General features: G+C 68.9%; 213 protein-coding genes, 6 pseudogenes and 4 riboswitches (1 of these 223 cut by a window edge). Of the genes and pseudogenes, 113 read left to right on the forward strand and 106 right to left on the reverse strand.

Annotation, left to right across the window (positions count from 1 at the left end; genetic code table 11):
- Positions 1-1,364: phytoene desaturase family protein (locus NGR01S_RS01025; RefSeq protein WP_063034266.1), on the forward strand; the 1,364-nt coding region annotated here is incomplete at its 5' end.
- A 131-nt stretch (positions 1,365-1,495) separates the two neighbouring features.
- Positions 1,496-2,947 (forward strand): three-helix bundle dimerization domain-containing protein, encoded by a 1,452-nt coding sequence (locus NGR01S_RS01030; RefSeq protein WP_063034267.1) that lies wholly within the window; start codon positions 1,496-1,498, stop codon positions 2,945-2,947.
- Positions 2,948-2,992: 45 nt separating this feature from the next.
- Here NGR01S_RS01030 and NGR01S_RS01035 read toward each other — a convergent pair whose 3' ends face one another.
- Positions 2,993-3,913: an LLM class F420-dependent oxidoreductase gene (locus NGR01S_RS01035; protein ID WP_063034268.1), complete on the reverse strand. Its 921-nt coding sequence runs from the start codon at positions 3,911-3,913 to the stop codon at positions 2,993-2,995.
- A 58-nt stretch (positions 3,914-3,971) separates the two neighbouring features.
- Positions 3,972-4,190 (reverse strand): hypothetical protein, encoded by a 219-nt coding sequence (locus tag NGR01S_RS01040; RefSeq protein ID WP_030520614.1) that lies wholly within the window; start codon positions 4,188-4,190, stop codon positions 3,972-3,974.
- 301 nt (positions 4,191-4,491) lie between these two features.
- Here NGR01S_RS01040 and NGR01S_RS01045 point away from each other — a divergent pair, with 301 nt between their 5' ends.
- A complete protein-coding gene (locus tag NGR01S_RS01045; RefSeq protein ID WP_063034476.1) occupies positions 4,492-6,597 on the forward strand; it encodes an AMP-binding protein in 2,106 nt (701 codons plus the stop codon).
- A 222-nt stretch (positions 6,598-6,819) separates the two neighbouring features.
- Entirely contained in the window at positions 6,820-8,181 is a 1,362-nt protein-coding gene (locus NGR01S_RS01050) for a metallophosphoesterase (RefSeq protein ID WP_063034269.1), read from the forward strand.
- A gap of 122 nt (positions 8,182-8,303) precedes the next feature.
- Here the strand turns inward: NGR01S_RS01050 and NGR01S_RS01055 are convergent, their stop codons facing one another.
- A complete protein-coding gene (locus tag NGR01S_RS01055; protein ID WP_063034270.1) occupies positions 8,304-9,545 on the reverse strand; it encodes a phthiocerol/phthiodiolone dimycocerosyl transferase family protein in 1,242 nt (413 codons plus the stop codon).
- Between the two features lie 152 nt (positions 9,546-9,697).
- Between NGR01S_RS01055 and NGR01S_RS01060 the strand changes: the two genes are divergently transcribed.
- A complete protein-coding gene (locus NGR01S_RS01060; protein WP_063034271.1) occupies positions 9,698-10,474 on the forward strand; it encodes a siderophore-interacting protein in 777 nt (258 codons plus the stop codon).
- 16 nt (positions 10,475-10,490) lie between these two features.
- Here the strand turns inward: NGR01S_RS01060 and NGR01S_RS01065 are convergent, their stop codons facing one another.
- The gene (locus NGR01S_RS01065) at positions 10,491-11,267 is read right to left on the reverse strand and encodes a M50 family metallopeptidase (RefSeq protein ID WP_063034272.1); all 777 of its coding nucleotides are present in this window, start codon (positions 11,265-11,267) and stop codon (positions 10,491-10,493) included.
- Between the two features lie 237 nt (positions 11,268-11,504).
- On the opposite strand from NGR01S_RS01065, the gene NGR01S_RS01070 reads away from it, so the two are divergent.
- Positions 11,505-11,933: an RsbRD N-terminal domain-containing protein gene (locus NGR01S_RS01070; RefSeq protein WP_063034273.1), complete on the forward strand. Its 429-nt coding sequence runs from the start codon at positions 11,505-11,507 to the stop codon at positions 11,931-11,933.
- Positions 11,934-11,937: 4 nt separating this feature from the next.
- Here NGR01S_RS01070 and NGR01S_RS01075 read toward each other — a convergent pair whose 3' ends face one another.
- Together NGR01S_RS01075 and NGR01S_RS01080 are read right to left on the reverse strand one after the other, a co-directional pair.
- The gene (locus NGR01S_RS01075; RefSeq protein ID WP_063034274.1) at positions 11,938-13,155 is read right to left on the reverse strand and encodes a PucR family transcriptional regulator; all 1,218 of its coding nucleotides are present in this window, start codon (positions 13,153-13,155) and stop codon (positions 11,938-11,940) included.
- A 162-nt stretch (positions 13,156-13,317) separates the two neighbouring features.
- Positions 13,318-13,842, reverse strand: coding sequence for a DUF3558 family protein (locus NGR01S_RS01080; RefSeq protein ID WP_063034275.1), 525 nt, complete (start codon positions 13,840-13,842; stop codon positions 13,318-13,320).
- A 209-nt stretch (positions 13,843-14,051) separates the two neighbouring features.
- Between NGR01S_RS01080 and NGR01S_RS01085 the strand changes: the two genes are divergently transcribed.
- On the forward strand, positions 14,052-15,491 hold the full coding sequence (locus NGR01S_RS01085) for an MDR family MFS transporter (RefSeq protein ID WP_063034276.1): 1,440 nt from the start codon (positions 14,052-14,054) through the stop codon (positions 15,489-15,491).
- Here the strand turns inward: NGR01S_RS01085 and NGR01S_RS01090 are convergent.
- The 4 genes from NGR01S_RS01090 to NGR01S_RS01105 form a co-directional block, all read right to left on the reverse strand.
- On the reverse strand, positions 15,475-16,458 hold the full coding sequence (locus NGR01S_RS01090; RefSeq protein ID WP_063034277.1) for a hypothetical protein: 984 nt from the start codon (positions 16,456-16,458) through the stop codon (positions 15,475-15,477). The genes NGR01S_RS01085 and NGR01S_RS01090 overlap by 17 nt on opposite strands.
- Positions 16,459-16,714: 256 nt before the next feature.
- Positions 16,715-17,266, reverse strand: coding sequence for a DUF8020 domain-containing protein (locus NGR01S_RS01095; RefSeq protein WP_063034477.1), 552 nt, complete (start codon positions 17,264-17,266; stop codon positions 16,715-16,717).
- Positions 17,267-17,528: 262 nt separating this feature from the next.
- Positions 17,529-19,328, reverse strand: coding sequence for a hydroxysqualene dehydroxylase (locus tag NGR01S_RS01100; RefSeq protein WP_063034278.1), 1,800 nt, complete (start codon positions 19,326-19,328; stop codon positions 17,529-17,531).
- 13 nt (positions 19,329-19,341) lie between these two features.
- A complete protein-coding gene (locus NGR01S_RS01105) occupies positions 19,342-20,727 on the reverse strand; it encodes an NAD(P)/FAD-dependent oxidoreductase (RefSeq protein ID WP_063034279.1) in 1,386 nt (461 codons plus the stop codon).
- A gap of 270 nt (positions 20,728-20,997) precedes the next feature.
- On the opposite strand from NGR01S_RS01105, the gene NGR01S_RS01110 reads away from it, so the two are divergent.
- A complete protein-coding gene (locus NGR01S_RS01110) occupies positions 20,998-21,663 on the forward strand; it encodes a TetR/AcrR family transcriptional regulator (RefSeq protein ID WP_063034280.1) in 666 nt (221 codons plus the stop codon).
- Here the strand turns inward: NGR01S_RS01110 and NGR01S_RS01115 are convergent.
- Positions 21,618-22,250 carry a TetR/AcrR family transcriptional regulator gene (locus NGR01S_RS01115; RefSeq protein WP_063034281.1) on the reverse strand — a complete coding sequence of 211 codons (633 nt, stop codon included), beginning with the start codon at positions 22,248-22,250 and terminating at the stop codon, positions 21,618-21,620. The genes NGR01S_RS01110 and NGR01S_RS01115 overlap by 46 nt on opposite strands.
- Before the next feature lie 90 nt (positions 22,251-22,340).
- Between NGR01S_RS01115 and NGR01S_RS01120 the strand changes: the two genes are divergently transcribed.
- From NGR01S_RS01120 to NGR01S_RS01145, 6 genes are all read left to right on the forward strand, one after another.
- Entirely contained in the window at positions 22,341-22,808 is a 468-nt protein-coding gene (locus tag NGR01S_RS01120; RefSeq protein WP_063034282.1) for a DUF4334 domain-containing protein, read from the forward strand.
- 2 nt (positions 22,809-22,810) lie between these two features.
- Entirely contained in the window at positions 22,811-23,899 is a 1,089-nt protein-coding gene (locus NGR01S_RS01125; RefSeq protein WP_063034283.1) for an NAD(P)-dependent alcohol dehydrogenase, read from the forward strand.
- 156 nt (positions 23,900-24,055) lie between these two features.
- Positions 24,056-24,304 (forward strand): phosphopantetheine-binding protein, encoded by a 249-nt coding sequence (locus NGR01S_RS01130; protein WP_063034284.1) that lies wholly within the window; start codon positions 24,056-24,058, stop codon positions 24,302-24,304.
- Between the two features lie 337 nt (positions 24,305-24,641).
- On the forward strand, positions 24,642-24,953 hold the full coding sequence (locus NGR01S_RS01135; protein WP_063034285.1) for a hypothetical protein: 312 nt from the start codon (positions 24,642-24,644) through the stop codon (positions 24,951-24,953).
- A gap of 118 nt (positions 24,954-25,071) precedes the next feature.
- A complete protein-coding gene (locus NGR01S_RS01140; RefSeq protein ID WP_063034286.1) occupies positions 25,072-25,533 on the forward strand; it encodes a hypothetical protein in 462 nt (153 codons plus the stop codon).
- Positions 25,534-25,614: 81 nt separating this feature from the next.
- Positions 25,615-26,226: a DUF305 domain-containing protein gene (locus NGR01S_RS01145; RefSeq protein ID WP_063034287.1), complete on the forward strand. Its 612-nt coding sequence runs from the start codon at positions 25,615-25,617 to the stop codon at positions 26,224-26,226.
- Positions 26,227-26,464: 238 nt separating this feature from the next.
- On the opposite strand, the gene NGR01S_RS01150 is transcribed toward NGR01S_RS01145, so the two are convergent.
- The 6 genes and pseudogenes from NGR01S_RS01150 to NGR01S_RS01170 form a co-directional block, all read right to left on the reverse strand.
- Positions 26,465-27,016 carry a nucleotidyltransferase family protein gene (locus NGR01S_RS01150; protein ID WP_063034288.1) on the reverse strand — a complete coding sequence of 184 codons (552 nt, stop codon included), beginning with the start codon at positions 27,014-27,016 and terminating at the stop codon, positions 26,465-26,467.
- Positions 27,017-27,036: 20 nt separating this feature from the next.
- On the reverse strand, positions 27,037-27,642 hold the full coding sequence (locus NGR01S_RS01155) for a QsdR family transcriptional regulator (RefSeq protein WP_245664375.1): 606 nt from the start codon (positions 27,640-27,642) through the stop codon (positions 27,037-27,039).
- Entirely contained in the window at positions 27,639-28,517 is an 879-nt protein-coding gene (locus NGR01S_RS01160) for an ABC transporter ATP-binding protein (protein ID WP_084480274.1), read from the reverse strand. The genes NGR01S_RS01155 and NGR01S_RS01160 overlap by 4 nt, the downstream gene beginning before the upstream one ends.
- Positions 28,514-28,819, reverse strand: a pseudogene (locus tag NGR01S_RS32120) (FadR/GntR family transcriptional regulator); the annotation flags it as partial. The gene NGR01S_RS01160 and the pseudogene NGR01S_RS32120, both read right to left, overlap by 4 nt.
- 171 nt (positions 28,820-28,990) lie before the next feature.
- A pseudogene (locus NGR01S_RS32125) lies at positions 28,991-29,104 on the reverse strand (hypothetical protein); the annotation flags it as partial.
- A gap of 32 nt (positions 29,105-29,136) precedes the next feature.
- Complete coding sequence (locus NGR01S_RS01170) at positions 29,137-30,933, reverse strand: acyl-CoA dehydrogenase (RefSeq protein WP_063034290.1); 1,797 nt, start codon at positions 30,931-30,933, stop codon at positions 29,137-29,139.
- 134 nt (positions 30,934-31,067) lie between these two features.
- A riboswitch (Fluoride riboswitch) is annotated at positions 31,068-31,156 on the forward strand.
- Positions 31,157-31,172: 16 nt separating this feature from the next.
- On the opposite strand from NGR01S_RS01170, the gene NGR01S_RS01175 reads away from it, so the two are divergent.
- Genes NGR01S_RS01175 through NGR01S_RS01185 form a run of 3 tightly spaced genes read left to right on the forward strand, consistent with a single transcriptional unit; the run spans position 31,173 to position 32,588 of the window.
- Positions 31,173-31,661: a fluoride efflux transporter FluC gene (locus NGR01S_RS01175; protein ID WP_063034291.1), complete on the forward strand. Its 489-nt coding sequence runs from the start codon at positions 31,173-31,175 to the stop codon at positions 31,659-31,661.
- A complete protein-coding gene (crcB, locus tag NGR01S_RS01180) occupies positions 31,661-32,026 on the forward strand; it encodes a fluoride efflux transporter CrcB (protein WP_063034292.1) in 366 nt (121 codons plus the stop codon). Before NGR01S_RS01175 ends, crcB begins: the two co-directional genes overlap by 1 nt.
- 13 nt (positions 32,027-32,039) lie before the next feature.
- Positions 32,040-32,588 carry a universal stress protein gene (locus NGR01S_RS01185; RefSeq protein ID WP_063034478.1) on the forward strand — a complete coding sequence of 183 codons (549 nt, stop codon included), beginning with the start codon at positions 32,040-32,042 and terminating at the stop codon, positions 32,586-32,588.
- A 159-nt stretch (positions 32,589-32,747) separates the two neighbouring features.
- Here the strand turns inward: NGR01S_RS01185 and cysC are convergent, their stop codons facing one another.
- The 3 genes from cysC to NGR01S_RS01200 are packed head-to-tail and all read right to left on the reverse strand — an operon-like array spanning position 32,748 to position 36,462.
- A complete protein-coding gene (gene cysC / locus NGR01S_RS01190) occupies positions 32,748-34,586 on the reverse strand; it encodes an adenylyl-sulfate kinase (protein WP_063034293.1) in 1,839 nt (612 codons plus the stop codon).
- Positions 34,586-35,518 carry a sulfate adenylyltransferase subunit CysD gene (gene cysD / locus NGR01S_RS01195; protein WP_063034294.1) on the reverse strand — a complete coding sequence of 311 codons (933 nt, stop codon included), beginning with the start codon at positions 35,516-35,518 and terminating at the stop codon, positions 34,586-34,588. Before cysD ends, cysC begins: the two co-directional genes overlap by 1 nt.
- Positions 35,519-35,550: 32 nt before the next feature.
- Positions 35,551-36,462, reverse strand: coding sequence for a helix-turn-helix domain-containing protein (locus NGR01S_RS01200; RefSeq protein WP_063034295.1), 912 nt, complete (start codon positions 36,460-36,462; stop codon positions 35,551-35,553).
- Between the two features lie 81 nt (positions 36,463-36,543).
- Between NGR01S_RS01200 and NGR01S_RS01205 the strand changes: the two genes are divergently transcribed.
- From NGR01S_RS01205 to NGR01S_RS01215, 3 genes are read left to right on the forward strand one after another with little or no spacing between them, the layout of a single operon-like run.
- Positions 36,544-37,707, forward strand: coding sequence for a hypothetical protein (locus NGR01S_RS01205; protein ID WP_063034296.1), 1,164 nt, complete (start codon positions 36,544-36,546; stop codon positions 37,705-37,707).
- Entirely contained in the window at positions 37,707-38,483 is a 777-nt protein-coding gene (locus tag NGR01S_RS01210) for an SDR family oxidoreductase (RefSeq protein ID WP_063034297.1), read from the forward strand. The genes NGR01S_RS01205 and NGR01S_RS01210 overlap by 1 nt, the downstream gene beginning before the upstream one ends.
- A 13-nt stretch (positions 38,484-38,496) precedes the next feature.
- Positions 38,497-39,669, forward strand: coding sequence for a sulfotransferase family protein (locus NGR01S_RS01215; RefSeq protein WP_063034298.1), 1,173 nt, complete (start codon positions 38,497-38,499; stop codon positions 39,667-39,669).
- A gap of 124 nt (positions 39,670-39,793) precedes the next feature.
- Here the strand turns inward: NGR01S_RS01215 and NGR01S_RS01220 are convergent, their stop codons facing one another.
- The gene (locus NGR01S_RS01220; protein WP_063034299.1) at positions 39,794-40,462 is read right to left on the reverse strand and encodes a PaaI family thioesterase; all 669 of its coding nucleotides are present in this window, start codon (positions 40,460-40,462) and stop codon (positions 39,794-39,796) included.
- 223 nt (positions 40,463-40,685) lie between these two features.
- Between NGR01S_RS01220 and NGR01S_RS01225 the strand changes: the two genes are divergently transcribed.
- The 4 genes from NGR01S_RS01225 to NGR01S_RS01240 all read left to right on the forward strand — a co-directional run bounded on the left by NGR01S_RS01225 (position 40,686) and on the right by NGR01S_RS01240 (position 43,383).
- Positions 40,686-41,147, forward strand: coding sequence for a thioredoxin family protein (locus NGR01S_RS01225; protein WP_063034300.1), 462 nt, complete (start codon positions 40,686-40,688; stop codon positions 41,145-41,147).
- On the forward strand, positions 41,144-42,241 hold the full coding sequence (locus tag NGR01S_RS01230; RefSeq protein WP_063034301.1) for a serine/threonine-protein kinase: 1,098 nt from the start codon (positions 41,144-41,146) through the stop codon (positions 42,239-42,241). Before NGR01S_RS01225 ends, NGR01S_RS01230 begins: the two co-directional genes overlap by 4 nt.
- The gene (locus tag NGR01S_RS01235) at positions 42,226-42,462 is read left to right on the forward strand and encodes a hypothetical protein (protein ID WP_157107066.1); all 237 of its coding nucleotides are present in this window, start codon (positions 42,226-42,228) and stop codon (positions 42,460-42,462) included. Before NGR01S_RS01230 ends, NGR01S_RS01235 begins: the two co-directional genes overlap by 16 nt.
- Positions 42,463-42,561: 99 nt before the next feature.
- Complete coding sequence (locus NGR01S_RS01240; protein ID WP_063034303.1) at positions 42,562-43,383, forward strand: IclR family transcriptional regulator; 822 nt, start codon at positions 42,562-42,564, stop codon at positions 43,381-43,383.
- Positions 43,384-43,420: 37 nt separating this feature from the next.
- Here the strand turns inward: NGR01S_RS01240 and NGR01S_RS01245 are convergent, their stop codons facing one another.
- The 3 genes from NGR01S_RS01245 to NGR01S_RS01255 form a co-directional block, all read right to left on the reverse strand.
- Entirely contained in the window at positions 43,421-45,121 is a 1,701-nt protein-coding gene (locus NGR01S_RS01245; protein ID WP_245664376.1) for an FAD-binding dehydrogenase, read from the reverse strand.
- 68 nt (positions 45,122-45,189) lie between these two features.
- Complete coding sequence (locus tag NGR01S_RS01250) at positions 45,190-45,876, reverse strand: biliverdin-producing heme oxygenase (RefSeq protein WP_063034304.1); 687 nt, start codon at positions 45,874-45,876, stop codon at positions 45,190-45,192.
- 143 nt (positions 45,877-46,019) lie between these two features.
- Complete coding sequence (locus NGR01S_RS01255) at positions 46,020-48,065, reverse strand: threonine/serine exporter family protein (RefSeq protein WP_084480275.1); 2,046 nt, start codon at positions 48,063-48,065, stop codon at positions 46,020-46,022.
- A gap of 249 nt (positions 48,066-48,314) precedes the next feature.
- Between NGR01S_RS01255 and NGR01S_RS01260 the strand changes: the two genes are divergently transcribed.
- Complete coding sequence (locus NGR01S_RS01260; protein ID WP_063034305.1) at positions 48,315-50,246, forward strand: acyl-CoA dehydrogenase family protein; 1,932 nt, start codon at positions 48,315-48,317, stop codon at positions 50,244-50,246.
- Here the strand turns inward: NGR01S_RS01260 and NGR01S_RS01265 are convergent.
- The 4 genes from NGR01S_RS01265 to NGR01S_RS01280 form a co-directional block, all read right to left on the reverse strand.
- On the reverse strand, positions 50,231-51,055 hold the full coding sequence (locus tag NGR01S_RS01265; RefSeq protein WP_245664377.1) for a phosphatase PAP2 family protein: 825 nt from the start codon (positions 51,053-51,055) through the stop codon (positions 50,231-50,233). The genes NGR01S_RS01260 and NGR01S_RS01265 overlap by 16 nt on opposite strands.
- A gap of 187 nt (positions 51,056-51,242) precedes the next feature.
- On the reverse strand, positions 51,243-52,133 hold the full coding sequence (locus tag NGR01S_RS01270) for a hypothetical protein (RefSeq protein ID WP_063034306.1): 891 nt from the start codon (positions 52,131-52,133) through the stop codon (positions 51,243-51,245).
- Positions 52,134-52,220: 87 nt separating this feature from the next.
- A complete protein-coding gene (locus NGR01S_RS01275; RefSeq protein WP_063034307.1) occupies positions 52,221-53,624 on the reverse strand; it encodes a DUF2252 domain-containing protein in 1,404 nt (467 codons plus the stop codon).
- Between the two features lie 73 nt (positions 53,625-53,697).
- On the reverse strand, positions 53,698-55,380 hold the full coding sequence (locus NGR01S_RS01280) for a GMC oxidoreductase (protein WP_063034308.1): 1,683 nt from the start codon (positions 55,378-55,380) through the stop codon (positions 53,698-53,700).
- Positions 55,381-55,492: 112 nt separating this feature from the next.
- Between NGR01S_RS01280 and NGR01S_RS01285 the strand changes: the two genes are divergently transcribed.
- From NGR01S_RS01285 to gcvP, 7 genes are all read left to right on the forward strand, one after another.
- Positions 55,493-56,194: a CDP-alcohol phosphatidyltransferase family protein gene (locus NGR01S_RS01285; RefSeq protein WP_245664378.1), complete on the forward strand. Its 702-nt coding sequence runs from the start codon at positions 55,493-55,495 to the stop codon at positions 56,192-56,194.
- Between the two features lie 43 nt (positions 56,195-56,237).
- Positions 56,238-56,636 carry a glycine cleavage system protein GcvH gene (gcvH, locus tag NGR01S_RS01290; protein WP_039824187.1) on the forward strand — a complete coding sequence of 133 codons (399 nt, stop codon included), beginning with the start codon at positions 56,238-56,240 and terminating at the stop codon, positions 56,634-56,636.
- 150 nt (positions 56,637-56,786) lie between these two features.
- The gene (gene odhI, locus NGR01S_RS01295; RefSeq protein WP_030520553.1) at positions 56,787-57,272 is read left to right on the forward strand and encodes an oxoglutarate dehydrogenase inhibitor Odhl; all 486 of its coding nucleotides are present in this window, start codon (positions 56,787-56,789) and stop codon (positions 57,270-57,272) included.
- Positions 57,273-57,334: 62 nt separating this feature from the next.
- Positions 57,335-58,141: a transcriptional regulator FtsR gene (gene ftsR / locus NGR01S_RS01300; RefSeq protein WP_063034309.1), complete on the forward strand. Its 807-nt coding sequence runs from the start codon at positions 57,335-57,337 to the stop codon at positions 58,139-58,141.
- Positions 58,142-58,341: 200 nt separating this feature from the next.
- Positions 58,342-58,815 carry a bifunctional nuclease family protein gene (locus NGR01S_RS01305; protein WP_063034481.1) on the forward strand — a complete coding sequence of 158 codons (474 nt, stop codon included), beginning with the start codon at positions 58,342-58,344 and terminating at the stop codon, positions 58,813-58,815.
- A gap of 174 nt (positions 58,816-58,989) precedes the next feature.
- Positions 58,990-59,568 (forward strand): MerR family transcriptional regulator, encoded by a 579-nt coding sequence (locus NGR01S_RS01310; protein ID WP_063034310.1) that lies wholly within the window; start codon positions 58,990-58,992, stop codon positions 59,566-59,568.
- 101 nt (positions 59,569-59,669) lie between these two features.
- Positions 59,670-59,769: riboswitch (glycine riboswitch) on the forward strand.
- 1 nt (position 59,770) lies between these two features.
- Positions 59,771-59,876: riboswitch (glycine riboswitch) on the forward strand.
- Between the two features lie 46 nt (positions 59,877-59,922).
- Positions 59,923-62,718 (forward strand): aminomethyl-transferring glycine dehydrogenase, encoded by a 2,796-nt coding sequence (gene gcvP / locus NGR01S_RS01315; protein WP_063034482.1) that lies wholly within the window; start codon positions 59,923-59,925, stop codon positions 62,716-62,718.
- 143 nt (positions 62,719-62,861) lie between these two features.
- Here gcvP and NGR01S_RS01320 read toward each other — a convergent pair whose 3' ends face one another.
- Entirely contained in the window at positions 62,862-64,214 is a 1,353-nt protein-coding gene (locus NGR01S_RS01320; RefSeq protein WP_063034483.1) for a cation:dicarboxylate symporter family transporter, read from the reverse strand.
- Positions 64,215-64,565: 351 nt separating this feature from the next.
- Between NGR01S_RS01320 and NGR01S_RS30705 the strand changes: the two genes are divergently transcribed.
- Entirely contained in the window at positions 64,566-64,709 is a 144-nt protein-coding gene (locus NGR01S_RS30705) for a hypothetical protein (RefSeq protein WP_157107068.1), read from the forward strand.
- Between the two features lie 7 nt (positions 64,710-64,716).
- Here the strand turns inward: NGR01S_RS30705 and NGR01S_RS01325 are convergent, their stop codons facing one another.
- From NGR01S_RS01325 to NGR01S_RS01335, 3 genes are all read right to left on the reverse strand, one after another.
- Positions 64,717-66,339: a VWA domain-containing protein gene (locus NGR01S_RS01325; RefSeq protein WP_245664379.1), complete on the reverse strand. Its 1,623-nt coding sequence runs from the start codon at positions 66,337-66,339 to the stop codon at positions 64,717-64,719.
- A 159-nt stretch (positions 66,340-66,498) separates the two neighbouring features.
- Positions 66,499-66,747, reverse strand: coding sequence for a WhiB family transcriptional regulator (locus NGR01S_RS01330; protein WP_063034311.1), 249 nt, complete (start codon positions 66,745-66,747; stop codon positions 66,499-66,501).
- Positions 66,744-67,328: an HNH endonuclease gene (locus tag NGR01S_RS01335; protein WP_063034312.1), complete on the reverse strand. Its 585-nt coding sequence runs from the start codon at positions 67,326-67,328 to the stop codon at positions 66,744-66,746. Before NGR01S_RS01335 ends, NGR01S_RS01330 begins: the two co-directional genes overlap by 4 nt.
- 566 nt (positions 67,329-67,894) lie before the next feature.
- Between NGR01S_RS01335 and NGR01S_RS01340 the strand changes: the two genes are divergently transcribed.
- From NGR01S_RS01340 to NGR01S_RS01355, 4 genes are all read left to right on the forward strand, one after another.
- Positions 67,895-70,084, forward strand: coding sequence for a malate synthase G (locus NGR01S_RS01340; RefSeq protein ID WP_063034313.1), 2,190 nt, complete (start codon positions 67,895-67,897; stop codon positions 70,082-70,084).
- Between the two features lie 129 nt (positions 70,085-70,213).
- On the forward strand, positions 70,214-70,972 hold the full coding sequence (locus NGR01S_RS01345; RefSeq protein ID WP_063034314.1) for an NAD(P)H-dependent oxidoreductase: 759 nt from the start codon (positions 70,214-70,216) through the stop codon (positions 70,970-70,972).
- A 172-nt stretch (positions 70,973-71,144) separates the two neighbouring features.
- On the forward strand, positions 71,145-72,839 hold the full coding sequence (locus NGR01S_RS01350) for a hydrogenase maturation protein (RefSeq protein WP_063034315.1): 1,695 nt from the start codon (positions 71,145-71,147) through the stop codon (positions 72,837-72,839).
- A 155-nt stretch (positions 72,840-72,994) separates the two neighbouring features.
- On the forward strand, positions 72,995-73,828 hold the full coding sequence (locus NGR01S_RS01355; protein ID WP_063034316.1) for an MHYT domain-containing protein: 834 nt from the start codon (positions 72,995-72,997) through the stop codon (positions 73,826-73,828).
- A 564-nt stretch (positions 73,829-74,392) separates the two neighbouring features.
- On the opposite strand, the gene NGR01S_RS01360 is transcribed toward NGR01S_RS01355, so the two are convergent.
- The gene (locus tag NGR01S_RS01360) at positions 74,393-76,288 is read right to left on the reverse strand and encodes a CASTOR/POLLUX-related putative ion channel (protein WP_063034485.1); all 1,896 of its coding nucleotides are present in this window, start codon (positions 76,286-76,288) and stop codon (positions 74,393-74,395) included.
- A 182-nt stretch (positions 76,289-76,470) separates the two neighbouring features.
- Here NGR01S_RS01360 and NGR01S_RS01365 point away from each other — a divergent pair, with 182 nt between their 5' ends.
- A complete protein-coding gene (locus NGR01S_RS01365; RefSeq protein WP_245664380.1) occupies positions 76,471-76,671 on the forward strand; it encodes a hypothetical protein in 201 nt (66 codons plus the stop codon).
- 82 nt (positions 76,672-76,753) lie between these two features.
- The gene (locus tag NGR01S_RS01370; RefSeq protein WP_063034317.1) at positions 76,754-77,203 is read left to right on the forward strand and encodes a MerR family transcriptional regulator; all 450 of its coding nucleotides are present in this window, start codon (positions 76,754-76,756) and stop codon (positions 77,201-77,203) included.
- Between the two features lie 74 nt (positions 77,204-77,277).
- On the opposite strand, the gene NGR01S_RS01375 is transcribed toward NGR01S_RS01370, so the two are convergent.
- Positions 77,278-77,748: a DUF3592 domain-containing protein gene (locus NGR01S_RS01375; RefSeq protein WP_157107069.1), complete on the reverse strand. Its 471-nt coding sequence runs from the start codon at positions 77,746-77,748 to the stop codon at positions 77,278-77,280.
- A gap of 226 nt (positions 77,749-77,974) precedes the next feature.
- On the opposite strand from NGR01S_RS01375, the gene NGR01S_RS01380 reads away from it, so the two are divergent.
- Positions 77,975-78,619, forward strand: coding sequence for a class I SAM-dependent methyltransferase (locus tag NGR01S_RS01380; protein WP_063034319.1), 645 nt, complete (start codon positions 77,975-77,977; stop codon positions 78,617-78,619).
- Between the two features lie 179 nt (positions 78,620-78,798).
- On the opposite strand, the gene NGR01S_RS01385 is transcribed toward NGR01S_RS01380, so the two are convergent.
- The 7 genes from NGR01S_RS01385 to NGR01S_RS01415 all read right to left on the reverse strand — a co-directional run bounded on the left by NGR01S_RS01385 (position 78,799) and on the right by NGR01S_RS01415 (position 86,613).
- Positions 78,799-79,698: a hypothetical protein gene (locus NGR01S_RS01385; RefSeq protein WP_063034320.1), complete on the reverse strand. Its 900-nt coding sequence runs from the start codon at positions 79,696-79,698 to the stop codon at positions 78,799-78,801.
- Positions 79,695-80,759, reverse strand: coding sequence for a hemolysin family protein (locus NGR01S_RS01390; protein ID WP_063034321.1), 1,065 nt, complete (start codon positions 80,757-80,759; stop codon positions 79,695-79,697). Before NGR01S_RS01390 ends, NGR01S_RS01385 begins: the two co-directional genes overlap by 4 nt.
- Positions 80,752-82,146, reverse strand: a complete 1,395-nt coding sequence (locus tag NGR01S_RS01395; protein ID WP_063034322.1) for a hemolysin family protein — start codon at positions 82,144-82,146, stop codon at positions 80,752-80,754. The genes NGR01S_RS01390 and NGR01S_RS01395 overlap by 8 nt, the downstream gene beginning before the upstream one ends.
- Positions 82,147-82,406: 260 nt before the next feature.
- A complete protein-coding gene (locus NGR01S_RS01400) occupies positions 82,407-83,843 on the reverse strand; it encodes a GuaB1 family IMP dehydrogenase-related protein (protein WP_063034486.1) in 1,437 nt (478 codons plus the stop codon).
- 49 nt (positions 83,844-83,892) lie between these two features.
- Positions 83,893-85,251 carry a DEAD/DEAH box helicase gene (locus tag NGR01S_RS01405; RefSeq protein WP_084480279.1) on the reverse strand — a complete coding sequence of 453 codons (1,359 nt, stop codon included), beginning with the start codon at positions 85,249-85,251 and terminating at the stop codon, positions 83,893-83,895.
- On the reverse strand, positions 85,244-86,182 hold the full coding sequence (locus NGR01S_RS01410) for a M56 family metallopeptidase (protein WP_063034323.1): 939 nt from the start codon (positions 86,180-86,182) through the stop codon (positions 85,244-85,246). The genes NGR01S_RS01405 and NGR01S_RS01410 overlap by 8 nt, the downstream gene beginning before the upstream one ends.
- Positions 86,183-86,235: 53 nt before the next feature.
- Entirely contained in the window at positions 86,236-86,613 is a 378-nt protein-coding gene (locus NGR01S_RS01415; RefSeq protein WP_030520519.1) for a BlaI/MecI/CopY family transcriptional regulator, read from the reverse strand.
- A gap of 267 nt (positions 86,614-86,880) precedes the next feature.
- Here NGR01S_RS01415 and NGR01S_RS01420 point away from each other — a divergent pair, with 267 nt between their 5' ends.
- Both NGR01S_RS01420 and NGR01S_RS01425 read left to right on the forward strand, forming a co-directional pair.
- A complete protein-coding gene (locus NGR01S_RS01420) occupies positions 86,881-87,588 on the forward strand; it encodes a hypothetical protein (protein WP_063034324.1) in 708 nt (235 codons plus the stop codon).
- A gap of 219 nt (positions 87,589-87,807) precedes the next feature.
- Entirely contained in the window at positions 87,808-88,221 is a 414-nt protein-coding gene (locus tag NGR01S_RS01425; protein ID WP_063034488.1) for a PaaI family thioesterase, read from the forward strand.
- 78 nt (positions 88,222-88,299) lie between these two features.
- Here NGR01S_RS01425 and NGR01S_RS01430 read toward each other — a convergent pair whose 3' ends face one another.
- Positions 88,300-89,064, reverse strand: coding sequence for an SDR family oxidoreductase (locus NGR01S_RS01430; protein WP_063034325.1), 765 nt, complete (start codon positions 89,062-89,064; stop codon positions 88,300-88,302).
- Between the two features lie 193 nt (positions 89,065-89,257).
- On the opposite strand from NGR01S_RS01430, the gene NGR01S_RS01435 reads away from it, so the two are divergent.
- Together NGR01S_RS01435 and NGR01S_RS01440 are read left to right on the forward strand one after the other, a co-directional pair.
- Positions 89,258-90,889, forward strand: a complete 1,632-nt coding sequence (locus NGR01S_RS01435; protein ID WP_063034326.1) for an ABC-F family ATP-binding cassette domain-containing protein — start codon at positions 89,258-89,260, stop codon at positions 90,887-90,889.
- A gap of 82 nt (positions 90,890-90,971) precedes the next feature.
- Complete coding sequence (locus NGR01S_RS01440; RefSeq protein WP_030520514.1) at positions 90,972-91,205, forward strand: helix-turn-helix domain-containing protein; 234 nt, start codon at positions 90,972-90,974, stop codon at positions 91,203-91,205.
- An 81-nt stretch (positions 91,206-91,286) separates the two neighbouring features.
- Here the strand turns inward: NGR01S_RS01440 and NGR01S_RS01445 are convergent, their stop codons facing one another.
- The 4 genes from NGR01S_RS01445 to NGR01S_RS01460 all read right to left on the reverse strand — a co-directional run bounded on the left by NGR01S_RS01445 (position 91,287) and on the right by NGR01S_RS01460 (position 93,785).
- On the reverse strand, positions 91,287-92,249 hold the full coding sequence (locus NGR01S_RS01445; RefSeq protein WP_063034327.1) for an MvdC/MvdD family ATP grasp protein: 963 nt from the start codon (positions 92,247-92,249) through the stop codon (positions 91,287-91,289).
- A gap of 12 nt (positions 92,250-92,261) precedes the next feature.
- Entirely contained in the window at positions 92,262-92,702 is a 441-nt protein-coding gene (locus NGR01S_RS01450; protein WP_063034328.1) for a hypothetical protein, read from the reverse strand.
- A gap of 203 nt (positions 92,703-92,905) precedes the next feature.
- Positions 92,906-93,322 carry an acyl-CoA thioesterase gene (locus NGR01S_RS01455; protein ID WP_063034329.1) on the reverse strand — a complete coding sequence of 139 codons (417 nt, stop codon included), beginning with the start codon at positions 93,320-93,322 and terminating at the stop codon, positions 92,906-92,908.
- A gap of 40 nt (positions 93,323-93,362) precedes the next feature.
- Positions 93,363-93,785, reverse strand: a complete 423-nt coding sequence (locus tag NGR01S_RS01460) for a cupin domain-containing protein (RefSeq protein ID WP_218020697.1) — start codon at positions 93,783-93,785, stop codon at positions 93,363-93,365.
- 145 nt (positions 93,786-93,930) lie between these two features.
- On the opposite strand from NGR01S_RS01460, the gene NGR01S_RS01465 reads away from it, so the two are divergent.
- Positions 93,931-94,431, forward strand: coding sequence for a MarR family winged helix-turn-helix transcriptional regulator (locus NGR01S_RS01465; protein ID WP_063034331.1), 501 nt, complete (start codon positions 93,931-93,933; stop codon positions 94,429-94,431).
- 21 nt (positions 94,432-94,452) lie between these two features.
- Here NGR01S_RS01465 and NGR01S_RS01470 read toward each other — a convergent pair whose 3' ends face one another.
- Positions 94,453-95,019 carry a TetR/AcrR family transcriptional regulator gene (locus tag NGR01S_RS01470; RefSeq protein ID WP_030520508.1) on the reverse strand — a complete coding sequence of 189 codons (567 nt, stop codon included), beginning with the start codon at positions 95,017-95,019 and terminating at the stop codon, positions 94,453-94,455.
- Between the two features lie 255 nt (positions 95,020-95,274).
- Positions 95,275-98,079 carry an aconitate hydratase AcnA gene (gene acnA / locus NGR01S_RS01475; protein WP_063034332.1) on the reverse strand — a complete coding sequence of 935 codons (2,805 nt, stop codon included), beginning with the start codon at positions 98,077-98,079 and terminating at the stop codon, positions 95,275-95,277.
- Between the two features lie 347 nt (positions 98,080-98,426).
- Between acnA and NGR01S_RS01480 the strand changes: the two genes are divergently transcribed.
- From NGR01S_RS01480 to NGR01S_RS01510, 7 genes are all read left to right on the forward strand, one after another.
- A complete protein-coding gene (locus NGR01S_RS01480) occupies positions 98,427-99,026 on the forward strand; it encodes an Rv1476 family membrane protein (protein WP_063034489.1) in 600 nt (199 codons plus the stop codon).
- A gap of 328 nt (positions 99,027-99,354) precedes the next feature.
- Positions 99,355-100,515 (forward strand): chaperone MoxR1, encoded by a 1,161-nt coding sequence (moxR1, locus tag NGR01S_RS01485; RefSeq protein WP_063034333.1) that lies wholly within the window; start codon positions 99,355-99,357, stop codon positions 100,513-100,515.
- On the forward strand, positions 100,512-101,501 hold the full coding sequence (locus tag NGR01S_RS01490) for a DUF58 domain-containing protein (protein ID WP_245664381.1): 990 nt from the start codon (positions 100,512-100,514) through the stop codon (positions 101,499-101,501). Before moxR1 ends, NGR01S_RS01490 begins: the two co-directional genes overlap by 4 nt.
- Positions 101,498-102,499, forward strand: coding sequence for a VWA domain-containing protein (locus NGR01S_RS01495; RefSeq protein ID WP_063034334.1), 1,002 nt, complete (start codon positions 101,498-101,500; stop codon positions 102,497-102,499). Before NGR01S_RS01490 ends, NGR01S_RS01495 begins: the two co-directional genes overlap by 4 nt.
- A gap of 224 nt (positions 102,500-102,723) precedes the next feature.
- Entirely contained in the window at positions 102,724-103,440 is a 717-nt protein-coding gene (gene fabG1, locus NGR01S_RS01500) for a 3-oxoacyl-ACP reductase FabG1 (protein ID WP_039825413.1), read from the forward strand.
- A 113-nt stretch (positions 103,441-103,553) separates the two neighbouring features.
- A complete protein-coding gene (inhA, locus tag NGR01S_RS01505; protein WP_063034335.1) occupies positions 103,554-104,387 on the forward strand; it encodes an NADH-dependent enoyl-ACP reductase InhA in 834 nt (277 codons plus the stop codon).
- Between the two features lie 24 nt (positions 104,388-104,411).
- Positions 104,412-105,470, forward strand: coding sequence for a ferrochelatase (locus NGR01S_RS01510; protein WP_063034336.1), 1,059 nt, complete (start codon positions 104,412-104,414; stop codon positions 105,468-105,470).
- A 39-nt stretch (positions 105,471-105,509) separates the two neighbouring features.
- Here NGR01S_RS01510 and NGR01S_RS01515 read toward each other — a convergent pair whose 3' ends face one another.
- Positions 105,510-106,295, reverse strand: a complete 786-nt coding sequence (locus tag NGR01S_RS01515) for a GTP-binding protein (protein ID WP_063034337.1) — start codon at positions 106,293-106,295, stop codon at positions 105,510-105,512.
- A 106-nt stretch (positions 106,296-106,401) separates the two neighbouring features.
- Between NGR01S_RS01515 and NGR01S_RS01520 the strand changes: the two genes are divergently transcribed.
- Both NGR01S_RS01520 and NGR01S_RS01525 read left to right on the forward strand, forming a co-directional pair.
- Positions 106,402-106,857 carry a Zn-ribbon domain-containing OB-fold protein gene (locus NGR01S_RS01520; protein WP_063034338.1) on the forward strand — a complete coding sequence of 152 codons (456 nt, stop codon included), beginning with the start codon at positions 106,402-106,404 and terminating at the stop codon, positions 106,855-106,857.
- The gene (locus NGR01S_RS01525) at positions 106,841-108,043 is read left to right on the forward strand and encodes a lipid-transfer protein (protein ID WP_063034339.1); all 1,203 of its coding nucleotides are present in this window, start codon (positions 106,841-106,843) and stop codon (positions 108,041-108,043) included. The genes NGR01S_RS01520 and NGR01S_RS01525 overlap by 17 nt, the downstream gene beginning before the upstream one ends.
- Before the next feature lie 104 nt (positions 108,044-108,147).
- Here the strand turns inward: NGR01S_RS01525 and NGR01S_RS01530 are convergent, their stop codons facing one another.
- Together NGR01S_RS01530 and NGR01S_RS01535 are read right to left on the reverse strand one after the other, a co-directional pair.
- A complete protein-coding gene (locus NGR01S_RS01530) occupies positions 108,148-108,963 on the reverse strand; it encodes an Rv1486c family protein (protein ID WP_063034340.1) in 816 nt (271 codons plus the stop codon).
- A gap of 64 nt (positions 108,964-109,027) precedes the next feature.
- Positions 109,028-109,855 (reverse strand): DUF3097 domain-containing protein, encoded by an 828-nt coding sequence (locus NGR01S_RS01535; protein ID WP_063034341.1) that lies wholly within the window; start codon positions 109,853-109,855, stop codon positions 109,028-109,030.
- 102 nt (positions 109,856-109,957) lie between these two features.
- Between NGR01S_RS01535 and NGR01S_RS01540 the strand changes: the two genes are divergently transcribed.
- The 5 genes from NGR01S_RS01540 to NGR01S_RS01560 all read left to right on the forward strand — a co-directional run bounded on the left by NGR01S_RS01540 (position 109,958) and on the right by NGR01S_RS01560 (position 116,555).
- The gene (locus NGR01S_RS01540; protein WP_063034491.1) at positions 109,958-110,389 is read left to right on the forward strand and encodes an NfeD family protein; all 432 of its coding nucleotides are present in this window, start codon (positions 109,958-109,960) and stop codon (positions 110,387-110,389) included.
- Positions 110,389-111,621: an SPFH domain-containing protein gene (locus NGR01S_RS01545; RefSeq protein ID WP_063034342.1), complete on the forward strand. Its 1,233-nt coding sequence runs from the start codon at positions 110,389-110,391 to the stop codon at positions 111,619-111,621. The genes NGR01S_RS01540 and NGR01S_RS01545 overlap by 1 nt, the downstream gene beginning before the upstream one ends.
- 120 nt (positions 111,622-111,741) lie before the next feature.
- Positions 111,742-112,950, forward strand: coding sequence for an ABC transporter substrate-binding protein (locus NGR01S_RS01550; RefSeq protein ID WP_157107071.1), 1,209 nt, complete (start codon positions 111,742-111,744; stop codon positions 112,948-112,950).
- A gap of 72 nt (positions 112,951-113,022) precedes the next feature.
- Positions 113,023-114,825: an ABC transporter permease family protein gene (locus tag NGR01S_RS01555; RefSeq protein WP_063034344.1), complete on the forward strand. Its 1,803-nt coding sequence runs from the start codon at positions 113,023-113,025 to the stop codon at positions 114,823-114,825.
- The gene (locus NGR01S_RS01560) at positions 114,822-116,555 is read left to right on the forward strand and encodes a hypothetical protein (protein WP_063034345.1); all 1,734 of its coding nucleotides are present in this window, start codon (positions 114,822-114,824) and stop codon (positions 116,553-116,555) included. Before NGR01S_RS01555 ends, NGR01S_RS01560 begins: the two co-directional genes overlap by 4 nt.
- Before the next feature lie 166 nt (positions 116,556-116,721).
- Here the strand turns inward: NGR01S_RS01560 and NGR01S_RS01565 are convergent, their stop codons facing one another.
- The gene (locus tag NGR01S_RS01565) at positions 116,722-117,435 is read right to left on the reverse strand and encodes a TVP38/TMEM64 family protein (RefSeq protein ID WP_063034346.1); all 714 of its coding nucleotides are present in this window, start codon (positions 117,433-117,435) and stop codon (positions 116,722-116,724) included.
- 473 nt (positions 117,436-117,908) lie between these two features.
- On the opposite strand from NGR01S_RS01565, the gene NGR01S_RS01570 reads away from it, so the two are divergent.
- The 6 genes from NGR01S_RS01570 to NGR01S_RS01595 all read left to right on the forward strand — a co-directional run bounded on the left by NGR01S_RS01570 (position 117,909) and on the right by NGR01S_RS01595 (position 125,928).
- Entirely contained in the window at positions 117,909-119,783 is a 1,875-nt protein-coding gene (locus tag NGR01S_RS01570) for a methylmalonyl-CoA mutase family protein (RefSeq protein WP_084480281.1), read from the forward strand.
- A complete protein-coding gene (gene scpA, locus NGR01S_RS01575; RefSeq protein WP_063034347.1) occupies positions 119,783-122,068 on the forward strand; it encodes a methylmalonyl-CoA mutase in 2,286 nt (761 codons plus the stop codon). The genes NGR01S_RS01570 and scpA overlap by 1 nt, the downstream gene beginning before the upstream one ends.
- Positions 122,065-123,057, forward strand: coding sequence for a methylmalonyl Co-A mutase-associated GTPase MeaB (meaB, locus tag NGR01S_RS01580; protein ID WP_063034348.1), 993 nt, complete (start codon positions 122,065-122,067; stop codon positions 123,055-123,057). The genes scpA and meaB overlap by 4 nt, the downstream gene beginning before the upstream one ends.
- A gap of 55 nt (positions 123,058-123,112) precedes the next feature.
- Positions 123,113-123,748 carry a TetR/AcrR family transcriptional regulator gene (locus NGR01S_RS01585; protein WP_063034349.1) on the forward strand — a complete coding sequence of 212 codons (636 nt, stop codon included), beginning with the start codon at positions 123,113-123,115 and terminating at the stop codon, positions 123,746-123,748.
- 1 nt (position 123,749) lies between these two features.
- Positions 123,750-125,339 (forward strand): FAD-dependent monooxygenase, encoded by a 1,590-nt coding sequence (locus tag NGR01S_RS01590; protein ID WP_084480282.1) that lies wholly within the window; start codon positions 123,750-123,752, stop codon positions 125,337-125,339.
- Between the two features lie 142 nt (positions 125,340-125,481).
- Complete coding sequence (locus NGR01S_RS01595; RefSeq protein ID WP_063034350.1) at positions 125,482-125,928, forward strand: DUF1579 family protein; 447 nt, start codon at positions 125,482-125,484, stop codon at positions 125,926-125,928.
- Positions 125,929-126,138: 210 nt separating this feature from the next.
- On the opposite strand, the gene NGR01S_RS01600 is transcribed toward NGR01S_RS01595, so the two are convergent.
- The 3 genes from NGR01S_RS01600 to NGR01S_RS01610 all read right to left on the reverse strand — a co-directional run bounded on the left by NGR01S_RS01600 (position 126,139) and on the right by NGR01S_RS01610 (position 129,015).
- Positions 126,139-127,041: an amidohydrolase family protein gene (locus NGR01S_RS01600; protein ID WP_063034351.1), complete on the reverse strand. Its 903-nt coding sequence runs from the start codon at positions 127,039-127,041 to the stop codon at positions 126,139-126,141.
- 42 nt (positions 127,042-127,083) lie between these two features.
- Positions 127,084-128,139, reverse strand: coding sequence for a nucleoside hydrolase (locus tag NGR01S_RS01605; RefSeq protein WP_063034352.1), 1,056 nt, complete (start codon positions 128,137-128,139; stop codon positions 127,084-127,086).
- 108 nt (positions 128,140-128,247) lie between these two features.
- Positions 128,248-129,015 carry an MHYT domain-containing protein gene (locus NGR01S_RS01610; RefSeq protein WP_245664382.1) on the reverse strand — a complete coding sequence of 256 codons (768 nt, stop codon included), beginning with the start codon at positions 129,013-129,015 and terminating at the stop codon, positions 128,248-128,250.
- 435 nt (positions 129,016-129,450) lie between these two features.
- Between NGR01S_RS01610 and NGR01S_RS01615 the strand changes: the two genes are divergently transcribed.
- From NGR01S_RS01615 to NGR01S_RS01635, 5 genes are all read left to right on the forward strand, one after another.
- Positions 129,451-129,681, forward strand: a complete 231-nt coding sequence (locus NGR01S_RS01615; protein WP_063034353.1) for a hypothetical protein — start codon at positions 129,451-129,453, stop codon at positions 129,679-129,681.
- Positions 129,682-129,736: 55 nt separating this feature from the next.
- Positions 129,737-130,639 (forward strand): Sir2 family NAD-dependent protein deacetylase, encoded by a 903-nt coding sequence (locus NGR01S_RS01620; RefSeq protein ID WP_063034354.1) that lies wholly within the window; start codon positions 129,737-129,739, stop codon positions 130,637-130,639.
- Positions 130,640-130,650: 11 nt separating this feature from the next.
- Positions 130,651-131,064 (forward strand): secondary thiamine-phosphate synthase enzyme YjbQ, encoded by a 414-nt coding sequence (locus tag NGR01S_RS01625; protein WP_063034355.1) that lies wholly within the window; start codon positions 130,651-130,653, stop codon positions 131,062-131,064.
- Positions 131,065-131,093: 29 nt separating this feature from the next.
- Entirely contained in the window at positions 131,094-132,182 is a 1,089-nt protein-coding gene (locus NGR01S_RS01630) for a Gfo/Idh/MocA family oxidoreductase (RefSeq protein ID WP_063034356.1), read from the forward strand.
- Between the two features lie 82 nt (positions 132,183-132,264).
- A complete protein-coding gene (locus NGR01S_RS01635) occupies positions 132,265-134,469 on the forward strand; it encodes a molybdopterin oxidoreductase family protein (RefSeq protein WP_063034357.1) in 2,205 nt (734 codons plus the stop codon).
- A 247-nt stretch (positions 134,470-134,716) separates the two neighbouring features.
- Here the strand turns inward: NGR01S_RS01635 and NGR01S_RS01640 are convergent, their stop codons facing one another.
- The gene (locus NGR01S_RS01640) at positions 134,717-136,462 is read right to left on the reverse strand and encodes an N-acyl-D-amino-acid deacylase family protein (protein WP_063034358.1); all 1,746 of its coding nucleotides are present in this window, start codon (positions 136,460-136,462) and stop codon (positions 134,717-134,719) included.
- An 82-nt stretch (positions 136,463-136,544) separates the two neighbouring features.
- Complete coding sequence (gene gnd, locus NGR01S_RS01645) at positions 136,545-137,990, reverse strand: NADP-dependent phosphogluconate dehydrogenase (RefSeq protein WP_063034359.1); 1,446 nt, start codon at positions 137,988-137,990, stop codon at positions 136,545-136,547.
- A gap of 385 nt (positions 137,991-138,375) precedes the next feature.
- Between gnd and NGR01S_RS01650 the strand changes: the two genes are divergently transcribed.
- From NGR01S_RS01650 to NGR01S_RS31400, 4 genes are all read left to right on the forward strand, one after another.
- The gene (locus NGR01S_RS01650; protein ID WP_063034494.1) at positions 138,376-139,293 is read left to right on the forward strand and encodes an alpha/beta hydrolase; all 918 of its coding nucleotides are present in this window, start codon (positions 138,376-138,378) and stop codon (positions 139,291-139,293) included.
- A gap of 159 nt (positions 139,294-139,452) precedes the next feature.
- Entirely contained in the window at positions 139,453-140,592 is a 1,140-nt protein-coding gene (locus NGR01S_RS01655) for a lipase family protein (protein WP_063034360.1), read from the forward strand.
- Positions 140,593-140,722: 130 nt separating this feature from the next.
- Entirely contained in the window at positions 140,723-141,133 is a 411-nt protein-coding gene (locus NGR01S_RS01660; RefSeq protein ID WP_063034361.1) for a hypothetical protein, read from the forward strand.
- Positions 141,134-141,182: 49 nt separating this feature from the next.
- Positions 141,183-141,338 carry a DUF6131 family protein gene (locus tag NGR01S_RS31400; protein WP_085995414.1) on the forward strand — a complete coding sequence of 52 codons (156 nt, stop codon included), beginning with the start codon at positions 141,183-141,185 and terminating at the stop codon, positions 141,336-141,338.
- 107 nt (positions 141,339-141,445) lie between these two features.
- Here NGR01S_RS31400 and NGR01S_RS01665 read toward each other — a convergent pair whose 3' ends face one another.
- The 13 genes and pseudogenes from NGR01S_RS01665 to NGR01S_RS01720 form a co-directional block, all read right to left on the reverse strand.
- Positions 141,446-142,231, reverse strand: coding sequence for an MHYT domain-containing protein (locus tag NGR01S_RS01665; RefSeq protein ID WP_063034362.1), 786 nt, complete (start codon positions 142,229-142,231; stop codon positions 141,446-141,448).
- A gap of 466 nt (positions 142,232-142,697) precedes the next feature.
- Entirely contained in the window at positions 142,698-142,898 is a 201-nt protein-coding gene (locus NGR01S_RS01670) for a hypothetical protein (RefSeq protein ID WP_157107072.1), read from the reverse strand.
- Positions 142,899-143,028: 130 nt separating this feature from the next.
- Complete coding sequence (locus NGR01S_RS01675; protein WP_063034364.1) at positions 143,029-143,769, reverse strand: SDR family oxidoreductase; 741 nt, start codon at positions 143,767-143,769, stop codon at positions 143,029-143,031.
- Between the two features lie 229 nt (positions 143,770-143,998).
- A complete protein-coding gene (locus NGR01S_RS01680) occupies positions 143,999-144,922 on the reverse strand; it encodes a hypothetical protein (RefSeq protein WP_063034365.1) in 924 nt (307 codons plus the stop codon).
- A complete protein-coding gene (locus NGR01S_RS30710; protein WP_063034366.1) occupies positions 144,919-145,116 on the reverse strand; it encodes a hypothetical protein in 198 nt (65 codons plus the stop codon). The genes NGR01S_RS01680 and NGR01S_RS30710 overlap by 4 nt, the downstream gene beginning before the upstream one ends.
- A 361-nt stretch (positions 145,117-145,477) precedes the next feature.
- Positions 145,478-145,663: pseudogene (locus NGR01S_RS33060) on the reverse strand (enoyl-CoA hydratase/isomerase family protein); the annotation flags it as partial.
- Positions 145,609-145,863, reverse strand: a complete 255-nt coding sequence (locus NGR01S_RS32130) for an enoyl-CoA hydratase/isomerase family protein (RefSeq protein WP_063034367.1) — start codon at positions 145,861-145,863, stop codon at positions 145,609-145,611. The pseudogene NGR01S_RS33060 and the gene NGR01S_RS32130, both read right to left, overlap by 55 nt.
- 22 nt (positions 145,864-145,885) lie before the next feature.
- Positions 145,886-146,182 (reverse strand): annotated as a pseudogene (locus NGR01S_RS01695) (SDR family NAD(P)-dependent oxidoreductase); the annotation flags it as partial.
- A 138-nt stretch (positions 146,183-146,320) separates the two neighbouring features.
- Positions 146,321-146,470, reverse strand: a complete 150-nt coding sequence (locus NGR01S_RS01700) for a hypothetical protein (protein ID WP_157107073.1) — start codon at positions 146,468-146,470, stop codon at positions 146,321-146,323.
- A 152-nt stretch (positions 146,471-146,622) separates the two neighbouring features.
- Entirely contained in the window at positions 146,623-147,252 is a 630-nt protein-coding gene (locus tag NGR01S_RS01705) for a class I SAM-dependent methyltransferase (protein ID WP_063034369.1), read from the reverse strand.
- A 53-nt stretch (positions 147,253-147,305) separates the two neighbouring features.
- Positions 147,306-148,021 (reverse strand): annotated as a pseudogene (locus tag NGR01S_RS33065) (MBL fold metallo-hydrolase).
- Positions 148,022-148,211: 190 nt separating this feature from the next.
- Complete coding sequence (gene lppU, locus NGR01S_RS01715; protein ID WP_174551648.1) at positions 148,212-148,802, reverse strand: LppU family putative lipoprotein; 591 nt, start codon at positions 148,800-148,802, stop codon at positions 148,212-148,214.
- Positions 148,803-149,355: 553 nt separating this feature from the next.
- Positions 149,356-149,592, reverse strand: coding sequence for an SGNH/GDSL hydrolase family protein (locus NGR01S_RS01720; RefSeq protein WP_063034372.1), 237 nt, complete (start codon positions 149,590-149,592; stop codon positions 149,356-149,358).
- Positions 149,593-149,667: 75 nt separating this feature from the next.
- Between NGR01S_RS01720 and NGR01S_RS01725 the strand changes: the two genes are divergently transcribed.
- A complete protein-coding gene (locus tag NGR01S_RS01725; protein WP_063034373.1) occupies positions 149,668-149,994 on the forward strand; it encodes a TetR family transcriptional regulator C-terminal domain-containing protein in 327 nt (108 codons plus the stop codon).
- Between the two features lie 36 nt (positions 149,995-150,030).
- Here the strand turns inward: NGR01S_RS01725 and NGR01S_RS01730 are convergent, their stop codons facing one another.
- The 3 genes from NGR01S_RS01730 to NGR01S_RS01740 form a co-directional block, all read right to left on the reverse strand.
- Positions 150,031-151,164: an NAD(P)-binding domain-containing protein gene (locus tag NGR01S_RS01730; protein ID WP_063034374.1), complete on the reverse strand. Its 1,134-nt coding sequence runs from the start codon at positions 151,162-151,164 to the stop codon at positions 150,031-150,033.
- Between the two features lie 87 nt (positions 151,165-151,251).
- Positions 151,252-152,871 carry a sensor histidine kinase gene (locus NGR01S_RS01735; RefSeq protein WP_063034375.1) on the reverse strand — a complete coding sequence of 540 codons (1,620 nt, stop codon included), beginning with the start codon at positions 152,869-152,871 and terminating at the stop codon, positions 151,252-151,254.
- Positions 152,864-153,541 carry a response regulator gene (locus tag NGR01S_RS01740; RefSeq protein WP_063034376.1) on the reverse strand — a complete coding sequence of 226 codons (678 nt, stop codon included), beginning with the start codon at positions 153,539-153,541 and terminating at the stop codon, positions 152,864-152,866. The genes NGR01S_RS01735 and NGR01S_RS01740 overlap by 8 nt, the downstream gene beginning before the upstream one ends.
- A gap of 120 nt (positions 153,542-153,661) precedes the next feature.
- Between NGR01S_RS01740 and NGR01S_RS01745 the strand changes: the two genes are divergently transcribed.
- Both NGR01S_RS01745 and NGR01S_RS01750 read left to right on the forward strand, forming a co-directional pair.
- Positions 153,662-154,039: a PepSY domain-containing protein gene (locus NGR01S_RS01745; RefSeq protein ID WP_169811849.1), complete on the forward strand. Its 378-nt coding sequence runs from the start codon at positions 153,662-153,664 to the stop codon at positions 154,037-154,039.
- 176 nt (positions 154,040-154,215) lie between these two features.
- A complete protein-coding gene (locus tag NGR01S_RS01750; RefSeq protein ID WP_063034378.1) occupies positions 154,216-154,917 on the forward strand; it encodes a dienelactone hydrolase family protein in 702 nt (233 codons plus the stop codon).
- 188 nt (positions 154,918-155,105) lie between these two features.
- On the opposite strand, the gene NGR01S_RS30715 is transcribed toward NGR01S_RS01750, so the two are convergent.
- From NGR01S_RS30715 to NGR01S_RS01760, 4 genes are all read right to left on the reverse strand, one after another.
- Positions 155,106-155,369: a hypothetical protein gene (locus NGR01S_RS30715; RefSeq protein WP_157107075.1), complete on the reverse strand. Its 264-nt coding sequence runs from the start codon at positions 155,367-155,369 to the stop codon at positions 155,106-155,108.
- A 71-nt stretch (positions 155,370-155,440) separates the two neighbouring features.
- A complete protein-coding gene (locus NGR01S_RS31405) occupies positions 155,441-155,605 on the reverse strand; it encodes a hypothetical protein (RefSeq protein ID WP_169811850.1) in 165 nt (54 codons plus the stop codon).
- Between the two features lie 565 nt (positions 155,606-156,170).
- On the reverse strand, positions 156,171-158,720 hold the full coding sequence (locus NGR01S_RS33305) for an MFS transporter (protein ID WP_444979982.1): 2,550 nt from the start codon (positions 158,718-158,720) through the stop codon (positions 156,171-156,173).
- Positions 158,721-158,754: 34 nt separating this feature from the next.
- Positions 158,755-159,246: a MarR family winged helix-turn-helix transcriptional regulator gene (locus tag NGR01S_RS01760; protein ID WP_063034379.1), complete on the reverse strand. Its 492-nt coding sequence runs from the start codon at positions 159,244-159,246 to the stop codon at positions 158,755-158,757.
- 200 nt (positions 159,247-159,446) lie between these two features.
- Between NGR01S_RS01760 and NGR01S_RS01765 the strand changes: the two genes are divergently transcribed.
- The 3 genes from NGR01S_RS01765 (at position 159,447) to NGR01S_RS01775 (ending at position 162,898) form a co-directional block, all read left to right on the forward strand.
- Entirely contained in the window at positions 159,447-160,097 is a 651-nt protein-coding gene (locus NGR01S_RS01765) for a nitroreductase family protein (protein ID WP_063034495.1), read from the forward strand.
- Between the two features lie 311 nt (positions 160,098-160,408).
- Entirely contained in the window at positions 160,409-161,314 is a 906-nt protein-coding gene (locus tag NGR01S_RS01770; protein WP_063034380.1) for a cyclase family protein, read from the forward strand.
- 51 nt (positions 161,315-161,365) lie between these two features.
- Positions 161,366-162,898, forward strand: a complete 1,533-nt coding sequence (locus NGR01S_RS01775) for an AMP-binding protein (protein WP_063034381.1) — start codon at positions 161,366-161,368, stop codon at positions 162,896-162,898.
- Between the two features lie 203 nt (positions 162,899-163,101).
- Here the strand turns inward: NGR01S_RS01775 and NGR01S_RS01780 are convergent, their stop codons facing one another.
- From NGR01S_RS01780 to NGR01S_RS01805, 6 genes are all read right to left on the reverse strand, one after another.
- Positions 163,102-164,472, reverse strand: a complete 1,371-nt coding sequence (locus NGR01S_RS01780; RefSeq protein ID WP_307718751.1) for a phosphotransferase family protein — start codon at positions 164,470-164,472, stop codon at positions 163,102-163,104.
- A complete protein-coding gene (locus NGR01S_RS01785) occupies positions 164,463-165,632 on the reverse strand; it encodes an acyl-CoA dehydrogenase family protein (protein ID WP_373861376.1) in 1,170 nt (389 codons plus the stop codon). Before NGR01S_RS01785 ends, NGR01S_RS01780 begins: the two co-directional genes overlap by 10 nt.
- Before the next feature lie 5 nt (positions 165,633-165,637).
- A complete protein-coding gene (locus tag NGR01S_RS01790; protein WP_063034384.1) occupies positions 165,638-166,021 on the reverse strand; it encodes a nuclear transport factor 2 family protein in 384 nt (127 codons plus the stop codon).
- A 50-nt stretch (positions 166,022-166,071) separates the two neighbouring features.
- Positions 166,072-166,992, reverse strand: a complete 921-nt coding sequence (locus NGR01S_RS01795; RefSeq protein WP_063034385.1) for a hydroxymethylglutaryl-CoA lyase — start codon at positions 166,990-166,992, stop codon at positions 166,072-166,074.
- Positions 166,989-168,248 carry a CaiB/BaiF CoA transferase family protein gene (locus NGR01S_RS01800; RefSeq protein WP_063034386.1) on the reverse strand — a complete coding sequence of 420 codons (1,260 nt, stop codon included), beginning with the start codon at positions 168,246-168,248 and terminating at the stop codon, positions 166,989-166,991. Before NGR01S_RS01800 ends, NGR01S_RS01795 begins: the two co-directional genes overlap by 4 nt.
- A 116-nt stretch (positions 168,249-168,364) precedes the next feature.
- Positions 168,365-168,997 (reverse strand): TetR/AcrR family transcriptional regulator, encoded by a 633-nt coding sequence (locus tag NGR01S_RS01805; protein ID WP_063034387.1) that lies wholly within the window; start codon positions 168,995-168,997, stop codon positions 168,365-168,367.
- A 109-nt stretch (positions 168,998-169,106) separates the two neighbouring features.
- Here NGR01S_RS01805 and NGR01S_RS01810 point away from each other — a divergent pair, with 109 nt between their 5' ends.
- From NGR01S_RS01810 to NGR01S_RS01835, 6 genes are all read left to right on the forward strand, one after another.
- Positions 169,107-169,673: a VOC family protein gene (locus NGR01S_RS01810; RefSeq protein WP_063034388.1), complete on the forward strand. Its 567-nt coding sequence runs from the start codon at positions 169,107-169,109 to the stop codon at positions 169,671-169,673.
- A gap of 18 nt (positions 169,674-169,691) precedes the next feature.
- Positions 169,692-170,330 carry a carboxymuconolactone decarboxylase family protein gene (locus tag NGR01S_RS01815; RefSeq protein ID WP_063034389.1) on the forward strand — a complete coding sequence of 213 codons (639 nt, stop codon included), beginning with the start codon at positions 169,692-169,694 and terminating at the stop codon, positions 170,328-170,330.
- Between the two features lie 87 nt (positions 170,331-170,417).
- The gene (locus NGR01S_RS01820) at positions 170,418-171,242 is read left to right on the forward strand and encodes an NADPH-dependent oxidoreductase (protein ID WP_063034390.1); all 825 of its coding nucleotides are present in this window, start codon (positions 170,418-170,420) and stop codon (positions 171,240-171,242) included.
- A 300-nt stretch (positions 171,243-171,542) separates the two neighbouring features.
- Complete coding sequence (locus NGR01S_RS01825) at positions 171,543-172,574, forward strand: aldo/keto reductase (protein WP_063034391.1); 1,032 nt, start codon at positions 171,543-171,545, stop codon at positions 172,572-172,574.
- 406 nt (positions 172,575-172,980) lie between these two features.
- Positions 172,981-173,094: riboswitch (SAM riboswitch) on the forward strand.
- 45 nt (positions 173,095-173,139) lie between these two features.
- Positions 173,140-174,453 carry an aminotransferase class V-fold PLP-dependent enzyme gene (locus NGR01S_RS01830; protein ID WP_063034392.1) on the forward strand — a complete coding sequence of 438 codons (1,314 nt, stop codon included), beginning with the start codon at positions 173,140-173,142 and terminating at the stop codon, positions 174,451-174,453.
- A gap of 99 nt (positions 174,454-174,552) precedes the next feature.
- Entirely contained in the window at positions 174,553-175,749 is a 1,197-nt protein-coding gene (locus NGR01S_RS01835; protein WP_063034393.1) for a GNAT family N-acetyltransferase, read from the forward strand.
- Here the strand turns inward: NGR01S_RS01835 and NGR01S_RS01840 are convergent.
- Positions 175,730-176,617 carry a polysaccharide deacetylase family protein gene (locus NGR01S_RS01840; RefSeq protein WP_063034394.1) on the reverse strand — a complete coding sequence of 296 codons (888 nt, stop codon included), beginning with the start codon at positions 176,615-176,617 and terminating at the stop codon, positions 175,730-175,732. The genes NGR01S_RS01835 and NGR01S_RS01840 overlap by 20 nt on opposite strands.
- A gap of 62 nt (positions 176,618-176,679) precedes the next feature.
- Here NGR01S_RS01840 and NGR01S_RS01845 point away from each other — a divergent pair, with 62 nt between their 5' ends.
- Both NGR01S_RS01845 and NGR01S_RS01850 read left to right on the forward strand, forming a co-directional pair.
- Positions 176,680-177,054 carry a MerR family transcriptional regulator gene (locus NGR01S_RS01845; RefSeq protein WP_063034395.1) on the forward strand — a complete coding sequence of 125 codons (375 nt, stop codon included), beginning with the start codon at positions 176,680-176,682 and terminating at the stop codon, positions 177,052-177,054.
- A 69-nt stretch (positions 177,055-177,123) separates the two neighbouring features.
- Positions 177,124-177,708 (forward strand): YdcF family protein, encoded by a 585-nt coding sequence (locus NGR01S_RS01850; RefSeq protein ID WP_063034396.1) that lies wholly within the window; start codon positions 177,124-177,126, stop codon positions 177,706-177,708.
- An 18-nt stretch (positions 177,709-177,726) separates the two neighbouring features.
- Here NGR01S_RS01850 and NGR01S_RS01855 read toward each other — a convergent pair whose 3' ends face one another.
- Together NGR01S_RS01855 and NGR01S_RS01860 are read right to left on the reverse strand one after the other, a co-directional pair.
- Positions 177,727-178,020, reverse strand: coding sequence for an MTH1187 family thiamine-binding protein (locus NGR01S_RS01855; RefSeq protein WP_063034397.1), 294 nt, complete (start codon positions 178,018-178,020; stop codon positions 177,727-177,729).
- A 147-nt stretch (positions 178,021-178,167) separates the two neighbouring features.
- Positions 178,168-179,097 carry a DMT family transporter gene (locus NGR01S_RS01860; protein ID WP_063034398.1) on the reverse strand — a complete coding sequence of 310 codons (930 nt, stop codon included), beginning with the start codon at positions 179,095-179,097 and terminating at the stop codon, positions 178,168-178,170.
- 268 nt (positions 179,098-179,365) lie between these two features.
- Here NGR01S_RS01860 and NGR01S_RS01865 point away from each other — a divergent pair, with 268 nt between their 5' ends.
- Genes NGR01S_RS01865 through NGR01S_RS01880 form a run of 4 tightly spaced genes read left to right on the forward strand, consistent with a single transcriptional unit; the run spans position 179,366 to position 181,395 of the window.
- Positions 179,366-179,758: a hypothetical protein gene (locus NGR01S_RS01865; RefSeq protein WP_063034399.1), complete on the forward strand. Its 393-nt coding sequence runs from the start codon at positions 179,366-179,368 to the stop codon at positions 179,756-179,758.
- Positions 179,748-180,530, forward strand: a complete 783-nt coding sequence (locus NGR01S_RS01870; protein WP_063034400.1) for a hypothetical protein — start codon at positions 179,748-179,750, stop codon at positions 180,528-180,530. Before NGR01S_RS01865 ends, NGR01S_RS01870 begins: the two co-directional genes overlap by 11 nt.
- Positions 180,527-180,997 (forward strand): roadblock/LC7 domain-containing protein, encoded by a 471-nt coding sequence (locus tag NGR01S_RS01875; protein WP_245664384.1) that lies wholly within the window; start codon positions 180,527-180,529, stop codon positions 180,995-180,997. Before NGR01S_RS01870 ends, NGR01S_RS01875 begins: the two co-directional genes overlap by 4 nt.
- 26 nt (positions 180,998-181,023) lie before the next feature.
- Positions 181,024-181,395: a hypothetical protein gene (locus NGR01S_RS01880; protein ID WP_063034401.1), complete on the forward strand. Its 372-nt coding sequence runs from the start codon at positions 181,024-181,026 to the stop codon at positions 181,393-181,395.
- A gap of 18 nt (positions 181,396-181,413) precedes the next feature.
- Here NGR01S_RS01880 and fadD11 read toward each other — a convergent pair whose 3' ends face one another.
- Genes fadD11 through NGR01S_RS01915 form a run of 7 tightly spaced genes read right to left on the reverse strand, consistent with a single transcriptional unit; the run spans position 181,414 to position 188,963 of the window.
- Positions 181,414-183,240 carry a fatty acid--CoA ligase FadD11 gene (fadD11, locus tag NGR01S_RS01885; protein WP_063034402.1) on the reverse strand — a complete coding sequence of 609 codons (1,827 nt, stop codon included), beginning with the start codon at positions 183,238-183,240 and terminating at the stop codon, positions 181,414-181,416.
- 18 nt (positions 183,241-183,258) lie between these two features.
- On the reverse strand, positions 183,259-184,191 hold the full coding sequence (locus NGR01S_RS01890; RefSeq protein ID WP_063034403.1) for an alpha/beta hydrolase: 933 nt from the start codon (positions 184,189-184,191) through the stop codon (positions 183,259-183,261).
- Positions 184,188-185,066: a short-chain dehydrogenase/reductase gene (locus NGR01S_RS01895; protein WP_084480284.1), complete on the reverse strand. Its 879-nt coding sequence runs from the start codon at positions 185,064-185,066 to the stop codon at positions 184,188-184,190. Before NGR01S_RS01895 ends, NGR01S_RS01890 begins: the two co-directional genes overlap by 4 nt.
- On the reverse strand, positions 185,063-186,529 hold the full coding sequence (locus NGR01S_RS01900; protein ID WP_063034404.1) for a flavin-containing monooxygenase: 1,467 nt from the start codon (positions 186,527-186,529) through the stop codon (positions 185,063-185,065). Before NGR01S_RS01900 ends, NGR01S_RS01895 begins: the two co-directional genes overlap by 4 nt.
- On the reverse strand, positions 186,526-187,032 hold the full coding sequence (locus NGR01S_RS01905; RefSeq protein WP_063034405.1) for an SRPBCC family protein: 507 nt from the start codon (positions 187,030-187,032) through the stop codon (positions 186,526-186,528). The genes NGR01S_RS01900 and NGR01S_RS01905 overlap by 4 nt, the downstream gene beginning before the upstream one ends.
- Positions 187,033-187,053: 21 nt before the next feature.
- Positions 187,054-188,085, reverse strand: coding sequence for a PDR/VanB family oxidoreductase (locus NGR01S_RS01910; RefSeq protein ID WP_063034406.1), 1,032 nt, complete (start codon positions 188,083-188,085; stop codon positions 187,054-187,056).
- Positions 188,082-188,963: a metal-dependent hydrolase gene (locus NGR01S_RS01915; RefSeq protein WP_063034407.1), complete on the reverse strand. Its 882-nt coding sequence runs from the start codon at positions 188,961-188,963 to the stop codon at positions 188,082-188,084. Before NGR01S_RS01915 ends, NGR01S_RS01910 begins: the two co-directional genes overlap by 4 nt.
- A 97-nt stretch (positions 188,964-189,060) precedes the next feature.
- Between NGR01S_RS01915 and NGR01S_RS01920 the strand changes: the two genes are divergently transcribed.
- The 4 genes and pseudogenes from NGR01S_RS01920 to NGR01S_RS01930 all read left to right on the forward strand — a co-directional run bounded on the left by NGR01S_RS01920 (position 189,061) and on the right by NGR01S_RS01930 (position 191,330).
- A complete protein-coding gene (locus tag NGR01S_RS01920; protein ID WP_063034408.1) occupies positions 189,061-189,672 on the forward strand; it encodes a TetR/AcrR family transcriptional regulator in 612 nt (203 codons plus the stop codon).
- A 161-nt stretch (positions 189,673-189,833) separates the two neighbouring features.
- Positions 189,834-190,268, forward strand: a pseudogene (locus NGR01S_RS29855) (LLM class flavin-dependent oxidoreductase); the annotation flags it as partial.
- 56 nt (positions 190,269-190,324) lie between these two features.
- Positions 190,325-190,525 (forward strand): hypothetical protein, encoded by a 201-nt coding sequence (locus tag NGR01S_RS31410; RefSeq protein ID WP_063034409.1) that lies wholly within the window; start codon positions 190,325-190,327, stop codon positions 190,523-190,525.
- A 31-nt stretch (positions 190,526-190,556) separates the two neighbouring features.
- Positions 190,557-191,330: an ABC transporter ATP-binding protein gene (locus NGR01S_RS01930; RefSeq protein WP_157107076.1), complete on the forward strand. Its 774-nt coding sequence runs from the start codon at positions 190,557-190,559 to the stop codon at positions 191,328-191,330.
- A 121-nt stretch (positions 191,331-191,451) separates the two neighbouring features.
- On the opposite strand, the gene NGR01S_RS01935 is transcribed toward NGR01S_RS01930, so the two are convergent.
- The gene (locus tag NGR01S_RS01935) at positions 191,452-192,189 is read right to left on the reverse strand and encodes an SDR family oxidoreductase (protein WP_063034410.1); all 738 of its coding nucleotides are present in this window, start codon (positions 192,187-192,189) and stop codon (positions 191,452-191,454) included.
- Between the two features lie 88 nt (positions 192,190-192,277).
- Between NGR01S_RS01935 and NGR01S_RS01940 the strand changes: the two genes are divergently transcribed.
- Together NGR01S_RS01940 and NGR01S_RS01950 are read left to right on the forward strand one after the other, a co-directional pair.
- On the forward strand, positions 192,278-192,898 hold the full coding sequence (locus NGR01S_RS01940; RefSeq protein ID WP_063034411.1) for a TetR/AcrR family transcriptional regulator: 621 nt from the start codon (positions 192,278-192,280) through the stop codon (positions 192,896-192,898).
- Positions 192,899-193,232: 334 nt separating this feature from the next.
- Positions 193,233-193,745, forward strand: coding sequence for a sigma-70 family RNA polymerase sigma factor family protein (locus NGR01S_RS01950; protein WP_063034413.1), 513 nt, complete (start codon positions 193,233-193,235; stop codon positions 193,743-193,745).
- A 35-nt stretch (positions 193,746-193,780) separates the two neighbouring features.
- Here NGR01S_RS01950 and NGR01S_RS01955 read toward each other — a convergent pair whose 3' ends face one another.
- The 3 genes from NGR01S_RS01955 to NGR01S_RS01965 all read right to left on the reverse strand — a co-directional run bounded on the left by NGR01S_RS01955 (position 193,781) and on the right by NGR01S_RS01965 (position 198,365).
- Complete coding sequence (locus NGR01S_RS01955) at positions 193,781-196,267, reverse strand: bifunctional lysylphosphatidylglycerol flippase/synthetase MprF (protein WP_084480285.1); 2,487 nt, start codon at positions 196,265-196,267, stop codon at positions 193,781-193,783.
- Entirely contained in the window at positions 196,264-197,589 is a 1,326-nt protein-coding gene (locus NGR01S_RS01960; protein WP_063034415.1) for an alpha/beta hydrolase, read from the reverse strand. Before NGR01S_RS01960 ends, NGR01S_RS01955 begins: the two co-directional genes overlap by 4 nt.
- Positions 197,590-197,768: 179 nt before the next feature.
- Entirely contained in the window at positions 197,769-198,365 is a 597-nt protein-coding gene (locus NGR01S_RS01965; RefSeq protein WP_063034416.1) for a hypothetical protein, read from the reverse strand.
- Positions 198,366-198,768: 403 nt separating this feature from the next.
- Here NGR01S_RS01965 and NGR01S_RS01970 point away from each other — a divergent pair, with 403 nt between their 5' ends.
- The 4 genes from NGR01S_RS01970 to NGR01S_RS01985 all read left to right on the forward strand — a co-directional run bounded on the left by NGR01S_RS01970 (position 198,769) and on the right by NGR01S_RS01985 (position 200,984).
- On the forward strand, positions 198,769-199,230 hold the full coding sequence (locus tag NGR01S_RS01970) for a VOC family protein (RefSeq protein ID WP_063034417.1): 462 nt from the start codon (positions 198,769-198,771) through the stop codon (positions 199,228-199,230).
- Positions 199,231-199,743: 513 nt separating this feature from the next.
- The gene (locus NGR01S_RS01975) at positions 199,744-200,307 is read left to right on the forward strand and encodes a gluconokinase (protein WP_063034418.1); all 564 of its coding nucleotides are present in this window, start codon (positions 199,744-199,746) and stop codon (positions 200,305-200,307) included.
- A 122-nt stretch (positions 200,308-200,429) separates the two neighbouring features.
- A complete protein-coding gene (locus NGR01S_RS01980; RefSeq protein ID WP_063034419.1) occupies positions 200,430-200,720 on the forward strand; it encodes a hypothetical protein in 291 nt (96 codons plus the stop codon).
- A 9-nt stretch (positions 200,721-200,729) separates the two neighbouring features.
- Positions 200,730-200,984: a hypothetical protein gene (locus tag NGR01S_RS01985; protein ID WP_063034420.1), complete on the forward strand. Its 255-nt coding sequence runs from the start codon at positions 200,730-200,732 to the stop codon at positions 200,982-200,984.
- Positions 200,985-201,074: 90 nt separating this feature from the next.
- Here NGR01S_RS01985 and NGR01S_RS01990 read toward each other — a convergent pair whose 3' ends face one another.
- Positions 201,075-202,262: a lipase family protein gene (locus tag NGR01S_RS01990; protein ID WP_063034421.1), complete on the reverse strand. Its 1,188-nt coding sequence runs from the start codon at positions 202,260-202,262 to the stop codon at positions 201,075-201,077.
- A 373-nt stretch (positions 202,263-202,635) separates the two neighbouring features.
- Positions 202,636-204,126, reverse strand: coding sequence for a flavin-containing monooxygenase (locus tag NGR01S_RS01995; protein WP_063034422.1), 1,491 nt, complete (start codon positions 204,124-204,126; stop codon positions 202,636-202,638).
- 40 nt (positions 204,127-204,166) lie between these two features.
- On the opposite strand from NGR01S_RS01995, the gene NGR01S_RS02000 reads away from it, so the two are divergent.
- Both NGR01S_RS02000 and NGR01S_RS02005 read left to right on the forward strand, forming a co-directional pair.
- Positions 204,167-204,832 carry a TetR/AcrR family transcriptional regulator gene (locus tag NGR01S_RS02000; RefSeq protein ID WP_063034423.1) on the forward strand — a complete coding sequence of 222 codons (666 nt, stop codon included), beginning with the start codon at positions 204,167-204,169 and terminating at the stop codon, positions 204,830-204,832.
- 74 nt (positions 204,833-204,906) lie between these two features.
- Positions 204,907-206,073: an alpha/beta fold hydrolase gene (locus NGR01S_RS02005; protein ID WP_063034424.1), complete on the forward strand. Its 1,167-nt coding sequence runs from the start codon at positions 204,907-204,909 to the stop codon at positions 206,071-206,073.
- A 33-nt stretch (positions 206,074-206,106) separates the two neighbouring features.
- On the opposite strand, the gene NGR01S_RS02010 is transcribed toward NGR01S_RS02005, so the two are convergent.
- Positions 206,107-206,679, reverse strand: a complete 573-nt coding sequence (locus tag NGR01S_RS02010) for a TetR/AcrR family transcriptional regulator (protein ID WP_063034425.1) — start codon at positions 206,677-206,679, stop codon at positions 206,107-206,109.
- Between the two features lie 95 nt (positions 206,680-206,774).
- Between NGR01S_RS02010 and NGR01S_RS02015 the strand changes: the two genes are divergently transcribed.
- On the forward strand, positions 206,775-207,920 hold the full coding sequence (locus NGR01S_RS02015) for an FAD-dependent oxidoreductase (protein ID WP_063034426.1): 1,146 nt from the start codon (positions 206,775-206,777) through the stop codon (positions 207,918-207,920).
- A gap of 33 nt (positions 207,921-207,953) precedes the next feature.
- A complete protein-coding gene (locus tag NGR01S_RS02020; RefSeq protein ID WP_063034427.1) occupies positions 207,954-208,694 on the forward strand; it encodes a hypothetical protein in 741 nt (246 codons plus the stop codon).
- 19 nt (positions 208,695-208,713) lie between these two features.
- On the opposite strand, the gene NGR01S_RS02025 is transcribed toward NGR01S_RS02020, so the two are convergent.
- Together NGR01S_RS02025 and NGR01S_RS02030 are read right to left on the reverse strand one after the other, a co-directional pair.
- Positions 208,714-210,171, reverse strand: a complete 1,458-nt coding sequence (locus tag NGR01S_RS02025) for an ATP-binding protein (RefSeq protein WP_063034428.1) — start codon at positions 210,169-210,171, stop codon at positions 208,714-208,716.
- Positions 210,172-210,183: 12 nt separating this feature from the next.
- The gene (locus NGR01S_RS02030) at positions 210,184-211,851 is read right to left on the reverse strand and encodes an NAD(P)/FAD-dependent oxidoreductase (protein ID WP_063034429.1); all 1,668 of its coding nucleotides are present in this window, start codon (positions 211,849-211,851) and stop codon (positions 210,184-210,186) included.
- 175 nt (positions 211,852-212,026) lie between these two features.
- On the opposite strand from NGR01S_RS02030, the gene lysA reads away from it, so the two are divergent.
- Both lysA and NGR01S_RS02040 read left to right on the forward strand, forming a co-directional pair.
- Positions 212,027-213,370 carry a diaminopimelate decarboxylase gene (gene lysA, locus NGR01S_RS02035; protein WP_063034430.1) on the forward strand — a complete coding sequence of 448 codons (1,344 nt, stop codon included), beginning with the start codon at positions 212,027-212,029 and terminating at the stop codon, positions 213,368-213,370.
- Positions 213,371-213,734: 364 nt separating this feature from the next.
- Positions 213,735-214,550 carry a PRC and DUF2382 domain-containing protein gene (locus NGR01S_RS02040; protein WP_063034431.1) on the forward strand — a complete coding sequence of 272 codons (816 nt, stop codon included), beginning with the start codon at positions 213,735-213,737 and terminating at the stop codon, positions 214,548-214,550.
- A gap of 45 nt (positions 214,551-214,595) precedes the next feature.
- On the opposite strand, the gene NGR01S_RS02045 is transcribed toward NGR01S_RS02040, so the two are convergent.
- Positions 214,596-215,105 carry a DUF4240 domain-containing protein gene (locus NGR01S_RS02045; protein ID WP_063034432.1) on the reverse strand — a complete coding sequence of 170 codons (510 nt, stop codon included), beginning with the start codon at positions 215,103-215,105 and terminating at the stop codon, positions 214,596-214,598.
- A 93-nt stretch (positions 215,106-215,198) separates the two neighbouring features.
- Positions 215,199-219,785 carry a cation-translocating P-type ATPase gene (locus tag NGR01S_RS02050; RefSeq protein WP_157107077.1) on the reverse strand — a complete coding sequence of 1,529 codons (4,587 nt, stop codon included), beginning with the start codon at positions 219,783-219,785 and terminating at the stop codon, positions 215,199-215,201.
- Positions 219,786-220,140: 355 nt separating this feature from the next.
- On the opposite strand from NGR01S_RS02050, the gene NGR01S_RS02055 reads away from it, so the two are divergent.
- The 4 genes from NGR01S_RS02055 (at position 220,141) to NGR01S_RS02070 (ending at position 226,307) form a co-directional block, all read left to right on the forward strand.
- Positions 220,141-221,655 (forward strand): SDR family oxidoreductase, encoded by a 1,515-nt coding sequence (locus NGR01S_RS02055; RefSeq protein WP_063034434.1) that lies wholly within the window; start codon positions 220,141-220,143, stop codon positions 221,653-221,655.
- A gap of 84 nt (positions 221,656-221,739) precedes the next feature.
- Positions 221,740-222,810 carry a DNA glycosylase AlkZ-like family protein gene (locus tag NGR01S_RS02060; RefSeq protein ID WP_063034435.1) on the forward strand — a complete coding sequence of 357 codons (1,071 nt, stop codon included), beginning with the start codon at positions 221,740-221,742 and terminating at the stop codon, positions 222,808-222,810.
- Positions 222,811-222,967: 157 nt separating this feature from the next.
- Complete coding sequence (locus NGR01S_RS02065) at positions 222,968-224,989, forward strand: TerD family protein (protein ID WP_063034436.1); 2,022 nt, start codon at positions 222,968-222,970, stop codon at positions 224,987-224,989.
- A 130-nt stretch (positions 224,990-225,119) separates the two neighbouring features.
- Positions 225,120-226,307 carry a zinc-dependent alcohol dehydrogenase gene (locus NGR01S_RS02070; RefSeq protein ID WP_063034499.1) on the forward strand — a complete coding sequence of 396 codons (1,188 nt, stop codon included), beginning with the start codon at positions 225,120-225,122 and terminating at the stop codon, positions 226,305-226,307.
- Between the two features lie 24 nt (positions 226,308-226,331).
- Here NGR01S_RS02070 and NGR01S_RS02075 read toward each other — a convergent pair whose 3' ends face one another.
- The gene (locus NGR01S_RS02075; RefSeq protein WP_063034437.1) at positions 226,332-227,069 is read right to left on the reverse strand and encodes a sulfite exporter TauE/SafE family protein; all 738 of its coding nucleotides are present in this window, start codon (positions 227,067-227,069) and stop codon (positions 226,332-226,334) included.
- 331 nt (positions 227,070-227,400) lie between these two features.
- Here NGR01S_RS02075 and NGR01S_RS02080 point away from each other — a divergent pair, with 331 nt between their 5' ends.
- Positions 227,401-227,859 carry a MaoC family dehydratase gene (locus NGR01S_RS02080; protein WP_174551649.1) on the forward strand — a complete coding sequence of 153 codons (459 nt, stop codon included), beginning with the start codon at positions 227,401-227,403 and terminating at the stop codon, positions 227,857-227,859.
- Between the two features lie 133 nt (positions 227,860-227,992).
- Here NGR01S_RS02080 and NGR01S_RS02085 read toward each other — a convergent pair whose 3' ends face one another.
- Positions 227,993-228,610: the 3' portion of a mycofactocin-coupled SDR family oxidoreductase gene (locus NGR01S_RS02085; RefSeq protein WP_063034439.1), read on the reverse strand. It continues 204 nt past the right edge of the window; only the last 618 of its 822 coding nucleotides appear in the window; the start codon falls outside the window, past its right edge — the gene reads right to left on this strand; its stop codon occupies positions 227,993-227,995.

The following is a 228,610-nucleotide window of genomic DNA, read 5'->3' on the forward strand; positions in this document are numbered from 1 at the left end:
TGCCGGATCGGATCGTGAGCGATCTGGGCCTGCGGTTCCGGACGCGTAAGCGGCGGATCTCCTCCTATACGCCGGCCGGATCGTCGGGTCTGCTGGTCGATAACCGGTCGCCGGCGGTTACCCGGGACAGTTTCGTCCGGGTCACCGGATCGGAGCGCGAGTTCACCGCGTGGCAGCGGTTCTATGCGATGACGGGGGAGGTGGCACGGGCGGTGTTCCCGACATTCACCGAACCGCTACCGACCGCCGACCGGCTCCGGCGGCGGGTGGGCGGCCGGGTGTGGGCGGAACTTTTCGAACGACCTCTCGGCGAGACGATCGAGGAGTACTTCGCCGACGACGTGGTGCGCGGGGTGGTGTTCACCGATGCGCTCATCGGCACGTTCACCCACGCGCACGATCCGTCGCTCGCGCAGAACCGCTGTTTCCTCTATCACGTGATCGGTGGCGGCACCGGCGACTGGGATGTGCCGGTGGGCGGTATGGGTGCGCTGACCGACGCGCTGGCCGACGCGGCCCGGGCCGCCGGGGCGGAACTGGTGACCGGTACGGAAGTGACCGGGGTGGCGACCGACGGGCGAACCGCGGCGGTGGATTTCGCCGGCGTGGCGGCCGGGACGGTGGCGGCGCGGTATGTGCTCGTCAACGCCTCGCCCGCCGAGGCCGCCCGGCTGCTCGGCGAACCGGCCGGCGAGAAACCCGAAGGCGCCCAGCTGAAGATCAATATGGTGCTGGACCGGTTGCCGCGTCTGCGTGATCCCGCGGTGGCCGCGCACGACGCGTTCGCCGGGACCTTCCATATCGCCGAAACCTATGAACAGCTGGCGCAGGCATACCGGGAGGCGGCGGCCGGGCGGCTGCCCGCGGTCCCGCCCGCGGAGATCTACTGTCACACCCTGACCGATCCCGGTATCGCGGCCGGCTCGTCGCGGCACACCCTCACGCTTTTCGGGTTGCACACTCCGGCGAGGCTTTTCGAGTCCGACCCGGAAGCCGCGAAACAGGCTGCGGTCGACGCGAGCCTGGACGCGCTCGATGCCGTACTGGCCGAACCCATCCGGGAGTGCCTGGCCCGCGATATCCATGGCGGGCAGTGTCTGGAGGCCGCCACACCTGTGGACCTGGAACATGCGCTGCGCCTGCCCGGCGGGCACATCTTCCACGGTGATCTGTCGTTTCCCTACCGGACCGGGCCCGGGGACACACCGGCGCAACGCTGGGGCGTGGCGACCGGTCACGCGAATGTGCTGCGCTGTGGGTCGGGTGCGGTGCGCGGGGGCGGAGTGAGCGGAGTCGGCGGCCACAATGCGGCCATGGCCGTCCTCGAGGAAACCGCCGGCCGGCGTCCGGGAAACGCCGGGTGAATTCTGGTCGGAGAATCGGTGGTCACGCTCACTGGTGGGAGTATCCGAATACTGTGTGGCGGTAGCGTTGTCGGCTGTGGATCGGCCCGGCGGGTCGTTTCGATTCCATGCCCGGCGCCGAGGAGATATAGGTGGCACTCGATACCGTCCCGAAGAGCAGGGTTCCCGAGGACAAGGCGGCTCGGGAGCAGAAGGCGATACATGACCTCGCGGGCCGCTTGTCCGCCGCCTATTCCGAGGACCGCTCACCGGACGAGGTGAACGTCGCGATCCGGACGGCGCACGAACGGTTCGCCGGAAGTACCGTGCGCGATTTCGTGCCCATCCTCGTGGAGCGGGTGGTCCGCCGGGAATTCGAATCCACCGAGGAGGCCGGTGCCGCCGCGGCGGTCACCGCCCCCGGTGTCACGCCGGTCTCGCTGTCGAAGAGCGCACCCGCCGCGCCGACCGAACCGGCCGATGCCGACCGCCCGCTGCGGACCGACCGCCGCGGGTTGTTCGCGCTGGCGGGCGCAGCGGGCGTGGTGGCGGTGGGCGCTACGGCGTGGGCGGTGTCGCGACCGGATTCGGCGCCCGCCGCGGCGCCGCCGGTCGCCGGAGTGCCACTGACGAGGGTTACCGGGGTGGTCGGTTCGGAGAAGGCGGCCTTCTTCGCCGACGAGCGGGTCACCGGGGCGTTCGCCGCGCACGGCTACGACGTGCGGGTCGAGCCGGCCGGCTCGCGGGAGATCTCCACCTCGGTGGATCTGGACGGCCGGGCATTCGCGTTCCCGTCCAGCCTGCCGGCGGCCGAGCGGCTCAAACGCGAGGTGGGGGTGAGCACCCAGTTCGTGCCGTTCTATTCGCCGATGGCGATCGCCACGTTCACCCCGATCGTGCAACTGCTGGACGCCGCGGGGGCGGTGAAGTTCGACGGTCCGGCGCCCGGTCTGGATTTCGCCGCCTATATCGAGCTCGTGCAGAGCGGTGTGCACTGGGACGACTTGGCCGGTAACACTTCCTATCGGGTAGGTAAGAACATTCTGGTCAGCACCACCGACGCCCGGACCTCGAATTCGGCGGCCATGTACCTGGCGCTGGCCAGCTATGTGGTCAACGATCATGCGGTGGTGCGCGGCACAGGCGCCGAACGGCATGTGCTGCCCACTCTGCAGCGCCTGTTCCTCGCCCAGGGCTACACCGAGGGGTCCAGCGCGGGGCCATTCGAGGAATACCTCACCGCGGGGATGGGGCCGACTCCGATGACCTGGATCTACGAGGCGCAGTATGTGGCGGCCGCGGTGGCGGGGCGCCTGCGGCCCGATTCGGTGTTGCTGTACCCGTCGCCCACCGTGCTGTCCCGGCATACCGTCGTCCCGCTCACCCCTGAGGGGGAGGAGATCGGTGCGCTGCTGCACAACGACGCCGAGTTGCAGTCGCTGGCCGCCGAGCACGGTTTCCGGACCGGGGATGTCGCCCGTTTCGACGAGGTGGTCGCCGAACACGACGTACCGGTGTCGCAGGATCTGGTCGACATCGTCGATGTCCCCGCCTACGAGACCCTCGAGCATCTGATCGACGGGGTGGCCACCGCGTACCGGTGATCCGGAGTCCGGGCGGACGGAGCCCACGGCCCCGTCCGCCCCTTGTCACAACTGGGTGGCGACCTCGTCGGCGATGAGGGCGAGGTGGTCCAGATCGGCGAGGTCCAGGATCTGCAGGTAGATCCGTTGGGTGCCGATCTCGCGGTAACGCCCGATCTTGTCGACCACCTCCGCGGGGGACCCGGCCAGGCCGTTGGCCCGGAGTTCGTCCACCTCACGGCCGATCGCGGCGGCGCGGCGCGCGATCTCCGCCTCGCCGGATCCCACGCAGGCGACCAGCGCGTTGGAGTACACCATGCTGTCGGCCGTCCGGCCGCCCGCGGCGACCGCGGCGCGCACCCGGTCGAACTGGGCGGCGCTGTCGTCCACCGAGACGAACGGGGCATTGAATTCGGTCGCGTACCGCGCGGCGAGCCGCGGGGTACGTTTCGGTCCCTGGCCGCCGATGATCACCGGTACCGGCTGCTGCACCGGTTTCGGCAGGGCCGGGGATTTCACGAGCTCGTAGTACTTGCCGGTGAAATCGAAGGTCGCACCGAGCCGGGTCTCCCAGAGCCCGGTGATCACGGCCAGCTGCTCTTCGAAACGCCCGAATTTATCGTCCGGGAACGGTATCCCGTACGCGGTGTGCTCGTCGGTGAACCAGCCGGTGCCGAGTCCCAGTTCGACCCGGCCGCCCGACATCTGATCGACCTGGGCCACCTGGATCGCCAGCGGACCCGGCAGCCGGAAAGTGGCGGCGGTGACCAGTGTGCCGAGGCGGATCCGGCTGGTCTCCCGGGCCAGGCCGGCCAGCGTGATCCAGGCGTCGGTGGGGCCGGGCAGGCCGTCGACCGACCCCATGTGCAGATAATGGTCGGAACGGAAGAATGCCCCGAAGCCGAGGTCCTCCGCGGCGCGGGCCACGCTGAGCAGTGTCGGGTAGTCGGCGCCCTGCTGTGGTTCGGTGAAGATTCTCAGTTCCATGGACCTCATCGTGCCGTACGGGTCCGGCGGCGGCCGCGGGTGGCATAACTCCGGTGGGTCAGGCGGCCGGGCCGGTCATCCTGGTGGGCGACACCCGATCGGACCAGCCGCAGGGCAGCGAGCAACTGGCGATGACGAGGGTTTCGATTTCGCCGTTGTCGAATACGCGCCGGGTGGATTCGGCGCGGGCCGGATACCCGCAGGACGCACATTTGCCGAAATAGTCGAGGATCTCGTCGATTTGGGTGATGGCCACCCGGCGTCGGGTCTGGTGCATCGTGGTCCTCCGGATCGCAAACGAGTGGTATGCGGCCGAATGTAATTCGCGCCCAACGCTCGTACGGGCGGAGTGAGCTGTCGCTGGGAGTTCTCACACCGGACCGGCCGGCGGGGTTGGACAAGCCCCAACGGCGGTTTCGGCACCTGTGGTGAACTCTGGGCAAACAGCTTCGTGACCTGTCACAGAGCGCTGCTACTCGCTGGTAACAACTATGGTGCCGAGCTACTGTGAGAGACATTACAGATGGGTTACCCGCCGGCCCAGTTGTTCGTTGCGGGCCGACGAGAAGTTGCGGGAGTTGGTTACCGACGTCATCGATATGGTCGCGGAGATCCCCGCAGCGCGTGCCGCTGTCTGGGAGCTGCTCCTCGACCCGCAGACCTATCCGCGGGTGTTCACCGGAATCGGCGCCTGCTCCCGGCTGGAGCTGCCCGGTGCGGAGCCGGTGTTCGAATTCCGGCTCGGCACGCCGGAGGCCGGTATCCGCGTGCTGCGCGTGCGCGTGGTGACCGGCCGCTGGTACGAGAGACTGGAACTGCACGCGCCGGAGATCGGCAGTTTCGCCGCGCTGCGGATGTACGGGGAAGGCGACCGGAGCACCGTATCGATCACCTTCTTCGCGCCGGGGCGGGTACACCGGCACCTCACCGAGCTGTCGAATTCGGCGATCCAGGACTGGACCGCCGAGGGCCTGCGTCGGATCGCCGATATCCTGCGCGGTGCGCGGACATCCATGCTGGTCAACGGGGAAGGGTCGCTGGTCCGTCGCCAGCTCGAGGTGCTGCGTCAGGTCACGGTGAGCGGTGTCGTGCGCACCCGGCCCAATGCGGTGATGAAACAGCTGCTGTCACTGAACAAATGGGGTTTCAACCTGGCGGGAGGTTATGCGGCCGGCGCCGCGTACGCTCCGGACCGGCTCGCCGTGGTCGACGATCGGGGAGTCCGCACATTCGCCGAGATGGACCGGTGCAGCACCGCCCTGGCCGGTGCGATGGCGGCCCGGGGACTCGGTGCGGGCGACGCTATCGGGCTGCTGTCCCGTAACCACGCCGGCATGGTCGAAACCATGGTGGCCGCCGGCAAACTCGGGGTGGATGTCGCGCTGCTCAATGCCGGCCTGTCCGCACGCACCATCGAACAGATCGTGCAGCGGCACCGGCTCTCGGCCCTCTTCGTCGACGGCGACCTCGAACAACTGGTCCAGTATCTGCACGACGATCTGCCCCGGTTCAATACCGACCTGCGGCCGCCGTTCCCCGGTCGGTACACCCTCGAGGACCTGATCGAGAGAGAGGAGGGGGAATTCCGTCGGCCCGCAAATCCGGGCCGGCTGATCGTGCTCACCTCGGGTACCAGCGGGATCCCGAAAGGTGCGCGGCGGCCCCATCCCAAGGGATTCGGCACCATCGCCGCGCTGTTGTCGCGGATCCCGATGGAGATGGAATCGACCATGCTCATCCCGGCGCCGCTGTTCCACACCTGGGGCCTGGCCGGACTACAGCTCAGTACCGCGCTGCGGTGCACGGTGGTGCTGCCGGAACGCTTCGATGCCGAGGACTGCCTGCGCGCGGTCGCCGAACATCGGGTGACCACCATGATCGTGGTGCCCACCATGGTGAATCGGATCCTTGATCTGCCCCCGGCGGTACGGGCCCGTTACGACACCTCCAGTCTGGGCCAGGTGATCAGTTGCGGGGCGCCACTGGCCGGGGCCACGGTGCTGCGGTTCATGGACACCTACGGCGATATCCTCTACAACGTCTACGGATCGACCGAGGTCTCCTGGGCGACCATCGCCACCCCCGCCGATCTGCGCTTCGCGCCCACCACCGCCGGGCGGCCGCCGCTGGGCACCCGCGTCTCGGTGCTGGGGCCCGACCACAAACCGGTGCCGATCGGTGCCACCGGGCATATCTTCGTCGGAAACCACATGCTGTTCGACGGCTACGTCAATTCCGCGCCGCCCGACGAGGCGCACGGCATGCTCGACACCGGTGACCTCGGCTACTTCGACGTCAACGGCCGATTGTTCATCGCCGGCCGGGACGACGAGATGATCATCTCCGGGGGCGAGAACGTCTTCCCGCGGCCGGTCGAGGAGGCCCTGGCGCATCTGCCGCAGGTCAGCGAAGTTGCCGTGGTGGGTGTCCCGGACCCCGAATTCGGCCAGCGGCTCGCGGCCTTCGTGGTGAAACACGAAGGGGCGGGACTGGATTCGGATATGGTGCGCACCTATATCCGGCATCGGCTGAGCCGGTTCTCGGTGCCCCGGGACGTGACGTTCATGTCGGCGCTGCCGCGCGGGGAAACGGGAAAGATCTTGAAATGGCTGCTCGCCGGACGACAGGACGGGGACCTCCCACCGTCCGGTCCAATCGGGCTGGGGGTTTCCGGGTCGGTGTGACACCGGCCGCGTGCGGTGCCCGCGGCGCGGCGCGAATGCCGGTGCGATGCCGAACTACCCGATGATCACGGCGACATGGAGTTATCCATGGTTGCCGGAGGGGGCACGTGGGCGCGCGTGCCGCCGGCGGGCAGGGGAACGGGTGCGGGGGCCACGGCGGGCCGGGCGGCGAAGGGTAGATTCATCAGCCGCACAATCAATCGGTCGGGAGAGGCATCCTCCGTGGTAGTAGTTTCCGTGCTCACCGGACTGGCCGTGGCGTGGTTGATCGCCGGCCTGCACTGGTATCTGTGGCGGCGGCTCGTTCGCGACACCACGCGGGACGGATCCCGCTGGCGGATACCCGGCGGTATCGTCCTCGGGACCGGCGCGATCGCGATGTGTAGTGCCTTCGCGGTGATGTTTGCGGAGGTGGACCGGGCCGACTGGCGCTGGCTGACCTGGCCCGGATTCCTGTGGGCGGCGCTCTTCCTCTATCTGCTGCTCGGCGTGCTGGCCGGGGAGGTCGTGCGGCCGCTGCTGCTGCGGGGCCTGGTCCGGCGCGACGCCGGCACCGCCGCACCGGCCGGCGGGAGCGAAACCCCGGCGTCCGGAGTCGTCGAATCGGGGGTGACAGCGCAGCCGGTGGGCGCTGCGGTGGGAGAAGCGTCCGGGGCGAGCGCGCCCCGGCCCGGCCTCCCCGGCCCGGCGGCCCCCGCCGGCCCGGACCCCGGCGCCGCGGTATCCGGCGCGCCGCCGCCCCCGGTATCGCGCACGCTGTCGCGACGACTGCTGGTCTCCCGGCTGGCCGCCGGGGCCACCGTGATCGCGGCCGGCGCGATCGTGGGGACCGGTACCTACGGAGTCCTGAACGGACCGATGGTGCGGCGGGTGACCGTACCGCTGGCGAAACTGCCCGCGCAGGCCCACGGCCTGCGGATCGCCCTGGTCAGCGATCTGCATCTGGGCCCGGCGTTGGGCCGCGCGTTCTGCGAACAGGTGGTGCGCACGGTGAACGACACCCGCCCGGACCTCATTGCCGTCGTCGGCGATCTCGCCGACGGCACGGTGGACGATCTGCGGGCCGAAACCGAGCCGCTGGCCGGCCTCACCGCGCCACTGGGCGCCTATTACGTACCGGGCAACCACGAATACTTCTCCGACGCCGATGCGTGGCTCGCCCGAGCCGGTGAACTGGGGATGAAGGTACTGCTCAACGATCGGGTGTCGCTGCCGGACTTCGATCTCGCCGGGGTCGACGATCCGCGGGGCACCGGTATCGGCCGGGGGCCCGATTTCGCGGCGGCACTGGACGGCCGGGACACCCGCCGGGCCTGTGTACTGCTGGCCCATCAGCCGGTCGTGGTCCACGAGTCCGTGGGTTACGGGGTCGACCTGCAATTGTCCGGGCACACCCACGGGGGACAGCTGTGGCCGGGGCCCCTGATCGCGCGGCTGCCCAACCCGACCGTCGCCGGGCTGGAACTGTACGGAGCGACCGCGCTGTATGTGACCCGCGGTGCGGGAGCCTGGGGTCCGCCGGTGCGGGCGGCGGCCCCGTCGGATATCACGGTGCTCGAGCTCGCCTCGCTCCAGGGAGTCTGAACCGCCCCTGCCGAATACCCGGCCTATGTACGCCGGAGGGCAGTGCCCGAGTCAGCGGTTCCGCGCCGCGGCTCGCCCGATGGTGACGCACCGGGACGATCGCAGCGGCCGGCTCGGCGGTGTCAGAGGTGGGTGAGCAGATTCTCCAGCCGTTCGACCCGGGGTGTCTGCACCGGCGTGAACTCGGGCGGATGGTGGATCTCGACGCTGAGACGGTCGTCGTAGGTGGTGATGATGCTGGTACCGCCACCGGCCTGTGGGGGGCGGCGGCCGGTCGGATCGGGTTTGGCGATCATGGTGGTGCGGAAATCGTGGATCCGGAGCGTGGGCACCGACAGCCGGGGTAATCGACCCCAGTTCGTGGTCATCACCGTGTCGAACGGGTTGGCCGGTGGTGCGGCCAGGGTGTCGGGGAGTTGGAGCGGGGTCTGCTGGATATGGCCGGAGGCCAGGTCGGCGCGCAGGGCGTGGAACACTCCGCGTGCCAGGGCCGGGAGCGTGGCCTCGGTGCCGGGACCGGGCCGGTAACCGGCGAAGCCCAGGACATTCGTACCCTCGATCGGGCCGATAGAGGGCCGGACCCGGCGGCGTAGATCCACCGAGTACGAACACAGCAGTTCGTCGACCGGCAGCTGCCGGGCCTCGGATTCGGTGAGCAGCAGGGCGGCCGCCACCAGGCTGTGCACCGTCACCCCCACCCGGTGCCCGTACGCGACGAGCGCGCCGGTCTGCTCCCGGCTCAGCCGGCAGCGGTGGGTGACCAGGGGCGGGTACGGGTGTTCGTTCGCGTCGAGCGCATGCGCCGGGGGCAGCGGTGGTGCGACGCGTGGCGGCTCGATACCGCCCGGGACGGGCCGGCGCACGATGCCCCGGCGGGCGAGTAGATCCTCCACCGGCATCGGCTGCCGGCTGGGCGGGAGCGTGGGCGCCCGTCCGGCCGCGGCGGCCACATAGCAGTGCCACAGCTGCTCGAGCAGGTGCAGGGCATGGGTGGCGTCGGCAATGCTGTGGTGGACCAGCAGGGTGACGCTCGCGATATCCGCCGACCGCACCACGTGCAGTGTGCCCAGGGCTCGTCGCTGATCCGGGTCGGCGCCGGTGAGCAACTGTTCGGGATCGCCGTCGGCGACGGTCAGCACGACCTCGGGCGGGCCGGAGGTGACCAGGGTGTGCCCGACCGGCTCGGTGGGCGCGAGCTGCGCGCCGAGGATGGGATGGGCCGTGACCAGGAATTCGAAGGCGGCGGCCAGCGCGCTGAGATCGATCCGCCCGGACATTCGGGCACAGTATCCGACGAAAACCTCGCTGAATGCGAAGATCTGTTCGCTGGGCGCCAGGGGGCGGATGACGGTTGCCGCGGTCATGATGTGGTGCCTTCGTCCGGAGATTTGTGTGAGGTTAACCCAAAAACGGTTCCTTGCCGGATATTTCGGTCAGGACGAGACGGACGCTACACAACCGGGCGGATCCGGCTGGTACGTTCGCTTAGGTAAGCCTAATTAATGAAGGAGGCCGGATGGCCAGAAAGCGCACGACCATGACCGTCGCCCGGACGGAGTGGCTCGGCCCCCATATCGTGCGGGTATATCTGGGTGATCCCGGATTCGACGATTTCGATGCCGGCGAGTTCACCGACGCGTATGTGAAACTGCTGTTCGACCGCCCCGACGGCGAGGTGATGCGCACATACACGGTCCGTTCGGTGGATACCGCGGCCCGCGAAATCGCCATCGACTTCGTGGTGCACGGCGACGAGGGGATCGCGGGCCCGTGGGCCGCCGCGGTACAGCCCGGCGAGCAGGTCACGTTCTTCGGGCCCGGCGGGGCCTACGCACCGCGCGCGGACGCCGACTGGCATCTGCTCGCCGGTGATGAGGCTGCCCTGCCCGCCATTTCCGCCGCCGTGGAGGCGCTGCCCGAGGGGGTGCCCGCGAAGGTGTTCATCGAGATCGCCGACCCTGCCGACGAGATCACCCTGACCACCAAGGCGCTGGTGGACGTCACCTGGGTACATCGCGGCGGCGCCGCGCACGAGGTCGGCGACGACCGCGCCGGTGACAACGCACCCCTGATCGGCGCGGTCCGGGCAGCGCCGTGGCTGCCGGGCCGGGTACAGGTCTTCATCCACGGGGAGGCGCAGGCTGTGATGCACAATCTGCGCCCCTACATCCGCAAGGAACGGGGCGTCTCCGCGGAGTTCGCTTCCATTTCCGGGTATTGGCGCCGGGGGCGGACCGAGGAGAGCTTCCGGGTCTGGAAGAAGGAACTCGCCGCGGCCGAGAGTCCCGGCTGAGCGCGGTTCGGCGGTTCTAGTTCGCCGGGCAGTCCGCGCCGTTGGGGATCGGCAGGCAGATTCCCGCGGTCGCCGACAGCAGCAGGCCCGCTCCGGCCACGAGTGCGCCGAGGGCGACGGCCAGGAAGACGACCACCCAGAGCAGGCCCGGCAACCGGGTGAGCCGGGCCAGTTGATCGGCGTCGGTGGTGCCGTCGCGCATCCGTGAGCGGGTGCGCTGCAGTTCCAGTACCGGGCGGCTGCCGGCCAGTAACAGCAGCCACGTCGCGAGGTAGGCGAAGCCGGCCTGCAGCGCGTCCGAGCCGAACCACGACACCGCGAAAACCAGTGCGCCGGTGCTCACCACGGAGACGACGCCGTACACATTCCGGATCATCACGAGCATCACGGCCAGCGCGGCGATCGCGATCCACAGCATGAGGGTGATGCGCCCGGCGCCCAGCAGTGCGGCGAACCCCAGCCCCACCAGGGGTGGGGCCGGGTAGCCGGCCAGTGCGGTCAGGATCATGCCGAGCCCGTAGGGTTTTCCGCTGGACACGGTGAGTCCCGATGTGTCCGAATGCAGGGTGATGGCATTGAGCCGGCGTCCGCTCAGCAACGCCACCAGTGCGTGCCCGCCCTCGTGTGCGATGGTGACCACATTGCGGGTGATCCGCCACAGCGGGCCGTAGGCCACCAGTACCAGTGCCGCCACGGCGGTGGCGAGTACCAGCCACGACGGCGGCGCCGCCTGGGTCGCCGTGAGCCGCTCCGCGATGGAACTGCTGCGGTCTATCAGATCACCGGTATCCACCGCCGCACCTTAACTGGGGAACGCGGCGGGGCGCGCGTCGCGGGTGGGGCCCGGTGATCGGGCGGTGCCGGTGGGCGCGGGCACGAAAACGAAGTATCTGTTGATGGGACGTCTCACTATCTTTGCCGACCCGAGTTCCGAGGTGGACCGAAGTCCGAGCGATGTGTCTGCCGGAGAAGGGCGGGTAACTATACGTTTGTCCATATCGGTTGCCGGTCGCTGGTGGAGGGAGCACGGATGTGCACGGGTGAGCAGTACGACCGCGAGCCTGAGGAGCCCGGGCAGACCTTCGAGGTGCCGGATCCGGTGGAGCTGATGCGGATCTGGTCGTCCGGCCCGGCGGCGCGCGAACGGCCCGGACCGGATTTCGAAACGGCCTTTCGGGTGGGGCTGGGCATGGCGCTGGCCCTGCTCGACGATTCGGATCCGTCCGGACGTCAGGTACTCGCCCGGCTCGAGGTGGCCGCCGCGCGCTGGGCGCGCGAGGAGGTGCCGCTGGAGATGATTCAGCACGCCCTGCACCAAGGGGTGAAAAGCGGTCTGGGCCTGCGTAATTCGGCCGAGCGCGTGGACGGAGGTTTCGTGGTCGATGTGCTCGATACGTTGACCGCGGCGGTGTCGCGCGCCTATGTGGCGCAGGTGCGCAGTCGCCCGGGGCCGGCGTGAAGGGTCAGCTCGCCCGGTAACTGCGCGCGACCAGCGCGGACCGCAGGTACCACAGGCCGGACGGCTGCGTGGGATCGAAGCCGGTGAGCTGGGCGACCCGTTTGAGCCGATAATCGATGGTGTTGGTGTGGATGTGCATGAGGCGCGCGGTCCGCTGTCGGTTCAGGTTGTTGCTGATATGGCGCTGCAGGGTTTCCAGCAGTTCCGGATGATCGTCGAGCGGATCCAGCAGCGAGCCGAGGTATTCGCGGCCGGGCCCGGGCCGGGTCAGCTGATATTCCAGCGCCATATCATCGAACCGGTACAGTCCGGGCACACAGTCGAGCCGCTGGACCATATCCAGCAGTTCGTGGGCCTGATCCGCCGCCGACGGCACCTCCGCGGTGGGGGCCTCCACCACCGCGGCGCTGACCGGCACCTGGGCGGCCCGCGACAGCTGCGCGACCAGTTCGTCGAGTTGCTCGCCGGTCAGAATATCGGCGGGTAGCAGGACGGTGCCGCCGTCGACGCTCAGCAGCGACAGCGCCGAATCCTCGCAGCGGGTCGCCAGTTCGGCCTGGACCCGGCGCAGTTTGCGGCGCGCGACCACCTTGCCGTCCAGCGCCGGGACCGCTTCGTCCGGATGGGCCGGAATGGCCATCGCCAGCACGGTGTAGGCGGGGGCGATCTCGATCCCGCATTCGCGGGCCATGGTGGAGGTGCCGTGCCCGCCCAGCAGCGCGGAGGTCAGGGTGTGCACGGCGGTGTGGTGCTCGCTCACCACCGACCGCAGTTCGCGGACGTAGGCCATGGAGATACAGACGGTCATCTTGTCCAGCATCTCGACGACCAGTTTGGCCCCGTCGACCAGCGCCGAATAGTCGGTGACGGTCGCATGGGACACCACCAGGTCCAGGCCGAGCCGGAAACCCTCGTGCACGGCATGGTGGATGGTGTCGATCGGAACGCCTTCGCGTGCCCAGCCGGCGGCGGCGTTCTCCAGCCGCCGGGTCTTCTCCGGAATGTCCTTACCGTCGAGCATACTGACCGCGAGCTCGAGGCAGGTCCGGGTGATGGTGGTGACATCGCCGTGGATGGCGTCTCCCGGCAGCGTGCCGCAGGGGACCACGTTCTCGACGAAATGGCCCACCATATGGCGGGACAGTGTGCGCACATCCTGTAGCGGGGCGGACATGGGCTGGCCGGATAGGGTCAGCTTCGTTCTGGTCGTGTCGACGGTCATGCTGCTGACTCCTTCTACCCCTGGGCGAGACTGCGGCTCCACAGTAATGATCATGTGTCGTATCCCGGGTGGCTTTGCGAACTCGACTGGACGACCGTGCAGGCACCGCCCGTCGAGCTTGTGACCGGTCACAGTGGTGCGAGTTATGGTCGAATCCGCTGATCAGACCGGAAACGCGGGTGCGAGAGTACTTGCCGCGCGCTCGGCTCGGGTACAGGCGTTCTCGGTGGCGCCCGGGGCGCTGTCGACCCGTACCCGCACCACGCCGCCGTCGGCGGTGGGCAGGGCGACGGTGCACGTTGCCGCGGTATCGGCGGCGCCGGTGTGCAGTAGCCGGCCGGTGCGGTCCACCAGAGTGACCTCGGTACGGGTGTCGCCGTCACCGGCGACCTCGTCCGGCGAACCGTCGGCGGAGAACAGCACACGCAGCGCGGCCCGCTCGCTGCTCCAGCCGCAGCCCGCCCAGCCCGGTTCCGTGGCCACATCGCGCCGGATCGAACCAGGCGCGAACCCCGATTCGGTGAGGAGACCGGCGGGGAGACCACACGGATCGAAGATCGCCGCGGGGTCCGTGGGCTCGGCCGCGCCTCCGCAGCCGGCCGTGAGGATCGCGACGGCGGCGGCCGGCCCACCGAGCAGAAGGCGGGAGGAAACGTCCCGGCGGCGCGAGCGTAGAAGTGCACCCATGACGCGGATGCTATCCACCGATCCCGCTGCGCCACAGCTGCTCTGTGCGGGTCACAACGGCGCGGCGCGGGAACCAGTGTTGCTCCGCTGCACAAAGGAACGTGTCCGTCTCACCATGTGGAAATGCGGCGGCGTCTACGACGGTCGGGGGAATACGGTGGCCCGGCGATCGTGTTGAGGTGTCCGGTCCGGAGAAAGAGGGTGCGGCAGTGGTGGCGGAGACGGCGCGAACCGATGTGGGGCTCCGCTCCGAACGTGGCGCGATCCTCGGATCGCTCATGCTGGCCACCGGTCTGATCGCCCTCGATTCCACCATCATCGCGACCGCGGTGCTCACCATCACCGAGAGCCTGGGCGGTTTTGCGCAGTTCCCGTGGTTGTTCTCCGTCTATCTGCTCGCCCAGGCCGTCACGGTGCCGGTGTACGGCAAGATCGCCGATACGGTGGGCCGTAAACCGGTGATCCTGTTCGGCATCGCTGTCTTCGCGGTCGGCTCGCTGCTGTGCGGGCTCGCGGGCAGCATGCTGTGGTTGATCGTGTTCCGGGCCGTGCAGGGTATCGGCGCGGGGGCCATCCAGCCCATGACCATGACCATCGCCGGTGATCTGTACACCCTGGCCGAGCGCGCCAAGGTGCAGGGCTATCTCGCGGGTGTCTGGGCCTTCTCCTCGGTCTCGGGTCCGCTGCTGGGTGGCGTCTTCGCCGAGTATGTCGGCTGGCGGTGGATCTTCCTGATCAATCTGCCGTTGTCGGCATGGGCCGGATGGATGCTGCTGCGCCACTTCACCGAAACCCCGGCCCGTCAGCGCCGGCGGGTGGACTACGCCGGGGCGCTGCTGCTGACCTCCGGAGCGGGTGCGCTGATTCTCGGGTTGCTCGAGGGCGGCCGTGCCTGGGCCTGGGATGCCCCCATCAGTATCGCGATCTTCGCCGGTGGCGCCGCGGTGCTGGTGTTGTTCGTCCTCGTGGAACGCCGGGCCGCCGATCCGGTGCTGCCACTGTGGCTTTTCACCCGGCGCGTGGTGATCGCCAGTTCGACGATCTCCGCCCTGGTGGGTGCGCTGCTGCTCGGTCTGACGTCCTATGTGCCGACCTTCACCCAGGGGGTGCTGGGTGCCGGTGCGGTGGTGGGCGGGCTGACGGTCGGCGCGCTGACCCTGGGCTGGCCGGTCTCGGCATCCCAGTCCGGCCGGGTATATCTGCGCATCGGCTTCCGGAGCACCGCACTCATCGGCGGGGCCACGGCCACGGTCGGTGCCGTCGGTACCCTGTTCATCGGGCCCACGACGTCCATCGCGCAGGTCGCGGCCACCTGTTTCGTCATCGGCCTCGGTATGGGGCTGGTGGCGAGCCCGACCTTGATCGCCGCGCAGACCAGCGCCACCTGGGGCGAACGTGGCGTGGTGACCTCGGTCAATATGTTCGCCCGGTCCATCGGCAGTGCCGTGGGTGTGGCAGTGTTCGGCGCACTCGTGAATTCCCGGGTGGGCGATACCGGCACCCCCTCGCCGACGGCGCTGGCCGAGGGGGTGCACTTGGTGTTCGTGGCGGTGGCCGTCATGGCCGTGGCCATTGTGGTCGCCTCCGCGGTGATGCCCGGCCGCGCGGAGGCGGCCGGGCATCACCGCACCGTCACTCCCCGGCGGTGAGCACCTCCACCCGCTCCCCGGCATCGAATTCGATCACCTGGTGGACCCGCGAATCGCCGACGGGCCCGAGATCGGCGACGACGACGTCACCGCGCTGAGCGATCGATTCGACCAGGGCTTCCTGCGGATTACCGTCCGGTCCGGCGATCAGAATGCGGTCCCCGACCGCGAGTGCGTCGGCGCGGACCCCGCTGTCGATCAGGCGCGGCGTGAAAACGCCGCAGTAGGTGCGGCCGGCGGAGTCGCCGACGCCGCGCTGGGCGATCGTCCACCAGACGGGTGTGGTGCTGTCCCCCGCGGTCCGGCGGTGCCAGCGCAGCACCCGATCCCGGCCCGCTTCGGCGGCGGCCCGGTTCTCGTGCACCGAAACATGCCGACGTACCGGTGCGCTGCGCGGTTTCACGGTGCCCGCGGCACCGTCCACCACCAGGATCCAGGCGGCGGATTGTTCCTGATCGCGGGCCGCGTTCACGCGTTTGGCCAGCGCCTGGCCCGGCGTCGCGCCGAGCCGATCGGCGACCTCGGCCAGGTTCTCCGCCAGCCCGAGCGCGCGCAGGAAGGCGGCCACCTCGATTTCGGCGGTATCGAGCCGCTGGGCAAGCACCGGCATGGGTGTGCGGTCACGCCAGGCGCCACGCGCGATGTGCTCGTGTTCGGTGAGCCAGAGCGCGGACGGACCGTGCCGATGATGGTCCAGTACCACCGCCCACCAATCCCACTGCGGATCGGTCGCCATCCGGTCCTGGATCCAGCCGGCCCGGTCGTTCGCGCGTACCTTCTCCTCCGGTGGAACGAAGTTGCGCAGTGCCGCCTGGACGGCCGACGGCGTCCGCCCGAGTTCCGCGGCGATCTCGGGCAACCCCTTACCCGCCCGCAGTTCCGCGGCGATGGCCCGGTATTCCGATTCGCGCCACGACGTCCCGTGCTGACGCGGCGGCAGCAATCGTTCCTGTCCGATTTCACTCATCACAGAACCCCCGGTTCCGAAGCGTCGGAGAGGCTTGCGGTGCGACCGGTCCGCCGGCCGAACATCACCCCTCCGACTGTGTCCTACCTGCATGATTTTACGTGGGGGGTCCGACAGAAAACGGCCTCACGGCGCCTGTTCGGGCCGGGACCGTAGGGTGAGTATTCGTTCCGGCGCAAGGATTTCGGTGCGCCCGAGCCGCTGGCGAACCCGGCCCGGCCCACCGGTGCCGGTGGGCCGCAGCCGAGTTCGTCGATCACGGAGTGGAGTAGCCGATCAGCGCACCGACCCCCGCACCGATCGGAATGGTGATCAGGGCGCCCACGCCGCCCAGGAAGAAGCCGAGTACGGCACCGATCCCGCCACCGATCAAGGCGCCGATCCCGGCATTGTGCAGTTTGCGGGACTCGGTATCCGGGTCGGCCACGAGCTGGGCCACGTGCTGTCCCGCCGGCGTGGACACATCCGGTGTGAGCGTGAGGGTGCGACCGTCGGCCGAGATGGCCGATGCCAGTGGCGCGGTCTGCCCGGCGGCCGCGACGCCCAGCGGCAGCGTGGTCAGTACGTGGCCTGCCGGATCCGACAGGGTGACGGCCGCGCCGTCGGCGGTGAGCGCGAAGCTGCCGGCGTCGAGAGTGGTGACGATCGCGGTGCCGGCCTCGTTCGGCGCCACGACATAGCCGATCCCCTGCTCGGCGCCGCGTACGGCGACCTCGGTGGCCACGGGCTGCGCCTGCGCCGTCCCCGCGGCGACTCCGAGGGCCCCGATCGAGATCAGCGCGGTGGCGGCGAGTTGCTTGATTCTCATGGTGTTCCCCACTTGTTCTGCCGGCGCCGCGGCGCCGACGGTCCCCAAGAAGCCGGATCTCGGCTCGGAACCCATTCTCACGGAACAAGATCGAGCCCACAATGCTTTGTGCTAATCGGCGCTGCCGTGAATTCGGCCGCGCCGCACATCATCCGGCGCCATCCACGGCGCTCCGTGGGAGTCCGGCGGCGGCGGAGGTTTCGCTGTCCGGACAGGGCGTGCGGGTGGTACGACGCCGCTGTGCTACCCGCACGCCTCCCCACTACACGTCCAGGATGTGGGGGAGCCCAGCCTGGAACCGGTCGGCGTCGATCTTTTTCGCCGCGTCGAAGGCAGGCGGCGCGACCAGCGGGAACACCGGTGCGTGCGGCGCGGGATCGTCCGCGGCGTCGATGATCGCATTGGCTGCCGACCGGCCGGATTCGTTGGCGCCCTCCATGGTCGCCAGATCGATATTGCTGCGCACATGATCGCCGCCGAAGAACAGATTCGGGATGGCGCAGTGCGCGGTCGGCCGGTGCTCGTAGGAACCGACGGTATTGACCAGCAACGGGGTTTCGTTGTGGGGAGTGCCGCCGGACCAGCGGACCCCCGGATCGAGATGCCAGGAGTGGAGATCCTCGTCGCGCAACCACCCGGTGCCGGTATTCAGCCACAATTTCAGCTGCGCCCAGACCTCGTTCGCGATTTCCGGCGCGCTGCACTGTTTCGCGGGCCGGTGATGGAGAATTCCGGGGGTATCCCAATCGGAGATATCCACCGAGAAGCATTCGGCGACCGAACCGTCGCCGTACTGGGCAGCGAAATCCCCGACCCACATCGGCGCCTGTCGCAGCGCGGTCAGCGCCCACGGTGATCCCAGCGCCGCGATATGGCCCTCCGGAATATCGGTGGGTCGGCGCAGATAGAACTGGATACCGACCATCCAATCGGTGAGCAGTTCGCGCATACCGGCCAGCCGGGGATCGGCGGACAGAATCGCATCGTCGAGCAAGGGGACGGTCTTCTCGACCGGCATGGCGCAGACGTAGTGATCGGCGACCACGGTATTCGCGCCGCCGCCGTCGGTGACGGTGACCGACTCGATCCGGCCGTTGCCGTAGTTCAGCCGGCTCGCGCGCGGCCCCATGACGAACTGCACACCTCGGCTGCGCAGATGGGTCGCCCACGGATCGATCCAGGCCGCATTGGTCGGGCGGTTCAGGATCCGGTCCACACCACCGGAGAATTCGGGGACGAGGCCCGTTCCCGCCAGGACCAGGGCTTCGCCGATGGTGCCGATGGTGCGCGCCGAACTGAGATGCGGTTTCGCCGCGACGGTGATCCGGGTGAGCGCGTTGACCAGGTAGGACCGGTAGGTCGGCGATTTGCCGTCGACGCGCATGATCTGTTCCCAGGTCGAATACTCCCACTGCCCGAACCGGCGCTCGGTGCTGGAGGTGAACCACATGAGCATCTGTTTTGCGAAGAAGGCCAATTCGTGTGACGGCAGTTCCGGAATGAATCCGAACGCGCTGATAATGCTGTTCTGCAGGCGTTCCGGGGTGAGCTGGTCGAGCGCACCCACCTCCACCGGCGCGAAGATCGGTGGTCTGTCGCGGAATCCCGCCACCGTCCCCTCGACGCGGATCAGATTGTCGAGTACACCGTTCGGATTACCGGGGAACGGAATACGACGCATGGTGTCGGGAATGTGCTGATAGCAGCCGGGAAAGAAGCGGAAGCCGTGTTCGCCGGGCAGATCCGCCCGCCCGTCGGCTCCGGTGCCGGGGACCGGCATACTGCGTGCCTTGCCGCCGAGGAAAGCGGGTTCGTAGACGGTCACCTTGAAACCACGTTCGGCGAGCTCATGCGCGGCGGACAGACCGGCCATGCCGCCGCCGAAGACGGCGACCTCTTTTCCGCCCGTGCGTAGGCCCGGAGTCCGGCCCCGGGGGGCGGCAGCGTGCGCGGTGCCGCCGGTCGCCGATCCCGCCGCGAGGATCGCGGCGCCGGCGAGGGCACCGCGCAGGGCGGTGCGGCGGTCGATCGTGGCTGACTTCTTCGGCAGCTGATCCGACATGGTGAACTCCTGGTCAGGCGGTGGCGGTACCGGGGGACGGCGGGGGCACGGCGGGCGGGGCGCCGTGCAATGTGGTGCAGGAAGTGTGGAATTCGTCCGCAACGGAACGGATTTCGTGCGCGATATCGGCGAGCGCGGGTCTCGGATCGCCGCGGTGGTGCCACAGCGCCCCGGCGGCGAGGCGGGCCATGCGCGCCGGGGTGTAGAGCTCGGCGGGCCGCCGGGTGCGGGAGAAGATACCGATGGTGATCGCCGCCAGGGTCGGATCCTCGGTCGCGGCGCGGTACAGCTCGACTTCGAGCGGGCTCATCGCGGTGCCGCGGGCGAGCCGGTTGGTCCAGTGATAGATCTCCCGGCATTCGCGTACCCGCCGGCGCTCCCATGCGGCGACGGCGCGGTCCAGCCGGACGGGGTCGTCGAGAACCGGTGCGACGGCTTCGGCCAGCAGGCGTCCGTAGTGCAGGGCGTCGCGGATGCCCTGAGCGGTGACGGGGTCCTTGAAATGACCGGAGTCACCGGGGAGCGCCCAGCCCGGCCCGCTGGAACGGCGGAAATAGGAGGCGATATCGGTGGCCGACCGTACCCGGCCCACTCTTTCGCAATCGCGCAGCCGCTCCCGCAGCGGCGGGATGCGGTCGAGCGCGGCGGTATAGCGCTCCTCGGCGTCGCCGGGGCGCGGCGGGCCCGCTGCGGCCGGCGGCTGGACCAGGCTCAACAGCAACCCGTCGTCGCAGGGGAAGGCGGTGCCGAGATCGGCGCCCACCCGCCACTGTGCGGCGATATCGCGCCGGTCGCCGGAGGGGTCGCGCCAGTAGGCGAAATAGCAGTCGCGCCCGCTGGGCGTGGATTCGTACGGAGTCGGTGCCCCGGCCAGTTTCGCTACGGTGCTCCGGCGGCCGTCGGCGCCGACCACCAGGGCGGCGCGGATCTCGACGAGCCGGCCGTTGGGGTCGATATAGCGCACACCGGCACAGCGCCGACCGTCCCAGACGAGTTCGGTCACCCGGCATTTCTCGCGGATTTCGGCCCCGGCCGCGCGGGCGGTGCGCACCAGCGCGTGGTCGAGGCCGGTGCGGCGTACGCACAGGGTGTAGTCGATCCCGTCGACCTGCGGGAACCTGCTGGCGATCGCATACTCCGCCGCGGCGGCGTAGGCCCGGGTGAGTCGTGGCGCGCCCAGTTTCTCGACGGCGTCGAGTGCGTCCAGCCGGGACAGTTCGGCGACTCCGGCAGGCCACAGCAGATGGGTGGACAAGGTGTCGGAGGGAAAGCGCGAGCTGTCCAGTGCGACGACCAGGCGGCCCGCTCGGGCGAGAGTGGCCGCGGTGGCGGAACCGGCACACCGGGCGCCGACGACCACGGTATCGGCCTGCTCGACCGCGCTGGGGGACTCGGCCACGGTAACCGTCCTCGGTCATCGAGTCTCGGACACTATGTCCGATTGATGGTGCGGTGCGTCGGCGTGATTGTCAACTATCCGATCGGCACTGTCCCGCACAGTTTTCCGGCGCTGTGCCGGATCGCGTCGACTGCCTCGGGGCTCGCGGCGGAACCCGAGGGGTGCGCCGGCGGGGAACCGGCCGGCGTGGACAAAGGCGGGCACAATGTCTGCCATGGACTTTGCGAGCCGATATCCACTGCACCGTGCGCTCGGGCCGGGGAGTGCCGGATGCCCTCGCTGACCCGGACCCCGCGGTCCGCCCGGAAATCGGACGAGGACCGCCGGGCCGAGTTCGAACAGCGGGTCCTCCGGGCAGTCGAGGATCTGCTGGCCGATGGCACTCCGTTCACCGAGATCGCGGTACAGAAGATCGCCGCCACCGCGCGGATGGCACGCTCCACTTTCTACCGGTACTTCCCGGACAAGAGCCAGCTGTTGATCCGGACCGCCGACCTGGCCACGGCCGATCTGTTCGAGGCCGCCGAGCGGTGGTGGGGTGCCGAGCACACCGAGCGGGAGGCGGGGGTGCGGCGGGCGATGAGCGCGATGATCGCCGGGTTCCGCCGCCACCGCTATCTGCTGTTGGCTCTGAGTGAGGTCGCGGCCTACGACCGGGATGTCGGCGCCTATTGGCGGGCCCGGGTGGCTACCTTCGTCGACCTGGTCCGCGCCCGCCTGGAAACAGATCGTGCGGCCGGTCGCGTCGCGCCCGAACTGGAACCCGCGGCGACCGCGCTGGTGCTGGCCGCCATGGTGGAACGCTCCATCACCACCGCGTTCGCGGTGCCGACCGGGATCGGTGACGCGGAACTGGCGGCCGCGCTGGGCCGCTCCATCTGGCTGGTGGTCTACGGCGACGCCCCCGCCGGTGGTGGCCCGGCCGGCACGGCCTGATCGCAGTCAGGGCGGGGGGCCGGTGGTTCCGCCGGGAACCGTCCGACCAGACGCTGGGCCGCGAGCACTACGGCGGATCGCTGGGTGGCGATCCGGGCGGCCGGCCCGAGGCCCGCGTGCACGGCGGTGCTGCGGGCGAGGTCGGTGAGCATGCGCAGGAGCATGGGTGCCGCGATATCGGTGGTGACCAAACCCTCCCGCTGCCCGCGGCGGATCTCGGCGAGCTTGGGATCGATGGTACGGCGCAGCACCCGGTCGATGTGCTCGTCGGCGGGCTCCAACTCGGCCCAGGCCTGGAGCCGGGCATTCTCCGGGTGGGCCAGGAAATGGTCGAAGAGGCGCCCCACATAGCCGGGGATATCGTCGGCCCGCAGCGCGGTCTCGGTCGTGGTCTGCCGGGTCCATTGCTCGGTGACCGCGGCATAGAGCTCGGATTTGCCGGGGAAGTAGGCGTAGAGGCGGTCCTTGCTGGCGTGCGCGGCCGCGGCGATGCGATTGATCCGGGCACCGGCCGTGCCGTACTCGGCGAATTCCGCTGTGGCGGCAGCGAGAATCCGGTCCCGGGTTGCCTGGCCTGCCGCGCGCATACCCCGAATCCTATCTTGCCGAACCGGATGGTTCGGAACTATCGTCGTTGCCGAACCAGATGGTTCGCCGAACCCGTCGATGGGACAGATATGAGCGCGGAGAAACCACGGTGGCAGCGACTGCGGGAGCTCACCGAAGGCGTTTCGGTGGCGGAGCTCGACGATCTCTGGGCACGGTTGCGGCCCGCCCGCGCCGAAGAGATCCTCGGCGAGTGGCGCGGTGGCGCCTTCCAGACCGGGCATCCGCTGTGCCGGGCGCTGGCCAAGAGCCGCTGGTATGGCAAGACCTTCCACGCGCTCGGCGATGCCAAACCGCTCATCTGCCGCGCCGAGGACGGCACTCTCTTCTCCAATGTCGAACTCGGCCAAGGCGAGGCGACACTGTGGAATATCGAATTCCGGGGTGAGGTGACCGCCACGATGGTCTACGACGGCCGCGCCGTCTTCGACCACTTCAAATGGCTCGACGACACCACACTGATGGGCATCATGAACGGACGCCCGGAACTGGTGCTCGCCGACGGCCAGTTCTTCTACTTCCTGCTGGAACGGGTGTAGCGATGCAGACGACGGCGGTCCTGTCCCGCGATCCGGCGGCACCGTTCTCGGTGGAAACGGTGGACCTCGACGAGCCCCGCGACGACGAAATCCTGGTGCGAATCGCCGCCGCTGGTATCTGTCACACCGACCTGGCGAATCGGGTGCTGGGTAAACCGGACCGGCCGGTCCTGCTCGGCCACGAGGGCGCCGGGACCGTCGAATCGGTCGGGTCGGCGGTGACTTCGGTGGCGCCGGGCGACCACGTGGTCCTCACCTTCCGGCACTGCGGTGCCTGCCCGAACTGCGCGGCCGGGCGGCCGGCCTACTGCCGGAATTCCACCGCGCTCAATCACTTCGGTCGCCGACCGGACCGCTCCCCGCGGGTCACGGTCGCAGGCCTGCCGGTCCGGGACGGTTTCTTCGGTCAATCCAGTTTCGCCGGCTACGCGCTGGCCACCGCGGACAATACAATCGTCGTCGACCCGGCGGCCGATCCGGCCGTCGCCGCCTCGTTCGGCTGCGGCTTCCAGACCGGCGCCGGCGCGGTGCTGAACGCGTTGCGGCCGGAATCGGGGGCCTGGCTGGCAATCTACGGTGCCGGCGCGGTGGGGTCGGCGGCACTACTGGCCGCCCGCACGGTGCCCGGGGTCCGCACCGTGGTGGTGGAGACGGCGGCGGCCCGCCGGGAGCTGGCCCGCGACCTGGGGGCCGACGAGGTACTGGATCCAGGGGCGGCCGATACGGTCGCCGTGATCGGGGAAATCACCGGGGGTGGTGCGACGCACGCCCTGGACACCACCGGGTCGCCGAAAGTACTGGCCGCGGCCTTCGCGGCGCTGGGCACCGGCGCCACCGTGGTCGCGGTCGGGCTGGGCGCGGGTGTCCCGCAGATCGATGTGCGCGATCTGGTGTTGAGCGGCAAAACGGTTCGCGGTTGCCTCGAAGGCGATGCCGAACCGGCCACCTTCATCCCGCACCTGCTCGATCTGCACACCCGCGGGCTGCTTCCGGTGGACCGGCTGGTGACCCGTTTCCCCTACACCGAGATCGACAAGGCCCTCGCCGCGCAGCACGAGGGCACGGTGATCAAACCGGTACTCACCTGGTAGTCATCCGGCCGTGTTCGGTGTCCGGACATCTGCGCGACGAAACCCGTTACGGTACCGCACATCCCGATGTCGTATCCGGAGTCCGTGCTGCGGAGGCCGGGCGGACGGCGCCGTTCGCCCGGTGCGCGGTGCCGGACAGTGGCAAGGTCGATCGCGATGCCCGATACCGTGCCGATCCGGGACCATGTCGCGGAATTCCTGCACACCCATTGCGATCTGGAGTTCGACGAGATCCCGCGCGAGGCCGCCTTGGACGATCTCGACGTGGATTCGTTGACGATCCTGTCGATCGTCGTGCTGGTGGAGAAGGCGTACGGCCTCGGGCTGTCCCAGCGGCAGGTCGCCGCCGCCCGGACCTCCGATCTCATGGGACTGCTCGGTGTGCGGACGGCCGCCCGGCCCTGATCCGGTCCGTCCGGCCCGCGCGGATCGTCCGCCGCTCGCCGCCGCGGCGGAGCACGCCGGACGGCGGGCGTGTCGAGGCCGTGTTGTAACAGCTCGGTGACCCGCGCGGAGCCGCCCGGTCGATCCGCGGAATTGGATGCCGATCGATAGCGGGAACCTCCAGGACGCGCGTGTCGCGCATACGACACGCCGCCGCTCACCGGCCCGACCAGAAAAAACCGGTGAGTCTCACCCCATCGCGCCCCGATTTGCGCTTCAATAACCGGTCGGGTTCGGCTTTACGGAATCGGCATTCGCCGCCACCGCATGTACCGGCATCCGAGAGGGGCACGACCAGATGAGCACGATCCTCACTGCACTGCACGATGGCCTTCCGGCACTGCACGACCACTACGCCGTACTCGCCCAGCTGGGTGATCCGAGTCCGGAAGCACCCCCGCTGTCGGACAAGATCATCCAGATGACCAGGTACCTCACCTGGTTCGTCCTGTTGTCCGGTGTCACTTCGATAGTCTTCGGCGGCGGCAAGTTCGCCTGGGAGAAGTGGAACGGCGGTGCGCTGACGGCGCCCAAACAGATCGCCGGCGCCATGGCCGGCGGTGTGGTGGCGACGAGCGCCGGGACGATCATGAACGCGATCATGGGCTGACGTCCGGCGGGTTCCGCCGTCCGGGCGTGGGCTCGTGGAACGCGCTCGGCGCCTCCGCCGAGGTGCGGCGAGCGCGAGCGGAGGGGCCCGCCCGTCGGGCCGATGTTAGATTCGAGCGGTGTACTCCGGTCTCGCGGGCGTGCTGGCGCGCTGGTTGCTACCGGCCGTGCTGGCGGTGGCCGTTTCGGGTATGCACCATCTGCCTGCCCGAGCCGGCAGTACGACGCACCATCCGGAGGCCGGCTCCCCGGCACTCGTCTCGGCGGCGTTCGTCCCGGAGGTGGGACGGTCGCGCGAGGAGGCGGCGCGGCCGTGCTGTCCGTCCTCGTCCGGTGCGCACGTGCCGGCCCCGCGCGACGACGCCCCGGCCGGCCACGGTGCAGGCCACGATCTACTGCACCTGTGCCTGGCCGTCCTGATGGCCGCGCTGGCCTCGGTACTGATCTTCGCGGCGCTGCGGCGATATCCGTTCGCGAGGCAACCGGTGCCCGCGGCCACGGCCCGGCCGCGGGCGCTGGCCCGGCCACCACCTGTGCCCATAGCGCAGCGCCTGGCAGTTCTGGGCGTGTTGCGGTTGTGATCGGCGCCCGCCGGACCCGTATCCCGGGTCGCGGTGCCGCTTGGTCCCACGCAACACACACTTGAATTCGCAGGAGCAACCATGATCGGAAAACTACGCACCGGAACCGCGCTCGCGGTCCTGATCAGTGCGGTCGTACTGACCGGATGCGGTAACGGTGACGACAACACCGCTCCGGTGACCTCGTCGCCGGCCGGCACCGCCACGGCGAGCGAGCAGGCGGCCGGTGCGCACAATCAGGCCGATATCCGTTTCGCCGAGGGGATGATCCCGCATCATCGCCAGGCCGTGGAGATGGCCGCGCTGGTGCCGTCCCGTTCGAGCGATCCGGCGGTGATCGATCTGGCCGCGCGGATACAGCAGGCGCAGGATCCGGAGATCACCACCATGACCGGATGGCTACGGGACTGGGGCGTCGCGGTACCCGAGGGCAGCGGGCACGGCGGAATGGACCACGAAACCATGCCGGGCATGATGACCCACGAGCAGATGATGCAGCTCGAGGCGGCCCGGGGTCCGGAATTCGACCGGATGTGGCTCACCATGATGATCGACCACCACGAGGGTGCGGTGCAGATGGCCGGAACCGAACTGGCCGAGGGTGCCGACCCCGACGCCAAGGCGCTGGCGCAGCAGATCGCCGATGCACAGCGGGCCGAGATCCAGCAGATGCAGGAACTGCTGAACGGCTGACACCGAGAGGGCCGGCGCGTGTATACACGCGCCGGTCCTTCCGCTCCAAGAGCTCCGAGCACGCGTCAGTGGGTGGCCTCCGGGCCGGTCCGATGAGTGCGGCGATCGGGGTGGTGAGCGCGGCGGCAATCGTCGCGTTGCGCCACGGCGGGTCGGCGCGCTCGCTGTCGGGCACCCCGCCGCCGATCTGCACCGTGGCGCCGGGGCCGCGGGAAACCGACGGGATGCGCGCCGCCGATCACCGGGTCAGACCCTGTGGGGTGTCGGCATCGTCGGGCGAACCGGTGCCGTCGCACGGCACCCGCTGAACCAGTGCGGAATTGGCGGCGAGGAATCCGCGCGCGCCGATATCGCCGACCGCTTCGGCGGCCACCGCCGCGAAGTATTCGGCGCCGAGCAGCACCGGATGTCCGGGACGGCCGTTGTAGGTGGCGGTCGCGAGGCGGGCGCCGCAGGTGAGCAGTTTGCGGACGGCTTCGGCACCGAGCCACGGCATATCGACGGGGACGACCACGGCCGCGGTTTCGTGGACTGCCGCCAGGCCGGTGGTCAGCGAGGAACCCATCCCGGTCGCCCACCGTGGATTGTGCACCACCGTGGCCCCGCGCACCCGCAACTCTACCGCGCCGGAGACCACGACCACCCGGGCGCAACCCCCGTCGCGGAGCAGGCGCACGGCCCGGTCGACCAGCCGTTCGCCCTCGAACAGCACCTCGGCCTTCGGTTTTCCGAAACGCCGGCCGGCGCCCGCGGCGAGTACCAGTCCCGCGACGCCGTTTCCGTCATCCATGCCGAGATCCTCGCCGATGTTCAGTTGCCGGGTGGGTCGATACCCAGCAGGGCCGTCTGTACCCGGTGTAACCGGTCCACATCACCGCGCAGCCCGGTCACGTTGTCCTGATAGAGGAATGCCTCGCCCAGCCGCACCAGGGAGTAGGCGAGCAGTGACCGTTCCAGCCGGGGTGTGTAGCCGTCCTGCTCCTCGGCCCGGGTGATGAGCTGTTCCACCGCGACGAGGATGCGTGGCTGGACCGGGCCGTCACTCGCGGTGAGGATGCGCAGGCCCGCCAGCGGCTCGTTCTCGAAGTACTGGCGGAACGGTTCGTTGCCGGCCATCCAGCGGTTGACCCGGTCCAGCACGCTGAGGATGCGCCGGGCGCCCGATTCGCGCCGGCGGGCGTCCGCGCGTTCGATGAGGGATTCGAATTCCCCGGCCAGCACGGCGCCGAGCACGCCGTCGCGGGAACCGAACCAGCGGTAGATGGAGGCGCGGCTCAGTTTGAGCTGGGCGGCGATCGCCTGGATGTCGACCCGTTCCCCGGCCAGGAAAGCCTGCCGGGCCAGTGCTACTACTTCTTCCCGGGTGGCCGAGGCCGGCCGGCCGGGCGGTCTGGAAGTGCGGCTCGCGGTGGTCACCACGTTATGGTACATGCATTGTCTTGTGTATCTAAAAGTGGTGGTGGTCCGGTCGTGGGTATCGAGTGTAGAGCGGGTCGGACCGGCTGGGTCAGCGGGGATCGCGCCGACCACCGGCCGCCTTCCCGGGTGACCTGCACCGGATGGTCGAACGCCGCGGAAATATTCGCGGTGGTGATAGTTTCGGCCGCCGGGCCCGCCGCGACCGTCCGCCCGTTGGCGATCAGCAGCGCATGGCCGGTCGTCGTCGGCAACTCCTCGAGATGGTGGGTCACCAGGACGGAGGCGAGTTCGGGGTAGGCCCGGTCCAGCGCGTCGATCGTATGCAGCAGCTGTTCCCGGGCGGCCACATCGAGCCCGGTGGTCGGTTCGTCGAGTAGTAGCAGGCGCGGTGCGGTGATCAGCGCGCGGGCGATGAGGGTCCGCCCACGTTCCCCCTGGGAGAGGGTGAACCAGGAGCGTTCGGCCTTCGCGGCCATTCCTACCGCGACGAGTGCTTCTGTCGCCGCCGCGATCTGGGCGTCGGTCGGTGCCCAGCGCGGCGGGGTGTCCACAGTCCCGGTGAGTCCGGTCAGCACCACATCGCGCACCGGCAGCGGTGAGCGCAGCGGATGCCGCGGGTCGACATGCCCGATCGAGCGCCGCAGCCGCTGCAGCTCGGCGCGGCCGAGCTGCTCGCCGAGCACCCGGACAGTGCCGGTGGTCGGGTGGGTCACGGCGCCGCAGAAACCCAGGAGTGTGCTCTTGCCCGCGCCGTTGGGGCCCAGCAGGGCCCAGTGCTCACCCGCGCGCACCGTGAGCGAGATACCGTCGATGATCTGGTTGCCGTCGCGCCGGAAAGTGACATCGGTCAGCTCCAGGACGGGTGTGGTCACGAGAAGGCCTCCTTGATGGCGCGCAGATGATCCCGGCTGAGTGCGGTCGCGGCGTCCGGGTCGCGGGCGGCGATGGCGGCGGCGAGCCGCTCGTGCGCCGCGTGATCGGTGGGTGGGGAGGGGAGCGGGTGGATGTGCAGCATATCGATCATCGCGATCCGCAGCCGCGGCAGGAAGGTATCGAACAGCTGGATCAGTATGTCGTTGTGCGCGGCCACGATCACGGCGCGATGGAAGGCCGTATCGGCATCGACGTGCTCGGGTACCGAGAGGCCGGGCGCCGCGCGGCCGGCCAGGGTGCGGAGCTTCTCCTCGACCGCCACGGCGGGGCCTGAACGATCGGCCACCCCGCCGCGGTGCTGCGCGCGGCCGGAAGTCCCGCCTGAGACCGGTGGGGCTCCGTCCCTGGTGCGCCCGTCGATCCGTTCGCGCAGCAGATCCGCGTGCCCGTTGAGCCGGGCGTAGTCCTCGATGAGATGTAGATACACCCAACACAGGCTTCGGTGCTGTCGGGGTGACGACAGCGGTGGTCGAGCCCGCGCTCGGCCACCGGCCGCGTCCGCCACCCGTATCTCGCGCCGGTACACCGCGAAACCGGTGGCCGGATGCGCGCGACCCGTCAGAACCAGTTCTCGCGCATATCGAGGGTGGTGGTGTCCAGGCCGGCGAGCAGATCCAGCTGTGGGCCGGTGCGGGGCAGCTCATGGCGGAAGAAGTAGCGGGCGGCGTGCCGTTTGCCGTCGTAGAAGTCGCCGTCGCGGCCGTGGGCGGCAACCGTCTGCGCCAGCCAGATCCAGGCCACCACATGGTGGCCGAACGCCTCCAGGTAGACCGAGCTGTTGGCCAGGGCGACCTCGATATCGCCGGCCGCGAACAGGCCGCCGGTCACCGCGACCAGCCGGCTCCAGGATTCGTCGAGCCGGTCGGCGAGCTCGGCGGTCTCCCCGCCGAGTGCCCGGGCGGCCGCGAGGGTTTCCCGGATCCTGGTGTCGAGTTCACGCAGGCTCGCGCCCGATTGCTGGGTCACCTTGCGGCCCAGTAGGTCCAGGCCCTGGATGCCGTGCGTCCCCTCGTGGATCGGGTTGAGCCGGTTGTCGCGGTAGTGCTGTTCGACGTTGTACTCGCGGGTGTAGCCGTAACCGCCGAGGACCTGGATGGCGAGATCGTTGGCGGTCAGACACCACTGGGAGGGCCAGCTCTTGGCGATCGGGGTGAGGATGTCCAGCAGCAGGGTGAGCGCGCGGCGTTCGTCGTCGGAACCGGCGGTCCGTTGTTCGTCGATGAGCCGCGCGCAGTACAGCACCAACGCCAAGCCGCCCTCGGCGTAGCTCTTCTGTGCCAGCAACATTCGCTTCACATCGGCGTGTTCGATGATCGGGCGCTGCGGAGAGGCCGGGTCGGCGGCGCCCTTGGTGCGGCCCTGTGGGCGGTCGCGGGCGTACTCGAGCGATTCGAGGTAGCCGGTGTAGCCGAGTGCCGCGGCGACCAGCCCGACTCCGCTGCGGGCCTCGTTCATCATGTGGAACATGTACTTCAGCCCCTGGTGCGGTGCACCGACCAGATAGCCGATCGCGCCGGGGGAGCGGTCCGGCGTCCAGCGGCCCTCACCGAAGTTGAGCACGGTATTGACGGTGCCGCGGAAACCCATCTTGTGATTGAGCCCGGCCAGCGTCACGTCATTGCGTTCGCCGCGGGAACCGTCCTCGTTCACCAGATAGCGGGGGACCACGAACAGTGAGATGCCCTTGGTGCCCACCGGCCCGCCGGGGATCTTGGCCAGCACCAGGTGCACGATATTGTCCCCGAGTTCGTGGTCACCGCCGGAGATCCACATCTTGGTGCCGAAGATGCGGTAGGTGCCGTCATCGCGCGGTTCGGCCCGGGTGACGATATCGGCCAGCGAGGAACCGGCCTGGGGTTCGGACAGGCACATGGTGCCGAAGTAGCGGCCTTCCAGCATCGGTGGGACGAAACGTCGCACCAGTTCTTCGTCGGCGTGCGCGATGAGCAGATTGGCGTTGCCGATGGTGAGCAGCGGGTAAGCGCTGGTACCAGGGTTGGCGGCGTGGAACCAGGCGAAGGCGGCCTGGGCCACCGCGGCCGGGAGTTGCGCGCCGCCCAGCTCCGCGTCCATGGTGGCCCCGACCATGCCCGCGTCGGCGAACGCGGTCAGTGCGGTGCGCACCTCCGGGATGATGGTGACCGTCTCGCCGTCGAAGCTGGGTTCGTGGGCGTCGTTGAGTTTGTTGTGGGTGGCGAAGTACCTGGTGGCCAGCTGTTCGCTCAGGTCGAGGACGGCGTCGAAGGTCTGGCGTGAATGGTCGGAGAAGCGCGGCCGCCGGGTCAGGTCCTCGACCGCGAGCCATTCGTGGAGCAGGAACTCGAGGTCGCGCCGGGACAGCAGAGTAGACCGCATAACACCCTTTCGGTACAAGTTATCGCCAGAGTATCAAATGTCGTGCGGCGGTCGGCGCTCTGCCGGTCCACCACCCGTCTCCGACCTTCCTCCGGTGGTGAGGCGCCACATGTACGCGGGCGCCGCCGGGTTATGCTGGGCGCGGCGATGGATCTCCGCCGAGACGCCCGCAGGGATGTCTGAACCGCCTCGTATTCCGGGGGCTGATGGTTCCTTCCCCCATGGAAGGAGTCTGTCCTATGGCCGAGCATGCGGATCCACATCCGGCTCTACCCATCGATCCCGACACTTCGACCACTGCTGTCACCCCGCTGCATCTGCGGGTGTGGGCGGTCGTGGCGGTCGGGGTCGGCGGGGTGTTCGGTGCTCCGCTGCGATACCAGCTCGGTGTGTGGTTTCCGCATTCGGTGGGTGAGTGGCCGGTGACGACGTTCGCGATCAACACTGCCGGTGCGTTCGCGCTGGGTTGGCTGCTCGAAGGGTTGACGCGGCTCGGCCCCGACAACGGCTGGCGGCGGCGGGCACGGCTGGGTGTGGGTACCGGATTTCTGGGGGCATTCACCACCTACAGCACCTTGGCCGTGGATACCGACCTGTTGCTACGGGGCCACCACTGGTCGTCCGCGGCCACCTACGCGGTGGGCACCGTATCGGCCGGGCTGGTGGCCACCGCCACGGGTATCGCGGTAGGTGCGCGGATGCGGTCCGGGCGGGCGAAAGGGCTGTGATGACCACGGTATGGATCGCGGTCGCCGGCAGCGCCGGCGCGATGGCACGGTTCGTGCTGGACGGGGTTATCAAGCATCGCCGCACATCGCAGTTTCCCTGGGCCACGTTGGTGATCAACGTCACCGGTTCGCTCATCCTCGGGGTCGTCACCGGTGTAGTGCTGTTCCACGGTGCCGCCCGTGACCTCGAACTGATTGTCGGTGTCGGGTTCTGTGGCGGGTACACCACCTTCAGTACCGCCAGTTTCGAGACCGTGCGCCTGATCCAGAACCAGCGCTACGCGGCGGCGACCGGTAACGCGTTCGGCAGCCTGCTGATCACACTGGCGGCCGGCGGTGCCGGCCTGGCGCTGGCCGGACTGTGAGGAGTGGGGAGTGATGACCGACCACGACGACCGCGAGCCCCCACCCGGCGGTGCGGGTTGGCGGGCTCCGCACCGGATCGACGGCCCCATATCGCCCACCGTGGCCCGCTGCCATCTGGTGGTCGGGTTCGACCGCCACCCTGCCGGCCACGCCGCCCTGTCCTACGCGCTCGACCTCGGGGCCCGGATCGGCGCGTTCCTGCATGTGGCGCATATCGTCGACACCGACGACCTGCCGATCGACCCCGATGCGGCGGACTGGGAACGAGCCGTGACCGAGGCGGTCGAGCGGGAACGTCGTACGGCCTGCGCGATGCTCGAACACGCAGCGGGGCCCTGGGCCTACTACAGCCGCCCGGGTCGCCCGGCGCAGCTGCTGGCCGGGCTCGCCGACGCCTACGACGCGGAGATGATCATCATCGGTGCTTCCCGCGGCGGGCTGGTATCGCTGCTGGAGCGGCTGCTGGGGGAATCGGTCTCCGCAACGCTGGTCCACCACGCCCACCGGCCTGTGCTCCTGGTCCCCGCACCCGCGAGGGCTCGGAAACCGGACGGAGCGTGATCCGCGACGCACCCGGTCGGCGGAACTCCTGAATTCAGGAGTACCGGGCAGAACACGGCCTGGGCGGTAGGCGGCGCGCGATCCCGTCGGGCGCCGCGACCGAGCGCCGACGAAACCGGTCCCGCCGACGGCTCCCACCGGTTCCTACCACCGCGCGGGTCAGGCGCTCTCCTCCCGGGCGAGCAGCGCCAGGATCGCGCCGGCCATGGCGGCCGGATCGCCGTCCTCCGGGCGCAGCACCAGTGCCGGTGCGATCGGCGCCTCGTAGGGATCGTCGATACCGGTGAAACCACGAACCTCGCCGGCCCGGGCCTTCGCGTAGAGGCCTTTGGGGTCGCGGGCCTCGCACACCTCCAGCGGGGTGTCCACGAAAACCTCCACGAAGGGAATGCCCGCGGTGGTGTGCGTGTCCCGCGCACGCTCCCGATCGGCCCGGTAGGGGCTGATGAGCGAGACGATGGCGACGGTTCCGGATTCGGCGAACAGCCGGGCTACCTCACCCACCCGGCGGATGTTCTCGGTGCGATCGGCCGCGCCGAAACCCAGATCCGCGTTCAGGCCGTGGCGCAGATTGTCGCCGTCGAGCAGAAACGCCGGGCGCCCCGCGGCCACCAGGCGGCGCTCGAGTTCCACCGCCACCGAGGATTTCCCGGAGCCCGACAGTCCGGTGAGCCAGACGATCAGCCCCCGGGTCGCGCGTTCGGACCGCTCCACCGCGCTCGCGTGCCACACCACCCGAGAGGAGGGCAGGCTCGGCCCGGTGATCATCCCGGCGCCCACGGTATCGCCGGTAGTGTCGTCGACCAGCAGGAAACTACCCGTGGTGCGGTTGCGGCGATACGGGTCGAACTGCAGCGGCTGCCGGGTGCGCAACTGCACCCGGCCGATCTCGTTGAGCGACAGCGCGGTCGCCTCCTCGTCCCGGTGCAGCGTGTTCACATCGAGGCGGTAGTCCAGCGAGCGGATCTGCGCGGGCATACTGCGGGTGGTGTGGCGGACGGTATAGGATGCGCCGGGGCGCAGCCGGCCCTCGTCGCTGAACCAGCACACCATGGTGTCCAGATCCCGGCCGACCTGCGGGCGGTTGGCGGGCCGGCAGAGCATATCGCCGCGGCCGATATCGAGTTGATCGGCGAGGGCAACCGTGACCGCCTGCGGGGGGAACGCCTGCTCGAGCGGTACCCCGCCGGGCCCCCAGATCCCGGTGACCGTGGTCGTGAGACCCGAGGGCAGCACGCTGATCTCGTCGCCGGCCGACCAGACCCCGCTGGCGACGGTGCCCGCGTAGCCGCGGAAATCCGGTGTGTGGCTGCGGATCACGTACTGCACCGGCAGGCGCGCGTCGATGAGGTTGCGGTCCGAGGCGATATGCACCTCTTCGAGGTGGTGCAGTAGCGGGGTGCCCTCGTACCAGTCCATGGTGGCGCTGCGGTGCACGATATTGTCGCCGTGCAGCGCCGACATCGGGATGAAGGTCAGGTCGGCGATCTGCAGTCGGGAGGCGAAACCGGCGAATTCCTCCCGGATCTCGGCGAACCGCTGCGCCGAATAATCCACCAGATCCATCTTGTTCACACACAGCACCAGGTGCGGGACGCCCAGCAGCGAGGCCAGGAACGCGTGCCGGCGGGTCTGTTCGACCACCCCGTGCCGGGCGTCGACCAGGATGAGCGCGAGGTCGGCGGTGGAGGCTCCGGTGACCATATTGCGGGTGTACTGCACATGCCCCGGGGTGTCGGCGATGATGAACTTGCGCCGCGGGGTCGCGAAATAGCGGTGCGCGACATCGATGGTGATGCCCTGCTCGCGTTCGGCGCGCAGGCCGTCGGTGAGCAGCGCGAGATCGGGGTAGTCCTGGCCACGTTCACGGCTGGTGCGTTCCACCGCGTCGAGCTGGTCGGTGAACAGGGTTTTGGAATCGAAGAGGAGCCGTCCGATCAGCGTGGACTTCCCGTCGTCGACGCTGCCCGCGGTGGCCAGGCGCAGCAGGGTGCTCATCAGAAGTAGCCCTCTCGTTTACGGTCTTCCATCCCGGCCTCGGAGATCCGGTCGTCGGCGCGGGTCGCGCCGCGTTCGGTGACCCGCGCGGTCGCCACTTCCTCGACGACCTCGGCGGGGGTGGCGGCGGTCGATTCCACGCAGCCGGTGCAGGTGGCGTCGCCCACGGTGCGGAAGCGCACCAGCGCTTCCTGGGGTTCCTCACCGTCGAGCAGGGTCAGGAACCTGGTGTGCGCGAGCAGCATGCCGTCGCGCTGGACCACCGGGCGGCGGTGCGCGTAGTACAGCGACGGCAGGTCGATACCTTCGCTCGCGATATAGGTCCAGATGTCGAGTTCGGTCCAGTTGGACAGAGGAAACACCCGGATATGTTCGCCGGGGCGGTGTTTGCCGTTGTAGAGGTTCCACAGTTCGGGGCGCTGCCGGCGCGGATCCCACTGGCCGAATTCGTCGCGGAAACTGAAGACCCGTTCCTTGGCGCGGGCCTTCTCCTCGTCGCGCCGGGCGCCGCCGAAGACCGCGTCGAACCGGCCCTCGCGCAGGGTGCGCAGCAGGGTGGCGGTCTGCAACCGGTTGCGGCTGGACCGGGGCCCGGTGTCCTCGGTGACCCGCCCGGCGTCGATATCGTCCTGGACCCGGCCGACGAGCAGGCGTAACCCGTACTTCGCGACGGCGGCGTCGCGATAGGCGATCACCTCGTCGAAATTGTGCCCGGTGTCGATGTGCAGGATCGGGAAGGGGACCGGGGCCGGCCAGAACGCCTTGGTGGCCAGATGCAACATCACCACCGAATCCTTGCCGCCGGAGAACAGCAGGACGGGACGTTCGAAGGTGGCGGCCACCTCCCGGAGGATATGGACCGATTCGGCCTCGAGTGCGGCCTGATGCGAGAGCTCGTATGTACTCGCCGCCGACTTCGTGTGCTGGCTCACGCCTAAAAACTAGAACACGTTTCTATATTTGGTCAACGGTTTGCCGGCGGCCGGCCACCCGCCGCGGCGGTGACCGCGTCGGCCGCGGCCACCAGTGCGGCGCCCCGGCGAGCGATTTCCGCGCCGGTGATCGGTTTGCCGACGTACATGGTGAGCACCAGTTGCTGGCGGCCGGCCACGTCGTAGGTCGGTGCGGCGAGCAGGCTCACCGGATGTTCCTTGCGCGGTCGCAGGTCGGAGCCCAGATAGACCCGTTCGCCGAGGGTGCCGACCAGCTCGGCGACCGCGGTGCGCAGCTCCTCGGGCAGATCCAGACCGGCTACTCCGGCGAGCAGTGAATACAGCCGGCGGCCCGCACCGGTCATGCTCTCCACCAGGTAGCCGCGCTCGCGGCATTCGGCCACGATATGGCGCAGCAGGGTCTCGTCCTGGTGTAGTGGGACGGTCGGCGCGGTGGCGCGCCAGGCGTCGAAAGCGGCCTCGGTGTCCCAGAGCACGTACATGAGCCCGACCGGTGGGGCGAACCGGTAGGTGGCCCCGACCTGCACCATTGCCGGTCCGGCGCTGTCCAGGACGCTGATCCGTTCGCCTACCACCGCGGAGGCGGTGCAGGTGGTGCCGTAGGTCGCGCTCAATCGTTCCAGTTCGGGATGGGCGAGCGCGGCGATGGAGAAACTCTCCTGGGCCACCTGGCCCGCGGCGATCAGGGCCGGGCCCGGGCCATACTCGCGAGTGCGCGGATCGCGGGTGAGGTAGCCGGCCGCGGTGAGCTCGGTGAGGATGCCCAGGCAGGTGGGTTTGGCCAGGCCCAGGTCGCGGGCCATTTCGGAAAGTCCGGTCCGGCGGCCGCGCCGGGCGACGACATAGTCGATCACCTGGACCACGCGCTGGGTGGGAGCGGACCGGCGCCCGACTTCGCGCACCTCCGAAACCTCTGCCGTCATTGACCACTCCTAGAACAGGTTCTAATCTTCTCGGTATCGCAATGTACCAGGGCGGTACATATATGGAACATCGGGAGTATCGTGCTGACCCAGCCGTTCGCGGAATCGATCGCCGCCGCCGAGGAAATCATCAAGAGTGCCCCGCATATCCGCACCGCACAGGATCTCGCCGAGGGGTACGACTACCTCGCGGGCAGTATCCGTGCCGCCATCCAGATGTCGTGGGCCTTCGAGCGGGACTTCCCGTTCTTCGTCCAGTCCACCGGGCCCTACACCAAGATGGCCCTGGACAACCCGGACACCCTCTACTGGCACGCCAACCTGCGGCCAGACGCCGAGTACGTGGTCACCGGCACCCGCGGTACCACCCGTGACCTGAGCTTCCAGGTACTCAACGGCAACTACTCGCCGACCGAGGTCCCCGGCGGGGAGACCGCCTTCGACGACCGCTCCATCGATATCGCCGCCGACGGCAGCTACGAACTGACTCTGGGCCCCGGCCCGGGTGGCCGCAACCATATCCAACTCGCGGCGGATTCCAGCATGCTCGCGGTCCGGGAAGTCTACGGCGACTGGGCGAACGAGAAAGCCGGTACCGTCCGCATCGGCCGGGTCGACACCGTGGGCTCCGCCCCGCCGGCCATCACCTCCGACCTGATGGCCAAACGCTACGATGTCGCGGGCAAGATGCTGGTGTCACGGCTGAAGACCTTTCTGGCCTTCCCCGAATGGTTCTATCTGAACCTGCCGGTCAACACCATGACCGAACCCCGGCGCACCCCCGGCGGTCTGTCCACCCAGTTCTCCTCGGTCGGACACTACGACCTCACCGACGACCAGGTCATGATCCTGACCGTGCCCAAGTCCGACGCCCCTTACCAGGGCTTCCAACTCGGCAGTATGTGGTATCTGTCGCTGGACTACATCAACCACCAGACCAGTCTCAATGCCGATCAGGCCAATGTCGATCCCGACGGGATGATCCGGCTGGTGATCAGCGAACGCGATCCGGGCCTGATCAACTGGATCGAACGCACCGGCCACGACCGCGCCTATCTGCAGTTCCGGTGGCAGCGGCTGTCCCGCGAGATGACACCGGAGGACGGGCCGGCCGTGGAATTGGTGTCCTTCGACGAACTGCCCGACCGGCTGCCGTATTACAAGGAGTCGCGCATCTCCCCGCAGGACTGGAAAGCCCGGATCGCGGTCCGGCAGGCCGCGGTGGCGGAGAGGATGCTCGGCTGATGTCGCTGCAGGACAAGGTCGTCGTCGTCTCCGGAATCGGCCCGGGGCTGGGACAGGCGATCGCGCTGCGGAGCGCTGAGGCCGGTGCCGATGTGGTGCTGGTATCGCGCACCGAGAAGCGGCTGCGCAAGGTCGCGGCCCGGGTCGAGGAACTCGGCCGGCGGGCGCTGGTGGTGCCCACCGATATCACCGACGACGCCGCCGCGCAGAATCTGGTCACCACCGCTCACGCGGAGTTCGGCCGGGTCGACGCGCTGGTGAACAATGCCTTCGCCATGCCGCCCATGGTCGACCTCGCCGAGGTGGCCTTCGACGATCTGCGGACCAACCTGGAGACCAATGTCTTCGCCGCCCTGCGGTTGACCCGCCTGTTCGCCCCCGCCCTGGCCGAGAGCAAGGGCTCGGTGGTGATGATCAACTCGGCGGTACTGCGGCACTCCCGGCAGCCCTACGGCCCCTACAAGATGGCCAAGACCACACTGCTGGCGCTCGCGCAGAGCCTGGCCACCGAACTGGGACCGCGCGGAATCCGGGTCAATTCCGTGGCTCCGGGCTGGATCTGGGCCGACACGCTGAAGTGGTATTTCGACTATCTGGCCCAGCAGCGCGGGGTGAGCGCGGACGATATCTACCGCGAGACCGCGGCCGATATCGACCTGCGCCGGCTGCCCGAACCCGACGAGATCGCCGACGCGGTCGTCTTCTTCGCCTCCACGATGTCGCGGGCGATCACCGGAACCTGTCTCGACGTGAACTGCGGCGAATTCCACCACTGAGGAGTTAGAAGAGATGATCGGCAGGGATGACGTCGGGACCATCGACGATCTGCACGCCTCCGCCACCAAGGTGGTCGGACTCGACGATTTCGGCGACGACGACTACCGCACCGGCCTGTCGGTGCTGCTGGAGTCCTATGAACACGACGCCGAACTCACCCCGTTCGGCAACAAGGTCAATCGCGCGCTGCTGCGCGGCGCCCTGATCGCCCGGGCCCTGAGCGAAGCCGGGTGGAAGCAGTACCCGCAGCACGCCGAGCTCGCGATCGAACGACCGATCTTCGTGACCGGGCTACCGCGCTCGGGCACCACAGCGGTGCACCGCCTGCTCACCGCCGACCCCGGCCACCAGGGCCTGGAGATGTGGCTGACCGAGATGCCGCAACCCCGCCCGCCCCGCGAGACCTGGGAACAGAACCCGGTGTTCGCGCGCCTGCAGGCCGGTTACGAGAAACATCATGTGGAGCATCCCGAATTCATGGGCGTGCACCATATCTCCGCGGACCAGGTGGAGGAGTGCTGGCAGTTGCTACGGCAGTCGGCGATGTCGGTCTCCTACGAGTGCCTGGCCTATCTGCCCCGCTACTCGGAATGGCTACGTGAGCAGGACTGGACACCGGCCTACGCCCGGCATCGCCGGAATCTGCAACTGATCGGCCTCAACGACCCCGGCCGGCGGTGGGTGCTGAAGAATCCGAGCCATCTGTTCGCCCTCGACGCGCTGCTCGCCGTCTACCCCGACGCCCTGGTGATCCAGATGCACCGGGTACCGCGCACCATCGTCGCCTCGGTCTGCAGCCTGAACGAACAGGCGACCGCGGGCTGGTCGGAGAAGTTCCGCGGACCCGTGGTGGGGGCCGCGCAGCTGGAACTGTGGTCGCGCGGCGCGACGACCTTCCTCGAAGACCGGAGGAAGTATCCGGCGGCGCAGTTCTGCGATGTGTACTACGAGGATTTCGTGACCGACCCGATCGGCACCGTCGAGAAGATCTACACGCAGTTCGGCATCGAGTTCACCGACGCGGCCCGGGCACGGATGACCGCTCTGCACGGTGAATCCACCTCGGGCGCGGCCCGGCCCGTCCACAAGTACTCGCTGGACGATTTCGGGCTGACGCCGGAGGGGGTGGACGCCGCATTCGCGCCCTACCTGGACGCGCACTACCCGGGTGGCAGCCGGGCCTGAGCGGTATCCGGCGGGCGGCTGGACCGGGAAACCGGCGGCGCCGCCCCGCCCGGCGCACCGTGCCCGATACGGCATCCGGCCGGCCACCACCCGTTCTCCGCGGCGGTGGCCGGCCGGTGTGAGGTCAGGGCTGACCGGGCTTCAAAACGATGAACAGACCGTGGGCCTCGGCGCAGAGCCGGTCGCCGTCGTGCAGGGTGGCCTTGATCCAGACCTTGCGGCCCTCTCGGCGTTCGGCCCAGGCGTGCAGTGCCAGCTCCTTGTTCAACGGTGTGATCGACCGGTAATCCACCGTGAGCGATGCCGTCCGGGTCACCGACCCGGAGTGCACCGAACCGGCCAGCCCCATCAGATCGTCGAAGCCCAGCGAGATGTACCCGCCGTGCGCGGCGGCGTTACCGCCGAGATGAAAGGTGCGATAGGTGATCCGGGCCTGCACACCGTCGCGGTTCACCCGATCCACCTGGTACGGGGGCAGGGTGACGTTTCCGCGGGAGGGCAGATCGAACCGGGTCCAGCCCGGCGCGTCCCATTCCTCGCCGACATGGGCGCCCAGCCGGTCGTTCAACTTCTCCAGGATGCCCGCCGCTTCCTGCACCAGATCGTCCGGCGGCACGGCCAGCCGGGCACGGTCCATGAGCGTGCGCACCTGTTCCACGAAATCGCCGTAGTGCGGGCCGCCGCGGCTGGTGTCGACAGTGCGGACCGCCTCCATCAACTCCGACATCGGCCGGAATCCGCCCTCGTGATGCTCGGCATCGGGCAGGGCGTTACCGGCCTCGTTTTCGCTCATGAGAACACGTTATCGTCACAGGTACGGCCGGGTGGTGGCCGGGGCCGCCACCCGGAGTACGCGGCCGGGCTGCTCGTCGTCGTCCCGGCCGCGTAGGCTGCCGGATATCGGCGGTCGGGGAGTGCGCCTTTCTCCCCGGCGGCCGTTGCCCGTTCGTGCGAGGATTCCGGACGGGCCAGTACGCACGCGGGGCGGTCCGGAATCGGGCCGCGGGAGGACGACCATGCCGACGACGCCACTGACCCAGCAGAGCTTCCAGACGGTGGTGTCCACCAATCACATAGTGCTGGTGGACTTCTGGGCGACCTGGTGTGGTTGGTGCACCCGGTTCGCGCCGGTGTTCGAGGAGTCCTCGGAGTTACATCGCGACATCGTGCACGCCACCGTGGAAGCCGAGGCCGAACCCGCGCTCGCGGCCGCCGGCCAGGTGGACCGCTACCCGTGGCTGATGGCCTTCCGCGAGGGCACGCTGGTGTACTCCAAGGCCGGATTCCTGCCCGGCGACCAACTCGAGGAACTCATCCAGCAGGTGCGCTGGATGGATATCGACGAGTTCCGCCGCGAGAACCACATCGCCCAGCCCACGGCCGCCGCGCCCTCGGCGCCTACGCCGACCACGGCCGGCCGGGCGGGGTCCGCGCCCGGACCGCAGGCCTACGGCTGGCCCGGTCTGCGCACCGCGTGAAGAGCGGTCTCGAACCGGGCCGGATCTTCGCCGGTTACCGGATCGACCGCCTGCTGGGCGCCGGCGGTATGGGCGAGGTCTATCTCGCCCGCGACCGTGACCTACCGCGGCCCGTGGCCCTGAAGTTGCTGACCCCCATCGCCGGCGACGATCGTGATCTTCGGGCCCGTTTCCTGCGCGAGGCCGATACCGCGGCGCGGCTGTCCCATCCCAATATCGTCGCCGTATACGCGCGCGGCGAGGAGCAGGGCCGGCTGTGGATGGCGATCCAGTACATCGAGGGCACCGATGTGGCGGCGGTATTGCGGCGCGGGCCCGTGCGGCCCGAGCACGCGGTGCGGATCACCGAGGAGACCGCGCGCGCCCTCGACCACGCCCACGCGGCGGGGGTCCTGCACCGAGACGTGAAACCGGCGAACATCCTGTTGGCCTGGGGTGACCAGCAGCAGGTGTACCTCTCCGATTTCGGTATCGCCAAGGCGCTGGACCGCACCGACGGACTCACTCGTACCGGAGAGCTGTACGCAAGTTTTCACTACGCGGCGCCCGAACAGTTCGAGATGCGCCCCGATATCGACCGCCGCGCCGATGTGTACTCGCTCGGCTGCACCCTCTACTACCTACTGACCGGGCGCCTGCCGTATCCGGCCACGACCACCGGCGCACTTGTCAACGCCCATCTCAATGCCCCGGTCCCGCGGCCCTGCGCGGTGGATCCACGGCTACCGTCCGGATTCGACGGTGTCATCGCGCGCGCCATGGCCAAAGACCGGGACGAAAGATTCTCCGGCTGTGGTGAATTGGCCCTGGCCGCGCGGCGCGCACTCACCGAGCCGGCGGTGACCGTGCCGGCCGTACGCACCGTGCCGGTTCCGTCTCCGCCCCCCGCGGCCGGGCAGGCCGGGCCCCGGCGTCCGCGCCGCCTCTCGCCGAGGCGAAAACCGCCGCCGAACAAGCGGCCTGCGCGTACACCGCGCTCGTCGCGAGCTACGACTACGATGACCCGGCGGGCTGGGAACAGAAGGTACAGGCCGGCGCCACCGGACAGTGGAAGAACCAGGCCGCGACCGTGCTGCCGATGGCCCGGGTACTGATCTCCGCCGACTCGGAGCGGTCCCGGGCGGGGGATACCAGCTGTACGGCGACCATGACCGACGGCGACACCCGCGCCGACGTCCAGGTGCAGATCAGCACCCTCAACCAGGTTGCGGGCGAGGCGGAGACGACGCGGGAGCTGTCGGTGTCCACGGTGATGGAACTGGTGGATGGCCGGTGGCTGTGCAGTGTTTTCAACGCCCCCTTCCTGCCGAGCTGAGTGACCTGTGATGGTTTGCACAGGTCCGGAAAGGGGCATCGTCGGTACGGTGCGGTTCGCTGCGCATATGCTGGCCGGGCTGCACGATGGAGGTAAGTCATGACGGTCGAGGTGCTGGCCGACCCGGAGCCGGGCGGGTCGTGGCGGGGTGCGCAATCCCCGGCCCGGCCCACGCCCCCGGTGTCGATGATCGAGCGGATGACAGTGATCCTGGACGCTTTCGAGCCGGCGACGCCCGTGCTCACGCTGCAGGATCTGGTGGAACGCACCGGTTTGCCGCGTTCCACGGTCCATCGCATCCTGGACCAGATGATCCGGTTGCGCTGGCTGGCGCACTACCCGGGTGGTTACCGGCTGGGCCTGCGCACCCTCGAGCTGGGTGGGCTGGCCGCGGGCCACAACGAATTACGGGCCGTGATCGGCCCCCTGCTACACGAGTTGTGCCAGCGCACCCTGTCGGTCGGGCATCTGGGGGTGCTCGACGGCCGCGACGTCGTCTATCTGGACAAGACCGGCGGCCGGCAGAGCGCGGCCGTCCCGACACGGGTCGGCGGTAGATTGCCGGCGCACAGCACCGCACTGGGCAAGGCGCTGCTGGCCGGCGTGGACCCCGGTGTGGTGGAAAACTCACTGCGCGAACAACTTCCCCGGCTGACCCCGCGCACCATCGGTGACCGGCTGGAACTGCACCGGGAGCTGGCGCGAATCCGCAGCAGGCAGGGTGTCGCCGTCGACAACGAGGAAGCGGTCACCGGTATCGGCTGTGTGGCGGTACCGGTACGCCGCCGCGGGGTCACGGTCGCGGCGTTGTCGCTGGCCACCCGGATCGGTTCCGGTCGTCCGGCGATCGATACCGGACGGCAGGCCCGGCAGCTGTCGGCACTCGCCGCCGAGGCGGGACGGCTGCTCTCCCAGGACTAGAACGGCGGTCCGGCCCGTGGCAGGCCGGACCGTCCGTTCAGGCGTGGTCCAGCGCGGTGGCGAGGGCGCGTCCGGCGGTGCGGCCGGAGAAGATGCAGCCGCCCAGGAACGTGCCTTCCAGAGCGTTGTAGCCGTGTACGCCGCCGCCGCCGAATCCGGCGACCTCGCCGGCGGCGTAGAGGCCGGGCAGCGGGCTGCCGTCGGGTCGCATCACCCGGGAATGCAGATCGGTCTGCAGTCCGCCGAGGGTTTTGCGGGTCAGGATATTGAGCCGGACCGCGATGAGCGGGCCGGTGGCCGGATCGAGGATGCGATGCGGTTTGGCGACCCGGGCGGTGCGGTCGCCGAAGAAGGTGCGCGCGTTGTGGATCGCGGTCACCTGGGCGTCCTTGCTGAACTTGTTGGTGATCTCGCGATCGCGGGCCACGATCTGCCGTTCCATCGCGGCGTAGTCCAGTTGTGGGCCGCGGGCGAGGCCGTTCATCCCGTCGACGAGTTCGCGCAGCGTATCGGCCACCACGAAATCGACCCCGTGCTCCTTGAACGCCTCCACCGGCTGCGGGGCGCCCTTGGTGAAACGGCTGCGGACCGTGGTGAGCCGGTCCTTGCTGGTAATATCCGGATTCTGCTCGGACCCGGAGAGCGCGAACTCCTTCTCGATGATCGACTGGGTCAGCACGAACCACGAATAGTCGTGGCCGGTCGCCAGGATCGCCTTCATGGTCGAGTTGGTATCGAAACCGGGGAAGCACGGCGCGGGCAGCCGTTTACCGTTCGCGTCGAACCACAGCGAGGACGGGCCGGGAATGATCCGGATGGCGTGATCGGGCCAGATCGGATCCCAGTTGTTGATGCCCTCGGTGTAGTGCCACATCCGGTCCCGGTTCACCAGGGCCGCGCCGGCCGATTCGGAGATACCGAGCATCCGTCCATCCACATGGGCGGGCACTCCCGAGATCATGGTGCGCGGTGTGGGGCCGAGCCGTTCCGTCGGCCAGTTCTGCCGGATGAGATCGTGATTGTGGCCGATGCCGCCGGAGGTGACGAGCACGGCCCGGGCGTGGAATTCGAACTCGCCCACCACCGTGCGTGAGGACGCGACGCCGCGGGCGAGTTCGGTGGGTTCGAGCACGCTGCCGCGCACCCCGGTGACCGCGCCGTCGTGTACGAGCAGTTCGTCCACTCGGTGCCGGAACGCGAAGCGCACCAGACCCTTGCGCTCGGCTTCCAGCACGGGATTGAGGAACACCTCGAGGACGCCCGGCCCGGTACCCCAGGAGATGTGGAATCGCGGTACCGAGTTCCCGTGCCCGTCGGCGAGGGCACCGCCGCGTTCGGCCCAGCCGACCAGCGGGGTCACCCGCAGGCCGAGGTCGTAGAGATAGTCGCGCTTCTCGGTGGCGGCGAACCGGACGTAGGCCTCGGCCCATTGCCGGGCCCAATGGTCCTCGTCGTCACGGTCGAACCCGGCCGAACCCAGCCAGTCCTGCAGCGCCAGCTCGTAGGAGTCCTTGATTCCGAGGCGCCGCTGCTCCGGGCTGTCCACCAAGAACAGGCCGCCCAGCGACCAGAACGCCTGGCCACCCAGGTTGTTGCGATTCTCCTGGTCGAGTAGGAGCACCCGGTGTCCGGCCCGGGTCAGCTCATAGGTGGCGACGAGACCGGCCAGCCCGGCCCCGACAACGATCACGGGGTACTCGTCGGCCGGTACCGGGTCGGCGGCAGAGGTTTCGGACACTGTTCACCCTTCGCTCACGGTGGCTACGGGCCGGAATGTATCAGACGACCAGGTCGGTCGGTCGGCGATCAGGAAGGGCGCCGGGCCGGGAATTCGGCGGCCAATTCGGTGAACACCGCGCGGTTGAGTACGAAGGCGCGTCTGCCCTCGTCGAGGATGCGGCGCTGCTCGAGCTCATCCACTCCGATCCGATCGAGCAGCTCTCGGTACTCGCGTTTGAATATCGCGGGATTACCGATCTGCTCGAAGACGTAGAACCGCACCCCGTCGCCGCGGCGGGGCAGGTCCCAGAGCTTCTCCGCATTGCCGCGGATCACCTGGCCGCCGGAGAGGTCGCCGAGGTAGCGGGTGTAGTGGTGGGCGATATAGCCGCCCGGCCACGTCCGGGCGCATTCCTCGATCCGCGCGGCGTAGGCGGTCGTGGCCGGCAGCGGGGTGAGTTCCTCGCGCCAGTGCGGTCCGGCGAGATGGGCCAGATCCCGCTCCAGCTCGGCGGTGCGGGCCAGTTCCGGTTTGATGAACGGACCGGCCACCGGGTCGGTGGCGAGTGCGTCGGCATGCGCCTCCAGCGCCCGGTAGATGAACCAGAGCTGACCGGTGTAGCGGCGATACGACTCGATCCCCAGGGACCCGTCCAGCATCTCCGTGATGAAGGTGGAGTTCTCCGCTTCCTCGTGTTCGCGGGCGGTGGCCTCCCGGATCCGGGTGGAGAACGAGGACACGGCCGGTTCGGCGGTTTCGGGGGCGTCCGGCATCGAGTGAACCTTCCTGCGAATGCGGTCCGGGCACCTCACCCGTACCGATTGCGCCGGTCGCGCGGTGTGCCGGGCACACCGCGCGACCGGGCGGTCGACACCCCGAACGATACCGGCTCCGGCGCCCGGCCAGGGTCTGTCCGTCAGCGGACGTCGGGGCGCAGGGCCGCGGGGAGCGGTTCGGTCGGCGCGAGCCGCGCCTCCGCCGCGCCGACGCCCACCGGTTCGCCCACGCGGACTGCCACCGGTTCCGCGGGCCCGGCCGGTTCGGGGGGGACGAGGATCGGCATCGCCTCGGTGGGCAGGATGTCCTCGGTGACGCCGAGGGGCGCGGTGGGCAGGCCCACCAGATCCGCCGGCAACTGCGGCATTTCCAGCATTTCGGTGGGAACGGCCGCCGGCGCCGCGTCGGACAGCGTCGTGGGCACACCCAGCGGTGCCGCGTCCAGGTCGTGGGTCCAGCCGCCGCGATCGAACTCGGGCACCGGTGCCGTACCCCGGCCGGTGGGCCTGGGTACCTGTGGCAGTTGTCCCGCGACCGGCAGATTGAGCGGCAGATCCGACGAAGCCCGTTCGGGGACGGGAGCCGGATGCTGCACGGGAACCCGGATCGGGTGCCGTCCCGGCGGGGTCGCCTTCCGCTTGCCGAGGTTCACCGTGGGGCGCCGTGTGCCCAGGTTCACCGCCGGCCGACGCTTGCGCTTGACCACCGGGCGGCGCAGGTTGCCGAACTTGCGCAGGATCGGTGGGCGGCGCACCGTCCGGTCGAACCATTCACCGAGCGTCACACCGCCGGCCAGGGCGCAGCCGATACCGAAGGCCGCCAGCAGCTGGTTCGCCCCGCGCGCCAATTCGTCGTTCAGCAGGCCGTACAGCCCCCGGTAGATACTCAGGCCGGGCAGCAGCGGGGTGATCCCCGCGAGCGCCACGACCAGCGGTGGAGTCAGTGCGCGGCGGGCGAACAGACCACCGACGAGGCCGACCACCACGGCGGCGGCGCCCGCGGCGACCACGGGCCCGAATCCGGCGGTGATCACCATCAGGTAGCAGATGGTGCCCATGGCGCCGCCGCCCGCCGCCGCGGCCAGCGCGCGCCGCTCCGCGTAGCAGGCCAGCGCGAACGCCAGTGAGGCCACCGCACCGGCCGCGACCTGGACGGGCAGATTGGACAGTCCGTGCCCGGGGTTGAGGTCCAATGGCACGGTCGCGTCGAACATTTCGCCGATGCGCAGGGTCAGCGCGATACCGGCGATGATCCCGCCGGTCATCATCAGCAGTTCGAGCATCCGGGCGGCCGCGGTGATCGGCGCACCGGTGATCGCGTCCTGCACCGAACCCACCAGGCTCAAACCACTGAGCAGTACCGTGATCCCGGCCGCGATGATCAGCGTGGGGCTCACCGAGATACCCAGTGGCCCGGCGAAGGCGGCCAGGACGACCGCCGGGACGGCCGCGATCGCGCCACCCACCAGATGCTGGAAGAAGAACGGCAGACCGCGCCGGTTGAGTGCGCGGTTGGTCCGGTCGATCACCGCCGTGGTGACGAAGCTGAGCGCCGCGACCAGGAACCCGCCGCCGAGCAGCAGCGAGATCGCGGCGGCCATGAGCGACCAGCCGAAGGTGGCCGTCCACCGCTTGTACGGGTGGGGTGCGGTGGTGATCGCGTCCAGGGCCCGCCGCGCTTCGTCGGGCGGCACGACATCGCGGCGGATGCGGCGGGTGAGCCGGTCCACCGCGGCGAGCCGGGTGAAGTCGAGCGAGCGGTACTGCACGACGCGCATGGAGCTCGCCGAGGGCAGCCGGGCGCCGCGATGCGCGTAGATGCGGATGGCGTTGTAGGTGACCTCGACATCACAGGCCGACAGACCGTACGTGGCGGCGATGAACCGCACGGTGGTCTCGGTATCGGTGACGGCCGAACCCGATGCCAGCACGACCTCACCCATGCGCACCGCCAGATCCAGCACCTCGGCGACCGCGGCGTCATCGGAGAGATCGATGGGCTGCAGTGGCGCCGGCGCGGACACGATCGTGTCGGCGGTGGCGGGGCGATCGGCGACCAGCTTGCCGATGGCGCCGGTGAGGACGGGCAGGCGCAGGGGATTTCGCCGAGAGTCGGCGTACCCGGTGGGATCCGGGGAGATCGGGGGTGGAGAGGTAGCTCCTTCCAGAATTCCTTGCGCAGCCATAGCCGCGAAGGTAGTGGCCGGAGCGACCTCTTTTCCACCGCAAACGGGGTCTCGGAAATGTGACGTTTGTTACGTACCGGTTTATTTGACATGTCGATTGGAGAAAACGACCCGATCACCCCGCTGACCTGGGCCGTCTTCACGAGCGCCATACCCGCTACCGTGAGCGTTACACACTGCGTGTTCTGCGTTACACCGCCGCGTGTCCACCGACCCCATCCATCGTGTACCCCCGCTAGGGTCGGAAGTATGAGCACCGGCAGCACTTCGACAGCGCAACGTTTACGTGCGGCACTGGACGGGCCGTGGGGCGAGGTCCGGGAAAAGGCCCGCGCTCAGCTCGCGGGACCGGAGTACTCCGGCGACCCCGATCTGGATCTGCCCGAGGCCCGGGCCCGGGCGCTGGAGCAGATGCGGTCGCTGGCGAAACTCGATTACGCCGAGCGGGGTTTCCGGCGGGAGAACGGGGGCACCGGCGAACCCGGCGCGGCCGTCGTCGGCCTAGAGATGCTCGCCTACGCCGACCTGTCGCTGTGGGTGAAATCCGGGGTGCAGTGGGGGCTGTTCGGGGGCGCGGTGGAGAACCTGGGCACCGAGCGGCATCGCGAGTACATCCGGCGGCTCATCTCGCTGGACCTGCTCGGCTGTTTCGCGATGACCGAATCGGGGCACGGCAGCGATGTCGCGAATCTGGAGACGACCGCGACCTACGATCCGGCCACCGAGGAATTCGTCATCCACACGCCGACTCCCTCGGCGCGTAAGGACTACATCGGTGGCGCCGCCGAACACGCGCGGATGGCCGCCGTGTTCGCGCAGCTGCGGACCCCGGCGGGCGAGCACGGTGTGCACTGTCTGCTGGTGCCGATCCGGGACGAGGAGGGCAACGATCTGCCCGGTGTCACCACCTCCGACTGCGGGCGCAAGGGCGGGCTGCCCGGTGTGGACAACGGCCGCATCGTCTTCGACCAGGTGCGGATCCCGCGCGAGAACCTGCTCAACCGTTACGCCGATGTGGAGCCGGACGGTACCTACCGCTCCGAGATCGACAACCCCAGCCGGCGCTTCTTCACCACCCTCGGCACCCTGGTCCGCGGCCGGGTCAGTGTCGGTGGTGCCGCGGCGGCCGGTGCCCGTGTCGCGTTGAGTATCGCGCTGCGGTACGCGCTGAAGCGCCGTCAGTTCGGCGATCCGGACAACGGCAACGAGACCCTGCTGCTGGACTACCGGATGCATCAGCGCCGGTTGCTGCCGCTGCTCGCGCATTCCTACGCGCTGGCGTTCGCGCAGAACGATCTCGTCCGCCGGATGCACCTGGTGCAGACCGGTCAGGATTTGGCGCCCGGGGCGCAGCGGGCCCTGGAGAAGCGGGCCGCGGGCCTGAAGGTGGCGCAGACCCGGCACGCCACCCGCGCCATCCAGGAATGCCGCGAGGCCTGCGGCGGTGCCGGCTACCTGACGGAGAACCGGTTGGTGACGCTGAAGGCCGATACCGATGTGTTCACCACCTTCGAGGGTGACAATGTGGTGCTCACCCAGCTGGTCGCCAAAGAGCTCCTGACCGCCTACGCCGACGAGATCCGCGATCTGGACGCGCTGGGCTGGGTCCGGTTCGCCGCGACCATGGCCGGCGATGTGGTGCGGAAACGGTCCGGGGTGCGTCAGCTCATCCAGACCCTGCGCGATCGCGGCGGCGAAACGGTCGACGAGGGCGATCTCGGGCGCCGCGATACGCAATTGGCGTTGTTCGCCGACCGTGAGGACTATCTGACCCGTACGGCCGCGCACCGGTTGCGGGCGCGGGCCGAGGAGACCGAACCGTTCGAGGCATTCAACAACGCCCAGGACCATATTCTCGCCGCGGGTGCCGCCCATATCGATCGGCTGGTCCTCGAAGCCTTCATCGAGGGCATCGCCGATATCGAGGAGGAGGAGCCCCGCCGGCTGGCCGAAACGGTCTGCGATCTGTACGTGTACTCGATCCTCGAGGAGCATTCGGCCTGGTTCATCATGCACCGGTTCATCTCGGTGGAACGGGCCAAGGCGATCCGGCGTGGGATGAACGAACTCGTCGACCGGCTCCGCCCGGACGCGCTCACGCTCGTCGAGGCGCTGGGCGTGCCGGAATCCATGCTGGGTGCCGCGATGCTGGACGACGCGAGCGTCTACGAGCGGCAGTAAGGGCAGTCGGGGCCCGGGCCGGTCCAACCGGCCCGGGCCCCCGGCACGCGGGCGAGGGACACCGCCACCCAGTAGAGGCCGATGGCCAGCGCGATACCGGCCGCGGCGCCGCCGATGACGTCGGTGGCGAGATGATAGTCCAGCGCGATCATCCCGATGCCTGCCCCGAACCAGGCGACGGTCGTGAGCGCGACGATCACCGCCCGGGCGCGCATCGAGCGCAGCAGCAGGATCAGAGTGGTCACCACCGCCACCAGGTGCACGGTATGGCCGCTGGGGTAGGCGAGATAGTCGTGCAGGGGGCGTGACCAGAACGGTTTCAACACCCAGGCGTTGATCGCGACGGCGGTTTCCGGCACCAGCACCATGGTCGTGGTCTCCCACCACCTGCGCTGCCAGGCGAACCAGGCGGCACCACCGCACAGCACCGCCAGGACCACCCCGGTATTGGTCGCGAGGGCGAGCACTTCGGCGATCCAGGGTCGGGGGTCCAGTCGTGGATCGACCTGCTCGTTGACCGCGAGATCGAAGGAGGTCTCGCCACCGCCCGGCGGGAAGGACCACGGGAGGGCGGCCGCGACGGTCGCCCCGGCGGCCGCGGCCGCCGCGGTGGTGAGCGGGTCCGCGGTGTGGCCGGGCCCGCGGAGCCGGGTGGGTTCGGCGGTGCCCGCCGATTCGGCCGCACCGGGGTGGGACGGGTGTGGGTCGGCGGCATCCGGTGATCGCGGACGATCTGCGCCCGGGTGCTGGATACGGCCGGTGGGCCGGTCCGCGCCGAGCGGATCCGGTGCGCCGGATGCTGTGCTCACGGTCCGACCCTAATAGGCGCAACCGATCGAAGCCCACCCGCGATTCGCGGCCGGGGGAACCGTCGCGGTGGCGCCGGAGTTCGTCCGGCCGGATCGGTCGGCGGGGAACACAGAGCTCGCGTGGTCGCCGGGTATGGGAGGTAGGCCAGGAGAGCCGCCGTCCGCACCGTGACGCTCCGCCGCTGCCTCACCCGGGGCCGTAGGTGAGGAAGGCGGTGATCACGAACCACAGCATCCAGGCGATCGCGACGAACATCCCGAGCGCGATGCCCGCACGCATGGCGGCGCGGCCGAAATCGATATCACCGACCTCACGCGGGTACAGCCGCCACGGGCTGTACCAGGGGGAGCGGAACCGTCGCACCCCGGCCGCGCGTTCGTACTCGGCGAGATCCTCGGCGTACTGTTCGGCCTCCGCCTGGGCCGGTCCGCCGTGCCACAGAGTGACATCGATGGGGCCGAGGAATCCCTCCTCGAGCAGGCGCTGCGGCGCCGGAAGATACGGCAGCATTCCCATCCCGCGGAAGGAGACCGCCACATCATTGGCGGTCCAGCGGTGCGATTCGCGTTGGGCGAGCACGCCGAAATAGTGGCGCAGCCCGTTCCCGTCGTCACCGAGGATCACATCGAAACTCGGGTCGTGCACCTTCTGCTCGATCTGCACGGGCGCGTTCTGCAGGGGGACGATCAGCGCGACCCCGTGGACCGCGCGCTGTCCGAGTCCGCGGGCGGCCAGCCAGGTCTGCAGGGCGAAGGTGTGTTCGCGGGAACGGTCCAGCGGAGAACGGTTGTCGCTGGTCTGGAGTTCGGCGCGTACGCCGTTGAGCGTCCAGTCACCGGTCAGCGGGACCTGCAGGGTACCGCCGTGCGGCGAGTGCAGTCCCGCGACATCGATGACCACACAGCTGGTGGGCGTCCACACGATGGCGTCGAAGGGGTAGGTCTCGCCCTGATGGACGAGGCCGCAGTTCACGGTCGCGACGCCCTGCGGGCTGCCCGCGCCGTCCCAGCCGCTGAGCCAATCGACCAGGGCTCGTTCGGCAACGCTGTCGGTGCTGTTCTGTACCTGCACGAGCATGGTGACCGCCCTTCGCGTCCGAGCCGAGGCAATGGTGTCCGAGCCGAGGCTGTGGCGGCGCCGGCTGTGCGGCGCACCCCATCGAAACTACCGGTCCGGCTCCTGCGCGGGAAGTTTACCGGTGCGAACCGCCGCGAGGAGTTCGGCGTGATCGGCCTCGGCGCGGTCGGCGTAACGTACCGCGAACTCGGCGATCGCGGTGTCGAAATCCTCGTCGTCGCCCAGATAACCGCTGATCAGGCGTGGGTCCAGCGAGCGGGCGTGGGCTCGGGCGAGCAGCGCTCCGGCCAGACGGCCGTAGTCGTCGAGGTCGTGCGGTTCGAGTTCCTCGGGGGCGATTCCGCCCTTGAGATTACGGAATTGCCGCACGATGAACGGCAACTCGCGGGTTCCGTGGGCGGTCGGTACGGACATGGTGGTCCAGCCGAGGAGGATATCGGTCTCTGTCTGAACGAGCCTTGCGCCCTGCACGATTCGTTTCCCCTCGTGTTTCGGCGCGGCGCCGCCGAGTACGGGAGCCAGTGCCGAGGGCGCCGCCTGTTTGAGTTGCAGGACCAGGAACTCGCCCGAATTGCCGTGTAGCAGGGCGACATAGCTGTGCAGGCCGACGCTACCCGTGCCGACGATGCGGAACGCGATATCGGCCACCGCGAACCGGGCCAGCAGCTCCTGCCGGGATTCCCGTAGCGAGGTACCGTAGCGTTCCAGCGCATCGACGGCCGCATCCTCGACCTCCTGGGTGACGGTCGTGAGGAGCGGTGGATCGGCGACGAAACGGTGGCTGTCGATACCGGTTTCGTGGTCGTCGATATGGGTCCATTTCCGTACGACCTTGTCGCTGTTGTTCTTCCGGGCCTTCTTGGCGGCCTTCTTGAAGTTGTCCAGCAGATCCTCGGCCTCGACGCGGTCGAGGACGGATTCGTCGGCGAGCGCGGACCAGGTGGTGAGGAACGGCCGTTCGGCGAGGACGGCCGCGACGCGCCGGTAACTGCGCGCGGCATCCGCGGCGGCGGTCCGGCATTCCTCCTCGCCGGCGCCACCGACCCGCCCCGCCAGGACCAGGCTGGCGGCGAGCCGCTCCAGATCCCATTCCCACGGACCCGGCACGGTGTCGTCGAAATCGTTGATATCCATGACGATCTCGCCGCGCGAGGTGCCGTAGAGGCCGAAGTTGCCGGCGTGGGCGTCGCCGCAGAGCTGGGCGGTGAAGCCGGTATCGGGGCTGCCCGCCAGGTCGGCGGCCATCAGTCCGGCGGAGCCCCGGTAGAACGCGAAGGGGGACGCGGTCATCCGGCCGATGCGCAGCGGGATCAGCTCCTCGATACGACCGGCATTGGACGCCTCGACGAACTCCACCACCGAGGGCCGCCCGTCCGTATCCACGGCACGGTCTCTGGCGGTGCGCGGCACCCGGTCGCGAACGGCCCGGCCGCGGGCGAGTACGTCCTCGGCGGGAGTGTAGGAGCGCAGCGGGATACGACCGGTGGACACGCGGTAACGGTACCGACCCGGCGGTTCCTCCGGGGTCCGGGTTCGCCCGGGCCCGCGGCCGGTCCGGGTCGGCTCAGCTCGCCCGCAGCGGCGTGAGAGGCAGGCGCAGCGCCCCGGGGGCCGCGGCGGGAACCGCCGGCCGCACCGGCGCCACGGGAGCGATCCGCTGGTACGGGGTACCCAGTCCCGGCCGGCTGTCCTCCTGGTCTTTGTTCGGCCAGAACGCCATCGCGCGTTCGGTCTGCGCGGTGATGGTCAGCGACGGATTCACCCCGAGGTTGGCGGTGACCGCGGACCCGTCGGCGATGTGCAGGCCGGGGTGCCCGTAGACCCGCTGATAGGGGTCCACCACGCCCGTCTCGGGCCGGTCTCCGATCACGCAGCCGCCGATGTAGTGCGCGGTCGCCGGGATATCGAGGACGTCGGTGTAGAGCCCGTGGGTGTCCCCGTCGATCTTGGCGGCGAACCGCCGGCCGACTTCGTGCGCCAGCGGGATCCAGGTCGGGTTCGGCTCACCCGTGCCCTGTTTCGTCGTCAGCCCGCCGCGCCGCAGGAACGAGGTGAGTGAATTGTCCAGCGACTGCATGACCAGCAGGATCACCGAGCGCTCCGAGGCGTGCCGGGCATTGAAACTACGCAGGTACACCACCGGGTGGGCGACCGCGGCGAGCAGGAAGCGCAGGAACCGGAACGCCCCGCCGTCGATCACCGGGGCCGAGAGCGGGAACAGCGCGTTCTGACCTTTGCCGTAGTGGCACACCTCGATATGGGTGTTCGCCTCGGGATGTATCGAGGAGGTGATGGCGACACCGGCAGCGAAATCGCGGCGCGACCGGCTCACCACCGCCAGGATCGCCTCGGAGTTGCTCCGGGTCAGCTCGCCGAGGCGCGGGGAGAGTTGTGGCAGGACCCCCCGATCCCGCATCCGGTGCAGCAGCTGCTGGGTGCCCAGCGCCGCGCCCGCGAACACGACCTGTTCGGCGGTGAAGGTGCGTTCGCGTTTGCGGATCCACCGGTCGGGCCGCGCGGTATCGACGGCATAGCCGCCGTCGGGCAGCGGCCGCACCGCGGTAGCGGCGGTGAGCGGGTGCACGGTGGCACCGGCCTGCTCGGCGAGGAAGAGGTAGTTGGTGGTGGTTGTGTTCTTGGCATTGTGCGGGCAGCCGGTCAGGCAGCGGGCACAGTGCACACAGCCGTTGCGGCGCGGGCCCGCACCGCCGAAATACGGATCGTCGACCTCGGTACCGGGGTCGTCCTCGTTGAAGAACACCCCGACATCGGTGGGGTGGAAGGTCTCGCCCACCCCCATATCCGTGGCGACCTCGCGGATCACCTCGTCGGCCGGGGTCGTCCGCGGGTTGGTCGTCACCCCGAGCATGCGGCGCGCCTGGTCGTAGTAGGGCGCGAGTTCGGCCTGCCAGTCGGTGATGTGCGCCCACTGCCGGTCGGTGAAGAAGTCGGTGAGCGGTTCGTAAAGTGTGTTGCCGTAGATGAGCGAGCCGCCGCCCACGCCGGCACCGGAGAAGACCGCGCATTTGCCGAGCAGGCTGATCCGCTGCGGTCCGGTGAAACCGAGTTTCGGTGCCCAGATGGATTTGCGGAGGTTCCAGTTGCTGCGCGGCAGCGTCTCGGCGTCCCAACGCCGCCCGGCTTCGAAGACCCCGACCCGGTAGCCTTTCTCGGTGAGGCGCAGGGCGGCCACGCTCCCGCCGAACCCCGACCCGATGACCACGACGTCGTAGTCGAACTCTGGCATGATCTTCCTCTCACCCGACTCGATGATGAGATGGTTCCATACTCATTCTTTCATCGAATGGTGCGGCGGGGTGTGCTGGCGCGGGTGGGCGCCATACGGTAAGCACACCCATGTGATGAGCGATTCGGGAACCGGCGGATCAGAGACCGCGGGCCGGGATCCCGGCGGTGCGCTCGCCGCGGTCCTGTCCGACCGGCTGCTCACCGTCCCCAATGTCCTCAGCGTGCTGCGGTTGATCGGTGTCCCGCTGTTTCTGTGGCTGCTCCTGGTGGAGCACGCCGACGGCTGGGCGTTCGTCCTGCTCATCCTGAGTGGGCTCACCGATTTCCTGGACGGCAAACTAGCCCGGCTGCTGGACCAGTCCTCGCGGCTCGGGGCCCTGCTGGACCCCTTCGTCGACCGGCTCTATCTGGTGACCACGCTGGTCGCCTTCGTCGTCCGGGGGCTGATCCCCTGGTGGGTGGCCGCCCTGCTGATCGGGCGCGACGCGGTGCTGGCCCTCACCCTGACGGTCTACCGCCGCCGTGACCTGGACCCGCCCGAGGTCATTTATCTGGGCAAGGCGGCCACCTTCGCGCTCATGTCGGCACTGCCGTGGCTGCTGGCCGGGCAGATGGACTGGGCCGGCAATGGTTTCGCCGCGGCGTTCGGTGGGGCACTACTGATCTGGGGTACGGCCGTCTATGTGTGGACCGGTCTGCTCTACCTGGGCCGCGCCGTCGCCGTGGCGCGCCGGATTCCGCCGGCGCCCGCCGGAGGTCGACCCACACACGGCGGGGATACCGGCGCGGCAGAGGGCGGCGGGCTCGCATAGAGTTGCGGGCATCGTGCACGACGACACGAGGAGAGGACATCACGTGAACCGGGCTCCGGAGGATCTGCGTTACACCGCGGAACATGAATGGGTGCGTCGGATCGAGCCCACCCGTGTCCGGGTCGGGATCACCGATTACGCCCAGTCGCAACTCGGTGACGTCGTGTTCGTGCAGTTGCCGGAGGCCGGCGCCGATGTTGCCGCCGGCGACAGCATCGCCGAGGTCGAATCGACCAAGAGCGTTTCCGATATCTACGCTCCACTGAGCGCGAAAGTCGTTGCGGTGAACCAGGAATTGGAGGCCCAGCCGGAAACGCTGAATACTGATCCCTACGGTGCCGGGTGGTTGTTCGAACTCGAGGTGGGCGATGCGTCCGCACTGGACTCGAGTGTCGCCGAACTGCTCGATGCCGCGGGTTATCAAGGAGTTATCGGGGGCTGATCCAGCCTTCCCGGTTCTACCTGCACGGGTACGGCCCGGCAGGGTACGGTCAATGCCAACGGATGTGCCGCCCGGAGTCGGGGCCGCCCAGCCACGTCTTATCGCGGCATCTGCCTGCATGGTTTATGAGGTTCGAGGAGGAGAGAAACGGTGAGCGAGAACAAAGACCCGGGTTACGGGGAGACCGCGGCCGAGACGACGTCGGTCTTCCGCGCGGATTTCCTGAACGAGGTCGACGCATCGCGCTCCGGCGAGCCGACCGGCGAACAGCCGGTGCAGGGTGTCGAGGGTCTTCCGGTCGGGGCGGCGCTGCTCGTCGTCAAACGCGGCCCGAACGCGGGTTCGCGTTTTCTGCTGGACCAGCCCACCACCTCGGCCGGTCGGCATCCCGACAGCGATATTTTTCTCGACGATGTCACCGTCAGTCGTCGACATGCCGAGTTCCGGCAGGACGAGGATTCCTTCCAGGTCGTCGACGTGGGCAGCCTGAACGGCACCTACGTCAATCGCGAGCCGGTGGATTCGTCGGAGCTGCAGAACGGTGACGAGGTACAGATCGGCAAGTTCCGGTTGGTATTCCTCACGGGTCCGCGGACCCAGGAGGCCGGTTCGGCGGCCGGTGCGGGAAGTCTGTGAACAGCTGACGATCGGTGCGCCGGTCCGGGTGATCGGCGCCTCGGCATGAAAGACTCGAGATCATGACAGGCGCGGCGCAGCAGTGGGCGCACGGAGGGATGTCGATCGGCTCCGTGCTCGACCTGCTGCGACCGGATTTTCCGGATATCACCATTTCCAAGATCCGCTTCCTGGAAGCGGAGGGCCTGATCCGGCCGGAGCGGACGCCGTCCGGCTACCGCCGGTTCTCGGTCGCGGACTGCGAGCGGTTGCGGTTCGTCCTGACGGCGCAGCGCGACCAGTACCTGCCGCTGAAGGTGATCAAGGAGCAGCTCGAGGCCATCGACAGCGGTGCCGCGACGCTCGGGGTGCGGGAAGCCCGTGCCCGGGCGCGGACCGCCCGGCCGGATTCGGGGCATTCGGCCCTGGACGAAGGCGCCGATGTGCCGCCGCGCCCGCCGCGACGGCTGGGGGTGCCACCGGCTCGCGTCACGCCCGACGATTTCGAGTTCGATCAGCAGATCCGGGTGACCCGGGCAGACCTGCTGGACCGAGCCGCGATCGATGAGACGTTTCTCAACGATCTGATCCGGGCGAATCTGATCACCCCGGGCCCGGCCGGGTTCTTCGACGCCGATGCGGTCACCCTGGCGGCGACTGCCAAGGCGATGGCCGAATTCGGTTTGGAGGCCCGGCATCTGCGTGCGTTCAAGCTCGCCGCGGACCGGGAGGCGGCGCTGGTGGCGCAGATCGCGGCACCGATCGCCAAAAGCCGCGACGCCGGTGCTCGGGCGCGGGCCGAGGAGACGGTCCGCGAACTGGCCGCGCTGTCGCTGACGCTGCACGCGAGCCTGGTGAAGGCGTCGGTGCGCAACTCGCTCGGCGGCTGAGCCGAGCGTCCGATTCTCGCCCTCATCGGCGGAATCCGGTCTGACCTGCGGCCGAGCGGCCGGTGGGTACGCCGGTGGCAACACACCGATTCCGGTGTCCGTCAGCGATCGCGGCGCCGTGCCGAATTCGCCTAGACTCGTGGTACGGCGAGCCCTGCATCGGCGAGGGCGGGCAGCCGGGGAGTATGGGAGGCAGTGCGATGAGCGAAATGCGCGTGATCGGCATCCGGGTCGAGCAGCCACAGAACCAGCCCGTCCTGCTGCTGCGGGAGGCGGAGGGGGAACGGTACCTGCCGATCTGGATAGGACAGGCGGAGGCCACCGCCATTGTGCTCGAACAGGAGGGCGTCAACCCGATCCGGCCGCTCACCCACGATCTGATCAAGGTCTTGATCGCGGATCTCGGGCACACCCTCGAGGAGGTTCATATCGTGGACCTGAAAGAAGGCACGTTCTACGCCGATCTCGTCTTCGAGAACGAAGTGCGGATCTCGGCGCGGCCCTCGGATTCGGTGGCGATCGCCCTGCGTGTCGGCTGCCCGATCTACGCGGCGGAATCGGTGCTCGAGGAAGCCGGTCTGGTGATGCCCGACGAACGTGAGGACGAGGTAGAAAAGTTCAAGGAGTTCCTCGAGTCGGTATCGCCGGACGATTTCAAAGCGACCGATAGTTGAGAACGGGCATTATTTCTAGACCTCAACTACAGGTCGAGACTGTTACCGCGCGTCGCGTTTGGTTCGGCACCGCTGCGGCCGAGAGAATGGGAAGAGTAGCCTCGTAGTCGACGCCGGGCCGTCGGCTGTGGGCACTGATCGGCGGAGCAAGGGAGTAGTTCAGTGGCAGAGAATATGCGGGATATGCGATCAGAAGAGGGCCCGCCTCGGCGCTACGAAATACAACCCGGATTGTTCCCCGACGATTCGGTTCCCGACGACCTGGTCGGATACCGGGTGCCGACAGCCTGTCAGGTCGCCGGTATCAGTTACCGGCAACTGGACTACTGGGCGCGGACCGGCCTGGTGGTGCCCTCCATTCGCGGGGCGGCGGGTTCGGGCAGCCAGCGGCTGTATTCGTTCAAGGACATCCTGGTCCTGAAAATCGTCAAGCGGCTCCTCGATGCCGGTATTTCGCTGCAGAACATCCGTATCGCCGTCGACCATCTGCGCAGTCGCGGAGTAGAGGATCTGGCGAATATCACCCTGTTCTCCGACGGAACTTCGGTATACGAGTGCACCTCACCGGAAGAAGTCGTCGATTTACTGCAGGGCGGCCAGGGAGTTTTCGGTATCGCGGTGAACAGTGCCATGCGGGAGCTCACCGGCGCCATCGCCGCATTCCCCGCCGAACGAGCCTCGGAAACCAGTGCACGTCCCGAAGACGAATTGTCCTACCGCCGTAAGGCGCGATTGACCCGTAAAACCGGCTGATCGCACGCCGGCGGCCTCGGGTCGGCCGGACGAGGGGAACGACACATACCCGTGGGTGGCTCCCGGGTGTCGCTGCTCACCGGGCTAGACTTACCGGGCGCCGTAGTCGTGCGGGAGAGTCCCGGATCCGCGCCGGATCCGGGCGCCGAAGGAGCAGCACCTCCCCGTCAATCTCTCAGGCACCAGGACCGTGCGGGAACCGGCGCCTCTGGAAAGTGGTGGCTGCGAGCTGCCCGCCCAAGGTGAAAGGTGGACCGGAGCGCGATCCGGCCGCCGAAGCTCTCAGGCGCCGCGACAGAGGGGGAGGGCCCCGAGCCGACCGTGCCGGTCGGCCGCCCCACCCAGGGAGCCGCGGTGACCCAGACCTTCGCAGATCGTCATATCGGACCGGACGACCACGAGTTCGCGCGAATACTCCGCGCGATCGGCGTCGGCTCGGCCGACGAGCTGGCGGCCGCCGCGCTGCCCGCCGGAATCCGTGATGACGATCCGCTGGCCGGGTTGCCCGCGCCGGGTACCGAACACGAGGTCCTCGCCGAACTCGCGGCACTCGCCGAGTCGAATCACCTCGCCACCTCCATGATCGGCCTGGGCTACTACGACACCCTGACGCCGCCGGTGCTGGTGCGCAATCTGCTGGAGAACCCGGCCTGGTACACCGCCTATACGCCCTATCAGCCGGAGATCAGCCAGGGCCGGCTCGAGGCGCTGCTCAATTTCCAGACCATGGTGACCGATCTGACCGGCACCGACGTCGCCAATGCGTCCATGCTCGATGAGGCCACCGCCGCCGCGGAGGCGATGACCCTGTTACGCCGGGTCAATCGCCGGGCGCCCGCCCGGTTGGTGATCGACCGCGACCTCTTCCCGCAGACCCGCACGGTGCTGGCCACCCGGGCCGAACCACTGGGTATCGAGATCATGGAGGCCGACCTGGCCGGGGACGGTCTGCCCGAGGGAGAGTTCTTCGGCGTGATCGTGCAGGTGCCGGGCGCCTCGGGCCGGGTCGTGGACTGGTCGGCGATGATCGCCGCTGCCCACGATCGCGGCGCGCTGGTGGCCGCCGGGGCGGATCTGCTCGCGCTCACCCTGGTCACTCCGCCGGGTGAGCAGGGCGCGGACGTATGTTTCGGGACGACCCAGCGCTTCGGGGTGCCGATGGGGTTCGGCGGCCCGCACGCCGGGTACCTGGCGGTGCGCGGCGACTACGCGCGCCAGCTGCCGGGCCGACTGGTCGGCGTGTCCAAGGACGCGGACGGCGCCCCTGCCTACCGGCTCGCCCTGCAGACCCGCGAACAACATATTCGCCGGGAGAAGGCCACTTCCAATATCTGTACGGCCCAGGTGCTGCTGGCCATCGTGGCCGGAATGTACGCCTGCTACCACGGTGCGGACGGGTTACGGTCCATCGCGCGCCGGGTCCACGGGCATGCCGCCCGGCTGGCCGCGTCGCTCGGTACGGCCCTGGTGCACGACTGCTATTTCGATACCGTGCTGGCCCGGGTGCCGGGCCAGGCGGAGACGGTTGTCGCCAAGGCCGCCGCCAGGGGGGTGAATCTGCGCTGGGTGGATAATGATCACGTGGCCGTGGCCTGTGACGAGGCCACCACCGCCGACCACCTCGCCATCGTGCTGGACGCTTTCGGTATCGCTCCCGCCGACCCGGCCGCCACCGCGATCGAAAACCGGGCCTCGGAGTTCCTGACCCATCCGGCGTTCACCCGGTACCACACCGAAACGGCGATGCTGCGCTATCTGCGCGCGCTGTCGGACAAGGACATCGCCCTGGACCGCAGCATGATCCCGCTCGGCTCGTGCACCATGAAACTCAATGCCACCGCCGAAATGGAACCGATCACCTGGCCCGGATTCGCGCGGGTGCATCCCTACGCGCCGGCCGCCGATACGCCGGGGCTGCGGCGGGTGATCCACGATCTGGAGCGCTGGCTGGCCGAGATCACCGGGTACGACGCGGTGAGCCTGCAGCCGAATGCCGGGAGCCAGGGCGAATACGCGGGACTGCTGGCCATCCGCCGCTATCACCTGGATCGGGGCGATACCCGCCGCGACACCTGCCTCATCCCGTCCAGCGCACACGGCACCAATGCCGCGTCCGCCGCGATGGCGGGTTTGCGGGTGGAGGTGGTGAAGTGCCGGGCCAACGGCGATGTGGATCTCGACGATCTGCGGGCCAGGATCGCCGACCACGCCGAACGCCTGGCCTGCATCATGATCACCTATCCATCCACGCACGGCGTCTACGAGAACGAGGTCGCCGACCTGTGCGCGCTGGTGCACGATGCCGGCGGCCAGGTCTATGTCGACGGCGCGAATCTGAACGCACTGGTCGGCCTGGCCCGGCCCGGCCGGTTCGGCGGCGATGTCAGCCACCTGAACCTGCACAAGACGTTCTGCATCCCGCACGGTGGCGGTGGCCCGGGGGTCGGTCCGGTCGCGGTCCGCTCCCATCTGACGCCCTACCTGCCGGGCGACCCGCTGGTCACCGGGTCGCACGCGGTGTCGGCGGCGGAGTACGGGTCGGCCTCGATCCTGCCGATCACCTGGGCATACATCCGGATGATGGGCGCCGAGGGATTGCGCCGGGCGACGCTGGCCGCGATCGCGTCGGCCAACTATCTGGCGCGCCGCCTCGGCGAGTACTACCCCGTCCTCTACACCGGCGACAATGAGATGGTCGCCCACGAATGCATCCTGGATCTGCGCGAGATCACCAAGCGCACGGGTGTCACCGTCGACGATGTCGCCAAACGGCTCGCCGACTACGGGTTCCACGCGCCGACCATGAGCTTCCCGGTGGCCGGCACCCTGATGGTGGAACCGACCGAGAGCGAGAACCTGGCCGAACTCGACGCGTTCGCCGAGGCCATGATCGCCATCCGGGGTGAGATCGATCGAGTGGGCTCGGGGGAGTGGCCGGCCGAGGACAACCCGCTGCGCAATGCCCCGCACACCGCGGCCGGCCTGGTTCGCGACTGGGATCACCCGTACAGCCGGGAGGTCGCGGTGTATCCGCTCGGGCTCACCCACGACCGGCCCAAGGTGTGGCCGGCCGTCCGCCGGATCGACGGGGCGTTCGGCGATCGCAACCTCGTCTGCACCTGCCCGCCGCTCGAGGCCTACGCGGACTGACTCGCATCGACCGCCGCGGCACGGGTCTTGCTGTGCGGCACGCAGTCGTTCGCCGGGAACAGGACCGCGCCCCGGCCGGGCACAGTTCCGCAGAACGGCACCTCGACCGGGGCGCGACCGGCCCGCCGGTCCGCGATGTGGCGTCAGGCCGGGACGACGACCTTTGCGCCATCTTCTTCGGCAGGACGCGACTGGTGGTCGTCCACCATGGTCTCCTCGTCGAACGGCAGTTTCCGGTCCAGGACGTCGCGCACCTGCCCGGTGTCCAGGGTCTTGGTCCAGGTGCCGACCAGCAGCGTCGCGACCGCGTTACCGGAGAAATTGGTGAGCGCGCGGGCCTCGGACATGAACCGATCGATACCGACGATCAATCCGACGCCGTCCAGGAGTTCGGGGCGATGACTCTGCAGCCCGCCGGCCAGGGTGGCCAGGCCCGCGCCGGTGACACCGGCCGCGCCCTTGGAGGCCACGATCATGAACACCAGCAGTCCGAATTGTTCGCCGAGATTCAGCGGCTGTCCCATCGCGTCGGCGATGAAGATGGAGGCCATGGTCAGGTAGATGGCGGTGCCGTCCAGGTTGAACGAATAGCCGGTCGGTACGACCACGCCCACGGTGGTGCGCTGCACCCCCATATGTTCCATCTTCGCGATCAGTCGTGGCAGCGCCGACTCGGAGGATGAGGTGGCCACGATGAGCAGATACTCGCGGGCCAGGTAACGGCACAGTTTGAAGATCGACACCCGCGCGACCAGCCGCAGCAGCACGCCGAGGACACCGAAGACGAACAGCAGACAGGTCAGGTAGAAGGCGATCATGAGAGTGGCCAGCTGGACCACGGCGTCGAGGCCGGTCCGGCCGACCACATTGGCGATCGCGCCGAATGCGCCGATCGGGGCCAGCCAGAGGACCATCGACAGGATCCGGAATACCAGCTTCTGGATCAGCGTGACACCACGCACGATCGGCTCGCCGGCCGAACCCATGGCCTGCACCGCGAACCCGACGAGCAGCGCGACGAACAGCGCCTGCAGCACACTGCCCGCGGTCAGCGAGGAGACCAGGGTCGTGGGAATGATGCTGTGCAGGAATTCCACGGTGCCGCCGGCGCCGTGCGCCTCTTCGGCGTACTCGGCGCCCTGGCCCGCCGACTCGGTGATGTTCAGCCCGGTGCCCGGATCGAGCAGATTGCCGACCAACAGCCCGATACCCAGCGCTACCGTGGACATCACCAGGAAGTAGCCGATCGCCAAACCGCCGACCTTGCCGACGGTGGTGGCCGCGCGCACCGAACCGATACCCAGGACGATGGTGCAGAAGATGACCGGCGCGATCATCATCTTGATCAGATCGACGAACATCGTGCCCAGCGGTGCCAGCGCGCGGCCGGCGCCCGGCGCGAGCCAGCCGACCAGTATCCCTGCCAGGACGGCGACGATGACCGCCAGATAGAGCCAGTGGGTGCGATCCCGCCGTGTTCGAGTCCGGTCTTCCATGACCAGGCCTCCTCCCGAGTCGTAGTGCGCGGGCGGGGTGAACTCGGCCACCACGCCCTGTGCAATGGTGGACCGATACGTGACGCCCGTCACGGTTTTGTGTACTTCGTTCAGCGGAGGAGCCGGTGCGAACCGGTCGGTGGTCCCTGGCGGGATAGGTCTTCGTCCTGCAATTGTTGCTGTTAGCCCTGGTCACAGCCCTCTGGGTCGGGTACGTGGTGCTCGACGCCCGGCGCGAGGGCGACCGGACCGTCACTCGCGAGGTCACCGATATCGCGGCGAGCGTCGCGGCGGAATCGTCCACCGCGGCCGCGGTGCGGGTCCCCGGACCCGACCGCGCTGCTGCAACCGGTGACCGAACAGATCCGGCAGACGACCGGGGTGGATCTCATCGTGGTGATGGCTCCCGACCGCACCCCGATTCAATACGGCCGGACCGGCCGGCCCCGGACCCGCTACCGCTGGCGGGAATCCCGGGCCGGGCGATCCGGCTGACCGCCGGTCAGGGTGTAGTGAGCGCCCCGACCACGGCCGTGCCGAACTCGAGGTCGTTACTGCTCGGCAGTACGGCATAGCTGCCGCCGGTGCGCTGGGTCAGTGTGCGCAATGTATCGGTGCCCTCGCCGCCCCCGACGACGATGACATCCACCCGGACGGGCGTCGCGGGATCGCCCGCGTCCTGGATGGCGGTCAGCAGGTTTTCTCCGCTGAGCGTGGACTCGTCCTCGGGCCCGTCGGTGACTAGCAGGATCGAGTTGGTGCGTTCGGCGGCGTAGGTCTCGATCGCGCCGCGATATGCCGCCAGCAACGCCGGATAGCATTCGTCGGTGCTGGCGGCGGTCGCCTCGATCTTGCCGAGCGAGCCCATCAGGGTGCCGCGGTGTTCGTCGTCGAGGCGGGCGGTGCCGGCGACGACCCGGTACGGGGTGTCGCCGTCGACGTTCTTGCCGAAGGTCCAGATCCCCAGCCCGAAATCTGGCGGCATCACATTCAGGGTGGAGGCCACCGCGCCGACGGTGTTGGCCAGGCGGGTGAGGTCGCCCTCGGTGGTGCTCATGGAGGACGAGACATCCAGCAGCGCGGTGGCCTGCACCCCGAGCACCGGGTTGGTGAGCGCCTTCCGGAGCCGGTCCAGCGCGGCGCGCGGCGGTGAGACGACCTGCTGGGCCGGCGGGGCGGCGAATCCGGCGGCGACCAGGTCCCGCTGCTGTTCGGGCCTGCGCAGGTAATCGGCGAACAGGCCGGCGATGAGATTCTGTGTCTCGTCCACCCAGGGCCCCGACATGATCGCGGCCGGGTAGTCGGCCACCGGTGCCGCCCCGACGGGGACGTAGGCGGTCGCGCTGCCGTTGGCCGCGAGCTGCCGCTGGGTCAGGGGTACGGCGTGCACCGGGGCCTCGGCCGGAGCGGCGGACGACAGGGTGGTCATCGCGGCGGAGACGTCCGCGGCCTCGGGTGCGGCGGCGGCCAGACCCGATACCGCGGAGACGGCCTGGCCGGATTTCGCGGCCTCCTCGGTGAGTGGTTCGGTGCCCGAGATCGCGCCCGCGACGGCGGCGGCGACGGCCAGCGTGCTGTCGCCCGGCGGGAGCGCCAGCTCCAGCCCCGCCCAGCCCGGAAGACCGATCTGATCGAGTGAACCCTGTTGCAGCCGTGGCAGATCCGCCCACGAGGTCTGAGTGGCGGCCAGCGCGTGCCGCAGAATCTCCGGCACGGCGAGCACGATGGGGCTGGACGCGATCGACTGCGGGGTGCCCTCGATGAGGCCGGGTACCCGCATGGACTCGATATCGCGGCTGGAAACCGGTATCCACAGCCCCGGCCGGGGACCGAGGACGGGATTCCAGGTGGCGTTCGAGGTGAAGGCGGCCACCATATCGGCGGACGGCCGCTCGGTGACCACGACCTTCGCGCAGTGGTCGCGGACCACCGGCCGGGTCTCGTTGTATCTTTCCGCGATGGTGCGGACCGGGTCGGCGACCTCCGGATCGGCCGTTACGTCGAGGACGGCCTCGCCTTCCACGCACGTGCCCGCGGCCGCCGATCGGTCCGCGGAATCCGTGTCCAGTCGAGAACATCCGAAAACCAGTGCGACCAGGACCACCACGATAACCGCCGCGATCACCGGTCCCTTGCTCGATCTCCGGGAAGAACCGGTGCTGCGATGGGTACCCACGGGCAGTCAGTCTATGGTCCTGAACCGCCCGGTGAAGCACCACGGTCACGACTGTGGGGCCGTGCTCGCCGCACGGCCCCACAGTGCCTCCGACCAGCTTCGATCCGGCTACTCCCGGATCATCGTGCCACGGTCGAATTCCTGCCCGCCCCACACGCCGGATTGTCCGGTGCGCTCGGCGAACCTCCGGCATTCGAGCCGGATCGGGCAGCGCCCGCACACTTCCCGCGCATAGGCGAAATCCTGGGACGGGTAGGGAAACCACGCCTCGTGGTTCGGGTCGCCACGGCAGGCGGCCCGCTGCCATCCGCGGCTGTCGGAAACGGGCAGCAGGTCTGCCAGAATCTCGACGGTCATCTCGATCCCCTCCTTTCCTGGATCGCCTCGGTGGTGGTTGTCGTCGCGAGTTGTCGCCAGATCCGGCGCTGCGCCCGGGCGAGCGGGTCCGGCGGCCGCGGCGGCCAGAGCAGCCGCATCCCGGCCTCTTCCGGGGTGCGGTCGGCTTTACCGGTATTGCAGGTCACGCAGCATGCGATGAGGTTCTCCCAGGTATTGGGACCGCCTCGGCTGCGCGGCCGGATGTGGTCCACGGTGTGTGCCCCGGAGCCGCAGTAACCGCACCGGTTCCCGTCACGCCGCAGGATCGCGGCGTGCGTGGCGCGGCTGTCGGGCCGGCGGACCGCGAGATGGGCCAGGTACCGGTAGCGGACCAGCCGGATCGTCTCCGGCAGCATGATCTCGGTGTGTTGGGACCGGATCGGGAAATGCGGTTGCCGGATAACGATTGATTCGGCGATTCCGCTGGTCAGCAGTACTACCGTCCGGCCGGCCGGAATCCGGGCCAGCGCCTCGTAGCCGGCGTCGAGCACCAGCACACGGGCGCGTATCCAGTTGTCCGGAGTGAGCGTTGCCGGTTCGGCGACAGTGGTTGTGGGCATGGGTATCACCAGGTTTCGACGGCCCGGGGCAGCCGGGACCACGACGGAGACGGGAGAAGGCGGGCGGTCAGCGCCGCTGGGGGAGGAGCCGGTCGATCGCGCGATCGCCGATGGCGGGTTCCGGCTGCCGCGACGGCTCGCCGCGCACGCCCATCGGCCGTTTCGGCGCACTGGCGCGTGCTGCGGAATCGGCGTTCGACCGGGTGTTACCGGCCGATGCGACTGGATACAAGACCACTCCTCCCTTCGCTGTGTCGTAGCCCTGCCGGGGCGGCGGGCCGGATGGAATACATGGTGGCACAGGGCGGTAGCGGTTGTCGGCTCATTTTTCGGCACCTGATCGGGCACTACCGTCGCGTGGACCGGCGCCCAACCGTGGACCCCGCCCTGGCCGCCGGAAGCGCCGCGCGGCGGAGCCCGGGCGGTCGCGACGGTGCGGGGTAGAGTCCGCATCGGGACGTCTGCGCCCCCGCCCACGTGATCACCCGGCGATCGGAGCACCGCTACCGGTCGGTAACATAAACATCGACTTTCCACCCGGTATTTCGCGGAAGTGAGGCACGTAGATGACAGAGCGGAAAAAGGTCGGCGGGCTCGAGGTTGCCACCGTTCTCCACGACTTCGTAGAGAACGAGGCGCTCCCCGGTACCGGCGTCGATTCCGCCGCGTTCTGGGCCGGCGCCGAGCGGATCATCACCGAGTTCGCGCCGCGCAACCGAGCCCTGCTGGCCGAACGCGACGAAATCCAGGGCAAGCTCGACGCCTGGCACAGCGAACATCCGGGCGCAAATTACGACAGGTCGGCCTATAAGCAGTTCCTGGTCGAGATCGGCTACCTGCAGTCCGAGCCCGCCGATTTCACCATCGGCACCGCCGGCGTCGACGATGAGATCAGCAGTACCGCCGGGCCGCAGCTGGTGGTCCCGGTGAGCAACGCGCGGTTCGCCATCAATGCCGCCAATGCCCGCTGGGGATCGCTCTACGACGCGCTCTACGGCACCGACGCCATCCCGGAGACCGGCGGCGCCGAGAAGGGCACCGGCTACAACCGAGTGCGCGGGGACAAGGTCATCGAATGGGCCCGCAACTTCCTCGACGACGCGGTCACCTTGATCACCGGTTCGCATATCGGCTCGACCTCCTACGCCATCGTCGACGGTGAACTCGAGGTCGGCCTGGAGGACGGCACCACCATCGGCCTGGCCGATGCCGGTCAGCTCGTCGGCTATCTGGGCGACCCGGCCGCCCCGCGGTCGATCCTGCTGCAGAACAACGGGCTGCACATCGAGATCCAGATCGATCCGGATTCGCCGATCGGCGGCACCGATACCGCCGGCATCAAAGATGTTGTCATCGAATCCGCGGTCACCACGATCATGGACTTCGAGGACTCCGTGGCCGCGGTGGACGCCGAGGACAAGACCCTCTGTTACCGCAACTGGCTGGGCCTGATGAAGGGCGACCTCGCCGAGGAGGTCACCAAGAACGGCAAGACTTTCACCCGGACCATGAACCCGGACCGGGTCTACACCGCCCTGGACGGTTCCGAACTGACCGTGCACGGCCGGTCGCTGCTGTTCGTACGCAATGTCGGCCATCTGATGACCAGCGACGCGATCCTGGACGACGAGGGCAACGAGGTGCCCGAGGGCATTCTGGACGGCATCCTTACCTCCCTGATCGCCAAGCATTCGCTGCGCGACGATGTGGCGCTCACCAACAGCCGCACGGGTTCGGTCTACATCGTGAAGCCGAAGATGCACGGCCCGGACGAGGTGGCCTTCACCAATGACCTGTTCGCCGCGGTCGAGGATGTGCTGGACCTACCGCGTAACACCCTCAAGGTCGGCATCATGGACGAGGAGCGCCGCACCACGGTGAACCTCAAGGCGTGTATCAATGCCGCCGCCGACCGCGTGGTGTTCATCAACACCGGCTTCCTGGACCGCACCGGCGACGAGATCCACACCTCCATGGAGGCGGGGCCGATGATCCGCAAGGCCGAAATGAAGACCCAGCGGTGGATCCTGGCCTACGAGGACTGGAACGTCGATACCGGTATCACGGCCGGGCTGCCGCACAAGGCGCAGATCGGCAAGGGAATGTGGGCCATGCCGGACCTGATGGCCGGCATGCTCGAACAGAAGATCGGCCATCCCAAGGCCGGCGCCACCACCGCGTGGGTGCCCTCCCCGACGGCGGCCACCCTGCACGCCACCCACTACCACCTGGTGGACGTGTTCAAGCGGCAGGCCGAGATCGCCAAGGGCGGGGCACGCGCGAGTGTCGACGATATCCTGCAGATCCCGCTGGCCACGGATACCAACTGGTCCGAGGCCGACAAGCAGCAGGAGCTCGACAACAACTCGCAGTCCATCCTGGGCTATGTGGTGCGCTGGATCGACCAGGGTGTGGGTTGTTCCAAGGTGCCCGACATCTCCGATATCGCGCTGATGGAGGATCGCGCCACCCTGCGGATCTCCAGCCAGCTGATGGCCAACTGGCTGCGTCACGGTGTGGTCACCACCGACGAGGTGGTGGCGAGCCTGGAACGGATGGCGCCCGTGGTGGATCGGCAGAACGCCGGCGATCCCGGCTACCGTCCGATGGCGCCCGATTTCGCGGGCAGTATCGCCTTCCAGGCCGCGAAAGATCTCATCCTCGAAGGGACCGCGCAGCCCAACGGCTACACCGAGCCGATCCTGCACCGTCGCCGCCGTGAGGCCAAGGCGCTGGCGGGTAAGAACGAGGCGTAACCGCCTCGGCACGACAGCGTGCGGTCCCCGGCCTCTCGTGAGCGGTCGGGGACCGCATGTTCGTATGCCGGCGCGCCCGCGCGGGGCACGCCGGGAATGCCGACGCCGGGTCGAGGTGTTGTCCGGGACATGAAGGTTTTGATCGTCTACGCGCACCCGGAACCCGATTCGCTCACCGGAGCCCTGAAAGATGTGGCCGTCGAACAATTGCGGGCCGACGGCCACGACGTGCGGGTGAGCGACCTCTACGCCATGGGCTGGAAGGCCCACGCCGACGCCACCGATTTCGGGGCCGTCGAGGAGACCAACTTCATGCTGGCCTCGGGTGAGGCCTTCGCGAACGGCACGCTGAGCGCCGATATCCGGGCCGAGCAGGAGAAACTGCTGTGGGCCGATACCGTGCTGCTCCATTTCCCGCTGTGGTGGTTCGCCATGCCCGCCATCCTCAAGGGCTGGGTGGATCGGGTGTTCACCTGCGGATTCGCCTACGGCGCGGGCGGAACCGCCATCCCACGCTACGGTGACGGCGTCCTCGCCGGTCGGCGGGCGATGCTGGTGGTGGCCGTCGGCGGCCGGGAACCGGCGTATTCCGATCGGGGGATCAACGGCCCGACAGCGGATGTGCTGTTCCCCATCCACCACGGCATCCTCTACTACCCGGGCATGGATGTGCTGCCACCGTTCGTCGTACACGGTGCGATCAGGGTGGACGACGAACGCTTCGAACAGCTCGCCATCGATCTGCGTAAGCGGCTGGCGGAACTGGACACCGCCGAGCCGATCCGGTATCGGCGTCAAGCCGGCGGCGACTATGATCGCTCGCTCCGGCTCGAAGCGGGACGCGAAGAGGCGGGAGCCACCGGATTCGGGCTGCACATCGCCTCGTGAGGTAGCGCGGCGCGAACGGGCGCGCCCGCTTCCTCCCACCGCGAATCCGTTCGCGCAGTGAGTGGTCGGGAGGGCCCGGGCTGCGGGCGGGCCGGCGCAGGACTAGCTTGGTCGGGTAGAGACCGTATCCGGGGAACGAGCGGATCGGTTCCCTGTCCGATGGAGGAGAATCTTGCGAGTCCTGCTGGTCGCGAGCGCTTTCAACAGCCTGACACAGCGTGTGCACACGGAACTGCGTTATCGCGGGCACGAGGTCACGGTCGAATTGGCGCTCGGCGACGATCTGCTGCGAGCCCGGGTGGCGGCGTTCCGGCCCGATCTCATCGTGGCGCCGATGCTGACCACCGCTGTCCCGGAGGACATCTGGACCGAGCACACCGTGCTGATCGTGCATCCCGGTCCCAAGGGCGATCGCGGCCCCTCCTCGCTCGACTGGGCGATCAGCGAGGGCGCGTCCGAATGGGGTGTCACGGTGCTCCAGGCGGTCGAGGAGATGGACGCAGGGCCGATCTGGGCCTCGGTGTCCTTCCCGGTACCCGCGTGCGGGAAGAGCGAGCTGTACCGCAACGAGATGTCGGATGCCGCCGTCACCGCGGTGCTGCTGGCAGTCGAACGTTTCGGTACCGGGGATTTCGTGCCCGAGCCGCTGGACTACGACCGGCCCGATGTCCGGGGCCGGTTGCGGCCCTACCACTCCCAGCAGTACCGCCGGATCGACTGGACGACCGACAGCACCGCCGATGTACTGCGCAAACTCCGCGCGGCCGATTCGCAGCCCGGTGTGCTCGACGAGCTCTACGGTCGTGAGTACTTCGTGCACGGTGGCCACAACGAGGACCGGCTGCGTGGTGAGCCGGGCGCGGTGATCGCGACCCGCGACGGTGCGATCTGCCGGGCCACCGTCGACGGTGCGGTCTGGTTGCCGCAGTTGCGGCGCCGCCGGATACCGGGCGGCCCGGCGACATTCAAACGACCCGCGGTGGCCGCGCTCGGCGCGGACCTGCCCCCCGCCACCCCGGAGGTGCCGGTGTCGGCGGCCGCTGCGGCCGTCCGCGATACCTGGTCCGAGGTGCGTTACCGCGAGGAAGGGTCGGTGGGCTACCTCGAATTCGGCTACGCGGGCGGGGCGATGAGCACCGCGCAGTGCCGCCGGTTGCTCGCCGCCTACCGGGAGGCCTGCGCGCGGCCGACCCGGGCACTGGTCTTCGGTCCGGCCCGGGACTTCTTCTCCAACGGTATCCACCTGCACGTCATCGAATCGGCGGCGGATCCGGCCCGGGAGTCCTGGCACAACATCAACGCCATGAACGATCTCGTGGAGGCGATCCTCACCACCACCGACAAACTCGTCATCTCGACGCTGCCCGGTAACGCGGCCGCGGGTGGGGTGATGCTGGCGCTGGCCGCCGACGAAGTATGGGCCCGCGAGGCCGCGGTACTCAATCCGCACTACCGCCTGATGGGCCTGTACGGCTCGGAGTACTGGACCTACTCGCTGCCGCGGCGCGTCGGCGCGGCCGGGGCCGCCCGGCTCACCCGGGAGACCCTGCCGGTGGGCGCGAAAGCGGCCGTGGACCTCGGACTGGTGGACCGGGTGGGTTCCGGGGACACCGCCGAGTTCGCCGACTGGGTGCGCCGGGAAGCGGAGGCGCTGGCCGATTCGCCCGAGCTGGAGAATCGGCTGACCGCCAAGAAGCAGCTGCGGGAGGCCGACGAGGCCGCCAAACCGCTGGCGGAGTATCGCGCCGAGGAACTGGCGCAGATGCGCCGGAACTTCTTCGAGGAGGGCGAGCCCTACCACGAACTGCGGCAGAACTTCGTGTACAATGTGGTGCCGCCTAACACTCCTGCCTACCTGCGGAGCTGATCCGGATATTTCGGCCTTAGCTCAGTTGTGACATCAAGTGGCGGATGTACACCCCCGTAGGGTGAAATTTTTATTCTGCAGACCCCCTCGGGGTCTGCCGAACTACTGTCCAGGTGGCCGCAGTTCGGAAATCGACTAATACAACGGAGTTACACGTGCAGCTCGAGCACTTCAGCAATGGGTGGGTGACGCCTGTCCTCGCCTATTTCATGTCGTTCATCGGGTCGGTGCTCGGTCTCCGGTGCGCGGTCCGCGCGCGATCCTCGGAACAGGCCGGCGGCTGGCTGGTCGCCGCCGCCATCGCGCTCGGCGGCGCGGGTATCTGGGTCATGCACTTCACCGCCATGCTCGGTTTCTCCATCGGCGGGATGACCATCCGCTACGACATGCCGATGACGCTGCTCAGCGCCGGGATCGCCATCGTGGTCGTCCTGATCGGACTGGCGATCGTGGTGCGCGGGCACCGGGAGGTGATCGCCCTGCCGCTGGGCGGAGCGATCACCGGAATCGGGGTCGTGGGGATGCACTACCTCGGCATGGCCGCGATGAACTCCGGTGCGGAGATGGAATACAGCACCGGACTGGTCCTGCTGTCGATCCTGATCGCGGTGGTCGCCGCGACCGCCGCGCTGTGGTTCATGCTGCACGTGAAGGGCTGGGGCAACACCATCGGTGCGGCACTGATCATGGGTGTCGCGGTATGTGGCATGCACTACACCGGTATGGCCGCCATGAGCGCCCACCACGGTGACCACACCGCGGTGCCGGAGGGTGTCGCGCCGGTGGAGTTGCTCACTCCGCTGCTCACCACCGTCGCGCTGGTGGTGGTGGGCCTCGTCGTCCTGGTCGGCGTGGCCGAGCTCGAGGTCCGGTCGACGACCGCAGCGAAATCGGAGTACGAATCCGACGAGGTCGTGACCCTCACTACCGATCCCGCGACCCTCGCGGTGAGCGGCCGGGAGTGGCCGCGGATGCCGGTGGACCGCTAGTCTGCCGCCTGTCGCAGTGGTGCCATCGAGGTGGGGCCTCGGTTGTCGCCCGCGGCTGCGCGGCCTACTCTGGGCCGCCGTATCTGCAAGCCGAAGTGAGGATTGTTCGAATGGGTAGTACCGTGCTCGATATCTTCGCGTTGATCATCACGCGAATCGGGGATTTCTGGAACTGGGCGTCCACCGGCTCGGCGGGTTTTCCGCCGCTGTGACCCGGTAACGATTGCCGATACGGAGCCCGGACGCAGTGTGCGTCCGGGCTCCGCTGCGTTCGGCGGGTCTGTCGGAGGACCGCCGGAGCGGTCCGCCGGCTCGGGCCGGTAGCGGGGCGTTCTGGAGCCGGCCGACACCGGGCCGGTTTCGTGCCGCTGTCGGCGATGATCACCTGCCACAGCTGCTCGTCCCCGGTGCAGCGGCGCGGCACCGACCGGGTGACGACCACTGCGCCCCGGCCGCGTGGTTGACCGATGGCCGCTCGGTGGCCGCCCGGGCTGTCTCGTCGTCGACCGGACCGGCGGCCACGGGCGCGGCCGCCGGGCGCGGTGATGTCGATGACGGGCGGGATCAGTCCTCGGCGACCACGATCACGCTGTCCAGCGGCGACAGAATGATCGGGGCGTCCTTGGGTGGGTTGAGGGTGACACCGTAGGCCGGTGGCCGGCCGCCGTGCCGGTGGAGCCGGTAACCGATTGCCGCCTCGCCGCGCGACCGCGCCGCATGGACGATGGTGGCGAAGTTGATCTCCATATCGGTGCTCACGTAGTCCGGGGCGGGTTTGAGGTAGATCTCGGATCCGCTGGGATCGAACAGGTCGGTGAATACCGCGTGCAGGTGTCGGTTCTCGGCGAGCTGGGTCAGCAGCAGACTGATCAGCTTACTGCTGACGATGAAGTCGTCGGCTCTGGTGACCTGCGCGATCTCCCGGTTGGCATCGTCGTTCATCTCGGTGACGATCGAGTACGGGTCGCCGAGCCGGACTTCGATGTCACGCAGGTGCAACAGGGTCACCAGGGTGCGGTCGTCGGCGGGATCCTCGTCGAGCATATCGTCGGTGAGCACGATGACGTGTTGGTAGCTGCCCGGATTCAGCGCCTCCAGCGAGCGCCGGCTGGTCGGTTCGCAGGGCCGGTAGCCGACGGTCAGGTTGGTCCGCGGACTGCCGGTGATATCCCCGGGCGGGGGATGTGGGGCGGCGATGTCGAGCACCGACCCGGGGGCGACGTACTCGTCGAGCAGGCCGAGAATGCGGGGGCCGCGCGAGTTCCACCCGACCAGCAGGGTCCGGTCGGGGGCGGGGTCGGCGGCGTCCTCCGGGACCTTTACCAGGGCCTCGGTAACCACCGGCACCGCCTCGGTCGCCAATTCCACGAGAAGATCGTCCTCGGCGATCACGATGATCTGGTCGTCCTGGGCGATGACGGTGTCCATGGGCGGATTCACCGCCACCGTCCCGTCGCCCCGGCGCAGTCCCACCGGGCAGCTGGTGTTGTAGGCACTCAGCGCCTCACCATAGGTCCGGCCGGCCAGGGTGGGCTCCGCCCGCAGGTAGAGCCCGTTGCCGGCGAAGTCCAGCAGGTCCGTGCACACCGTGGACAGGCCCGACTGGCGGTGCGACTGAACCACGATCCGCACCGTGATGTCCTCGGCATCGATGACCAGAGTGTCCGGGTCGGTGGCCAACCGGGCCGCGGCCACATCCTCCGACTGGCGCACCGCGGTGACGATATGCGGCCGCCGGGCCGGCCACGATCGGTTGTTCAGCAGCAGTAGGGCTTTGATCACATCGATATCGGCATCGTCACCCGGTCGCGGCAGCACGATGATGGACTTGGCGGTATCCAGGCTGACCAGTTCCAGATCGCTGCGTTTGAGGGGGCTGCCGGAGCGGCAGGTCACCCGTGTCCGCCCGGTGTTGCCGACCCGGGCCCGGATCTGGTCCTCCATATCGACCTTGTCCCGATCGGCCAGGACCACCACGCTCGAGCGCCGAATGCGCTGGTTCGCGGCGGCCAGCTCGGATACCACGGTGAAAACCTGCTCCGACCAGCCCAATACGACCGTGTGCCCGGACTCGATCAGCGGGGCCCGGCCCTTGCGCAGTTCCGCGATCCGATATTCCATCCCGGTCACGAGCACACCGATCAACGAACTGACAATGAAGATCCCGCCGAGCGTCACCACCAGCATCAACACCAGAAACGGCACGCTGAACACGGTCGCGTCGTCGCTGCCCATGGTCCCGGGATCGAGCGTGCGCAGCAAACTCATCCACGCCACACCGATCCAGCCGCCCTTGACTCCCGCGACATCGTCCGGTGCCAGTAGGGCGGCCAGCGCCGTGGTCACCGCGATCAGTACCGCAGACGCCAGACCGAGCCAGCCGATCAATGCCGGAGTCCCACGATCCATCGTCCGGTCGAACCAGAATCGCACCCGGTCACGCACTCTGATCCTGGCCACACTCACCCCTACACATTCACACCCACAGCAACTCGTCGTTGAAGAACGTAGCTGCCCGTCGCGAATCATGCACAACCGAAGCAACATTCACGCTCCGATCGACCGCGCCGATAGTAACGGTCGTCGCCTCGGTGTCGGCGGTATCGCCCGAACGCGGGTGATCGGCGTGCACCCTGCCCACAGTGGAGCGGCCGGTCCGGGTCGCGGAGTTCGACCGGTCCTTCGGCGAGTCCGCGCGCGGCGTCCGCCGGCCGGACCCGGCACGGCTGGAACTGGTGATCGATCCGGCCGCGGAGCCGGTGGCGCGAGATCTGGCAGGGCGCGAGTCGGGCTGCTGTTCGTTCTTCCGTTTCGACTTCGCCCCCGTGGCACCGGTGTACTGATGGGAGTCCAGGTGCCGGGCGGGTATATCGATGTGCTCGACGCATTCGCCCTTCGGGTGGACGTCGCGCTCGACGGCCGCCGATGACCGGATCGCGCACGAGCGAGCTCGCGGCGGCGGCCGGGTTGAACCCGCAGACGCTGCGCTACTACGAGCGCCGCCGGCTGTTGACCCGGCCGGACCGGAGCCCGGGTGGGCACCGGTTGTATGCGGAACAGGCGGTGACGGTGCTGCGGGTGATCAAGGCTGCCCAGCGGCTGGGATTCACTCTCGACGAGGTCGCCGGCCTGCTGGCCACCACCCGGTCCGCCCGGCACCGGCGCGATACCGGATTGCGGGCGCGGACCGCAGTGAAACTGGCGGAGGTCGAGGCGAAACTCGCCGAGCTGTCCGCGGTGCGCGACACACTACGGGCCGCGCTGGCCGAAGGATGCGCCGACCTGCTCGTATGCAGCGAAACACCGGGCTGCCCGGTGCCCTTCGACACCGGAGCCGTGCCCACCCCCGGCGATCGCGGTGGCGGCAGCCGGTAATACCGCGGCACGGCAGCGGCGGATGCGGTGGCCCGGTCCGGCGATCGGAGGATGAATCCCTCTCGGGATCGGGTTCATCCGACGGTCGACTTCCTGATCCTTGATGCCGCCGCGACCCCCGCGACCGCCACGAGCGCGGCAGCCCCGAGGGCGGCGAAGATCAGTGGCAGGTAGGTGAGACGAAGGAAGAGGAAGGTTTCGTCGACCATTGCGTGGCCGGGGTCGCCGGGGTCGTAGCGGACCGGAACACGGTCACCGAGATCGGTATAGCGCGAGGAGGCCGCCGAGCCGCCGTCGACCCGGATCGTTTCGCCGGCCGTGGTGGTGAACTCGATGACGGTGGAGGTGCCGGCCGGCCGGCTGCCCTTGGTGTTGTCGGTGAGTTCCCTACCGAATTGCACCGCGGTGCCCGTCACGACCTGTGAGTTCGCCAGGAACACTGTGTTGTAACCGATCGGGACCGCCGCGAACAGGATCGCCACAACTCCCATCAACGCGACGGCGAGCCTGTTGGAGTCGATTCCGGCGGTGAGAGAACGTCGCACAACAGTCCTTCCTGGAAGCCCGCACAGGCGATTCTAGTAGGAGAACCCGCCGGAGAGCGGCCGATTACCGAGCCCCTGCTCGGTCCCCGCGGGGCCGGTGCCCCGCACCGCGGCACGATGAGGGAACCGGCCGGGCGCCACCGCGGTCCTCTCGACGCGCGGCGCGGGCGGCGATTCGGGGGTTTCCCTGATGTGCCGGCACGGGCCGGGCTGGTTTTCTGAATGTATGGCCGGCAACACAGCCCGCGGTGAACTGGACCGCGTGGAACAGATCTTCGACCGCATCGCCGACGGATACGACCGCCAGATCGGATGGTCCGAACGAGTACTGCTCGGCGATGCGCGCCGATGGGCGACCGAACAGGCCCGCGGGACGGTGGTGGAGATCGGCGTGGGCAGCGGGTTGAATCTGCCGCTGTACGGCCCCGGGGTGGAGCGGGTGATCGGGGTGGACCTGTCCGAGCGAATGCTCGACCTCGCACGGGCCCGGTCGGCGCCGGTGCCGGTGGAATTGCGGCACGGGGACGCCCAGCAACTGGATCTGCCTGCCGCATCGGTGGATACGGTGGTCTCCACCTACACCTTCTGCACGATTCCCGATCCGGGTGCGGCCGCGGCGGCCGCGTGGCGGGTGCTGCGGCCGGGCGGTGCGTTCGTCGCGGTCGAGCACGGTCCGGCCCGCGCGCGACCGGTGGCGGCGCTGATGCGCCTGGCCGAACCGCTGGCGGTACGGCTCGCGGCGGACCACCTCACCCGGGAGCCGGTCGGCTACCTCACCGACGCAGGGTTCACCCTCGAACATTTCGCCCGCACCGGTCGCGGCGGGGTGGTGTTCCGGGTGCTGGCCCGGAAACCGGCACAGGCCGGCTGATCACGTCAGCGAGCCGGTCGGCTTTCGACGTGAAACCCTGCGCGGGGTGGGTCCGCCCGAAGAACGGGATGCGGATGCGGATCCGCGCGCGCAGCATCCGGCCGCACGCGGGTCGGACTCCTGTCGACCGAACCGGTCCACATCCGCCGACGCCGGTGATATCGGTTCGGATAGGTCTTCTATTCGGAAACTTGTTCCAGCAGGGAATCCAGGCTCGTGAGCAGCCGCTTCCGCAGTAGTCCGGCCCGGTTCGCGATCTCGGCCTGGCGGCGCACATATTCGGCCCGCCCGGCCGGGGTCTCGATCCGCACCGGCTCGTACCCGTGTTCGCGAAGGTCGTATGGGCTCGCTCGCATATCGAGGGTCCGGGCGTCCAGCGCCAGCGCGAAACAATCGAGGAGAAGGTCCGAGGCGAGGAGCGGAGTCGCTTTGAAGCCCCACTTGTACAGGTCCATATTGGCGTGCAGGCAACCCGGCTGCTCGGCGTGGATCTGGTCCTCGCGGTTCAGCTGCCGGTTGTTGCGGGGCGCCGCGGCCGGGGTGAAGAACCGGAACGCGTCGAAATGGGTACAGCGCACCGGCATCGATTCGACCACCGCGTCGGTACCGGCCGCGCCGAGCCGCAGCGGTACCGAATCGTGGCGGACCTCCCCGGTGCGGTACACCATTGCCCATTCGTGCAGGCCGAAACAGGACAGTTGCGGGGGCCGGGACGCCGTCGCGCGCAGCAGATCCGCGATATATGTGAGGGTGCCGGCGCGCGACCGCAGGAACTCCGGATCGACGGTGACCACCGGACCGGTGTCCGTGCCGGGCTCGTCGATCCGCCGATAGCCGCGCAGGCCGGTGTACTCGGCGGCACCGGCCAGCGCCATCCCGAAACCGGGATGCCAGCGGCGCAACTGCGCCGGTTTGTGGCCGTAGTAGGTGAACAGGAAATCGAGCACCGGGTGCTTCGCCCCGGCGGCCCGCGCCCGCAGGTACGGGCCGGCCAGGGCGTCGAGGCGGTCCCGGTGCGCCCCGGCGCGCGCCCGCCACTCCGTCGCGCCGAGCACCGATCCGACGGCCGCGGCCGTCATTCGGCGACCCGGTGCGTGGTGTCGCGGACGGTACCGACGAACTCCTCGACGAGATCTTCGAGCGCCACGATGCCCACCGTATTGCCCCGTGCGTCCACCACTCGGCCCAGATGGCTGCTGGTGCGGCGCAGCCGGGCCAGCGCCTCGTAGAGGGTGGTGCCCATCAGCACGGTCGGCAGTGGCCGGATATCGGTGCGCGGGATCTCGGTGCCGGGGCCCGCGGTTTCGTCGGAGACCTTGTCCAGCACATCTTTGACGTGCAGGTATCCGACCAGGGAACCGTCGGAGGCGCGGACCGGGTACCGGGAGAAACCGGTTTCGGCGACCGCGCTCTCGATATCGCCCAGGGTGGTGCCGCGGGCACGCAGCGGAATAGTGCGCGCCTGCGTCAGCGGCACCATGACCTCGGCGACGAATCGCTCCCCGGTGCCCAGCGCCTGGGTGAGACGGCGGTGCTCCTCCTCGTCCAGCAGGCCCTCGGACCGGGATTCACCGATCATCTCGGCCAGTTCGTCGCTCGAGACCGCGGCCTCGAGTTCGTCCTTGGGTTCGATGCGCAGCATCCGCAACGACAGGTTGGCCGCGAAGTTGTAGACCGCGATGAGTGGCCGGGCGATCCGCAGCCACGCCAGATGTAGCGGCACCAGCAGCAGCGCACTGCGTTCGGGGCCGGCGAGCGCGATGTTCTTCGGGATCATCTCGCCCAGCAGAATGTGCAGGATCACCACGATGGCCAGCGCGAGCACGAACGACACCGGATGCAGCAGTGCTTCCGGCAGCCCGGCCAGCTCGAACGGACGCTCCAGCAGATGGGCCACCGCCGGCTCGCCGACCCGGCCCAGCAGGATCGAGCAGATCGTAATGCCCAGCTGCGCGGCGGCCAGCATCATCGACAGGTTCTGTCCGGCCCGGATCACGGTGTCGGCATTACGTTTACCCTGCGCGGCCAGCGCCTCGAGCCGGTCGCGGCGGGCGGAGATGAGCGCGAACTCGGCGCCCACGAAGAAGGCGTTACCCGCCAGCAGGAGCACGGTCAGGGCCACTCCGAAAAGGTCACCCATGGCGGACCTCCCGGCCGGTGGGCTGTTGTTCGCGCAGGTTGATCGCCTCGGCATCGGCCGGGACCAGGCGGATCCGGTCGATGCGGCGTTCGTCCATCCGCTCCACCCGGGCCAGCCAGCCGCCCTGCCCGTCACCGTGGCGGCGTTCGTGGCCGCGCTCCGGCAGCACCACGGTATCGCCGGCCACCGGGATCCGGCCGAGCCGGGTAAGCACCAGACCACCGAGGGTTTCGTATTCGCCTTCGGGAGCGACGTATCCGGTCGCCCGGGTCACCTCGTCGATACGCAGCAGGCCCGAACAGTCCCAGCCGTCGGAGACCCGGCGCACGTCGCGTTCCTCTTCGTCGTGCTCGTCGCGGACATCGCCGAGGATCTCCTCGATGATGTCCTCCATGGTGACCAGGCCCGCGGTGCCACCGTATTCGTCGACGACCAGCGCGACCTGCATACCGTCGGCGCGGACCCGTTCGAGGACCTCGTCACCGTCGAGGCTGGCCGGTAGCACCTGCACCGGCTGCGCGATCTGCGCGAGACCGACCCCGGCGCGCGTGCGCGCGGGATGGGTGAACGCCTGTTTGACGTGTACGACACCCAGGGTGTTGTCCAGGTCGCCGTCGATCACCGGGAACCGCGAGTAGCCGGTGCGGGCGGCCGCGGCGAGCAGGTCGCCGATGGTGTCGGTGCGGTCCAGGGCTTCGATCTTCACCCGCGGGGTCATCAGCTCCTCGGCGCTGCGCTCGCCGAACTGCAGGGAGCGGTCCAGCAGTTGCGCGGTGCGCTGATCGAGCGCGCCGTGCTGGGCCGAGGTGCGCACCAGCGAACCGAGTTCCTGGGGCGACCGTGCCGAGCGTAGTTCCTCCGCCGGTTCCACCCCGAACCGGCGGACCGCCCAGTTGGCGGTGCCGTTGAGAAACTGGATCATCGGCTTGAACACCGCCGAGAACGCCACCATCGGCCCGGCGGTCGCCCGCGCGGTGGCCATGGGCGCGGCGATGGCGATGTTCTTGGGGACCAGCTCGCCGTAAATCATCGACAGCGAGGTCGCCAGGATCAGCGCCAGGGCCAGGGCGATACCCGTAGCAGCGGAATCCGGGACTCCGAGCACGCCGAACAGCGGTTCGAGTAACCGCGCCAGCACGGGTTCGGCGATGTAACCGGTGATCAGTGTGGTGATAGTGATACCGAGCTGGGCGCCGGACAGCTGGAAGGAGAGCGTGCGGTGCGCCTGCCGGACCGCACGCGCCCGCACATCGCCGTCGCGCGCGTGCGCTTCGACGGTGCTGCGTTCCAGCGCGGTGAGCGAGAATTCGGCGGCCACGAACAACGCGGTGCCGGCGGTGAGCGCCACGAACCCGATGAGGCTGAGGACGGTGAGTGCGACGGCCATCTCACCACCCCCCGGCGGACATCGGTATCAGCGATGGGGAAAGGGCCGGAGAGGGGAGGGTCGTGCAGCGGAGGACGCCGGGTCTGTCACCCGGCTCGATAGATGAGCCCTCCTGAGTGGCGCCCTCGGACGCGGGTGACAACTGGATCCTTTCGTCCTGACGATCGCAGCCGACGGTCGCCGGCGGTTGTAATGCTACCGCGACCGTGCGCGCGGGCGCACGGTCGCGGGGGCGGCGACGCGCGCCGGTGTGGCCGGGGTCACCACCCGCCGGGCAGCGGGCGGCCTTCGGCGAACCCGGCGGTCGACTGCACCCCGACCACCGCGCGCTCCCGGAATTCGGCGAGATCGCGGGCACCGGCGTAGGTGCAGGCACTGCGCACTCCGGAGCAGATGTGGTCGATGAGGTCCTCGACGCCGGGACGTTCGGGATCGAGCAGCATCCGGGAACTGGAGATGCCCTCCTCGAATAGTGCCTTGCGGGCGCGGTCGTAGCCACGATCGGCGACGGTCCGCGCGGCGACCGCGCGTTTGGAGGCCATACCGAAGCTTTCCTTGTACGCCCTGCCGTCTCGATCGACCCGGAGGTCACCAGGCGATTCGTAGGTACCGGCGAACCACGAGCCGATCATGACGTTCGACGCACCCGCCGCGAGGGCCAGGGCGACATCGCGGGGATGGCGGACTCCACCGTCGGCCCATACGTGGGCGCCCAGATCGGCGGCCGCCGCCGCGCATTCGGCGACCGCGGAGAACTGCGGCCGGCCGACTCCGGTCATCATCCGGGTGGTGCACATGGCGCCGGGCCCGACACCGACCTTGACGATATCGGCACCGGCGGCGACGAGATCGCGGGTGCCCTCGGCCGACACCGTGTTCCCGGCGACCAGCGGCACACCGAGGTCGAGGTCGCGGATTGCGCTCAGGGTTTCCAGCATCTTCACCTGGTGTCCGTGCGCGGTGTCCACCACCAGGATGTCGGCGCCGGCGTCGACCAGCGCCTTGGCCTTGGCGGGCACATCCCCGTTGATCCCGACGGCGGCCGCGATCCGCAATCGGCCCTCGTCGTCGACGGCGGGGGTGTAGATGCCGTGCCGGACCGCGCCGGTGCGGGTGAGTACGCCGGCCAGCGTACCGTCCGGGGCGAGGAGTACGGCGGGCCCGGAATGCGCGGCCTCGAGCCGGTCGAAGATATAGGAGGCCTCGGCGGTCGCCGGCACGGTGACGAAATCGGTGGTGGCGACCTCATGCAGCCGGGCGAACCGATCGACATCGGCGCAGGCTTCCTCGGTGACGAGCCCGACCGGCCGGCCGTTGTCGACAACCACGACGGCGCCGTGCGCGCGCTTGTGGATCAGCGCCAGTGCATCGGAGACGGAGTGGTCGGAGGTGAGGGTGACCGGGGTATCGGCGATCAGCGAACGGCTCTTGACGAAGGCGATGGTCTCGGCGACGGCGCTGTTGGGCAGATCCTGCGGTAGCACCACGATGCCGCCGCGCCGGGCCACGGTCTCGGCCATGCGGCGGCCCGCGACCGCGGTCATATTGGCGACGACCAGCGGAATGGTGGTACCCGAGCCGTCGGCCGTCGCGAGATCGACGTCGAACCGGGACGCGATATCGGTGCGGTTCGGAACCAGGAAGACGTCGTTGTAGGTCAGGTCGTACGGCGGATGTTGTCCGGGGAGAAACTGCACTGCGCCCATGGTAATCGGGACGGCTCTCCGGCGTGGGGACCTGCCGAATTCACTTGGCCCGGCGGGGACGATGCGGCCGGCGGCTCGGTGCCGGTTTCGCGGCGCCGCCGCGGCCCCGGCCACTCTGCCCACGGAAGTGGCCGCGCGCGGCCACAGGTGGTACCTCGGGAAGCTTCGCCGCCTCGGGGCCCGGCGGGGTGCGCGCGCCGGTGAGCCGGCGGACCTCCCGGTCGCCCGGCCGCACGGTGTGTTCCACCACGGGGACCTCCGCAGCCCGCGTCAGCGCGGCCATCTCGGCCCGCTGGTCCGGGGTGACCACGGTGATCACCGTGCCGCTCGCACCGGCCCGGGCCGTCCGGCCGGCCCGGTGGACGTAGTCCTTGGCATCGGCGGGCGGGTCGGCGTGGACCACCAGTGAGACCGCGTCCACATGGATCCCGCGCGCGGCGATATCGGTGGCGACCAGGGCGGAGATACCGCCGTCGGCGAAGGCTGCCAGCGTCCGGATGCGCCGGTTCTGGGCCTTGCCGCCGTGCAGGGCCGCGACGCGGATGCCCTGGTCGCGCAACCGGCGGGTGAGCTTCTCGGCCCCGTACTGGGTACGGGCGAACAGCAGTGTGCGGCCGTCGCGGGCGGCGATCTCGGCGAGGACCGCCGGTTTGTCCGCCGGCTCGACGTAGAGGATGTGATGGGTCGCGGGGGCGGTTGCCGGCTCCGCGGCCACGGTGTGGGTGACGGGATCGCGCAGATACCTGCGGACCAGGTCCCGCACGGATTCGTCGTCCAGGGTCGCGGAGAACAGCATCCGCTGGCCGTCGCCGGGTACCAGGTCGAGCAGCCGCCGCACCTGCGGCAGGAACCCGAAATCGGCCATATGGTCGGCTTCGTCGACCGTGGTGACCCGGACCGCGTCGAGTACGGCCGCGCCTTGATCGACCAGATCGGCCAGGCGGCCCGGGGTGGCGATCAGCAGGTCCACTCCGCGCTGGAGCTTCGCGGCCTGCCGGGATACGGGGATCCCGCCCACCGCGGTGCCGAGCCGCAGCCCCAGTGCGAACGGCTCCAGTGCCTGTTCGATCTGCAGGGCCAGTTCCCGGGTCGGGGCGAGGATCAGTCCGCGCGGGGCCCGCGCGATGGCCGGTGCCCCGGCGAGACGGGCGAGCATGGGCAGCCCGAAGGCCAGCGTTTTGCCGGACCCGGTCGGCGCCCGGCCGAGCACGTCTCGACCGGCCAGTGCGTCGGGGACGGCTGCCGCCTGGATGGGCAGGGGGTCGGTCAGACCCTCCCGGCGCAATGCCTGCACGGTGAGTACGGGCAGGCCCAGTTCGGTGAAGGGTGGGGGAGTGCGGGCGGCGCCCGCGCGCGGATGGGCCGGGCTGCCGGTCTCCGGCGAAAAGCGATCAGGCACGGAACAACCGGCTCAGCTCGACCAACCAGGGAATCGCGACGGCCAGGGTCGGCACCACCAGGATGGCGATCGAGGCGAGATAGGCGGCGCCGGCGAGCCGGAAATCGCCCAGCGGACCGGCCAGGCGCTGGATACGGATCAGCGTGCTCGGCCCGCCCACCGCGAGCGCGCCCTGCGGCGCGGTGGATTTCGAGCAGGCCACGAGGGCCCGGGCCAGCGGTTTCGGGCCGGTGACCTTGACCGCGGAATCGTCGGCGAGCAGTTCGATGAGCAATTTCACCGAATCCAGCGCGGATTTGCTGCGGACGAACCGCGGAAAGGCCTCGTGCGCGGCGGTGAACGCCTCGAGCACCAGGTCGTGGCGCGCCCGCAGATGCGACCGCTCATGGCTGAGGATGGCGGTGAGCTCCTGCTCGGCCAGTGTGTCGAGCGTGCCCGCGCTGACCACCACCCGCCGTCGCAGCCCCGGCAGGCAGTAGGCGATCGGCTCGGTGGACGACAGGACCCGGATATCGGCGGCACGCCGGAACGGGCCGCTCTGGTCGAGCAGATCGACCAGCATGCGGTGGTGGGCGCGGCGGCGCCGGGTATGCACACCTACCCGGATCGAGGCGTAGACGAGCCGGGCGCCGATCAGCAGCGTGAGCATGAACACCGACACATAGGCCAGCCACAGGGGCAGGCCCAGCGCGTCGATCTCATCGGTGGGTTTGGTGGTGGGGCGGCCGTCCGGCCCCGGGACCAGCAGTTCCGCGGCGATGGCGAGTCCGGAACTGAACGCGCTGAGCACAGCGGCCAGCGCGATCGCCTGCCAGAGCACGAGGGCGGCGCGCGGTACGCGGTAGGTCCAGGTCGCCCGGCTGAGTGATTCGGGGACGGGACCGGCGAGAAGCAAGGCAAGTACGGCGAAGGCCGGTGCTGCTGCGTTCATCGACTCTGCTCACTGCGTTGTGGGGCCAGGGTCCGAGGTCGCCTGCGGCGCGGCTATCTGTCCTCGGTTGCTTCGAGCTTAGCGAGTGCGTCCCGGAGGGCCGCGGCCTCGTCCTTGCCGACCTGCTCCACGAAGTGCACCAGGGCCGCGGCCCGGCTGCCGGCCTCGTCGGCCTGCTGCAGTGCATCCATCATGAGACCGGCCACCAGCTCGTCGCGGGTGTGTACCGGAGCGTACCGGTGGGCGCGGTCGTCGCGCCGCTGTACCACCAGATTCTTCTTCGCGAGACGCTGCAGCACGGTCATCACCGTGGTGTACGCGAGTTCGCGGCGCGCCGACAGGGCCTCGTGCACCTGCCGGACCGTTTGTGGTTCATCGGCCGACCACAGTTGGTCCATAACCGCTTTCTCGAGTTCACCAAGTCCAGCCATCTCTTGATTTTACGACGCCAACGACGCTGTGCCGTACTACAGGGTGTCGTAACCGCGTGGGAATTGTCATAGGCCGTCGAACACCGGAAATGCCGGTCTTGCGGTGGGCCGGGGAGGGTGCGCCCGGCGGCTGCGGCGCACGCCGGGCGGGCCGGGGTGTCACGGATCCGTTACGTCACTCCCGGAGGCAATACTTGCTAGGTCTGGTAAGGCTAACCTATCTTTCGATCAGGTCGTAACCGCGACGCCGATCTCGAGGAGGTTCGAATGTCCGAACTCGCCACAGTGCGCATCCCCCGTCCGTACGAGGCGGCATTCGGGTCGGCATGTTCCCGGTTGCGGTCCCTGCAGCCGGAGCATCCCCGCGTCTATGCCGCTGCGGCCATGGCCGAACAGGGAAAACGGCGCTGGTGGGCGCTGTCCACGGGTCTGCGTGAGGGTCGGATCGACCTGATGTACCGGCGGCACGCCGCGGAGATGATCAGTGCTACCGCCGCCTCGGAGGTGGTGGCGACCGCGCTCATCCATGCCGTGCTCGGCCGGGTCGCCGCGTTATGGGTCGCCGATGGCCGGGCTTGGGACCCCGGGCTGGAGAATGTGTGGATCCACACCGACAACGACGGCGGTATCGACTGGGCGGGCCTGACCGACATCACCATCCGGGTGGTGGCCGGCGACCCATTGGATGGCTCGCCCGGTGTGGTCTCCCTGCCGTGCGAGCGGGCGATGTGGGTGTGGCTCGCCTACCGCTGCGAACCTTCGCTGCTGCTGATCCAGGGGGCGCTGGCGCGGTGTGCGGGGCTGAGTCCCCGCCGGTTCTGGGCTCTGGTGGCCGAATCCGTTTCCGGGGCCACCACCTACGTTCCGGACCTGGCCCGCACCGACCCGGTGGCGGGTGCGCGCCGGGGGCAGGGTCTGCTGATGGCGCTGGAGGAGCGCGGTATGGCGATCCGGCGCGCCCAACGTATTGCTTAGTTAGGCAAGCCTGTCCTATAATCGTAGGCGGCGTACGGATCGCGCGAGCGTCCCGAGGGCTGCGGTGACCCCCGATCCAATGCCTGCGGCGGATTCCACCTCCGAGGTGGGGTCCGCCGCTCTCTTTTCCGTCGCCGACCACCGGCCCGAGCTCCCCGCCGCGGACCAGCATGCGATCGTGGAGCCATGACCGAACAACAGACCCGCACCCTGATGTCGATGGCCGATCTCAGTGCCGAACAACTCAATGAGGTCAGCAAGGGGACTTTCGCGGATCTGATAGGCCTGCACGTCACCGAGTTGGGGCCCGATCGTGTTCGTGGTGAATGGACCGTCACGCCCCAGTTGCACCAGCCGGCCGGTATCCAGAACGGCGGGGTCCTGTGCACCGTGGTGGAGACCTTGGCCAGCACTGGCGGCGCCGTCTGGTACGGGGAGCGCGGCGTAGTGGTCGGGGTCAACAACAACACCGATTTTTTGCGTGCCGTGCGCGATGGGAAACTGACCGCCGAGGCCACCCCGCTGCACCGCGGCGGCCTGCAGCAGCTGTGGCAGGTGGTGGTCACCGACGCGGACGGGCGGCCGGTCGCGCGCGGTCAGGTCCGATTGCAGAATCTGCCCCATCGCTCCTGAGCGTCGGCCTGCCGAAGACCCGGCGGAACTCCGAGGGCCGGGGCGGTATCCGCACTGCCCCGGCCCTCGTCGATCGATTCAGATACCGCCGGTCGACAGCAGCCCGCCGTCGACCCGCACCGTCTCGCCGGTGATCCACGCCGCCTGATCGGAAGCCAGGAACGCGATCAGCCGCGCCACGTCCTCCGGCGAACCGAGCCGCTTCATCGGGTACACCTGCGCGGAGGCTTCCTCGTCCGCCGAGTACAGTGCGTCGGCGAAACTGGTCTTCACCACGCCGGGCGCCACTGCGTTGACCCGGATCTTGGGGCCGAGCTGCCAGGCCAGTTCGTCGGTGAGCCGGATCAACGCGGCTTTGGAGGCGCCGTAGGCTGCGATGACACCGGTGGAACGGATACCGGCCACGCTGGCCACATTCACCACGGCGCCGCCGTGCTCACCCATCCATGCCTTGTACGCCTGCTGGATGTAACCGAGCGCGGCCACGACGTTCACATCGAAGATCTTGCGCACCGCGTCGAGATCGGCTTCCATCAGTGCGCCGTACACCGGATTGATGCCGGTGTTGTTGATCAGGATGTCCAGCGAACCGAACTCCGCGACCGCGCGCTGCACCGCGGTGGCCCGTGCCTCGTCGTCGCCGGAGTTACCGGCCAGGGCGGCGACCTCGCCCTGGTGTCCCAGCGCCCGTAGTTCGGCGGCCGCCTTCTCCAGTGGTTCGGCCTTGCGCGCGGTGATCAGCACATTCGCGCCCCGGCTCAGCAGCTCGGCGGCCACCGCGTAGCCGATACCGCGGCTGGCTCCGGAGACCAGCGCGCTCTTGCCCAACAGATCGGTGCTCATATCCGGGCACGTTACCGTGCCCGCCGGTGACCCCTGCAGGCACGGATCACCCCGGCCGCCGGGGACGAGGCAGTGGCGCGGTCCGGGTAAAATCGGTGGTTCCGTGTCCGGAGACATCCGATGATCGGTGGATGGGCCCACTGTCGGGCGCCCCGGGCCGCTGCCCCCAACCCATGTTTCCTAGGAGATATCTGTGATCACCGCGACCGACCTCGAGGTCCGGGCCGGCGTCCGTACCCTGCTGTCCGCGCCCGGACCGGCGCTGCGGGTACAGGCCGGCGACCGGATCGGCCTGGTCGGGCGGAACGGCGCCGGTAAGACCACAACGTTGCGCATCCTCGCCGGAGAGGGGGAACCGTACGCCGGGACCATCATGCGGTCCAGCGATATCGGTTACCTCCCGCAGGATCCGCGCGAGGGAAATCTGGACGTCCTGGCCCGCGACCGGGTGCTCTCGGCGCGCGGACTGGACGCGCTGATCCGCGATATGGAGAAGCAGCAGGCGCTGATGGCCGAACTGGCCGACGAAACCGAACGCGAACGTGCCGTCCGGAAATACGGCCGCTTGGAGGACCGTTTCTCCGCGCTCGGCGGTTATGTGGCCGAGAGCGAGGCCGCGCGGATCTGCAACAGTCTCGGCCTGCCGGACCGGGTGCTGGACCAGGCGCTGCGTACGCTGTCCGGCGGTCAGCGGCGGCGAATCGAACTGGCGCGCATCCTGTTCGCCGCGTCCGACGGTAGTGGCGGCCGCTCCGACACCACCCTGCTGCTCGACGAGCCCACCAACCACCTCGACGCCGATTCCATCACCTGGTTGCGCGGATTCCTGCAGAACCACGACGGTGGCCTGATCGTGATCAGCCACGATGTCGACTTGCTCGCCGACGTGGTCAACAAGGTGTGGTTCCTGGACGCGGTACGCGGCGAGGCCGACGTGTACAACATGAGCTGGCAGAAATACCTCGACGCCCGCGCGACCGACGAGCAGCGCCGCCGCCGCGAGCGGGCCAATGCCGAGAAGAAGGCGTCGGCGCTGCGTGCCCAGGCCGCGAAACTCGGCGCCAAGGCCACCAAAGCCGTTGCCGCGCAGAACATGGCCAAACGCGCCGATCGGCTGATGGCGGAACTGGACGAGGTCCGGGTGGCCGACAAGGTCGCCCGGATCAAGTTCCCCGAACCGGCCGCCTGCGGGAAGACACCGCTGATGGCGGAGAACCTCACCAAGGTCTACGGTTCGCTGGAGATCTTCACCGGCGTGGATCTGGCCATCGACCGCGGCAGCCGCGTGGTGGTGCTCGGCCTCAACGGCGCGGGCAAGACCACGCTGCTGCGGCTGCTGGCCGGCGCCGAGGAACCCACCGCCGGGGGACTCGTGCCTGGTCACGGCCTCAAGGTGGGCTACTTCGCGCAGGAACACGACACCCTCGACGATACGGCCACGGTCTGGGAGAACATCCGGCACGCGGCGCCGGACGCGGGCGAACAGGAGCTACGCGGCCTGCTCGGCGCCTTCATGTTCACCGGGCCGCAGCTGGAGCAGCCCGCCGGGACGCTGTCGGGTGGTGAGAAGACCCGGCTCGCGCTGGCCGGCCTGGTCTCCTCGGCGGCCAATGTGCTGCTGCTCGACGAGCCCACCAACAACCTGGACCCCGTCTCGCGCGAACAGGTGCTCGACGCACTGCGCACCTATGCGGGCGCGGTGGTGCTGGTGACCCACGATCCGGGCGCCGCCGAGGCCCTGAATCCGGAGCGGGTGATCTTGCTGCCGGACGGCACCGAGGACCACTGGTCGGCCGAGTATCTGGAATTGATTCAGCTCGCGTGAGTTTCATCACAAGAACTCATTGCCGGATGGTCGCGGAGTGCTTAGCCTGAGAGTGACGCTGCTCGGCGACTCGGAGGAAGCCATGGGCGACAGGCCGGTACAGAGCAAGAGCACATTGGGCAAGGGCACCCGGGTCACGGGTAAGTCACGGGATCGCCTGCAAACCCAGTTGAAGAAGCAATACGAGGCGGGGGCGAGTATCCGGTCGCTGGCACGTGCGACCGGCCGCTCCTACGGGTTCATCCACAATGTGCTGACGGAGTCGCATGTCCAGCTCCGCAGCCGCGGCGGTGCAAACCGCCGTAAATCCCGCTAGCCGCACCGTATCCGCGGGCTCCGCCGCCGGGACGATGCGCCCGGCGGTGAGTGGCCGCCTGTGGATCATCGGTCGCGTCACTCACCAGCCGGATACGGCCCCGTCTCCGTACACCAGGAGATTGGCGAGACTGGTGAAGATCGGCAGTCCGGTCTTGATCTCGAGATAGGCGAACTGGCCCTGCGGGTTGACTTCGAGGAAGTAGTACTCGCCGTCGAGGCCCACCCGCAGATCCAGGACACCGAAACTCAGCCCCAGCGTGCCCATCAGCGTCGCCAGCGATTTGCTGACAGCGGCCGGTAGCAGGGTGGGGATGAAATCGACCGAGGTGTCCAGCCGGGAGTCGACGCGCCCGGCGCCGGCCCGGGAATCGATACGCACCGCCCACTCCTGCCCGTCCACCCACACCACCCGCAGATCGCATTCCGGATCGATATAGCGCTGGAAGGTGGTGGGCGCCCAGCGGATACTGTCGAGCCGGTCCAGATCCGCGGCCCCGACCAGCCGGGTTTCGGAGAATTCGGCGCGGGAGGTGCCGGTACGTTTGAAAACCACGCGGTCGGCACAGGTTTCGATGAACTCGCGGGCCTCGTCCGGATTGTTGGTGACCAGTGTGTCCGGGACCGCGCAGCCGGCCCGCCGCGCGGTGTCGAGTTGTACGATCTTGCGATGGGCGATCCGGTCGTTGCCCGGATCGTTGATCCACTGGGCGCCCAGCGACCACAGCAGACCCTGGACGAAAGCATCGCATTCGGCCTGGCGGTAGGCATTGTCGTCGGCGCGGACCCCGGCCGGTACCGAACTCGGATGCGGGCGCCGCCACCAGACCGAACCGACCTCGTCCAGACCGGCCAGCCCCGCCAGCGACCGTTCGACTCCGGCCGCCGCGAGCCGGAAACTACCCGGCTCGCGCGGGAAATCACGCAGATCCAAACGGAGCGGCGTCATCGCGTGTTGTTCGCACAGCGTCGCCACCATCGCGGCGGCGTGCAGATCGTCGGATTCGGAGACGATGAGGACCCCGCGGGCCTCCAGGGTGCTCATCGTGCCCGCCGTTCAGTCGAAGCTGTCGCTGTGGACGCCGTCGTCGCTGGTGTTGCGCGACCTGGTCTGGGCGCACGTGAATGTCGCGGGGAGTTCGGGTGTGCCCGCGAGGTCGAGTCGCCGCGCCCAGGATTCGGTGAGTCGGCGCAACTGCCTGTCCCCGAACGCCTCGGACGGCGGCGCCGCCAGGGTCATCGGCCGCTCCGCCACCTCGATACGCAGACGGCGCGTGAAATCGGCCGTGACGCCGGCCCGGACGTCCACGTGCACCCGCCGGCCGGTGACCTGTTCGTCGGCGCGTCGGATGGCCAGTACATCGCCGCGACAGAAGGTCCACATCCCGTCTGCCACCCGGACTCGGATCTCCCGGTCGGATTCGCCGACCAGGACACCCGTGAGGGTGACAACCGCACCACGTTCGGGGGGCTCGAGGAGACGGAGGGCATCGGTCATCTGGGTTCTCCGATCTTGCCGGCGGTGTGCCACGACCCGAGCGCGTCCGGATCATAACGCTGCGCGGCGGCCCCGGACGTCGATATCGCCGGATTTCCGCTGTTCGGATACCGAATCTTGGTTCCGTAGATTGTCCTGCGTCGGAAGCCGTCCGGTAGGTGTGCGGACCGGGCGCCAGGGGCTGTTGGCACGGCCTCCGGCGGTCAGAGTCCGAGCATGTCCGGATGCGTGGCCAGCTCGCGGAATCGGCCGGGCGGATCGGCGACCAACCGGCGGGCGTCCAGATCGAGCAGGCCGCCGACCACCGATACCTCGGCCGAGAGGGTGCCGTCGGTGCGGATCATTTCCTGCCGGATGCGATAGGTCTTCCCGCTGCCCCATTCGAATGCGCAGGTGACCCGGAATTCGTCCCCGCCGCGCAGCTCCCGCCGGTATTTGATGGTGCTCTCCAGAACCACCGGCCCCACCCGGGCCGCGGCCAGTTTGTCCGCCTGCAGACCCGCGGCGAGCAGGAACTCCCAGCGGGCGTGCTCGGCGTACTGCAGGTAGACCGCCTGGTTGACATGGCCTTGGACATCGAGTTCGTAGCCGCGGACGGTTAGGGGGACGGAGAAGGTCATAGCGGTGCGAACCCGCCGGGGGGGTGGGGTTGTTCCCGGTTCAGCGCCGCTGGGCGTTGCGTTCCTGCCACCAGCGGGGCGCGTCGACGAAGTGGTTGTCGTATTCCTCCTGGGACGCGGCGAGTTCTTCCAGGGTGGCCTCGCCGCGGGCGATGCGTTCGAGCAGCCGGAAGTAACCGAACCGCTGGACGCCGGGCATGAGGGCGATCAGGATGCGCGCCCCGCTGTCGGGGGTGGCGCCGAAGGCGTGGACGGTCGTCTTCGGAACGACGGCCACGCCGCCTGCGCCGACGGTGAGGATCCGGTCCCCGGTCATCAGCTGTAGTTCGCCGTCGGCTACGTAGAAGAGCTCGTCGGACCGGGTGTGGAAGTGCGGTGCCGCGCCGTCGGCGCCGCGGTCCATGGTGATCTCCAGGGTGCTCACCGCGCCGTGCGCCTCTTCGGCATCGATGAGCAGACGCATGGTGACCGATTCGGTGCGCAGTGTCTCGGCATCGCCGGGCTGCCGGATCGCGGCGCGGTTCGGGGTGGCGGGCATGGTCGCTCCTTGTAGTTCGCTGCCATATAGTTCGGTGGCTAACTATATGGCAGCGAATAGAATTTTGTCCATGACCGAACCCGATGCGATCGATGCGATCGAACGACAGTGGCGGCGGGAACGCCCCGACCTCGATCTGGCGGCGATGGTGGTGTTCGGCCGCCTCGGGCGGCTCGCCGTGGTCGCCGAGCGCGCGATCGAGAGGGTTTTCTTCGCCCACGGTCTGCGGCGCGGCGAATTCGACGTCCTGGCGGCACTGCGGCGGTCCGGTGCGCCCTTCGAACTCAACCCGTCCGCGCTGGCCGACACCCTGATGCTGTCGCGGGCGGGCATGACAGGCCGCCTCGACCGGCTGGAGTCGGCGGGTTACGTACGGCGGATCGCGGACGCGGAGGACCGCCGCGCGGTCCGCGTCGCACTCACGGACGCGGGCCGGGAACTGATCGATGCGGTGGTCACCGAGCACACCGCGAACGAGACGCGGATGCTGGCGACGCTGACCGCGGCCGAACGCGGGGAACTGGACCGGATCGCGGGCAAACTGCTCACCGCACTGGAGTCCGGGGACTGAGCGGAGCGCGGCACCGCGCGCTCAGGGGCGGCGGCGTACCGAGGCCTCGACCAGATCCAGTACGGCGGTGAGGTTTTCGTTGGTGTGGCCCGAGGCGATCCGGGCGATGAGTCCATCCAGGACCAGATCGAGATAGCCCAGCAGGACATCGGTGGGCACATCATCGCGCAGGGCGCCGGCCGCCTTACGCCGCTCCAGGCGGGCCAGGGTGGCCGCGGTCAGCTCCGCCGAGCGCTGGGTCCAGCCGGCGCGGAATTCCGGGTCGGTCCGCAGCCGCCGGGCGATCTCGAGCCGGGTACCCAGCCAGTTGTACTCCTGCGGGTCGGCGAGCATATCCCGCATCACCTGCACCAGACCCTGATTGGCCGCCACCTCGGCCATCCGCTCGGCGTCCTCCTGGGCGAGGGCGAAGAAGAGCGCGTCCTTGTCCCGGAAATGATGGAAGATGGCGCCGCGGGACAGGCCGATGGCGTCTTCCAGGCGCCGGACAGTGGCGCCGTCGTACCCGAACTCGGCGAAGCAGCGGCGGGCGCCGTCGAGTATCTGTGAACGCCGGGCAGCCAGATGATCGTCGCTGACCTTGGGCATCGTGCTCCTTCAACGGATATACGAACCCCGCGCGGCGGATTCACCGCGCGGGGCCATCAGACTACGAGCGAACGAACGAGTGACGTGCCGACGCCCTCGCACCCTGCCGGGAGCGAGTACTACGAGCCGCGCCCGTCCCGTCGTCGCGGACCCGGAGTGCGTGCGCCTCGGGCGCGCGTCTCGGGTTCGCAACGACGAGAACCTCGTGGGCGCGAACACGCGCCGCCGGAGGCGGCGCCTTCCAACACCGCGTGATCAGGACCTGATCATGTTCCGCAGGACATACTGCAGAATGCCGCCGTTGCGGTAGTAATCGGCTTCACCGGGGGTGTCGATCCGGACCACCGCGTCGAACTCGATCTTCGAGCCGTCCTCCTTGGTCGCGGTGACGTGCACGGTGGACGGCGTGGTGCCCGCGTTGAGCTCCTCGATGCCCGCGATATCGAAGACCTCGGTACCGGTGAGACCCAGCGACTGCGCCGATTCGCCTTCGGGGAACTGCAGCGGGATCACGCCCATGCCGATCAGGTTCGAGCGGTGGATGCGCTCGAACGATTCCACGATCACGGCGCGCACCCCCAGCAGGCGGGTGCCCTTGGCGGCCCAGTCGCGGGAGGAGCCGGAACCGTACTCCTTACCGCCCAGCACGACCAGCGGGATACCGGCCTTCTGGTAGTTCTGCGAGGCGTCGTAGATGAACGCCTGCGGCGCGCCCTCCTGGGTGAAGTCGCGGGTGTAACCGCCCGAGACGTCGTCGAGGAGCTGGTTGCGCAGCCGGATGTTGGCGAAGGTGCCGCGGATCATCACCTCGTGGTTACCGCGCCGCGAGCCCAGGGAGTTGTAGTCCTTGCGCGCCACACCGTGCGAGTCGAGGTAATCGGCGGCCGGGGTGCCCGGCTTGATGGCGCCGGCCGGGGAGATGTGGTCGGTGGTCACCGAATCGCCCAGCAGGGCGAGCACTCGCGCGCCCTTGATATCGGTGACCGGCTCCGGCTCCGTGCCCATACCGTCGAAGTAGGGCGCTTTGCGGACGTAGGTGGAGTCGTCGCTCCACTCGAAGGTGTTGCCCTCCGGGGTGGGCAGGCTGCGCCACCGCTCGTCGCCCTTGAAGACGTCGGCGTAGGACTTGGTGAACATCTCCTGGTTGATCGCCGACTTGATGGTGTCGTCGATCTCCTGGGCCGAGGGCCAGATGTCCTTCAGGAACACCGGGTTGCCCTGCTGATCCTCGCCCAGCGGATCGTGTTCGAAATCGAAGTCCATGGTGCCCGCGAGCGCGTAGGCGATGACCAGCGGCGGCGAGGCCAGGTAGTTCATCTTCACATCGGGGGAGATACGGCCCTCGAAGTTGCGGTTACCCGACAGCACCGCGGTGACGGTGAGGTCGTTGTCGTTGATCGCCTGGGAGATCTCCTCCGGCAACGGACCGGTGTTGCCGATGCAGGTGGTGCAGCCGTAACCGCCCAGGTAGAAGCCCAGCTTCTCCAAGTAGGGCCACAGACCGGCCTTCTCGTAGTAGTCGGTGACGACCTGCGAACCGGGGGCCATGTTTGTCTTGACCCACGGCTTGCTGGACAGGCCCTTCTCGACCGCGTTACGGGCCAGCAGGGCCGCGCCGATCATGACCGACGGGTTCGAGGTGTTGGTGCAGGAGGTGATACCCGCGACCGCGACCGCGCCGTGATCGAGAATGAACTCGCCGCGCTCCTCGGAAACGACCTTGATCGGCTTGGACGGCCGGCCGTCGGCATTGTTCGCCGCGGACTGCACACTCACCGCGCCGTCGTCGGCGAAGGACAGGGTGGCCGGATCGGAGGCCGGGAAGGTCTCCTCCACCGCCTCGTCCAGCTTCGAATGCGGCGTCGGGTGCTGGTCCTCCACGTAGTTGTGGATGTCCTTGCGGAAGGCGATCTTGGACTCGCTCAGCAGGATGCGGTCCTGCGGGCGCTTCGGGCCGGCGATGGAGGGCACCACCGTGCCCAGATCGAGCTCCAGGTACTCGGAGTAGGCGGGCTCCGAGGCCGGGTCGTGCCACATGCCCTGTTCCTTGGCATAGGCCTCGACGAGCGCCAGCTGCTCCTCGCTGCGGCCGGTGAGGCGCAGGTAGTTGATGGTTTCCTCGTCGATCGGGAAGATCGCCGCGGTGGAGCCGAACTCGGGGCTCATATTGCCCAGGGTGGCCCGGTTGGCCAGCGGCACCTCGGCCACGCCCTGGCCGTAGAACTCGACGAACTTGCCGACCACACCGTGCTTGCGCAGCATATCGGTGACGGTGAGCACGACGTCGGTGGCGGTGACGCCGGGCTGGATCTCGCCGGTGAGCTTGAAGCCGACCACCCGCGGGATCAGCATGGACACCGGCTGGCCCAGCATGGCGGCCTCGGCCTCGATACCGCCGACACCCCAGCCCAGTACGCCCAGACCGTTGACCATGGTGGTGTGCGAGTCGGTACCGACGCAGGTGTCGGGGTAGGCCTGGCCGTTGCGGACCATGACGGTGCGGGCCAGGTATTCGATATTGACCTGGTGCACGATACCGGTGCCCGGGGGGACGACCTTGAAGTCGTCGAACGCGCCCTGGCCCCAGCGCAGGAACTGGTAGCGCTCGCCGTTGCGCTCGTACTCGAGTTCGACATTGCGCTCGAAGGCGTCGGCGCGGCCGAAGACGTCGAGGATGACCGAGTGGTCGATGACCATTTCGGCGGGGGAGAGCGGATTGACCTTCTCCGGGTCGCCGCCGAGGGCCGCGACCGCCTCGCGCATGGTGGCGAGGTCGACCACGCAGGGCACGCCGGTGAAGTCCTGCATCACCACGCGGGCCGGGGTGAACTGGATCTCGATACTGGGCTGGGCATTGGGATCCCAGTCGGCCAGCGCGCGGATATGGTCGGCGGTGATGTTCGCGCCGTCCTCGGTGCGCAGCAGGTTCTCGGCGAGAACTTTCAGTGCGTACGGGAGTTTCTCGGTGCCGGGTACAGCCGAGAGCCGGAAGATCTCGTAGGAGTTGCTTCCGACCTCGAGGTTGCCCTTGGCGCCGAAAGTATCGATACTTTTCGTCACGTCAGCTCCACTTGTCGGGTGTGCGGACGCCGTCGGCGGGGCTGTGCCGGCGGCGGTACGTCTCTGGCATGAGGCGCCGGCCCGGGAAGGCCGGTTCCCCGCGGTTCCCAACCCTAACAGTACGCTTGTCCTATGAAAATCGCGGGGCGGTATGTTCGGGGCGGCCGCGCGGCACACCCGCCGTTGGGCGTGCCGGGTGTCGGGTAACCGCACACGCGTCGCGTAATCTGCTCTCGAGCTGGTCCGAGTTAGCCGGGCGGTACCCAGGGGTACCCCGGTTGTTCGTGCCAGTAGCGGATTCCCCGTCGCGTCGTCGGACGATGCGGCTCGACCAGACCGGATGGAAGATGACCGTCACCCACACCTCGGCCTTCTCCCTCAAGGCCACCAAACTGCCGGACGGGTTCGATTCGAAGACCCTCGAAGAGCTTCGGGCCGATCTCGCCGACAACGGAGTGGCCACGCCGGAGGGCGACGATCAGAGCGAACTGGCCGCCATCGTGGCCGATGCGCGGGCGCACGGCATCGATCTCAGTATCGTGGTGCTCGACGGTAATCCGGGGCACGACTCCGAACTGCGCGATCTGGCCACCGAGGTGGCCGGATTCCAGCATGGCACCGTCGCCGTCTTCAGTGACGACTGGATCGGCACCACCAGCGATTCGATCAGCCGGGTCCGGTTGGAGTGGGCCGAGGACAAAGCCAAGTTCACCGGCGGAAAGAGCGAACAAGCCGCCCGGACCCTGGTGCACCGTCTGGAGCAGACACCGACGGTGAACTGGACCGAGATCACGATCGTGCTCCTGGCCGGGCTGGTGCTGGCGGTGGGCGGTCTGTACTGGATCAAGGCCCGCCGGGCCGCCGGGTCACCGCCGCCCGCGGTGGCCGCGCCGGGCCGGCGCACCGAGCCGACCGAAGACCCGGAACTGGAACCGGCCGCACGATAGCCGCGGCCGGTTCCCCGCTCTCGTCCGGTCGCCTCCGCCCCGCCGCGGATCACAGCCGCCGGCCGCCCGTGCGATGACAGCGGGCGTGCCCCGGGTTGCGCCGGATAGGTTTCGGCCACGGCTATGACGGGCACCATGCCGTATCGGTACGTATGGTCGAACGGGAGTGGGTGACAGTGCCCGCCGCAGCACCGGAAGCCCTGTCGGCCCACCGGGAAATCGTCCGCGAACGACGGCGAATTTCCCGACAGTGGAGCCGGTTGCGGCATCCGCGGCCATCACCTGGAATAGTTGTGACAGCACGCACAGGACCAAGGCGAAAGCGGGGATGTTGGTGACTTCGACGGACGGTGTCAGCGGGGCAGATTTGGCGAAACAACCGCCGACGCCTGCTTCGAGCACCCTCGAGCGTGACGTCCAGACCCTCGAGAAGGCGATCTACGAGGTCAAGCGGGTCATCGTCGGGCAGGACCGGCTGGTCGAGCGGTTGCTCGTCGGGGTGCTCGCCAAGGGCCACGTTCTGCTCGAGGGCGTGCCCGGTATCGCCAAGACGCTCGCGGTCGAGACCTTCGCAAAAGTGGTCGGCGGGTCGTTCTCCCGCGTCCAGTTCACCCCCGACCTGGTCCCGACCGACCTCGTGGGTACCCGGATCTACCGGCAGGGCCGCGAGGAGTTCGATACCGAACTCGGCCCCGTGGTCGCGAACTTCGTCCTGGCCGACGAGATCAACCGCGCCCCGGCCAAGGTGCAGTCCGCGCTGCTCGAGGTGATGGCCGAGCGGCACGTGTCCATCGGCGGCAAGACCTACCCGATGCCCGATCCGTTCCTGGTGATGGCCACCCAGAATCCGATCGAGAGCGAGGGCGTGTACCCGCTGCCGGAAGCGCAGCGCGACCGCTTCCTGTTCAAGGTCGTCGTCGACTACCCCTCGGTCGAGGAGGAGCGCGAGATCATCTACCGGATGGGTGTGACCCCGCCGGAGCCGAACCGCATCCTCGAGCCGGCCGAACTCATCCGTCTCCAGAAACTGGCCGCGAACACCTTCGTGCACCACGCGCTGGTCGACTACGTCGTCCGGGTCATCTCCGCGACCCGCGTCCCGGCCGAATTCGGCATGCACGATGTGGCGAACTGGGTGGCCTACGGCGCCTCGCCGCGTGCCAGCCTCGGCATCATCGCCGCCGCCCGCGCCGTGGCGCTGATCCGGGGCCGCGACTACGTGGTCCCGCAGGACGTCATCGAGGTCGTACCCGACGTGCTGCGGCACCGGTTGGTCCTGTCCTACGACGCGCTCGCCGACGAGATCAGCCCGGAGGACGTGATCCAGCGGGTCCTGCAGACCGTCGGGCTTCCCCAGGTCGCGCCGCAGGCCGTGGCGACGGGCGGCGCCCCGCCCGTCGCGGAGAACGGCAACCGGCCGCCCGCGCCGCCGCAGCAGTCCCCGGCGCCGCAGGTGCCGCAAACCGCCGGCACGAACCAGCCCCAGTGACGCGGCCGCCGGACCCCCGCGCCCGCGAGACCGTGCCCGACCCCCACGCCCCGCCGTCGTTCCGTTCGGGTGAGCTGACCGATCCGCATCTGACGGCCGCCCTGAAAACCCTGGAGCTCACCGTGCGCCGGCGCCTGGACGGCGTGCTGCACGGTGATCACCTCGGTCTCATCCCCGGCCCCGGTTCGGAACCGGGGGAAGCGCGGGCCTACCAGCCCGGCGACGACGTCCGGCAGATGGACTGGTCGGTGACCGCGCGGACGACCCACCCGCACGTCCGGCAGATGATCGCGGACCGGGAGCTGGAGACCTGGATGGTGGTCGATCTGTCCGCCAGCCTGGACTTCGGTACCGGCGCCTGCCAGAAACGCGATCTGGCGGTGGCCGCCGCGGCCGCGGTGACCCATCTCACGATGGGCGGTGGGAACCGGATCGGCGCCGTGGTGGCGACCGGTGAGCAGATGCAGCGGATCCCCGCGCGCAGCGGCCGGGTCCACGCGCAGTCGCTGTTGCGCAGTATCGCCACCACCCCGCATCCGCGCGACGGAGTACGTGGTGACCTGCGCGGTGCCATCGAATCGTTGCGCCGACCGCAGCGCAAACGCGGCCTGGCGGTCGTGATCAGTGATTTCCTCGGAGATATCGACTGGCAGCGGTCGCTGCGGGCCATCTCCGCGCGCCACGATCTGCTGGCGGTGGAGGTCCTCGATCCGCGCGATACCGAGCTACCGGACCTGGGTGACGTGGTGCTGCACGATCCGGAGACCGGGCGGACGCGCGAGTTCACCGTCACCCCACAATTGCGCGCCGATTACGCGGCCGCCGCACAGCGGCACCGGGACGAGGTCGAGCAGACCCTGCGTAGTTGCGGCGCCCCGGTGCTCACCCTGCAGACCGACCGGGACTGGATCGCCGATGTGGTCCGGTTCGTCTCCACCCGGCGCCACAGCCTCGGCGCCTCGACCCCGCGGGTGCCACGCCAGTGAGTATTTCGAATTTCGCCGCACCGATCTGGCTCGGTTTTCTTGCTGTCGTTCTCCTGCTCGCACTCGGCTATCTGCTGGTGCAGCGCAGCAAGCATCGCCGGATGCTGCGGTTCAGCAATATGGAGCAGCTGGAGAAAGTCGCTCCCAACCGCCCCAGTTTCTGGCGCCACCTGCCGATCGTGCTGGTCATCGTCGGGATGGTGTTCGCCACCATCGGCGCGGCCGGTCCGACCGCCGAGAAGAAGGTGCCCCGTAACCGGGCGACCGTCGTGCTGGTCATGGATGTCTCGCTGTCCATGGAGGCCACCGATGTCTCGCCGAACCGGCTGCAGGTCGCGCAGGAGGCGGCCAAGAACTTCGCCGACGGTCTCACCCCGGGGATCAACCTGGGACTGGTGACCTACGCCGGCACCGCGTCGGTGCTCGTCTCGCCGACCACGGACCGGGGATCGGTGAAGGCCGCCATCGACAACATCAAACTCGCCGAGCGGACCGCCACCGGTGAGGGAATCTTCACCGCCCTGCAGTCCATCGAGACCCTCGCCTCGGTCCTGGGCGGTTCCGAGACCCCGCCGCCGGCCCGCATCGTATTGATGTCCGACGGTAAGCAGACCGTGCCCGATTTCGAGGATGTGGACAATCCGCGGCACGAATTCGTCGCCGCGCGGCTGGCGAAGACGAAGAAGATCCCGGTCTCGACGATCTCGTTCGGTACCAAATGGGGTGTGGTCGAGATCCCACGCGAGGACGGCGGCACGGACCAGGTGGATGTGCCGGTGGACGACGACGCGATGCAGGAGATCGCGCGACTGTCCGGCGGTGAGTTCTATACCGCCTCGAGCCTGCAGGAACTGTCCAGTGTCTACGACACCCTGGAGGAGCAGATCGGCTACGAGGTCACCCGGGGCGACGCCAGCCGGCCGTGGTGGCTGCTCGGCCTGCTTACCACGGTGGCCGGAGTGGTGGCGGCACTGGTGCTACGTCAGCGGCTGCCCTGACCGCTTCGTGGGAAGCGTTGGTGCCGTGTGGTTCCCGCCGGGTCCGCCGGACGGGTTCGGGTTCACCGACGCGTCCGGGAACAAGTCGAGTTCGCACTGCGGGCCGGGTCCCACCCGGCCCGCAGTGTTGTGTCCGCGTTGTCCGACCTGCACAAGTTCCAGGGGGAAATCTCGGTGGACGTCCCATGAGAGCATCACCGAGGCAGCCAGGTAGGTTTGTCCCCATGTCGAACTTCACAGCACGCTCGGTCCTGGTGACCGGCGGTAACCGCGGAATCGGGCTCGCGGTGGCGCAGCGTCTGCACGCCGACGGCCACAAGGTGGCCGTCACCCATCGCGGTTCGGGCGCCCCCGAGGGTTTGCTCGGAGTGAAATGCGATGTCACCGACAGTGATTCGGTGGACCGGGCGTTCGCCGAGGTGGAGGCCGCGCAGGGGCCGGTGGAGGTGCTGGTCGCCAATGCCGGGATCACCGATGACACGCTCCTCATGCGGATGAGCGAAGAACAGTTCACCAAGGTGGTGGACGCCAACCTGGCCGGCGCCTTCCGGTGCGCCAAGCGGGCCAACCGTGCGATGCTGCGCGCGCGGTGGGGCCGGATGATCTTCCTCGGCTCGGTGGTCGGGTTCTCCGGTCAGGCCGGGCAGATCAACTACGCGGCCTCCAAGGCCGGTGTCGTCGGCCTGGCTCGTTCCATCACCCGCGAGCTCGGCTCCCGGTCGATCACCGCCAATGTCGTCGCGCCCGGGTTCATCGAGACCGATATGACCAAGGACCTGCCCGAGGATATGCGGGATATGGCGAAGAAGTTCATTCCGCTCCAGCGACTCGGCGCTCCCGAGGACGTCGCGGCGGTGGTCAGCTTCCTCGCCTCCGAGGATTCCGCCTACGTCTCGGGCGCGGTGATTCCGGTCGACGGCGGTATGGGTATGGGGCACTGACGCCCCGCGCTGCTTCAGAACAGATCGAAAGCCGCGCCGAGGCCGGGCACCGGTTCGGCACCCCGGCCGGGCGCGGCGGGACACGACACCACATTCAGGAGAATCGACAACTCATGGGCGGATTGCTCGAAGGCAAGACGATCCTCGTCACCGGCATCATCACCGATGCCTCCATCGCGTTCCACGCGGCGGCCATCGCGCAGAAGGAAGGGGCCAAGGTGATCATCACCGGCCTCACCGAGCGGTTGCGGCTGATCGACCGGATCGCCAAGCGGCTGCCGGAGGAGGTGCCGCCGGCCATCGGTCTCGACGTCACCAACGACGAGGACCTGCGCAAACTGCCCGACGAGATCCGCCGCCTCGCGCCCGAGGGAATCGATGGGGTGCTGCACTCGATCGCTTTCGCCCCGAAGACCCTCATGGGCCCCGACGCGCTGCCGTTCCTGGACGCCCCGAGTGCGGACGCGGCGAAATCGTTCGAGATCTCGGCCTGGAGCTACGCCGCGCTGGCCCGCGCAGTGCTGCCGGTGATGAACGAGCGCGGCTCGATCGTCGGGATGGATTTCGACCCCCGCACCGCTATGCCGTACTACAACTGGATGGGTGTGGCCAAGGCCGCGCTGGAATCGGTGAACCGGTATGTGGCACGCGAGGTCGGTTACGCGAAGAAGATCCGGTCCAACCTCATCGCGGCCGGCCCGGTCAAGACGCTGGCCGCCAAGGCGATCGCCGGCACCGCGACCGACGACGCGAAGCAGCTGAAGCAACTCGACACCTACTGGGACGGCGCCTCGCCGATCGGCTGGGACGGTGGCGCCGAAGTGGTCGGTAGATCGATCGTGGCGCTGCTGTCGGACTGGCTGCCCGCGACGACCGGATCGATCATCTACGTCGACGGTGGCGCCAGCCACAACACCTGGTTCCCCGAGAACATGCCGCAGGACTGACGAATCGGCCGGAGAGGAGATACCGTGGCCCGCGCGGCCGACGCACTGCTGCTGCTGTCCTTCGGAGGTCCGGAAGGCCCCGACGACGTGATGCCGTTCCTGGAGAACGTGACCCGCGGTCGCGGTGTCCCTCCGGAACGGCTCGCCGAGGTCGCGAAACACTATCTGCACTTCGGTGGGGTGTCGCCGATCAACGCCCTCAACCGCGACATCATCGCCGCGGTGGAACGGGAACTGGCTGCCATCGGGCCGCGGCTACCGGTGTACTTCGGTAACCGCAACTGGCATCCGATGGTGGAGGACACGCTGGCGCGGATGACCGCGGACGGCGTCCGGTCGGCGCTGGTGTTCCCCACTTCCGCCTGGGGCGGATACTCCGGCTGCCGGCAGTACGACGAAGACATCGTCCGGGCCCGCGCCGCGGTGGGCCCGGACGCCCCGGCACTGGTGAAACTGCGCCAATACTTCGATCACCCGCTCCTCGTGGCCGCCTTCGCCGACGCCGTACGCGCGGCGCGGGAGACCCTGCCCGCCGAGCATCGGGCGGTCGCCCGGTTGGTCTTCACCGCGCATTCGGTGCCGGTGAGTGCCGATATCGCGGCCGGGCCGCCGGCCGAGGGCGGGCGCCTCTACAGCCGCCAGGTCGCCGAGGCCGCCCGGTTGTGCGCCGCCGCAGCGGGTTTCGACGATTACGACGTGGTCTGGCAATCGCGTTCGGGTCCGCCGCATATCCCGTGGCTGGAGCCGGATATCGTCGATCATCTGGAAACGCTGGCGGACAAGGGCTTCGAGTCGGTGATCGTCTGCCCGGTCGGTTTCGTCTCCGACCATCTCGAGGTGATCTGGGACCTGGACAACGAGGCCGCCGGGAAAGCCGGCGAGCTCGGCCTGTCCTTCGCGCGGGCCGCCACACCCGGCACCGATCCACGGTTCGCCGAAATGGTGGTGGAGTTGATCGGCGAGCACGTCCGCGATGTCACGCCGCGCAGGCTGGGCACGGTGCCGGGCTATGGGTGCACGACCGATGGCGCACCCTGCGCGATCGGCTGCTGCGCGCCGCCGCGCCGCCCCGCGGGCCGGTGAACCCGCCGACGCCGTCGAGCGCCGGGAGGTACGGACCCCTCAATAGTCGAGAGCGTGCTCCGGTTGGCAGACGAGCATGGGTGACGGCAGATAGCGGATAATGGCGTCCAGGAGTGCGGCGTCATCGCCGCCGTGCCGTGCCGAGTCGCACAGCACCGGGACGGCCTCACCGATGCGCGTGACCGAGCGGATCCGGTCATGCAACTGTTCGGGCGGGATCTTTCGTGGTCCACGACCGTCGTCCGGAGCCTCGCCGTCCTGACCCGTCGCCGCGGTCACCAGGTCGCGGTACCACTGCTCGGCGAGTTGCCAACGGCTGCCGTAGAATTCGGCGGCCATCGGTTCGAGCGCCCACATCGGGACGAGATCGATGACACCGGCGAATCCGGGCCCGGCGCCGAGCGGGAAGTGCAGCGTCAGCGGCCGTGCACCCCGCGTGTCGGCGATCGCGCGGACGCATCGGTCGAAGTCGGCGGCGGGATGATCGAGTCCCGTCACCAGGCACAGCCGCGCCACCTGATGGTCGTCGGCGACCCGCAGGGTCGTCTCGAATCGCGCGGCGCGCGCCGTCGCGGCGTTCAGGACCACGACCGCGCCATCGGCCACCCGGATGGCTCGTTCCAGGTCCGCGATGGGCGCGTTGCTCGACAGCTCGGCGACGCGGATCATGTGTTCGCCGCGGCCGGGGACGTGATGAACCACGGTGGCCGCGAGGGTCCCCCCGTGATCGCGAAGCAGTCGCCGGACCACCCGCGTCGTCTCGGCGGGCTCTCCGACGATCGTGACGTTTCGGATCGACTGCGGATCGACGGCTCTGGTACCCATCGTGGTTCACGGTACCGCTGCCGATACGCCGGCGGAGGCGATTTCCGCCCAGAAAATGAAACGTGTTCTGGTTCAAAAATAGAACGTGTTCCTATAGTGTCGGGTTGTGCAGAAGGAACAACGCCCGGCGGTACCGGACTGGTTCACCGCGGACGACGGCACGCCACGTCTGGTGGGAAGTCGCTGCGAGATTTGCGGCACACCGTATTTTCCACGGAACACACTGGCCTGCCGCAACCCGCAGTGCGCGAGTCCGAAGGACGGCTCGGAACTGTCCGAATACCTCTTCTCCACGCGGGGCCGGATCTGGTCCTACGCGGATGCCCGGTACAAGCCGCCCCCGCCGTATGTCTCATCCGACCCATTCGAGCCCTACGTCGTCGCGGCGGTGGAGCTCGAGGTCGAGCAGATGGTGATTCTCGGGCAGGTCGTGCGCGGCCTCACCGTGGACGACCTGGCCGTCGGAATGCCGGTGGAGCTCACCCTCGGTGTGCTGTACACGGACGAGGAAGCCGATCACACGGTATGGATGTGGAGGCCGGTCGATGACCGACAGGAATGACCGCGATATCGCCGTTCTCGGTGCCGGTATGCACCAGTGGGGCAAATGGGGCCGCAATTTCGTCGAGTACGGGCTGGTCGCGGCCCGCGCGGCACTGGCGGACGCCGGGGTGGACCACCGCGATGTCGGCTATATCGCCGGCGCCGACACGATCCGTAACGGCTACCCCGGTTTCGTATCCGGGGCGACATTCGCCCAGGCGCTGGGCTGGTCGGGCGCGCGGATCTCGAGCAGCTACGCCGCCTGTGCCTCCGGTGCGCAGGCCATCGCCAACGCTCGTGCCCAAATCCTGGCCGGGCTGACCGATGTGGCGCTGGTGGTCGGTGCGGACGCGGCTCCCAAGGGCTTCTTCCAGCCGGTCGGCGGCGAACGCCGCGACGATCCGGACTGGTTGCGTTTCCACCTGCTCGGCGCCACCAACCCCATCTACTTCGCGCTCTACGCCCGCCGCCGGATGGCGCTGCACGGTGCCACGCTCGACGACTTCGCCGCGGTGAAGGTGAAGAACGCGAAACACGGACTGAACAACCCGTACGCCCGATATCGCAAAGAGGTCTCGGCCGCAGAGGTCGCGGCGTCGGCCATCGTCTCCGACCCGCTGCGCCTACTCGACATCTGCGCGACCAGCGACGGTGGCGCGGCACTGGTCCTGACGTCGATGGAGTACGCGCGCCGGCACGGGATCGGTGATCCGGTCCGTATCCGGGCACTGTCGACGGTTACGCCCACCTTCCCGAAAACCGTCCTCGACCTGCCCGATTTCGCGACGGACTCGGCCGTGGCCGTCGAGCCCCCGCCGCATACGTTCCGGTCCGCCATCGCGTACGCCGCGTACGAGGAGGCCGGCCTCGGGCCCGCCGACCTGTCCTTCGCGGAGGTCTACGATCTCTCCACCGCGCTGGAGCTGGACTGGTACGAGGATATCGGGCTCTGCGAACCGGGTGGCGCCGAGGAACTGCTGCGCAGCGGCGCCACGACACTGGGTGGACGCGTGCCGGTGAATCCGAGTGGCGGGCTGGCCTGCTTCGGTGAGGCCATCCCTGCACAGGCGATCGCCCAGGTCTGCGAGCTCACCTGGCAGCTGCGCGGGCAGGCCGACGGCCGCCAGGTGGCGAACGCCCGCGCGGGCATCGCGGTGAATCAGGGCCTGTTCGGTCACGGGTCGGCGCTCATCGCCTCCCGCTGAACCTCGACTCCGGCGGTCGGGGCGTGCGCGCCCCGACCGCACCGCGACAGGTACCGATGTGGCCGTACTGCTCGAACGATCCAGGTGGCGCTCCCGCCCCGGGATCAGCGCGATTGCGGCGCGGCGGTGTGCACCGCGACGAGGCGGGCCGCGCGGATGGCGTCCCACAGCGGCCGCAGCAGGGTCTCGTGCGCGGTGGCGGCGCTGGCCGAGGTCGGCGCGGAAGCCGGCTCACGCTGGGCCACGGTCAGGATGGCCGCCACATGGTCGGCCGAATCCAGGATCCGTTTGGCGCGCAACGGGACACATTCGGGATAGGTGTGCCGCGAATAGTCGGCGAGTTCGGCCTCGATGAGTTCGCGTGGGTCGGCGTCGCCGGCGCCGAGGCCGGTGGTGTGCAGGCGCATCAGCGCGTCCGCCGCGTCCCGGACGGCCTCGCGCATCGCGTATTCGGCCTCGCCCAGTGAAATATCGGGTCCGGCGCCGCGCGGCATCGGCACGCTGTAGACGGTCCACTGCAGGGTGTTCTCGTCCACCGGGCAGGGGATGAGGCCGGTGCCCTCGGCGCCCGGGACGCCCAGCAGGATGCCCTCCCCGGTTTCCACCGCGTCGGCGGCGAACGCGGTCCCGGTCGGCAGGCCGCGGACATCGCCGGGCACCGGCAGCACCAGTCGCAGCTCTGCGCCCGCGACGGCCAGCTCCTCGCGAATCAGCTTGAGTAGCGGCATGACTCCGGTGCCGTTCGGGTTCCCGTGCGCGGACCACGGCAGGTCGGTGCGCCCGCCGGTGACCGGGTCCCCGGCCGCGAGCGTATGCCGCGGCGCCCAGGCGTGCAGCGCCTCGAGTACGTCGTCGGGCGCGCTGCGACCCGCGAGCCACGATCCGGCCCACAGCGTGAGGGTGGCACTGGGAGAGCACATAATCATCGAGCATAAAGGGTCTCGGCAACCGGCGGGCAGCCTCTGCAGAGGCTGTTCTCGCGGGTTAAAATGGTTCGCCCGGTTCGGTCACGAAGTCGATCAGCCGTTCCACCGCGCCCAGTAGCGGAGCCTCCAGATCGCGGAACGAGTTCACCGCCGAATACACCCGGCGCCAGCCTTCCTGCGGTGTGCCCCAGTCGAGCCGCCGGCACACTCCGGTCTTCCAGTCCTCGCCACGCGGCACCCGCGGCCACTCCGGGATGCCCAGTACCGCCGGTTTCACAGCCTGCCAGACGTCCACGTACGGGTGCCCGGTGACCAGCACGTGGTCGCCGAGCCCGGTGGTGAGCCGGTCCTCCTTGGATCCGGTGACCAGATGGTCGACCAGGACGCCGACCCGCCTGCCCGGGCCGGGTCCGAAATCGGTGAGCCGGGCACCGAGATTGTCCAACCCCTCCAGATGTTCGACCACCACGCCCTCGACCCGTAGATCGTGCCCCCAGACCCGTTCCACCAGCGCCGCATCGTGTACGCCCTCGACCCAGATCCGGCTGGGTGCGGCGACTTTCGCCCGCAGCCCCTCGACCCGGGTGGAACCCGACGCGGACCGGCCGGGCCGGGCCGGCGCGGGCGCCTTCGGCCGGACCAGCGTGACCGCCTGCCCGTCGATCAGGAACGCGGCTTCCCGCAGCGCGAACAGCCGTACCACGCCGCGGGCGTCCTCCAGCTTTACGAAATCACCGTCGTAGCTGCGGTCGAATCCGACCACCGCGCCGCAGAACCCGCTGGCCGCGTCCTCGACCACCAGATCGGGTTCGGCGTCCACCCGCGGGACGGTGCGCCGGGCGGTGCGTGGGTGGCCGGAAAAGATGTCACCGTATCGATCGCTCACCGGCCCGAACGTAGCGCACGCGCCGCTGTCGCGGCGGTCGCCGGCCCGGGGGTGTCGCCGGTCCGGCCCCGGGACGGCGGGTATCGCACTAAGGTGGGCGGTGTGGCCGCACTTGTCTGGTTGGTCGCCGGCATATTGCTGGCAGCCGCGGAGATGTTCGTCGGCGAACTGACGCTGCTGATGCTCGGTTCCGCCGCACTGCTCACCGCGGGCGTGAGTTTCCTCGGCGACACCGCGCCGGTGGTCGACGCGGTGGTGTTCGCCGTGTCGGCGGTCGTGCTGCTGCTGGGGGTCCGGCCGGTTCTGTTGCGGCGCTTCGGCACTCCGCCGCCGACGCTGACCAATGCCGACGCCCTGCCGGGTAAGACCGCGCTGGTGCTGGAACCGGTGGGTGAGCACGACGGACTGGTGAAATTGGGCGGCGAGGTGTGGACCGCGCGTTCTCTGGACCCGGGGGAGCAGTACCCGGAGGGCGCGACCGTGTACGTGATGAAGATCGACGGCGCGACCGCCGTCGTCTGGAAAGGCCCGTGATGGCTGCACTGATAATCGTCCTGGCACTGGTACTGCTGGTGGCGGTGGTCGTGTTCAAATCGATCGCGCTGGTGCCCCAGGCCGAGGCGGCGGTGATCGAACGGCTCGGCCGGTACTCCCGGACGGTCTCGGGACAGCTGACCTTCCTGATCCCGTTCGTCGACCGAATCCGCGCCAAGGTCGATCTGCGCGAACGGGTGGTGTCCTTCCCGCCGCAACCGGTGATCACCCAGGACAATCTGACCCTGCAGATCGACTCGGTGGTGTATTTTCAGGTCACGCAGCCGCAGGCCGCGGTCTACGAGATCTCCAACTACATCGCCGCCGTCGAACAACTCACCGTCACCACGCTGCGCAATGTGGTCGGCGGGATGACGCTGGAGGAGACACTCACCTCCCGCGACCAGATCAACAACCAGCTGCGCGGAGTGCTCGACGAAGCCACCGGACGCTGGGGCCTGCGGGTGGCGCGGGTCGAGCTGAAGTCCATCGATCCGCCGCCGTCGATCCAGGAATCGATGGAGAAGCAGATGAAGGCGGACCGGGAGAAGCGGGCCATGATCCTCACCGCCGAGGGCACCCGGGAATCGCAGATCAAAACCGCCGAGGGGGCCAAACAGGCGCAGATTCTGTCGGCCGAGGGCGCGAAACAGTCGGCGATCCTGTCGGCCGAAGGTGAGCGGCAGAGCCGGATCCTGCGCGCCCAGGGCGAACGGGCCGCCTCGTACCTGCAGGCCCAGGGGCAGGCCAAGGCCATCGAGAAGGTCTTCGCGGCGATCAAGTCCGGTAAACCGACACCCGAACTGCTGGCGTACCAGTACATGCAGACCCTGCCCATGGTGGCGCGCGGCGACGCGAACAAGGTCTGGCTTGTTCCCAGCGACTTCGGCAAAGCGCTGGAGGGGTTCGCGAAGAATTTCGCGACGCAGGGCGAGGACGGAGTGTTCCGGTACGAGCCGCCCGCCGACGCGGAAGTCCCCGGGAAACCGGAGGACGATTCCGACGAGGTGGCGGATTGGTTCGATACCAGCACCGATCCGGCAGTGGAGCGGGCGGTCCGCGCCGCGGAATCGGTCGCGCGGACCCCGGTCGACACCGCCGCACCGGTGACGACCACCAAACCGGGCCAGCCCGCCGCTCCCGCGGCCCTGCCGCCGCAGCAGCCCGCACCGCATCCCGGGATCGTGCCGCAGCAACCCGGCGTACCGCCGCAGCAGCAGCCGGACCGGTAGCCACGTCAGCGGGAGCCGGTCACTCGGCTCACGATTCGGTAGGTTCGCCGAACCGCCCGCGCCGGACCGGACCCTGGGTCATAATCGGAACCCACTGCCGGACAAGCGCATCGGGGGATCGTGAGAACACGTCGTGCCGTGCTCCGGACGGCCGCGCTCGCGCCGCTGCTGGTGGCCTGCTCACCGGATGTGCTACTCGGTGACGGCGCGGTGGTGCGGATCGCGGTGGCCTGGAGCGGACCGGAACTGACGGCCTTCCGGTCGGTGCTCGACGCCGCCGCCCTGCCGGAACCGGTCGAGGTGGTGCCGCTGGGCGACGAGATCGGCACCGCGCTCACCGCGCGCGGCCGGTCGGCCCCGGATATCGTCATGCTGCCCCAGGCCGGACAGTTGCGGGACCTGGTCACCGCCGGGCGGCTGCGGGAGGTGCCGGCGGAGCTGTGGGCGGGCCCGGACGGGCCGCGTTACGCCGAGCAGTGGCGGCAGCTGTGCCATTATCGGGACCGGCCCTACGGGGTGCCGTTCAAGGCGAGCGGTAAATCGCTGATCTGGTACGACCGGGACGGCTTCGCCGCGTCCGGGCTGGGTGATCCGGTCGGCTGGACTGTCGACGACTGGCTCGTGGGGGTGCGCGAAGCCGCCGGCACGTCCCGGCGGCTGCTCGCCCTGGGCGCCGCCGACGGCTGGATACTCACCGATCTCTTCGAGAACCTGTTGCTGGCCGCATCGCCGGCGGTGTATCGCGAGCTGGGTACCGGGGTGCGGACCTGGGATGTGCCGGCCGTGCACGAAACCTTCGTCCGGCTGGGCGGGCTGTGGGGTATCCGCGACGGGTTACCGGGCGGAGTGGGCACCGCACTGACCGAACAGTTCGCCGACGCGGTCCGCGATGTCTTCGAACACCGGCGAGCGCTGGCCGTGGCGGCGCCGGATTTCGCCGAGCCGGTCGTGCGGGATGCGTTGTGGCGGTCGGGCCGGACCGAAGAAGCGGCCGCGGTGGTGCCGTTTCCGAGCGTGCTGCCGGGGCGGGGAGAATCCGCGGATCATGGGCGGCGATGTGATGGTGCTGACCCGGTCGGCGGACCGCCGCGCGGACGCGGTGGTGGCCGCGCTGGCGGCCGCCGGGGCGTCGGTGCCGTGGATCGAGCAGGCCGGTGGGTTCCTCGGGCCCAACCTGCATACCCGCGCCCGGTATTCGCGCTGGTCGGCGCCCATCGCCGCGGAACTGACCGACTGGCCGGATTTCGATCTGTCCGATCGTATCGGCGCGGTCGGCGGCCGCGACGGATTATGGCGGGTACTCACCGAGTTCCTGATCACCGTCGGTGATAACGGGGGTGATGTCGGTGCCGCCGCCGACGCCGCCGTCGCGACCCTGGGACGTTTCGAAAGAGGTTGGCGATGAGCGCGGCGCCGGGATTCGAAGCACACCGCCTGCGACTGGAACTGCCGCTCGGGCCTATGCACGGGCCGCTGCAGTCCGGGCGGCCGCCGCAACGGGGCATCACCCTGATTGCCTGCCTACCGGCCGCATTGCTCCTGGCGTTGCTCCTGGTGCCGGCCGCCGGAACCGTCGTGCTGGCCGTGCGCACCCGGCTCTGGCCGGTGGTGCTCAGCGTGGTGGCGGTCGCCGTGTTCGTGGCCGCGGTGCAGGCGGCCCGCCGCAGTGCGAATCGGCGCCTCTGGGCGGTTCCGGCGCTGGTGGGAGCGGTATCGCTCGTCGCGCTGTACTCGTCGGACGAATCGTATGCGCGCAGTCTGTACTGGATGGCGTTCGCGGCCGCGATGCTGGTCACGGCGATGCTACTGGCCTGGTGGACCCGGCGCAGCCGCGGGCTGTGGCTGCCGCTCATCGTGCCGTTCGGTATCTCGGCGATCGTGTCCGGGGTCGCGTTCCGCCTGATCTTCCAGTACACCGGCGCGCGGCTCGGTTTCGACGGCTTCCCGGGATATCGCACCTGGTTCGTGGTGATGCTCGGCTCGGCTTTTCTGTGGACCTGGCTCGGGTTCCTGGTCGGGGTGTTCCGGGCCGGTATCCGGGCCCTGGAACGTGACCCCGTGCGATGGACCAGGCTCCAGGAGAAGCCCGGGCTCACGCTGGTTTGGCGGCTGTTCGCCCTACAACGGCCGATAGTTCTGGTCGCCGGGCTCGTGGTGGGCGTCGCGGCGGCGCGAGTGTTCGATGTGGTGCTCATCGGCGTACCGGGCTCGGTCCAGTACCAGGTGGACAGCGCCACCGTGTCGTGGTGGCGGCTGGCCACCGACCCGGCCACCGCGGGCGAGGCCGCCGCTTATGCGCTGCCGCTGGCCGCACTGCTCGGGGTGGCGGCCTGGGCGCTGCAGACCGACCTCCGGGATCGGCGTGCCGGTTTTCCGCCCGCCGCGCATCCGGTCGACGAGATTCCGTCCGCGCCCACCGACCGAACTGTCGCCGATCGGGCCCGGGGGGTGCTGATCGGCGCGGTATCGGTGGCCGCGGTGATACCGCTGGTGGTACTCGTGGTGGTGGCGTTCCGCGGGCCCGACGGCTGGTCGGCGGCCGCGTTCGCCGATGTGTGGCGGGACCGGTGGCTGCTGCATTCGGTCGAGGCGACCTTCTGGGTGGCCCTGCTCGCGACGATCATCGTGGTGGCGGCCGCCGCGCCGCTGGCCTACCGTCTCGCGGTGGCTCCCGCCGGGTGGATGACCCGCACGATCATCACTGTGCTGGTGGTACTGGCGGTGTTGCCGGTCCAGGCGTATCTGGGTCCGCTGGACATTTTCATCGACGACAACGGACTCTCCGGGACCCGGGTGCCGCTCGTGCTCGTGCATGCCGCGGCCGGGGTGCCGATCGCGGTGCTGATCCTGCGCGGCGCGGTCGCGGCACCGCCCGGCAGCCCGGCCGCGGATGCGTTACACGGGCTCGCGGCCCCGGGCACCATCAGCCGCCGGCTGTTCGATTCGGCGGGCCCGGCCTTGGGGGCGGTGGCTGTACTCGAATTCGTCCAGGTCTGGAACGATTTCATCGTCGGCCTGCTGATCAGCGGTGCCGGCGCCTCACCCTGGTCGCTGCTGCTGTGGGGGGAGGCGCGGCAGTTCGGTGAGAATGCCGCCCAGCTGGCGGCCGGTTCGCTGATCGCGGGACTGCTGCCGGTGGCACTGGTGCTGGCGACGTGGCGCCGGTGGATCGTGCCCGGACTGACCGGCGGGGTACTGCGATGAGGGAACCCCTACCGCGGACCTCGGTCGTCTCGGGGGTGCTGAGCGGTCTGTCGGTGCTGGCCTCGGCTCTGCTGCTGGAACTGGGCCGCAATCTGGTCATGGACTCGTTCGGCGAGAGCGCCGAGTTACAGCTGGTGGCTTCCGGGCTGCGCTGGCTCGCGGTGCTGCTCGTCGTCCTGGCCCTGCTCTACACCGGATACCGGTTGACCGCCGAACGGCGGGCCCGGCGCCGGTTGCGCCGCCGCCGCGAGCTACTCGCGGGCCTGGACGGGCCGCCGCTCACCGGTCCGTGGGCCTCGGACCCCCTGCTGTCGTCACCGGGTGACGACGACGAGAACGAGGAACCCATCGCCGAGGCCACAGGCGAATACGGTGTCGGACCCGATGCCACCCTCGGCGTCCACCCGGTCGCGGCGGCACTGCGCGCACTACCGGTCGCCGAATACGACGCCGCCACCGTGCACGCGATTCTGACCGCGGTCGGAATGGAGTTGGCGCTCCTCCCGGCGGCCGCGAGCCCCTCGGCCGGGGCGCAGCCGAGCGCACCGGGCGAGCGATGGACCGCCACGGATCTGCTGACGCAACTGATCTCGGACAGGGTGCTGGTCTGCCACGAAACCCAGCGCTATCGGCTCGCCCGCTTTCCGGCGGAACCGGACCGGGCGACCGTGCTCACCGGGGCGATCTGGCAGGCAGCTCTTTTCGCGCTCCTGCGCCACAACGCCGACCGGGCCACCGGCTGGGCCCTCGGGGTCACCACGGTGCCGTTCGGACCGCCGGCCCGCCGCTGGTTCGCGGTGGAGGAGCCGCGCCTGCGCAAGCTGGTGCGTCGATGTTGCCTCGAGGATCGTGATCGTGCCGCGGCCATCCCTCCGGCCACGGCCGCCCAGTTGGTCCGTATCTGTGACGCTCTCGATACCTGGTATGCCGTCCGTCCGGCCCCCGTCCGCAGAACACGATCGTTGGCAACGGCCCTGGTGAGCCTCGGACCGGAGGTACTGAGTGGCCACCACCGGGCGCTGGAGCTGCGCGCCGGGCCCGCTGGGGTACCACCGTGGCGATGGCGCCCGTGGTGGCGCCGGGCCACCGGGATCGGTGCCCGTGCCGAACACACCGCCGGTCTGACGCGGCTCGAATCGGCGGAAACCCCCGCGGCGCTGGCTGCCGCCGTCGATCGGTTACGGGCGGCCTGGTGGCGTCTGCCGCGCGAAGACCTGGCGAACCAGGTGCGGGTGCTGACCGACCTCGCCGTGGCGCATATTCTTCAGGGCCGCCTCGACGCCGCCCAGGATCGGCTGGAGCTGGCGGCATTGCGCGCCCGCGACGACGAGAACGCCGACGGCTGGGCCCGGGTACACGAGATCGCGGGCGCGGTGGCCTGGGCGCGCGGTGAACCGCGCGGCGCCCTGCGCTGCTGGCGCCGCGCCCTGACCGTCTATCGAGAGCTGGCCGACAACAGCGGTATCGGACGCTGTCTGCAGCACCTCGGTGCCGCGGTGCTCATCGCGCCCGAGCACGGCGATCTGGTCCTGGACGGCGAACCGGCGCACGACGTCGCCGCGGTGCGGCGTCACGCGCACAGCTGGCTGGCCGAGGCCGGGCGGCGCAATACCCGCGCGGCCCATGTGACCTACTACCTCGGCGCGGCCGCGTCGCTCCGCGGCACGACCGAACCGCCGGACTTCGAACGCTGGCCGTCGGAGGTACACGAGGCGGCGGATCAGCCCTGATCCGCCGCCGGTACGGACAGGACGCGGTAGGAGCTGCACAACATCCGATCGACAATCCGCATGCGCAGGACCCCTCAGTTGTCCGGCGGCGATTCCGCGGTGGTGCGGTAACGACGTGCCTGCGCGGGATCCCAGGTCACGGGAATCGTACCCAGGCCACACTCGGCTATCGGTCAGCAACCATCTTGGGCGTGGTGTCGCCGCCCGGCGTTCGGTCCAGGGCGGTGACCGGTTCCGCCACCGCCGGTTTCCACCGCTGATCGATCACCAGGCCCAGCAGTCCGGCGGCGATGCAGGCGATCGAGACCACTACCATCACCGGATGGGTGCCCCCGGCCAGCGCGTCGGCCAGGATGACGGTGGCGGCGGTGCCGGGCAGGATCCCGATGGCCGTCGCGCCCAGATAGGGCCAGAAACGGATCGAGGACAGAGCGCAGCAGTAGTTGACCACCGAGAACGGTGCGAAGGCGATCAATCGGAGCGCGCCCACGGCGAGCCAGCCCCGCCGATGCAGGCGTTCGTCCACGATCCGCACGGTGGGATGGTGCAGGTACACGCCCACCCGGTCGTGTCCGTAGGCGCGCGCCAGGAGGAAGGCGGCCGCGGCGCTGAGTACCGTGGCGCCCACAGCCACCGCGAGCCCGACCATGGGACCGAACAACAGACCCGAGGCCACCGTGAACACGGTGCGCGGGACCGGGGCGATGGTGATCAGCGTATGTGCCACGAAGAACAGCACCGGGAAGTAGGGGCCGGCCTCCCCGGCCCACTGCTGGATCTGCGCGGGACTCGGCAGAGGGGTCAGCAGTGCCGCCGCGCAGACGAGCGCGGCGCAGCACAGGAGCAGGACCAGCCGCCGGTCGCGGAGCATTCGGGACACCGGGCGAGGTTACCGGTCGGTCCGTGGCGGCCCGCCGAGCGGTGCGGGAGCGATCGATCGGGCCGGCGCGTTCGTCGGGCGGTGGCCGGACCGCCTATCGGCGCGAGCGTCGGCGGGCCGTAGCGGGCGGGGATACGGGAGGCGCCCTGTCGCAGGAGGTCGACTTCGTGGTCCGCGGCGCCGCGCAGACTCCGACAGGGGATCGGGACGGCGCTGTGCCCGCCGTCCTCCGGAGGGGCCTGCCGCGTGGACCGGGCCCCGGGCGCCGGTGAACAGGCGCGACGAGGTCCGCCGCCACCAGGTTACTCGCTGGTAGTGGTGGCCACGGACGATGCCGTACGGGCATCCCGCTAGCATCGGAGGAGCGGGCTGAATGCCCGTTAACCAACGTATTCGCTGAGCTGGGCGGATGCCAAGGTACCCGTGCACACCTGTGGTGCGCTTGTACTGGAACGACAATGAGGGAACAGGGTATGCCGATTGCTGCAGAGCCCGCGGCCGGAGCTGATCCGTCCTCGTCCGCGGTGCCCGAATATCCCGCCTGGCGCAAGGGTGTGGCGGGGGTGCTGGCCAAGACCCGCAAGGTCGACGCGGCCGAACTCGGTGCGGAACCCGAAAAGCTACTGAACCAGTCGACCTACGACGGGCTGAATATCGCGCCGCTGTACACGCGCCGAGACGAACTGCCCGAGCAGCCGCTGCCCGGCGCCTATCCGTTCGTCCGTGGCGGCGACGCCACCCGCGATGTCCACCGCGGCTGGTTCGTCAGTGCCCGGATCGGCGCCGCCGATGCCGCGTCCGCCAACCGGGAGATCACCGGCGGGCTGGAGAACGGCCTGAGCGCTGTGGAACTCGGGGTCGGCGCGCACGGTGTGCCGGTGACCGATATCGCCGCCGCGCTCGACGGCCTGCTCTTCGAGCTGGCGCCGCTGGCTCTGCACGCCGGGGGCGGGACCGCGGCGGCGGCCGCGGCGGTCTACGAGGTGCTCGACCGATACTCGGCGCCCGATCGTGCCGCCATCCGGGTATCCCTCGGGGCGTCGCCTCTCACCAGCGCGTTCGCCGGAACCGAGGATATCGGGCTCGCCGAGACCGCGGCCCTGGCCGTCGCTGCCGGGCAGCGGCCCGAAACCGTCCGGGCGCTCACCGTGGACGGCACCGTCTTCCACGATGCCGGCGCCTCCGACGCCCAGGAACTGGGCGCGGCCGTCGCCGCCGGACTCGAATACCTGCGCGCACTGGCCGGGGAGATGCCGGTCCCCGCAGCACTGCGGCAGTTGGAGTTCCGGTTCGCCGCCACCGACGACCAGTTCGCCACGATCGCCAAGTTCCGGGCCGCACGGCGCCTGTGGGCGCGGGTCGCCCACGCGCTGGGCGCGCCGTCGGCGGGCGCGGCCCCACAGCACGGAGTGACCTCGGCGGCCATGATGAGCCGACGCGACCCCTGGGTGAACCTGCTGCGTACCACCCTCGCCGCCTTCGGTGCCGGGGTGGGCGGCGCCGATACCGTCACCGTGCTGCCGTTCGATTCCGCGCTGCCCACCGGTGAACTCGGGGTCTCGGCGTCGTTCTCCGAACGGATGGCCCGCAACACCCAGCTGCTGCTGCTCGAGGAATCCCATCTCGGACACGTCCAGGACCCCGGGGCGGGCTCCTGGTACGTCGAGCGCTACACCGACGAACTCGCCACCGCCGCATGGGCGTTCATGCAGGAACTGGAAGCCGCCGGCGGCTACCGGGCCGCGCTGGACGCGGGTCTGGTGGCCACCCGGATCGCCGAGACGTACGCCCGCCGGGAAAGCGATATCGCCCATCGCCGTACCGCCGTGACCGGAGTGAACGAATTCCCGAATCTCGCCGAGGCGCCGCTGTCGGAGGCCGCTCGTACGGCCGGCCCCGGCCGGCGGTACGGCGCCGCTTTCGACGCGCTGCGGGATCGTTCCGATGCCTACCTCGCGACACACGGCCGCCGGCCGCAGGCGCTGCTGGTGCCGTTGGGTACGGTGGCCGAGCACAATGCGCGGGTCACCTTCATCGCCAATCTGCTGGCATCCGGTGGAATCGAATCCGTCAACCCCGGCCCGCTCGCCGAGAGCGATATCGCCGCGGCGGCGAAGGAATCCGGAGCCTCGATCGCGGTGCTCTGCGGTACCGACGCGCGCTACGGCACCGATGCGGCCGGCGCGGTGGCACAACTGCGTGGCGCCGGAGTCGGGACCGTACTGCTGGCCGGCGCGGAGAAGGTCGTGGCCGGTATCGAGTCGGCCCGGCGTCCGGACGGGTTCCTGGCGGCCCGGATCGACGCGGTCGCCGCCCTGACCGCCCTGCTGGAGAAGGTGGGAGCCTGATGACGACACAGCGAATCGAGCAGGAGATCGGCAGTTTCGCCGACGTACCGCTCACCGAGCCGGGTTTCACGCCCGACCCGGCCGGCCGGAGCGCGCGTGACTCCTTCGTGCAGGAGGCGGCCGCGGCGAACAACTACGCTCCCGAGCAGCTGGTGTGGTCGACCCCGGAGGGGATCGATGTCCCGCCGGTGTTCACCAAGGCCGATCGTGATGCCGTCGCCGAAGCCGGGTTCCCGCTCGACAGCGTGCCCGGTGTGGCGCCCTTCGTACGCGGGCCGTACCCGACGATGTACGTGAACCAGCCGTGGACGATCCGCCAGTACGCGGGATTCTCGACGGCCGCGGATTCCAATGCCTTCTACCGCCGTAATCTGCAGGCGGGGCAGAAGGGTCTGTCGGTGGCGTTCGACCTGGCCACCCACCGTGGCTACGACTCCGACCATCCTCGGGTGCAGGGTGATGTCGGCATGGCCGGTGTCGCTATCGACTCCATCCTGGACATGCGCCAGCTGTTCGACCAGATCCCCCTCGATCAGGTCAGCGTATCGATGACCATGAACGGCGCGGTGCTGCCGATTCTGGCGCTGTACGTCGTGGCCGCCGAAGAGCAGGGCGTGGCGCCCGAGCAGCTGGCCGGAACCATTCAGAACGATATTCTGAAAGAGTTCATGGTCCGCAACACCTACATCTATCCGCCCAAGCCCTCGATGCGGATCATCTCCGATATCTTCGCCTACACCAGCGCGAAGATGCCGAAATTCAACTCCATCTCGATTTCCGGCTATCACATCCAGGAAGCCGGGGCGACCGCCGATCTCGAACTCGCCTACACCCTCGCCGACGGCGTGGAGTATCTACGGGCCGGGATCGACGCGGGGATGGAGATCGACAAGTTCGCGCCGCGGCTGTCGTTCTTCTGGGCCATCGGCATGAACTTCTTCATGGAGGTCGCCAAACTCCGGGCGGGCCGGTTGCTGTGGAGCGAACTGGTCGCGAAGTTCGATCCGAAGAACCCGAAATCGCTGTCGCTGCGGACCCATTCGCAGACGTCGGGCTGGTCGCTGACCGCGCAGGACGCCTACAACAATGTGGCCCGCACCTGTATCGAGGCCATGGCCGCGACCCAGGGGCATACCCAGTCGCTGCACACCAACGCGCTCGACGAGGCGCTCGCGCTGCCGACCGATTTCTCGGCCCGCATCGCGCGCAACACCCAGTTGCTGATCCAGCAGGAGTCCAACACCACGCGACCGATCGACCCGTGGGGCGGTTCCTATTATGTCGAATGGCTGACCCATCAGCTCGCCGATCGGGCCCGGGCGCATATCGCGGAGGTGGAGGCGCACGGTGGAATGGCCCAGGCCATCGGCGAGGGCATTCCCAAGCTGCGCATCGAGGAAGCCGCGGCCCGGACCCAGGCGCGGATCGATACCGGTCAGCAGCCGGTGATCGGCGTGAACAAATACCAGGTCGCCGAGGATCACGAGGTCGAGGTCCTCAAGGTCGAGAACTCGCGGGTGCGCGCCGAGCAGATCGAGAAGCTGCGGCAGTTGCGAGCCGACCGTGATCAGGACGCGGTGGACCGGGCGCTGGGTGAGCTGGGCCGGGCCGCCGCCGCGTCCGAGGGCGGGATGGAGAACAACCTGCTGGCCCTGGCCATCGACGCGGCGCGCGCGAAGGCGACCGTCGGTGAGATCTCCGACGCGCTGGAGAAGGTCTACGGCCGGCATCAGGCCGAGATCCGTACCCTGTCCGGTGTGTATCGCGACGAAGCCGGCAAGGACACCTTCATCACCACCGCCGGGGATCTGGTGGACGAGTTCGCCGAGGCCGAAGGGCGACGTCCGCGCATCCTGGTCGCGAAGATGGGCCAGGACGGGCACGACCGCGGCCAGAAGGTGATCGCCACGGCCTTCGCCGATCTCGGGTTCGACGTCGATGTGGGCCCGCTGTTCCAGACCCCCGAAGAGGTGGCCCGCCAGGCGGCGGACAACGACGTGCACGTCGTCGGTGTATCCTCGTTGGCCGCCGGTCACCTCACGCTGGTGCCCGCCCTGCGGCAGGCGCTGGCCGATGTCGGCAGACCCGATATCATGGTCATCGTCGGCGGGGTCATCCCGCCCGGTGACTTCGACGAGCTGTACGAGGCGGGCGCGGCGGCGATCTTCCCGCCGGGCACCGTGATCGCCGACGCGGCGATCGATCTGCTGCGCAAGCTCGGTGCCGCGCTCGGGCACGAACTCGGTTCCGGCGAGAGTGGATCCGGGGTCGAAAGCCAGGGATGAGCACACGTGTCGTCGACGTGGAAGCCCGCGCGCAGGCGGTCCGCTCCGGTGACCGGGCCGCCCTCGCGCGGGCGATCACCCTGGTGGAGTCCACCCGGGCCGACCATCGGGACCAGGCGCAGCAGCTGCTGCTGCAATTGACCCCGGAAACCGGTGCGGCACTGTCGAACCGGGTGGGGATCACCGGGGTGCCCGGGGTCGGGAAGTCGACTTTCATCGACGCCCTCGGTATGCAGCTGATCGGAGAGGGGCACCGGGTCGCCGTACTGGCGGTGGACCCGTCGTCCACCCGGACCGGCGGTTCGATCCTCGGTGACAAGACCCGGATGGCACGGCTGTCGGTGGAGGAGAACGCCTTCATCCGCCCGTCGCCGACGGCGGGCACACTCGGCGGAGTGGCGAAGGCGACCCGCGAGACGATCGTGCTGCTCGAGGCGGCCGGTTACGACGTCATCCTGGTCGAAACCGTCGGGGTGGGGCAGTCCGAGGTGACCGTGGCGAACATGGTCGATGTCTTCTGCTTCCTCACCCTCGCGCGTACCGGCGATCAGTTGCAGGGCATCAAGAAGGGTGTCCTGGAACTGGCCGATCTGGTCGCGGTGAACAAGGCCGACGGTAAACACGAGATCGAGGCGAAATCGGCGGCCCGGGAACTGTCCGGGGCGCTGCGGCTGATCCATCCGCACAATCCGCTGTGGCGGCCGCCGGTACTGACCATGAGCGGTCTGGAAGGGGTCGGGCTGGAGAAGTTCTGGCAGACCGTGCTTGAACACCGCCGGGTGCTCACCGATGCGGGTGAATTCGCCGAGAAGCGCCGTCGTCAGCAGGTCGACTGGACCTGGACCATGGTGCACGACCAGTTGCTCCGCCGCCTGGCCGACAATCCGAAGGTGAAGTCGCTGCGCGGTGAAGTGGAGCGTGAGGTCCGAGACGGAACCCTGACCGCGGCGCTGGCCGCGCAGAAACTCCTGGACGCGTTCGACGGATAAAAAGTTTCCGCCTTGGAAATCTTTCTATTTCGGAAATTATATGTACCCTGGGGGCATGAACGATGCCGAACCCGGGTTACGGGAGCGCAAGAAACGGGAGACGCGGCTCGCACTGAGTCTCGCCACCATCCGGCTGTCGATCGAGAAGGGCTGGGACGCGACCACCGTCGAGGAGATCGCGGCCGCGGTCGGTGTCTCCGATCGCACCTTCCGCAACTATTTCGGCAGCAAGGCCGAAGCCGTGGCCTCGCGGCACCTGGACCGGATGTACGAGATCGCCCGGCTGCTGGGCGAGCGTCCCGTGGCGGAGCCGCTCTGGACCGCGATCACCGCCGCGGTCCTGCACGGGTTCGAGGTGGGCGAGGGTGATACCCAGGCGAACGGGACGGGCGATACCCGCTGGGCCGAGGGCGTAGGGGAGATCCTGTCCCAGCCCGCGGTACGCGGTGCCGTGCTGGAGGCCGACGCACTCGCCCAGCGGGAACTGGCCGCGGCCGTCGCCGGACGGGTCGGCGTGGATCCGGACCAGGACCTGTACCCGAAGCTGGTCGCCGCGGTGGTGGGTACAGCCTGCGTGGTGGCCACCGAGCACTCCCGGAGCGCCCCGCCGCCCCAATCACTCGCCGTCGCGTTGCGCGCGGCGCTGACCCAGGTGGCCGCCGGGCTGCCTGTACCGAATGCCGGGAGCTGAGATGCGCTACGACGTGATCATCGCGGGGGCGGGCCCGGTCGGCTTGCTGCTGGCCTGCGAACTGGGCCGGGCCGGAATCCGGCCGCTCGTCATCGAACGCGCCGCCGAGGCCGATACCGAACCCCGGGCCAACGGCCTGGTGGGCCAGGTGGTGCCGCTGATGGATCGGCGCGGGCTGTACGAGCGGCTCAGCGGCACATCCGGTCCACCCCGGCCCAATGACCGGTACTTCATGTTCGGCGGGCTGGCCCTCGATCTGAGTCTGCTCGACGACGGGCCGATCTACACCCTGCCCATCCCGCAACGAGAACTTGTCGCGGCGCTGAGCGGATACGCCGCCGAACTCGGTATCGAGGTCCGCCGCGGCGCCGCGATCGTGGGCGTCGAGAGCGACGGCGACGGGGTCGCGGTGGAGATCTCGGGTCCGGACGGCTCGGCCCCTCTTCGTAGCCGCTATCTGGTGGGCGCCGACGGCGCCCACAGCATCGTCCGCAAACAGCGCGGGATCGCTTTCCCCGGAATCGGCTACGACCGCACGACCGCCCGCACGGTTCACGCCTCGATCCCCGCCGAATGGGTGGACCCGGCTTCCGGCGAGCTGCGGGTACCCGGGTACGGCCCGGTCCGGCCGTTCCTGTCACTACGTACCGAACACGGCGGTTTCACCTACGCCCCGTTCGCCGGCCGGCCGCCCATGCTGTCCACTGTCGAATGGGACGAACCCCCGACCGACGAACCGATGACGCTGGCGGAGATGCGGGCGAGTATCACCCGGGTCCTCGGTGCCGACATCCCGCTCGGCGAGCCCGTCGGACCGGGCCCGCATCTACTGCGGCGGCTGCGCGGCGGGCACACCCGGGTGGCCGAACGGTTCCGTGACGGACCGGTCTTCCTGGCCGGTGACGCGGCGCACGTGTACACCGGCGGTGGCGGGCCGGGACTGAACGTGGGACTGGCGGACGCGGTGGAACTCGGCTGGAAACTGGCCGCCGAGCTCGACGGCTGGGCACCGGCCGGTCTGCTCGACAGCTACGACCGGGAACGCCGGCAGGTGGCCACCCGGACCGAACTGGCCGCCCGGGCCCAATCGGCGCTGCTCGCGCCGGGCGGGGACACCACCGCCCTGCGTACGGTATTCGCCGAACTGCTCACCGACGAATCCGCGGTCGCCCGGGTGGCCGCGATGATCGCCGGGACGGATATCCGCTACGACATGGGTGTCGCGGACCCGCATCCACTGGTCGGCTACAGCGCCCCGGACCTCACGCTGCGCGTCGACGGCGGTGTGGTGCGCCTGGCCGAACTGATCCGGCAATCCCGCCCGCTGCTCTTGGATCTCGGCGCCGACCAGGCATGGTCCGCGGCGCTCACCGGCCTGCCGAGCCGGATCGGCGTGGTGTGCGCCCGCACCGAGGACACCACGGCCGCCGCACTGCTGCTGCGACCCGACGGCCGGGTGGCCTGGGCCACCGATTCCGCGCCCGATCCCGCGCAGATCGCCGAATGCCGTGCCGCGCTGGCGCGCTGGGCCGGGCCGGACCGGTCCGGGGTTCCGGTGCGAATCGCCGAAAAGGCAACGGATCCGGCGTAGTTCCGGGTCAGCGGTGGGAGCGGTATCGCCGATGAGTTCTCCCGGTCCAGCTCGTCTACCCCACGAGTGCACCACCTGAGCGCCTCTGCAATGCCGTGCTCGGGACCGAGAGCGTATCCCGCCGACGAAAAGAGAACCTGGAATGGCCACGCCTATCCACCCGATGCTCCGGTTCGAAACGATCATCGGCCGGTGGAAGACGTCCGGTGTCGTCCTCGATGAGCAAGGTCGGCAGACAGTGAAAATCGAGGGCACAGACGAATACGAGTGGATGACCGGAGGCCGATGGATCCTGCACCGCGTCGACGTAATGATGGGTGGCGAGCACATTCAGGCACTCGAACTGATCGGCGACCACGACCCGGAGGCCGACACCTACGCGATGCGGGCCTTCGACGCCTCCGGTTCGTACAGCACTATGACGGCACGCCCGAACGCCGACGGGTCCTGGCTCTTCGATGGAGAAGGAATGCGCAGCACCCTCCGGCCATCCGAAGACGGATCGTCGATGTCCGCGCTGTGGGAACGTGACCCCGGCACCGGCATATGGATCCCATGGATGCGCATGGACTTCTCCGCCATCGAATGATCCGCATACGGGCCGCCACCACACCGGAAACCTGTTCTTCGCCCGACCTGGAGTTGGGCAGGCCCGTCGGGCCGGCCGCCGATCCTCGCCTGCACGTGAGGCGGCGGGGCGGGATGGTTCGGGCAGCCGGTAGGACGCCGCCGCGCCCGGCGGCAACTCGATTGCCGACCGGGGCGCGGTCGCGGGTTGCGGCCCGTCGCATGACCGCCGTCAGTCGAGGCCGAACCGGCCCGCGGCGGTGCGGTAGCAGACGCGGCGCAACCAGTCGTCGCCCAGGTCGAGCCGTTCCAGAGCTTGGACGGCATGCCGGTACGGGTACGGGATATTCGGGAAGTCGCTGCCGAACATGATCCGGTCGCCGTGCCCGAGCAAACGATGCCGGTCGGCCGCCGGGAACGGGATATCGGCCTCGGCGAAATCGGTGAACGCCATGGTGGTGTCCAGGCACACCTCGGAATACCGGTCCGCCAGGTCCAGGAAATCCCGATACTCGGGCATTCCCATATGCGCCACGATCAACGGCAGGCGCGGGAACCGGCGCAGGACGTCGGCGACCGGTCCGGGGCCGGTGAACGCGCCGGGCGCCGGACCGGAGCCGCAGTGGATGACGGTGGGGACACCGGCGTCCTCGAGCAGGCCCCAGACCGGTTCCAGCAGGGGGTCACGGGGATCGTAGGCGCCGACCTGGATATGGGCTTTGAAGACCCGGGCGCCCCGCTCCACCGCGGCCGCCACGTATTCCGCGGCACTCGGCTCGGGATAGAAGGTGGCGGTGTGCAGGCACTCCGGGACTTCGGCGGCGAATTTCGCGGTCCACTCGTTCAGCCATGCCGCCATGTCCGGACGGTGCGGGTACACCAGGGCGGTGAACGCGCGGATCCCGAAGCGGCGCAGCATGTCCAGCCGGACCGATTCGTCGGCGCGATAGGTGATCGGCCAGGGACGCCCGGTGAGCGGACCGGCATCGTCGAAATATGCCCACACCTTGCGCAGCACCCGGTGTGGCATGAAATGGGTGTGCACATCGATTATTCCGGGCAATCCGAGCCGTTGCCGGAACTCCACGAGGTACTCCTCGTCGGCCGGGACCTCGGTTACTCCGGAGGTGTTCACGTTCGTTCCTCTCGGTGGGGTCGGGGCAGGGGTGGTGGCACGTCATCGCGCCCGGCCGACCGGATCCCCGGGGTACAGGGTGCGGGCGTGATCGCCGATACGGGCGATCATCCGGTCGAAGAACCGTACGGGGTCGGTGCCGACGACGATATCGGCGTTGGGCGGCCGCCCCCACATACCGGCCCAGTCGGCAATGGTGGCGCCCCGCGTGAGGGTGCCCGTCAGTTCGACGTCCACGGTGGCGGGCCGGGTGCGGGCCAGCGCCGGATCCAAAGTGACCGCGGCCGCGAACGGGTCGTGCATATGGGCGAGGTAGCCGAGGTTGTATCCGTGGTGGAAATCGAAGTAGAAGCGCACCGCGTCGGTGAGGTAGCGGATGATCGGATTGCTCGCCGCCGAACGCGCCGTGGGCGGGTCGGCGGGCGATACCGTCTCGAGCGGAAAGCTACCGGCCCGCTCGGCCAGCCGGATCAGGTGGGCGGGCCGCATCTCGATGGTTTCGGTGATGTCGAGGGCGCAGATCAGCGGACGGCGGTCCGGTGGGGCGGCGGAGAAGGCGTCGAAGACGATCTTGGCGGCCTCGGGGTCGACGTGGATGTTCCACTCGTTGGTCGGTGTGGTGTTGCCGGGGTGGGAGAACGCCCCGCCCATGATCACGAGCCGGCGCAGTAGCCGCGGGAGTTCGGGTTCCTCGCGGAGCGCAAGGGCGAGGTTGGTGAGCGGCCCGGTACACAGCCCGGTCAGTTCACCGGGATGACGCCGCACCAGATCCACCCACATTCTTGCCGCGCTGCGTTCGGAGATACGCCGGCTCGGGGCGGGGAGTTCGGCGTATCCGACGCCGTGCGGTCCGTGGGTGTCCTCGGTGGTGCGCAGGGGGGTCTCGAGCGGTTCGGCGGCCCCGAGGGTCACCTCGATCTCCGGGGCCCGGGCAAGTTCGAGCCAGGCCAGATTGTTGATCGCGACCTGGGCCGCGGGCACATTGCCGGCGGTTGAGGCGATCCCCATGATCTCGGTGTCCGGGCCGGCGAGCAGATAGAGCAGGGCGAGGGAATCGTCCACGCCGGTGTCCACGTCCAGGATGATCCGCTGCCGCACCCCATGACCCTATCGGGAGGTGCGGCAGCGGATCCGGAGCGGGTCGTGTCACAGTGACGCATTTTGGTCGGTGTGCCGAAAATACGTCGCGGGGTGGACGACTCCTGATCAGTCGCGAGTGGGCCAGTAGGTGTCGGTGGCGGGCCGGCGGGTGAGGGCCGCGCTGCCGCTCACCTCGGTGAGGCCCAAGTGGAAAAGCATGCCCACGGTGAGCAGGCTGACACCGACGATCAGCGGGGTCAGCAGCTGTGCGGCGCCGGCGCCGGAGGGTGTCATATGGTGCTGTTCGCCCAGGTGCATGGCGTACATACCGGTGTAGTGCATACCGGCCACGGCGACGCCCATCGCCAGGGCGGCGCCCACGGTGGCGAGGGTTCCCCGCACATTGAGGGTGAACCAGAGCGCGGCCGTCGCGGCGATCACCGCGATCACCATGGACAACGCCACCGTCGACCCTTCGTAACCGATCTCGACGTCGGTCTTCATGGCATACATACCGGCGTAGTGCATCGCACCCACGCCGATCCCGGTGACCACGCCGCCGACCAGCAGGCTCTGGCCGCCCAGCCGCCGCTGTCGGGCCAGGCACAGTCCCAGCCAGACCACGACCATGGCGATCGCGGCGCTGACCAGGGTGACGGGTACGTCGTATCGGATGGCGGCGCCGTTGATCCGGAAACCCAGCATGGCGATGAAATGCATGACCCAGATGCCCGTGCCGCCGAGGGCCACCGATGCCGCGATGAGCCAGCCGTCGAACGGTGACCTGCTGCGTACGCGGCTCATACACCGTAGTGCGAGCAACGATCCGGTGAACGACATGACGTACGCGACCACGGGGGTGAGCCAGCCATGGCTGAAGTGGTCGATCTCCACCGGTGGACCTCCTCGCTGGGTGGAAGCCCGCCCCCGCAACAGCGGAACGCGAGCATTCCAAATTGTTGAACGTGCAGGAGGTGAATTTAGAGGGGTTGTGTCATAAAAAACAAGGGCCGCAAAGATGACATAGGCGCACCTGTGACACGGAATCTGCGCGACAGTGTGCGCGGAGTCGCGCTATGACGTGGAGCACACTACAAGATGTGCGGCTATCGATTCCGGCAATCGTCCGGCACGTCGTTTCCGGTACCCGATGCCGCCCAACTCATCCGGGTGCCGAATTCTTCGGTGCGGCCGTCACATCGGTCCGTAACCCGGTCGGCGCGGGTGAAGCGCTTCGGGCGGGTGTGCTTCGGCGGCCGGATCGAGTTTCCGGTTGGGCTGTGTGTCACCGGCCCTCGGCGTAGGCTTCGGACAACTCGAAGGAGACCCATGCCTGGCACATCCAGCCGTCCCACCGCCGTCGAACACGATCTGCCCGAGGCCTATCTGGCCGAATTCGCCGAAATCCGCAGTGCCGAACGCGCCGAGGCCGCCCGCCGCAGTGCCGTCGCGGCCCGGATCGTGGCCGGCCACGCCACCGATGCCGCCGACTGCCGCAATCTGCTGGCCATGCTCGGTCTCGACGCGGAGGCGGGCAAACTCGCCGGCGTCCAGCCCTGACCGATGAATTCCGGCCCCGGGTGGGCGGGGCCGGACCGGCACGTACGCTCGGGGTATGCCCGAAACGGCGCTGCTCACCCCGCCGCACCCGGATTCCTGGTCCGCTGCCCTCGACGATCTCGTCGAGCTGATCGGCGACCGGCCCACGGTCGTGCTCACCGGCGCGGGGATCTCCACCGACAGTGGAATCCCCGATTACCGTGGACCCGACGCCCCGCCGCGGACGCCGATGACCTACCAGCAGTTCGTCGGCGACCCGGTGTTCCGGCAGCGCTATTGGGCGCGAAATCACGTGGGCTGGCGGTACATGGACGCCGCCCGCCCCAATGTCGGCCACCGGGCCCTGGCCGAATTGGAGCGCCGGGGCCCGGTCACCGGTGTGATCACCCAGAACGTCGATCTGCTGCACACCAAGGCGGGTAGCCGCCGGGTGATCGACCTGCACGGCAGCTATGCCCAGGTGCGCTGTCTGGGTTGCGGGGCGCGTATTTCCCGGATGGCGCTGGCCGAGCAGTTGGAACAGGCCAATCCGGGTTTCGCCGCGGCCTCGGTGACCGGCCACGAGGTGGCTCCCGACGCGGATGCCGTGGTCGAGGACACCAGTGGTTTCCGCATGGTGGATTGCGCGCGGTGCGGCGGGATGTGGAAGCCCGATATCGTGTACTTCGGGGAGAACGTGCCGCCGGAACGGGTCGTGGCCGCCTACGCAATGGTGGACGCGGCGGAGGTAATCGTGGTGGCCGGGTCCAGCTTGACCGTGTTGTCGGGCCGCCGGTTCGTGCACCGGGTCGCCCGCAACGGCGGCACGGTGGTGATCGTGAACCGCGGCGCCACCCGCAGCGACGGTCTCGCCGACCGGCGGCTGGATGCCGGATGCTCACCGTTACTGGTCGGATTGGCCGAGAGGTACCGCGCCCGTAGCGCGCGTCCCGTCGCCGGCCCCGCCGGAGCCGCGTAGGCTGCCCGGCTATGCGCAGCACAGTCATCGCGGTGCACACCGGCCGCAGCGAAGTGGTCCACGACATCACCCCGCAGTGCCGGGCGTTCGCGAACGACGCCGGCGGCGACGGTCTTCTGCACATCTTCGTACCGCACGCCACCGCCGGAATCGCCATCCTGGAACTGGGCTCGCACAGCGACGAGGATCTGCTGGCCGCCCTGCGTGACCTACTCCCGGCCGACGACCGGTGGCGGCACGCGCACGGGTCGCCCGGGCACGGCCGCTCCCACGTGATGCCCACGCTCATCGCCCCGTACGCGACCGTTCCGGTCCTGAGTGGTGAACCGGCGCTGGGCACCTGGCAGTCCATAGCGCTGGTGGATATCAATATCGACAATCCGGATCGTGAGGTGCGGTTGTCGTTCCTGACCTCCGGGGGGTGAACGCGCCCGCCGGGGTAACGTCGGCGGGTATGAGCAGTCTCGGAGTCGCCATCATCGGGTACGGGCTGGCCGGGGCGGTGTTCCATGCCCCACTCGTCGCCGCCGAACCCCGGCTCCGGCTGGCCGCGGTGGTGACCGGTTCGGCGCAGCGGGCGGAGCAGGCGCGACAGGAGTACCCCGGGGTACGCGTACTGCCCGACACCGACAGTCTTTTCGCCGATATGTCCGGCATCGACCTGGTTGTGGTCGCCGCACCCAATCGCGTACACGCCGAACTGGCCCGGCGGGCGCTCGCGGCCGGCGCGGCGGTGGTGGTCGACAAACCGTTCGCGGTGACCGCCGCGGAAGCCGAAGATCTGCTGCACTACGCCCGCGGCGCCGGGCGGGTACTGACCGTATTCCAGAACCGGCGTTGGGACGGCGATTTCCGGACGGTGCGCCGCCTGGTGGCCGAGGACATGCTGGGCCCGGTGCGCCGTTTCGAATCCCGGTTCGAGCGCTGGCGTCCGGTGCCCAAGGGCGGCTGGCGCGAACTGGGCGGCCCCGCCGATGCCGCCGGGATCCTGTACGACCTGGGCAGCCACCTGGTCGACCAAGCGCTCACTCTGTTCGGCCCGGCCGCGAGCGTCTACTGCGAACTGGCCCGTCGCCGCTCCGGGGTGAGCACCGACGACGACATGTTCCTCGCCCTGACCCATACCGGCGGGGTGCGTTCCCACCTGTGGGCGAGCGCCGTGGCCCCACTGCTCGGTCCCCGGTTCCGGGTACTCGGGGACCGGGCGGGCTACGAAGTGCACGGACTGGACCCGCAGGAGGCGGCCCTGCGTGCCGGGCGTCGGCCGGGTGACGGGACGCCGTGGGCCGAGGTCGGCGAAGCGGACTCCGGTCTGCTCGGCGCCGGCGACGACCCGGCGCCGTACCCCACCCTGCCCGGCGACTACCCCGCCTTCTACGCGGCCACCGCCGCCGCCGTTCTGGACGGTGCGCCCGTACCGGTCGACCCGACCGACGCCCTGGCGGGCCTGCGGGTTCTCGAGGCGGCCCGCGAATCGGCGGCGAAAGGCGGGGTTGTCTCCCTGGAAGGCGCCTCCGGGTCGGCGAACCCGGGGCGCTGGTGACCCGGACTGCGGTTGGGAGAGATCTATTCGAATTCTCTCAATACACCTTCTGTCCAGTGTCTCAAAGAGCGATGATGGTGCCATGGCCGCACCGAACCCCGTCGCACCCGATACCGCCGTCCGGAACCTGCTGCGCACCTGCCCGCTGTGCGAGGCCGCCTGCGGCCTGGAGTTGACCGTCGACTCGCGGGATCGGGTGACCGGTGCGCGCGGAGACGAACTGGACCCGTTCAGCAAGGGTTTTCTGTGCCCCAAGGGGGCCAGTTTCGGGCAGCTCGACGGCGACCCCGATCGCCTCACCGAACCCATGGTCCGCGACCGAGTCACCGGCTCGTGGCGGACCGTGGGCTGGGCCGAGGCATTCGATCTGATCGCGGCGCGGATCCCGGCGATCCGGGCCGAGTACGGCGCTCAGGCGATCGCGCTGTATCTGGGCAATCCCAATGCGCATACCGTCGCCGGAACCCTGTACGCGCCGGCGCTGATCCAGGCCCTGGGGACGAAGAACGTGTTCTCCGCCAGCACCGCCGACCAGATGCCCAAACAGGTGGCCTGCGGGCTGATGTTCGGGGATCCACTCGCCGTGCCGGTCCCGGATCTGGATCGCACCGATTACGTGCTGATGCTGGGTGCCAACCCCCTGGAGTCGAACGGTTCACTGTGCACCGCGCCGGACTTTCCCGGCCGGCTACGAGCGCTCCGGGCGCGGGGCGGCCGCCTGGTCGTGGTGGACCCCCGCCGGACCCGCACAGCCGCCCGCGCCGACGAGCACCTCTTCGTCCGGCCGGGCACCGACGCCTATCTGCTGTTCGGGATCGTGCACACCCTCTTCGCCGAGGGGCTTACCGAGGTCGGTGTCGCGGTCACGGGCCTGGACGAATTGCGGGCCGCGGCCGCGGCATTCGATCCGGAGACCGTGGCCGCGCGTACCGGAGTGACCGCCGCGACCGTGCGCCGGCTCGCACGTGAGCTCGCGGCCGCGCCGACCGCGGTGGTGTACGCCCGGATCGGTACCTGCACCGCCGAATTCGGCACGGTCACCCAATGGCTGGTGGACGTGATCAACGTGCTCACCGGCAATCTCGACACTCCCGGCGGCGCCATGTTCGCGACGGCGGCGGTCCGCGGGATCGTGCGCACCAAACCGTTCCGGCCGGGCCGCTGGCGTAGCCGCGTGCGCGCCCTGCCGGAGTCCATGGGTGAGCTGCCGGTGGCCACGCTGATCGACGAGATCACCACGCCCGGTGACGGGCAGGTGCGGGCGCTGATCACCGCGGCCGGGAATCCGGTGCTGTCGGCGCCCGGTGGTGCCCGGCTCGACGCCGCGTTCGCCGGGCTGGACTTCATGGTGAGCCTGGACTGCTACCTCAACGAGACCACCCGGCACGCCGATGTGATCCTGCCGCCGCCGCGTCCGGTGCAGTCCCCGCACTACGATTTCGCGCTGCTGCAGTTCGCGGTCCGCAACTACGCCCGGTTCTCGCCTCCGCTGGTGCCGCTGGGGGGCCGACCGTCGGAGGCCGCGGTCTATGTCCGGCTGGCGGCGGCGGTGAGCGGGCGACCGCACAACCCGGCCGCGGACTACGATCCGCTGGCCGCGTTCGACGAGTTGGTCATCGGCACGACACTGTGGCAGGCCGGTCTCGCGGAGCGACGGCACGAACTCGCCGGGACCACCGGTACCGAACAGCGTCTGGACCTGATGCTGCGGCTGGGACCCTACGGTGAATGGAACGGCGGGCACCTGAATCTGCGTACCCTCCTCGAGAATCCGCACGGTCTGGATCTCGGCCCGCTGCGTTCCCGGCTGCCCGAAATTCTGCGCACCGCCTCGGGGGCGGTGGAGCTGGCGCCGGCGGCCCTGCTGGCCGATCTCGACCGCCTGCGCGCCGGATTCGCGGCCGCGCCGGCGGAGATGGTGCTCATCGGACGCCGGCATCTGCGCTCCAACAATAGCTGGATGCACAATGCGCCCCGTTTGGTGGGCGGGACGAATCGCTGTACCCTGCAGATCCATCCCGACGATATCGCCCGGCTCGGACTCGGCGAGCAGGCGCTGGTGAAATCCGCGGTCGGGTCGCTCACGATACCGGTCGAGCCCACCGATTCGATCATGCCGGGAGTGGTGAGCCTGCCGCACGGCTGGGGGCATGCGACGAGCTCTCAGCAGGTGGCGCGGCAGCACGCCGGTGTCAATGTCAATGTGCTGACCGATGATTCGGTGCTGGATATCCCGTCCGGTAATGCCGTGTTCAACGGCGTCCCGGTGTCGGTGACCCCTGCCTGATCCGGATCGCCCGCGGTCGCGAATCGAGAAGACGGCCGCCAAAGATTCGCAGGCTGCCCGCACGCCGGTGACCGACGGCGCGAAAGCCTACCGCGGTTGACCGATCAGAGATGGGCCGACCGCGGTGGCCGATGGCGGGCGGACCGTCGCAGGACAGACCTATCGCGGGTGGACCGGTCCGGGCGGGCTGGTCGTGGGTGAGCGACCGCGGGCGACCAGCGAAGGGCGGACGGCCCGCCCGGAACTATCAGCGCTGCCCGGCCCGCAGGAACCGTCCGGTGCGAGTGCTGCCCAGAGCCGGATCGGCGGTGCCGTGACCGAACACATACCGCCCGCCGATGTACACCGCCGAGACGGCGGTGTCGTTGCGGTTGACCATCCGTTCCAGTCCGCCGTACTGGGCCACCGGGCTCTCCGCGTAGGCGTCGAGCGAATCGTCGAGGCCTGCCGGATCGATGACGACCAGATCAGCGCGGTCGCCTTCGCGCAGGTGACCGGCATCGATGTCGTACCAGTCGGCGAGTTCGCCGGTGAGCCGGTGCACCGCCCGCTCGAGCGGGATCACCGGAGTGCCTGCCTGTTCGGCCCGGTACATCCGGCGCAGGAAGCGGAGCCCGAAATTGTAGAAGGCCATGTTCCGCAGATGGGCGCCCGCGTCGGAGAACCCGAGCTGGATCCCGGGGTGGGCGGCGAAGCGGTCCAGGATCTCGGGGCGATGGTTGGAAATGGTGGTGCGCCAGCGTAGTTTGGCGCCGTGCTCGAGGACCAGATCGAGGAAGGCGTCCACCGGGTGTAGTCCGCCGCGGTCCACTCCGACCTGCCCGAAAGTCTTACCCACGACTTTCTCGTCCGGGCAGCTCACGATCTCGGCGTCGAAGAAATCGCGATGCCAGACCCGCAGCCCGAATTTCGCGTCGTAGTCCTTACGGAAGCGACGGCGGTAGGCCTCGTCGGCGAGCAGTGCGTCGCGCTCCACCCGGTCGGCCAGGTGCAGGGCCGCCGCGCCGGACCCGAACTCCTCGAAGATCACCAGATCGATCCCGTCGGCGTACACCTCGAACGGTACGGGCAGATGCTGCCAGCGGAAATCCGCGCCGAGCGCGTTCACCAGCCGTGCCAGGGTGCCGATCAGGACGACGGCGAACGGATTGGCCTTGATATCGGCGGCGGACAGCAGGCTGGTCTTGAGCTTGCGGCGACCGATACCCAGGCTGCTGAAGATCATCGCGCCGAGACTGCGCGGCGAGGTGATGTCCGGTCCGCCCTGCAGTACCCGGCCGCGTCGGCGCAGGATCGTATTGAGGCGGCGGCGCTCCTTCGCCCGCGCATAGGTGGACGGCAGGGTGCGTGAACGGCAGGTCTCGCCGTCGATCTTGTCGAACAGCAGCTGCTGCGCCGACATACCGAGGAATCCGGCGTCGAGCGCCTCGCGCAGCGCCGCCTCCATATCCGTCAGCTCGGCGCGGGTGGGGCGGACCTCCTTGCGGGTGGCGCGGTCGAGGCCGAGGCGGGCGGTCCGGATATCCGAATGACCCAGCATGGCTGCGATATTCGGGCCCAGTGGCAGCTGCTCGATCGCGGCCACGTACTCGCGGGCGCAGGTCCAGGTCTTGATTTCGTCGAGCGTATCGATCACATGGCGGCGCGGAATGGCCTCGACCCGACCGAAGATATCGCCCGCGCCGGTGGGATCGATATGCACGGTGGACAGTGAGCACGAGCCCAGCAGTACCGTGGTGATGCCGTGCCGGACCGATTCCGACAGCGCCGGGGACTTCAGTACCTCGATGTCGTAGTGGGTGTGGATATCGATCATGCCCGGCAGGACCCATTTGCCCGCCGCGTCCACCACATCCGGACAGCCGGTCTCGTCGAGCGGATCCGCGGAGACGGCCACGACCCGATCGCCGCGCAGTCCGAGATGGCGAATGGCGGAGGACGCGCCGGTACCGTCGAACCAGCGGCCACCCTTGATGATCGTGTCGTATCTCACACCCCATTGCAACTGGTCGGATGACCCGGAGTCAAGAGGGGGTAGGCGTCGCCGGGCGGACCGCCCGCCCGGCGACCGGGGGTCAGCCCGCCGCGACCTCGGAACGGTCCTCGCTCCACAGCGTGTGGAACTTACCCTCGGCGTCGATCCGCTCGTAGGTATGCGCGCCGAAGAAATCGCGCTGGGCCTGGGTGAGCGCGGCGGGCAGCCGTTCGGCGCGCAACGCGTCGTAGTAGGACAGCGAGGAGGCGAAGGCCGGCACCGGGATCCCGAGCAGCGTGGCGGTCGAGACCACCCGCCGCCAGCTGTCGATCGCCGTCTCGATCGCCTCCCGGAAATACGGCGCGAGGATCAGGCTCGGCAGCGCCGGATCGGTTTCGTAGGCCTCTTTAATGCGGTTCAGGAAGCGGGCGCGGATGATGCAGCCGCCGCGCCAGATGGTGGCCAGATCGCCGGGGGTGAGGTCCCAGCCGTATTCGGCACTGCCGGCGGCGATCTGATCGAAGCCCTGGGCGTAGGCCACGACCTTGGACGCGTACAGGGCCTGCCGGATATCCTCGGTGAACTGCGCGATATCGGTGGGTTTCGCGGCGAGTTCGCCGGCGGCGAGCCCCACCGCCGCCGCGCGCTGGCCCCGCGACCCCGACAGGGCGCGGGCGAATACGGCCTCGGCGATACCGGTTACCGGGACACCCAGGTCGAGCGCGGATTTCACGGTCCAGCGCCCGGTGCCCTTCTGCTCGGCCGCGTCCACGATCACATCGACCAGCGGCTTCCCGGTTTTCGCGTCGACCTGGTTCAGCACCTCGGCGGTGATCTCCACCAGGTAGCTCTCCAGATCGCCGGAGTTCCACTGGGTGAAGATATCGGCGATCTGCTTCGGATCCAGGTCCAGTGCCGCGCGGAACAGGTGGTACGCCTCGCCGATGAGCTGCATATCGGCGTATTCGATACCGTTGTGCACCATCTTGACGAAATGGCCGGAACCGTCCGGGCCGATATGGGTGCAGCACGGGGTGCCGTCCACCTGGGCGGCGATGGACTCCAGCAGCGGTCCCAGCGATTCGTAGGATTCCGCGGGCCCGCCCGGCATGATCGACGGTCCGTTGAGGGCTCCCTCTTCGCCGCCGGAGATTCCGGCGCCGACGAAGTTGAGGCCGCGGGCCCGCAGCGCGGCCTCGCGCCGGATGGTGTCGGTGTAGAGGGCGTTGCCGCCGTCGATGATGATGTCGCCCTTTTCCATGGCGCCCGCGAGTTCTTCGATCACCGCGTCGGTGGCGTCGCCGGCCTTCACCATGATGAGCACCCGGCGCGGCTTCTCCAGCGCGGCGACGAACTCGGCAATGGTCTCGGTGCGGACGAAATCACCGTCATCGCCGTGCGCAGCGAGCAGCGCGTCGGTTTTGGCGACGCTGCGATTGTGCAGTGCCACGGTGTAGCCGTGCTTGGCGAAGTTGCGGGCGATATTGCTGCCCATCACCGCCAGGCCGGTGACCCCGATCTGTGCACGCGCTGCGGAGGAAGCCATGAACCAGCTCTTTCGTTCGACTGTTCCAACATTTCGGCGGGTTCCGCCGGGCCGCGTCGATCGTGGAGACCGGCCGCGCGCCCGACATATGCCCTGTCTTCTTTCTACCGGGTGGCCCGGCCGGGCCGTGCGCAGACCCGCCGACAACCGGTCCGCGCGTGCGGACCGGCGCGGGCGACGGTGGGATCGCCGCAGCGGACCTTCCGGGCCACGCGGCCGGGTGTACCGGTGCCGGGCGGTTCGGGAGGAACCCGGCCCGAACAGTGGCTTCGCATGGTCGATCGAGAGACCCGGGGCGCACAATCGATGAACCGTGGGAGGTGTGGCGGCGATCCGGCGCGCGATTGGGTACACCGGAGGAGTGCGGTACAAATTCTTGCTCACGATGTCGACCGCGGTACTGACTGTCGCGGCGTCCCTGTTCACCGTCCAACCCGCCGCGGCCGCCCCTGGGCCACGGGTCGACGCGGAGAGACCGATAGACGGTCGCGCGATCCTGCTGGAGGTGTACTCACCCGCCATGGACACCGTGGTGACGAATCGGGTCATCCCCGCGCGGGGTGGCGGGCCGGCGCCCACGGTGTACCTGCTGACCGGGATCGGTGGCGGTGCCGACGGTATCTCCTGGTGGGATGATACCGACGTCCGGCAGTTCTTCGGGGACAAGAACGTGAACGTGGTGATGCCGATCGGCGGCGCCTACTCCATGTACACCGACTGGCACACCGACGATCCCGTGGTCGGCCGCGCCCGCTGGCAGACCTACCTCACCCAGGAGTTGCCGTCGGTCGTGGACGCGCGGTTCGGTACCACCGGACGCAATGCGATCGCCGGGGTGTCGATGAGCGGCGGGTCGGCCGTGGATCTCGCCATCCAGTCGCCGGACCGCTACCAGGCGGTCGCGTCGTACAGCGGATGCCCGTGGTCCGCCGATGCCGCGGGCATCGCGATGGTCAGCGCGCAGGTGATGCGGGGTGGCGCCGACCCGGGCAAGATGTGGGGTCCGCCGGGGTCCGCGGGCTGGCAGGCCCACGACGCGTTCGCGCACGCCTCCCGGCTGGCCGGGAAGACCGTGTATCTGTCCGCCGCGTCGGGTATGCCCGGCGAGATCGACCGGGGCTGGGGGTTCCCGCCGGTCGAAGCCATTGCCTCGGCCTGTACTTCGGCCTTCGCCGGTCGCCTGGGCCAACTCGGCGTCGGCGCGGTGCACATCGACCGTTCGGCCGGTGCCCATACCTGGGGTCAGTTCGAATACGACCTGCACGATTCGTGGCCGCATCTGGCGCGGGCGATCGGCGCCTGACCACCGAGCCGCCCGACGGTCTTCGTCAGCTGCCGGGCGGCTCGGTAGAGGCGGCCCGGCCGGCCTGCCTCCGTGACTGGTCGTCCGTCCAGGTGAAAGACTGGCCGGGTACCGCCCGAGGCGGCACGGCACCGGTGGTGGTCCGGCGAAAGGAAGATCATGCGGAAATTCGGTACGGCCGCGGTCACCGCGCTGCTCGCGGCGGCGATCTCCGGTCTGCCCGGCGGGCACGCGGTAGCGGCCCCGGGCGCCGGTGTCGTCGAATCCGTCGCACCGCTGCCCGCCCCGGCCGTGCTGCCCGGCTCGGTGGATTCCCAGCGCATGTTCTATACGACGACGACCGTCGGCGGGGCGCCGACCGTGGCCAGTGCTGCCGTGTACTTCCCGCCCGGCGCGTCCCCGGCCGGTGGTCGGCCGGTCATCGCCTGGGCGCACGGCACAGTCGGGCTCGGCGATTCCTGCGCGTACAGTGTGGCCGGCCCGGGCGCCGTGGCGCGGGACTGGGCGTACCTGGGTCAATGGCTTGAGCAGGGTTATGCCATCGTCGCCGCCGACTACGCCGGGCTGGGTACACCCGGTGAACATCCGTATCTGAACGGTGTGGTGGCGGCGCACAATGTCGTCGACGCGGTACGGGCCGCGTCGGGGCACTACTCCGAACTGTCGAACAAATGGGTTGTGGTCGGGCAGTCGCAGGGCGGGGGAGCGGCGGTCACCACCGCCCGGTACGCCACCGAATTCGGTGGCCCGGAACTGGACTACCGTGGCGCCGTGGCCACCGGCGTCCCCGCCTATATCGAGAACATCCTCGCTCTGATGGGGCCGGGTGTACCGCCGGTGAAACTGGGCGCGCATACCACGGGGTACGCGCTGTACCTGCTCAACGGCCTGCGCACCACCTACCCGGAGCTGGATATCGAATCCTTCCTCACCGACTCCGGCCGGTACTGGCTGGAACGCGGGCGCACCGAATGCCTGTCCCCGTTCGGTCACGAACTGGTGGCCCAGGGTGTGGTGATCGGGGACCTCTTCACCCGGCCGTTGGCCGAAATCCCGGATCTGCGCGGGCTGCTCACCCGCTATCTCGGCCTGCCGGAATCCGGCTACGACAAACCGCTGTTCCTGGGACAGGGGCTGCTCGATACCGATGTGATCACCCCTGAGACACTGCGGTTCGCAGCGGTGCTGACGGCGAACCGGCAGCCGGTGACGTTGAGGGTGTACCTCACCGATCACGATGGCGCCGTGAATGATTCGCTAATCGACACGGTGCCGTTCGTCGGCGATCTGCTCGACTGAGTTCCGGCCGTCCGAGTCCCCGGATCCACCCGCCGGTGAATCGGACTGCCGGATATGGCCTTCCCCCGTTTGACTTCGTCGGCGCCGGGAATAGCGGGAGCATAGTGTTCCTCGACCCTTGGGAATTGCCATGATCATTGTTCTCGGGCTGGTGATCGCCGTCGTGGCGGTTGCCGCCGGTGTCGCCGGCGTCGCGGCCAATACCAGTGATGTCAATCGGCTGACCAGTGACTTCTCGGTCTTCGATTACCACTTCGCCGGGACCACCGGCGAACTGTTCCTCATCGGCATCATCGTCGGGGTGGTCGGCGGATTAGGAGTGGGTCTCGTCTCCGCCGGTGCGTGGCGATCCACCCGCCGGGGTATGGAGACCCGCCGTGAACTGCGGCAGTCGCGCAAGGAGATCGCGGCCGCCCAGCGGGATCTCGCCAAGACCAAGACGCCGGCGAAGAAGCCCGCCCCCGCCGCTCCGGCGGCTCCGGCCTGGTCGATGAGCAAACTGCTGCGCAAGCCGGACAAGAGCGCGGCGACCGCCAAGTGACCCCTGTCCCTCGCCCGAATATCGGATATCGAATCAGAAAGTCAGTGTCATGATCGTTCTCGGACTTGTTCTGCTCATTGTCGGTTACCTGCTCGGTATCGGCGTACTCACCACCATCGGCCTCGTTCTGCTCGTGGTCGGCGCGGTACTGGCCATCGCCGGATCGGTGGGCCGGCCGGTCGGCGGCCGGCGGCATTATTACTGACACTGTCCACCAGCGACCCTATCCACGACCGCCGCGGTGCGGGCGATCCACACGGATCGTCCGCACCGCGGCGGTCGTTCGGCCGGACATGCTCGTGCCGGGCTCTTTCAGCGCACCGCTCGCCGCTCCTGCCGACGAGGGCTCGTCGCCGCCTGGGCTTCCGGTCCGTGGGGATTGGTCAGCGCCATGCTCACTCCGATCAGCAGTACGACGGTGACCACGCTGATGGCGCCGAGCAGCGGCCCCAGAATATCCAGCGGCTCGGCACCTTCGGGCGACGCGGCATCGGGAACCTCATGCGCGTGCATCGCGGACATGCCGGTGTAGTGCATCGTCGCCACCGCCGCGGCCATGATGAGTGCCGCGCCCAGGGTGGACGGTATTCCCCACGAGCGCATGCTGAACCACAGCGTCGCGGTGGCCGCGACCGTGGCGATGACCAGTGAGAGTGCGATGCGGGCGGGGTCGTACTCGATATGCGCGTCCGTGCGCAGGGCGGCCATGCCGGTGTAGTGCATGGCGGAGATACCGAGACCGGTGATGGCACCGCCGGTCAGCAGTGCCGGAAGACCTGAGCCCGGTGTGGTCACCAGATACAGGCCGATGGCGACCACGCCGATCGAGATCGCCGCGCTCAGCAGGGTGAGCGGGACATCGAAGCGTATCTGCGCGCCGTCTATCGAAAAACCCAGCATCGCCACGAAATGCATGACCCAGATACCGGTCCCGCCGATGGTGATCGCGCCGAGCGCGAGCCAGAACAACCGGCGTCGTCCGCGCCGGGCCTGCCTGGTGCACTGTAATCCGATGGCGCATCCGGTGGCCGAGAGGAAATAGGCGAGGGCGGGCGTCAGCCAGCCGAACGCGAAGTGTTCGAGGTGAAGCATGTCCATCCAACGTTCCGCCGGGAAAAGCCCGGGTTTTCTGTGTAGGGCTAAACAGTACGACGCTCACCCGGATGGTGTGCTGATCATTTGCTTGAAATGCTGTGTGATGAATCACATTCAATCTGTGGGGTGTCTCGACTTCGCAATATTGCATTGTCTATCTTGCGGATACGCTTCCGTGGTCGGTTGGTCGCGAAGTGTGCATCGAGGCGCCGAAAGGCCGATGTCACCGCATCATTGGAAGTTGCTCGTTGCGCGTCCGGGTGAAACGGCTATTCCGAAATGGGTGTGGCTCGGATTTCGGGATCGCGCGACTACCTTCTCCCGGCGCCCGATAACTGCGCTATAACTGGCATATAACTTCTCGGTGTCGGTTCCTTGATCGGTGAAACGTTCCGGGTTCGAAACCGACTGCGGACGGTCCGGTCGCCGGACGCGGCGACCGGACCCTCCGCCGGTGTCGGTGCGGTCGTCACCGCGCCTGCGAGCCCTCGCATTTCATCAGTTCCGACGCGGACGTGACCCGGGAGTCGAATACTGTCCACAGCGATCCGTCCGTCAACCGTCGTAGGACGAACCGGTACTTGCCGTAGCACGCCCGCGAGGCCGTCGTCAGACGGGTCTTTCCCACCACCCGGTAGGGATATCCATCGATGCGCACTGTCGAGCTCATGCTGTTCTCCCCTTTCGCCGTTGTCGGTCATCGGCGGCCACTGTGGCAGGGAGGTGCTGAAGCCACGCTGAAACAGCCTGAAGGCGACTTCAGGAAGCAGGAAAGGTGCCGGTCGGAATCACTGTCGAGATCAGCGGTGTACCTCCAGCCAGTCCCGGTAGTGCGTGGGAGCCAGATACGCGTCCGGCCCGGCGAGGAGTTCGTCGCCGGTGATCGCGGCGAACATACCGGCCGTCTCGTCGGTGACGACGATACGGTCGTCGTGCCGGGCGAGCAGGGTCATTCGGCCGATCTCGTCGAGCGGGAGCACGTCGGGTCCGGCGATATTGCGGACACCCTGCAGCGGGGAGCCCAGTGCGACGCCCACCACCGCGTCCACGACATCCGCGGCCGCCATCGGCTGTAACCGGGTCGCGGGCAACCGGACGACGCTGTCATCGGCGGACCAGGACATCACCGCGTCCATGAATTCGAAGAACTGGGTGGCGCGCACGATGGAATACGGTGTGGGGCCCTTCCGGAGCAACTCCTCCTGCAGCGCCTTGGCCCGGTAGTAGTCAACTTGTGGCACCCGGTCCACACCGACGATCGACAGCACCACCTGGTGTTTCACCCCGGCACGGTCCCCGGCGCCGAGGAGGTTGTCCATCGCGGTGCGGAAAAAGCTCAGCGCCGCGTCGTCGAAGGTCGGGGAGTTGGCCAGGCCGACCACCACGTCCGCGCCCGCCACCGCCTGGTCCAGGCCCGCGCCGCTGACCAGGTCCACGCCGGTGGACAGCGCCGCGGGCACCGCATCGTGACCGGCCGCCCGGAGCTTGCGGACGACCTGTGAGCCGATCCGGCCGGTACCGCCGATGACTGTCAGCTTCATGTTGCTCACCTTTCACCGCCTGCTACCGGGCAGGCCGGGGTTCAGAGAGTTCGATGTGCACTGAAATGCCGAGAGGTGCTCCACTGCGGCGGTCCGCGACCGGAGGAGCGACCGGCCGCGCGAACCGGGTGATCACTGTGCTGCTGTCCAGGATCGCATCAGTGATACCGGTGACGGTGGCCCGGCCACCGGAATAGATGATTTCGAGACCTGCCGGCCCGTACCCGGGTCAGGTAGAGAGCCGCGCGTCCGGCATCGGCCGGGTGAGCGATAGGTCCCGGTGGGCGATCCCCGGGCCGTGCTCATGCACCGGACGCAGGGCCTCGATGACATTTACACAGGTCAGATGGTCGGCGGGATGAAGCCCTTCGGTGAAGCGGAAGCGGACGTTGGCGGTGCCGCGCGCCGTATCGGTCGTGGTGATCAATTGATAGCGCAGCGGCGCCCGATCCTCGGTGGTGGTGGTCCAGATGGAGCGATAACTCAGCCCGGGCCCCAGCTCCCGGTCGACGATCACCTTCTGCACGGCCCCGGAACCGTCGGTGATCACCTCCACGCTGCTGCTCGGGGTCTCGGACGCACCGGCGGCGCTGTGGAACACGGCGTCGTCGAGGACGCGGAGTCCTGCCGTGTAGTAGCCGTCCACCGCGGCCGCGCCGGCGACGGCGGCTTCGGACCCGGTGGCGCCGATACCGATATCGTGCCGTCCGCCCCACGGGTACACCCCGGCCTCGGGAAAATCGAGTTCCTCGACCAGTTCCACCCGCCGGATCCCCCGGGTCACCTCGGTCAGCGACCGGATGAGCCGGGCGGGGATGGTGCTCTGGAAGGCCCCGGTGGCGTGGAAGGTGGAGTGTCCGGTACGGCAGGCATCCAGCAGTTCGGCCGGCGGAACGTGGTCGTCCAGCGGTGCCGTGGATATCACGTCGTAGCCGTCGCTCAGGAGCTCCGGTAGCACGCTGCCCGGTATGTCCGCGGCGATCTCGGCGAACGTCGGCACGTAGACCACGCATGCCGTGCCTTCCGGCGGGGGCTGCAGGTTTTCGATCCGCGCGGATACCTCGAGGTGCGCTCGCGTGCGGATCCGTTCGGCGATCCGGTCGGCGAAAGGGCCCGCGCCGAGCACCGCGACCGCGAGCATGGGTGAACTCATGACGACTCCAGAAGGTAGTGAGGACGCAGGTCCGGCATGACCACACCGGGGGGCGCGGCACACAACTCGGGAACCACGCCCAGCATTGCGGCGACCGAGATATCGGTAATAGCGGACCAATCTCCGCTATAGGCCTCGTCGTCCATTTCGTTACGCATCTCGATGACACCGGGGTTGCCGTCGAGAGTGATCACATGTCCGCCGGCCGGGCTGCTCGGATGATCCGGCCCCAGATGGGTATCCGACGCCCTCGAAGTCGGGTGATTCGAAGGCAATGCGCAGGGCCCGCCCGCCCATATCACCGGGGCCCCAGATGATCAGCCGATATGGACCGGTCACAACCGTCTCCTTGCCCGCCGCTCGCGGACTTTCTAACACACAGTCGGATGGGACACGCCAGTTCTGTGCGGCGTGGGCGCGGTGATGCCGAGAATATCCACGATACGTGCGGATTCTGCGCGATGCGGTAAACGGAGGTGACTTGTTGTTCATCTCTGCTGGGACGTCTGCGACGCGGTGGGCCCGTGGTGAGAGCGGCCCCGTGGTGGTGTGGGTCCCGGTGCGGAATGCCACGAAGGAGGCATCGAGTTCGCCGGTGGCGCTGCACATCACCTGGGTGCGGTTCTCCAGGTCGAGCGCATGACGCAGGCTCGGCGCGTCCACGGTCTGCCACATGGTCTCGTTCGTCATCCACACCGCGAGCGGGGAATTGCGGGCGATCTCCTCCGCTTTGGCCACGGCGCGCGCGAGTAGCTCACCGGACACGCGCCCCCGGCACCGGTGATGACGAGTGCCCGAACCTTCGGGGCACCGTTGATCTCGTCGAGTACGGTGTGCAGTTCGGCGACCGTCTGATTGTCGAGCGCATTGCGCCGGTGCGGGCGTTCGATCGTCGGTACGACGACCCCGGAGGGTAGATAGTCGCTGGACAACGCGGACACGGGTGCTCCTTCGGCTCGGGGTTCAGCGGGCGACGGTACCGCCGTCGACCAGGAAGGACTGACCGGTGACGAAACTGCCGGCGTCCGAGCACAGCAGCAGCGCCGTGCCGACCATCTCGTCGGGTTCGGCGATCCGGCCCAACAGCGTGGCCCCGGCCATGGCCGCGACGAATTCCGGTGGGTTCTTGCGGACCATATCGGTGTCGACGGCGCCGGGGGCCATGGCATTCACCCGGATCCCGTCGGCGGCGAACTCGGCGGCCATGGAGCGGGTGAACGACAGCAGGGCCGCCTTGCCGGCCGCGTACATCGACAGCGCGCCGCTCGGCGGCCATAGGGTGCGCTACGGCCGCACGCATTTGTATCAGTACTCGGATCGGTGCCCGACGCGCGGGCGCGGTCGGTGCGACCGCCGGACGACCGGTTCCCGGCCCGGTCGCACGGTGGCGTGCCCGGCTCACCACACGAACCGCGCGAGATAGCGGCGGGAGTACGCACGTATCGCGGCCGGGTCCGAGATATCGAGCTGCCCCCCGGGATCGAGCAGCAGCGACAACGTGAGCCGGATCAGCAGTTCGGAGACGGCCCATAGGTCCGCCTCCGGCATCGTGACACCGCTCCGGCGCAGCGCCCCCGCGACCCGGTCACCCACCATCCGCGATGGGCAGGCCCCGCGCCCTATATGTCCACACCGTATGTCCGGCAACGCGGCGAGGGGTTCGGCGCGTGCCTCGGTCGCCGAACCGCCCCGAGCGGAGCTCAGTCCGCGCGGGAGAACACCGCGACCAGGAACTCCGAGGAGTCGATGAAGGGCCGCAGATCCCAGGTCGACAGCAGGAGATCTGCGGCGAGGCCCTGCTCGGCGGCGTCGGTGCGGAATTCGGCGAAGTCGTAGCCGCGGTCGGCGCCGAAACCGGTGACCACGCGGCCCCGCGGTGCCAGATGCCGGGCGAAACCGGCCAGCACCGCGGACCGGGTCGACGGGGCCAGGAATGTCATCACATTGCCCGCGCAGACGATCACATCGAAATCGGCGGTCACACCTCGGCCCGGTAGGTCCAGTTCGGCGAGATCGCCGACCAGCCAGGTCGGGCCGGGGTAGTCGGCCTCGGCGGCCGCGATCAGCACCGGGTCGATATCGACGCCGACCACCGTGTGACCGGCATTGTGCAGATGGCCGCCCAGGCGGCCGGCTCCGCAACCCGCATCGAGTACCCGGCCGCCGCGGCCCAGCATCGCGTCGATCAGCCGCGCCTCGCCGAATATGTCGTGCCCTTCTGCCGCGAGTGTGCGGAATCGCTGCACATACCAGTCGGAATGTGCGGGGTCGGCCGCGGTGAGTTCCTCCCAGCGGCTCGGCGTGCGGTCCGACGGGGTGTTCGCGCTCATCCGGTTCCTCTCGCATCGGCGCACCGCCCGGTGCGGTGGCGCCTACCGGAACCCTACGGGCCGAGCCGGTGCTCGTAGACCGTCGCGAGGTCGCCCAGGGCGGCGGACCCATTACCGGTGAAGGAGCCGTGTGCATCACCGCCAGTGTGGTCGGCCGCGACTCGGCCGACCTGCGCAGTGTCGCGGGTACGGCCGGACCCAGCGACGTGGCGTGGAAAACGTCCTCGGCCGGCTCGGCCGGGCCCATCAGATCGGCCCCGGTGCGGGTCGGCCCGTCGCCGAGCTGAGTCATCAGGTCACCGCAGAACAGCACACCGGTGGACTCCTCGTAGAGCACCCGCGCCTCCCAGTTGTGTGGTGCGTGCGGCGTATCGAAGTGCTGGATCCGTCGGTCGCCGAGATCGATGATCTCGCCGTCGGTCAGGCGCCGCGGCCGCCGATCGGCCAGATCGTCCAGCGAAACCTGGCATCCCACGACACCGTGGGCGACCCGGGCATACGGCGCTGCCCCCGAGAACAGATTCATCGCGCGGCTCTCGTCGGCCTCCACAGGGCCGAAAGTGATCCAGCGGAGGTCTGCCACGGGCCGTATGCGCGCGATCGCTGCCGACACCGAGGGAAACAGCGCCCGCATTCCGGTGTGGAGAAGCAGGGGTTCCGCGGCATCGACGAAGAACTGATTGAACGTGAAACCGGTGGGACCCACCTCGGGGACGAAGGTGGAGAAGCGGTAGACACCGTCGGCGATCTCGTCTGTTCGGATATCCATCACAGCGGTCCTGGTAGCGCCATCCCCCGCCGAGCATCCGCCAGAACGAGTATTCGAGCAGCGGATCCCGGTGTATCTTCGCTGGTCGACGCCGAACAGGGCCGTGATATCCGGTCCGGCGCCGGGTAGGCACCCGTGGCCTCACCCCCCGAGGTGAGGCCACGTATGCCGGTAGCCGGACGTGGTGCCGCTACACCTCGGCGACGCAGGTGACGAGCTGGCGCTCGTCGTAGGTGTAGTAGCTGGTGGCCTCCGCGGGGCACCCGGATTCGTCGGTGGTACCGGTCAGGATCTTCAGCACGTGAACGGTGTCGGGCTTACCCGGCGTGCACGGGCTGTGGGTCGGGCTGTCGCTACCCGACGGAACCGTCATGCACTGACCTTCGACCCAGTCGATATCCAGGCACAGCGCACCCTGTTCCCGGCCGCCGAGGGTGACGTAGTAGGTCTGATCGACATCGGACGCGCAGCCGTCCTGGGTGGGGGCCTTGGCGACCACCTTGTAGTTCGAATTCTCCGAACCACACTCGGCGTGGTCGATCTTCGCGTCCGTCATCGTCCCGGACAGCGTGACACAGTCACCGATGGCGGCGTCGAAATCGACATCCCCGCCTTCGTCGGTTCCGTTCTGTCCGGGCACGGTGGATACCGCGCTCGCCGACGAACTCTGGGTCGAGTCGGTCCCGCCGGTACACGCCGACAGGGTCAGCACCGCACAGCCGAGGACGACGAGGCCGGCCAGTACACCGGGGATCCGGAACACGGGCGAACGTCTGGACATGAAAAGCTCCTTCATGGAAATACGTGATAGTGAATGGTGTTCGGGCAGTCCATGATTCGAAATCGGGTTGCGGGAATGCGGCGTATGCGGGAACGGAGCCGGGCAGGCTCCGGCCCGGTGGCCGCCGCCGGCGTGCATCCACGCAGGGTTGTCCGGCCACCGGGACCTGCCCAGGGCAACCGGTGACGGTCACTCGGGGGCCGATTACTGCGGTGACGCACCACTGGATGACGGCGGTGCGGGTGCTGCCCGGCCGGCGGGGCCGAAGGCGGCGACGAGATCGACTGTGGCGGTTCGCGGTTGTTCCGATGGAACGGCCACGTGCGAATGCTCGCGTGAGCTTATCGGTCGACCCCCCGACCCGCGGTGATCGCGGGGACGGTCACCCGTGCCCTGAATCCCCGCCGCGCCCGTGGCCTACGGCCGTAGCTTCCCACGTCGGTACCCACTCCTCCTCGCTAATGCCCGGCGCAGATCCTAACCGTTGGCGCCGACAAAGTGGATCTCTCGGGCAGGTTCGCCTGCCCGAGGCCGGCGGAGGGATTGCCGATCGTCAGGCCGATCCGGCGGCGGCGGAGATCCGCGCCGCCAGAGCGCGGACCATCTCCGTCGCGACGACCGCGTGGCCGCTGGTCGTGAAATGGATGAGGTCCGCGCTCATGAGATCCGGACGCAGCCGCAGCGGATGGTTGCAGAAATCGACCAGTAGCGCGTCGTACCGGCCGGCCACGTCGCGGACGATCTCGTTGAGCTCGGCCATCCGCGCCCGCATCGGCCGCATCGGTGCCATCCGTTCGGTTTCCCAGATGTACTCAATGAGCAGATCATCACGCCCGCCCTGGCCGTACCGCGCGGTCTACCCAGGGTGCGCGCGCTGGTCGACCGCTGGCTCGGTTACACCACCGACCCGGTGTTCCCCGGCGGTTGCTTCCGGGCCGCGGTACTCACCGAATTCGACAGCCGGCCCGGACCGGTCCGTGACGCCGTCGCCGCGGACCATGAGGACTGGATGACCTTCCTGAGCGGGGAGATCCGTAAGGCTCAGGAATTGGGTGAGCTGACCGGCCGAGACGCGGCGGTGCTGGCCTTCGAGATCGACGCGGTCGTCGCCGCCGCCAATACCGCCCGCCAGCTCGGCGACGACGAACGAGTGCTGATGGCGCGCCGGATCGTGGAAGATCTGTTGCACTGACCGGAAGGCCCGGTCGCGGTGTCGTAGCCGAGCTCTTTACTCACGGAGAGCGCCTTGCTCCAGGCCCAGGTGATCGACGAGTTCCGCCGCGGCTGCCCGCCCGGCCCGGTTCGCGCCGATCGTACTGGCCGACGGTCCATATCCGATCAGGTGGATCCGCGGGTCCGCCGCGACCCGGGTGGCGAGCGCGCCGCTCATGGTGATCCCGCCACCCGGCCCACGGAGCCGCAGCGGTGCCAGATGGTCCAGCGCACTGCGGAAACCCGTGGCCCACAGAATGACCTGCGCGGCCTGGAAGCTTCCGTCGGCCCAGCGCACGCCGTCGGGCTCGATATGGTCGAACATCGGCCGCCGCCGCAGGACGCCGCGGTCCCGGGCCGCTCGGAGCCGGCCGTCCAGTGGGAGACCGGTCACCGAGACCACCGAGCCGGGCGGGAGCCCCCGGCGTACCCGATCCTCCACGATCGCCACCGCCCGGCGACCTGCGTTCACGTCGAACGGGGACTCCCGGAAGGCGGGTTCCGAACGTGTCACCCAGGTGGTGCCGGTGACCCGGGAGATCTCGTCGAGCAGCTGGACCGCGGAGATTCCGCCTCCGACCACCACCACGTGCTGTCCCGCGAACTCCGCCGGGTCACGGTAGTCGCGGGTGTGCAGTTGGCGGCCGGTAAAGGTCTCCGCACCGCGATAGTGCGGTACGAAGGGGTGCTCCCAGGTTCCCGTGCAGTTGATCAGGCCGCGCACCCGGAGCGTGCCCGCCCGATCGGTCTCGGCATGCAGCAGACCGTCGTCGCCGGCACGATCGCACACCACCCGCACGCTCACCGGCCGACCTACCCGGAGCTCGAAATGCTCCTCGTAACGCTGGTAGTAGCGCGGGACCGCGGTCGCCGCCGGAACCTCGGCCCCGGCGGCACCCGGACCGGTGTTCTCGGCGAAAGGCAACCCGGGCAGGTCGTGTATCCGGTTCACGGTGCTGAGGGTCAGTGACGGCCAGCGGAACTGCCAGGCACCGCCGGGGCCGGGTGCATGGTCGACGATCAGGAAATCCCGCCCGGGCACGAGCCCGTGTCGGCGCAGATGGTATCCGGCCGAGAGACCGGACTGTCCGGCCCCGATCACCAGTATCGGGAAGTCCGGTTCCGCCGGATGCACTGCCTGCTGCGCCATGATCGCCGATGCTAGTGCGCGGGCGATACCGGAAACCGGCGGCCACGCATCCGGCGGCCCGGTCGGCCGCTCGCCCCACCGCGGCGGTCAGCCGGGCACTCGGCCGGCCACCGGAAGTTCCACCACGAATCGCGCACCACCGGAGTCCGCGGGCTCGACCCGGATCGTCCCCTCGTGCCGTCCGACCACATCGCGCACGATCGCCAAGCCCAGGCCCGCACCTCCTTCGTCTCGGCTGCGGGCGTCATCGAGGCGCACGAAACGCTGGAATATCCGCTCCCGATCGGCTTCCGGTACGCCTGGGCCGTCGTCGGCCACCGCGAGTACTGCCCGGTCACCCTGCCGGTCCAGCGTCACCCATACCATCGTCGCCGCATGCCGCTGCGCATTGTCCACGAGATTGCCCAGGACTCGGGCCAATTGAGTTCGGCTACCGGTGACGACGGGCTCGCCCACCCCGAGATCGGAGCCGACCGGTAGACGATCCCCGACCCGGTGGGCCAGTTCCGCCCGGACCAGCGCGGCGAGCTCGATCCGGTCGGCCCGAGGCTGTTCGCCCGCGTCGAGCCGGGCCAGCAGCAGCAGATCGGCCGCGAGATGTTCCAGCCGTACGGTATCGCCGAGCAGGCCGTCGAGTTCGAGCAACCCCGGATGCGCCTGCGACACTTCGAGCTGGGTGCGCAGACTGGCGATCGGACTGCGCAGTTCGTGCGCGGCATCGGCGATGAACCGGCGCTGACGTTCCGCGGACTGCTCCAGCGCCGCGAGCGTGTCGTTGGTGGTGACCGCCAACCGGGCGATCTCGTCGCGGGCGGCGGGTTCGGGCACTCGGCGTGACAGGTCGCCGTGCATGATCTCGGCCAGCTCGGACCGGATGGACTCCACCGGCCGCAATGCCCACCGGGTGACCAGCCAGGTCACCGCGGCGACCACGGCGAGGAGCACCGGCAGCCCGATCAGCATCGCCCGCCGCACGTCGGCGACCGCGCTGTCGGCGGTGTCCAGCGACGCGCCCGCATAGACGGTGACCGGCCGCCCGTCGGGAGCGGTGCTGCCGAGCGCGGCGACGCGATAGCTCGCGGGCCCGGAATCACCGACTGTCACTTCGGTCTGCCCGAAGACGGGTTCGGTGGCCGCGGAAGCGCCGACGGCCCGCGTGGTTTCCGCCCCGCCGGCACCGGCCGCGCTGCCGGTGCCGAGGCCGGACGCGGTGCCCACGGAGCCGGGTGAGTCGTTCTCGTCTTCGGCCTCGTCGGCTGCTTCGGCCTCGGACTCGTCGTCGGAATCGGACTCGTCGTCCTCGTCCGCTGCCTCGTCGGATTCGTCGTCCGCGGAATCCTCGTCCGTGCCGTCTCCGGACCGTGCGTCCGTATTCGGCCCGAAGTCGGCCATCGGGCCGCTGCCCCGCAGTTCTTCGTCGGCGGCGAGTACCTGCCCGTCTGCCGAAACGACCTGCACCGGTTCATCGTCGGGGTCCGGCAGCCGAAGTTGCGCCAGTGGCGTGCCCGTATCCAGCTGGCTGGTGATATCGCGCGCGGTGTTCGCGGCCTGCAGATCCGCGCTCTCGACCAGATTGCCGCGCAGGGCGGCGAGCAGGATGAGTCCGGTGGCGGTGAGGGCGATCGCGACCACTACGGTGGCCGCGGTGGTGGTCCGTGCCCGGACCGAATTCCACCAGGGACCACGGCGGCGCGCCCGCTCACCCACGCTCGGCCGCCAAGCGGTAGCCCGCGCCGCGTACTGTCAGGATGGTCCGGCAGCCGAAGGGCGTATCGATCTTGCGGCGCAGGGTGCTGATGTAGACCTCGACGATATTCGGGTCGCCGTCGTAGGCGAAATCCCAGACATGCTGCAGGATATCGGCTTTGGATACGACCTCCCCGGCGCGCACGGCCAGGTGTTCCAGGACCGCGAATTCCTTCGCGGTCAGGGTGATAGCGCACTCTCCGCGCCGGCAACCGTGGGTGGCGGGATCGACCACTAGATCGCCGACACGCAGCACGCGTACGCCGCCGCGGGTGCGGCGGCGTAACAGCGCCCGGATCCGGGCCACGAGGACCACATAGGAGAACGGTTTACTGAGGTAGTCGTCGGCGCCGGTATCCAGGCCCTCGGCCTCGTCGTATTCGCCGTCCTTGGCGGTGAGCATCAACACCGGGGTTTCGTGACCGGCGGCGCGCAGGGTCGCGCAGACCCGGTAGCCGTTCATACCGGGCAGCATGATGTCCAGGATGATCAGGTCGTACTCGGTGGTGGTGGCGCGGTGCAGCCCGTCCGCGCCGTCGTGTACGACGTCGACCGCGAAACCCTCGGCCGACAACCCTTTCGCCAGTGCGAGGGCGAGCCGTTTCTCGTCCTCCACGATCAGCAGACGCATCCACCCAGAGTGTCAGACACTTCCTGAAATGTTCTTCAGGTGACTTCAGGTCACCTTCAGTATCGGCTTGCCACAGTGATGACCGTATTCGGGACGTACACCCACCCAGGAGGTTTCACCATGGCAAGCGTTATTCGTCACGCGGTCGCCGGTCTGCGCTGGATTCTGATCGGTGCCGCGGTCGTGGCCGTGGTCGCCGGTGCCGCCGTCGGCGTCGCCACTGTTGCCCTCGGCCACACCCCGCCGCACGGCACCGTCGCCCTCGATCGACCGATCGCGGAGTGGTCTCTCGTCGCCGATCCGGGAATCGACCGCATCCAGGCCATGGACGCCGCCGTGGCCGCGGTACCGGACAGCAGGGCGGTCTCGGCCGAGTTCGAGACCGAGCACCGCGGACCGGTGTGGGAGGTGGAAGTCGTCACCTCGGCGGGCGCCGAATACGAGGTGACGGTGGACGCGAACACCGGTGAGATCATCGGTGCGGCCGAACACGATTGATCCGCGCCGTGCGTGTCCATGCGCCGCGGGTACGGGCCGGCTGCCGCCCCCGGGCGGTGGCCGGCCCGCACCCGGCGCATCGGCGAGGCGCGCGAGCGGACGGCGCGGCGATGCGACACTGGGTCCGCTATCGCCATGGCTGCGAGAGTTCCGGATCGAACGGAAGGTGATCGCCGATGACGATGATCGAGGTGCCCGCGCCCGACGGTGATATCGACGCCGTATGGGAGACACCCGAGGGCCCGGGACCGTGGCCCGCGGTGGTGTTGCTGCACGACGCGGTCGGGCTGACCGCGGATCTGCGGCGCAATGCCCGTATGCTGGCCGACCGCGGCTATCTGGTGATCGCGCCGGACCTGTTCTCCCGCGGGCCGCGATGTGTACCCGGCGTATTCCGCGATCTGCTGTTCACTGGTGAGGGCAGGGCGGTGCGCGATATCCTCGCCGCGCTGCACCGGATACGGGACGATTCCGCGTGCACCGGCCGGGTCGCGGTGGCCGGCTTCTGTATGGGTGGTGGGTTCGCCTTGCTCACCGCGCCGCGCGGTTTCGACGCCGCCGCTCCCTTCTACCCGACCAGCCGGGGCAACTACGCGGAGATGCTGCGGGGCAGCTGCCCGATCGTCGCCAGCTACGGACGGTTGGATCCGATCAATATCGGCCGTGCGCACCGGCTGGAACGGGTACTCGACGACTACGGCGTGGCGCACGACGTCAAGACCTATTCCGGGGTCACCCATGCATTCGCCAACCGGCTTCCCGCCGAGCCCGTACTGCGGGTAGCCGGTCTCGGATATGACGAGGAGGCCACCGCGGACGCCTGGCGACGTGTTTTCGCCTTCTTCGACGCCCATCTGAAAAACCCGTCACCGCGCTGACTGCCACTGCCGCGGCCGAAATCGGCTCCGCTGTCGCGCGGCGATTCGTATTCCCCGCACCGGGAAGCTGCGGACCGGAAATCCAAGCCGTTGAATATCGTACCGTTCAACAACGGCAAAGTTGCCGGCGTCCGGCATCGGGTCCGGGCGGTTCGGTCCGACGGGAGCAGGTTCGAGATGTCCAGCAACTATTTTCTCGGCTTCATGATGATGATGATGGGCATGATGTTGATGTTCTGAGTCGTCGCGTGGCGGGCGAGTACAACGCCGACCGGGTCGGGTTTTCGTATCGACGTGATTTCGGCCTGGCCGGTGGGTGGCCCGGATACGGATGAGCAGGTCACCCGAGGGCGGCAACCTGCCCATCCCGGCGCACGCTCCTCGGCGAGCAACGTGCGCTCTTCCGGTTGGCTCGACGATCGATAATCGGAGCGAATCTCACCGGACATCATGGGCCCGGCCTCGATGCCCCTACCCACCAGCGGCAGAACCGGCCGAAGCCGCGCTCCGGAATTGCGCGTGCTCAGATACAGACGGTGGCGCTTCCGAGGGGGACACACAGGATGATGGCGGAACCGGTGACCGGGGACGCCGAGGAGGTGGCGGCCGAAGCGACCGGGGCCCCGAAGGCGCCGAGCGACAGGGCGATCGCCGTTGCGGCGAAGATCTTGGTGATTCTGGCAGACATTACATATCCTTCGGTCGGGGTGAACCAGGGGACATCTTTTCGCGCAGCAACATCAGTTTTCGCTGCTTGCAAGGCCGTTACCAGACAAGGAATCATCAATTTTCCCGGCACCGAGGTCACGAGAGGGTCACCGGCATGCCGCGGAAGGTCGCGCCGGAGTTGCGATGACGCGGGTTCGGTAGACTACGTCCGGTGTGATCTGCCTGTGGCGACCCGGTCGCGGAGGCCCTGCGGCCGACCGGCTCTGTCGCGCAGTGGGTTTCGGATGCCGGCGGTGAGTTCGCGGCGGAACGAACCGGGCATCGCCCGCTACATCTCGCTGGGACACCGTGGCCCGGAATGCGATTCGGCATTACCCGCAGATTTCACCGATCGCCCGGACGCTCTTCGATCCCGCGGCGATTCCCGCCTCGGGGCCTTGCGAACGGGTCGGTACCTCCGTATGCGACCGACCCGCCGTGGAAGTGCGTTCTGTCGATCGCCGGGGAGCGCGGCGACGATCGAGGAGCCGCCGTGGCCGAAGGGCTTGCCGGAGAGGGGAAGACAAGCCCTTCGGGTCGGCGGGTTACTCCTGCCCGTCGGTTCCGTACCCGAGTTCGACGTCGTAACCGACCTCCTCGCCGGAAACGCTGATCTGCCCGGTGACCGGCGGATAGCCGCGGGCCACGACCGTGTATCGGCCCTCGGGGAGATCGGGCACGGTGTAGCGGCCCTGCTCGTCGGTGCGCGCGGTGGCGGCCACATCGCCGGTGGCGTCGAGGACGGTGATCTGGATATCGGTCACCGGCCGTCCACCGTCGGCTCGGGCCGACCCGGTCAGCACGGCCATCGGCGCGAGTTCGATATCGTGCCGCAGCCGGCCACTATCGGGCACGGTGAGCGCGGTCGCACACGGTCGCATATGCTCGGCGACCGCCACCAGGGTGTAGGTGCCGGGAACCACGCCGTGGCAGAGATAGGCGCCGTCCTCGCCGGAGGCGGCCGAGGCGACGACCTCGCCGTACTGGTCGGTCACCGTGACCGTGGCGCCGGCCAGGGGCGTACCGCCGCGGGTCGAGCGGACCGTGCCCGACAACTCCCCGAGCCCGGAGAGGGTGAGGTCCATGCGCTGCGGCTGCGCGGCGTGCGCGACATTGACCGCGGTCGGCCGGTGCCCCGGAGCCGAGACGATCAGCACATAACCACCCGGCCCGGGGGCGTTCACGGTGTAGCCGCCGTCGCCGGTCCCGCTCGCCCGCGCGACCTGATGGCCGCGCTGGTCGATCAGGGTGAGTGCCGCACCGGGGACCGGGCGTCCGTCCTCGCGGGTGATGCGCCCGTGGAAGGAACCGCTCTCGTCGCCGGTCCCGGCGTAGCGGGTGGTCGGCATCGAGGTCTGCGCGGTGACGGCCGGGCTGTACAGACCGTGACCGTTCTGTCCGGCCGGCGCCTGCGCGGTGAGTGCGCCCACGGGTACCGGGGCCGCCTCGGTCCGCGGATCGTCGGCGTTCTCGGCGGCGGGGGCGTGGTGCCGGCCCACCGGTTCGGCCACCGCGGGGGTGCGTTCCAGATCGGCCAGATCGTCGGGCACCTGGGGCTCGGTCCCCATATCGGTGGCGGCCGCCGGATCGGCGGTCGGTTCGATATCGATCGTGCGCCGCAGTGGGCGGTTCGGCAGCAGCGCCGCGGCGATGAGCGCCACGACACAGGTCACCGCGGCGATCAGGAAGATCCGGCCGGTGGCGTCACCGTAGGAGAAGCGCACGACCTCGGCGATGGGGGCGGGTAGCGCCTTCAGGTCGAGATTGCCACTGCCCGACGATGTGGTGTTGATACCGAGTTCGGCGAAACGGGCGGTGGACAGTTCGCTCACCCGGGTCGCCAGTACCGAACCCAGGACCGAGACGCCGATGGCGCCACCGAAGGTGCGGAAGAAGGCGACGCTGCTGGACGCGGCGCCGATATTGTGCACACTCACGGTGTTCTGGACCGCCAGCACCAGGTTCTGCATCATCATGCCGACACCCGCGCCGGTCACCGTGATGAAGCAGCCGATCAACCAGATGTTCGTGGCGTGGTCGACGCTGGACAGCAGGGCGAACCCGACCACCAGCAGCGCCGCGCCGCCGACGACGAAGGGCTTCCACTTGCCGAACCGGGTGATGAGCTGACCGGAGACCACCGAGGCGACGAGCATCCCGGCCACCATCGGCGAGGACAGCAGGCCCGCCGCGGTGGGGGAGTAGCCGCGAGCGGTCTGCAGGTATTGGCCGAGGAACGTGGTGGCGCCGAACATGCCGACACCCACGGCGATCGACGCGAGGATGGCCAGCGCGGTGGTGCGTTCGGTGACGATCGGGAGCGGGATGACCGGATCCTTGACCCGGGCTTCGACGAGCACCGTCAACGCCAGCAGCAGTACACCGCCACCCACGTAGAGAGCCGATTCGGTGGACCACCACTCGTAGTACCCGGCCTTACCGGCGAACGAGACCCAGATCAGCAGGACCGAGACGCCCGCGGTGAGCAGCGTGGCGCCGAGCCAGTCGATGGTGACGCCCTCTTTGCGGGTTGTCGGCAGTCGCAGTGTGCGCTGCAGGAGCAGCAGTGCGATCACCGCGAGCGGGATGCAGATGAAGAAGCACCATCGCCAGCCGAGGGGGCTGTCCACGATGACGCCGCCCAGGATCGGTCCGCCGGTCATGGAGACCGCCATGACCGCGCCCATATAGCCGGAGTACCGCCCGCGTTCGCGCGGCGGAATGATGCTGCCGATGATCGCGACGACCAGCGCGGTAAGCCCGCCCATACCGACGCCCTGCAGGGCGCGAGCGGCCAGGAGCAGCTCGACATTGTGGGCGAAGCCGGCGATCACCGAGCCGACCACGAAGATGATGATGCCCAGTTGCACCAGCGTCTTCTTGTTGAACAGGTCGGCCAGCTTGCCCCAGATCGGCGTCGAGGCCGCATTGGTGAGCAGAGCTGTGGTGATGACCCACGCATAGGCGGTCTGCGAAGCCTGCAGATCGCCGATGATGGTCGGCAACGCGTTGGCGACGATGGTCGTGCTGAGCAGCGCGGTGAACAGCGCCGCCAGCAGACCGGTCATCGCTTCGAGGATTTGGCGATGGCTCATGGCGAGCGGATCGCGAGAGGCTGGCGCCTCGGTGTCAGACATCGGCTCTCTCTTTCGAAACCTGCGGGTTCTCGTCCGCCGTGCCACAGCGGTCCCGGGAGTTGAGGGAATTCCGGAGGCGGCGCATCACCTGGTAGGCCTGTTCCACATCGTCCTCGGTCCAATCGCCGAGGGTTTCCTGGAGGTGTCGGGTGTGCAGTGCCCGGACGCGGTGCAGCAGATCCTGGCCGTCCGGGGTCAGCCGGACGAGGCTGGCGCGGCCGTCGCTGGGATCGGCCTCGCGACTGATGTATCCGGCGGCGGCCAGTTCGGTGATGTGCCGGCTCATCGCCGACGGGGTGATCCGCAGGTCGGCCGCGAGGCCGACCTGCCGGCAGGGGCCCGCCGTCTCGAGGGTGGACAGGACGCCGAGCCCGCCGGGGAGTAGCCGGCCCGCGTCGGAATGGGCCAGCGTGCTGCGGAGGGCACGGCCGATGAGGAACATCTCACCCAGGAGGTTCTGTGTGGTATCCGCTGAGACTGGCACGGTGACTCCAAACGATGATTAGTTCACTACGCTAACTAAAAATAGATCAGTTGCTTGCGGCAATCAACTATCGCAAATCGGACACCGATGCTTCGCGGCGAGCACGGCCTCCCGGGGGAGCGGGCTCCATTAGCCTCGAGGTGGAACCGAATATCCGAGCCGGTGCTGTATCCGGCCCGATCGAAAGGGTAATCGTGCCGATAGAGCTGGACCTGTCGACCGACGAACTGCTGTCCACCACCCGGGCGGTACGTAAACGCCTCGACCTCGGGCGCGAGGTGCCGCTCGAGGTCGTGCGCGAGTGTATCGAACTGGCGGTCCAGGCGCCGAGCGGTTCGAATCGGCAGGGCTGGCACTGGATCGTGGTCGCCGATGCCGAACGGAAGCGCGGGCTCGGGGAACTGTACCGGAAGTCCTTCGAACGCTACGCCGCGTCGAAGTACTTCCCCGGCAACCAGGCCGGTTCGGGCTCTCCGGAGGATGCGGCCCGGCAGCGTATCGCGAGTTCGGCGACGTACCTGGCGGAGAAGATGGGTGAGGTGCCGGTCCTGCTCGTGCCGTGTATCGAGGGCCGGGTGGACGGGGCCTCGGGTGCGCAGAGCGCCTCGCACTGGTCGTCCCTGTTCCCGGCGGTGTGGAGCTTCTGCCTGGCCGCGCGTTCGCGCGGGCTCGGTACGGCCTGGACCACCCTGCATCTGAGCTATGAGCGCGAGGCCGCCGACCTCCTGGGGATCCCGTACGACACGGTGTCCCAGGGTGCGCTGCTCCCGGTCGCGTACACGAAGGGAACGGACTTCGAGCCGGCCGCGCGCACGGATCTGGACCGGATTGTGCATATCGGAGGCTGGTAGCCGCTCGCTCGTGATCCCGCCCCGTCCGGCTCCGGTGGGTGTGCCGACGCCGGTGGTTCGGTGTCGGCTGCGAGCCGGTTGCGATGTCCGGTATGTCTCCCGGCCGCCGTGTGGTGACTACGTCGCCTCACGGCGGTCGCCGTGTATGCGCGGTGGGTATGCCGCCGAGGCTTGCTGCATTCGCCGCTGATCTGGTCATATAACGGACTCTTGACAGGTTGCGTGTCAGCGATCACACTTGCCACGGAAGTTGACATGACTGTCACGTCATTATCCTGAGTCAGGAGGCAACGGTGCCTGCAGTTCCCGATATGCGCGCGCTCGGGCGAGAAGTAAGCAACTGGGGTCGCTGGGGGAGCGACGACGAGCGGGAAACCACGAATCTCATCACGCCGGAGCGAGTTGCCGCGGCGGCCGGCCTGATCCGGACCGGCGAGGTCTTCCAGCTGGGGATCCCCCTCGATGGTGACGGTCCGCAGCCGGGCGGCCTGCGTATCAACCCCATCCGGCTCATGTCCGAGAACGGTCAGGAGCAGGTGCTTCCCGGCGGATTCAAATGGGCCGACGATTACGTCTTCATGCCGCTGCAGGCGGGCTCCCAATACGATGCCCTCGCCCACGTGCACTACGACGACCAGCTCTACAACGGCTTCGCCGGGGACGGCGTCTCGGTCAAGGGCGCCGACAAATGCGGTATCCACACCCAGGCGGGCGGCATCGCCGGGCGCGGTGTCCTGCTCGATATCGCGAAGGCACGCGGGGTGGACTGGCTCGAGGCGGGCGCCGCGATCGGCCCCGACGAACTCGACAAGGTCGCCGCGGCCCAGGGCGTCACGATCGGCGCGGGCGATATCCTGCTGATCCGGACGGGCTGGCGCAAGAAATTCCTCTCCGACGGCGATGCCGCCGGCTTCATGGCCGGAGAACCGGGACTGAGCCTGAACTGCGCGACCTGGCTGCGGGAGCGCGATGTGGCAGTGGTCGGGTCGGACAACTGGGCCGTCGAGGTGATGCCCGGCGAGAATCCGGGCTCGGCGTTCGAACTCCATATGGTGCTGATCCGGGATATGGGCCTGACCCTCGCCGAGATGCTCGACTTCGAGGAGCTGTCGCAGGCGTGTGCCGCCGACGGCCGCTACGACTTCTTCTATGCCGGTCCGCCCCTGCAGTTCACCCGTGGCATCGGCTCGCCGATCAATCCGCTGGCGATCAGATGAGCACGGATAAGGACACGATCGCGATGCCGCGGCGCGAAGGGAGCGGAAACCGTGCTGGTCGGTGACATCGTCGAATACGGCGCACGTAAACATCCGGACCGTATCGCCCTGCGGTTCGAAAACCAACAAGTCGACTACCGGGAGCTGCGCGATCGCAGCCGCAGGCTCGCCAACGCCCTGCTGGGTGTGGCCGCGCCCGGTGACCGGGTCGCTATTCTCTCCGCCAACTGCACGGAGTACTTCGACTGCTACTACGGCGTGCCGATGGCCGGTATGGCGCTGACCATCCTGAACTTCCGGTCCCATCCGGATCAGGTGGCGGCACTGCTGCGGCACTCGGGCGCCGGGGTGCTGATCGTCGCTGGGGAATTCGCCGATCTGGTGGCGCGGGTACGGGCGGAGACCCCCACCGTGCACACCGTGGTCTCGATCGACGGTCCCGTCGAATCGGCCATCGCGTGGGCGGATTTCGTGGACGGGGCGGCGGCCACGGAGCCGCCGGTACGTCCGGCGGCCGACGATACCGCCTGGCTGGTGTACACCAGCGGGACCACCGGCACCCCGAAGGGCGTGATGCTCAGTCATCGCAACCTGCTCGCCGGGGTCACCTCGTCGGCGCTGCAGTGGGAACTGCCCGAGGACACCGTGTTCCTGTTCTGTTTCCCCCTCTGTCATGTCGGCGGATACGTCACACTGGTCAACCATCTGCTGGGCGCCACCGTCGGGTTCCTCCGGACCTACGACAACACCACATTCCTCCGGCTGGTCGACGAATGGCAGGTGACCCAGACCGGTTTGGCCCCGACGATGATCAGCTTCCTGCTCCGGGACCCGGCACTGGACACCGGCGCGCTCGCCACGTTGCAGGCGGTCGGTTACGGATCGGCGGCGATACCGGCCGCGGTCCTGCGGGAGGGGCTGCAGCGGTTCGGCTGCGACTTCTACCAGGGCATGGGGATGACCGAACTCGCCGGCAATGTGCTGCATCTGGATGCCGCGGCGCACCGCCGGGCGGCCGCCGGCGAAACGGGCCTGCTGATGTCGGCGGGTAAACCGATGCGGCTGGCCGATATCCGGGTCGTCGATGACGACTTCGCCGATGCCGCGGTCGGCGAGATCGGCGAGATGGTCGTGCGTGCCGATCAGGTGACGGTCGGTTACTGGAACGATCCGCAGGCGACGGAGGCCGCGTTCACCGACGGCTGGTTCCGCACCGGGGATCTGGTCCGGCAGGACGACGAGGGTTTCGTCTACATCGTCGACCGGAAGAAGGACCTCATCATCAGCGGTGGCGAGAATGTCGCCTCGCTCACCGTGGAGCAGGCGCTGTACCGGCATGCCGCGGTCGCCGAGGCCGCCGCCATCGGGGTACCCGACGAGACCTGGGGCGAGGTGGTCTGCGCGGTCGTGGTGCCGCGGGCCGGAGTGACCGTGGCGGCCGCCGACATCATCGCCGGCTGCCGGGAGCATCTCGCCGGTTTCCAGGTGCCGCGGCGCGTCGAGTTCGTGGACGGGCTTCCGAAGAATGTGACCGGAAAGGTCCTCAAACGGGAACTGCGCGAGCGGTTCTCACCCGAGGGATGAGGGAACGGGGCCGGCCGGGTGGATAGACCGCCCGGCCGGCCCCGCTGCACAGGTGATCCGGTGCACGGGACCACCGCGGACCCGGTAGGCGGCACAGCCGTACCCGGGTCCTTCGGCGTGAGCTGCGCGCGGGCCGATACGACAACACGCCGCCGGGCGAGCCCCGGTGCCGGGGCTCGCCCGGCGGCGCGAGCGGGGCAGGTTCAGCCGAGCCGGCGCGGGTTCGACACTCGCAGTCTCGTCTCGACAGCGGCGTTCACGGCGTCGCGGACCCGTGGCTCCGCGACCGTGAGAGCGCCCGAACGGAGCCGTTCGGCCAGCACCGCCTCGGTGGGACAGTCCAGGGCACGCAGCATCTCGTACACCCGATCCGTGGGTCCGGCACCGGATCGCAGTTCCCGGCCGCCGATCTGCAGCAGCGAAGCGCAGATACGCAGCAGATAGCGTTGCGCGGTGGCATCCTCCGGTAGGGCCGGGCCGATCTCCCCGGTAAGCGTTTCCCTCACGAGATCCAGGATCTCTATGAGGTCCGGGCGATCGTGAACCGTCGGTGCCGGGGCCGGGGATGCGCTGTCGCCGGGCGCGGCGTCGAATAGGCCCAGAACATCGAGCAGGTCGTACTCGGATTCGCAGACCCGGCGCCCGATGGCGGCCAATTCGAGCGAATATTCGGCGCCGCCGAGATGGCGTTCGGCCTGGAACCGGCTCAGTACCAGCCATTTCAGGGTGCCGAAAACCTCCCACCAGTGCAATTCGGCCACCGCCGGCCGGTCCCCGGTGGCGCGCTGATAGCCGTCCAGGAGCTGGCCTCTGGTGCCGAGTCCGCCCACCGGTGCCGTCGCACCGAAACGCCAGGCGCGAACGCAGAGCCAGCCCAGATCCTCGATCGGGTTGCCGAGATGGGCGAGTTCCCAGTCGAGTACACCGCGGATCCCGTCGGCGTCGATCAGCAGGTTGCCGAGCCGGAAATCGCCGTGCACGAGGCCGGCCGCCCGATCGGGTGGCCGGTTGTCCCGCAGCCAGCGTAGGCCTATCTGCACCGCGGGCCGGGGTTCGGCCAGGTCCCGATAGGTTTTCTCGATGGCGTCCAGTGGGTCCCGGTCGTCCAGCATGGTGAGTGTTGTCACCGGTGTTCGATGGACCAGCCCCAGCACGTAACCGAGATCCTCGGCGAGATGCGAACGGACAGCGGCGAAGCCGGGATCACGCTGTAGCTTGCGCGGAATCGATTCGCCGGGGACGGTGTTCATCACCAGATACGGGGCGTCGATACCGGGCGCGGTGTCCCCGGAGGCGAGTACCTCGGGAACCGGCACCCCGGCCGCCGCGGCGGCGCGTAGACACGCCACTTCGGCGCGCATCCGGTCGGCCTCACCCCGGCCGGGCGGATCCCGGCGCAGCACCGCGCTGCTCTCGTGGCCGGTGCGGTCGGTGGCGCGCACCGCGTAGATCTCGCGGCTGGCGCCGCCGGTGAGCCGGCGCACCTCGGTGCCGGTGAGTTCGGTACCGGTGGCGGCGGCCAAGACGGCACGTACGCCCTCGGCGAGGGTGGCCGGCGGCGTCGTCACAGCCACGGTGCGGCCCCGGGATCACGTAGCAGGCGCCGCGCGGTGGACATCCGGTGCACCTCGTCGGGGCCGTCGTAGACGCGCGCGTACCGCGCCTGCCGGTACATCCGCTCCAGCGGAGTATCGGCGGTGAGGCCGAGCGCGCCGTGTACCTGGATGGCGCGATCGACGACATCGTGCAGCATCCGCGCGCCCCAGAACTTCACCAGTCCGACACGGATGCGATAGTCCTCGCCGGCATCCATCGCTCGCGCGGCATCGAGGGTCATGAGTCGTGCCGCGTGGATCTGGGCGGCGGATTCGGCGATATAGCGGTGGATCTCGCCCTTCTCCGCCAGCAGCGACCCATGCGCGAAACGGGCGTTGGCCCGGGCGCACATCAGTTCGTAGGCGCGCTGGGCCTGGCCGAGCCAGCGCATACCGTGGAAGATCCGGCCGGCACCGAGCCGGTCCTGGGCCACCGCGAAACCCTTGCCGCGCTCGCCGAGCAGATTGTCCAGGGGGACGCGGACGTCGGTGAGCCGGACCTCGTAGTGATCACTGGGGTCGTGCCCCATGGTCGGGATCGAGCGTACGATCTCGAAACCCGGCGTATCTATCGGCACGATGATCGCGCTGATCCGGGCGTGCCGGGGCTCGCTGTCGGGTTCGGTTCGGGCGAACACGGTGCAGAACGCCGCCTGCTCCGCTCCGGTAGTGAACCATTTGTGCCCGTTGATCACCCAGCTGTCGCCGTCGGGTACGGCGCGCGTCTCGATCAGCGGCGGGTCCGAGCCCGCGACCTCGGGCTCGGTGAGCCCGACCGACGGCAGGACATCCCCGGAAACCAGTCCGGGAATCCAGCGCCGGCGCTGCTCCTCGGTGCCGTGCAGATGCAGCATGATCGTGTCCTGCATCGTGACCGACCCGACCGCCAGCTGCCCGAACTCGGAGCGGCCGATGATCTCGTTGAGGTAGACGAAATCGAGGAACGGCAGACCGCCGCCGCCCACCTCGGCGGGATGGCCGAGTGCCCAGATACCGAGTTCCTTCGCTCGTGCGCGCAGACCGGCGAGCGCCTGCCCGGCGCTGTCGTCGTCGCGGGCGAGTTCCGGCTCCCGGGGGATGACCTCGTCGTCGATGAACCCGCGCATCCGCGTGGTGAGTCCGGTCAGCCGGGTGTCCATCGTCGTCATCCCTTCCGGCCGGTGGTGAACGCCCGCAGCGGCCGGGTCGCCGCCGAGTCGACGTATTCGTCGATGCGGACGATGTGCCCGTCACGGACCTCGACGAACAGGCATGCCGCCACCTCGAGCGGACCGTGTCCGGGAAGTTCGCCGCGCAGCACGTGCTGCTGGGCGAAACCGGTGGGCAGCGGGTACCGGCGGATGTCCTCGTAGCGCATATCCACGAGGGTGCGCGAGAGCCAGCGCAGCACCCGCAGGTTCTCGGTGACGGTTTCCTCGGTGCCCTTGTCGTTGTGCCAGATACGAGCGTCGGGAGCGTACAGCTCGGTCAGGGTCGCTTCATCGCCCGCACTGATGGCGGCGAAGAAACGATCGGCCAGGTCGTTCATCGGATGTCCTCTTCTTTCGGCACGACCGGTGGCATGGCCTCCGGCGATGTTCAGCGTCCGGGCGCGGACGAGGGGTGCAGGCGCCCACCGGCACGGAGCAGATTGCTATCGGCGGCCCGGCCGAGCAGATCGGCGGCCAGCTTCGTGGCGGCGAGGGTGGCGGGCAGGTCGATACCGGTGGCGATACCGCTGTCCTCGAACAGGTAGACCAGTTCCTCGGTGGCGATATTGCCGCTGGCGCCCGGCGCGAAGGGGCAGCCGCCGAAACCGCCCGCCGCGGCGTCGAATCGGCGCACGCCGTGCAGATAACCCGACCACGCGTTGGCCAGGCCCTGCCCCCGGGTGTTGTGCAGATGCAGCCCGATCTCCACGCCGGGGACGGCGCCGTGGACGAGGTCGACGACCTCGGCGGTCCGGCGCGGGGTGGCCGTGCCGACGGTGTCGGCGACGGAGAGACTGTCGGCGCCGGCCGCCCGGGCGCGCGCCGCGATCTCGGCGACCCGATGCGGCGGGGTGGGTCCGTCGAAGGGGCAGTCGAAGGCGATCGCGATGATCACCTCCAACTCGCCGCCCGCGCGGTGGACCATCTCGGCGACGGGCCCGATCAGTGCGATCGACTCCTCGCTGGTCCGGCCGACATTGGCGGCACTGTGCCCATCGGAAGCCGAGACCACGTACTCGAGCCGGGTGACGCCCGCGGCGAGCGCCCGCCGCACCCCGCCGAGTCCGGCGACCAGAGCCGAGAACGCCACGTCCGGCCAGCGGTGCAACTCGGTGGCGACCAGTTCGGCATCGGCGAGCGCCGGTATGGCACGAGGGGACACGAACGAGGTGACCTCGATCCGGCCGACTCCCGTCGCCGCCAGTGCCGCGATCAGTTCGAGTTTGGCCTCGGTGGCGATGGGGGCCTCGATCTGCAGGCCGTCGCGTGGTCCGACCTCGCGGATATCGACCTGTACCGGGGCGGTCATGCGATGGTTCCCTGTGCGCGCAGTTCGCCGAGCCGGTTTGCGGCGTAGCCGAGGATTTCGCCGAGCACCTCATCGGTGTGGGCACCCGGGCGACCGGGTCCACCCCAGCGGACGCCGCCCGGTGTCTCGCTCAATTTGGGGACCACGCCGACACCTTTCACCGGTACCGGGTCGTATCCGGGGTCGGTGGGCTCGACCGAGGGATCGCGGTGATCGACGAACAGGTCGCGAGCGAGGAACTGCGGGTCCGCCATCACCTCGGCGACGGTGTTGACCGGTCCTGCCACGACACCGGCCTCTGCCAGTACGTCGATGAGTTCGGCGGCGGTGTACTCCACCGCCCACGCCGCGATGATCTCGTCGAGTTCGTCCTGATTGTGGCCGCGCGCGGTGTGATCGACATAGCGCGGGTCGGTTGCGAGTTCGGGGCGGCCCATGGCGATCGCCAGCCGCCCGAACACGGTGTCCTGGTTGGCCGCGATGATGACCCACAGACCGTCTTTGGCACGGTACAGATTCGAGGGCGCGATCCGGTCCAGCCGGGTCCCCGACGGCTGCCTGATATGCCCGGTCTTGTGGTAATCGGGCACCGTGGATTCCTGGATCGCCAGCGATGCCTCGGTGAGTGCCGCGTCGACGATCTGCCCACGGCCGGTGCGTTCGCGCACCAGCAGGGCGGCCAGGACACCCTGGAAGGCGAACATTCCGGCGAGGCTGTCGCCCAGCGACAGGGCGATGCGGGGCGGTGCCTGGCCCGGGAACCCGTTGAGGTACCGGAGACCGCTGACACCCTCGGCGACCGAGGCGTAGCCCGGCCGGGAGGAATATGGCCCGGTCTGGCCGTAGCCCGACACCCGGGCGAGCACCAGCCCGGGGGATACCGCGGCCAGGACGTCGTAGCCGATTCCCCAGCGCTCCAAGGTCCCCGGCCGGAAGCTCTCCACCACCACATCGGCGGTGCGAACGAGGTCGAGGAATATCTCGCGGCCCGCGTCGGTCCGCAGGTCGATACCGACACAACGCTTGTTGCGGGCGTGGACTGTCCAGAAATACTGGTGGCCGCCTTCGGCCTGACCCCATTCGCGCAGCGGGTCGGGCCGGTCCGGCGCCTCGATCTTGATGACATCCGCGCCGAGGTCACCGAGTAGCCGACCGCAATAGGGCCCCGCGATGAGCGTGCCCAGTTCCAGAACGCGATAACCCTCGAGCGGGCCGCATGGCGGCGCGTCCGTGCCGGATCGCGAATCCGTTGTCATTACTTGCCTCCTCGAAACGGCAGGGGTGGGAGCTGTCGCAGCGAACGAGGTGTCGGGTCGGACGGGGAGATCCCACCAGGAGGCCGGGTTCGTGCGGTACGACGCGTCTGCGCCGGTCAGGGCGCTCGGTCGAGCTGGAGGGCGCCGACGCACATCTGATCGAGGGTCGCGAGCAGCGCCTCCTCGTCGGCGTCCTCGCCCTGGATCAGCCACAGATACAGGGTGTGGTCCACCATGGCGGACATGGCGCGGGCGGCCAATTCGGGGTCGAGGCCGGTGGGTACCAGGCCGTCGGACTGCCAGCGGGCGATCGCGCGGGCCGTGCGGTCGATCAGCTGGCGGCGGTGCTCGTGCCGGAGCCGGCGGAACTCCTCGTTGAAGGTCGCGACCTGTTCGATGATCGCCATCATGGGCGCGTTGCGCCGGTAGGCCTGGTAGTAGGACCGGTTCGAGGCGATCAGGCGTGCGGCAGGGGAGAGATCGGCCGCCGCGGGCTCGCGCCGGTGCATATCCGCGAAGAGCCGGTTGCTCAGTTCCCCGAAGACGTCGTCCTTGGATTCGAAATACCGGTAGAAGGTGCCGTAGGAGACCCCGGCCTCCTGGGCGATCAGTTCCACCCGGGCGTCCAGGAATCCCACCGTCTCGAAGACGCGGCGGGCCGCGTCCAGCAGAGTGTCACGCGTCTTGCGTCCCCGCGGGGTCAGGGTGTCGACCGAGGCGGGGGAACTGTTGACAGATGACTTCGCCACGAGACAGACTATTCCCGAAGCTGACATGACTGTCAAGTCATGTTTCACTCCTGCGGCGACCGCCGGAACGGCCGCTCACGCGACATTGTCGCCCATAGGAAGGATTGCGATGAACGCCCCTAACCCGAGGTACGAACTACGCGGGATCAACCATCTGGCGCTGGTGTGCTCCGATATGCGCCGCACCATCGATTTCTATACGGGTGTACTCGGTATGCCGCTGATCAAGACCATCGAACTGCCCGGGGATCTGGGGCAGCACTTCTTCTTCGACTGCGGTAACGGCAATACGCTCGCCTTCTTCTGGCTCGCCGACGCACCCGACGCCGTGCCTGGCGTGGCGGCGCCCAAAGGTCTGCCCGATGCCGGCGAACTCGTGAGCGCGGTGGGTTCGATGAACCATGTCGCCTTCGCCGTACCGCCGGAGAAGTTCGACGAATACTACGAGCGGTTGCGGGCGGAGGGGATCCAGGTCAGTCGCGTGCTCAATCACGACGACAGCCGCGCCGGGGTCTCCCGGGAGGTGCACCCGGGCACCTTCGTACGCTCGTTCTACTTCCAGGACCCCGACGGTGTACTGCTCGAATTCGCTTGCTGGACACGCGTCTTCACCGAATCCGACGTCTCGCACGAACCGAAGACCGCCGCCGACCGCCGCGTCCCCGCGTCGCACTGAGCCGAAAGGAGCGCCACCGTGCCCAGGTTGCGTGAAGTACCCCGTGCCGAAGTCACCGACGAGCGGATCCTGTTCTATTACGACCGGCTCTTCGGGCCGGACAAGGATCCGGCCGTCGACCACGGCACCGTCCATGCCACCCCCGGTGACTGGTGGACGGTGTTCGCCCAGTCACCCGGCGTGTTCCGGCACGCGGTCCGGGGTTTCGCCGTCTACCGCAACGCGACGCTGGACCCGGCCCTGCGCGAACTCGGTCAGAGCCGGGCCGGTTTCGCCCGCGGCAGTCAATTCGTGTTCTCACAGCACTGCAAGCAGATGCGCTCGCTGGGGGTGCCCGAGGAGAAGATCACGGCCATTCCGCACTGGCAGGTCAGCGATGTCTTCTCCCCACTCGAGCGGGCGGTGCTGGCCTATACCGACGGGCTCGTCTACGACGGCGGCCGGGTCCCCGACGAGGTGTTCGAGATGCTGCGCGGGTCGCTGAGCGATCAGGAGATCCTCGAACTCACCTACATCACCACCCTCTACGACATGCACGCGACCATCTGCCGGGCCCTGCGGCTCGAGTACGACGATCGACCGGAGTTGATCGAGGAGGTGCAACTGCCGGAAGGCGCCGAGGCCAGGGATCTCTCCGCGGACCTGTCCGGGGCCTGAGCGACGATGCCGGGGGTGCGGCCGGGTTTTCGGCTCGAGCTGCGGCCAACCGCTGACCGCGCCCGCCCCGGCGGCGACGATGGCAGCATGACCCAGACCGCACCGTCTCCGGACCAGGTGGTGGCGCAACGCTACCGTGATCCCGCACCGACGGCCCCGGCCGAGTGGAATCCGGTACTGCGGGTGCTGCACGAACATCGATCGGTACGCCGCTATCTGCCCGACCCGCTGCCGGACGGCGTGCTGGAGCTGCTGATCTCGGCCGCCCAGTCCGCGCCCACCTCCTCCAATCTCCAGGTGTGGAGTGTGGTCGCGGTCCGCGACCCGCAGCGCAAAGCCCGCCTTGCCGCGCTCGCCGGGGACCAGGAACAGATCCGGCAGGCCCCGTTGCTGCTGGTGTGGACCGCCGACCTCGCCCGGCTGCGCGGTCTGGCCGCCGAGCGCGGTGCGCCACTGGACGGCGCCGACTACCTGGAATCCAGTTATGTCGCGTTCCTGGATGCGGCGCTGGCCGCACAGAACGCGCTGGTCGCGGCGGAATCGCTGGGGCTGGGCACCGTCTACATCGGCGCGATCCGCAACAATCCGGAGCAGGTGGCCGCGGAACTGGACCTGCCGTCCGGGGTGTTCGCGGTGGTCGGCCTGGTGGTGGGCCGGCCCGATCCGGCCGAGAACGCCCGGGTCAAACCGCGCCTACCGCAGGCCGCGGTGCTGCACGAGGAGACCTACACGCCCGCCCGGCTCGCCGATATCGACGACTACGAGCAGCGCATCGCACAGTTCTACGGCGAACAGGATCTGACGCATTCGTGGATCGATCGGGTACTGGCCCGGCTGGGTTCGGCGACAGCGCTCAAGGGTCGCGATCGGCTGCGCGAATCGTTGGCGGCACAGGGGTTCCCACTGTATTGACACCACACGGCGGTAGTGGCGTTCCCCGAACGGAATCCGGGGCCGGTGGGTTCGTGGCCGGGCGCTCCGGTGGTATCGGACGGGCCGTGGCCGAGCGCCTCGCCGCCGACCGGATGACGGTGGTGCTGCACTACGCCGGAAACGTGGGCCGGGCCGAGGACGTCGTCTCCCCCGTCACCGGCCGCGGCGGGACGGCGGTCACGCTGGCTGTGGACCGGGGCCGGGTGTTCCGGCGCACGATTTCGATCAGGCTGAGCCGACCCGTCGCACCCGGTGCCGCGTGGGTGATCAACTGTCCGAATGAGCTATGGCCCCTACGACCTGACCTATACCGCCGCCGAGCAGCGTTACGAGAAAGTCCCGTACCGCCGCAGCGGCAACTCCGGCCTCGACCTGCCCGCGTTCTCGTTCGGACTGTGGCAGAAGTTCGGTACCGACTACCCCTTCGCGACCCAGCGTGAGATCATTCTGCACGCCTTCGACCTGGGTATCACCCATTTCGACAATGCCGATCGCTACGGTCCGCCGCATCGGGCCGCGCAGAAGAACTTCGGCCGGGTGCTCGCCAAGGATCTCGCGCCTTACCGGGACGAGCTCATCCTGTCGACCAAGGCCGGGAATCCGATCGGGCCGAGCCCGTATCTGAAGGGCGGCTCCCGCAAATCGCTGCTCACCTCGCTCGAGCACAGCCTGCGTGATCTCGGCACCGATTACGTCGATATCTTCTACCACCACAGCCCCGACCTCGGGACTCCGCTGGAGGAAACGGTGGGTGCGCTGGTCGGCGCCGTACAGCAGGGCAAAGCGCTGTATATCGGAATCTCCAACTATCTGCCCGACCGCGCCCACGAGGCCGCCGAACTGCTCCGGGCCGCCGGTGTACCCCTGCTCATCCATCAGGCCCGGTATTCGATCTACGACCGCCGCCCCGAACAGAACGGGCTGCTGGACACCGCGCGGCGCGACGGGTTCGGCGCCATTGTCTATTCGCCGCTGGCGCAGGGGTTGCTGACCGACAAGTACCTCGAGCGTATCCCCGAGGATGCCCGTGCGGCCGACAGCACCTTCCTGTCGCCGGATGCCATCGACGAGACCTATCGTCGCCGCACCGCCGAATTGAACAAGATCGCCGCGGCCCGCGGGCAGTCGCTGGCCCAGCTCGCGCTGCAGTGGGTGCTGCGGCGGCCCGAGGTCACCTCGGCGCTGATCGGGGCGAGCAGCACGGCCCAGCTCGACCACAATCTCGCGGCGCTCGAGTTCCCGGAACTCACCGATGACGAGCTCGCCCTCATCGACGAGCACGGCATCCACGGAACCGGGTTGAATCTCTGATCCGGTGCGCCCTGCTCATCGTGGAGCAACGGCAGGAGCCGGGCGCCCCGGCGCCGGATCTCGAGCAGGTACGGGTATCGAACAGCGCGAAGTGGGGTGATGCCGAGATCCTGTAACGGCGCAGCGATTTCGCGACGTCCTCGCAGCACCCATCAATCACGTGGTGCCCGCGCCGCCGACGGTGCCGGGGCGGTGTAGAGGTTTCCGGGCCACGGACCCGATCACGATGATTCGAAGTGCCGAAGCGAGCGGTACCCCGATTCGAGAACAGCGGGAGCACAGCGGATGCGCGGACCGCGAAGGACAGGTGGGTTTCCGGGCGGTGTGTACGCCGAGCCGGCGCGGGTGTAACGGATGGATCGTGGTCGAGTTGACAAGCCGGTGGCCGTATGCCAACCTCGCACCAGGTCATGAGTGCCAGCGTGAAGCCCCGGCTTGCTGGCCGGCAACCCTCCTCCGCGGTGGGGTGCCCCGGGTGACGACCTGGCCGCTGCTCGACCGAGCACGGCAAGCGCGGACTCCGCCGAATCGAAGCCCGGAGTCCCTCCATCGAAGGGATTGCGTGATGACCGCTGTTCTCGACCTCACCTGTGCTCCCGCCCGCGTCTCCGGCGACGACCTGCGGGTGCCGCTGGTCCAGGGCGGTACCCGTACCTACACAAACTTCGACTACGCGGCCAGCGCCCCGGCCCTCGCGCAGGTCACCGCACGGGTAGCCGATCTGCTGCCGTACTACGCGAGTGTGCACCGCGGCGCGGGATATGCCTCGCGTATCTCCACCCGCTGCTACGAGGCGGCCCGCGAAACGGTCCGCCACTTCCTGCGCTGCGCCGCCGACCAGGAGGTGGTGTTCACCCGGAACACCACCGACGCGCTCAACCTGCTCGCCGCCTGCGTACCAGGCGATACCGTGGTTCTCGATATCGAACACCACGCCAACTTCCTGCCCTGGGCCGGGCGCGGCCGCCGGGTGGTGCCGGCCGCCGGTACGCTCGCCGAGACCGTCGACCGTCTCGCCGCCGAACTCGGCGCGAAACCGGTGGCTCTGCTCGCGATCACGGGCGCGTCCAATGTCACCGGTGAGGTGCTGCCGCTGACGGAGCTGGCCGCGCTCGCCCATCGCCACGGTGCGCGGATCCTGGTGGACGCGGCCCAGTTGGCGCCACATCGGCGTATCGATCTGTGCGCCACCGACATCGACTATGTGGTGTTCTCCGGGCACAAGCTGTACGCACCGTACGGTGCCGGGGTGCTGGCCGGGCGCCGCGACTGGCTCGACGCCGCACCGCCGTATCTGGCCGGCGGTGGCGCGGTCACCGAGGTCACCCCGGATACCGCGGCCTGGGCGGCGGTGCCGCATCGGCACGAGGCCGGTTCACCCAATGTGCTGGGCGCCGCGGCGCTGGCGGCCGCCTGCGAGGCGCTCACCGAACTCGCCGGTCCGGCCGCGGTGCACGAACGGGTGCTCACCGACCGGTTGCGCACCGGACTGACGGAAATCGCCGGTGTCCGATGCCTCCGGATCTTCGGCGACAGCACCGACTCTGTGGGCATCGTCGCCTTCACCGTGGACGGTTTCGAACCGGGCCGGGTCGCGGCCTATCTGTCCGCCGAACACGCGATCGGCGTGCGTGACGGCCGCTTCTGCGCCCACCCGCTGCTGGCCCGGTTCGGGCTCGATGCCGCACTGCGCGCCAGTATCGGGCTCGGCACCGGCGCCGATGATGTGGATCGGCTGCTCGACGCCGTACGGACTTTGGTCACGGCCGGGCCACAGTGGGATTATGTCTGCTCGAACGGCCGCTGGGACCCGGTCCCGGAGACCCGTTCCGGCCTGACCGCGGGACCGGATACCGCGGCCGCCCCGTGCACGGTGTGACCCGCCGGGTACCGTGACAAGAAGAGATAGGTACCCCGTGATGTCCTGCGGCTTCGCCGGATTCCCGCATCGATCCCGAACCGACCGGAGTGAGCCGAGATGACCGTCGACATCGACACAATGACCGACCCGGCAGATGTGCACGCCGCGCAGCAGGTGTTCCGTACCGCGATGGTCGGCATTCCGCCGATCTCGGCGGAAGCCGCCGACGCGCTGACCGAACCCGGACGGACCCTCGGCGCCCGGGTCGGCGGTGAACTGGTCGGGACGGCGAATTCCTACACCAGCTGGCTGGTGGCGCCGGGCGGGGCACGCCTGCCGCACGCCGCGGTGACGCACATCGGTGTCCTGTCCACACACGCGCGGCAGGGGATCGCGACCGCATTGCTGCGCCGCCAGCTCACCGAGATCGCCGTCCGCGGGGAGGTCGTCGCTTCACTGCGCGCGACCCAGGGTGGTATCTACGAACGGTTCGGATACGGCGTCGCCGGCTCGTCGGCGCGCTGCGAGATCGATGTGCACCGGGCCCGCTTCCGTGAGACCGTACCCACCGCGGGACCGGTCCGGCTGCTCGCACCCGCGGACAGCTGGGAGATACCCGCCAAGATCTACGCGACCGCGGAGGTGACGTGGACCGCGGCGATCGATCGCCCCTCGTACTGGTGGCGGTTACAGGAGCTGTTACGGGCCCGGGGCCATGTCGCCGTGCACGGCGAACCCGGTGCGGAGGACGGGTTCGTACGCTATCGTGCCGCCGAGTCCGCGGAATGGACGCGCGGTCCACGACGGACGGTGGTGGTCGACGATCTCGTCGCGACGACTCCCGCCGCCTTCACCGGTCTCGTCCGTCACCTGCTCGGCGCCGATATCGTCGACGCGGTCGTGCTGTCCGCGATCTCGCCCGACACGCCGCTGCGGCACCTGCTGATCGATGAGCGGGCGGTCCGGGTCACCGATATCCGCGACGAGACCTGGTTGCGGCTGGTCGATGTCCCGGCCGCGCTGGCCCGGCGAACCTACCGGCCCGGCCGGCCGCTGGTCGTCGCGGTCACCGATCCGATCCTGCCCGCCAACACCGGCAACTACCGGATCGAGGACGGCGGGGTCACCCGGGTGGACGAGCCTGCGGACCTCGGTACCGACGTCGCGGCGTTGGCGGCCGCCTACCTCGGTGGCACCCGTTGGCGCCACCTGGTGCTCGCGGGCCGCGTCACCGAGCACCGGCCCGGCGCCGCGGCGACCGCGGACGCGCTGTTCGAGGTGGACGAGCACCCGTTCAGCGGGACGTACTTCTGACCGCCTCCTCGCTCCGGCCGGCCGCGTAGTGCGCGGCGATCTCGTCACTGGTGGTAACCCATACGCCGGGATGCTCGACGATGTAGGCCAGTGCCTCGTCGAGGTACCGGGCCCGGAACGCCTGCCCGGTGACGAAGGGATGCAGGGCCAGGGCGAGGACGCGGCCGCTCGTTTCGGAGTCCGCCCACAGCCGGTCGAGCTGATCCCGCACGATCCGGACGAAATCGGGGCCGCCGAGCCCGGTGCCGAGGAACAAGGTGTTGTCGTTCAACTCCACCGAGTACGGCACGCTGAACAGGCCCGGGACGCGCAACGGGTAGGGCTGGTCATCGTTGGTCCAGTCCAGGACGTAGTCGACGCCGAGTTCGCGTAACAATGCCGGAGTGCGGAAACTCTCGGAGAGCGCGGGGCCCATCCAGCCGCGCGGTCGCGTCCCGGTGCCGCGTTCGATGGTGGTGAGCACATCCGCGAGGTAGGCGCGCTCGTCCGCCGCGGAGATCTCGGCCTGGAGGACGGAATTGTTCCGGCCGTGTGCCAGCCAGGCCCAGTCGCGGTCCCGGCCCGCTTCGATGAGGCGTGGGTAACGGTCGACCACGTCGGAGTTGAGCAGGGCGCTGGCCCGGATACCGTGCCGGTCCAGCGATTCCAGGATCCGCCAGAACCCCACCCGGGGGCCGTAATCGCGCCAGCCGTAGTTGAGCGGATCCGGGACCTGCCCGGCGGTCCCGGCGAATATACTGGTGGAGGGCCGGTCCACCCGATAGTGCTCGATATTGAGTCCCACGTAGAACGCCACGCGTGCACCGCCCGGCCATCGGATCGGCTCGCGGTCGACGATGGCGCTGTAGTCGAACAGTTCGTTGTCCATTCCGCTATGGTCGAAGCATCACACAGATGTGAAGGTCAAATTGTTCGGATGAGGTCGGTGGAATGCGGATCGGGGAACTGTCACGGCGCACCGGCACGTCCCGCCGGTTGCTGCGCTACTACGAGGAACAGGGTCTGATCGCCGCTCAGCGGTGCGCGAACGGCTATCGCAGCTACGACGAGCGGTTCGTCGACCGGGTCCTGCAGATCCGGGGACTGCTCGACGCCGGGCTGCCGACCCGGATCATCAAACAAATTCTCCCGTGCCTGGACAAGCCGCGGTCCATCTACTTCCCGGACGCGACGCCGGAAATGCTCGCGACCCTCGAGGGTGAACGGGACCGGATGAGCGAACGGATCCGCTGCCTGGAGCGGAACCGGGACGCCATCACCGAATACCTCTGCGCGGTACGCGAATACGGTGACCAGCGGGTGTAGCGGCCGCAACCGGTTCCGGGACCGCTTCCGGCATATCACGGGAGACTGCGTGCGGATGGGTACGCTCCGATGCTCGTGAGGACGTCACGGATACTGCTCGCCGCCGGTGTCGTGCTCGCCTGGGGAGAGTGGGTGAACTGGAGGTCGTCGCGGCGGCTCGTCGGGTCCGCGACCGGCGCGAGCGAAGCGGTCGTCGTACTCGGGTTTCGCAATGCGGCACCGACGGTCAATGCGCTGAACAGATGGCGGGTGCGCGCCGGACTACGCTCCTGCGATCCCCGGCTCGACACCCGGATGGTCTTCTGCGGCGGCGCGGTCGTGGGCACGCGGCCCGAAGCCGAATTGATGGCCGCCTATGCGCGGGAACGCGGCTGGTCCGGCCCGGTCGCGCTGGATACCGCCTCACGGAGCACCCGGGAGAACATCGAGAACGCCATCGCGCTGATCGAAGCCGCCGATCGGATCAAGATCGTTTCGAATCCGATGCACGCCGAGCAGGCCCGGCGGCACCTGGCCGTCCTGCGCCCTGACCTCGCGGACCGGCTGGTGCGCGGCGCGGAATACCGGTTCGGCGAATTGACCTTCCTCAAACCGCTGTTCGCCATCGTCGGATACACGAAGCGGGGTAGGGTATCTGTGCCATTCGCGCGGTAGCCCCTCAGCGGGGCAGGATCACTCGGCGAGGCGGCGTTCGATCGACTCGACCTCGGTGTTGAGCGTATTCGTCCGGCCGGGCCGGATATCGGCCTTGATGACAATGCCGCACCGATCGGATTCGGCCAGCACCGCATCGGTCGCGGCCTTGATGACGCCCATGACCTGATCCCATTCGCCTTCGATCTCGGTGAAACTGGCGGCGGTCCGGTACGCGAGTCCGCTGTCCCGGATGATCCGGACCGCGGTGGCGACCTGATCTCCGACGCTCTCGCCGGAGCCGATGGGGGTGATCGAGAAGGCGGCGAGCATATCGTGCTCTCCTTGTTCGTCGGGGAGGATGGCTGCGCTGACCTTCTATACCGTACGCAGGTCCGGGGGAACCACGCCGTCACCACGTGGCGGGTCGGCCCGCCGGCGCAGTCGTCACCGGCCGACCCGGCTGCCGCCGCTGGACCGTCACACCGGGTCCGCGTCGAGGTCGCGGTCGCGTCGTGCGGTCGGGCTCCGGGGTGCGGGCGGTCGCCACCGGGTGATCGCGACTCCCGCGAGGCACAGAACTCCGCCGGCCAGTGCCAGTGGGCGGGGCACCTCGCCGAGGAAGAGCCAGGACATCACGACCACGAGCGCCGGTACCGCGTAGGTGGTGGCGCCCACCTGTCCCGCGGTCATCCGGGCCAGGGCGTAGGCCCAGGTGGTGAAGGCGACAGCAGTGGGGAATACGCCGAGGTAGATCAGACCGAGGGTGGCCGGCAGCGGCGCGGCGGCCGCTTCACCGATCAACCGGCCCGTGAACGGCAGGCACGCCACCGTACCCACCACACATCCGCCGGTGGTCACCTGCAGGGCCGAGGCATGCGCCAGCGCGGGCTTCTGGACGAGCACCGCTACCGCCCAGGCGATGGCGGCCGTCACACACAGTACGACGCCGAGCACGGTGGCCGCGCCCGCGGAACTGGACAGTCCCACCACGGCCGCGCCGGCGAACGCCACCGCGATACCGGCCATGAGCCGTTTCGGGAAACCTTCGCCGAGAAAGAGTCCACCGAGCAGCGCGATCATGACCGGGCCGGTATTGATCACCAGCGCAGCGGTACCGGCGTCGACATACTGTTCGGCCCAGTTCAAGGCCACCATGTAGACCCCGAACCACAGCACTCCGGAGACGATGATCCCGCGCAGGGCCGAACGCGGGGGGAGGCCGGTACCGGTCAGTAGCAGCAGCGCGACCAGAACCACCGAACCCGAGGCCAATCGGCCCAGCGCCAGCGCGCCCGGCGAGAAATCCGCTCCGGCGGTGCGGATGACGACGAACGCCGAGGCCCACAGGACGACGGTGACGGCCGCGGCGAGCAGCGTGCGCCTCCGCCCGGGAGACAACTCGGTCATATGTCGAACGTAATGCGCCCGCCACCCCTGGATCCAGACAATTTCTGGTTTGCGAGTGCAAGTTTGAGAAAACATCGAACGGCGGCCCGCGGTCCGGGCATCAACCACGAACTGTGTTGTAGTGCTGTGCAACTCGTATACGGAGGTGGTGCCGTTTCGGATCCGGGTGACCGGGGTATCCGACCAGGTCATGCGTTCATTCGGCGGCGAACGCCTTGTGTGTGTAGTGTCTCCAGGGATCTGAAACACGTATGAACGGGCAGGGCGCATGAGCGGAATCGATGGATGTCTGGAACGGATCATGGACATCCCCGGTGCGCGCAGCGTGACCTTGGTGGACGGGGCGAGTGGGCTGGCGGTGGCCGCGGCCGGCCGGCACGAAGTGGTCGATCAGCACGAGGACGCGGCGACCACCACCGATGTGGTTGGTGCGGTACTCGGCTGTCCGGCGCTGAGCATGGGCCCCACCGGGGACGACGTCGACGAGATCATCGTCTGCGGGACCGGGGGATACCACCTGCTCAATCTGGTGGACGGTGATTTCGGCGGTCGCCTCTTCGTGCACGTCCTGTTCGACGAGGAGTCCGGCAATCTGGCGATGGCCCGGTTCCGGTTACGCGGCATCCTCGCCGAACTCGCCGAGGACGGTCATGCGCGTTGAGCTCGCGGACGAATTACAGCGATTGGAAGACGAAGGCCGGACGGGTGTCCTGCGCGTAGGTGACGGGGAGTTCCATCTCGCCGACGGCGCCATCGCCTCCGCCACCTGCTCACGCACCACCGGGCTGGACCGGTTGGTGGTCGAGGCCGGAGTGGCCAGCGCCGAGGACTGGGAGCGCGCGGATACCGGTGATCCGGGCCCGCTGCTGGGCCGGCCGCTGCTGGAAACCCTGGCGCTGCTCGCCGTTTTCGACGCCGCCTATTTTCTGCTGCCGACGCCGGTGGAGCCGGAGTTCCGGCCGGCCCCGGCGCACTGGCTGTCGGCGGTCTGCACCATCCGGCCGCGGGCGCTGGTCCGCGAATGCGCGCGCCGCGGTGACCCGGATTCGGGACCATGGCCGGCGGAACTGGTCGACCGCGCCGCGGTGGTCCCGGTCCGCCGGATCCGGCGGCGCCGAGTGCTGCTCACCGGCGGTCAGGCCGAGGTGCTGGCCGCCGCCGACAACCACCGCAGTGTCACCGGAATCGCCCGGGACCTGGGCCGCACCGCCTACGGCTGCCTGGAGGCGGTGCGGGATCTGACCGTGGCCGGGTTGATCGAACCACCCGTGGGCGCACCGGCTTCCGAAGCCGGCTCGCCCGTCCCCGGAGCGGAACCGCCGCTGCGGCGCCGGGTCCGCCACGCCACACCAGTGCCCGACGGAGACGAGTGGGAACCGGTGGATGAGGAACTGCTCACTCGGCTTCGAGCGGCTCTGGAGGACCTCGCGTGACGGCGCGCAAGAATCTGCTCGGTGAACTGATGGGAAGGCTTACCAAGGTGCCGATGACCGTTTCCGACCCCCACGCCGCGGTGACGGCGGAACTGCGCGCGCTGCGCGAACGCGTACCCCGGCTCACCGGGTCGCTCGTGGCGTCCAGCGACGGCCTGCTGGTGACGCACGATCTCCCCGCGCATATCGAACCGACCGGGATGGCCGCACTGGCGGCGGCCCAGCTGTCGCTGTCCGATCGGCTCGCCCACACGGCGCAGGGCGGTGGGTTCCAAGAGGTCGTGGTGGACGGCACCGGCGGACACGTGGTGATCTACGCGGCCGGTTGGGCGTCGTTGACCGTGCTCGCGGCCCCCGAGGTGAATATCGGTCGGCTGCACCTGGAATCGCGGCCGGTGGCGCGCCGGATCGCCGAACATCTCTCCGCCGTGGCGAAGGACGTGCGCGGTAACGGAAGAACGCAGTAGCAGATAACCATCGAGAGGAACGACCTGTGTCCGATATGGATTTGGCACTCAAGGACATGATGTCGATCGACGGCGCCCTCGGGGCGGCCGTCGTGGATTACAACAGCGGTATGGCACTGGGCACGCTCGGGAGCTCGAAAGCGCTGGACCTGAACGTGGCCGCCGCCGGCAACACCGAGGTGGTGCGCGCGAAGCTGCGCACGATCGAACAGCTGGGCCTGCAGGAGGACATCGAGGACGTCCTCATCTCACTCAGCAGCCAGTACCATCTCATCCGGCCCATGACCGGCCGCAAGTCGAGGGGCCTGTTCTTGTATCTGGCCCTCGACCGCGGCCGGGCAAACCTCGCGCTGGCCCGGCACCGGCTGCGCGGGATCGAGGAGGAACTCGACGTCTGAGCCGGGCCGGGCGCCGGCTCAGGTCGCGGCGGCGAGCTGCGGTCCGGCAGCGGGTTCGTGGATATCGCCGGCCGGCGGCTCCCGGTAGAGGTCGGCGATCCGCGCCCCGTACTTCTCCGCGACGACCTTGCGCTTGAGTTTCATGGTGAGCGTGACCTCGTCGCCGCCCGCCTCCCAGAAGACCGGCAGTACGAGGAAGCGTTTCACCTGTTCCACCCGGGACAGGTGCGCGTTGCCGGCGGCCACGCCCGCCCGGATCGCGTCGATCACGGACGGGTCGGCGGCCAGGGCGGCGGCCGAATCATCGGCCAGGCCGTGCTGTTTCGCGTACGGGCCGGCGGTTTCGGCGTCGAGCACGATGAGCGCGGTGTTGTACGGGCGGGCGTCTCCGATCACCGACATGGCACCGATCAGCGGAGTGGCCGCCTTGATGGTGTTCTCGATATGCGTCGGCGACATGTTCTTGCCGGAGGCATTGATGATGATCTCTTTCTTGCGGTCGACGACCCTGAGGTATCCGTCCTCGTCGACCGTCACGATATCGCCGGTGTGCAGCCAGCCCTCGGCGTCGATCGCCTCGCCGGTCTTGTCCGGCTGCCCCCGGTAACCCTTCATCACGAGCGGGCCCCGGACGAGGAACTCCCCGTCCGGCGCGGTGCGGTACTCCATTCCGGGCAGCAACCGCCCGACCGTGCCGAGCCGGACCTCGGCCGGCGGGCTGACGCTGCAGATGCACGACAGCTCCGACATCCCCCAGATCTCGGTGATCGGGACGCCGAGCCCGGCGAAGAAGCCCAGAGTCGCGGGAGGAATGGGCGCGGCGCCCGAGAGCGCCCAGCGCATCCGGTCGAATCCTAGTGCCGCGCGCAGACCGCGCAGCAGCAGTTCGTCGGCGTGCCGCCATTCGGCGGCGAGGTCGTCGGGCAGCGGGGTACCGGCCAGTTCATGCTCGCCCCGGGCGACGGCCACCGACAACGCCCACTGCAACGCTGCCCGCCGCTCGGCATCGGGTTCCGCGGCGACCTTGTATTCGATGCCGGCACGCAGTTTCTCCCAGACCCGCGGTACCGCGCCCCACAGGGTCGGCCGCAGATCCGCCAGTGCCGGCGCGATGAGCTTGGGGTCGGCGACACAGGTGACCTGGATGCCGAGGACCTCCTGCACGTACAGGGCGGTGAGCCGGTCGGCGATATGGGCGCTGGGCATGAACGAGGTGATGGTGTCGCCGAATTCGATACCCAGCACCTCGGCGATGCCGTAGACCTGGAACAGCAGGTTGGCGTGGGTGGTCTCCACGCCTTTGGGGCTGCCGGTGGTACCGGAGGTGTAGATGAGCGTGGCCACATCGTCGCCGCGCACCGCACGCCAGGCGGCGTCGAAGTCGAAATCGGCACGGGCCGCGGCGACCACGTCGGAGACCGAGAGTGTTCCCTCGGGGGCCGCAGCCAGACAGATGATGTGGTCGAGCTCCACCCCGCTGGAGCGCAATCGCGCGACGTACTGTGGTTCGCAGATCACCACCCGGGCCCCGGCATTACCCAGCACATGGTTCAGCTGGTCGGCGGGCAGGGTGTTGTAGACCGAGAAGGAGGTCGCGCCAAGATGCTGCGCGGCCACCTCGAGCGGATAGAACTCGATCCGGTTGCCCATCATCAGGGCGACGGTGTCGCCCCGGCGTACACCGAGTCCGTCGAGGCCCGCGGCGAATTCACGGACCCGGGTGGCGTACTCGGACCAGGTCAGGGTCTGGGCGTCACCCGGGGTACGCACCGCGACCGCGGTGGGTTCCACGGTGGCGATGTGCTGGAACGCGGCGGGGAGGGTGGGGAAGCGAGCTGTGCTCACAGCTGGGGCCTTTCCGGATCAGACCGCGGCGGCGGTGGTGTCGAGGACCGAGGAGACGAAACGGGCCGCCTCCCGGTAGGCGAGGCGAGATTCGGGCACGAGGGCGGGCAGCACCTGGAAGGCGTGCATCTGGTCGCGCCACACCCGCAGTTCGCAGCGCGCACCGGCGCCGGTCCAGCGCTCGGCGAGGGTGACGCCGTCGCCGCCGAAGAATTCGGTATCGCTGGTGTGGATCAGGGCCGGGGGCAGCGACATTCCGCGCACGGGTCGCAGATCGTAGGGAGCCGGGGTGAAATGCGCGACCGCACGCCGTGAGAGCCCCGGCGACAGCAGCCCTTCGGCCGCCGACCCCGGGAATCCGGCGGCGAGCGCGAGACTCAGATCCGTCATCGGCGAGAAGAGAACCAGGCCCGCGGCCGGGGCGGAGCCGTTGCGCGCCCGGGAGAGGGCGAAATCGGCGGCGAGGAAGCCGCCGGCCGAATCGCCCGCGACCACGACGCGGCCGGGGCGGTGTCCGCGTGACATCAGCCACCGGAAGGCTGCGGCGATATCCTCGGGCGCCGCCGGATACGGATGTTCGGGCGCGAGCCGGTAATCGAGCGTGAACACCGGCAACCGGGTAGCGGTGGACAGCCGCGCGGCCACCCCGCGGTACCCGGCGGCGGATCCGGCGACGAATCCGCCGCCGTGGATGTAGAGGATCACGGCATCGGTCCGGGTCGCCCGCGGGCCCCGGACCCATTCACCGGTGATCGTGCCGTACCGCATTCGATCGACCGTGGTGCCGCGCAGCGTCGGCGCGGCCGCGCGCAGTGCCTGGTCGATCAGGGCCCGGGCAGCGGGCAGGGTGTAGGTGTTCACCGGCGTGAACTGCACCAGACGGCGCGCGGTGAGCGCGGACAGTTGCCGGACGTACCGGGCCCGCAGCGATCCGCGCGCCGGTTCGCTCATCGGCGCCGCTCGATCGCGCGGACCAGTTCGTGCACTGTCGAATCGGTGGCGAGCCGCCGGTCCAGCACGGTGTTGATCGCCCCGCGCAGCAGTGCGTAGGGCTGCCACCCACTGGGGGCGATGGTCCGCGCGGCGCGGCGCGCGATCCCGTCGGCGATGGTCCGGGCGGCTTCTTCGGCGGTGATGCGCACGTTCAGCGGCCACGGCAGCAGATCGTTGATCCGGCGGCCCAGATCGTCGGCGTCGAGCATGTCATGGGTCATCGCGGTCTCCACGACCCCGAAGTAGGCGATCCCGGCGGTGGCGCCGGAGGCACCGAGCTCCACCCGCAGTGCCCGGCCCAGCTGTTCTACCGCGGCCTTGCTGACCATATAGGGCGAGCCGCCCATACCCGGTGCGAAAGCGGCGCAGGAGGAGACGACGACCACGTGGCCCCGGGAGCGCACGATATGGTCGAGCGCCGGATGCACGGTGTTGAACACCCCGGTGAGGTTGATACTCATGACCCGGTCGAAATCGGCCGGATCCATGCTCCGGATGGTCGCGGGTACCGGGGTGACCCCGGCATTGGCGACCACCACATCCAGGCCACCGAACTGCTCGGCGACCTCGGCGATCACCTCTTCCATCCGGCCGCGGTCGGCGACATCCCCGGCCAGGCCGACCGCGCGCGAACCCAGGTCGTGCGCCGTGCGCTGGGCGGCCGCCTCGTCGATATCGACCACGACCACCACCGCGCCGCGCCGGTGCAGGAGGGTGACGAGTTCGAGCCCGATACCCTGGCCCGCACCGGTGACCAATACCGTTTTGCCCTTCACGTCGAAGGTCGCGGACGGCGAGAGCCAGCCCAGCGGGTCGGGGAGCGTGGGTTTCATCGCGTCACCTCATAGGATTCGGCATCGAACTGCTTGGTGCGTCGCCGGTATTCGAAGCTCCAGTTCGGATAGAGACCGGCATTGCCGCCGTCGGGGGTGGTGTAGTAGCTCTGGCAGCCGCCGGTCAGCCAGACCGTGTCCGCGCTGCGCCGGGCCATCTCTTTGACGAACGAGTCCTGGGTCTCCTGCCGCACCTCCACCCGGCGGGCGCCGCGGGCGCGCAGGGTCTGCAGCGCGTCGACGATATAGGCGATTTGCGATTCGAGCATGAAGATGGCGGACTGGTTGCCGGCGGCGCCGAAGGGGCCGAGCGTGCAGAAGAAGTTCGGGAAACCGGCCATCGCCGCACCCAGATAGGTCTGCGGCCGTTTGTGGTACAGGTCGGCGATCGAGACATCGTCGCGGCCGACGATCCGCTCGAAGGCGGTGGGGATGGGAGTGAACCCGGTGCCGTAGATGATGGTGTCGACCGGGATCTCCACACCGGCGCGGGTCAGGAGGGAACGCGGGCGCACCTCGGCGATCCCGTCGGTGACCACCTCGACGTTCGTCCGGTCCAGCGCCGGCAGGTAGGCGTCGGAGAAGATCGCGCGTTTACAGCCGATGATGTAATCGGGGGTGGCCTTGCGGCGGAGTTGCGGATCGCGGATCTGGCGCAGCAACTGGAGCCGGCCGAGCATCTCGTACGGGTGGCGGAAGCGATTGTCGACGAACCCGACCAGGCCGAACCCTTCGATCAGTGTGTACCAGGTACCACGGATCGCTTTCTGCGCCAGCGGGAGACGGCGCAGCAGGGTGCGCTCGACACCCAGGGTCGGGCGGTCCAACCGCGGCACGATCCACGGCGCGGACCGCTGGAACACCGTCAGCGCCGCCACCCGGGGGGCGATCTCCGGAACGAACTGCACCGCGGAGGCGCCGGTGCCGATCACCGCGACCCGCTCACCGGTGAGGTCGTGCTCGTGGTCCCAGTGCAATGAATGGAACGCGGTGCCCTCGAAGCGTTCGATACCGGGGAGTTCAGGGTATTTGGCTTCGGCGAAGACGCCGGCGGCCGAGATGAAGAAATTGGCCGTGAGCGGACCGCGTGAGGTCTGGATCCGCCACAGCTGGGCCGCCTCGTCCCAGCGGGCCTCGGTCAGTTCGGTGCCCAGCCGGATATGGCGCACCACATCGCGGTCGGTGGCGACCCGGCGCAGGTATTCCAGGATCTCACGCTGTTTGCCGTAGGTACGGGACCAATCCGGGTTGGGCGCGAACGAGTAGCTGTAGAGCTGGGACGGGACATCGCAGGCGCAGCCGGGATAGGTGTTGGCCTGCCAGGTGCCGCCGAGATCGTCGGCGCGTTCGAGCAGCACCAGATCGTCGAAACCGGCCTCGCGCAATTTGATCGCCAGCCCGATTCCGCCGAATCCGGCGCCGAGCACGACGATGCCGTGGTGTTCCGGTGTGCTGGTGCTCATCGCACCGCCACCGTCTCGGTGCGGACCCGCCGGCCGGTGCCGGCGGCGATGGTCTTGGTGACGAAACGGTTCACCGGACTCGCCGCGGCCAGCAGCGGACGCAGTACCGCGCTGCCCTCGAGGGCGAAGGTCCAGATGATCCGCGTCCCCGTGGCCAACGGGAGCAGGGCGATGTCCTCGGCGAACCGGTTCAGCCCGGGCACCGAGGCGGCGTCCACGGTGAAGGTCATCCGGGAGCCCTCGTCCCACCGGTAGAAACGTTCCTCCAGCCGGATCAGGCCGCCGAGTGTGACCTCACGGGTGGTGCCGACACCGAACGGCCGCGGTGCGGTCCATCGCGCCGCCGTGACGACCGCCGACCACGACACCAGCGCGTCGTCGGCGACCAGTGTGTCCCATACCTGTGGCACCGGGGCCGGGAGATCGACGATATGGGTGTAGCGATGGGTGGCGGTGTCGAGGAAGGCATCGTCGGATGGGGACAGGGCGAATCGTGCGCTCATGGGGCTGAGGGCCTTTCGGGATCAGATATCGAGTACCAGCGGTCCGCCGGCCGACCGGGAGACACAGGTGAGCATGTGGCCGGCGCGCTCGCTGTCGCTGAGCAGACGGTCGCGGTGGTCGACCGAGCCGGCCGCGACGCCGACCTTGCAGGTACCGCAGAACCCCTGGCGGCAGGAGTAGACGACATCGGACCGGACCCGGCGGATGGCGTCGAGCGTCGTCTCGGTGGCGCCGACCCGGACGTGGTGCCCGGACCTGGCGAGGGTGAGGCCGAATTCGTGTCCGTCGCGCACCGGCGGCGCCGAGAACCGTTCGGTGTGCAGCGATCCGGCCGGATTCAGCGTGAACAGGGAACGCTGGGCGGCCTCGAGGACCGGCGGCGGTCCGCAGACGTACACCGCGGCGCCGGGCCGGGCGGTCGCCAGGAGCGCCGGGATATCGGGTGCGCCGGCCTCGTCGTCGGGGCGGATATCGCTACCGGCCGGCAGTTCGCCGAGGAACGGCATGGTTTCCCGCGAGCGGCCGAGATAGATCAGGTGGCCGCGGTCCCCGGCCGCCTGCGCCATCGGCAGGATGGGTGTGATGCCGATACCGGCGGCGAGGAAGAGATAGGACGGCGCGGAATCGACGAAGGTGAACGCGTTGCGCGGTCCGCGGATCCGCAGTGCGGCACCGGGACGCAGGTCGTGGATCTCGAGCGAGCCCCCGCCGCCGTCCGATATCCGGCGGACCGCGATTCGGTAGCGGTGGCGGTCGGCCGGGTCACCGCACAGCGAGTACTGGCGTTGCCGTCCCGACGGCAGGAAGACGTCGATATGCGAGCCGGGCCGCCACGACGGCAACTGTTCACCGTCTGTCCGGAGCAGGGTCAGCGAGACCACGTCGCGGGCTTCCTCCCGGACCGCGTCCACCACGACATCGAGGTCGAAACCGCTGCGGCGTACCGGGTTCGGTGGCGAGAGCGCGGGATTGGTGAACACCTTCTTGTACACATCCACCGCCAGGCCGAGCATCCGCAGACTCGAGGACGACGCGGGGTGTGCGGTGGTCATGAGCGCGCGGCGGGGGAGTGCGCCAGATAGCGCAGGGCGTTGTCCATCGATCCGAGCTGGGAGGGATGGAAGCTCGGCCGTAGATAGCGCGGCATCTCGGTGAAGAACGTGGTGAAGCTGGGAATCACCCCGCGCAGCGTGGCGCTGACGAATTGCTGACCCCAGAACCGCCCCTTGGCCGGGCTCGGATCCTTGCGGTACAGGTAGGCGGTGGAGACCACGAACAGCGGCAGCAGTAGCCCGCTGGCGAGCAGGCCCGTACGTACGCGGCGGGCGTATCCGCCGTCGACGTGCATATAGGCGTCGAAGACCACGCTGCGGTGCTCGACCTCCTCCGCGCCGTGCCACCGCACCAGATCGAGCATCGTCGGATGCATGCCGAGTTCCTCGAGGACTTCCGATTCGAGCAGCCACTCGCCGATCACCGCGGTGAAGTGTTCCATGCCCGCGAACAGCCCCAGGCGTTCCTTGAGCCATTCCTCTTCGGCACGGCCGCTGAGTCCGTGCTCGCCCAGGACCCGGTCGACCAGCCAGCCGATCTTCTCGACATAGGAGTCGACATCGAGCCCGAGGGACTGGAGGTGTTTGCGGGCGCCCTCGTGGCTGCTGGCGTGCATCGATTCCTGGCCGATGAACCCCGTCACCTCCTCGCGCAGGCGTTCGTCGTCGATCGCGGGTAGCGCTTCGGCCAGGCACGCGGCCATGGCCCGCTCGCCCTCCGGCAGGACCAGGTGCATCACATTGGTCACATGGGTCGCCAGCACTTCTCCGGGGATGTAGTGCATGGGAACCGTCGAGAAGTCGAAGCTCACATCGCGGGCGTGGATCGCGTGGGCTTCTTCCCGGTAGGTGCTCGTGGTGGCACTGTCGTCAGCCATACGACGACCGTACAATGCAACATATTGCCTTGCAATGTTGTCGCAACAAATTCTTTCTGATTGTTGCAGAAATGCTGATTGCTGTTAGCGTGGTCCTGTGTCCGCCCCTACCTCTACCTCGCAAGACCGGTCCGCCGTCGACGGTATCGAAACCCGTATCCTCGATGCCGCGCGTGTGCAATTCGAGACGTACGGGGTGAAGAAGACGACCATCGGTGATGTCGCCCGGCAGGCGGCGGTCGACCGCGGCACCATCTATCGGCGGATCGGTTCCCGTGACGATCTCGTCCGCGCGGTGAGCGCGCGCGAGGTGGGCGCCCTGCTCGCCGAACTCGAGGACATTCCCGCGCGACACAAAGATCTGGAAGCCATCGTCGCCGATATCTTCGTCACGGTGATCACGCGCTGGCGGACCCACGGCATGATCAAGCGGGTGCTGGCACTCGAGCCCGGACGGCTGTTGCCCCAGGTGACCACCGAGGGTGGACCCTTCTTCACGATGTCCGTGAGTGTCGCCGCCACCCTCCTCGCCGAGGCGATGCGCGAGCGAGGACTCCCGGAGATTCCCGATCTCACGACCCGGGTCGAGGTCGCGAGTCGGGTGGTGCACTCACTGATCCTGCAACCGGTCGGTGCGCTGGACCTCGAATCCGAGGAGCGGCTCGCCGAATTCGCCCGGGCCTATATCGCGCCGTTGATCGTCGGCTGAGGAACTTCACGGCCGTGGTGTCCGCAACCGGCGGGTAGTGGACGTCGCTGGACACGACCGCACCGCCCGGGCCGCCGGAAGAACCGGCCGCGACGAACCGCACCGATACCCGTGAAGTAAGTCATCGGATCGGTGCCGCGTCCCGGAACAGGGTGGCGGCGATGGCACCGGCGGTGACACGCGCGAGACATCTCGGCCGGGGCCGGGCGGCGTGGAACCTGGTCACCGGCGCCGACGGTGCCGCGGCGTACAACTTCGGCCGGGACGGTCATTGGGATACCGAGAAGCGCTACGACTGGGCCGACGAGTTCGTGGAGGTGGTGCGCGCGCTGTGGGACAGCTGGGAGGACGATGCGTTCACCCGGGACAAGACCGCAGGGCGCTATATCGAAGCGACCAAACTGCACGCCATCGATCATGTGGGAGAACACTTCTCGGCCAGGGGACCGCTGAATGTGGCGCGGCCCCCGCAAGGGCAGGTGACACTGCTGCACGCGGGAACATCGGATCGATCGCGGGAACTGGGCGCCCGAGAAGCCGAAGTGATCTTCGCCGGCCAGCCCGATCTGGAGTCGGCCGAGGAGTACTACGCCGATGTGAAGGCGCGCGGCCCGGTACGAAGGGGAAGCTCGGCACCATCGATCCGAAGGCGGTGGAACTCGCCTTGCGGCAAGAGGACGATATCTGGGATAACAACCCGGCCATCGATCCGGTCGCGATCCGCGACACCCAGGACATCGAAATCGAAATAGGTCTGCAGGACGTGCGCTACGACGCCGACAAGTACATCGATACGCAGTTCATTCCGCAGGAGTACGTGAAGGATTTCACCTACCCGCAGCCGGCGCGCTGACCCCGCGACAGCACGACACGATCAGCGAGGTATGTCCGTGGCAACCTTCGAAGTATACGGTGTGGGCAAAGAATTCCCCACCGACCCGCCCGTCCGGGCGCTCGACGGCATCGACCTGACTATCGGCGAAGGCGAATTCGTCGTCCTCTTGGGCCCCAGCGGCTGCGGCAAGAGCACACTGCTCGACATCCTGTCCGGGCTCCAGGACACGACCGAGGGCGAGGTGCTGTTCGAGGGCGAGCCGGTCGCCGGTACGAACAGCCGGATCGGCGTGGTGTTCCAGGATGCCTCGCTGTATCCGTGGCGCACCGTGGCCCGCAATATCGAACTCGGTCTGGAGTTCCGCGGAGTGCCGCGCGCCCAGCGGCGCGCGGCCGCCGCGGAGTACCTGGCCCAGGTCGGGTTGGCCGGTTTCGAACGGAAGTATCCACACCAGCTGTCCGGTGGGATGCGGCAGCGGGCCGGGATCGCCCGAACACTGGCGACCGAACCCGCGGTACTGCTCATGGACGAACCGTTCGGCGCCGTCGACCACCTCACCCGGATCCAGCTGCAACGGGATCTGCTCGCGCTGTGGGAGAGCCGCCGCCGGACAGTTGTCTTCGTCACCCACGATGTGGGGGAGGCGGTGTACTTGGCCGACCGCGTGATCCTGTTGTCGCCGCGGCCGGGCCGGGTGTACCGCGAGTTCTCCATCGATGTGCCACGGCCGCGCCGCAAGGGCGATATCGAACTACTTGCCTTGGAGAGCGAGATCTATCAGGCACTCGGCCGAATAGAGGAACAGGCGGACGCCGAGGTGTAGGCGTCGCGTCGCGGCCACATCCAGGAGTCGTTCCCACGTGTCCTCGTCTCCGGAAGGGTCGGCGTCGCCGATTCGGCCGGCTTGACCGACCCGCAACACTGTCCGCGTCCGGTGCACTGCGCTATGCGTTGGCGCCGCCGTCCACAGTGAGCGTGGTCCCGGTGACGAAATTGCCGCTGTCGCCGGCCAGATAGGCGACGGCGGCGGCGATTTCGGTCGCCGCGGCGTACCGGCCGAGGGCCGTGGCGGCACGCTGGGCATCGGCGGGCGCGCTGTCCGCCGGGTTCATCTCGGTATCGGTCGAACCCGGTTGTACCACATTGACCGTAATCCCACGCGGCCCCAGATCGCGGGCGAGACCTTTGCTGAAGCCGATCAACGCCGCCTTGCTCATCGAGTACAGGCTCAGGCCCGGGCGGGTGGCCCGTTCGGCGAGGTTGCTTCCGATACTGATGATGCGGCCACCCTCGCCCAGATGCGGGCTCGCCGCCCGCGCGGCCGCGAATACAGCGCGGACGTGCAGGTTCATGGTTTCGTCGAACTGTTCCATAGTCAGTTCGTCGATGGTGCCGTAGGGGAAGATGCCCGCATTGTTGACCACGATATCGAGCCTGCCGAACTCGGCCACGGTCCGGTCCACCGCGGCCGGAACCGCCTCCGGGTTCGCGGCGGGCGCGGGCAAGGCGAGCGCGCGCCGACCGGTTTCGCGGATCCGCGCGACCACCTCGTCGGCGGGTCCAGCCGCGGTGTTGTAAGTGAGTGCGATATCCGCGCCGTCGGCGGCCAGTCGTTGCGCGATCGCGGCGCCGATACCCCGGCTGCCGCCCGTCACCAATGCCACTTTTCCTTCTAGATTCACTTCAGCTCCCGTTATTTATGCAGTGATCGTTGCGCAAATAGGTACCGTGGCTAGCATGGGCATGTCAACAGCGCAGAGTGGAGGTGTGATGCCGGGACCGGGACGCCCGCGTGGCTTCGATCGGGACTCCGCGCTGCGCGCCGCCATGTACCTGTTCTGGGAACACGGATACGAGGGCGTCTCGATCAGCGACCTCACCGCCGCGATGGGTATCGGCGCGCGCAGCCTCTACACCGCCTTCGGCTCCAAAGAGGAGCTGTTCCGCGAGGCCGTCGCGCTCTACGGGAGCGCGACCCCGCGCCCGATGGACCGGCTGTGCACCGCGCGGGAAGCGGTCGAGGCGATGCTGCGGCAACGGGTGGACGCCAACCTCGACCCGGCGACGCCGCTGGGTTGTATGGTGGTGCTCGCGGCCACCAACGTCACCCCGGACAACACCCACGTCCGAGATATGCTGGCGGAACTGCGGGCCCGGGACCGGGCCGAACTGCTCGCCCGACTCGAGCGCGGGCGCGCCGAGGGCGATATACCGGCCGGTACCGAAATCGACGCCGTGGCCTCGTTCTATCTGACCGTCCTGCACGGTCTGGCGATCCGGACCCGCGACGGCTGTTCCCGTGCGGACGCCCAGCAGGTGATCGACCACGCGATGCACGCCTGGGACAGTGTCACCGCCCCCGCTCCGGCCCGATCCATCGCGAACCGGTGAGCGCCGGTGACCGGCCGCACCGCGAGGCCGCCGGTGACCGGCAGTGGGCGGAACTCCGTGCAGTTCCACCAGTTCGAGGGTCGACTTCGGGAGCCCGGACTGCGTGATCGCCAGGCCGGTGCCGGCGAGCCGCCGGCCGATCTCGACGGCGAGTTCGTCGGGTTCAGGCCGAAACGGGGATTCCATCATCGGGTCCTCACCGGTCGTGCGTGATCGAACGGCCCTGAGACGGCGGGCGCCGGGCCGGCACAACAACTCGACGGTGTGCCATGAATTATCGGCGCGCGCTGTTACGGAAGAGCCGGGCGCGGCGTCTGATGGTGACACCGGCCCCGTGGAACGCGCGGTGTGCGTACTGCGCGATGGACTACACCGAGATCGGCGAGGCCGCCGACAGAACCCCGGCGGCGGTCCGCCGGATCAACTACCGTGCCCGCGCCCATATCGCGGTGCGGCGTCCGCGCGGCGCGGTCTCGGCGGCCGAGACCGGGCCGCCCTCACGGCCTTCCGGTGGGCCGTCGATACGGGCGACCTGCGGAACCTGCTCGATATCCTCGCCCCCAATGTGGTGCTGCTGACCGACGGGGGCGGTGTCGTGCGGGCGGCGACCATGCCGGTGGTGGTGGGCTCCGGCCCGGTCGCCGAGGTCCTGGGCCGGATCGCGGGTGCGGCGGTCCTGCGTCCGGTCCGGATCAACGGTCATTCGGCGCTGATCGTCGAACTCGACGGTGCCGCCGACACCGTCGTCGCGATTCGTATCGGCGAGGGACTGATCACCGGGCTGTACGCGGTCCGGAATCCGGTCCAACTCGCGCGCCTGGATCGCGAGACCTCGCTGCGTCGCTGATCATCGGTCCGGTGTGCCGAGCCCACCGCGGCGGGTCAGCGGCGGAGCAGGTGGGTCAGCAACTGCCCGCTCTCCTCCAGCGACAGATGCGGTAGGTACGCCCGGCCGACGGCGATCCCGATGGTCGGCAGTGCCGTGGCATCGGGAAACACCATGTACACGGGCCGGTGGCGTGGCTGGAACTTCTCCTTGAAAGCGAGCAGCGACCGGAAGCCGTAGACCGGTTCCAGGGTGCGGCCCAATAGATCGAGCAAACCGTCGAGCGCGCTCCGGTCCAGGTCGGGGCCGCTGCTGTCCGCACCGGCCAGCGGTGCCCCGGACAGGCTGAGGAACTCGAGACCCTGCTCCCGGGCCGACAATGCCGCGGAGGCGATGAGGAACTCCATCGCCACGCGGAATCCATCGGCGCGGCGCCGCATGAAATCCAGGGTGAGGCCGACGAGGGTACCGTCCCGGTACACCGGCATCCAGGAGGTGACGGCATGGACGTGATCGTCGTGATCGACGGCCAGCAGCAGCCGGACCTCGGGGTCGTGCAGTTCGGCCAGACCCCCTAGGGTGAAACCCATCTCGGGCAGTCCCTTGTCCGCGACCCATTCCTCGGAGATCTCCACGATCTGCTCGGTCACCGCCAGCGGCGCCTCGGCGAACGTTGTCCACCTCGCCTCGATCCCCTCCTTGCCCGCACGATTCAGTGCCGTCCGCACATCCTGGAACTTCTTGCCCTTGAACGCCAGATCGGCCAGATCGATGATCGTCTCCTCGGCGACCTGCAGGCAGCTCCATCCGTGTTCCCGGGCGAGTGCCGCGGTATCGGGCCCGACGGAGTAGAAGCACGGCGTCCACCCGTTGCCGAGACACCAGGCCGCGAATTCGTCGGCCGCCGCGGCCAGACCGCGACGGGCACCGATCGGGTCCGTCGTGGTCAGCGCGACACCGGAATGTACCCGATAGGCCACCGCATGCCGGCCGTCCGCGCCGAACCAGTACCTGTTGCCGGCCCAGGTGCTCATCCACGACAGGGATCCGCCGCCCGGGTTGTGTAACAGCTCCCGCACCCGGCGTTCACCGCCGAGGTCGTATCCGGCGGGCGGGGTGAAGAAACTGCGCAACATCAACAAGCACAATGTCACCCAGACGAGCACGCCGACCCACTCGAAGAGCAGTGTCGCCGCCGAGGTCAGCGGCAATACCGGCGGTTCGAAGAGCTGGAGGTAGACTGGCGGCAGCAGTCGCAACGGGGCATCGCGCAGCAGAGTGCCGACCCCGGGGTCGCGGTCGAAACCGCCGGCGAGCAGTGTCCCGAACACCACGTAGGCCATGAGCGCGGCCCCCGCCGCCGCGGCGGTCCCCAGCCAGACCCGGCGGTACGTCCCGCGCGCGGCGCGCACATCGAAGAGCCGCCGGGTGGCCAGCAACAGCGCGAGGATCGCGATCAGGGCGAGTAGGGGAGCGAAATCCCGGTACACCGAGCTGTGCCGATGGATGCCGTAGAGCACCCAGCGTGCCTCGTCCTGTTCGACGGTCCGCACGATCACACTGACCACCGCGAGACCGATGAGCACGATATGCCCACCGACCGAGAGCAGCCAGGCCGCTCGCCGGCCACGCCGCAGACCCTCCGCCCCGACGAGCAGCAGCATCGACGGCAGGATGTTCATGGCCAGCGGTCCGATACCGGACAGGCGCAGCGCCTGCTGCCCTCTGCGGCACTCGTCGTGCAGGGCCGGATCGGCGCAGATGTCGACGAGTTCGCGCGCGCTGTAGGGCACCTGATCGAACAGTTCACGCAAGGACGACAGCGGCCCGATGGCATGCGGGGAGAACGTGGCGAAGAGCGGGCCCAGGACACTGGCCGCGACCACGAGAGCGACGAGTGTGCGACGCTCCCGGATCGTTCCGCCGAGGACCGGGCCGAGCGCGGAGCGCCCGAACAGCAGTGGTCCGATGAGCAGACCGGCCAGCGCGACACATAGTCGCGTCACATCCGGCAGATGCCCGGCGAACAGGGCCGTGGTCACCAGGATCACCAGTAACAGTGCGCGGATACGCCGGCGCCACAGGGTGTGCATCGCCGCGCTGGCGGCGAGCAGTGCCCCGAAGACCCAGGGCAGCGGGTCGGCCGTCAGATGGCCGTGCAGTTCCAGACCCCAGGAATTCGGCACCGCCGACGCGAGCCGTGCCGCGGCGAGTGCCAGCGCGGCGCCCGCGCCCTGGGCGGCGAATACCGCGATCACGAACCGCTTGCTGCCGATGCGCTGTTCCACCGGCACCGCGACAGCGAGCACGAACACACTCGCCAGCAGGTAGCCGCCCGTCCCGGAGGCGAACAGTCCCGAGGTCCACAGGGTCCAGACGTACCCGTCGTCGAGGGTCGGGAGGCCGAGCGAGACGTGCGCGGCCAGCTCGTGCGACGGGCCCTTCGCCCATGCCCCGGTGATCACCGCGAGAACCCAGAACACCGCCAGCAGCCCGAGAGATACGGGTGCGCGGGAGAGCCCCGCTACGACGCGGGTCTTCACGACGCGTCCAGACCGAGACGGTGGCCCAGCCACGGCAGCTCCTTTTCCAGACCGGCGGACCACACGGCGAAACTGTGCCCGCCGGGCAGTTCGGTGAGGTGGACATCCATTCCCGCCGCGCGCGCGGCGGCAGCGAGCCGCTCGATCGCGGCCCGGTATTCGGTGTCGCCGAGGCCCACGACGAAGGCGCCGGCCGAGTCGGGGTAGCGATGGCGGGCCAGCAGGTCGGCGGGATTGTTCCGGGCGAAGGCGTCGGCGTCGCCGCCGAAGGCCTCCCGGATCGTGGTCTTCCGGTCGCCGAGTGTCGGTTCGGCCTGTCCGGAGAGATCGAGGAAGGTGGGGTAGACCTCGGGCCGGGTGGTGGCGAGTTGCAGGGCGCAGGTCCCGCCGTAGGACAGCCCGCCCACCGCCCAGGCGCGGGGGTCCGGGTTCACCTGCAGATGGGCGCGTACCCAATTCGGTACGTCCACGGCCAGGTAGGTCGCGGCGTTACCGAGCCGCGAGTCGACGCACAGCGGATTGGCCAACCGGCCGCCGGTACCGTCGGCGAGCACGACGATCGGCGCCAGCCCCCGGTGCGCGGCGGCGTAGCTGTCCATGATGTGGGTGAGTCGGCCGCCCACGAGCCAGTCTTCGGTGGTGCCCGGCTGCCCGGCCAGCAGGACCAGCACCGGCAAGGCAGGCCGGGGATCGGTGAAGTACGCCGGGGGCAGATAGATCCGCGCATCACGGCCGGGGAACCCGGACACGGCACCGGGAACGGCGGCGCGGGTCACCGCGCCCATCTCCGGCATTTCGGCGGGCGGGGCCCAGTTCGCCGGTGCCGGCGATCCGCCGGGCACCGGCGCCAGCGTCGTATCGAACGGCACGGTCCGGTAGTCGGTCATGCCGAGCGCGGTCCGCACCGTCGGATACGCGTCGAATCCCGTGTTGATCCCGCCGGCGGCACAGAGCACGACCACGGCGGCTGCCGCGACCAGTCCGGTCGCGATCAGCGGCCGCGACCGGTCCCGGCGCCGGACGAACCCGCGCCCGGCGGCCAGCGCCACCGCCAGAATCGCCAGCCCCGACCAAACATAGACCGACGCGGGCAGGGGATCGGGGAACGGCCGCCAGACCTTCTCGATGAGCACCGCGGCGAGTGCCACCGACACCCCGGCCACCGCCACCACGACGGCGACACCGGCGAGTAGCCACCGCCGGTCCCGGCGGATCACCAGCGTCGCCAGGCACACCGCCGTGACGGCAACGAATACGAAAGTCGCCGCGGTCGTTGTCACATGCAGGTCGAGTACCGCTTCGACGAGCCCGGACCACGACATGACGTCCAGTATGCAGCCCTGCCGGACCGGTGACCGGGACGCGCGCCCGCTTCCGGAACACCGGAGGTAGCGGCGGACGGGCGGGGCCGCGGCTCTTGCCGCGGTGCGTGCACGCGAGGTCCACCTGCCGATGTTCGGTCAACCGGTCCGGCGGACGGCCCGGCCGGGGGACGGCCGAGCTACCGGCTCGCGTATACGACGAGAAGGTCGCGCATGGCACGGATCTCCCGGTTGGCCTCGTTCAACGCGGTGCGTAACCGGTGGTTCTCGTCGAGCAGGTCGTCGAGTTCGTGCGCGGAGTCCACGGTGGTATCCGTGGGGCGCACCCGGACCAGTTCGGCCGTGGGCTCGGCGGTGGTCTCCGCTGCCGGTTCCGTGGTCTCGGCAGTGATTTCCGCTGCCGGTCCGGCGGTTTCCGGTGCCGCTTCGGTGGGCTCGGCCACCGTGGCCTCGGCGGTGGTCTCCGCCGGTTCCGCGACGACCTGTGGTGCCTCGGTCTCGTTGGCGGCGACCGGTTTCGCGGTCACCTTGCCTGCACCGCGGGGACGACGCCGGGGTTTCGCGGGGGCGGGAGTGTCCGCGACCGGTGTGGTCTCGGCGCTTTCGGGAAGTCCTGCGGCACGGACCCAATTGGCGAGTGTGTTCGTGGCGGGAAGCCCACCTTCGCGTTCGGAGACCTGCATGCACGCCGCATTGAGCGTTTTACCCTGAGTGAGGAGTTTTTTCACTCGGTTGACGAGTTTGGTCTGTTCTCTTTTCGAGTAGCGCACTGCCATTCCATTTCCTCCTGCACTCCGGGTCGTACGCCGGGAATTGAACCATTGCCAGGCCGTTCTGTCCTCATCGGGTGCTTCGCCGGAACCGGAATTCGCTGATCGATTCCGATGTGAAACTCGGAAAGTGTTTCGCGCCAACGAATTCAGAGCCGGGGTCGATGTAGCGGAAACTCGGCGGGGAGATCACGCCGCACCGGGCGAGTGAGGCGGGCGCGCCCGGGCCCGAGCTCGGCGTCGGCGCGGTGAATCGGGCGGATGCGGCCCTCATCCGGCCGAGCCACGCTCGGCAGCGTACGTCACATCCCGCGCGCCCGGACCGCACGGAATTGCGGACCGATTCTGTCCGCCCGGCCTGCCAGAATGGCCGGGTGCACACTCACCTCTCTGCGAACGGAGCATTTCGATGAGTCGCGATATTCAGGTCACTTTCGATGCCCACGATCCGCGGGCGCTGTCGTCGTTCTGGCGTGAGGTCCTGGGCTACATCCATCCGGGCCCGCCGGGAGTCGAGCTGCCTGCGGACGCCGACCCACTTGCCGCGTGGGATGACTTTCTCGCCGGGATCGGCGTCCCCGAACAGCAGCGCAACGCGAGGTCGGCCGTCGAGGATCCGGACGGGAACGGCCCACGATTGTTCTTCCAGCAGGTCCCGGAGGGCAAGGTCGCCAAGAACCGCGTCCACCTCGATATTCGGGTGGCGCCGGGGCTTCAGGGGCAGGAACGGATGGCCGCGCTCGAGGCCGAATGCGACCGGCTCGTCGCGCTGGGCGGCACCCGGATCCGGCGCCACGAGCCCGCTCCGCCGCTGGAGGCCGGGTTCATCGTGATGGCCGATCCCGAGGGGAACGAGTTCTGCCTGGACTGACCCGCGCCCGGCCGCGGGCTCATGGGCGGGGTCGGTGCGCCTCGGGGCCACATGCACCGTCTGCCCATCGCGGCCCCCGCACGGTCCCCTGACCCGCTGTTACGTTGAGACCGATTGTCGTCGGCAGGCCGTACCGATCGTCCGAGCGCGCGGGAAGACGGAAGAACGCAGATCCCATCGTCCCCTCGGCGATACCCGCCGGAACACTCGCGACGGAACGGTACACGGGCCGTTCGTCGCGACCGGAATCGCGCGGAGCCGGCCCGATGATGGAGCGGCCGGTGATCTGCGGCGGCACCCTCACGGCGCGCAGCGAGCCGCCGGAACTGCCCGCCTAGGCGGATCGCTGCTCAACGTCCCGCGTGGAGATCGCGGGCTGTTCCTCCGCTCCGGCCAGGGGGAAGAGGCCTGGCGGCTGCTGGAACCGGTACTGTCCGATGGGGCGCGCGACCGCGTGCCGCTGGAGGAGTACCCGGCGGGTTCGCTCGGACCGCCCGGGGTCGACAGGAATCGATGACGGTCGTGGAATCGACGCAAGACCCGCTTTCCCGTGCGCCATGCGTCGTGGTGATGGGGGTTTCGGGTACCGGAAAGACCACCACGGCCCGGCTGCTGGCCCGGCGACTCGGCGTGCCCTTCGCCGACGCGGACGACCTCCACTCCCGGGCCGATATCGACAAGATGGCGTCCGGGCTTCCGCTGGACGACAGCGACCGGGGGCCTTGGCTCGCCGCGGTCGGCGACTGGCTGCGAGCACGCACCGCCGCGGGGACCGGCGGCGTGATGGCCTGTTCGGCACTCAAACGCCGCTACCGCGATGTGCTGAGGACGGGGGCGCCCGGTGTCTACTTCCTGCTTTTGACCGCCGATCGCGACGAACTCCTGGCACGGATAACGGGCCGGACCGAACATTTCATGCCGGCCGCGCTGCTCGATTCCCAGCTCGCCGCCCTGGAACCCCTGCAACCGGGGGAGCGGGGTGTCGCCTTGCACGGCAGCCGCAATGCCCAGCACGCGGTGGAGGTGGTGATGCGGTCGCTGCCGGAGTACACGGCGCAGGACCGTCCCGATCGATGACCCGGGTTCCACCCGTGACAGCCCCCGCCCCGGTGGGTGATAATGGCGACGAACCGGTTCGACCTCGTAATACCGCCCGGGTGATGTGACGGCTTTTCCGCCGATCTTTCCAGGGAGGCCTGATGGTCCAGGTTGTACCACTGAACTGGCTCGGCGCGTTCTGTAATTTCGGTGGTCCGCTGGCAGCGGGGGAAGCCGACCACTGGTGGACCGCAGGCGGTGAGTGGGGCCGGGAGAATCGGCTCTACGCCTTCACCGCTTATTGTGACGGCGCCGCCGAGATCGCGGTCCGCAACATTACGCATTATCGCGGCGGGCACGACGAAACCCATTTCGAGATACACAACAACGGCCCGGGGGAACCGGCCTACTACTACTTCTACATAGCTTGGTCCAGTCCGATACCCGGCTGAGGGGGACCCGTGCGCGTGCAGATCGAATACGACCAGGACGGCCGGATCACCGCGGTGTCGGGGGTCGTTACCGTCGAACACCCCGACGGCGATCTCGGCCGCTCGGCACGGTTCGTGCGGCCCGGACACTTCATCCTCGACCTCGACACCGAGGTAATGGCCGATCCGACGGATCTGGCCGGACTACGCCGGCTCGCGACGCAGTATTCGATCGCCGGTCACCCCGACCATCCGCGGCTGGTGGAACGCGAAACCGGAAGCTGAGCCCGCGGTATTCGCGTCACTCGAACACCTGTGCGGCCCGTCCGGTCGACTCCACCGGACGGGCCGGAGATCTCCGGCGTGGCCGCTTGCTCAGCAGCCCGTGGCCATGGGTTCACCGCGGAACCTGGCCTCCACGAAATTCCAGGCATCGGCGAAGCCCGCGGCGGCGGCGGTCATATGTTCGGCGATGTCGTAGGTGGTGAGTTTCACCGGCGCGCCCGCACGGCAGTAACGGTCGGTGAACTCGGCCACCCCATCGTAGGGGGTGAGCTCGTCGAAGCGGCCGTGCCACAGATAGGTCGGCGCGGTCGGCACCCCGTCGAAGTAACGCAGGCTGTTCTCGCGCAGCACCTGATGCGCTGCGGGGCTGTCCATCAGACTCTTGGACGCGGCCATCTGCTCCGCACTGCGGAAAGCGCCGTGGAACAGCAGGAACCGCCGGCAGGCGTCATGGGTGAACTCCCGGAACCACAGGCCGTTCTCATTGAGCTGGTCGGAGATCGGCAGCCGGTCCGGGTACTCCCGCTCCAGACCCATGGCCGCGGCGAAGGCCAGGCCGAAACCCGGGTGCGGGGCGAAACCGAGACCCAGCGCCATCTGCTCCAGGTCGGCCGGGATACCGCCCGCGGCGATGCCCGCGATCTTCAGATCGGGTGCGTAGGAGGGCTGCAGGGCCGCGGCCCATCCGGTGGCCAGCCCGCCCCCGGAGTAACCGGCCAGTGCCACGGGGGAATCCGCGAGGCCGAGTTCGGCGACCCGCTGTACGGCGCGGACACTGTCGAGGGTGACCATTCCGCTGAGCCGTCCGGCGGCGTAGGCGACATTCGGTCCGAGGTAATCGGGCACCGAGATGGCCCAGCCGCGTCCGATCGGCAGCATCGCGCCGACGGCGTCCTGTAGTTCACCGTTGAACAGTGACCGCGACGGATTGCATCGGGTGCCGAGCGAATTGATCAGGGCCTGATAGGAGACCAGCGGCGGCTTCTTCACGCCCGCGGGCAGTAGCACCGTGGTCACACCCATGATCGGGTTACCGAGGGAGCTGGTGGACCGGAAGGCTACCTGCCAGCCTTCGGTGCCCACGTACATACCGGTATCGATCTTGCGGGTGCGCACCACCTCGCCCGGTTGCAATCCGGCGAGCTCGGGAGGTGCGGTGTAGAAGGGGTCCGGATCCGGTTGCGGGTAGAGCGGTTCGGCGTTGGCGCCACCCCCGAGAACACCGACCGAGACGAGGGTCAACAGCAGGACCAGGATACGGGTGGAAACTCTTAACACGTTCTTCTTTCGGACAGCTGGAATCGACCGGCGTCCGGCCCGGCGCTCGTGACGCCGCGACGGCCGTCGCCGTGGATGAGGTGCGCGGTGGGGCAGCGAACGATATCGGTCGCTGTCACAGGTGAACCGCGGCGACGGCGAGTTATCGCTCGAAACGAACTGTCTGCGATGGCTTGTGGCCGCGCCCCGAGTTCGGCCCGACGAGCAACGATACGACGCTAGCGGGTCAAGAGGACGCTCGGGTCCGAAGGACCGAGAAAACTGCGCGAGTTCATAATCATCGGCCGGTATGGCCGGACCGATCACAAGGGGGATGGTCTTGCTTTCGGCCCGCGCGGCCTGGACGCCCTGCCGAACTCGGCGGCGGCGCGGGTCAGCCGGCCCGGCCGTACAGATAGTCGTCGAGGGGGAACCGTACCGCCTCGCGGTGCGCGTTGACCGTGCTGGTCGGGCGCAGCAGCGCCGCCTCGCCGTGCTGGTTGAAGTAGTAGCTGCGGGCAGTGGCGCAGTCGCCACCGTAGAACACCGAAGAACCGAGCTTACCGGTGACGCGGTCCAGGAATTCGGTGTTGGCGCGGGCACTGACCTCGAAGGTGGTCTCACCGCGGCGGGCCAGCTCCCCGAAGAGCCTGGCCATATGTTTCATCTGTGCCTCGATGGTGGTGAAGTAGGACAGGCCGCTGTAGGAGTAGGGGCTGTTGAGGCTGAGGAAGTTCGGGAATTTCGGCACGGTGATGCCTTCATAGGCCTGGAACCGGTTGTCCCGCCAGAATTTCCCGAGGTCCACTCCGTCGCGGCCGATGATCTCGATGGCCGGGAAGTTCACATCCCAGAGGTTGAATCCGGTGGCCAGCACGAGCGTGTCGATCTCGGTCTTCGTGCCGGCAGCGGTGACTATCCCGTCCGGTTCGATTCGATCGATACCGCCGGTCTCCAACCGGACGTGCGGTTCGTTGAAGGTTGCGAAGTAGCGGTTGGAGAAGGTCGGGCGTTTACAGCCGAAATCGTAGTCGGGGGTGAGCTGCTCCCGCGTCCGCTTGTCGTGGACCTGGGCACGCAGATGCGCCTTGGCCAGCAGCGCCGCCGCCTTGTTCAAGGGTTTGGCCTGCTTGTAATGCAGGACTCCGATCACCATGAGCGCTTCCAGCGCGGTGGTATTGGCCAGCCGCGCGGCCTTCTGGGTGACCGGGACCCGGGTGAACAGGCGCTGCACCGCGGGCGGGATTGGCATATCGACCTTGGGCACCACCCAGATCGGAGTGCGCTGGAACACGGTGAGTTCGCGGGCCCGGTCCGCGACCTCGGGGACGAGTTGCACGCTGGTGGCGCCGGTGCCCACGATCGCGACCCGGCGGTCGGTGAGGTCGTAGGTATCGTCCCAGGCGGTGGTGTGGACGATCTTGCCGGCGAAGGTATCGATACCGGGGAACGGCGGGGTGTAGGGCTGGGAGAGAAAACCGGTCGCGGTCAGTAGATAGCGCGCGGTGAGCGTATCGCCGCCGGCGACGGTGACCACCCAGTACTGGTGCTCGGCGTCCCAGTGAGCGCTCTCGACGGAGGTACCGAAACGCATCCGCTCGCGGAGGCCGTACTTCTCGGCGACGTGCTCGGCGTACTTCTTCAGCTCCGCGCCCGGTGCGAACAGGCGCGACCAGTTCGGGTTCGGTTCGAAGGAATAGGAGTAGGTCACCGAGGCGATATCGACGGCCAGGCCGGGGTAGCGGTTGACGTGCCAGGTGCCCCCGAGATCGGATTCGCGTTCGAGGATCACGTAGTCGTGCAGGCCGAGGCGGTCGAGCTGGATACCGGCCCCCATACCACCGAACCCCGCGCCGACCACGACGGCGTCGTATCGAGGTGTCACGCCGAACCTCCTGCTGCTCCGCTGAACGATTCATCACAGAATGACACATCATTCCGTTTCTGATGACGATATCATCGGGGGCGTGACGAAGCCACCGACGCGGGCCGAACGCCGTAAGGCCGAGCTACGCCAGGAGATCATCGATACCGCCTTCGTCTGTTTCGCCGAGAAGGGTTACCACGCGACCGGGATCGCCGATATCGCGTCCCAGCTGGGCATCGGCCACGGCACCTTCTACCGCTACTTCAGCAATAAGCGCGACATCATCGACCACGTGATCGACGACCTGGCGGCCCGGATCATCGACGCGCTCGGGACCGACAACGCGCCCGATGCCGCGACCGGCCTGGACCAGTATCGGGAGCAGATCGATCGGATCGGTGCCGCACTCACCCGTATCCTCATCGAGGATCGGCGCGTGGCCCAGTTGCTGCTGTTCCACGCGACCGGTATCGACGACGAACTCACCACGCGTCTCTACGGGCTGCTCGATACCGCCGACGCGCTGACCGCCGGATACCTCGACCACGGCGTCGAACTGGGCTATCTGCGCGCCGATCTCGACACGATCAACACCGCCCGGGCGGTGACGGGCATGCTGCTCGCCGGGGTGGTGCACGGGCTGCGCGATCCGGACGAGGCGGCCATCGGCGCGTTGAACAAGGCGATCCGGCGGCTGCTGGTCGACGGAGTCCGCAAGGACTGATGCCGCGGTGCTGCGGTAATTCTCACCGCCGCGCTACCCGGAGCACCGGCGGGTGTGCGCATACAGTGGGAAATATGTCGCCGTTGGACGAATGGCATCCGTCCACCGTCGCGGACTGGAGTGACGAACGTCGCCGGGCCAGGTTGCGCGAGACGCGCCCGGGCCACGGATGGAAGACGTTGCGTCGCACCAGACTGGCGTTGTTTCGGGTAGCCGCACTGTTGATGATCATCGGGATCGCGTTCGCACAATACTGGGAGCACGATATCGAGCCGGAGCGTATGCGCCTCGCGCTGACCGAGCCCGCGCTGTTACCGATCGCCGAACCCGTGGACCCCGGTAAACGCGATACCGCCGTCGTGGATCTGGTCGGGCTGGGCAATCTCAATGCCAGCGATACGGCCGCCGCGCTGCCGGCGCTGCGCGAGATGGGCGCGGTCTGGGCGATCCGGTACGACAACCGCGGTATCGACACCGAGGTGATCGCCGACCTGATCGTCCGGGCCGCGGCCATGTCGGGAGTACGCAATATCGTGCTGACCGGGCACAGTATGGGCGGGGTCATCGCGCTCGAGGTCGCCGAGCACATCCATCTCGGCAGCGACCGCAGATTGGTGGGAGTGCTGCTGGACTGCACGCCACTGGATCTCGACGCGGTCCGCCCGGAGAGTCGTGGTCTGGGGGAGGACATGGTGCGCTGGATGGGCTGGCTGCCCGGTGCGCGGGAGAGCCGGGGATTGCGCGCCGCGGTGGAAACTTATGCGCGCCGGGAGAATTTCGTCGACCACAACGGTGTTCCGGGTATCCGGTTCGGGGAATTCCGGGAAGCGGTGGGGCGGGTGCTGCGGGACAAGATACTCAATGCCGACGCCGCCAGCAACGGCTTGATCGAGGCCCAGTTCCTGGCGATCGTGGCCGGTGGCGCGACCGACGATCTGCGTTCATTGTCCGGGCCCGCGCACGGCAAACCGCGGCCGGCCATCGTTTTCATCCGCCCGCACGACGGGAGCCGGGACCGGGTGGTGGATGTCGCGCGTACCCAGGAGGTCCTGATCGACAAGGTCGGGGGGGTGAACGGGAATCTGCTGGTGGTGAAACCGCGGGGCACCGGGCACGCGAATCCGCGGCAGCGCCCCGCCGAATACAACAAGGTGATCGCGCAGCAGGTGCTGCCGTTCGTGGAGCGGTACCAGGCGCGGATCAGCAGTGTCGCCGGCGCAGTGCCGGCCTGGCATCGGTAACGCCCGGTCACCCGGCCGGACCGTGACCGACGATCAACGGGCCGAGGCGATCTCCGGAACCGGTCCGGTCAGGTAGCGCTGGATCGTCGGCCCCAGCCAGGCGATGACCTCCGGCCGGGTCATATCGGCCACCGGCGGAAACGCGAGGATAAAACGGCACAGCGCCATACCCAGGATCTGGGACGCCGCCAAACCGGCGCGCGTGGGCGCCTCCCGGGGGTCGTCCCCGGCTTTCGCGAGCACCGGCCCCAGCTGTGTCGCGAAGATCGATCGCATCCGGTCGGCCGCCACCGGATTGGTGACTCCGGCACGCAGCAGGATCAGCAGTGTTTCGTCGCGCTCCCAGCGGTCGAGGAAGTGCGCCACCAGGGCGGGGCCGATCCGGTCGGGGGGCACCTCCGTCAGATCCGGTAGCTCAAGATCGAATTCGGCCGCCGCCGCGAACAGTCGTTCCTTGTTGCCGTAGTACCGCATCACCATGGCCGGGTCGATGTCGGCGTCGGCGGCGATCGCCCGGATCGTCGCCCGGTCGTAGCCGTCGGCGGCGAAGCGTTCGCGGGCCGCGGTGAGGATGACCGCCTTCGTCTCTTCCGAGGTCCTTCTCATGCCAACAAGTGTAGGCCAACAGCTGTTGACAAGAAATCTGAACCGGCCTAACGTTGATGCCAACAAATGTTGACCTCTTGAGGGCAGGTGAGACGATGACCACCGAAATCGCAGATGTCCTGATCGTCGGCGCGGGCCCGGTCGGTCTCACCGCCGCCGTCGTACTGACCCGGCTCGGCCACGATGTCGTGATCGTCGACAGCCAGGCCGAAGGTGCGAACACCTCCCGGGCGGCGGTCGTCCACCCCCACACCCTCGAACTGCTCGAGCCCTATGGGGTGACGCAGTCATTGGTCGATCGCGGCCTTCACACCCCGGACTTCACCATCCGGGACCGGGACCAGGTGCTGATCGCCGTCCCCTTCGACCGACTCCCCACTGTCTACCCCTACACGCTGATGATCTCGCAGGCCGATACCGAGAAATTCCTCCTACGCCGGCTGACCGAACTCGGGGTGCCGGTGCGGCGCCCCGTCGAGGTGACCACGGTGATCCAGGACGCCGACCTGGTGACGGTCGCCCTCTCCGATGGAGCCCAGCTCCGCGCCCGCTACCTGATCGGCGCCGACGGTCTGCACAGCACGGTGCGCGACCAGGCCGGTATCGGCTTCATCGGCGGCAGTTATGCCGAATCGTTCAGCCTGGCCGATGTACGGGTCTCCGGCGGGGTCCCCAAGGACGAGGTGATCCTGTACTTCTCCCCGGCCGGGCTGATCGTCGTGGCACCGCTGCCCGACGGTATATACCGGATCGTGGCCACCGTGGACGAGGCACCGCACGAGCCCGACGTCGCCTTCGTGCAACGGCTGCTGGACGAACGCGGCCCGAAGGCTCAGCCGGCGGTGGTCGAGGAAGTCGTCTGGGGCTCCCGCTTCCGCGTGCACCACCGTATCGCCGAGCGTTTCCGGGACGGTCGCATCCTGCTGGCAGGCGACGCCGCCCATGTGCACTCACCGGCCGGTGGACAGGGAATGAATCTCGGCATCGAAGACGCGGTCACCGCCGCGACGACCCTGGCCCGGGTGCTGCGCGGCGAGTCACCGACACTGCTCGACGAGCACGCCGCGGCCCGGCGGCGCAATACCGAGTCGGTGGTCGCGATCGCCGGCCGGCTCACCTCGCTGGCAACGATGCCGGCCGCGGTGCGCCCGTTCCGCAATATCGCCATGCGCCTCGCGGGCCGGACGGCCTTGGTGCGTAACAAGCTGGCCTGGCGGTTGTCGGGTCTCGACCGTAGCTGACCCCAGACTCGCTCGAACCAAAGGAGTACGACAGTGGAAATCGTCAACGACCGGCTCGCCGTACAGGCCCACCTCACCACTCCCACCGACTCGGGCTTCCTGCTCCTGGCCGCCGAGGTCGGTGGCTGGGCCGGCCCGTTCGCTCTGCCGTCACGAGCGCGCCGGCGGGTGCTGGACCAGGCCGGCGGCCTGTGCGCGCACCTGCTGCGGCGCGCAGATGTCGCTGAGGCGACGGTGTTCCGGGCCGCTCTGCGACCGCCGGGCGAAGGCACGCCACTGCTGCGTCGCCGCGGTATCCGCCCGGCGCGCTTCGATGTGGTCGTGCTGGTGCGGGCGGAGAGTGTTCCGGCCGCCGAAGCGCTGCGTGCCGAACCGGTCTGGCGCAAGCTGGCTGGGTTGTTCGACGGTGCGGCGCGCCACACACGGGTGACCGCCGCGAGCAACGCTGCTCGGATCGCCGACGTCGACCACAATGCCGACAGTTGGTTCCTGTTCAACTATTTCCACGGCGACGACCGGGAGACCGTCTTCGATGTCTGGCAGTACACCGCGGGCTGGTTCCAGCGCGAGACATCGCTGTCGGATTCGGCGTTGATGCAGCCGTTGCCGGGAGAGTTCGACGATTACAGCCTGGTGAACCATGCGAGCTGGCCCGCGCTGCGCACCTTCCTGCCGGCTCTGCTGTTGCGGCGGTCGTTCCGCTCGTTCGTCCTGGCCAACTTCGCCGCGAACGGAGTCGCCGCTCAGCCGATCATCTACCGCCGGACGTGCTGACCGCCCGGTGGGCATCCGCTCACGCCTCGTCGGCATCCGGGGTGCCCGCGGGCTCGCCCTCGGCGCGGGGCAGTGGCAGCCATACCGTGAAACGGGTGTCGCCGGGCCGTGAATCCACCCGGATGTCCCCGCTGTGTTTATCGACGACGATGCGGAACGAGATATCGAGGCCGAGCCCGGTGCCCTCGCCGACCGGTTTGGTGGTGAAGAACGGCTCGAAGATGCGGCTCCGCACCTCGGCCGGGATCCCGGGCCCGGTATCGGCGACCACGATGACCGCGCAGTTGTTCTCGAGCCGGGTGCTCAGGGTCAATCTCCCCCTGCCCGCCATCGCGTACACCGCGTTGTCGATCAGGTTCGTCCACACCTGGTTGAGTTCGGCGGCGTAGCAGGGCACTGGGGGGAGGGTGCGGTCGTAGTCCTTGACCACCTCGATCGAGTCACCGATCTTGCGGCTGAGCATCACCAGTGTGCTGTCCAGGAGCTCGTGCAGGTCCACCACCTGGAATGGAGCCCGGTCCATTTGAGAGTACTGCTTGGCCGCGTCCACCAGAGTCGAGATGCGCGTGGTGGAATCGGCGATCTCGTTCATCAGCAGTTCGGTCTCGATGGTGTAGTTCAGCCAGCGGAACGCCCCCTCGAGCACCTGGGACGTGCAGCCCTCCAGGGTGGCGGCCACGCGTTCGAGCCAATCGGTGTCGAACCCGGCCTGGACATAGTTCGGTGCCAGTTCCCAGCCGTCGCGGATCCCGTGGTCGTCGAGCCATTCGCCGAGCAGGTCCTCCCGGTCGGCCGCCTCGAGCGGGGACAGTTCCGGCGCCTTGGCGACCTGGGCGGCCGCCTCCTCCTGCAACCGGACCAGGGTCTCCAGGACCACGGTATCGAATTTGCCCTGCGCCATCATGGCGAGTTTGTGGCGCATCCCCGCGATCCGGTCGCGCAGGCCCGAGGTCGCCCGGACCGCGGCCGCGGCCGGATTGTTCAGTTCGTGGGTCAGCCCCGCCGACAGCGAGCCCAGGGCGAGCAGTCGCTCCCGCTGGGCGATCCGCGCGTTGGTGTTGCGGTTACCGAAGAACGCGCCCTCGAGCAGATGGACCGCCATCGGGAACCAGCTGTGCATCATCCGGGAGAAGATCTGCGCGTCCAGCACATAGAACCGCGACGTCCGGGTCACGTAGAGCGTGGTGCTGTAATGGGTCTCGGCCCGCTCGCCCAGATACGCCGTCCACGCGCCCGCATAGGAGCCTCGATGGTCGGTGTGCACCATCTCGATCTCCCGCCCCCCGGACAGTTTGGTGAGTCGCACCTCACCGTCCATGAGCACGTAGAAGCAGGTCGCCGGATCGCCCTCCTGGTACACCGGACCCGGCTCGACGGTTTCGATGCGGCCGTCGGCGCACAACCAATCCAGTTGCCGATCGTCGAGTTTCTCGAACAGGAACAGCGACCGCAGTTCGGCGGGATCGCAGATGCTCATTCTCGGTCTCCTCTAGGCCAGGTAGCGGTGCACGAGCATGACGGCCATGGCCCCCTCGCCGACGGCCGAGGCCACCCGCTTGGCGGATTCGGCGTGGACGTCCCCGGCCACGAAGACCCCCGGCACGCTGGTTTCCAGATGATGCGGCGGCCGCGGAAGCTCCCAGCCCTTCGGCCGGTCACCGTCGATCAGCAGATCCGGGCCGGCCAGGACATAACCCGCGGCGTCCCGGTGCACCACGCCGTCGAGCCAGTCGGTCTGCGGGGCGGCGCCGATGAACAGGAACAGCCGTTCGGCAGGTGCCCTCTCCTCGGCGCCGGACCGGTTGTCGCGCAGAACCAGCGTGTCCAGGTGGTCCGCGCCGTCCACCGCGACCACCTCGGTCTCGGTGTGCACCCGGATATTCGGCACCTGGGCGATCTGCTGGATCAGATAGTGCGACATGGATTTCTCCAGCGCGTCACCGCGCACCACCAGGTGCACGGTGCGCGCGTTGCGGGACAGGAACATCGCCGCCTGCCCGGCCGAATTCGCGCCGCCGACGATGTAGACGTCGTGACCGGCGCATTCGGCCGCCTCGGTCATGGCCGATCCATAGTAGACCCCGCGTCCGGTGTACTCGTCGACACCGGTCGCGGGATGGCGCCGATAATCCACGCCGGTCGCGATGATGACCGTATGGGCTGACAGGGCGCCGCCGTCGGCGAACCGCACGGTCCGGGCCGAGCCGTTCACCTCCAGTCCGACGACCTCGCGGGTGGTGACCACCTCGGCGCCGAACTTGGCCGCCTGGCGGCGCGCCCGGTCGGCCAGCTGTGCCCCGGACAACCCGTCCGGGAAGCCCAGGTAGTTCTCGATCCGCGAACTCTGGCCCGCCTGGCCGCCGGTGGCCGTGCGTTCGACCAGTACCGTGCGCAGCCCCTCGGAGGCGCCGTACACCGCGGCGCCGAGTCCGGCCGGCCCGCCGCCGACGACGATGAGGTCGTAGAAGTCGCCGGCCGGTTCGGTGCTCAGCCCCACACTCGCGGCCAGCTCCCCGTCGCTGGGCTGGACCAGCGCCTGCCCGCCCTCGGTGATCACCACCGGACAGCGCCGCGGGTCGGCGCCGGCGGCCTCGAGTAGACGCGCGCCTTCCGGCTCTTCGGCCAGGAACCAGCGGTAGGGCAGCTGGTTGCGGGCCAGGAACTCCCTGACCTGCGACGATCTGGGTGACCATCGGTTACCGATGACCTTGGTTCCGTGCACCGGACGGTGCTCGCTGCTGCGCCAGGCATCCAGCAGGCTGTCCAACACCGGGTACAGCTTCTCCTCCGGTGGATCCCATGGTTTGAGCAGGTAGTGATCCAGATCGACGACATTGATCGCATCGATGGCGGCATTGGTATCGGCGTAGGCGGTGAGCAGCACCCGGCGGGCGTAGGGGTCGAGGTCCATCGCCTGTTCGAGGAACTCGATACCGTCCATACCCGGCATCCGATAGTCGGCGATGAGTATCGCGACCGGCTGGCCGCGCAGTTTCATCTCGCGCAGCACCTCGAGCGCCTGCGGACCGGACTCGGCGCGCAGGATCCGGTACTCGGCGCCGTACCGGCGCCGCAGATCACGGACGACGGCCCGGGACACCCCGGGGTCGTCATCGACGCTGAGAATGGCGGGCCTACTGGTCGCGGGAGCGCTCACCCGACGAGTATGCCGCGTACGCACGCGGCCGTCGTCGGCGCGCGGTCAATGTTCGGTCAGGAACGGGCCGCGGGAGGTCAAGGTCACGTCAAGACCGCGTCCGGTGCCCGGGTGGGCGCGTAGTCCTGGACTCGACCCCGCATACGGAACGGCGGGGACATTCCAGGAGCGCATCGTGACACTGCTCGAGACGATTCCGTCGCTGCAACCGGCGATCCCGCCCCGGCTGAGCCCGACGATCTGGCCGCGCGGGACCGCAGACGACGGCGAGGGGCGCGTCACCGTCGGCGGGGTGGCGCTCACCGAGGTCGCCGACCGGTTCGGGACGCCCGCCCATGTACTGGACGAGGCCGAGGTCCGGGCGTCCTGCCGGGCCTACCGCAAGACTTTCCCCGACGCCCGCGTCTACTACGCCGGCAAGGCGCTCATGATCCGGGCGGTGGTGGACTGGGTGAGCGACGAAGGACTGTCGATCGACGTCTGCTCCGGGGGAGAGCTGGCGGTGGCGCTGTCGGCCGGCGTGGATCCGCGGCGACTCATCCTGCACGGGACCGGGCGGTCCGGTGCAGAACTGGCGGACGCCGTAAATTGTGGGGTCGGCCGGATCGTGCTCGACTCGCTCACCGATATCGCGCTGCTGGCCGGCTCGGCGCAGCGCCCACAACCGGTGCTGCTGCGGCTCTCACCCGGTATCGATGTGTCCGGGCATCCGGCCGTGCGGACCGGTGTCCTCGATCAGAAGTTCGGCTTCCCGCTCGGCAGTGATACGGCGGCCGAAGCGGTCCGGCGGGTCTTGGCGCGGCCCGACCTGGAACTGGTCGGGCTGCACTGTCACCTGGGATCGCAGATCCACGACCCGGATCACTACGGGGAAGCCATCCGGCGGTTGGTGGGGGAGATGGCCTGGATCCGGCGCGAGCACCGGCAGCTGCTCACCGAACTGGATCTCGGCGGCGGCCATGCCGTGGCCTACCACCCGAGCGATGCCCAACTGAACCTGGCCGGACTCGCCGATATCGTCGACGATGCGCTCGACGCCGCCTGTGCCCGCCATCGTTTCCCGCGGCCGGCGATCGCGATGGAGCCGGGCCGGGCCATCGTCGCGCGGGCCGGGGTCACGGTGTACCGGGTGATGTCGGTCAAGCGGATCGACGGCGGCACCACCTTCGTCACGGTCGACGGCGGGATGAACGACAATCTGCGGGTGGCACTGTACGGCGCGCGGTACGCGCCGGTGGTGGCCAACCGCCGCCCGCACGGCCCCTGGACGACGGCGACCGTGGTGGGCCGGTACTGCGAGGCCGGGGACGTCCTGGCCCGCGACGTGCGATTACCGGCCGATCTGCACCCCGGTGATGTGCTCGCGGTGCCGTGTACGGGTGCCTACCACCACAGCCTGTCGACCTCCTACAACTGTGTCGGCCGTCCACCGGTCGTCGCCGTCCGGGACGGCGGTGCGCGGGAACTGGTCCGCCGGGAGACCACGGCCGACCTGCTCGTCCGGGACGTCGGCCGGTGAGATGATTTCCGGGGCGCGGGTCCGCCCGGTATCGCGATCCGGGGAGATGTGGGTGCGATACGAGCGAACCGGGCGATAGCCCGATTCTCGCGGGACCGACCCGGAGATTCATCCGGCCGCCGCGGCGCGCCTGTTTGACCTGTGATCGCTCGGGTATTTGCCGAGATGTAGCCAATCGGGTTCGTGAATGCGAAGTACCGCCGGCTACAGGTAGGTGCGGCGCCGTCCCGGGCCACAGCACCGGGAGCGACGCGCACACCGAGCGGCAACGTCGTACCCGGCCACGAGCCGGGCCGGACTCCGGTCGCGACCGCGCAACTCGGTTCACCGGCCACGTATCGGACGAGAATCGAGGAAGAAAGCCATGGCTCAACATGTGGAAGATCTGATCGGCGACGCAGTCTACGACCTCGGCGGCACCAAGATCGGAAAGGTCAAGCGGGTCTACGTCGACAATGCCTCTGGCGCACCGACGTGGGCATCGGTCAGTACCGGCCTGTTCAGTGAAGACTCTCTCGTACCGCTCGCCGGTGCCCAGTTGCGGCAGGACCCCGCCGAACTCCAGGTGCGGGTGCACAAGGAAGCGGTGAAATCCGCGCCGCATCTGGCACACGACGGCCTGATCACACGGGATTCCGAGAACGACCTGTTCGTCCACTACGGCGTCGATCCCAACCGGTCCGGCTGGGAGGATTACGGGCGGCACGCCGATTCACCCGCCCGTGACGAGGTCCGGGCCACGGGCGATCCGGGGACCACCGGCCGGAGCGCTCCCGGCGCGACCACCCCGGAGAGGGGCGACACCCGGCGACCGGACTTCCTCGTCCGCTCGGAGGAGCGCCTGAACATCGGCACCCGGCAGGAGGTGTCGGGGCACGCCCGGCTGCGCAAGTACGTGGTGAGCGAGGAGCAGACGATCACCGTGCCGACCAGCCACGAGGAAATACGCATCGAGCGCGAACCGATCACCGACGTCTCGGCGCTGCCTGCCGACTTCGGTGATCAGGAGCAGGAGGTCACCCTGCACGCGGACCGGGTGACCGTGGACAAGGAGATGGTCCCGGTCGAACGGATACGGCTGGTCATCGATCAGGTCGAGGACGAGCAGACGATCACCGAAACGGTCCGCAAGGAGCGGATCGAGATCGAAGGGCTCGACCGCGACGACAAGCTCCGCTGACCGCGACCGCCGGTGGGTCCGGAAATCCCGGCCCACCGGTGCGCACTACCCGGACCAGCCCACCCGGTTCCGGCCCGTTTCCCGCGAGATCCCGGACCCGGTCTCCGGGAAGCAGCCGAAACGCTCGCGGTGCAGGTGCGCGAAGAAATAGCAGAACGACTCGCATTCGGCATCGAGGACGGCGACCGAGGGATCGGCGAGAACCGCCCGGTGGAAATCCCGGCCCATTGCGACGATGAACCCGCGGCAGTACAGGAAACCGTCGTCGGAGCCGTCGGTGACCTCGTGGATATCGGCGCGGTCGATCTCGTGGAGCTTTCGTTCGGCGACCCGGTCCAGCGCGGTCAGTTCCGCACTCGACAGCTCTTCGCCGAGGGCGCGCAGCCGGGTCAGGAACGGCCGCAGATGCGGGTCGAGTGCGTAGGCCTCGTCGTCGGAGGCCCGGGCTGCCAGGCCTTTCCGTAGCGCGTCCGCTTCGGCGCCCACCTGCGCCCACGCCGTATCGACCAGGTCCCAGAACAGGGTTTCCTCGGCGGCTGTCTCGATCTCGTTCACGTCGCGGGACGCTAGCAGGACGGTACGACGCAACCCGCCGGAATTCGGATCGGGTCGGCCCCACTCGAGATCCGGGCCCGGCGCCGCGACATCTCAGGCGTACTGCGGCGTCTCCGTTCGCGCCGTGGACTCCTCCTCGAGCTCGGGGGGCGCCGGAACGGTATCGGCCGGCCCGTCCTGTTCCACCCCGGGCAGCAGCCGCGGCAATACCGTCGCTCCCGCGGTGGCGGCCAGCGCCGAGGTGTTCGCGATCGTCCAACCGACCGGACCCAGTGGCGTGCAGCCGAAGTACGTCCCCAGACCCGGTGTCATCACGATGACCCCCAGCACCGCACCACTGGCGGCGGCGGTGAGCCATACCAGCGGGCTGCGGTAGCCCGCCACCAGGGTCTGCCCGAGCTGGGTGCCGATCAGTGCCACGAGTCCGATGGTGTCCGCGCGCCGCTGGGTACCGGTGTAGCGTCCGGCCATCCAGGCGACCGAGGCGCCGGTGGCCGTCGCGACCCCGCGAATCCCGATGGTGCGCAGCAGGTCGGCGCCGAGACTGGCCGGGGGGATCGCGGCCAGCTGCCCCGCGCGCTGTTCGACCCAGCGCGCATCGGTGTCGGGTTCGGGGGTCTCCTGATCGCCGGCCAGGGCGAGCGCGAGCGCGGGGAACATATCGGTCAGCAGGTTCACCAGCAGGAACTGACGGGTCCCCAGCGGGGCGCGGCCACCGACGGCGGTACCGAACAGTGTGAACGCGACTTCGCCCGCGTTACCGCCCACCAGGACGGCCACCGCATCGGCCACCCGCTGCCACATACTCCGGCCCTCGACCAGCGCATGCAGCAGCGCCCGCGGATCCGGTTCGGTGAGGACCAGGTCCGCGGCGTTGCGGGCGGCCGCCGAACCGTGCGCGGCGATACCGATCCCGATATCGGCGGTGCGGATCGCCGCGGCGTCGTTGCTGCCATCGCCGGTCATCCCCACGACATGTCCGGTCCGGCGCAGCGCGGCCACGATACGCACCTTCTGCTGGGGATCGACACGGGCGAACACGGTGCTGCGCTCGATGAGTTCGGTCTGCGCGGTGTCGTCGAGTTCGTCGAGATCGGCACCGGTGGTCACGGTGTCGACGGTGATACCCAGCCGGCGCGCGACGGCCGCAGCCGTCACCGGGTGGTCGCCGGTGATCATCCGGACCGCGACACCGTTGTCCTCGAGCGCGCGGACGAGATACGGAGTCTGCGGCCGGGGCGTATCGGCGATCCCGAGGAATCCCAGCAGGGTCAGCCCCTCGACCACGTCCTCGACATCGTCGGGTGGACCGGACAGGTCGCGTCGGGCGACCACCAGCACGCGCAAACCCTGTTCCGCGAGATCGTGGACGGTGGCCTCGGCCCGCTCGCGCTCACCGTCGGTGTACACCCGGTCCGTCTTAGCGGACGCGCCGCCGCGGACCCGGGTGCACAGGGGCAGGACGACCTCGGGCGCGCCCTTGACCACCAAGCGCAGTTTGTGGGTGGTCCGGCCCAATACCGCCGCGTACCCCCGGTTGGATTCGAACGGTATCTCGTCGATCGGGTCCCACCGGTGGTGCGCGTCCTCGCCCAGGATCTCGGCGGCGGCATCCAGTACGGCCCGGTCCGTGGCGTGCAGGACCGGCCCGTTATCCGGGTCGGGGCAGGCCCGTGCCGCGGCCCGTAGCAGCCGCCGGGCGGCCTCGCTGTCGCTGCCGGGCTCCCACTGCGCGTTCAGGTCGGCGAGCGCGGTGAGCCGTAACCGGCCCTCGGTGAGGGTGCCGGTCTTGTCGAAGCACAGGGTGTCCACCCGGCCCAGGGCCTCGACCGCGCGGTTGGCGCGGACCAGTACGCCATAGTGGGACAGCCGCCGTGCCGCGGCGAGCTGCGCCACGGTGGCGACCAGGGGCAGCCCTTCGGGTACCGCGGCGACCGCGACACCGACACCGTCGGCGATCGCCGCCCGCAGGGTGCGGCCACGGAGACCGCCGAGCGCGGTCACGATCGCGCCGCCGGACAGGGTGAGCGGCAGGGCGCGGTCGGTGAGGGCCCGCAGCTGTGCCTGGACGCCCCCCTTCTCCGGCGGTACCGCGCCCGCGGTGGCGCGCCCCGCCTGGGTATCGGCGCCGACCGCGACGACCACGGCCACCGCGGACCCGCTCACCACCGTGGAGCCCTCGAAGACCAGACAGGCCCGGTCGCCGAGCGCCGCGCCCGGCGTGGCCTCGACCTGTTTGGCTACCGTCACCGATTCGCCGGTGAGGCCGGACTCGTCCATTTCCAGGTCCTCGGCGCGCAACAGCCGGGCGTCGGCGGGCACCACCTCACCGGCACGGATCGCGAACACATCGCCGACCACCAGACAATCGGCGGGAAGATCGGTGGTCGCCGGGTCCTCGGCGTCGATATCGGCGCGGCCGATCACCCGCCCGGACAGACGCTCGCCCTCGATGAGGTCGAACAACTCGTTCTCGGCGGCCTGGCGCTGGCGCGCGGAGATCATGGCGTTGACGGTGAGCACCGACGACAGCAGTACCGCGTCCGAGGGTGATCCGAGAATCGCGGTCGCCGCGGCACCGACACCCAGAATCGGTGTCAGCGGATCGGCCAGTTCCCGGCGCATATGGCCGAGAAAATCGGTCAGCGACGACAACCGGGCCGCCGTCGCGCCGCGATCCGCGGGTACGTCGGTGGCCCGTTCGGCCGCCGGTGCCGGCTCGGGCAGGCGGGCCAGCACCTCATCCGGTTCCAGGGCGTGCCAGGGCAGCTGGGGCGCGTGCTCCGCGGCGGGGTGGGGCCGGACCGCACGGGCGCCGGCCACTGCACCGTTGAACAGACCGGCGAAGTTCGCGGCGATCATGGGCGCGGAACGCGAGCGGGAGGCGGGCGAGGCCGCGAGCAGCAACCCGGTGAGGCTGCACGCCGACAGTGCCAGGGTGCGGCCGCGTTCACTGACCTGCCGGGCCGGCTCGACCACGGCGAGAGTGCGCTGTACCTGCCCCAGGTCGCGGCACAGCAGATCGGCTGTCCAGGGCACGTGGATACCGCCCCCTTTACCGCCGATGATGCCGATCGCGACGTCGGCGTGGTCGAGTGCCTTGTGCGCGCGGGTGGCCAACACAGCGACCGCGTGCCCCTGCTTCTGGAGGCGGTGGACGTGCGAGCTGAGCGAACCATGCGCGTTCACGAATTCGTCGGCGAGGCTGCGGAGTTCACCGGCGTCCCGGTGGCCGGCGAGCACCACCCGCAGCCCGGCCCGCCGTGCTGTGCCGAGCACATCGTGCGCCCGCGGGTCGAGCTCCCGCCCGATCAGGACGCGGCCGAGGATCCGCTTTCCCTCACGTAGTTCGCGCCATACCGGGCGATTGGTGGCGCCGCGGTCGGGAGCCCCCGACTCGGGCCGTACCAGCCGCACCGCCTTCTTGCCCCCCGGACCCCCTTCGTCGGTGCCGGCCCACAGCAGCCGCTGCGCGGTGCTCCAGACCCGCGCCTCCGGCCAGCCCTCACCGGTCGTCTCCACCTCGAGCACCACTCGTCCGGACGTGGCCAGCGCTTCGCCGTCGACGACCAGCGCAGTGAGCCTGTCGAGCCGCCGCCACGCCGCCGGATGCAGAGTGAGCACCCCGGCGCCGGCGAGCGCGGTGGACACCGTCGCGGCGAATACTTCCCGGCCGGCGCGGGCCGTTTTCGGTGCGCCCAGCATGAGAGCGTCCGGAACGTCACCGATACGACCCAGACCGGCCAGCGTGGCGGCTCCCGCCAGCGAGGCGGCCGCTGTTTCGTCGGCGACCTGTTCCACCGGGCCCCGGGGCATATCGGTGGGCCGGGTATGCGGCGGTAGCGGTTCGGTGACCCCGAAATGCTCGGCGTCGACGATATCGGTCTCCCACTGCTGCCACTGCCCGCGCCGGGCCAGTGCTTCGGTGAGGACGAACGCGCGCTGGACGGTATCGGCCAGCAGATTGGTGACCCCGCCGACTGTGCCCTCACCCAGTGCGACCCCTGCCGCGTTGGCGATGGCGAGCAGCAGGTCGGCACGGGTGCGGCCCAGCCGCTGTTCCAGATGTGTGCGCAGCCGGGGCTGAGCGTCGATGAACGCCGCCACCGCGCGCACACTGTGCATCACCCCGCGCAGTGGCGGCACCGTACCCACGGCCGACACCGCGATGGCACACACGTCACCGGCCACTTCGATGGCCGCGGCCAGGACCGGTTCCCGGTCGGCCGGGAATTCGGCGGCGCGACTCCAGTCGGTGTCGGCGACATCGGACTCCTCTTCGACCTCTTCCACCACCGCCAGTAGCTTCTCCAGATCGGCGCCGCCGGACAGCGCGGTGACGATCCGGCCGGTGACCGCGTTGACCCGCCACCATTCCACGCCGCGTAGCCGACCGAGGCGCTTCTCGAGCGAGCGGGTCACCGCCGGCCCCTGACCGTTGTCCAGGCCGCGCACCTCGATGGTCGCGTGATCCTCGGTCACCTCGACCCGGCGCTGGGCGCGGCGGTCCCGTGGGTCGACGAGTGCCGCCAGATCGTCGCGCAGACTCGCCGCGTCGTCGGATTCGAGCGTCGAGAGACCGGATGCGACCGTCGTGACGACCTTCTCCGCCGCTCGCCACGGTGCCTCGACCGCACGGAAGCCGGTGTCGAGGGCGCGACCGGTTCCGGTGCGTACCACCGCGGCCACAGTAGAAACCGGATCGTTCAGCAAGCGAGGAGACAGCACGCTTCGCACAGAGGGACCCATGGGGGGGCGCCTACCCTCAGCAGGCCCGGCCAAACGCCGTCGACCGGCGTATTCGCCGCTCGGAGCGCAGTCGCGGCGGCGGGTATCGACTGTGATGCGATCCCGGGGGCGGCGGTGTCGGCAGTGTCCACGACCCCGTCCCCGGGTTAGCCTCCACAGGGAGCGGTGGACAGGACCACCTCCTCGGCAGGGCACGCCGCGGCCACGAGCCGGGCGGTCGCGGCGAGCGCCCAGCAGCGGTTCTTCGCGGGGCCGCGGTCACGGGCAACCTCGACGAAGGAGTGCTATGCGCTGTGTGGTGTTCGGGGCGACCGGTTACCTCGGTGGCCGACTGGTACCGGAACTCCTGCGCGCCGGTCATACCGTGCGGGTGCTCGCGCGGACCCCGGGCAAGCTCACCGACGCGCCGTGGCACGACCGGGTGGAGATCATCCGCGGTGATGTCACGGTCGCCGCGGACGTGCGGGAGGCACTGGCGGACCAAGAGGTCCTGTACTACCTGGTCCATTCGCTGACCCGCGCGGATTTCGACACCGTGGACCGCGAGGCGGCGACCATCGTCGCCCGGGAGGCCGCGGCGGCCGGCCTCGGCCGGATCGTCTACCTGGGTGGGATAGCACCCGCCGGACAGGACCTGTCCCGGCACCTGTCCTCGCGCGCGGAGGTCGGCCGGATCCTGCTCGACAGTGCAGTGCCCGCGCTGGTGTTCCGGGCGGCAGTGGTCATCGGTTCGGGTTCGGCCAGTTTCGAGATGCTGCGCTACCTCACCGAACGGCTGCCGGTGATGGTCACCCCGCGCTGGGTACGGTCACGGATCCAACCGATCGCCGTCCGGGACGTGCTGTACTACCTGACTCGGGCGGCGGAACTCCCGGCCACCGTGACCGGCGCGTTCGATATCGGGGGTCCGGATGTCCTCACCTACGAACAGATGATGCGGGTGTATGCGGAGGTGGCAGGGCTGCCGCGGCGGGTGATCGTCCCGGTGCCGGTGCTGACGCCGTGGCTGTCGGCGCAATGGGTGAATCTCGTGACGCCGGTGCCCCGGGCGATCGCGGTACCGCTGATGGAATCCCTGGTCAACGATGTCGTATGCGCCGAGCACGAGATCGCCGCACATATCCCCGACCCCGACGACGGCCTCACCGGGGTCCGCCGCGCGGTGGAACTGGCGTTGACCCGCATCCGGGATTCGGATGTGCCGACCCGCTGGTCGGATGCCGGCCCCGCGCCCTCCGAGCCGTTGCCCACGGACCCGGTGTGGTCGGGCGGATCCCTCTACCAGGACCTCCGGGAACGTCCGACCACTGCGGATCCCGCCGCGCTGTGGACGGTGATCGAGTCCATCGGCGGCGAACACGGCTGGTATTCCTTCCCGCTGGCCTGGTCGCTCCGCGGCTGGCTGGACCGCCTCGCCGGCGGGGTCGGGCTGCGCCGGGGCCGGCGCGACCCGCACCGCCTCCACGAGGGGGAGGCGCTGGACTGGTGGCGGGTGGAACGGATCGAACGGCCCACTTTGTTGCGCCTGCGCGCGGAGATGCGGGTGCCGGGCCGGGCCTGGCTCGAGCTGGAAGTGCGTCCCGGTAACGGGCATGCCGGGGCGATCTACCGGCAGCGTGCCGTTTTCGAGCCGCACGGGCTGGCCGGACATTTGTACTGGAAGTCGATCGTGCCCTTCCACGCTCTGGTATTCGGCGGAATGACCCGGAACATCACCGGCGCGGCCGAGAAGGCCGACGGCGGTCGCAGCGGGTCCGGCCGCCGCCGTGTGCTGAGCCTGCTGCATCGTCCGGCGCGCTGAATCCTGCCCGGTGACGGCCCTTTCCGGCCGGGTACGCGCGGGTGGCGCGGCACGGTGTCGGAGGGCGCCGATACCCTCGGGCCCATGTCGTTGGCATGGTTGCGTTCCCACGCCGTCGCCTGGTCACTGCCGCGCAGTCCGGGCTCACTCACCGAGGCCTTGGCCGAGCTGGAGTTCGTGCAGGCCGACCCCATCCGGTCGCCCGCCCGGGCGCAGGATCTGATCCTGCGCCACCGGGTGCGCGGCTACCGGGCCGGTGATCTCGACCGCGACTACCGCGCGCTCGGCATCGACGAAGATCTCCTCTACGCCTACGGATACACCGTGCCCCGGCTGCGTCCCTACCTGCATCCCCGCCACCACCCACGGGGTACGAACGGCCAATTCCCGCACAACGAGCAGTCGGCGGCGGTACTGGATTTCGTCCGGGAACGCGGTGTGGTGCACCCCCGCGAGCTGCAAGCGCATTTCGGGCACCGCGGTGTGGTCAACGCATGGGGCGGCACCTCGTCGGCTACCACCGTCGCGCTCGAGGAACTCCACCGGTACGGGTTGCTGCGGGTAGCCGACCGCGTTTCCGGCATCCGGCGCTACGAGATCGCCGAACTCCCCGATGCCGTCCTGGACCCGGCCGAGCGCCGGCGGGCGCTGGCACTGCGGGTGGCGCGCACGCTCGCCCCCGCCACCGAATCGACTCTGGCCGCCACGGTCAATCGCATCGTCCGTCCGATCGGCGGCGCGACCGGTTCGGCGACCATCCGCGAACTCCTGGCCGGCGGCGAACTGTCCGCCCTGACCGTCGACGGAGTCCGCTATCTGTGGCCGTCGGACCTGGAGCCCACCGACCGCACGCCCCAGGCCCGGGCCCGCTTCCTCGCACCCTTCGATCCCCTTGTCTGGGACCGGAAACGTTTCGGCCGGGTCTGGGGCTGGGACTATCGATTCGAGGCCTACACCCCGGTCGCCCAGCGGGTCCGCGGGTATTACGCGATGCCGATGCTGTGGCGCGACCGCGTGATCGGCTGGGCGAACTGCGCGGGCCCGGGTAGCGCGGTCGAGGTCGGATACGTGGACGGCGCCCCGAAGGGCCGAGCTTTCGCCACCGCCCTGGACGCGGAAATCCAACGGCTGCACAACTTCCTGAGCCCGAACTGATTCACGCGAAGGTGGCGCGTGCTCGGCGTCCCTACCGTCGCTGCGCGGAAATGTATGTGCAAGCGCGCTTTTCGGACAGATTGACCGTAACGACACCACCGGCCGCCTCGATCTTCGGGTGACACATAACACGTTTGGGTCGGATCGAGGTGGGGTCATGATGTCTCCGTTGCTGTCCAAGGGACAGAACTTGCAGCTGCCGGGTGATGTGCTGCAGCTGGATGTGGTGCTCGGCTGGACGGAATCGGAGGTGGAAGTCGATGCTTCCGCACTCCTGCTGGACCAGGCCGGAAAGGTCCGCTCGGATGCGGACTTCGTGTTCTACAACCAACCGGAATCCCGGGACGGATCGGTCCGTTTCCTGGGCACCAGCGTGACCGAGGAAGGGGCACAGGCCCGGGTCGCGCTCGACCTCTCGGCCGTACCCGCCGAGGTGCAGACGGTCGCGCTGGCCGGCAGTCTCGTCACGGGTACATTCGGCGATCTCGGCAAACTCGCGTTCCGGGTGGTCGACGCGGCGGGGCACCTGCTGGCCGAATACGTCACCGCCGACGCGGTGAACGAATCCGCGTTCGTCTTCGGCGAGGTGTACCGCCGCGGCGACACGTGGAAGGTTCGCGCGGTCGGGCAGGGATGGGATTCTGGGCTGGCCGGTCTGGTCACGGATTTCGGGGTGTCCGTCGATGACGACGCCGCGGACCGGCCGAGCACACCGACCGATCCGCCGGAGCCCGGGACGGCGGTGCCGGCAGTTTCCGATACTCCCGCCGACGATGCGGTGGCGGCCGCTGCGACGGACACCCCGCCGTCGCAGCCGAGGCGCCGCGGTGTCCGGACCGCCAAGCGCGCGGCGCCGACCAGCAAGCCGATCGAGTTCGTGCTGGCCGAGAACGAAGCGTGGCAGCCCGCGCGGTTGTTCTCGGTGGCCGGAGTCGGCGCCGGCGAGGAGCAGGAACGCCGGGCCACTTCCGCGCTGGTCGCCACCATGCAGGCGGTTCGTCCGTTCGCGCGAGCACTGTGTGCGCGGGTCGGGGCACCGGCGGGTACATTCGAGGGCTATTTCGAAGTCCAGTACGACCGCGGTGACGCAAGGGTGATCCCGGACGCCGTGTTGCGCGTGGCCCGCGGTGGCCGGCTCTGGACCGGTCTGCTGGAGGTCAAGACCGGCGGCGGGAAACTGCGGCGCGAGCAGCTGGAGAGCTATCTCGATGTGGCGCGCAAGAAGAAGTACGACGCGGTGATCAGCCTGTCCAACGACATTCCCGCGGCCGCCGGCGAACTACCGGTACAGGTGGATCGCCGTAAACTCACCAAGGTCGCCCTGCGTCATCTGTCCTGGGCCGAGGTCTCACACGAGGCGCGCCGCTTGCTCGCGCACGGCGGGGTCGAGGATCCGTTGCAGACCTGGCTGCTCGGCGAGTTCCTGCGTTATCTGGACCATCCGCGATCCGGGGCAACGGAATTCGTGGATATGGGCAGGCACTGGGTCGCGGTGCGCGATGCCGTCACCTCGGGCACCCTGCGGGGCGGTGACCAGAAGGCGGCGGCGGTCGCCGAGCGGTGGGTGTCGCTGTCGCGTCACCTGGCATTGCGGCTGACCGCCGAACTCGGTGTCACCGTGAAACACGTACTGCCGCGCCGGCACGCCTCCGATCCGGCGGTCCGGAACGCCGCGGTGGCGGAGCGGCTGGCCGCCGACGGGCTTTTCGAGGCGGTGCTGCGGATCCCGGAGACGGCCGGTGATCTCGTGGTTGTCGCGGACATCCGGACGAACCGGATCCGTTCTCGTCTATCGGTTGCCGCACCGGGCGAGGGGACGTCGCTGCGGCGGCTGTCGTGGCTGCTCAAACAGCTCGCGGAGGCGCCGGATGCGGTGCAGGTCGAGGCGGTGTTCTCCGAGCGCGGCCACACCACCTGTGAGCACCTGGACATCGTGCGCGCCGATCCCAAGGTGCTGACCACCGGCCGGACCGGTGAGATCGTCTCCTTCACGCTCGAACAGAGTTTCCCGATGGGCAACCGGCGCTCCGGAACCGCGGCGAGTTTCATCACCAGCGTGACCTCCTCCGTCGACGACTTCTACGGAAAGGTCGTACAGCCACTTCGGGAGTGGACCCCCGCCGCCCCGAAACAGGCCGAGCTGTTGCCGTCCGCGGCGGCCGGAGCGGTCGGCGAGTAGAGGCGGCCTGTTTGTCCCGGGAGGTCGCGGGTAGCCGCTGACGGATCGGCCCCGGCAGTCGCGTCCCGACCGGATCGCGGCCCATGTCGTCCTGCCGGGGCGGTAGAACTCGAGTCCGGAGGTGGCGGAGATGAAGGCGGTGACCTGGCAGGGCAAGCGGGATGTATCGGTCGAGGAGGTGCCGGACCCGGGGATCCGGGAGCCGGGCGACGCAGTGGTCCGGGTGACCTCCACGGCGATCTGTGGTTCGGATCTGCATCTATACGAGCTGCTCGGTGCCTATATGACCCCCGGCGATGTGCTGGGCCACGAGCCGATCGGCATCGTGGAAGAGGTGGGGGCCGATATCCGGAATCTATCGGTGGGCGACCGGGTGGTGGTGCCGTTCCAGATCAGCTGCGGCCGGTGTGAGATGTGCCGGCAGGGTCTGATGACACAGTGCGAGACCACCCAGGTCCGGGATCAGGGCTGTGGGGCGGCGCTGTTCGGCTACTCGAAGCTGTATGGCCAGGTGCCGGGTGGCCAGGCCGAATACCTGCGGGTACCGCATGCGGATTTCACCCATATCCGGGTACCGTCCGACGCGGACGATACGCGCTACCTGTTCCTGTCCGATGTGCTGCCGACCGCCTGGCAGGCCGTGGAGTACGCGGGTGTCCCGGAGGGAGGTTCGGTGACAGTGCTCGGGCTGGGGCCGATCGGTGATATGGCCGCCCGGGTCGCGCACCACCGCGGGCTACGGGTGATCGGGGTTGATCTGGTTCCCGAGCGGCTGGAGCGTGTCGCCGCGCGCGGTATCGAAACCATCGATCTGCGGGCGGTCGGTGACGGCCTGGCCGATGCCATTCGCGAGCGCACCGAAGGCCGAGGAACCGATTCGGTGATCGAGGCGGTCGGGATGGAAGCGCACGGGTCGCCACTGGCCGCCGCGGCGCAGCGCGTGGCGTCGTTGATGCCGACCATGTTGGCGCGGCCCGCGATGGACACCGTGAGTGTGGACCGGCTCGCGGCGCTGCATACCGCGATCGATATCGTGCGTCGCGGGGGCACCATCTCGATCGTCGGTGTCTACGGCGGAACGGTGGACCCGATGCCGATGCGGATCCTGTTCGACAAGCAGATCCAATTGCGGATGGGCCAGGCGAATGTGAAGCGCTGGGCCGACGACATTTTCCCGCTGCTCGACGACAGCGACCCGCTGGGCGTGGATTCGTTCACCACCCACCGGATACCGTTGTCGGCGGCGCCGGAGGCCTATCGGATGTTCCAGGCCAAGCGGGACGGCGCGGTCAAAGTGGTGCTCGACCCCGCCGCGTGAGCCGGCTTCCGGTCGCCGGCCAGATCAGGTGATCGCGAGATAGCCGGCGAGCCCGAATCCGCACAGGGCGACACCGATGCGCATGGCGGTCGGTGGGAGGCGGGCTACCAGCGGGGGTCCGTACCATCCGCCGGCGAACGCACCGAGGCCCATGGCCACCGCGGCGAGCCAGTGCACCGGCCCGAAGACGGCGAATCCGACCGCCGCGACCAGGTTGGCGATGCCGGTCAGCACGCTCTTGAGCACACTGGCCCGCCAGATGGTCTCCGACGTGCACACCAGGATCAGGGCGAGGAACATGACGCCGACCCCCGCGCCGAAGTAGCCGCCGTAGAGGGCGACGACCGCGGTGGCGAGCGGGTAGAGCCGGGGGAAGGTCCGGCCGCCGGCGAGTTCGCGGAGTTTGGGTTGCAGCAGCAGGCTCGCGGAGGCCATGGCGATGAGGAAGGGGACAACGGCGGCGAAGACCTCCGCCGAGGTGGTGAGTAGCAGGACAGCACCGCCGAGGCCGCCGAGGGCGGCGCAGCCGGCATGGACGAGCAGCGCCCGGGAGTTGTCGTTGATCGCCGCGCCAGCCTTCGCGGTCGAGCCGACTCCGACGGCAACCATGGCGACCGTATTGGTCACATTGGCCGACACCGGGGAGAGTCCGGCGGCGAGCAGGGCCGGATACGAGATCAGCGAGGCGATACCGGTTACGTAGCCGACGAGCCCGGCGAAGAATCCGGCGACCGTGACGAGACAGAAGGTGAGCACGGTCAAGGGCGGAACTCCTCGTGGAACTGATACCGGCGGGCGGGCACCGCCGAGGTCGGGGGAGGGACGGCCGGGGACACCGAGCGGTCTGCGGTCGTCGCGGCGCCGTTGCCGGATCGTGCCGGGACGATCCGCCGCAGCATAACGGTCGTACGGTTATCCGGGGGCGGCGGCTGGCCGATGATCGGCGTCGGGGCGTAGGGCGTCGGCGCCACAGTATTTACGACGAATAAAGAAAATGTCTCATAAAGGGTTGAACTCGTGCCCGAAGTGCGGAATACCTATCAGGGAACAGGCGATGCCGCGACGGCGCGGCACGAACCCGAGGAGACGGACTGTGCGCACATTCACCGGCAAGGATGAAGTTCTCGCCGCGGTGGGGGAGACCCTGGGCACGAGCGACTGGGTGGAGGTCACCCAGCGGATGGTCGACCAGTTCGCCGAGGCCACCGGGGATCATCAGTGGATCCATGTCGATCCCGCGCGCGCGAAACGGGAGAGCCCGTTCGGCGGGCCCATCGCCCACGGCTACCTGACGCTGTCCCTGCTGCCGCTGCTCGGCTCGCGGATCTTCGGCTTCGCGAACGCCAAACTGGGCATCAACTACGGCTCGAACAAGGTCCGGTTCCCGAGTCCGGTGCCGGTGGGCGCGAAGGTGCGGTCCACGGCCGTGCTCGCCGACGCGGCCGAGGTGTCCGGCGGGGCGCTGCAGCTGGTCGTCCAGCACACGGTGGAGATCGAGGGTGGGTCGAAGCCGGCATTGATCGCGGAGGCGGTGAGCCGAGTCGTGTTCTGACCCGGCCCCGCGGGTCAACGGTCCGCGTCGGTGAAGCGGATGATTCCACGAATATTGCGGCCCGCGAGCATATCGGCGACGGTCACGGTGCCACCGCGAGGGCTCGGGGGCGGTGGCCCCGCGAACCGGTGGCTCAATACTGGGCCGCGCCCAGATCGACCGAAATGCTGGCGGCGGTGACGAACCGGGATTCGTCGCTCGCCAGCCAGCACACCGCGTCGGAGATGTCCTCGGGCTGTGCGATGCCGTCCGGCAGCAGGGGAGTGTTCATCCGCGCCAGGAGTTCATTGGTCTCCGCGGCCCGCATGAGCGCGCCGACCATGTCCCCGGAACCCATCGGCGTGGCGACCGGGCCGGGGGCGACACTGTTGACCCGGATCGAATGTTTGCCGAGTTCGGCCGCCAGCGCGCGGGCCATCCCGGTGACGGCGTGTTTACTGGCGGTGTAGTGCACCATGAACGGCTGCATCGCCACACCCGAGGCGGAACTGATCAGGATGATCGAGCCGCCCCGCCCACCCTCGATGATCCGGCGCGCGCCGGCCATCACGGTGTTCCAGGTGCCGGTGACATTGGTGTCGAGAACCGCCTGGAACGACTCCGGGGTGATGGCGTCCCACGGTTCGGGGATACAGATTCCGGCGTTGGCGACGATCACGTCGAGCCGGCCGAATGCGGCCATCCCGGCATCGACGGTGGTCCGTAGCGCGGCCAGGTCGCGGGTATCGGCCGCGTCGGCGACGATCTCGCG

The organism is Nocardia grenadensis NBRC 108939, assembly GCF_001613445.1.
Classification (GTDB): Bacteria; Actinomycetota; Actinomycetes; order Mycobacteriales; family Mycobacteriaceae; genus Nocardia; species Nocardia grenadensis.

Coding starts and splice junctions, on each gene's coding strand:
- NGR01S_RS01035 (WP_063034268.1), bottom strand. CDS start 3,913: ATGGAACTGAGAATCTTCACCGAACCACAGCAGGGCGCCGACTACCCG.
- NGR01S_RS01040 (WP_030520614.1), bottom strand. CDS start 4,190: ATGCACCAGACCCGACGCCGGGTGGCCATCACCCAAATCGACGAGATC.
- NGR01S_RS01055 (WP_063034270.1), bottom strand. CDS start 9,545: ATGACCGCGGCAACCGTCATCCGCCCCCTGGCGCCCAGCGAACAGATC.
- NGR01S_RS01060 (WP_063034271.1), top strand. CDS start 9,698: ATGGCCAGAAAGCGCACGACCATGACCGTCGCCCGGACGGAGTGGCTC.
- NGR01S_RS01070 (WP_063034273.1), top strand. CDS start 11,505: ATGTGCACGGGTGAGCAGTACGACCGCGAGCCTGAGGAGCCCGGGCAG.
- NGR01S_RS01075 (WP_063034274.1), bottom strand. CDS start 13,155: ATGACCGTCGACACGACCAGAACGAAGCTGACCCTATCCGGCCAGCCC.
- NGR01S_RS01080 (WP_063034275.1), bottom strand. CDS start 13,842: ATGGGTGCACTTCTACGCTCGCGCCGCCGGGACGTTTCCTCCCGCCTT.
- NGR01S_RS01090 (WP_063034277.1), bottom strand. CDS start 16,458: ATGAGTGAAATCGGACAGGAACGATTGCTGCCGCCGCGTCAGCACGGG.
- NGR01S_RS01095 (WP_063034477.1), bottom strand. CDS start 17,266: ATGAGAATCAAGCAACTCGCCGCCACCGCGCTGATCTCGATCGGGGCC.
- NGR01S_RS01100 (WP_063034278.1), bottom strand. CDS start 19,328: ATGTCGGATCAGCTGCCGAAGAAGTCAGCCACGATCGACCGCCGCACC.
- NGR01S_RS01110 (WP_063034280.1), top strand. CDS start 20,998: ATGCCCTCGCTGACCCGGACCCCGCGGTCCGCCCGGAAATCGGACGAG.
- NGR01S_RS01115 (WP_063034281.1), bottom strand. CDS start 22,250: ATGCGCGCGGCAGGCCAGGCAACCCGGGACCGGATTCTCGCTGCCGCC.
- NGR01S_RS01120 (WP_063034282.1), top strand. CDS start 22,341: ATGAGCGCGGAGAAACCACGGTGGCAGCGACTGCGGGAGCTCACCGAA.
- NGR01S_RS01125 (WP_063034283.1), top strand. CDS start 22,811: ATGCAGACGACGGCGGTCCTGTCCCGCGATCCGGCGGCACCGTTCTCG.
- NGR01S_RS01130 (WP_063034284.1), top strand. CDS start 24,056: ATGCCCGATACCGTGCCGATCCGGGACCATGTCGCGGAATTCCTGCAC.
- NGR01S_RS01135 (WP_063034285.1), top strand. CDS start 24,642: ATGAGCACGATCCTCACTGCACTGCACGATGGCCTTCCGGCACTGCAC.
- NGR01S_RS01145 (WP_063034287.1), top strand. CDS start 25,615: ATGATCGGAAAACTACGCACCGGAACCGCGCTCGCGGTCCTGATCAGT.
- NGR01S_RS01150 (WP_063034288.1), bottom strand. CDS start 27,016: ATGGATGACGGAAACGGCGTCGCGGGACTGGTACTCGCCGCGGGCGCC.
- NGR01S_RS01170 (WP_063034290.1), bottom strand. CDS start 30,933: ATGCGGTCTACTCTGCTGTCCCGGCGCGACCTCGAGTTCCTGCTCCAC.
- NGR01S_RS01175 (WP_063034291.1), top strand. CDS start 31,173: ATGGCCGAGCATGCGGATCCACATCCGGCTCTACCCATCGATCCCGAC.
- crcB (WP_063034292.1), top strand. CDS start 31,661: ATGACCACGGTATGGATCGCGGTCGCCGGCAGCGCCGGCGCGATGGCA.
- NGR01S_RS01185 (WP_063034478.1), top strand. CDS start 32,040: ATGACCGACCACGACGACCGCGAGCCCCCACCCGGCGGTGCGGGTTGG.
- cysC (WP_063034293.1), bottom strand. CDS start 34,586: ATGAGCACCCTGCTGCGCCTGGCCACCGCGGGCAGCGTCGACGACGGG.
- NGR01S_RS01200 (WP_063034295.1), bottom strand. CDS start 36,462: ATGACGGCAGAGGTTTCGGAGGTGCGCGAAGTCGGGCGCCGGTCCGCT.
- NGR01S_RS01210 (WP_063034297.1), top strand. CDS start 37,707: ATGTCGCTGCAGGACAAGGTCGTCGTCGTCTCCGGAATCGGCCCGGGG.
- NGR01S_RS01215 (WP_063034298.1), top strand. CDS start 38,497: ATGATCGGCAGGGATGACGTCGGGACCATCGACGATCTGCACGCCTCC.
- NGR01S_RS01220 (WP_063034299.1), bottom strand. CDS start 40,462: ATGAGCGAAAACGAGGCCGGTAACGCCCTGCCCGATGCCGAGCATCAC.
- NGR01S_RS01225 (WP_063034300.1), top strand. CDS start 40,686: ATGCCGACGACGCCACTGACCCAGCAGAGCTTCCAGACGGTGGTGTCC.
- NGR01S_RS01235 (WP_157107066.1), top strand. CDS start 42,226: ATGGCCCGGGTACTGATCTCCGCCGACTCGGAGCGGTCCCGGGCGGGG.
- NGR01S_RS01240 (WP_063034303.1), top strand. CDS start 42,562: ATGACGGTCGAGGTGCTGGCCGACCCGGAGCCGGGCGGGTCGTGGCGG.
- NGR01S_RS01250 (WP_063034304.1), bottom strand. CDS start 45,876: ATGCCGGACGCCCCCGAAACCGCCGAACCGGCCGTGTCCTCGTTCTCC.
- NGR01S_RS01255 (WP_084480275.1), bottom strand. CDS start 48,065: ATGGCTGCGCAAGGAATTCTGGAAGGAGCTACCTCTCCACCCCCGATC.
- NGR01S_RS01260 (WP_063034305.1), top strand. CDS start 48,315: ATGAGCACCGGCAGCACTTCGACAGCGCAACGTTTACGTGCGGCACTG.
- NGR01S_RS01270 (WP_063034306.1), bottom strand. CDS start 52,133: ATGCTCGTGCAGGTACAGAACAGCACCGACAGCGTTGCCGAACGAGCC.
- NGR01S_RS01280 (WP_063034308.1), bottom strand. CDS start 55,380: ATGCCAGAGTTCGACTACGACGTCGTGGTCATCGGGTCGGGGTTCGGC.
- ftsR (WP_063034309.1), top strand. CDS start 57,335: ATGACAGGCGCGGCGCAGCAGTGGGCGCACGGAGGGATGTCGATCGGC.
- NGR01S_RS01305 (WP_063034481.1), top strand. CDS start 58,342: ATGAGCGAAATGCGCGTGATCGGCATCCGGGTCGAGCAGCCACAGAAC.
- NGR01S_RS01310 (WP_063034310.1), top strand. CDS start 58,990: ATGCGGGATATGCGATCAGAAGAGGGCCCGCCTCGGCGCTACGAAATA.
- NGR01S_RS01320 (WP_063034483.1), bottom strand. CDS start 64,214: ATGGAAGACCGGACTCGAACACGGCGGGATCGCACCCACTGGCTCTAT.
- NGR01S_RS01330 (WP_063034311.1), bottom strand. CDS start 66,747: ATGACCGTCGAGATTCTGGCAGACCTGCTGCCCGTTTCCGACAGCCGC.
- NGR01S_RS01335 (WP_063034312.1), bottom strand. CDS start 67,328: ATGCCCACAACCACTGTCGCCGAACCGGCAACGCTCACTCCGGACAAC.
- NGR01S_RS01340 (WP_063034313.1), top strand. CDS start 67,895: ATGACAGAGCGGAAAAAGGTCGGCGGGCTCGAGGTTGCCACCGTTCTC.
- NGR01S_RS01345 (WP_063034314.1), top strand. CDS start 70,214: ATGAAGGTTTTGATCGTCTACGCGCACCCGGAACCCGATTCGCTCACC.
- NGR01S_RS01370 (WP_063034317.1), top strand. CDS start 76,754: ATGACCGGATCGCGCACGAGCGAGCTCGCGGCGGCGGCCGGGTTGAAC.
- NGR01S_RS01380 (WP_063034319.1), top strand. CDS start 77,975: ATGGCCGGCAACACAGCCCGCGGTGAACTGGACCGCGTGGAACAGATC.
- NGR01S_RS01385 (WP_063034320.1), bottom strand. CDS start 79,698: ATGACGGCCGCGGCCGTCGGATCGGTGCTCGGCGCGACGGAGTGGCGG.
- NGR01S_RS01390 (WP_063034321.1), bottom strand. CDS start 80,759: ATGGGTGACCTTTTCGGAGTGGCCCTGACCGTGCTCCTGCTGGCGGGT.
- NGR01S_RS01395 (WP_063034322.1), bottom strand. CDS start 82,146: ATGGCCGTCGCACTCACCGTCCTCAGCCTCATCGGGTTCGTGGCGCTC.
- NGR01S_RS01410 (WP_063034323.1), bottom strand. CDS start 86,182: ATGAACGCAGCAGCACCGGCCTTCGCCGTACTTGCCTTGCTTCTCGCC.
- NGR01S_RS01415 (WP_030520519.1), bottom strand. CDS start 86,613: ATGGCTGGACTTGGTGAACTCGAGAAAGCGGTTATGGACCAACTGTGG.
- NGR01S_RS01420 (WP_063034324.1), top strand. CDS start 86,881: ATGTCCGAACTCGCCACAGTGCGCATCCCCCGTCCGTACGAGGCGGCA.
- NGR01S_RS01425 (WP_063034488.1), top strand. CDS start 87,808: ATGGCCGATCTCAGTGCCGAACAACTCAATGAGGTCAGCAAGGGGACT.
- NGR01S_RS01430 (WP_063034325.1), bottom strand. CDS start 89,064: ATGAGCACCGATCTGTTGGGCAAGAGCGCGCTGGTCTCCGGAGCCAGC.
- NGR01S_RS01440 (WP_030520514.1), top strand. CDS start 90,972: ATGGGCGACAGGCCGGTACAGAGCAAGAGCACATTGGGCAAGGGCACC.
- NGR01S_RS01445 (WP_063034327.1), bottom strand. CDS start 92,249: ATGAGCACCCTGGAGGCCCGCGGGGTCCTCATCGTCTCCGAATCCGAC.
- NGR01S_RS01450 (WP_063034328.1), bottom strand. CDS start 92,702: ATGACCGATGCCCTCCGTCTCCTCGAGCCCCCCGAACGTGGTGCGGTT.
- NGR01S_RS01455 (WP_063034329.1), bottom strand. CDS start 93,322: ATGACCTTCTCCGTCCCCCTAACCGTCCGCGGCTACGAACTCGATGTC.
- NGR01S_RS01460 (WP_218020697.1), bottom strand. CDS start 93,785: ATGCGTCTGCTCATCGATGCCGAAGAGGCGCACGGCGCGGTGAGCACC.
- NGR01S_RS01465 (WP_063034331.1), top strand. CDS start 93,931: ATGACCGAACCCGATGCGATCGATGCGATCGAACGACAGTGGCGGCGG.
- NGR01S_RS01470 (WP_030520508.1), bottom strand. CDS start 95,019: ATGCCCAAGGTCAGCGACGATCATCTGGCTGCCCGGCGTTCACAGATA.
- NGR01S_RS01480 (WP_063034489.1), top strand. CDS start 98,427: ATGACCGTCACCCACACCTCGGCCTTCTCCCTCAAGGCCACCAAACTG.
- moxR1 (WP_063034333.1), top strand. CDS start 99,355: ATGTTGGTGACTTCGACGGACGGTGTCAGCGGGGCAGATTTGGCGAAA.
- fabG1 (WP_039825413.1), top strand. CDS start 102,724: ATGTCGAACTTCACAGCACGCTCGGTCCTGGTGACCGGCGGTAACCGC.
- inhA (WP_063034335.1), top strand. CDS start 103,554: ATGGGCGGATTGCTCGAAGGCAAGACGATCCTCGTCACCGGCATCATC.
- NGR01S_RS01515 (WP_063034337.1), bottom strand. CDS start 106,295: ATGGGTACCAGAGCCGTCGATCCGCAGTCGATCCGAAACGTCACGATC.
- NGR01S_RS01525 (WP_063034339.1), top strand. CDS start 106,841: ATGACCGACAGGAATGACCGCGATATCGCCGTTCTCGGTGCCGGTATG.
- NGR01S_RS01530 (WP_063034340.1), bottom strand. CDS start 108,963: ATGTGCTCTCCCAGTGCCACCCTCACGCTGTGGGCCGGATCGTGGCTC.
- NGR01S_RS01545 (WP_063034342.1), top strand. CDS start 110,389: ATGGCTGCACTGATAATCGTCCTGGCACTGGTACTGCTGGTGGCGGTG.
- NGR01S_RS01555 (WP_063034344.1), top strand. CDS start 113,023: ATGAGCGCGGCGCCGGGATTCGAAGCACACCGCCTGCGACTGGAACTG.
- NGR01S_RS01560 (WP_063034345.1), top strand. CDS start 114,822: ATGAGGGAACCCCTACCGCGGACCTCGGTCGTCTCGGGGGTGCTGAGC.
- NGR01S_RS01570 (WP_084480281.1), top strand. CDS start 117,909: ATGCCGATTGCTGCAGAGCCCGCGGCCGGAGCTGATCCGTCCTCGTCC.
- scpA (WP_063034347.1), top strand. CDS start 119,783: ATGACGACACAGCGAATCGAGCAGGAGATCGGCAGTTTCGCCGACGTA.
- meaB (WP_063034348.1), top strand. CDS start 122,065: ATGAGCACACGTGTCGTCGACGTGGAAGCCCGCGCGCAGGCGGTCCGC.
- NGR01S_RS01585 (WP_063034349.1), top strand. CDS start 123,113: ATGAACGATGCCGAACCCGGGTTACGGGAGCGCAAGAAACGGGAGACG.
- NGR01S_RS01590 (WP_084480282.1), top strand. CDS start 123,750: ATGCGCTACGACGTGATCATCGCGGGGGCGGGCCCGGTCGGCTTGCTG.
- NGR01S_RS01595 (WP_063034350.1), top strand. CDS start 125,482: ATGGCCACGCCTATCCACCCGATGCTCCGGTTCGAAACGATCATCGGC.
- NGR01S_RS01615 (WP_063034353.1), top strand. CDS start 129,451: ATGCCTGGCACATCCAGCCGTCCCACCGCCGTCGAACACGATCTGCCC.
- NGR01S_RS01620 (WP_063034354.1), top strand. CDS start 129,737: ATGCCCGAAACGGCGCTGCTCACCCCGCCGCACCCGGATTCCTGGTCC.
- NGR01S_RS01625 (WP_063034355.1), top strand. CDS start 130,651: ATGCGCAGCACAGTCATCGCGGTGCACACCGGCCGCAGCGAAGTGGTC.
- NGR01S_RS01630 (WP_063034356.1), top strand. CDS start 131,094: ATGAGCAGTCTCGGAGTCGCCATCATCGGGTACGGGCTGGCCGGGGCG.
- NGR01S_RS01635 (WP_063034357.1), top strand. CDS start 132,265: ATGGCCGCACCGAACCCCGTCGCACCCGATACCGCCGTCCGGAACCTG.
- gnd (WP_063034359.1), bottom strand. CDS start 137,990: ATGGCTTCCTCCGCAGCGCGTGCACAGATCGGGGTCACCGGCCTGGCG.
- NGR01S_RS01650 (WP_063034494.1), top strand. CDS start 138,376: ATGTCGACCGCGGTACTGACTGTCGCGGCGTCCCTGTTCACCGTCCAA.
- NGR01S_RS01655 (WP_063034360.1), top strand. CDS start 139,453: ATGCGGAAATTCGGTACGGCCGCGGTCACCGCGCTGCTCGCGGCGGCG.
- NGR01S_RS01660 (WP_063034361.1), top strand. CDS start 140,723: ATGATCATTGTTCTCGGGCTGGTGATCGCCGTCGTGGCGGTTGCCGCC.
- NGR01S_RS31400 (WP_085995414.1), top strand. CDS start 141,183: ATGATCGTTCTCGGACTTGTTCTGCTCATTGTCGGTTACCTGCTCGGT.
- NGR01S_RS01665 (WP_063034362.1), bottom strand. CDS start 142,231: ATGGACATGCTTCACCTCGAACACTTCGCGTTCGGCTGGCTGACGCCC.
- NGR01S_RS01670 (WP_157107072.1), bottom strand. CDS start 142,898: ATGAGCTCGACAGTGCGCATCGATGGATATCCCTACCGGGTGGTGGGA.
- NGR01S_RS01675 (WP_063034364.1), bottom strand. CDS start 143,769: ATGAAGCTGACAGTCATCGGCGGTACCGGCCGGATCGGCTCACAGGTC.
- NGR01S_RS01680 (WP_063034365.1), bottom strand. CDS start 144,922: ATGAGTTCACCCATGCTCGCGGTCGCGGTGCTCGGCGCGGGCCCTTTC.
- NGR01S_RS01700 (WP_157107073.1), bottom strand. CDS start 146,470: ATGCCGGAGGCGGACCTATGGGCCGTCTCCGAACTGCTGATCCGGCTC.
- NGR01S_RS01705 (WP_063034369.1), bottom strand. CDS start 147,252: ATGAGCGCGAACACCCCGTCGGACCGCACGCCGAGCCGCTGGGAGGAA.
- lppU (WP_174551648.1), bottom strand. CDS start 148,802: ATGTCCAGACGTTCGCCCGTGTTCCGGATCCCCGGTGTACTGGCCGGC.
- NGR01S_RS01720 (WP_063034372.1), bottom strand. CDS start 149,592: ATGGCACCGATGCGGCCGATGCGGGCGCGGATGGCCGAGCTCAACGAG.
- NGR01S_RS01730 (WP_063034374.1), bottom strand. CDS start 151,164: ATGGCGCAGCAGGCAGTGCATCCGGCGGAACCGGACTTCCCGATACTG.
- NGR01S_RS01740 (WP_063034376.1), bottom strand. CDS start 153,541: ATGCGTCTGCTGATCGTGGAGGACGAGAAACGGCTCGCCCTCGCACTG.
- NGR01S_RS01745 (WP_169811849.1), top strand. CDS start 153,662: ATGGCAAGCGTTATTCGTCACGCGGTCGCCGGTCTGCGCTGGATTCTG.
- NGR01S_RS01750 (WP_063034378.1), top strand. CDS start 154,216: ATGACGATGATCGAGGTGCCCGCGCCCGACGGTGATATCGACGCCGTA.
- NGR01S_RS30715 (WP_157107075.1), bottom strand. CDS start 155,369: ATGATGTCCGGTGAGATTCGCTCCGATTATCGATCGTCGAGCCAACCG.
- NGR01S_RS31405 (WP_169811850.1), bottom strand. CDS start 155,605: ATGTCTGCCAGAATCACCAAGATCTTCGCCGCAACGGCGATCGCCCTG.
- NGR01S_RS33305 (WP_444979982.1), bottom strand. CDS start 158,720: ATGAGCCATCGCCAAATCCTCGAAGCGATGACCGGTCTGCTGGCGGCG.
- NGR01S_RS01770 (WP_063034380.1), top strand. CDS start 160,409: ATGCGCGCGCTCGGGCGAGAAGTAAGCAACTGGGGTCGCTGGGGGAGC.
- NGR01S_RS01785 (WP_373861376.1), bottom strand. CDS start 165,632: ATGGACACCCGGCTGACCGGACTCACCACGCGGATGCGCGGGTTCATC.
- NGR01S_RS01790 (WP_063034384.1), bottom strand. CDS start 166,021: ATGAACGACCTGGCCGATCGTTTCTTCGCCGCCATCAGTGCGGGCGAT.
- NGR01S_RS01795 (WP_063034385.1), bottom strand. CDS start 166,992: ATGACCGCCCCGGTACAGGTCGATATCCGCGAGGTCGGACCACGCGAC.
- NGR01S_RS01800 (WP_063034386.1), bottom strand. CDS start 168,248: ATGACAACGGATTCGCGATCCGGCACGGACGCGCCGCCATGCGGCCCG.
- NGR01S_RS01810 (WP_063034388.1), top strand. CDS start 169,107: ATGAACGCCCCTAACCCGAGGTACGAACTACGCGGGATCAACCATCTG.
- NGR01S_RS01820 (WP_063034390.1), top strand. CDS start 170,418: ATGACCCAGACCGCACCGTCTCCGGACCAGGTGGTGGCGCAACGCTAC.
- NGR01S_RS01825 (WP_063034391.1), top strand. CDS start 171,543: ATGAGCTATGGCCCCTACGACCTGACCTATACCGCCGCCGAGCAGCGT.
- NGR01S_RS01830 (WP_063034392.1), top strand. CDS start 173,140: ATGACCGCTGTTCTCGACCTCACCTGTGCTCCCGCCCGCGTCTCCGGC.
- NGR01S_RS01835 (WP_063034393.1), top strand. CDS start 174,553: ATGACCGTCGACATCGACACAATGACCGACCCGGCAGATGTGCACGCC.
- NGR01S_RS01840 (WP_063034394.1), bottom strand. CDS start 176,617: ATGGACAACGAACTGTTCGACTACAGCGCCATCGTCGACCGCGAGCCG.
- NGR01S_RS01845 (WP_063034395.1), top strand. CDS start 176,680: ATGCGGATCGGGGAACTGTCACGGCGCACCGGCACGTCCCGCCGGTTG.
- NGR01S_RS01850 (WP_063034396.1), top strand. CDS start 177,124: ATGCTCGTGAGGACGTCACGGATACTGCTCGCCGCCGGTGTCGTGCTC.
- NGR01S_RS01855 (WP_063034397.1), bottom strand. CDS start 178,020: ATGCTCGCCGCCTTCTCGATCACCCCCATCGGCTCCGGCGAGAGCGTC.
- NGR01S_RS01860 (WP_063034398.1), bottom strand. CDS start 179,097: ATGACCGAGTTGTCTCCCGGGCGGAGGCGCACGCTGCTCGCCGCGGCC.
- NGR01S_RS01865 (WP_063034399.1), top strand. CDS start 179,366: ATGAGCGGAATCGATGGATGTCTGGAACGGATCATGGACATCCCCGGT.
- NGR01S_RS01870 (WP_063034400.1), top strand. CDS start 179,748: ATGCGCGTTGAGCTCGCGGACGAATTACAGCGATTGGAAGACGAAGGC.
- NGR01S_RS01890 (WP_063034403.1), bottom strand. CDS start 184,191: ATGAGCGAACCGGCGCGCGGATCGCTGCGGGCCCGGTACGTCCGGCAA.
- NGR01S_RS01895 (WP_084480284.1), bottom strand. CDS start 185,066: ATGAAACCCACGCTCCCCGACCCGCTGGGCTGGCTCTCGCCGTCCGCG.
- NGR01S_RS01900 (WP_063034404.1), bottom strand. CDS start 186,529: ATGAGCACCAGCACACCGGAACACCACGGCATCGTCGTGCTCGGCGCC.
- NGR01S_RS01905 (WP_063034405.1), bottom strand. CDS start 187,032: ATGAGCGCACGATTCGCCCTGTCCCCATCCGACGATGCCTTCCTCGAC.
- NGR01S_RS01910 (WP_063034406.1), bottom strand. CDS start 188,085: ATGACCACCGCACACCCCGCGTCGTCCTCGAGTCTGCGGATGCTCGGC.
- NGR01S_RS01915 (WP_063034407.1), bottom strand. CDS start 188,963: ATGGCTGACGACAGTGCCACCACGAGCACCTACCGGGAAGAAGCCCAC.
- NGR01S_RS01930 (WP_157107076.1), top strand. CDS start 190,557: ATGTCCGTGGCAACCTTCGAAGTATACGGTGTGGGCAAAGAATTCCCC.
- NGR01S_RS01940 (WP_063034411.1), top strand. CDS start 192,278: ATGCCGGGACCGGGACGCCCGCGTGGCTTCGATCGGGACTCCGCGCTG.
- NGR01S_RS01960 (WP_063034415.1), bottom strand. CDS start 197,589: ATGTCGTGGTCCGGGCTCGTCGAAGCGGTACTCGACCTGCATGTGACA.
- NGR01S_RS01965 (WP_063034416.1), bottom strand. CDS start 198,365: ATGGCAGTGCGCTACTCGAAAAGAGAACAGACCAAACTCGTCAACCGA.
- NGR01S_RS01970 (WP_063034417.1), top strand. CDS start 198,769: ATGAGTCGCGATATTCAGGTCACTTTCGATGCCCACGATCCGCGGGCG.
- NGR01S_RS01975 (WP_063034418.1), top strand. CDS start 199,744: ATGACGGTCGTGGAATCGACGCAAGACCCGCTTTCCCGTGCGCCATGC.
- NGR01S_RS01980 (WP_063034419.1), top strand. CDS start 200,430: ATGGTCCAGGTTGTACCACTGAACTGGCTCGGCGCGTTCTGTAATTTC.
- NGR01S_RS02000 (WP_063034423.1), top strand. CDS start 204,167: ATGACACATCATTCCGTTTCTGATGACGATATCATCGGGGGCGTGACG.
- NGR01S_RS02005 (WP_063034424.1), top strand. CDS start 204,907: ATGTCGCCGTTGGACGAATGGCATCCGTCCACCGTCGCGGACTGGAGT.
- NGR01S_RS02010 (WP_063034425.1), bottom strand. CDS start 206,679: ATGAGAAGGACCTCGGAAGAGACGAAGGCGGTCATCCTCACCGCGGCC.
- NGR01S_RS02015 (WP_063034426.1), top strand. CDS start 206,775: ATGACCACCGAAATCGCAGATGTCCTGATCGTCGGCGCGGGCCCGGTC.
- NGR01S_RS02025 (WP_063034428.1), bottom strand. CDS start 210,171: ATGAGCATCTGCGATCCCGCCGAACTGCGGTCGCTGTTCCTGTTCGAG.
- NGR01S_RS02040 (WP_063034431.1), top strand. CDS start 213,735: ATGGCTCAACATGTGGAAGATCTGATCGGCGACGCAGTCTACGACCTC.
- NGR01S_RS02055 (WP_063034434.1), top strand. CDS start 220,141: ATGCGCTGTGTGGTGTTCGGGGCGACCGGTTACCTCGGTGGCCGACTG.
- NGR01S_RS02060 (WP_063034435.1), top strand. CDS start 221,740: ATGTCGTTGGCATGGTTGCGTTCCCACGCCGTCGCCTGGTCACTGCCG.
- NGR01S_RS02065 (WP_063034436.1), top strand. CDS start 222,968: ATGATGTCTCCGTTGCTGTCCAAGGGACAGAACTTGCAGCTGCCGGGT.
- NGR01S_RS02070 (WP_063034499.1), top strand. CDS start 225,120: ATGAAGGCGGTGACCTGGCAGGGCAAGCGGGATGTATCGGTCGAGGAG.